Genomic DNA, 230,686 nt, shown 5'->3' with positions numbered 1-230,686 from the left:
GGAAATGCCTCCAGGATCGTGGCAGCAAATGTTTTCAGACCTTCCTTGGATTCGTAAGCGAGCTCCTGATAGTCGTCGGACAGAAACCGATCCACGCAATTCAGTTCACTTCGATTCCAGAATGCCTCGATAAAGTCGCCAACCAATTCCACATTGCTCTGTTCTATCGTTTTCATTCCCAAACATCTCCTTTTCTTAATTAGATTGCCGCAACGAAGACAGTCGTTCGAACCTGCCGAAGTTAAGCCTTTATTTGAGGCAAAAGTGTTGCCGTATCGAACCAGCCGTGGTGTTCGATGATTTTTCCGTCGATTACCCGAAATTCGCGAAATTGAGTCGCCTTTACCGTTTTGCCTGTAGGAGGGTTTCCTGCAAAATGGCCAGCATGCACCGCTGTCATGAACATTCTTGCGATGACCTTCTCTCCTTGAACCAGGATCTCATCCACAGTGAAGCGCCGATCCGTGAACGCCTCAATCATTTGCGGGACAAAGAATTGATCCGTCTTCTCCAAAACATGCCGATTTGCAACGTCCTCGATAAAAGCGGTTATCGTCTCTACCTTCTTTTGTTCCATCGTGCTCATACAAACATCTCCTTTTTAGATATGGTTTGGATTGATCCCGAAGAGGGACAAGGGGATGCAATCGGCTAATGCTCGGAATCCCTTATCGTTCGGATGAAGATGATCGCCGAAATCATAGGCGGGCAGCAGTTGTTCGGGATGCTGCGGATCAGCCAGCCCCTCGTTAAAGTCTATAATGCCGTCAAATCCTTCGTTGGCGAGGATCCAGCGGTTCACTTCTTGCCGGATGATTTCTTTTTCATTTGTGTAATAAGGGGCATTCCCAAATGGCGGGAGCGTACCGGCAAAGATGCGAAGTCCCTTCTCATGCACTCTGGCTGCCGTTTCCTTCATTCCGGCAATGATCTCGTTGGCGCTTGCATTTCCGATCCCAATATCGTTAATGCCTGCGAGAAAAATAACATCCGTAACACCGGAATGAGAGAACACATCGCGTTCCAGGCGGGAAAGTATGCACTCTCCGCCAAGGGGCATTCCGGCATCCGGGCCGTTTGTCAAAATTTGATTCCCGACGATCCCTGCATTGAGAACAGAGACGGGAAGCGCAATTTGTTCCCGATCGAGCCGTTCTTGGAAAAAGTCCGGCCATCTCCGGTTCGTGCCTGGGGTAGAAGTGCTTCCTTCCGTAATGGAGTCTCCAAGAGCAACAATGACACGAAACGGATCACCATAGGTCAATACCTCTAGTCCGGATAGCCAATAATAAGAATGTATCTTATTCCGAAAATGTCCCGTGTCGCTGTCGTCCGTTCGGTTTCCCTCAGCAACATAGGTGATGCTAGGAGGGGAAAAATGCCAAGTTGAGGTCCTAGTCGATGCCGGAATATAGATGCTGATTGCAACATCGGTATTTTCATGAAGCTGAAGATCGATAGGATCGGTATAAATTTCTTCTCCGGCAGGAATGGTGATGGTTGTATGGCCATGTAAGGTCACATGCCGACAGGTACCGGGAACGATAAGACCATCCTCTTCGGATAAAGCTGCGGCAACTTTACCGAAGTGCACAGGCTCGGAACCGTAGAGATTGGAAAACTTTAACCGGAGCTTGGAACCGAATGCATGCGGATGTACAATCATTCGTAAGGTTTGATCCTCGAACCGTTCTTCCGCAACCGTTCGATCCTCATACGTTGGACTCGCGAACCAAGAGCCGATCCATTGGTCCTCAGCATGCTGCTGTTCATTCATTGCCAGGTTGACCTCCTTCACTAAATGTTACCGTTAGGTAACATATTATCGAAAAAAAATTAGTTTGCTGCTGCGGCTGTGGGTGATGCGGGTGTCGTTGCAGCCATTGTAATCGTTGATGGTTCTGCTGCAGCTGCTGCTGATGGAGCTGTTGCTGCCGCAGTCGTTGCCGCCGATGCTGCCGCTATCGTGACTGTTGCGGTAAGCTGCTTGGTCAGCTGTAAGAATCGGTCGACTGAGCTGAGAACCCTGTCTCTCAAGCCATCATCCAGCGGAGCGCCGTCTGATCCGAAGGTATTGGATCCATACCCGATGGAGATCCACTCGGGACAATTAATCCCGTGCAAATTTCGCACAATCGCTTGCAGATGTGTAAGCGAGCTGACTCCGAGCGGGCCGCCAGCCGAGCTTATGGCAAGCACCGATTTGCCAGCGACTTGATTAACGTTTACATAATCTAAAGCGTTCTTGAGTGCGCCCGATATGGAGCCGTGGTATTCCGGGGTGGCAAGGATCAAACCGTCCCCATCTGCGACGGCCTTCAGCATATGCTGTACGTTCGGATGAAAATCCCAGTTGTCCGGTGAAAAAAGCGGCAGCTGCAGCTCCGACAAATCGATAAATGTAACCGAAACATGCTGAGCCTCCATTAGGCTTTCTATGTAACGGAGAAGGAGCGTGCTTGTTGCGTTATGACGGTTGCTTCCTGCGATCATGGTTACTTTCATGTTGAACATCACCTTTCTAAAATGGTCGACTTCGGGTCAGTGGATTTGCATGCCGCCGGCTGACAAACAAATCCGTTTGTGATAATATGTGACTATAAAGTCACTTGTGATGTTTTCATCATACGTGACTGAATGGTAACGTGTCAAGTGGATTTAAGCCATTTTTTTTCATAACGTCAGAAGGAGGTGTAGCAATTGGAAAATAACATATTCAAAGCGCTTGCGGATCCCAGCCGCCGTAAGCTGTTGGATTTGCTTCATGCATCGGACGGACAGACGCTGAACGATCTTTGCATTCCGCTCGATATGTCCAGGTTCGGCGTCATGAAGCATCTTAATATTCTAGAAGAAGCTGGACTCATTACCACAAGAAAAGCAGGGCGGGAAAAGCTGCATTATTTGAATGCGGTCCCCATACGTCAAATCTACGAACGATGGGTCAGCAAGTTCACCGAACCTTGGGCAATCGGATTGTCATCTCTTCAAAATGAATTGGAGCGTGAATTAATTTTGGAAAACAAACCACAACATATCCACCGGATAGCGATTAAGGCAAAGCCTGAGCAGGTGTGGCAAGCTCTTACGGACCCTGTCAAAACATCGAAATTTTGGTTCAATTGCGCCATTCGATCTACGTGGGAAGTTGAATCTTCATTTGAGTTATGGAACGGCGAAGAGAAGAAAGCGGAAGGGGTCATCCTGGAGATAGACCCTCCTCATAAGCTCGTGATGAGCTGGCGTTTTATTTCATTTCCCGGTACGGAGAACGACTCCGCATCGCAAATTACTTGGGAGATCGGTGCACATGCGGAGCTTCAGGGCGTAACCCTTGTCACGGTTGTGCATGATCAATTCGAACAAGCGGTAAGCACTGCAAAAATTCTGGAGAACGGATTGCCTGTTGTGCTTTCAGGCTTGAAAACTTTGCTTGAAACCGGGGAGATGCTCGTTCAAGAGAACCATTCCAGTTCTGCCGAAGATCGATAAAATCGGGGTCCCAGCCTCCTGGCTGATAATTCTGGAGGACCCGTCTCTTGCAGCGATGCCGCCAGGGACTTCAACCGCAGTTTGTACATTATGAAAAACCCGCTAGACTCGAGGATTCTGAACTGTGACCCATAAGATGGACACTTTGAAAAAAGTGACTTCTTGTGGGTCATTTGTGTTTTAATCAAGGTATGTGACGAGGAGTGATACGAGAATGGGGAAGTTGAAACGGGTGCTCTTTACCGAGGAGCAAATGAGGAAGCTGGAGGAGAATCCAAACGTACACCATGTGACCGAGGCGGCCATTACATACACACCTGCATTCAAGCTGGAGGCGCTGAAAGCCTACAAGCAGGGGCAGACACCTTCAGAAATCTTTATTCGTGCCGGCTTCGACCTGGACGTTATTGGTCATAAGAAGCCCAAGGACAGCTTAAAACGGTGGCGTGAAACCTTCGAACTGTACGGTGAGGAAGGTTTGGCTACAGAGCGGCGCGGTAAGGGCAGTACAGGGCGCAAGCCAACTGGTCAGTTGTCAGCCGAAGAAGAATTGAAACGGGCTAAGGCCCAGATCAAACTGCTTGAAGCTCAAGTGGACATGCTAAAAAAGCTCGAAGCGCTCGATCGGCAGAAGAAGAAACGCTGACGCCCTCCGAGCGCTATGAGATCATAAATCGCACCATTCGGGCATATGGCCTGAAACGAATGACACGCTATCTATGCGAGCTCGTGGAAGTAAGTCCAAGCGGCTATTACAGGTGGCTGGGGACGGAAGAAGATCGTCAACTTCGTGCTGCCGCCGACGAGCAGGACATCCTTCTCATCAAGCAGCACTTTGACGCGCTCCGCGGCAAAGCAGGTGCGCTTGTGATTAAGATGCGGCTGGAACAGATAAGCGGCGTTGTCATGAACCACAAGAAGATTCGCCGGCTTATGAAAAAGGCAGGCTTGGTAGCCGTAATCCGTCAGGCGAACCCCTACCGCAAGATGGCTAAGGCAACTCAAGAGCACAAGACGTGTCCGAACCTGCTGGAGCGAAAGTTTGACCAAGGCGAACCTGAGAAAGTGTTTCTCACTGACATCACTTATTTGCGCTATGGAAGCGGACACTGGGCATACCTTTCCTGCGTGAAGGACGGGGCGACCAGGCAGATCCTTGCCGACAGCGTGGCAGCAACACTCGAGCTTCCAATTGTCGAGCGGACGCTACAGCGTCTTTTAGAGCGATTAGATGGAAACATTCATCCAGAAGCGATTCTGCACTCCGACCAAGGGATGCACTACACGCATCCTAAAACCCGTCTTCTCATTGCTAAGGCAGGATTTAAGCAGTCGATGTCGCGCAAAGGCAATTGCTGGGACAACGCCCCGATGGAATCATTCTTCGGTCACTTGAAAGACGACGTTGATTTTAGCGATTGCCAAACTATTGATGAAGTGAGGGTGCGAGTGAAGGAGTACATAAGCTACTACAACTCAGAACGATACCAGTGGACATTAAAAAAGATGACCCCCGATGAATTCAGAGGTCATCTGCTTGCTAGCTAAGCTCTAGGCGGTTTATTTCAAACTGTCCACAAATCGGGTCACAGTTCATTCTCGAAGGTTTGGCGGTTTTTTTGCTATGTCGTAAAACAAACTGGTAATTTCATTTGCAGCATGTTATATTTTGGATAATTCTGCATGGCATGGTGGAGGGAACACAGAATGAGAAATAAGAAGCTGGTATTCATGTCGGTCTCACTCTTCTTCCTGTTGGCCTTGTTAGCGGCATGCAATTCTTCCGAAAAGCCGGTTTCGGAGCCGGAAGTCCAAAGCAACGAGCAAATGAAACCGGCAGAAAACGAGAAGGATCCGCAGAAGCCGGAAGATAACGACCTTGATCCAAGGATCGCGGCCGGAAGAGAACTCATAACAAGGTACATCGTAGATTACTATAAATTCACGACTCCTGAAGCATTTCAGGAAGGGTACTTGAATGTTCTGTTCGATATATCCATGCAGGACCATCCGAGATACAACGCCTTGAAGAATTATCACCCGGATGACGTGAAGGAGCACAGCAAGGCCGAAATCGATACGATCGAGAAAGAATCCGTTGAACCCAAGGAGGAAGGCGGCTTCATTTACAAAGCGACGGTCACGGATAAAGTATTCTTTAAAGAGGTTCCCAAGGACGAACAGCCATTCTTTTACGAAAAGAATGACTATGAGCTTCATATTAATCAGGATGGCAAGGGAGCGTATAAAATCTTTGATATTTCATCGAAGCAAAGAATTTATTTCCCTGATATGTAAAACGGAGGTGACGAAATGGACCGGAATGTTGACCTCACAAAATCAGCAGCTGCCCCTGAACCTGAAGAAGATCAAAATAAAGAAGACGAACGGCGCCAAATGTCGACCAGCAGCTCGCTTCTGGAATCAGCCATCGACAGGTTTGCCCGGGAAGGCGGATTTGACGATTTACCCTTGAAGGGAAAACCCATCAAGATCGAAGACGGGGATGTTCTGACAGGGATCATGAAGAACGCGAATTACCAGCCCGCCTGGATTGAGCTGAGAAAAGAAATCGCTGCCGACATCAAGCGGCTTGTGGACCGTTCAGACCCAAGCATGATTTCAGAGTCAGAGTATGAGGCCATTAATCAAAAAATTATTAAGTACAACCGGACGGTTCCGAATTCACAGCTGCAAAAAGGGCTGCTGTCGGCAGCCAATTTGCATGCAGCCTTGGATAAATGGGAGTAACACGGCCAAGAGACCTTAAGCCACGAGCTCAAGGTCTCTTCTGTATTTCGATGAAGCTCTTGATGATGAATGGATCCGTTAATTTTATACACTGACGGTAGGCTCAACCACCGTGATGGTATTATTGACTGAATCCAGATTAACCATGGCGCCAATCGGCAAAGCGGCTTTATATATGCCATGACCTGTCGCGAGGTTTGTGATCAGCGGCTTACCGAGCGGTACGATGAATTCGTCGATGATATCCTGATAGGACTTGCCGTATGCAGCCTGACAGCCCGTACATTCCCCTGTAATGATGCCGATGCAATCGCGGAATTTTCCGGCCAGCTTCAAATCATTCAAGTATCTATAGACCGTATTGGTAGGCTCATGCGTTTCTTCAAGGACGAGAATTTTACCGCGCGTATCGATTTCGAAGGGGGTCCCTAACGTGTCTACAAAGGATGTCAGGTTACCGCCAACGAGCGGTCCCGTAACATTCCCCGGAATCCGGCTCACCAGCGGCATGCCCGGCGGATTCTGAATCGGACGGGATAATGAATATAGGGACGTCGCGGCAAAAAACTGGTCAAAATTATAGGAGGGCGTATCGGGTTTGAAGTCAATCAGCAGAAGGCTATGGAAGGTGATCAAATCCACAAGCTGATGCAGCGTATTTAACAATACCGTTATGTCGCTGTAGCCTGTAATGATTTTCGGGTTATTCCGAATCACGCCATAATCAAGGTAGGGAAGGATTCCGGCTACCCCGGTGCCGCCTCTTGTGGGCAGGATCATTTTAACCTGCTCGCTCTGGAACATCATCATCAAATCGGATGCCCGCTGTTCGTCCGTACCGGCAAGAAACCCGTTTTGCGCATATACATACTGGCCCAACACGACATTGAACCCGAGTGCTCTCAGAAAATCGATCCGTGCATCAATGATGTTAGCCGCGAGCGGGCTGCCTAAGGTCACGATCCCCACGGTATCGCCCCGCTGTAATATTGGCGGACGTATCGGCATATCCTTATCTTCCTCCTTTGAACATAGAAGAAGCCAATGTCTTGAGTGCTTCTAGATTATATTGGAAAGATCGACCGCACATTACTACTATAGAGCTTTGCCGAACAAAGAAACCGCTCTTTCGGAATGGTTGGAAGCCATTGAGGTTTAGCGAAGGGCGGTTTTCTTTGCAAAAAATCTGCCAGCTCCCAAGCTGCAAAGCATGGCCAGAGCGCGCTGATGGCGCGAAGCGCAGGCGTTTCCCGCCAATGGCCGAAAGATACAGGAGGATTATAAAAAACGTTAAATATAGATACCATATGTTAAATTTTTTCAGTGTTATCCTGCTTGTAAACGCTTTAATATCGATTTATGACATGACTGAACGGAGGGGGATTATGAAACTAGCAAGACGTTTCTGCAGCGTGTTATGGATGGCCGCATTGATGATGCTGGCAGCGGGATGCAGCGGCATTGACAGCCGGATTGCCGAATCAGAGCGGCCGATGGACCCTGTGCGGATCACCGCGTATATGGCCAAAAATCCGGTGGCGGACATCCTCCGCGCCCATCTTCCGGAATTCGAGGAGAAGACGGGCATCCAGGTGGATTTTCAAGCGTTGACCAATGAGCAGCTCAGCCAAAAAATGTTCGTTCAAATGACGGTAGGCAGCGAGAGTCCCGATGTATTTATGATCCGGCCGCTGGAGGAGCTTAGCCTGTATGAAAGCAATGACTGGCTTGCACCCTTGGAATCGTATGCTGTTTCAGACCCCCGCTATGATTTTGCCGATTTTTCCGGCACGGCGCTGGAATCGGTGACGGTTGAGGGCAAGCTGCTTGCCGTCCCGCTGTCGACTGAGCAGCAGATTCTATTCTATCGGAAGGATTTGCTGGAGAAGCAAGGAATCGAGGTGCCGCAAACGTTGGACGAGCTGGAAGAAGCAGTCAAGCAGTTGCATGATCCCGAGCATGGCGTCTACGGCTTTGTTGCAAGAGGGCAGCGAAGCGCTCTCGTCACTCAGCTCTCCTCCTTCATATATTCCGAAGGCGGGAATTTTCTGAACGAGGATCAGGCTGCGCTAAATACGGAAGAAGCGCTTAAGGGAATGAAGCGGTATGTGAATCTGCTCCGGAATTATGGGCCTCCCGATGCAATCAACTTCAGCTGGCCGCAATCCGCGGATTTGTTCGCCCAAGGGAAGGCAGCATTCTTTACCGATGCCAGCGCGATATACTCCCTGCTATCGCAATCGGGGCTGAATAAGGAGAACATCGGGTATGCGATGTTTCCTGCAGGCGACGCGGGCCGCAAGCCCTACAGCACCACCGCTTGGGGCATCGCGATGAATGCGAACTCGCCGCGCAAGGAAGCCGCATGGGCATTCATCGAGTGGGCTTCAGGGAGAGAGATGGTGCTGCAAGCCCAGAAGATCGGAAACCCGGGAGCGAGAAGCTCGCTCTGGCGTGACGAGGAAGGCATCTCCGGCTTTCCGGAAGGACTGATCCCGATCATTAATGAATCGATTCCGATCGGAATGAGCTATGACCGCCCGAAGGTCATTCATGTGAAGGAAGCGAGGGACATCATCGGCAGCATTGTCGTGAAGGGATTGGTCGGGGAGGACATCGAAGCGGCGGCCGAATCCGCGAACGTTCAATTGCAAGAGCTGATCGACAGCGAGAAGTAGAGCAGCTTGCTCTGACACGGGGGGATGATCGATGAATCGGTTAAGAACAAGTACATTTGCAAAGCTGACCACCTTGCTGGCGGTCCTGGTGATCCCGACGATTCTGCTGTATGCCTATTCCCATCAGGTCAGCATTAACGTGGTCCGATCGACCGTGGAGGTGGGGCAGCACAATCGATTGACATTTTTCATGAGCCAAATGGACAGTATGGTCGACCAGCTGACGAAATATTCGGTGATCGCAAGCAGCGATGACGGGATCAAAAGTTATTTAGCGGAGCGTCCCCGAAGTACCCCGATGCAGCGAATCGACAGCCAGCAGCGGATTATGGACATGCTGAATATGCAGATAGCGACGAGCAGCTGGGACAGTCAAATTCTGATGTACCTCACGAAGTATCAGGAATTGCTCACGACGGATCTGTCGGCCAGGTATGATGCCGAGTACTTGGCCCAAGCCCGTATGCAGGTCTGGTCCTATCATCACGATTCGCAAGGCCAGGCCTATTTCAGCTGGATGAGAACGCCGGCTTCCTCGAAGGAGCTGGTCGTGGAGATCCGGTTTACCGACCAGAATGTAATCAATATGCTGAACCGATTGAAGCAGGATGGGGACAGCGAGCCGTTTCTTTACGCACCTGGCAAACCTGTTATTGCAAGCAACACATCGGTTAGCGAGACCGTTCAGTTAGCTGTAGACGTATTAAGGGACATGCAGCTCGGGGATCAAGGCAGCCGAATCGTGCAGTCGGGGAAGGGCAAATACGTCATGAATTACGTCCGGTCCGGCAGCCTGGGCTGGTATCTGGTAGATTTTGTCCGGCTGGACAGCGTGTATTCTCCCATTACCTTGAGCAGCACCCTCTTTTACATTTCCGTAACGCTCCTGCTCGTGCTTGTCTTGCTGCTGACTTTGCTGCTGTACCGTAACGTTCAGCGCCCGATTTCCCGGCTGCTGCATGCGGTTCGAAGGATCCGGGACGGTCAATATATGACCCGTCTGCAGGATGCGCCGAAGAATGAATTCATGTATCTGTTTCACGCCTTTAATAATATGGCCGAGCAAATCGAGGATCTGATCGAACGGGTATACAAGGAGAGCTTGCGGTCCAAGGAAGCGACGCTTAAGCAGCTTCAATCGCAAATCAATCCCCACTTTCTGTACAATTGCTTGTTCTATATCAAAAATATGGCGAACCTCGGCGAGAAGGAAGCCGTCGTGGCCATGGCCCTGAACCTCGGGGATTATTACCGCTATACAACCCGGTTGGAGAAACCGACCGCGCCGCTTGAAGAGGAGGTCAAGCTGGTGGAAAATTATTTAACCATTCAGATGCTTCGCCTTCAGCGATTAAGCTTCGAGATCGAGATTCCCGAAAATATGCAGCAGCTTGAGATTCCGCGTCTCTTGCTTCAGCCCATCGTGGAGAATGCCGTTATCCATGGCGTGGAGGATCAATTGGATTTTGCATTCATTCACATTCACGGTGAAATCGAGGGGAGCCTGTGCAAAATCGTGATCGACAATAACGGCGATGGCTTGGACCGCGCTATTCTGGCTAAGCTGCGGCGGCAGATCGAGGAGCCGCTCCACGAGCGCGGAGGGTTCGGTCTGTGGAACATCCAGCAGAGACTGGTCACCCGTTACGGCAAATCATCCGGACTGTCCTTCTCGGAATCGCCGTCCGGCGGGCTGCGGGTTGAATTATGCTGGAACGATCCGGATCTGGGAAGGGAGGAATCCGCATGTATAAATTGCTGATCGTTGATGATGAGGCGAGCGTCGTCGAGGGGCTGGCGCATACTATACCTTGGGAGCATGTCGGGATCGACGAAGTGCACAAGGCATACTCCGGCTTCGAAGCATTGGAAATCCTGCAGACGCAGCCGGTGGACATTATGATATCCGACATCAAAATGCCGCGGATGAGCGGTCTCGAGCTTATTGAAATAACGAGAACGAGGTGGAAGAAGCTTAAAACGATTCTGTTGTCCGGGCATGCCGAGTTTGCTTACGCGAGGGAAGCCATTTCGCTTGGCACTTCCGAGTATTTGCTGAAGCCCGTTAGCGACGAAGTCGTCCTGGCTAAAGTAGGGAAGGCGGTGGAATCGCTGCGGCTGGAGCGGGAGTCGGACGAAACCTATAACCGGGCGGTTCAGGCCTTCCGCGCCAATCTGCCCCAAATGCGCAGCGAATTTCTGAATCAGCTGCTGCAGGGCATGAACTCCCCGGAGGACGTATGGACCAAGAAATTGGAGCTGCTTGAGATGAGCTCCGCGATCTGCAGCGAAGCAGCCCTGATGCTGGTCCGGATGGAGGACCGGCTGACGGAGATGAGTCCGTACGACTCCTCGATTATGGAGTATGCCATCGGCAATATGGCCGACGAAATTTTCGGCGACCGGTTTCGTTTATGGCGGTGCCGTGACATTCACGGGTACCTTGTATTTTTTGTTTTTGACAGCCATGATCCGAAGGAGGAGCGTCCGCCAGATACAGCCCCGGAATACGAACTAAAGCACAACGCTTCGCAGCTGCAAATGAACGTCAGCCGTTATCTGAAAGGAACGATTTCCGTGCTGATCGGCAGGCGGGGCCGCTTTCCGGAGGATGTCCGCAAGCTGTACCAGGACAGCCTACTGGCGCTGCGCCGCCACATCGGCAGCCACAGCGATATGTTCGTGTACGCCGCGGACGAGGAGGAGCTCCATCCGGTACGTTCCTTGCAAAAATGCTATGAGCCGCCGCTGCTGCATCATCTGCTGGAGTCCGGCAGCTGGGAGCTGGTCAGGGACAAGCTGGAACAGATCCTGAAGGAGCTGTCGCTCGCGCACAGCCAATCCCAGGAGCATGTCACCGAAGCCTTTTTCTTCATTTATTCCTCCCTGAGCGCTTATGCGCATAAGAACGGACGCAGCTTGAGCGATTACCTGGGAGCATCCCTTGCGGACGTGACGGGACTCTCCCAATGCACGAACGCGGCCACGCTCGGCAAGTGGGTAAACCAGGTGCTGCCGCTTCTGGAGCAAAGCGCCGAGCGCGCGACCCGAAGTGACCGGAGTGCAGCCGTGTCTCGGATGAAACGGTTCATCCGGGACCATCTGTCCGAGGATATTTCCCTGCAGGCGATTGCAGATCATATGTACATGCATCCGGTGCATGTGTCGCGGCTTTTTAAAATGGAGACCGGCTCGAATCTGAGCGATTATGTGCTCCGACTGAAGATGGAGCGAGCAGCGGAGATGCTTGCCGACCATTCCTTGAAAAACTTCGAAATTGCCTTGAAGCTGGGATACCAGAATCCGAATTATTTCATCCGGGTGTTTAAGAAATACTATTCCGTAACGCCCCAGGAGTACCGAAACAACCTGGAGGCCGGAAAGCCGTAACTCCAGGCTCTCGCCCGTATACCGTCCGTTTTCAGCGGTTTGTTCTTGCTGGAAACGGGCTTTTTTATGTGCGCCGGCCGCTGCGGCCGATGGCCCGGCATCGTGTTAAGGAAGGAGAGCCGATGTTAAGCCTCTATCATTTAACCCTGTCCATTAAGCGCTTACAATGAATGGTGTAAAGGCATTCCACTATATACGAGGGGTGAATGATGAGATGAAGAAGAGCACGATTCGATGGATAACGGCCGTTCTGGCCCTGATTTTGACGGCAGGATGCGGCGCAGGGGGAACGGGAGGCAGCGGCTCGGGGAATGCCGATCCGGGCAAGGAAACCCTGACCTTCTGGATGAAGAAGCAAATGTTCGAAGAGCAGAACCAGATGATTCAGGAGAGAGCACAACAGTTCGGAGAAGAACATAATGTGAACGTGAACGTTGAGTTTATCGCGTACGAGGATTTCTACCCGAAATGGTCGGCAGCGATTGAATCGGGGACAACGCCGGACGTTTCCTTTTTCGGATATCAGGAGGTTGGACAATTCTATGCCAAGGATGTTCTGGAGGATGTGACCGATCTTGTCGGAAAGGTGGAGAAAGCAAACGGGGAGATTCAAGACAGTCTGAAAGCATCCGTAACCTTTGAGGACAAGCTGTACGGGGTACCGCTCTGGACCGAGTCGACGGCGCTGTACTACCGCAAGGACATGCTGCAAGCTGCCGGGTTCAGCGAGCCGCCGGCAACGTGGGAGGAATTCCGCGAAATGGCAAAGGCGCTTACGGATCCCTCGAAGGGCATCTACGGGGCCGGGCTTGGATACGGCAAGGGCAATTCGGACGCCGAATGGCTGACCCGGGCGATTATTTGGTCCCATGGGGGATCGCTTGATACCGAGGACGGCAAGATCGTGGTCGTCAATACGCCTGAAACCCTGCAGGCGGTACAGCTGATCAGGGACATTTTCATTGAGGACAAGGTGACTCCGCCAAGCTCCATCGGTTGGGATGACAGCGGCAATAACAAATCGTATTTAAGCGGCCAATCGGCCATGATCTTTAACGTCGGCAGCCTGGCGGCAACCATCAAGAACGACAATCCTGAATTGTATGAGAATACAGGCATCGCCATGCTGCCGGCAGGACCGAAAGGAGCCGTAGTGCCTGGGATCAGCAACAATCTGGGCATATTCAAGGCATCCAAGAACAAAGACCTGGCGAAATCCTTCATCGAATATATGACGGATAAATCATGGTACGGCACGTGGGTGGAGAACGGGGCTCCGTTGACCGGTCCGATCTATAAGGAGCTGGCAGCCGAAGCCGTATGGCAGGAGGAGAAGAACAAGGGATTCGTCGACTCCATCGCTCATTTCGCCTTCCTTGGATACCCGGGGGTGTATAATCCGAAGGCTGGAGAGATTTACAACCTCCGTTATGTCAACGACGTATTCCAAAAAATGCTCCTCGATTCCGGCTTTACGGCCCAGCAAGCAGTGGAAGAGCTGCAGGCCAAGATCGAGGCGCTGTACGCCAAGTAAGCGACAGGCGCGCTAGATATCACAACCATCAGGCTGCGCAGTCCGGTCCAAGGCATCGTGCACGGTCTGGGCTGCGGCGTGCCTGAGGAAGGCGACAGAAAGAAGGTGCTATCCATGAAAAGCTTGGAGGTTCAAACGACGCCGGGAACTCTTCCGGCATCCGGAAGGGAGAGAAGCAAGAGCGGCAGCTGGCTGGCCTACCTGCTCATGAGCCCGGTGCTGATCTATTTGCTGGCCGTCATGGCGATTCCATTCGGCTGGGCGGTTTATCTCAGCTTGACGAATAAGGTGGTCGGGGTTCCCGAAACGTTCGTCGGCTTGCGGAACTATGCGGAGCTGCTTGCTGATTCCGTGTTTTGGAAGGCGGTCTGGAACACGCTGGTCTTTACGCTTGTCGCGGTTATTTTGAAGGCGGTATTCGGCATGATCATGGCGCTTGTGCTCAACGAGAATATCGTTGCCCGCAACTTTTTCAGGGTGATGCTCTTTCTCCCGTGGACGATCCCGACGATCGTCTCCGTGTTTACCTGGCAGTGGATCTATTCCGACGTCGGCGGCGTACTGAATGCGCTGCTCCTAAAGACAGGGCTCATCGATAGTCCCGTCGGCTGGCTGGCCACACCGGATCTCGCCATGTTCTCGGTCATTCTGGTCAACGTCTGGCGAGGCATTCCGTTCATGGGCATCGCCATACTGGCGGGCCTGCAGACGGTGTCCAAGGAAATGTACGAAGCCGCCATGCTGGACGGGGCTGGAGCGATCAAGCGCTTCTTCTACATGACGCTGCCTTCGGTTAAAGAAGTGACCATCCTGTCCTCCGTCATCACGACGATCTGGACGCTGAACGACTTCGAGATCATCTGGCTTCTCACGCGGGGCGGCCCGGACAACGGCACGCAGGTTCTGTCCACGCTCAGCTATACCGTAGGATTCCTGAACATGAGCCTCGGCAAAGCGATTGCGATATCCGTCATTACGCTGCCGCCTTTGATCATGCTGATCAACTATGTGACCAAGCGTTCGCTGGCGTCCGACAAGTAAGGAGTGATTTTTGATGAAAAATACGCTTGGCAAGCAGATCACGGTATATGCCACACTCGCCCTGCTGCTCTTGTTCGCGCTCTTTCCTTTATATTGGATGGTCATTACGTCCTTCAAGTCCAATGGAGAGATCTATTCCATGACGCCTACGTTTTGGCCGAAGGAGTTCCTTGGAACCGCCTATGACAGGCTGATCAACGAAAAGGGCTTCATGACGAATATCAAAAACAGCCTGCTCGTCTCGCTGATCGTGTCCGTATTTTCGATCGTGGTCAGCATGCTGGCCGCATATGCGATCTCCAAGCTCAAGTTCAGAGGGAGAAGCTTCATCTCCAAGAGCATCCTGTACGCGTACCTGATGCCAAGAGCGGTTCTGTTCATTCCGCTGTATATGCTGGTGACGGCCATCGGCATCAACAATTCCATATACGGGCTCATGCTGATCTACCCGACGATTACGATTCCGTACGCTACATGGATGCTGATCTCCTACTTCAAGTCCATTCCGGACGAGATCGAGGAAGCGGCCATGATCGACGGGTGTTCCCGAATCAGCACCATGACCAAAATCATCTTTCCGCTATCGGCGCCGGGCATTGCGGCTACCTTTATCTTTTCGTTCACGCTGTGCTGGAGCGAGTATCTGTACGCCCTGGTCGTCGTCACCAAAGGCGCGGACAAAACGATCACGCTGGGGCTGTCGGACATGATCGTGGGCGACGTCTTCGCTTGGGGACCGCTGATGGGAGGCTCTATCGTCGCATCGATTCCGGTCATCATCATGTACCTGTTTACATCCAAATATATGGTTAGCGGGATGACGGTAGGAGGGGTTAAATAATGAAAGGGAAAAAAGTGCTGGTCACCGCTACGAATTACTCCAGGCTGTGCGCGAATGCCAAGCAGCTGCTGCTGGATAATGGCTGCGAGATCATAGAGAACCCCTATGGACGTCCACTGACGTTCGGGGAGCTGAAGGAGGTGGTAGGCTCGGTCGACGGCGTCATTGCCGGCGTGGACACCTGGAACGAGGACGTGTTCAAGCTGGCGCCGCAGCTTAAAGGGATCGCCCGCTTCGGCGTCGGCGTGGACAATATCGACCTTGAAGCGGCGCGAAAGTACGGCATCCAGGTCACGAATGTTCCGAGAGGCAATGCCAATGCGGTAGCCGAGCTGGCGGTCGGCCTCATGATTGCCGTGCGCCGGAGCATTCCGCTGCTTGACCAATCCACGAAGAACGGCGGCTGGGACCGGTTTGTCGGCTCCGAGCTTGCCGGCGGGACGGTCGGTCTCCTTGGATTCGGAAATATCGCCCAGCTGACCGCCAAGAAGCTTAGAGGTTTCGATGTCGAGCTTATCGCGTACGATAAATATCCGGATGCAGCCAAGGCGGAGGAGTATGGCGTGAAGCTGACAACCTTCGAGCAAGTGCTGACGGACAGCGATATCGTCAGCATGCATTTGCCCAGCCTGAACGAGACGTACCATATTATGAATGACGGGGCTTTCTCCATGATGAAGTCTTCGGCAGTGTTCATCAATACGGCCAGGGGAGCCGTCGTGGACGAGCAGGCGCTCGCCAGGGCGCTCACATCGGGCGCCATCGCCGGGGCAGCCATCGATGTCTATGAGGCCGAGCCGGTATCCGCCGACAATCCGATCCTGCGGACCCGTAATCTCATCACGACGCCGCATACCGCGGCCGAGACGTACGAGACGTATGAGCGGGTCAGCATGGTTACCGCGCAGGCGCTGCTGGATATATTCGAAGGACGCGAGCCGCAGCATTTGTTGACGCCGAGAGCGTAATCAATCACGCATAAACGATGCGAACCTAATGAGGAGGGGACGCCTATGTATCAGAACATTACCAACGGCAACTGGCCGGTTATGCTAACGCCGTTTACGGAGCAGAACGAAGTGGATTACGAGGCCCTGGAGCGGCTTATCGACTGGTATATCGAGCGGGGGGCCGACGGCCTGTTTGCCGTGTGTCAATCCAGCGAAATGTATACCTTGACCCTGGAGGAGCGCGTACTGATCGCCGCCTTCGTCAAAGCGAAGACCGCCGGCCGGGTGCCGGTGATTGCATCGGGGCATGTATCCGATGACTTTGAAGACCAAGTCGCGGAGCTGAACGCCATCGCGGAAACCGGTGTCGACGCCGTCGTCTTGATCACGAATCGGCTCGCAGGTCCCGATGAGTCCGATGATGTGTGGCTGGCGAATCTCGATAAGCTGCTCGCGCGCATTCCGGAACACGTACCTCTCGGGTTGTATGAGTGTCCGGCCCCGTACCGTCGTCTGCTGACGCCGGAGATGCTGAAGAAATGCTCGGATACCGGACGCTTCCGGTTCATCAAGGATGTGAGCTGCGATCTGCAGCTGATCGGGGACAAGCTCAAGGCGGTTCAGGGAGGAAGCTTGAAAATCTTCAACGCCAATACGGCGACGCTTCTCGGCAGCTACCGGCTCGGGGCCTTCGGTTTCAGCGGCGTGATGGCCAATTTCCATCCGGAGCTGTATACGTGGTTGTTCCGGAATTGGGAGAGCCGGCCGGAGGAGGCGGAGGAGCTGTCCGATTTCCTCAGCGTCGCCTCCTTCATCGAACGACAGCTTTATCCCGTGAACGCGAAGTATTATCTTATGCTCGAAGGCGTGCTGACGAACTATCGCTGCCGCTCGAAAAACCATGAGGAGTTCAGCGCCACCCAACGCTTGGAGGTCGAGCAGCTGCACCGGCTGTCCAAGCGGTATGCCCAAAAGTTTCCGATTTCATCATAAGGCTTGGATTTTGCAAGCAAGGACCGGCTCGCGACCGCCTCATTAGGGGGCGGCTGCGAGCTCTTTCAATAAGCAGAGGCACAGAGGGAGGAGGTAGAGGAAGGGGAACAGGTCGAGCATCACGATGGAGTTGAGAGCTGCTCTTTTAGGCTGGTAACGATATTCACCTCGGAAAAAACGATATGGGTCGAAGGAGAGGTATAGCTCGCGATGCTGTTCACGAACGCCTCGATTTCCCCCAAGTCCGCCGCGCAGATCCTGACGAAAAAACAGGCCCGCCCCGCTGTTCGCCAGCATCCCAGCACGCGGGGATGTGCTTGGGCAAATGCCTTGAATTTCTCAAAATCCCCGTTTCTTACGGTGACCTCCATGATGCACTCAAGCCCAAATCCAAGCTTTTTCCGGTCGATCCCGATGGTGTACCCGGTAATGACGCCTTCGCTCTCAAGCCGGCGCACCCGCTCCGTTACGGATGGAGGGGAGAGATTTACTTTCTTGCCAAGCTCCCGCATGGACAGTCTGGAATCCCGCGAGAGCTCATCCAGAATGGAGAGATCAATGTCGTCGAATTTCATATGAAACCTCATTTCATAAATTATGTTGTATTTGTTAGTTTATCATACATGAATGATTTCAATTGTAAAGGAACTCGAGGGGGTAAGCCTTTATAATGGAGAAGTGGAAGGAGGGGATGACCTTGGCGAGAATTTCTTACTCCAAGTCAGGGGATACGCCATTTCAACAACTGCTGGGTCATAATGAAGATATTCGAGCACAGTGGGTGGAGCTGGAGGAAGCTTTTTACCGCAGCGGCCGATTAAGCCAAGAATTAAAAGAACAAGTTCGCCGTACGCTTGCTTTCGGGAACGGGTGTAAATACTGTCAAGCGAAAGGTAAGCCGTCAATCAGCCACGAAGATTCCAGAATCAGCTTGGCGGTGGCTTTCGCGGATTTATTTCTAAACCACCGCGACTCCATCAATCAGAATACATTCAACGTGTTAAGAAGTGAATTTTCGGAGCCTGAGATCGCGGAGCTATGCTCCTTCGTGTGCTTTACCACTGCTTCCCAAACGTTCGGGGCGGTGATGGATCTGCAGCCCTGAAATAACCCTAACAGCCAAGGGCTTTGGATCTAGCTGTCACCCGATATGAGCAGCTTTCTTCTACAGAAAGCGCTGGCAACATCTCAGCGAAAAAAAGATCAGCAGCTCGGAGCCGTACGTTCATAACGGCCTGATCTGCTGATCTTTCATTTTACGGCATGCTCTGATTAATTCTTAGTCCACACGCCAATCTTGTAAGCACCATCGGACAGTCGGTCCGTATTCGCAAAATCAACCGCCGGCCGGTTCGAGGCTGGATCCAAGATAGCGATGGTCAAATCATAGGTACCGTTTGGCAGCGCGGAAGTGGAGAGAGAACCTGACACCGTATGCAAGCCGGTTCTCCAGGCTGTTAAGTTTGCGGTTGCCGTTTGACGTGCCACGATGCTCCCGCCGCTTCGAAGCTGAAGCTCGATGGGCCAGTTGAACGGGAAATGCTGGACGCCCTTGTTCTCCACGACGACGGATACGTCTAGCGTGCCTCCGTTCTGCGCTTCCGGGTAGGTGGCCTTGTTCAAGACAAAGTGGTAGCCCATTCGTTTCTTCAGCCGATCCATATTGCCTTGAAGCGGATTGCCCACCGCCAAGGAAGCGGGGGCGTTCGGTCCGAGCCAGCTCGGCTTGCTCAGCTCGGTCTGCCGCAGCGTCTCATTAAAGCCGCTGCCTGTCGTTAGCGCAGCATTCATACCATAGGCACCGCCGTAAAATTCCCCACCGGAGATGCGGACATCCCAGAAATTCGGATGACCCGGCTGCCGCTGGCCGATATCGTCCCAATAACCGTTCTGTGTGCCCGTATACCAGCCCCATTCGGAATCGAAGCTTGGCTGGTCGCCGAAAACGTCATTATACATACCTAGAATAAGGCCTTTGTTGTTATTCTTGGCAAGGTCCACGCTTCGCCGGATCATTAACTGCGTGTGATCCTCCTGATCGGCAAATGCATCGATGTAGTGTTGAATGTATTGGTTGGAAATTTCGTTCGGTGGAAAGGCTCCCGTATAGTTGCTTTCCCCGTTCGGTCCTACATAGGGCCAGGTGTGAAATTCAGCCCAATGGCCGAGCGAACCGATTTGCACGAAAGCAATCGGGCTGTCAGGCGCGTTGTAATGCTCCGCTATCGCCTCGATGGCCAGCTTGTGCCTCGCAATCAAATAGTCGGAGCTGTAATTCGGGGAGAAGCCGATGTTGTTGCCCGTACCCATGCCTCCGGTTTCATCATGATAAGCCTTGCCCGGCGATTGTCCGAGTCGGACCATATCGTTGTACAGCCAGTCCGGAATGTCCCGGTGAGGGACGCCCGAAGGACTGTCCATAATAAAGCGAAGAACGACTTTGACGCCACGGCTTCGCCAATGGTCGAAATGATTGGCTGCTTCGATTGCACTGAAATCATACTGCCCCTTCGCGGGCTCCAGCTCTTTCCAAGTGACGCCGACATATACAAGACGGTGGTCCTGAGGATAGCCGGTGGATTTTGCGGAAGGGGCCCAGCCCTTAAATGGATTGTTGAGCGGATCATCCAGCTCGGTTGGATAGAATTCGACCATGTTTTCTCCGGGATTCCTTTCATCAAGGGTATAAAGCGGGAGCGGCTGGTTTTGCCCCGGCAGGCGATGGGTATCCGAGTTGTTATCCAGATATCCGAGGCTAACGCTGCCGCCTGCGGTTAGTCCAAGCGTCTGAAGCGGAAGCGCAACTTCAATGAGGGACGAAGTCCGTGTAAATTGAGAGGAAGGAAGCGAGGAGGACCAATTCCAGCTCCATGTGCTCCCGTTGCCTCCATAGCGGTACAGGGAATCATTTTCGAGAAGCCACTCAATCCCTGTTGCTCCCCAGCCATAAGCCTGATACCCGGTAACAGCGCTTCCGTCCGTATTCAACCAGAAGCTGCCCATGGTCGTGCTCAGACCGGAGCCTTCTACAAGGAGATACAGGTGTTGCTCGTCGTGGGAAGCCTTCAGAACTTTGGCGGCTCCGGAATTCGTGGAAAGGGCCGGAATCCCTTCCCAGTCGCTTGCATCGCCGTCAATCTCGATTGAGGCCGTTTCCGCAACCGAAATCGAGACGGGAAAAGGGGACAACGTCAGAAGCAAGGCCATCATCGCTACAATCATCATTTTCATTGAATTACCCCGTATTCTCATATCAAACCTCCTCCTACAAATATGGGCGTTCGTATAGCTGCAGGCTTACACTCGGCAATCCTGGCTATCGCGATTGGCTCAAGGCTCACCCCCTTTCTTTGTATCGGGATCTTTCTGAAAAAAAGAGCACCGGTTCAGGTGCTTCATGCATGTGCGAAATTTGGAAATTAGCTGTACGCCATGTGCCAATCTCCAGTGCGCGCGGTGCGCAGTCATGGAGCACGGTTGGACGGCAGCCTTCCATCTAGCCGGCTTTCAAAATTCACTTAAGTCGAGCTGCGTACGATCAAGCGGGTAGGCAGAATCACTTTCTTCGGCAGCAGCCGATTTCCGTTGATGCGGTCGATCAGGTTATCAACGGCGACCATGCCGATTTCCTTGGTTGGCACGTCGATCGTCGACAGCGGAGGATTGGAGTACTTGGATACCTCAATGTTGGACAGGCCGATAACGGCCACTTCATTCGGAACGGAAATACCGTTGTTGTACAACCCGTTAAGAGCGGCCATCGCCATCAAATCGCTTCCGGCGAAGAAGGCGGTAGGATATTTGCCGGTTTGGCATAAATGATTGATTTGCTCGATACAAACCGCCTCATCCCATAAGCAATCAATCACCCAATCCGGATTCACTGACAATCCGGCCGCATGCATGCTGGCGTAGTACCCTCGATAGCGGCGGCTGTCCTTCAAATTTCCCGTCAATCCGCTTCCTCCGATATATCCAATCCGTGTATGGCCTTTCTCGATGAGATGGTTCACCGCCACCGAAGCCACATTGTAATGATCGTAGCCCACGTTATCGATATCCCCGCGTTCCGTATCAATCCCTACGATGTAAGGGACCTGCTTGCGAATATACTCGTAGGTTTCGCTGTTCAACGACTCCATCAGGATCAGGCCGGTAATCGGTTCGCTGAACGTATTGAATAGGATTTTGCGATCATCCAGCTCGATGCCGGTCCGAATAAAAGAGATGCTATACCCTGCACTGAGAAGCCGCTCTTCTACGCCGGACAATATCGACATGAAGTACGGATCGTTGTACTTATCTTTCGTCACGCTTAATACGCATCCGATTTTGATATGTGACTTGCTGTCGGTTTGATCCTTGACTGCGACTTTGCGCTTGGGGCTGGAACTGATTTTATAGTTGAGCTGCGTAACGGCCTGCCATACCCGTTCCTTGGTCTCTTCCGTGATTTTATATTTCGTATCATTGTTTAAAACTCTGGACACGGTGGCAGTGGATACATTCGCTAGCTTCGCAACATCCCGAATCGTACTCATCGTTAAAACCATTCTCCTTTTTGTTACAAATGATCACCATTTATGAGTTTATAGGAATGTTACCTTCCAAACAATGATTCATAAGAACTTTGTGTTTTGTTTCGTAGTTTGTTACGTTGTTTATTTGCGTGACTACATCTTATATGAGTCTTGCTTCAAAATCAATAATAACATGATTCTGTCGCGAAATGTTACGTAAAAATGATAAAAAACCAAAAATTCTATTGCAAGATGAAGTTTGGATGATATAACATGAAATCACTAAACATATAATATTTTTTACGTAAAAACAACGTAACAAACCATGAAACAGCGTGAAGGCGTTCATTATTCCAATGGGGGTAAACCGTGAAATGGCGATTCTGATGAATTTTAAAGAGTGTGCTGCAATTTGCAGCTTCGATGTTCTGCCTGAGGGTCTGGAAGCAAAGTTCAACATGTATACACCGAACAACAATTCCGAGCTTATCCCGCGAACATACCTCTCGGAGCTCTTCGAGTCCTATCAAGTACCTAATCATCTCCGGCAGCGGCTTGTAGAAGGCATCGAGGAGATCGAGCAAAACGACGTATTGTTTCACTTCACCAAATTTTTGGTGGAGGACATGTGTTCCGCGCGCGAGCGGTGCGACGAGACACCTTACTCGAATATGACGCCGGGTTGCATGAGACACCATGGAGATCTCTATTCCTTCCTACTGCTGCTCGCCTGTGTCGTTCCGTCCATGAACAAGCTGCGGCGGCGTTCAGTGCCCCAAGCGTACTACGAGCACATCCCGCATCAGCCGCTGAAGCATCAATTGGAAAAATTGGCGCTCTACGGCGATCCTAAGGTTCATGATTTTCCATGGGTGATGAATTTCTACACCTGCTCCATCTTTCTGTTAGACCGGTTCTATTTCATCCCCTACCGATTCGGGGACCCGTTCACGATGTTTCGGCAGGTGGATACGCGAGAGGTGATAGCGCTTCGGCATGCGGGGGAAGAGTTTCGCAGCGACGGACAACGAAACGGCATCAACGATGTGATTGACGTGGAAGGGAGCTTCACTTCGGAGTGGCATGAGAACGAGACCTTCATCATTGCCAATCGGATCAATCCGATGGGATTCGTGGAACGAGAAACGACGCCGATCCTGAAGCAGGAGTGGGAGCGGGTCCTGGAAGTGGGGGATACGCTTCTTGCCTTGCATATACCGTCGGGTCCAGGCTATACGCCGGAGCGGATTAAGCAATCCATGGCCATGGCGCTTGAATTTTACGACCGATATTTCCCCGAGCTGTCAATCAAGGGTTTCTGGAGCTCGAGCTGGCTTTACGATACCCGGTTATCGCTCGTTTTGGACAATGAAAAAAGCAATATCGTCCGCGTTCAACGGCAGTTTTACAATTATCCGACATTGGAGGGGGACGGCATGCTGCGCTATGAAGTCTTTGGCGATTGGAAGGCGGACCCAGTCGTCAGCCCCGTCGAGCTGACGACTTCTCTGCAGCGGGCCGCGGCCGGATATATGAAGGCAGGGGCAAGGTTCAACACGCTGAGCATGGTGGTGCTTAGGGAGGATGTTCCGCGGATCGGCAGCATGCCATATATAACGGATGCAGACCGGGAGCGGTTCCTGCAAACCGTGGACAGCCACTTGCCGAAACGTACCGGGCGTATCCCGCAGGAATAAAATGAGACAGGCGCGATTGCATAGAACGAGTTTAGACAAAATACGAATCGCTGGAGGTAATGGAGTTGAAACTGGCATTAATCGGAGCAGGACAACGAGGCATGATCTATGCAAGGCATGCTCATCAAAGTGACGAGATCGCCGCGGTGGTCGAGCCGGACTTCGCGAGAAGAAAGGCGGCCGCGGACGAGTTCCGGATTCCGCCGGAGCGGCAATTTGCATCCATTGAAGAATTTTATCGATTAGGGAGTATTTGCGACGCCGTCATCATCTCTTCCATGGACCGGGATCATTATGCCCAAACGATGGCAGCGCTTGAGCTCGGCTATGATATTTTGCTCGAAAAGCCCATTTCGCCAAGTCCCGAAGAATGCATGAGAATTCAGGAAAAAGCCGGTGAAAAGGGCCGGAAAGTGATTGTTTGCCATGTGCTGAGGTACACGAATTTTTTTATGGAGATTAAGAAAATCATCGATAGCGGGGAACTCGGCAAGGTCGTCACCATTCAGCATAACGAGAATATCGGCAATTTCCATATGGCCCATTCCTTTGTCAGGGGCAATTGGAGGAGAAGCGATCTGGCCAGCCCGATCATTATGCAGAAATCCTGCCACGATATGGATGTTTTATCCTGGCTCGTGGACAGCGGCGCAAAGCGGATCTCTTCTTACGGGGATCTCGCTTATTTTAAAGAGGAGAATGCACCGGAAGGCAGCGCTGATCGATGCTTGGACTGCAAGGTTGCCGCAGATTGCCGCTTCGATGCGAGAAAAGCCTATCTGCCTGTTCGAGGGCAATGGCCGGCTACGGTCGTTTCGGCTGATCAATCGGAAGAGGGGCTGCTTAAGGAGCTCGAAACAAGCCCATACGGACGCTGCGTGTATCGGATGGATAATGATGTGTGCGATCATCAGGTAACCCTGATTGAGTTCAAGAACGGGGTAACGGCCACTTTTAACTTAAGCGGATTTACCAATAAAATGTACCGCACCATCAAAATCATGTGCGAGCACGGTGAAATTCGGGGCGATGATACCTTGAATGTCATCGAGGTCACTCGATTTAACTCCAATATGGCCGAAGCCCAGCAGCAAACCGTCATTCGGCCGGCTGCCGTAAGCGGTGGGCACAACGGCGGAGATACGGGGCTGATGATCGATTTTCTGGAGAATTTGAAAAACCCTGATTTCAGCAGCAGATCCTCCATCGAAATGTCGGTAGAGAGCCACATCATGGCCTATGCAGCGGAAGAGGCGAGAATGACCGGTACCGTAATCGATATGGATGAGCTTAAGGCGAAGCTGCGGCAAAGCATTACAGCCTAATCGTTCGAAATGCAAAGTTAAAGGTGGTGAGGGGATGGGCTCCGTCGTTAAGGGGTTTCTCCATGAAATCAAGAAAAATCGAATTCTGTACTTTATGTGCGTACCTGCGCTTATCGTGCTGATCATGTTCTCGTACATCCCTTTTGCGGGCGCATGGATGGCTTTTACCGATTTTAATGTGGTGGACGGGATCTTCGGCAGCAAGTTCGTGGGGCTGGACAACTTCAAATTTTTTTTCTCGGAGAACAGCATGGGGTGGAAGGTGATCTACAACACGCTGTATATCAACTTCTTCGGTCTTATATTGGGGATCGTCGTCCCGGTGAGCATAGCCGTCCTGCTTCAGGAAATCCGGCATAAGGCTTACAAAAAAATCGCCCAAAGCATGATGTTCTTTCCCTACTTCTTATCTTGGGTCGTCGTCGGTGCGATTCTGTACGGCATCTTTTCCACGGATGTGGGCGTTGCCAACAACATTTTGGAGTTCTTTGGAGCCGATCCGATCAGGTGGTACTCGGAGCCGAAGTATTGGAAATGGATTATCATTCTGTCGAGCGTCTGGAAATGGAGCGGGTACAATTCCATTATCTATTTGGCGGCGATGTCCAATTTCGACGGGAGCTTGTACGAAGCGGCTAAAGTCGATGGAGCCAGCAAATTGCAGCGGATTTTTTACTTAACCGTCCCTATGTTGAAACCGACGATCATCGTCTTAACCCTGCTCAGCGTGGGAAGGATCTTCTATGGCGACTTCGGGATGATTTACGGCATCGTTGGCAACAACCCGGTCCTGGCCGATGAGGTAACGGTCATTGATACCTATGTGTATCAGTCCATGCGGACGCTGGGCTTCTCTTACGCGACGGCCATCGGATTGTTTCAGTCCCTGATGGGGTTAATCCTGATTACGGCTGCCAATCGATCGGCTAAGAAAATAAATGACGGAGAGGGTCTGTTTTAATGATTGGAAAGAATCGATTGCTCGGCGATAAGCTGGTCATCGCCTTTGCTTACGGTTTCGTCGGCTTATTCGCACTCGTTTGTCTGTATCCTCTTGTTTTAACCTTAAGCGTATCCTTTTCTTCAGAGCAGGCCGTCGCAAGAAACGGCTATTCCATCCTCCCCATGAGCCCTACCTGGGATACCTACAAATACATCTTCGTTAACAGCGGCATGAAAATACTGAAATCCTACGGCGTGACGATCTTCATCACGGTTGCGGGGACGACGGGCGCCCTGCTCATTACGAGCCTGATTGCATTTTCCCTGTCCGTCAAAAAGCTCAAATACCGCAATGTGCTGGCCTTTATCAGCAATTTTACGATTATTTTCTCAGCAGGCTTGATCCCGTGGTACATGGTGAGCGTCAATTACTACGGATTAAAGGACAGCATTCTGGCCCTCATTCTGCCTTCCATCTTCAGCGTCTGGAATATGTTTCTTATGCGCACGTATTTTGCGAGCATCTCGACATCGCTTTATGAGGCTGCGGAGATGGACGGCGCCAATTATTTTACGATCTATATGAGAATAGCCCTCCCGTTAAGCAAGACCGCACTGCTTACGGTCGGTTTAATGTATGCGCTTCAATATTGGAATGATTGGTGGCATGCGCTCATCTTCATTCAGGATCAGGATTTATTTCCGCTGCAATATTACCTCTACAACATTCTGTCTAACGTCAACGCGGTCAGCTCAGGGCGCATTCCGTCCGGTGCATCGGGCAGCATTACGCTGCCTGCGGAGACCGTGAAAATGGCCGTTACGGTCATTACGATCGGGCCGATCATTTTCCTGTACCCCTTCGTTCAGAAATACTTCGTGCACGGGATTATGGCCGGTGCAGTCAAGGAATAGACGGCGCATGCGCGGTTACTGCCGACTCAGGCTTTACATAGATGAATTTTGTTTATTTGGGGAGGGTCTTAAATGATGGCAAGGAAAATGCTGATCTTGTTGGCTTTATTGATTGCATCCGTATCGGTTTTAGCAGGATGCGGCGGCGGGAAAGAGGGGGAGGCCGCGCTCGAAACCGTGACGATTCTGTACCCTGGCGAGCGAAGCGATCGGATGGATGAATTTCTTCAGAACGAATTTGCCGACAAAATGGCGTCCGAGCTCGGCTTGAAGGTGGAGGTCGTATTCGTGCCTTGGGCCCAGTATTGGGAGCAGAAAGATATCATGCTGGCGGCCAATGAACCCATCGATTTATATTGGGACGGTCTTCCGGATCTGTCGACTATCGTAAACAAGAAGCAAGCCATGGCGCTGGATGATTTGATTCAGCAGCACGGTCAGGATATGTTAAAGGTGCTGCCGAAGGAGCAGCTTCAAGGGGCAACGATTGACGGAAAGGTCTATGGCATTCCATCGGCATACGCGCCGTCCTCCGCGATGTATCAGCTGGTCGCTGTTCGTCAGGATATCCTTGAAGCCGTAGGAATGTCGGAGGTGAAGACCCCGGACGATTTGAAAGAATTCGCAGCAAAGGCAAAAGAGAAGTTTCCTGAAATGAAAGGGCCGGCGGATATTATATTCAAGCCGTTAACCCGCTACTTTGCCGATGAACAATATAACTGGATCGCGGTCGAGGATTTGGTGGTATTCGGGGAAGACAGTAAGAAAGCGTACAGCTATTATGAAACCGAGGCGTTCCAAGAGGTTGCCAAGTTTAACCGCAGCATGTATGACGGCGGGTTATATACGGAGGATCTGACAATTAAATACAACGAAAGAGATTCCCGCATGCAGACAGGATTGTACTTATGGGTAGAAGGCTCCTTGGGCAAAGAAATGGAAATTATCGATGCCGTCAAGGCGAATGCTCCGGAAGCCGAAATTAAAACTTATCTGTTAGCCGAAGAGAAACCGCGATATGTTACGGCAGCAGGCGGGGAAGTTCTAGGTATGCCGGTAAACGCTCCAAATCCGGAAGGCGCCATGAAATTTATCAACTGGATTTACAAGTCGCAGGACAATTATTTGTTCGCCTTGTATGGCGTCGAAGGCAAGGATTACGAAATCGTGGACGGACGAATCAAAAAGCTGACCGCTAGCGAATTTTTCTATGAGTGGATGTTCAGAAACCAAAATTATCAATTGTTCGGGCCGGAAGTGGCCCAGGCGTCCATTGATCAATATAAAAGCTGGGACGACGATGCCGTCCGATCCGCCTCATTAGGGTTCCGGTTCAATAATGAAAATGTCAAGCTCATCGAGACAGCCCTGAAGGAAGTAGCAGGCAAGGATATGGCCGCGATCCGTTCCGGTTTCGTGGATTTCGAAACGGAATATCCAAAGGCGATCGAGAAGCTGAAAGCGGCGGGCATTGATGAATATGTAGCGGAGGTTCAGCGTCAGCTGGACGAGTTCTTGGCGAACCAAAAATAAAGAACAAGGAAACGACTCAAGGGATGTTTATATCCGGCTTGAGTCGTTTTTTTTATCATGCGTATCCGTAAGTTGCGGGGATAGTTAAGGGTGCTTACCGGCCCTGCAAAACATCGAGAATCGTATCGACGACGAGCTCCGGCTGATCATGAATGACCATGTGGCCGCTTCGTTCGGCGACGATCAATCGGCTGTCGGTCGAAATATCCAGCATCTTTCGCTGTCCGGCCTGCCAAATTTCCTCAAGCTTCCGACCGCCGGCTTCCGAAATGCCCGCTTGGGCATAATCCTGAGGGAGCCCCCGGGCGATCACTCGCACCGGCAACGCCCCCAAATGCTGCCCCCGAATGGCATCTTCAGTCGTATGAGCCAGCTCCGCCTCCTCTTCCTTCGCTTCGAAGTAGCTCGGCTGTGCAATGACATTGATAAATTGCCCGCGGTCTTCCTCGGCCACGAGACCCTTCAGCAAATCGTCCTGGAACAGGCGCAGTATGCCGGACTGCTTGAGCAGCTTGAGCGTGGAGGCTGGCGGGTTGCCGGCAAAATTCTCCGCTTCCAGTATCGCTTGGGTATCCCTGGCATCATCCTCGGGTCTGGCATCGATCAGCACCAGGCCCATCACCTCATCCGAGTAAGTTTCGGCGAACAGCCGGGCATACATCCCGCCCAAAGAATGACCGACCATAAGGTAGGGGCCCTCGATATTTTCCTGCTTCAAAGCGCGATACAGCTCGCTGACGATTTGATCTCCGGTGCGTTCGCGGCTTGCCTTCTCGCTCCAGGCATAACCTGCGCGGTCGTAGGTGACGACCGTTGCATACGGGGCTAGCTTGTCCGGAATGTCGCGCCAGGACAGGCTCGTTTCGCCGCTTCCGGCTTCGAATACAATCGTCGGGGAACCGCTGCCTGCTTTCACCACATGCAGAGCATAACCGCCGACATCGACCATTTTGCCCGGAGGCGGGTAATCCTTCGCCGCTTGTTTGGCAGCGATAGACTCATACACGAAGCCGGCGACGAGCGCCATAACGACAACAGCAAAGATGCTCCCGAACCCGTATGCAAGCTTTCTCCATATTGAAGCTCTCTTCTTCTTTTTGTCCTTTTTCATGGATGGTTCCTTTCCCGATTTTATTTAGTACAATGTACCAAAAAGGTTTTTAACACGTTGTACTAAAAAAGAAAAGGGCGTATAATAGAGCCATGCCAAAAATCGTGAATCATGACACCCAAAGACGCTTGGTCGCAGAGGCTGCATTAAACGTGATCCGGCGCTCGGGCCTGGAGCAGGCAACCGTACGCCGCATCGCGGAAGAGGCGGGATTGTCCGTCGGTTCCATGCGCCATTATTTCTCGACGCAGGTTGAGCTGTTTGCCTTTTGCATGAATATGTTCGTCGAGCGGGTCGAGCACAGATTGGAGACATTCGAGCTTCACGGGCCTTTAATGGAGGACTTGAAGCGGCTGCTGCTGCAATTTCTGCCCGTCGATGAAGAGAGAACGCTGGAAATGGAGGTGTGGTTTGCGTTTCATTCGAAGGCGCTGGTCTATCCCGAACTAAGGAAATTAAGCTCGGAAATTCAAGACGGGATCCATAAGGTCTCCCGTTTCGTGGTGGACGAGATCGTCAAGAACCAGCTGGCAAGCCCCGACTTGAATATCGATCTGGAGACGGAAAAATTGTTCGCGCTGATCGACGGGCTCGCCATGCATCGCATGATGCAGCCGGATCGGCTGCCAGTGGAAAGGCTTGAGGCTCTGGTAACCTCCCACCTGGAGTCGCTCTGCGCTCAACAAGGCAAAGGAATATAACCTATCGACAGGAGGAATGAAGATGGCGAAGCATGAAAAACGGACGGACGGAAAGCACGCACAGCTTGCTCCTAATCCGATCGTCCCCGGCTGGTACGCGGATCCCGAAGCGAGAATATTTGAAGGGCGGTACTGGATCTATCCGACATACTCGGCTCCTTATGACGAGCAGACGTTTTTCGATGCGTTCTATTCCGAGGATCTGGCTAAGTGGACGAAGGTGGAGCGCATTTTGGACATCGACCGGATTCCTTGGGCGAAGCGGGCATTGTGGGCGCCGTCGCCGATCGAACGGAACGGACGGTATTATTTGTACTTTTGCGCCAATGACATTCAGAGTGATGACGAGTACGGGGGAATCGGCGTCGCCGTCGCCGACAAGCCGGAGGGGCCTTTCCGCGACGCGATCGGCAAGCCGCTCATCGACCGCTTCCATCATGGAGCCCAGCCCATCGATCCGCATGTATTCATCGACGATGACGGCACCGCGTATTTGTATTACGGCGGGTGGGGCCGCTGTAATGTCGTCAAGCTGAACGAGGACATGATCAGCCTGGGTCGGTTCGAGGACGGCAGCACTTATGCGGAGATTACGCCGGACCAATACGTTGAAGGACCGTGTATGGTCAAAAGGAAGGGGCTCTATTATTTCATGTGGGCGGAAGGGGGATGGGGAGGACCGGATTATTCCGTGGCCTACGCCTGCGCCTCTTCTCCCCTTGGCCCGTTCGAACGCGTCGGGAAAATCCTGGAGCAGGATCCGGACGTGGCGACGGGGGCCGGCCATCACGGCTTCATCCAGGCGGGCGAAGAGGAGTGGTACATCGTCTACCATCGACGGCCGCTGACGGAGACGGATCGGAATCATCGAGTCCTGTGCTTGGACGTCATGGAGTTTTCGGAGGATGGACGGATTTTGCCTGTGAAAATGACGTAAAGAAGCGCCTGCCGATTTAACGGCAGGCGCTTCTTTACGGTAAGTTCTGTTGCTAAAAGCGGTAAATGCCGAAGGGCGGGATATGCGCCCGAGAGCGGATGCGCTGCCCTTTAGAACGTGACCGGCAGTGAAGCCAAGCTCTGCGAGGAGAGCGTAAAGTGCCAGGCGATATCCTCCCTTGGGATGGCGAGCTTCAGATTCGGCATGCGCTTGACCAACGTGCCGAACGCTACATCGCCTTCAACGCGGGCAAGCGGCGCCCCCAAGCACATGTGAATCCCATGCCCGAATGCGAGATGGCGTTTGATCCGACGCGCAACATCGAGTTCTTCCGGATCGGTAAACTGGCTTTCGTCCCGATTGGCCGATTTCAACACGGGGATCACGATATCCCCTTTCTTAATCCGCTGTCCGCCAAGCTCAACGTCTTCGGTGGCATAGCGCGGTCCCGAGGCCGTAGCAGGTCCGTTGAAGCGAAGCAGCTCCTCGACGGCTGACGGCACGAGACCGGGATCGGCTTTGAGTTTCTCCCATTGCCGTGGATGGTCCAGCAGCATCAAGGTTCCAGTCGCGATCAGGTTGGATGTGGTTTCGTGGCCGGCAAAGATCAATAAGGTAATCATCGAGATCAGTTCATCCTCGTTCAGGCGGTCCCCTTCCTCTTCGATGGCGATCAGCTGGCTGATCAAATCCTCGGCCTGGCGCTTTCGTTTATCCGCTACAAGCCGTGCGGTATATTCGCCGAAGGCGCTCATATGGGCTGCGACCGTTGGATCCTGCTTCTCATAGCCAAGGCCGCGTGCGAGCGCCTCAGACCAAACGCGGATTTGGTCCCGGTCTTCCAACGGTACGCCCAGCATTTCGGAAATGACATTGATCGGTAACGGATAGGCATAATCCTTGACGATGTCCATCCGCCCTTGAGCTTGTACCTGGTCGAGGAGCTCGTCGGCAATTTCTTGAACGCGGGGGCGCAAGCTTTCCATGTATCTGGGCGTGAAAGCTTTGGAAACCAGGCCGCGCAGCCGCTTGTGATCTGGCTCGTCGACGAATAACATGGATTTGCCGGTAAAAAAGGTCGCTGGAGCGGATGCTTCCGCCGTTTCGGCGAGCGTTCTCCGAATGTCTTGATAACCGTCGAGCGAGCTGGGATCCACGGTGAAGCGAGCGTGATCCTTCAACACCTGGATGGCTTCCTCCATCTGAGTGACGATCCACGTTCCCCCGGAACCGCCTAGCGGATTCGGAATCGGAATCACGGCACCGCTAGCGCGAAGCTGAGCGAATAACGGGAACGGGTCTGTATCGTTCTTCCCGCCAAAAAAGCTGAATCCGGCTTGATCTGATGCGCTTAGTTTCGATCTGTCCATGGTAACCATCCTCTCTCACAGGTCGATTTTGTCTCCCCACTCTAAATGGCAAGCAGACTTCAATATCTGCAATGTCTTGCATTCCTACCAATAAACAACCATTTCCTCCTTACTTGAGCCACGTTAAGAATAGTAGATATTTCCGATGAATAGCTTCCGGACAACGATAACCTCCCTCCTAATGAATGATCCAAATAATGAACAATTGTTCAATATAATTATAGATTAGTGATCAGAGCGCGGTCAAATTCAGGCGGTCCGTATGGCGGATCGTCGAACCGGCGCCGCAAAATGACATGGTCACGGATTTGAGGAGCTACGGCCCTAAACACAAGTACGAATGTTTGGCCGGTCCTACTCGAATCATGATTGCGTTTACAAGATTGCGTACATTGCAAACGCTGGGCTTTATGGATAAAGGCGTAGAATAAAACGGCAATAACCGTCCTGATGGAATCCATCGGGACGGTTATTTGAATTATGGAGAATGCGTTAGCCCTTAACCATCTAAATATTCGCTCGCTATTCTCAGCTTGAGGTCTCTGTCATCTGGTCCGAGCCAGGCGACGTTCCGATGCGAAGCCGTGATGATATATGCGCCATCTCCCGCAGTTCTTCAACGAAGGAATCATAGGTGAACAACTGCTCGATATGAAAGACGCCATGCGGCATATCGGAAGTGTAGACCCTTCTAGCCACGATTGCAGCCGCTTTTGCAGTGAGTTCGGCCTCGTGAACGCCTTGCAGGAAGCATTCCACAAGCGCGGGCTGGTCCTGCTTCTTGCCCACCGCATCGACTTTCAATGCGAACATGGGCTTACCGATCCGCATGGATGCAAAGGCTTTAACAGCAGCATCCCGAATCCAGGGTATATTCAGCAGCTTGAGGCTGCCCAGCCGTTTGAGGCAGGATAATAACCCGGTGATGAAGGGGTGGTCAAAGCAAAGCCGTGTCGATACGCTTGGCACTTGAAGCGTACGCGGCAATATATGCTGATCGGCAAAATTAAATCGATATGCTGTGCGGCTGCCCTGTCCGTTGCCGAAATCCGTTTTGCGCCCGTCGGCAAAGCTGGTATGCTGTATCACTTTCCCTTGCTCCATCGTCGTAAAGTTGGAGCGCAAATTATCAACGGTCCATTCAATGGCCGCTTTACCGTGGGAATCTCCGAGACCCAGCATAAGCGATATATAGATAGCCTCTGTAACATCCAATTGCTGCTTGGCATGGAGCGATAGAAGATTCGACATGCCCGGTGCAAGACCGACGCTCAGGATGGCGGTAGCCCCATGAGTAACGGCCAGGGGATGCAGCAGCTCCACTTGAGACAGCAATCGATAATCCGCCGAAAGGTCTATATAATGGATGCCTTGCCCGATACAGGCTTGAACGAATGACGAATTCTGTTGGTCCAAGCACATGATGACCAGCTTAACCTCGGACAACAACGCGGGGTCTACGCCTGCATCCGCATCGATGCGCAGCGGCTCCACGCGGCCCTGCGTGGCGCGGCTGAATGCTTCCGCCCGCCCTTGACTTCTTCCTGCAGCGAAGACTTTGCCGGGATAGAAGAAGGCGAGGTCGTTGCATATCATTTGCCCAACCTGGCCATATCCGCCAATGACGACGATTTTATCTTTCAACATCCTGTTTCCTCCGATTGTTTAGAAATGGACTTGCTTCGGCGCTCCAGGTACGCTCCATAACCCAAAGCAGCGCAGGAGCATAGGCCGATGATCACGTTGATTCTAAAAATCCGTTCAAAATCAGCAAACGATAACTCCGTTCCCGTATGTCCGGTTACCATGCCGAGACCTAATGCTGCACCTAGGGCCATTCCGGCATTTCGTGTCAGTGCAATCATGCCTCCAATCGAGCCGGCATACCGGAAGGGGACGCTGCGCATGATGTAACCGTTGTTTGGCGCAGCCAGGCAGCCCATGCCCAGCCCTATCCAGGCAAGTACGGCTACCAAGCCGGGAACCGTCAGATCAGCTAGAAAACAAGAAAAAACCGCAAGTCCAGTTACGATAAAAGCGAGTCCGGTCAACATGAGCAGCCGGGGATTGATTCGATCGGATAAATGTCCGGACACCGGGCTGGATATGGCAAATAGCAGGGGATAAGCCGTCATGATCAAGCCGATATACACGGGAGGATATGAGGTCATATGGGACAAATAAAAAGGCATGACAACCAATACGGCATTAATCAGCACAAAGGAGATACAGCTTATGACTAACCCCGATGAGACTGAAGGCACGCGCAGAACTTGCAAAGGCAAAAAGGGGACGGGCATGCGCAAATCCCGCCGCAAGAACAAAGTGAGCACGAACCCGCCGCCGCCAAAAACCGAAAGGATGATTGGGGAAAACCAGCCCTGCGCATTCCCGCTGGATAACCCATAAGTCACCGATGCGGCAATGGCAACGAATAACAATGCGCTTACTCGGTCTATGGATGGCAAATCGCCGTTAGGACGCTGCATGGGGATGAATCGCCAAGCGAGTGCAGCCGCTCCGGCTGCAGCGGGCAGATGTACCAGGAACAACCAGTGCCAGCTTAACCGTTCGGCAATGAGTCCACCGGCGAGCGGGCCGGTCATGGCTCCGAGGGCGACGACCGAACTCATGATGCCGAGGGCGCGGCCTCTTTGTTCTTTAGGGTAACAAAGCTGGATCAGCGCAATATTGGTTGCTTGAAACATGGCGGCTCCAATCCCTTGGAGGATTCGAAACGAGACTAGGACAAGGACGTTTGGAGACAAGGCAATCAGAAGAGAGCTTACGGCAAAGATCAAATAGCCCATATTATGAATGAGACCATGCCCGTAACGGTCGCCCAATTTCCCCATGATGGGCAGCAATGCCGTAATGACAAGCAAGTATGCCGTCGTAATCCACTGCAGGATATCCAAATCCTTTTGGAATACCGATGTAAGAGAAGGAAGCGATACATTCACAACGCCGGCAGTAAAATGGGACAGAAATGCGCCAGTACAAATTGAAAACAAGAGCCACCATCGATGTTTCGCTGTAATGATGAGAGCCGGATTGGTATCGAGATTCATGGGAAGCCTCCCTTGGATTTTAGTTTAGTAACTAAACTATTTATCGAAAAAAAATAGTTATTTGCTCAGCATATTATTTAATATCTCAATGCTCTTCTCAAAAATTTTTATTTCTTGTTCGCTGAGCTGCGATCTCAGCTGATTATAGAATTCGAGATGCACGGCCTCGTGAGCCCGGTAAGCCTCCTTTCCGTCTTCGCTGAGCGAAACGATCGAGCTTCTTGAATCATGTGGATGGGGGGAACGGATCACAAGCGATTTAGCCTCCAGCCGATCAACCACCTGCGTAATGGCTCCCTTTGTCACGCCAAGCCGTGCTGCTAGCTCGCTCATGAGGATGGCTCCGTCATAACCGATGGCGTCAATCGTATGGATCTCGCTCGGCGTTAATTTGCCTGCATGGCCGAATGTATGAGGCTGGCGCTCCAGGCGTCTCAGCTGCAGAATCAACCGGCCTAAGTTCTTGCTGCCCCGGTTCGCTTCCTGATTGGTTGGGTTGGATTCATTATTCATGCCATTAGTTTAGGATCTAAACAATAGGCTGTCAAGTATGGTGTGAGCCTGAGCAGCAAGATCGAATCAGATGGCCAGTTGACATTCAATTCGTATTTCACTATACTGTCTGTAATCTTATATAGGATATACGTTGAAAGAGCCCAGTAGCTTGCTTAATCCCTGTTTCAGAAAGCCGAGGAGGATGGAACCTTGGCACATATTAAGCCGGTGAAATACACTCTGGAGTATCTCGGGTAATGCCGAGCGGGAAGAGGCGAACGTTAACTCGCCGACGAGTGGCATCCTTGCTTGCGGCCTAGGCGCCGGCGCTTGGAGGGGTGCAATCTGGGTGGTAACGCGGTGTTCAATCGTCCCTGTGTCTGTGATAGACATGGGGGCGTTTTTTTATGGTTTTAACCTAGCCTTTAAAAGCTGTTTCACATGCAGAAGTATTGAATTCAAGGAGTGGAATGTAGACATGAACATTATCGATGAACTCGAGTGGCGCGATGCCATCAATCAGCAGACGGATGCCGAAGGCCTCCGCGAATTGACGAATGAAAAATCAATCTCCGTATACTGCGGCGTCGACCCGACCGGCGACAGCATGCATATCGGGCATTTGATCCCGTTTATGGTGCTCAAGCGCTTCCAGATGGCAGGACACCGTCCGGTCATTCTGATCGGGGGCGCGACCGGGACGATCGGCGATCCGAGCGGACGCCAAACCGAGCGCTCGCTGCAGACGCTCGAGCAGGTACAGGCCAACGTGGACGCCCTGACCGAGCAGATGAAGAAGCTGTTCATCACCGAGGGCGACAACCAGATCCGGTTGGTGAACAACTACGATTGGACGAAGGACATCGGCGTCATCGAATTTTTGCGCGACTACGGCAAAAACTTCAGCATCAACACGATGCTGGCGAAGGACGTCGTGGCAAGCCGGCTGGAGAGCGGCATTTCCTTCACGGAGTTCTCGTACCAGATTCTGCAGTCGCTGGATTACCTGCATCTGTACAAGAATTTCGACGTGCAGCTCCAGATCGGGGGCTCGGACCAATGGGGCAACATCACAAGCGGCCTTGACCTCATCCGGAAAAAGGAAGGCGCGGACGCCAAGGCGTTCGGCTTGACGATTCCGCTGATGCTGAAAGCCGACGGCACGAAGTTCGGGAAAACGGCCGGCGGCTCGATCTGGCTCGATCCGAAGAAGACGACGCCGTACGAGTTCTACCAGTTCTGGGCCAACACCGACGACCGCGACGTCGTGAAATACTTGAAGTACTTCACGTTCCTCTCGAAAGAGGAGATCGAGGAGCTTGCCCATAAGGTGGAGACCGAGCCGCATAAACGCGAAGCGCAAATAACGCTTGCCGAGGAAATGACGCGGTTCGTGCACGGCGAGGAAATGCTGGAGCAGGCGAAGCGCATTACGGCAGCGCTGTTCAGCGGCGATATCAAGTCCTTGACGGCCGATGAGATCGAGCAGGGCTTTAAGGAAATGCCGACTTACGAGGCAGGTCCGGAGACGAAAAATATCGTGGATTGGCTGGTCGACCTCGGCATCGAGCCTTCCAAGCGGCAGGCGCGCGAGGACATCAATAACGGCGCCATCTCCATGAACGGCGAGCGCATTAGCGATGTCGGCCATGAAGTAACCGCCGACCAAGCGATCGGCGGCCGGTTCATCATCATCCGCAAGGGGAAGAAGAACTACAGCTTGGTCAAAATGTCGTAAGAACATCCTCTGATTTCAGACGATAACCTCGAAGCGCCCCAAGATCATTCGATCTTGGGGCGCTTTTTTGCCTGTTGCTCCCGAGGCGGATTTAAATTCCGTTTAAATAAGCATGTTAACCTTCTTTCATCAACCATCACGATGATTGGAGGAAATCAAGTGAAACAGAACAATCAATACCAATGGGAGCCAAGAAGCGGGGATTGGGCAGTCGAAGCGCACGGGCTCGTCAAAACGTTCGGCGACAACAAGGCGGTGGACGGGGTGGAGCTGAAGGTCCGGACTGGGAGCATATACGGCGTGCTCGGACCCAACGGTGCGGGCAAAACCACCACGATCCGGATGCTGGCAACTCTGCTGCGTCCGGATGCCGGCTCGGCGCGCATCTTCGGCTACGATGTGCTGAAGGAAGCGCAGATCGTCCGGCAATTGATCGGGGTCACCGGCCAGTACGCGTCGGTTGACGAATCGCTCAGCGCGACCGAAAACCTCATCATCTTCTCAAGGCTGCTCGGGCTTGGACGCGCGGAAGCGAAACGCAAGGCAGGACAGCTGCTTGAGGAGTTCGGTTTAACGGAAGCGGCAAAGCGGCCGCTCAAGCAATTTTCCGGCGGCATGCGCCGCAGGCTCGATTTGGCGGCAAGCCTGATTGCCCAGCCGCCGCTTATTTTTCTGGATGAGCCGACAACGGGTCTCGACCCGCGAACCCGATCCCAGATGTGGGATACGATCCGCCGGCTGGTGAGCACGGGGTCGACCGTACTCCTCACGACGCAGTACCTGGAGGAGGCGGACCAGCTGGCCGACCGGATCGCGGTCATCGATCACGGCAGGGTCGTTGCCGAAGGGACCGCCGATGAACTGAAGGCATCGGTTGGCACCTCGTCGCTCCATTTGCGCGTCGGGGATCCGGCGAACATCGAGCAGGCCCGCCAAATGGTTGAACGGGTGCTTCAGGCGCCTTCCATGGTTTCCCCGGAGGCCGGAGCGATCACGGCGCCGATGGCGAATGCAGATCTGGTCACGGACCTGCTGATCGAGCTTCGCGCATCGGGGATCGGCTTAGCTGAGATGAGCGTCCAGAAGCCGACGCTGGATGAGGTATTTCTGACGATTACCGGGCATGCTGCGAAGGCTCAAACATCGCATCCGTCCCGGGGACCACATTCGAAGCAAGTTGAGGAGGCAAGCGTATGAGCAGCGTGATGAAGATGAAACCCGGCACCAATTCCCGGCTGAAAAACCGCACCAGCTTCGGCCAGTCCCTGCGCAATTCGTTTACGATGGCGTATCGGGGGCTGCTGAAGATCCGGCGAACGCCGGAGCAGCTCTTTGACGTGACGATGCAGCCGATTCTCTTTACCTTGATGTTCACGTATATTTTCGGCGGCGCCATCTCCGGCGACGTGCAAAGCTACTTGCCGGTCATCATTCCCGGCATTCTCGTGCAGACCGTTATCACGACGTCGGTCGTTACCGGCGTACAGCTCCGAGAGGATATGGATAAAGGCGTGTTCGACAGGTTCAAATCGCTGCCGATCGCGCGAATCGCGCCGCTTGCCGGCGCCCTGCTGGCGGATACCGTCAGGTATACCATCGCAACGGTCCTGACCTTTGCCATGGGATATGTGATGGGCTATCATCCGGGCGGCGGCTTGGGCTACGTGGCGCTCGCCGCGCTCCTCGTCATCGTCTGCTCTTGGGCGATCAGCTGGATTTTCGCCTTTTTCGGGGTGATCGCCCGTACGGCCTCCAGCGTGCAGGGCATCTCGATGATCGTTTTGTTCCCGCTCACGTTTCTTTCCAATGCGTTTGTGCCGGTCGAGACGATGCCGGGATGGCTGCAATGGTTCGTGAATATCAATCCGATATCGCATCTGGTTACGGCCGTCCGGGACTTGACCAACTCGGGAACCGTAGGCTGGGATCTGTCCATTTCGCTGATCGGCGCCGCCGTCATCGTGGCGCTATTCGCTCCGTTGACGGTTCGGGCTTATATGCGCCGGACCTAAATATACTCAATTTAGCATAGACAGCATAAAACGGCATCGGTAAGATGGAACGTAACGCAAAGGTCCGGGAGGATCCATGGAAGAGCACCCGAGCGAAGGGCCTGACGCGAAATGCGAAGGGAGATGGAGAAATTGCCCCAAACTGCAACGTTTCACAATCCGATTGTCGAGCAAGCGGCTGATCCTTGGGTGTGGAAGCACACCGACGGCTTCTATTATTTCATGCATACGGCCCGGGATCGTATTGAGCTTACGAAATCAGACTCGCTGAGCCGGATCGCCGAAGGCCGGAAGAAAACGATTTGGGCGCCGGAGCCGGGAGGCCGATACAGCCATAACTTATGGGCTCCGGAAATTCATCATGTTCAGGGTAAATGGTATGTTTATTATACGGCGAATGACGGGGGAGGCGACGATACCCGCCGGATTTGCGTCCTGGAGAACGGAGAAGACGACCCCATGGAGGGCGAATGGACATGGAGAGGGGCGCTTGACACGCCCGTCCCAGGTTTGGACGGTACCGTGATGACGCTGCAGGGGCAGCTCTACTTCCTGTATGCCGGATACGGCCGGTTTCCGGATTACGGCTCGGCAATTTATATCATGCGTATGCTTGATCCATGGACGCTGACCGGCGAGCATGTCCTGCTTACCGCTCCAACCATGGAATGGGAGAAGCAGGGGGGCATGGCCATTAACGAAGGCCCTGTCATTCTCCATCGGAACGGCCGCATCTTCCTTGTCTATTCCGCCAGCACGACATGGTCCGAGGATTATGCGCTGGGCATGCTGACGATGGACGCGTCCAGCGATCCGATGAATCCGGATGCGTGGATGAAATCCCCGGAACCGGTATTTCGCAAAAGCGTGGAGAACGGCATTTATGCGACCGGACATAACAGTTTTACGAAGTCCCCGGACGGGACGGAGGACTGGATCGTCTATCATGCCCTCCCTGAACCGGGAGCGGATACCCGCTTGCGCGCCACCCGCATTCAGAAGTTCGGATGGCATCCGGACGGAACGCCGGATTTCGGAATTCCGGCAGGCGATTCCGACGCGCTCTACGTCCCTTCGGGAGAATGATGCAGGAGATCCGTATCCCATTGAAAAAGGGCAGCCGATAGCAACGAAGGATCCGAAGTAAAAAGCCTTTTATTACAGAAATTTCGTAATAAAAGGCTTTTTTTATTTCGGGATTATTGATTGTTTCAATCCAAATAGATCGATAGCAAATTGAATTAATGCACCCGAAAACCTTGTCACTATTGGGGTTTTATCTGTATTCGACCCCTCGAAACGACTTTTTGTTGTACGATATGGGGAATTGCTTGAAGGAATAATAATTACAAAATTAATGTATGAAAGCGTTGACAGATGATGAAATCATGCCTATACTTCGATTAAAGATACGGTTTTATTGTATTAAACAAGGGTGTTTGTGGAGAGACCTTTAGCATTTTGATTTCGAAAAGGGGGAAGTAGGCAAGAGCGGGTTTTTGGAACGGAAGGTCAACCAATTTTGATTATGGGAGGATTACGATGAAAGCGAAATTTAAGCGTGTGATTCATTTATTCCTGATCTCCATACTGATGATTTCGGCCATAACCGCATGCAGCGGCGGCGGCTCCGGGAAGGATGAGCCGGAAGGCAACGAAGAGGCCGTGTCCACCGAGAAGAAGAATGAGGTCGAGTTTACGGACATTAGCGCAAGCATCCGCGGCAATACGGCTCCGACGCAAGAGCAAATCGACGAGGTGAACAACACGCTGAACGATACATACCTCGGCGATGTATACGACGAAGTCATTCCAAGCGATTACTCCGCCTATCCGTTCAAGGAAGAGGTCGTGCTGGATGTTTGGATGCCTGCCAACTCCAATATACCGGATATGAACAACCATGCCGTTCAGAAACAGATCGAGAAATTGACCGGGATCAAGGTGAATTTCATCACGCCGCCGGTAGGACAGGAAGCGGATGCATTCACGCTGATGATCTCCTCCGGCGAGCTCCCGGACATCATCATTGAACCGGGCCGGTATCCCGGGGGCCTGGAAGCCGGGGTTAACGACGGCGCTTATATCGACCTGACCGACCTGATGGAGAAGCATGCTCCGAACTATACGGCCTGGCGCAATTCCCACGAGATGAGAAGAAAGACGACGGTGACGGACGACGGGAGGCTGCTCGGCTTCTACGGAATCGCTCCGTATTCGGAATGGACCTGGTTCGGCATGCTGATCAAGCAGGAAGCCCTCGACAAGACGGGGATGGAAGTGCCGAACACCATCGACGAATGGTACGCGTTCTTGAAGAAATGCCAGGAGGTCGGATACAAGACCCCGCTGAACTACGGATCGAGCTACGGCCAAATTTTTACGGGCATCATTAACGGCGCTTACGGCGTATGGGACTGGACCTTCCAGGACGAGAACGGCAAGGTGCAATGGGGGCCTGCGCAGCCGAAAGCGAAAGAGTACTTGGCGACCATGCAGAAGTGGAACAAGGAGGGTCTCCTTAACCGCGATTGGGCAACGGCCGACTTCAACCAGCGGATGGCGAGCGCCATTTCAGACGATACGGCGGTCATCATGGACTCCCCGGATACGATGTGGAGCTATTGGAAGGAACAGAACGACATCGATTTCGTTGGTGCGCTGAATCCGATCCTGAACGAAGGCGATAAATCGGCGACGACGTACAAAAACTTCATGCGCACCGGCACCGAGGCGGCGATTACGACCCAAGCGGACAATGTGGAAGCAGCCATGGCTTGGCTGGACTTTAACTACAGCAAAAAGGGATGGGAACTGATCAACTTCGGCGAGTATGGCACCGTTCATTTGGTGGATGACAAGGGAATGCCGTATTTCCCTGAGAACAGCTACATTTACAATGATCCGGACGGACAGCCGGTCGCCACGACGCTGTGGAAATACCGCATGCACAGCTGGCCGAACATTCGCGACGAGCATCATGCTAACCCGTTGATCGTGGCGAAGGGAAGCTATTCCGGAGATATCCGGAAATATTGGACAGAGAACATGGACACCAGCATGGCCATGCCGCCGATCACCTTCACCAAAGAGGAGGCATCGCGCGAGGCCGAGCTTGGAAACCAGCTGTCTACGCTTCGGGGAGAGTATTTTGCCAAGATCATCATGGGCGAGCTGCCTGTGAATGCATATGACCAGTTTTTGAAGGAAGCGCAGAGCATGGGCTTGGACGAATTCTTAAGTCTCCATCAGGCGGCGCTGGACCGGTATAACCAACGATAGCTTCCATATCGGGAATAGGTGGTTGAATCATGGAGATCATTCGAAAAAACAGGAAGATGAGCCCGGCTCCCGCGGAAGCCAAACTACGGAAGAGCCTGCTGATCAAGCGGGATATGAAGAAGAACTGGTTCGTATACTTATTGGCGCTGCCCGTGATCGCATGGTACCTGATCTTCTGCTACGGCCCTATGTGGGGCGTCATGATCGCTTTCAAGGATTTCAAGCCGCTGCTTGGATTCGGGGAAAGCGACTGGGTAGGCTTTAAGCATTTCATCGATTTTTTCCAAGGACCTTATTTCTGGAGGGTCGTCAAGAACACGCTGATGCTGAATGTGTGGGCTCTCGCCTTCGGGTTCACGGCGCCGATCATTCTCGCTTTAATGCTGAATGAGGTCCGGTCGTCCAAGTTCAAACGAACCGTGCAGACCGTTACGTACATGCCGCACTTCATTTCATTGGTCGTCGTGTGCGGGATCATCCATATTTTCACGGCGGATGAAGGAATTATTACTCAACTGCTGCAGTTCATTACAGGCAAAGAGTACTCTTCGCTCCTGGGGTACTCCTCATTCTTCCGGCCGATCTATACTTTCTCCGGCATCTGGCAGAGCATCGGGTGGGACAGCATCATTTATCTGGCCGCCATGAGCGGGATCGATCCGGCATTGTACGAGGCGGCTGAAATCGACGGCGTCAGCAGGGTTAAGAAAATGTGGTACATCACCTTGCCGCAGATCAGTCCGGTCATCATTATCTTGTTTATTTTCGCGATCGGCGGCCTGATGTCATCCGGCTACGAGAAAATCATTCTGCTGTACAATCCGCTCACCTACGAGACGGCCGACGTCATCGCTTCCTACGTGTATCGCCGGGGCCTCAGGGAAGCCAGTCTGAGCTATTCCGCCGCGGTGGGGCTGATCAGCTCCATCGTCAACTTCGGGCTGCTCTGGGTGACGAACTACATCGTGAAGCGCAGATCGGAAACCAGCTTATGGTAGGGGAAGGAGATGGCCATGATCGATAACAAGAAGATCAAAGCACGAGGTAAAAGAAAGCATAAATCGGTGGGAGACTTCGTATTCGATTTCGCAAACTATACATTATTGGCCGCGTTGACGCTGGTATGCTTCTACCCGATCCTGCATATCCTGTTCGCTTCGGTCAGCGACCCTACCGCTCTGATTGCGCATAAAGGCGCGCTGTTCAAGCCGCTTGGATTCACGCTTGACGGATATAAGCTGGTATTCAAAGACAACAGCCTGCTCAACGGGTATAAAAACACGATGATCTACGTCGGGCTCGGCACGCTAGTCAACATGGTCATGACGATATTAGGGGCATACGTGCTGTCCAGACGGGACTTGTATTTCAAAAATTTCATCATGATCCTGATCACCATCACCATGTTCTTCGGCGGCGGCCTGATTCCTTGGTTCCTGCTGATGAAGGACATCGGGTTGTACAACAATCTGTGGGCGATGATTCTGCCGACCGCCATCAGCACATGGAACATCATCATCCTGCGGACCGCCTTCCAGGCCATACCGAGGGAGCTGGAGGAGGCGGCCGTGATCGACGGCGCAGGCCAGGCGAAGATTCTGGTCAACGTCATCCTGCCGCTGTCGAGAGCGACGCTCGCCGTCATTTTCTTGTATTACCTGGTCGGGAACTGGAACTCCTGGTTTAATGCGATGGTGCTGCTTAAAGACCGGCAGCTGTTCCCGCTGCAGCTGTTAATGAAGGAAATTTTGGTGGCGAACGACGCCACGGCAACGTCGATCGGAAGCGCCGGCGGCGTCGTCATTAACAGCGCCCAGAGCGCGAACGCTTTCCGGGAGCTGGTGAAATACTGCGCGATCGTCGTTTCGACGGTGCCGATTTTAATGGTATACCCGTTCCTGCAGAAGTATTTTGTTAAAGGCGTTTACGTAGGCTCGATCAAAGGATAGATACAACAATGAATCGATGAGGAGTGGATGACATCTTGACGACAGAAACAAACCATACGCAGCCTCCGCGACCGGAATATCCGAGGCCCCAGTTCATGCGCAAGGCATGGCTGAGCCTTAATGGAGAGTGGGAATTCGGATTTGACGACGGAGACGTCGGCGAGCAGGAACGGTGGTATGAGGCGGACGGCTCCGCTTCATTCCCCCGAAAGATCAACGTGCCCTTCGCGTTCCAAAGCAAGCTGAGCGGCATCGGGGATCCCTCTTTCCATGACGTGGTGTGGTATCGAAGAAGCTTTCACATCCCGGATAATTGGAAGGGAAAAACCATTCTGCTTCATTTCGGCGCCGTCGATTATCTGGCAAAGGTCTGGGTTAACGGGCAGCTTGCGGCTGTTCATGAAGGGGGCCACACACCGTTTCAAGCGGATATTACCCGCTTCCTCGTTGAAGGGAGCAACACGCTGGTGGTCAGGGCCGAGGACTTCAGCCGTGATGTTACGCTGCCGAGGGGAAAGCAATACTGGCTTGAGAAATCGGCCAGCATCTTCTACACGCGGACGACGGGCATTTGGCAGAGCGTCTGGCTGGAGCCTTTATCCGCCGTGCACCTTAGAAAAACGGTGGTTACGCCGGATATCGATCGGAATGAAATCCGGATTCGCACCTTCGTTGAAGGATTGAAGGCGGCAGATGATATAAAGCTTCAGGTTACCGTAGCGTACGGGAACGAAGTCGTGGCCGAGGATCAATATTCGATCCGCAGCGGCGAGCAGCTGCGGACCATCGGCCTCGGGGATTTCACGGATCATGGCCTTGGGCGGCTGTGGAGCCCCGAGCATCCGAATCTGTACGATTTGGAGCTTCGGCTCGTATGCGGCGGAGAGGTCGTCGATGAGGTTGCCAGCTATTTCGGCATGCGGAAGGTGTCGATCGAGGACGGCAAGCTGTGCTTGAATAACCGGCCGTATTATCAAAGACTGGTGCTGGACCAGGGGTATTTTCCGGAAGGCATCCTAACCGCTCCTTCGGACGATGCGCTGAGACGCGACGTGGAGCTGACCAAGGAGATGGGCTTCAACGGCGTGAGGAAGCACCAGAAGACGGAGGATCCAAGATTCCTTTATTGGTGCGACCGGCTCGGGCTGCTTGTGTGGAGCGAGGCGGCGAATGCGTATGACTATTCCGAAGAATATGTGCGCCGCTTCACCAAGGAATGGCAGGAGATCATCGAGCGGGATTATAACCACCCGTGCATCGTCACCTGGGTTCCGCTGAATGAAAGCTGGGGAATCCCGAATGTCCGCATGGACAGCCGGCAGCAGCAGCACGGGTTGGCCATGTATCATTTGACGAAATCGCTGGATGATACGCGGCCGGTGGTGTACAACGACGGCTGGGAGCATATGACCACCGACCTGGTCACGATTCACGACTATGAGAGCCGTCAAGAGGTGCTGGAGAAGCGGTATAAGAGCGTGCAATCCGCCGTGGAAGCGATGCCGGCCAACCGCAGCATTTTCGTCGGAGGCGCTTCCTATCAAGGGCAGCCCATTCTCGTATCGGAGTTTGGAGGCATCGCCTTCAAGAAGAGCGAGTGGGAGGGCTGGGGATACTCGGGGGCGGACAGCGAGGAGGATTTCCTGATCCGGCTCAAGGCCGTCGTCGACCCGATGCTGACCTCGCCGGTCGTTCAAGGCTACTGTTATACGCAGCTGACCGATGTCGAGCAGGAGATCAACGGTCTGCTCACCTACGACAGGCGGCCGAAAGCGCCGCTTGCGAAGATCCGCGGGATTATGACGGGGACGCTAACCGAGCCGCTTAGTCCGGAACCGGATATGCGTACCGAGTCGCAGCAGGCTGATCCCGAAATGGCAAGATAGGCTTTTGTAAATAAGGATTTTGCAAGAATCCACAGAGCGACTTTCAATCAGCAATATATAGAGCGAAACGGTTTAGTTCGTCTATATATTGTACCCTGGAGCGGCTTGAATCGAATTTTGCAAAATGCTGAAATATAAAACAATCCAGACATAAAAGGAGTAGACCATGACTCATTCATCTAATATCCCGCGCCCCGAGTACCCGAGACCCCAATGGGTCCGGTCCGATTGGGCCAATCTGAACGGCCAGTGGCAATTTGAAATCGACCACGGCAAGAGCGGCAAGGACCGCGGCCTGACGGATCCCGGATACCAGCTGTCCGGGACGATCACGGTGCCTTTCTGTCCGGAGAGCAAGCTCTCCGGCGTAGAATATAAAGACTTTATGGCCGCTGTATGGTATAAACGGGCGTTCACCGTGCCGGAAGGCTGGGCCGGGGGCAGGATCCTGCTCCACTTCGGCGCCGTCGATTATGCAGCCGAGGTATGGGTGAACGGGACGGTTGCCGGCTCGCACCGCGGAGGGTACACGCCGTTTAGCTTCGACATTACGTCCCATGTCGTGCCGGGCAGCAACGTCATTACGGTATATGCGGAGGACGACGTTCGTTCGGGGCGCCAGCCGAGAGGCAAGCAGAGCGGGTTATACCACTCGCACGGCTGCGACTACACCCGTACGACAGGGATATGGCAGACGGTATGGCTTGAGCATGTGCCAAAGGCTTATATGGCGTCGATGAAATTGGTGGGGGATCCGGATAATGCCTGCGTGCATCTCGAGATTGCGGTCGAAGGGAGTGCGGCCGGGGAGCGGCTTGCCGCTTCCGCCTATTTCGACGGCCGGCTTGTCGGCGAAGCCGGCGCGATCGTATCCGGACCTTCGGTTAAGCTGACCGTTCCCTTGTCGGAGATCCATCTGTGGGAAGCAGGAAACGGACGGCTGTACGACCTGGCCCTGTCTTTGACCGACCAGGGCAGCCCAAGCGATTCCGTCCAATCGTATTTCGGTCTTCGGACCCTACGTCTTGACGGCATGGCATTCCGGATTAACGGCAAATCCGTGTTTCAGCGCCTTGTGCTGGACCAAGGCTTTTATCCGGACGGCATCTACACGGCGCCGAGCGATGAGGATCTTCGCAGGGATATAGAGCTCTCCATGGAGCTCGGTTTTAACGGGGCCAGGCTTCACGAGAAAATCTTTGAGCCGCGCTTCCTGTACTGGGCGGATCGCCTAGGCTATCTGGTATGGGGCGAGCACGCGAACTGGGGCTTGGATATCACGACGACTGAAGCGGTGTCCCGTTTTCTGCCGGAATGGCTGGAAGGCGTAGAGCGGGATTTCAATCATCCCGCGCTTGTCGGCTGGTGCCCGTTTAACGAAACGTGGGATAAGGATGGCACGAAGCAGCATAACGATGTCCTTCGCATTGTTTACGAGGTGACGAAGCGAATGGATCCAACCCGTCCGGTGATCGACACCAGCGGGAACTTCCATGTCGTCACCGATATCTTCGACATTCATGACTATGATCAGAATCCGGAGACGTTCCGCCAAAAATTTGAGTCGATGAAGGACGGCGGCGAGGTTTACAATACGTTTCCGAACCGGCAAACCTATGGAGGGCAGCCGTATTTCGTCAGCGAGTACGGCGGGATATGGTGGAACCCGGACCAAAGGGACGGGAAGGCCTGGGGGTACGGCGAGAGACCGGCTTCCGAAGAAGAATTCCTTGCGCGTTACGAGGGTTTAACGAGCACGCTGCTGGATCATCCGATGATGTTCGGATTCTGTTACACGCAGCTGTACGACGTGGAACAGGAAGTCAACGGGTTGTATACCTACGAAAGAAAGGCGAAGTTTGACCCCGAGGTCATCCGCCGCATCAATTCGCGTAAAGCGGCCATCGAGGATTGATATCCGGGAGCTTGCCATCCTGTGGCCGAAACGCGCTAAGCAGGAACTAATAATGCTGCCCGCAGCGGTTTCGAAGGCGGGCCGTGCCGAATAGCCGTTTTGGAGCATGATCATACATGTACCGAAAGGAACGTGAACCGGATGATGAATAAGAATTTCAGGAACACCTTGCTGCTGTCGATATGCGCGCTGCTTGTTTTTCCGATCGGCCAGACCTCGCAAGCGGCCTCCGTTCAGAACAACTTCTATAACGTTGTCATGCAGGAGGGGGCAGACCCTTGGGTGTATAAGCATACGGACGGCTATTACTACTTCACGAAAACGACCGGCGGCAACGTGACGATCTGGAAATCCGCCCAGCTCACTACGATTGATGCGGCCCCTACAGCGGTGGTAAACACGGGCTGCTGCAACATTTGGGCACCGGAGCTGCATTACATTGACGGCGCCTGGTATATTTACTACGCCAAGGATGACGGAGACAATGTCAATCACCGCATGTACGTCATGGAGAACAAATCGCCGGATCCGACCCAAGGCACGTGGGAATACAAGGGGCAGATCACCGATCCGACGAACAAATGGGCGATTGACGGGACGGTGCTGCAGCACGGCGGGGAGCTGTATTTCATCTGGTCCGGCTGGGAAGGAGACGTCAACGTCCGTCAGAACCTGTACATCGCCCATATGAGCAATCCATGGACCATCGACTCGGAGCGGGTGGAGATATCCAGGCCGACGTACAGCTGGGAGACGAATCATGTTCCCCATGTCAATGAAGGACCTCAGGTCATCGTCCGGGACGGTCTTATTCTTCTTGTCTATTCCGCAAGCGGAAGCTGGACCAACGACTATTGCTTGGGACTGATCACCGCCAGTGTATCCAGCGATCCTATGGATCCCGCTTCATGGACCAAGCGGGACCAGCCTATTTTCAAGTCCGGCAACGGGCTTTACGGTCCCGGCCACCATTCGTTCACGAAGTCTCCGGATGATACGGAGGACTGGATCATGTATCATGTAGCCAAATACAATAATGCCGGGTGGAACCGGGAGGTTCGGATGCAGAAATTCACGTGGCATGCGGATGGCACGCCGAATCTCGGCGAACCGGTCGATCCGAACACGCCGATTCCTCTGCCTTCCGGCGAACCGGCCCATCTCCGGTATGAAGGGGAGGAGGGAGCTTTCGGCGGGGCGGCCTATGCATCGGAAAGCCCGAACGGCTCAGGCGGCCTGAAGGCAGGTCATATTGATACCCCGGAGAGCTTCGTGGATTTTAACGTTCACGTCCAGGAGGCAGGCGAGTATATTTTGCTTGCGCGCACCGCCAACGGGACGGCCGGGGGCGGCTGGTCCTATCTGCAGCTGAGCGTAAACTCGGGCGAGCCGAGCCGGTTCCACATCACGAATAAAGGCTGGGAGAATTGGGGGCTGTCCACAGCCAGAGTCCAACTGAAAGCCGGAGCCAACAAGATCCGGTTTACGAAAGGTGAAGGCTACGGCGAGATTGACTTCTTTGATATTAAACCGGCGAATTAAGATGCAGGACACGGGTACCGCGTGATTGAAATGAAGGCGAATCCAATCGAGAGGGGCTTCCGGATTTTCCGGAGGTCCTTTTCCTTCCATTATTCATATTCCGCAATCGATCAGCATCATGAAAAGCCAAGCGGCAGCACCGGCAGGCGTCATTGTTTTTCACTACCGTTCGAAGTAAGATGATTGTAACGATTAAGATAAAGGGGAGCGGATTCGTGCTGGAACTTAGTTTTAACGACCCGGAGAAGCTTGTTAAGGTAACCCATGCTTTGTCGACGCGTTCCCGGGTAGATATTCTTCGCCTCTTGAATTCCAAAAACTTAAACATTATGGAAATCGCGGAGACGCTTAATCTTCCCGTATCGACCGTCGCCAGCAACATCAAGGTATTGGAAGCGGCAGAGCTGATCAATACGGAATTGCTTCCGGCATCCCGCGGAGCGATGAAGGTATGCAGCCGGAATTACGATGACATTCATATCGCCCTTAATTTAAGGAATACCATGCCCAAAGGAGTCATGCATGTCTATGAGGTGGACATGCCCATCGGGCATTACAGCGACTGCGAAGTGCACCCTACTTGCGGAATGGCGAATGCCGAAGGCTACATCATCAAGGAGGACGAACCGGCGAGCTTTTATCATCCGAAGCATGTGAACGCTCAAATCATCTGGCTGCGCAAAGGGTATTTGGAATATTTGCTGCCGATGGATATTCCGGCGGGTGCACGCATCGAATCGCTGGAGCTGTCGATGGAGATGTGCTCCGAGGCGCCCAATTACGACAATAACTGGCCTTCTAACATCTCGGTATGGGTGAACGAAGTGGAGATCGGCATGTGGACCAGTCCCGGCGATTTCGGCGACCGGCGCGGAAAGCTCAATCCGAACTGGTGGTATGACTGGGCGACGCAGTATGGGTTTCTCAAAACATGGCGGGTCGATCATGAGAAGACGACGCTGGATATGGAGAAGATTTCCGACGTTACCTTAAGCGATCTTCGCATCTCGGAAAGCCCGAAATTGCGGCTGCGCATCGGCATCAAGCCCGATGCCGTACACCAGGGCGGGCTGAACCTGTTCGGTCGCCAATTCGGAGATCATGAGCAGAATATTTTGATGCAGGTGAAATATACGATGGACCCGGAAGAGGAAGACGTTTAAAGTTGGATATTCGGCATTTGAAACGGCTGCACAGGAGGATTTTCTGTGGGCTGTTTTTTTTCGTTTGAACTAAACATGTTTTACGGTTAAGGAAGGAAGATGAAATTCAATTGATTATATATGACGTCATAATTAAAATATTTCGAACAAATAGGTCGTTATTAATTGCATTTATTCCATCTATAGTGTACATTAATGTTATCCAAATTGGATTTAGGAATCATATATGAGGTCGTTCTGTATCTGAGGTTGTAAGTATCATTCTTGCAGGACCCGAAAGTCCATACGAATCACATGAACGAGAACAAGAGAGGATGAGTGAGACATGTACCATTCCATGAAGCGAATCAATATGGGCGTTATCATTTGCAGGCATTGCAGCTCTCTAGTAGATACGGTGGACACTAATAAGATTGCCGTGTTTTACGGCGTGTGCGATAAGCCGGAATGCCGGCAGCTGCACAAGGCCGGCGAGGGATCGGTACGATCCGCAGAGGCACCGTAACGAAAGCGGATGCTGTGGGGATCTAGTCCAGGAACTTATTACATCAGATGAGAAACTCGAGAATAATCAGAAGAAGGCGGCGCTGTTCTAGCGCTGCCTTCTTTGATTGAGTCCGAAAAAATTAATCTCTTCGATAGGGGTCGTTGACAAATGAAAGAGTTGTAATTATACTGAAGTTAAACGTTTACGTAATACGTAATGAGTATGTATTTAGATTAGGGGGGAGGTCTTATCACTCCAACGATTAAAGATGTAGCAAAAGCGGCAAATGTATCAGTAGCCACCGTTTCGAGAGTACTCCATAATTTAAATGGTTATTCGCAGAAAACTAAGCTTAAAGTACTTCAAGCTGTGGAAGAACTTGGATACCACCCTAATGCTATCGCCCGGGGGCTTGTTAACAAAAGGACACAAACTCTAGGCGTCTTATTTCCAAACGTGTCCAGTGGATTTTCTTCTGAGATTCTTTATGGTATTGAAGAAGCCGCTCATGAAAAGGGTTACAGTGTTATTGTGTGTAACACAGCAGAAGATGGAAAAAGAACGATGAAGTATTTACAAGTCCTTCGTGAAAAACAAGTTGATGGTGTTGTGTTCACAAGCGAGTTATTGAAAGATGAATATTATCATCAGATGAATGACATGAAGCTGCCTGTTGTACTTGTTAATACACATTCTACAAAATACTCAATTCCATATGTGAAGGTCGATGATCGGCAGGCTTCCTATCAAGCTACTGCATATTTAATAGGCAAAGGTCACAAAGAGATTGCTATGATCGCCGGGACTCCTTGGGATCCTGTAGCAGGTATTCCTCGTGTTGAGGGTTACCGGCAGGCTCTTACTGACCACGGTATTCCTTTTGAGGACACAAAAATAGCTTACGGTAATTTTCATATGGAAAGTGGTAGAACAGCTATGGCGAAACTGCTGAAGGAAGCACCGCCTTTTACAGCTCTGTTCGCAGCAAGTGATGAAATGGCAATTGGTGCTATGGGAATGGCTTTTGAAAAAGGGTTGAGAGTTCCTGAGGATCTTTCGATCATAGGTTACGATGATTTAAATTTAGCAAAAATCATTTTCCCACCTTTAACAACGATTCATCAACCATTGGCTGAAATGGGACGACTTGCTGTTGAAAAATTAATAACGTTAATTGAAGAATCCGGTGAGGTACCCAGCAGCATCGTTAGCCATTCCATTGTGGAAAGGCGAACCGTACTTTCAATAAACTAACTTGAACAGTTAAACGTTTACGCTCCGGTTTATAGATCTTTTTTTCTATCATACCGGAGGTAATTCCAAATACGGAGGTGAAGAAGGACTTTTTTGTTCTAAATAGGTAAACGTTTACGTATATTAAGGGGTATTTTTTTAAAAGTTATAAGGATTAGAAAAATTCCCTTTGATAAGGAATCCCGTTATTAAGCCGTTTGATCGTCTTTTACAAATGTAATCGTCGACTTAAACGTTTTAGTATTTGATTAGAACATTAGAGATTAAGGAGTGGAAGTTTTTTGAAGCAAAAGTGGTGGCAGACTGCAGTCATATATCAGATATATCCGCGAAGTTTTCAGGACAGCAATGGTGATGGTATTGGAGATTTAAGAGGAATCATCAACCGCTTGGATTATTTGAAGGAACTGGGCATTACGGCTATATGGCTTAGTCCTGTTTATCAGTCTCCAAACGACGATAACGGCTATGACATTAGTGATTATCGAGCGATCATGCCGGAGTTTGGCACGATGGAGGATATGGAAGAACTGATTGATCAAGCGGATAAGTGCGATATCAAGATTATCATGGATTTGGTTGTCAATCATACTTCTGACGAACATAAGTGGTTCATTGAATCTCGGAAAGGCAAGGATAATCCATACCGGGATTATTATATTTGGAGAGATCCTGTAAACAACGGCGTCCCAAATTCGCTACGTTCAACCTTTAGTGGAAGTGCATGGGAGTACGATTCCGAGAGCGGTCAATATTATCTTCATCTCTTCAGTAAAAAGCAACCGGATCTTAATTGGGAGAACGAGAAAGTAAGACAAGAAATATGGGACATGATGAACTTCTGGCTGGAAAAAGGTGTTGGCGGTTTTCGGATGGACGTCATAGATTTGGTGGGTAAAATCCCCGATCAAGAAATAACCGGGAATGGTCCTAAGCTCCACGATTATTTACAGGAAATGAACCGAGAAACCTTTGGTAAATACGATGTCTTAACCGTTGGTGAAACCTGGGGGGCTACGCCAGAAATCGCCAAGCTGTACTCGGATCCCAAGCGCAATGAGCTATCCATGGTGTTCCAATTTGAACATATTGGTTTAGATCAGCAAGCAGGGAAAGAAAAATGGGATCTTAAGCCATTGGATGTGGGCCAGTTAAAAGAGGTTCTTAGCAAATGGCAGATTGCTTTAGGAAACGAAGGCTGGAACAGCCTGTTTTGGAATAATCATGACTGTCCACGGATTGTCTCGCGTTGGGGAGACGATTCTACCTATCGAGTCGAAAGCGCAAAGATGTTCGCCATCTTGCTTCATTTCATGAAAGGGACTCCTTACATATATCAGGGGGAAGAAATCGGAATGACAAACTATCCTGTTACCGATATTAGCGAGGTTCAGGATATTGAAAGCATTAACATGTACAATGAACGAATCGCAAGCGGATATAAAAAGGAAGATATTCTTGAATCTATTAATGCCAAGGGACGGGACAATTCGAGAACTCCGATGCAATGGGACGATTCGGAACAAGCGGGCTTCACAACAGGACAACCGTGGCTGCACGTTAATCCGAATTATCGGGATGTGAATGTTAAAGCCAGCCTGGCGGATCCGGATTCGATTTTTCACTGTTATAAGCAGCTTATCCGGTTAAGGAAAGAGAACCCTATAATCGTATGGGGTGACTATGAATTGGTCGATACGCCAGCTCATGTGTTCATGTACCTAAGGCGTTATCAAAATCAGACATGGGCAGTCGTAGCGAATTTCAGTCAGGAAAAAACGGTTTTAACATTGCAAAATTTCGGTCAAAGCCATGATGTCATCATTAGCAACTATCACCGTGCATCCGTTGATTTTGCCAATCTCGCTTTGAATCCTTACGAGGCTTTCGCTGTAAAATTATAAGTTTGTGATAAGGCATATTTCTATTAAATTTTATGTTGGGGGAGCATGGAATGAAAAAAATGTTAATATCAGCAACAGCATTGTTCATGTCTGTAAGCATTTTCACGGGGTGTGCTAAAAGTCCTGGTCCGGAAGAGACAAAAACATCAGCGACGGCCGAGGAATTAACGCCATTCGGCAAGTATGCAGAAACCGTTAATTATACCGTCGGGAAAGCTACGCCAGGAATCCCTAAGTTGCCTCAAGGTCAAACCTATGAAGACAATGCCTACACACAGTATTTGAAAGAAACGTTAAATATTCAAAGTAAAAATAAATTCGAAGCACAATCCGGAGACAATTACGATCAGAAAGTGGCTATGGCTGTAGCATCAGGCGATTTACCGGACATCATGGCAGTAGACGCTGAGACACTTCGTCAATTGGTTGATAATGAAATGATCGCCGATCTAACAGAAGTATACGAGTCGAGTGCCTCGGATATTGTTAAGGAAAAATACGCTTCCTATGGCGGAAGAGCGCTGGAAGCAGCGACGTTTGATGGAAGGCTTATGGCTATGCCATCGACTTCCAATGCGAATATCCCGACGATGCTGTGGGTTAGAAAGGATTGGCTTGATAAGCTTGGCTTGCCTGAACCTAAGACGGTTGAAGATATTGAGATGATCCTAACAGAGTTTGTACAAAAAGATCCCGGCGGCAACGGCAAAGGGAAGACCGTAGGGTTAGCCCTCTCGAAGTCCATCGGTGGCCTATACGGTGCTTTATTCCAGGCCGATAATATTTTCGCTACCCATCATGCATTTCCTCGCCAATGGCTAGAGAAAGATGGGAAGGTCGTATACGGATCCACAACAGAAGAAACCAAACAAAGCTTGGGATTGCTTGCGGACTGGTATAAAAAAGGTTTGATTGACCCGCAGATGGCTGTGCGCGACAGTATTGAATCCATCATTATTAGTGGCGAGGCTGGGGCCTTCTTCGGTCCTTGGTGGTCGGCTGATTATCCGTTAAATGATGCAAAACGTCAGAATCAAGCCGCTGATTGGAGACCCTACATTATTTCTAAGGATGGCAGCGGCGAAGTAACCGCATACACCCAAAATCCGGCTGCGGAATTCTATGTGGTGAGAAAAGGGTTTGAGCATCCGGAGCTGCTTCCGAAAATCGCCAGCGCATTGAATGACAAGCTGGTGCATGAAGATCTGAACTATGAGCCGGTTGTTGAATTTATAAAGGGTGGATTCGATGGCGGTAAACCGCTCGGAATCATGATTAATTATAACGATGCAACTGCGCAAATGTACAAGGATTTAAAGGCTGCCGTCGATGGAGAAAAAGCATACGACACGTTAACGCTGGATGACCGCACGTCGTATGACAAAATTGTAGGCTACATGAAAGATCCAGCGAAGGCCGATGCCAATCAATGGAGCGGATACATGTCCAGAATGGTTGCTGCTAAACTAATGGCGGAAACAAAAATTAATGAAGTTCACCCTGTATTCTTTGGTCAGACGAAGAGCATGAAGCTGAAATGGGCCAACCTGGTTAAATTGGAGGATGAAGCTTTCCTTAAGATCGTTATGGGAGAGGAGCCATTGAGCTACTTCGATACGTTTGTTGATACCTGGAACAAAACCGGAGGAAGTGACATTACTAAAGAAGTAGCTGAGGCCATTCAAGAGTAAGCAGAGATGAAGTGGGACAAGTCAAGGTTTGTACCCACTTCAAACTCTTTTGAAAGAAGGTTATGGGAAAGTATGAGAAAAGGGAAAAAAGCGGTCGGACAGCTTGGATATCATTTTATGATGGCGCCTGGATTTATCTTCTTGATCATCTTTAGCTTTGTCCCGATGTTTGGCATCCTGATGGCGTTTCAAGATTATATTCCGGCGAAAGGCATTTTCAGATCAGCCTGGGTAGGCTTGGAGAATTTCAAATATATGTTCGAAATACCCGATAGCATGAAGATTCTAAGGAACACGGTGGTGATTGCTCTCGGAAAAATCATATTTGGAACCATTGTGCCTATCGTGTTTGCTTTATTATTAAACGAGATTCGGTTGAAATGGGCGAAAAAAACGATACAAACCATCGTGTACCTACCAAATTTCCTATCATGGGCGGTTGTCGCTGCTATCGTAATTAACATATTCGATTACAACGGCCCGGTTAATCAAATCGTCCAATTATTCGGGAAAGATCCCGTTCTTTTCTTGGCGAGCAATGAGTGGTTTAGAGAAATTATCATTAGTACCGATGTGTGGAAGGGATTTGGTTATGGGGCAATCGTGTATCTTGCGGCTCTAACAGGCATTGACCCTGGGCTTTACGAAGCTTCGTCAATCGATGGCGCTAGCCGTTTCAAACAATTGCTGCACATTACACTCCCGGGGATTCTGCCTACGATTATGCTAATCTCGGCACTTAATTTGGGGAATATCCTCAATGCGGGATTTGATCAAATATTCGCCCTGTATAACCCGATTGTTTATGAAACCGGTGATGTTATTGATACCTATGTTTATCGGGTTGGTCTGCTAGGACAGCAATATAGCTTTGCGACCGCAGTTGGTTTGCTCAAGTCAGTGGTGTCCTTTACCTTACTTATAGCCGCAAATCAATTATCCATTAAACTCGTGAAGATGCGGATCTTTTAAGAAGGGAGCACACAATGAAGTCTAAAACATTCGGAAGCCGTTTTGCCGATGCGAGTATATGGGCCGTTTTATTAATTTTGACCGCACTGTGCTTTTTACCTCTGCTTAATATGGTGTCGATCTCTTTTAGTGATAAATCGGCTGCCCAGGCCAATCTAGTTGGTCTATTGCCCGTTAATTTTAATTTCAATGCTTATAAACTTTTACTGGATGATGCACAATTTTGGCGATCGTTTGTCATTTCATTGGAGAGGGTTGTAATTGGTACAGGTTTGAATTTATTGTTATCCGTCCTCATGGCATATCCATTGTCCAAAAACAAGCATAGTTTTCATGCACGCAACGTGTATATGAATATCATGATCTTTGCGATGCTTTTTTCGGGCGGAATGATCCCCATCTTTATGGTCGTTAAGAGCCTAGGATTGATCGATTCCGTATGGTCGCTTATTTTACCGGGCGCGGTACCGATATTTAACGTAATCCTATTGATGAATTTTTTTAAAAGCATTCCGAACGCGCTTGAAGAAGCCGCTGTTATGGACGGTGCTTCCAAAGTCAGAATCCTGTTTGGTATATTTATTCCCATTTCGTTGCCTGCACTGGCTACCATCGGCTTATTCTCAATGGTCGGTCATTGGAATGACTACTTCAGCGGGCTGCTGTACATGAACAGCTCGTCCAACTATCCGCTTCAAACCTATATTCAGCAGCTGACGGTGGATGTAACAAAAATTACGGATCCCTCACAATTAAAATCGCTCGCATCCGTATCGAATAAAACGCTGAATGCTGCAAAAATTGTAGTTTCAATTATTCCTGTATTGTTAGTCTATCCATTCTTGCAAAGGTATTTTGTTTCTGGACTGGTAATTGGTTCGGTTAAAGAATAGACAGAAGGCTAATTGCGAATCTGATTTATATTTATGAGGGCTAGGAAGAAAATCGGAAGAGGGCAGGTTAGAAATAGCCCTCTTCTTATAAAAACCGGTAAGAGATTCAATTAAAAATGAATTGAATGCGCTTTCGTATTATAAGGAAGGATGATCTTCTTGAGGAGAAAACGGTTTAAAAGTCATACCATGATTATATTAATAGGAGTTCTGTTGATTAGCCAGATCGGTTTTCATCCCAAAGAGAGTGAGGCTGCAAGTACTGGAAAGCTGCTTTATGATGTAACTACAGATAAGGCAATGTATGATCCTGGGGCGAAGGTGGAGCTGCGCATTGATTTGAAAAACCGATTAGGGCGAAATATTGCTGGCGGTTCAGTTGAGATTAAGGAGAAGCATTTACAGGAGCAGATTGGCAATACGATCACGAAAGAATTAAATCTAAACAATAATGCAGATCTGATGATGATTGCCGATTGGATTGCCCCAAAACCCGATTTTAAAGGATATTTGATTGAAGTGGATGTGAAAGACGCTGCTGGAGCGATTGTTGACTCTGATACGGTCGGCGTTGACGTATCTTCAACGTGGACTAAATTTCCGCGTTACGGGTATGTCTGGGACTTCAGACAGAATACCAATACGGCTGAGCGGATCGATAAGCTTAAGAATTACCATATCAACGCCTTGCAATACTATGACTGGAAATACCGGCATCACAAGCCTGTTGCACCGAATCTGGTCAAGTGGGATGACTGGTCAGGTCGAGCGATTTACGGAGATACAGTCAGAAGCTACATCTCGCAGGCAAGAGCAGTCGGGATGGCGAATATGGCTTACAATATGATCTATGCGGCTACTTCCGGTTACGAACAGGATGGTGTACAGCAGGATTGGGCCCTGTATTATGCGGATGACAATCCGAGTGGGCAGGGACATTTCAGCTTCAAAATGGCAGATTCTACGCCAACGGGCATAACCCACCTGTATTTTTTTAATCCGGGAAATCCCGGGTGGCAAAATTATATTTTTGGCGAAATGAACAAGGTGTTTCAGTTTTTTGATTTTGATGGCTGGCACGGTGATACCGTGGGCGAATGGGGAAAAATGAAAACCTCCGATAATCAAACTTTGTATGTAAAAGACACGTACACAGAATTTCTGAACAAGGCTAAACATGCGATTGGCGACAAGAAACTCGTCTTTAATCCGGTCGGCGCCCAAGGAATTGAAAACGTTAACATATCCGACGTGGATGTCCTTTATGCTGAGATTTGGCCTTGGGACCGGGATAGTGATGGCCAGCTGTATGACACTTATTACTCTCTTAAAAAGGAGATCGAGCAATCGCGTAAAGAGAGCGGAGGAAAATCACTCGTTGTCCCCGCTTATATGAGTTATGACTATGGAGAGCAGAATCCAGGAAGTCCGTTTAATACAGCTGCTGTAATGCTGACAGGGGTAACGGTTTATGCCGCTGGTGGTTCACGGATGGAGCTTGGTGATAACGGCAATATGCTTAGCAACGAATATTTCCCTGCCCAAAATCTGTACATGACAGAGGAATTGCAGCATCGTGTAAGTAAATTGTATGACTTCATTGTAGCTTATGAGAATCTTCTTCGTGATGGTCAGACGGAGACAACGAATCGCATTGAAATCCCGGCTTATGCCAGCGGCAAATATGGAGATCCGAATAAAATCTGGGCTTATAGCAAGAAGGATAGCCAATATGAGATCGTTCATATGATCAATTTGCTTGGAGTAAGCCGAAAGGATTGGAGAGCAAATGATGGACAAAAGGAAACACCAAAGCGGATCTCTAACTTTGAAATGAAATATTACTACTCTAACGATATAAACAGCGTATGGTTGGCCTCGCCGGATGCAAATGATGGACGGTCCAAGCCATTGGCCTTTACCAAGGGGAAGGACGAAAAAGGCAAATATATAAAAATAACAGTCCCTTCCTTGGAATATTGGAACATGATCTATATGAGCACTAAAGATTCGGGGGGCAAGATAGACCCGCCGGTGGATGGCCCACTGGTTAACGGTGATTTTGAAAACGGACAACAGGGGTGGATGTATACAGGGACAGCTGCTCATGGTGTGGATTCCAACGATGCCTACGAAGGAAGCAAGTACTGGATTTATGGTACAGAGCCGTATACAGCCACCGTCTCTCAAACCGTTTATGGTCTGAAGCCGGGTATTTATACCGTAAGCGCCAAAGTGAAGCAGAATACCGGCAATCCTTTCACCAGCCTCATGGAATTAACCGATAATGGGGCGGATCCCGTTCATGTATACATTCCACATGGGAATGAGTATAGAACGATATCTGGAATTGTGAAAGTAACAAATGGCAGTCTGAAGATTGCTTTTTCCCAAAATGCGCCAGGCAATACGAATTTGCAAATTGACAACGTAGAGTTGAAGCGGTTTTCGGGTACGTTAAAGAAGTGATTTATAGCATAGGAGCACTTGATGGAGCGAAATGCGAGAACGGCCATGCAGAAGGTTTGAACATTTTCATCGCTTCCGTAACGCGCCGCAATAAGTTTGCAACATGAGGCTGATATGATAAGGGTCAAGAAGGGAGAGGGAAATCCGGCCTGCCTCGCGAAAGGAGGCTCCAGAGTTGTCCGGGTGTTCACCCGACAGGCCTGGTTAACGGCTGGATTGACCGCTCCGGAGGAGGAATCCATTGATGAAAACTTATCCAGAATACAGCCGCGTCACGGATGGCAAAAAGCACGCAAAGCTCATCTTGATTTTAGCTGTGGTCGCTTGCATTCGTCCGGTCATGAGCATGCTTGGCCTGCTGCAGCAAATCGGGCAGCCCGCCGGCAGCATCATGTTTACGGTTGCCATTTCCCTCGTATGGATTGCAGCTGCGGTGCTCGCACGAGTGAAGCAGCCTGTAACGACGTTGATGTATACCGGCATTGTATACGGCATCCTGGTAATCCTGATCAGCGCCGTCCTCTCGCCGATTCTGACCGGCGAGCTCCAAGGGCCGGTGACGAATCCGTTTGCCATCGTCAGCGTTCTGATTACGAACGCCATTTGGGGAATCGTCACGGGCGGGATTGCTTTGGTGTGGATGCGTGCGATTAAGCGATAACTGCCTAAAGCTGCCCGTGGTCATGCTTGGGGATTGGTTCGTCGCAAGCATGAACTAATAAGCGTATCAACTGAGCAACCCATGGCATGCCGGGAACCCGGCGGCCATGGGTTTTTGTTTGGCTAAAGCCAGCGGATAGGCATGTATATCTTCACTGCCCATTCACCCCAACGATAGCTTATTTTACATAAATATCTACTAAAGGGGACGCTCAGATAACATTCCCTTACTATAATAGATCTGATTAAAACGCATAAGGAGAGTGTGAAGATGAAGCTGGCGATCCTTGGAGATTTGCATTATCACGAGGCGGACGAACAGATTGGCGCATGGGGGATGGCAAGGGATGCGTTTTATACAAGAATGCTGCACCATTTCATGAGTGCTGAAGCGGATATGCATATTTCGCTTGGAGATCTTACGAATTTCGGTACGGTGAGAGAAATCGATGAAGTCTATGGAATCATGGAGCGTTACGATACGAATTTTGTTCATGTGCTCGGGAATCACGACACCTATTCCCAGTCCAAGCGGGATTTGCTCATGAGGACGGGGCAGGCCCGCTATCAGGCGCTCGACATGGAACAGGCGGTGTTCGTATTTTTGGACACGACGAGAGAGATGGATTTAACGAACTGGGGAGGCTGGCTTGATGAGGAGCAGCTGAGCTGGTTCGAGCATATCGTTGTCAGCTCCGGCACGAAGCCGATGCTTGTGTTTGCGCATCACCCGGTGCATCTGACCACGACAGGATCGGATCGGGATAAAGGCTCCATTGACCCTTCAATCGATATGTGGCGGATTTTAAGCCGAAAACAGGGCTCAGCCGTCTATTTCAACGGGCATACCCATGTCGATTCCATTACGAAACAGAACAACTGGACCTTCGTGCAGTTGTCCGCTTGCTTGGACCAGCATGCGTACCGGATTGTCGAATTGGAAGAAGATTCGATTCATATCCATGCCGTCGACATCGATGACATGGAGCTGTCGAGGCAGCTTCCCGAAATTCATCGCCATATGAAGCACTTTAGTCCGAATGCAAATGCCAGAGGAACGGAGCTTGAGCGGGCGTGCAGCATTTTGCTCGTGAAAGGAGACGCCGAGCTAGCAAATACGGCAGCCGTCAAGGCAGGCAGCAGTCATGGTTAATCAGACACCATCCAAGGCCAATCGGTCTTATGCGGAAAAGCGGGGGAAGATTTCGGGATCAGTCTCCGCCACTGGTCTGCGGGAGCTGCTTGAGCTGCGCCGGAACGTGGCTTCTATTCGGGATGTCAGGCAGCTTGAAGCCGCCCTTACGTTCAGCAATACATTAAGCTGTGTATTCATGCTGACAGGAAACATCGGCGTTATCAAAGGCTATGTGGATTTGTTCAAGCAGCATGACATTCCGGTGTTCGTTCACGTCGAGAAGATCGGCGGCTTGTCCTTCGATCAGCCCGGATTGGAATATTTAGCGAATGCGATCAAGCCTGACGGCATCATTACGACGAAGATCCAGGTCGTGAAGAAGGCCCAGAAGCTGGGGCTCACCACTATCCAGCGCTTCTTCCTGATCGATTCCGAGGGACTTGCCAACATCGCTCAATCGCTGGACCAGGTACAGCCGGACGTTATCGAGATTATGCCCGCCCGGATTCCGGAGGTGCTGGGAAAAGTACGGGAGATGACGAAGCTCCCCATCATATCCGGCGGGCTGCTTACGCAGCGAAAGCATGCGGAGGAGTGCCTTGCGCACGGGGCGACCGCCATTTCCTCTTCAAGCCCTTCGCTGTGGAAGGAAAGTTTTGACTTAACGGAAGTTTAACAATCCAAACATATGCCGTTAACATATGGGCGATAAGATGAAGGCAGGTTGAAGAGACAAACCTGCCTTTTCTAACCACACAAGTAAATAGCCGATGGGTTGGAGTGAAGGAGAAACCTGAACAGACCATAGAGTCTTTGTCTTAGACTTTTGTATGGTTTGCTTCAGGTTTCTTTTTGTCATGCCCATAAAGTCCTGACAGACCGGGTCCCGAACGGCTTTAAGGGGAGGATTTTGCAAAAATCCAAAGAGCGATTTTCAATCAGCAATGGACCCAGCGAAATGGTTTAGGTCGTCAATATATCGGATCGGGGAGCGACTGGAATCGAAATTTTGCAAATTCATTAGAAATAAAACTATGGGAGGAAATGAAATGAAAAGAAGAAAAAGACGCGGTTTCTTAACACTCATGCTGGGGATGGCCATGATGCTGTCCGCATGCGGCGGCGAGTCCGGCGGTGGCGCGGCAACGAACGCGAGCGCAGGCTCGGCTAACACGGGCAATGCCTCCGGCGAGAAAATCCAAATCAAGTATTGGTACGCGTTCGGGGAGAAAATCGAGGAAGCCAAGCAGGAGCTGGTCAAACGGTTCAACGAATCCCAGGACAAGATCGAAGTCGTTGCGGAATACCAGGGCAATTACGATGACCTGCACGCCAAAGTACAGGCTGCATTTGCGGCTGGCGATGCTCCGGCCGTAACGGATCTGGAAATCGCCTCGACGGGCACGTTTGCCAGATATGGCATGCTGCAGGAACTGGCTCCTTTTGCCGAAAAGGATAAGGACCAGCTGAAGATCGATGATTTCAATCCCGGCTTGATGGGAAATGCCTATGTTGATGGAAAGCTGTACGGACTTCCGTTCATGCGCAGCACGCCGATCATGTATATGAACGTTTCGCTGCTGGAAAAAGCAGGCCTTGATCCGGCCGGACCGAAGACATGGGCCGAGTTCGAGGAATACGGACGCGTGCTTAAGGAAAAAGGGATTACGGCCATGACGATGCCGGTCGACATCTGGTTCTACGAAGGGCTTGTCGCCCAATCCGGCGGCCAAGTGCTTGCCGAAGACGGCAAATCCGGCCTGTTTAACACGCCTGAAGCGGTAGAGCCGGTGGAGTTCTGGAAGAAGCTTGCGTCGGAAGGACTCATTAAAATTCCGGTCGGCGATGAAGCGGGCGCGACGGCGGATAAAGACTGGGCGAACCAAACCTCCGCGTTTAAATTCGGTTCGACGGCAGGAGTAGCCGGGGCGATCGATATCTCGAAGGGAAATAACTTTGAATTTGATACGGCGTTTATGCCGGCAAACAAGTCTTACGGGGTGCCTACAGGCGGATGCCAGCTCGTTATGACATCCAAGCTGAGCGAGGAAGAGCAGGCTGCAGCATGGGAGTTCATCAAGTTTATGACGACAACGGAAAGCACGATTTACCAAAGCAAGCACGTCGGTTACCTGCCGACCCGATTGTCGGCGCTGGAGACGGAAGAGATGCAGTCCCTGTATAAGGAATATCCGCAATACAAAGTAGCTGTGGACCAGCTGGAATATGCGAGACCACGTCCGATGGAGACGGCCTATCCGGAAGTGGCCAAACTTGTAAAGAGCGCGATCGAGAAAACGCTGCTTGATCCGAAAGTAACGCCTCAGCAAGCGATGGACGAGGCGAACGAAAAGGCGAACGCACTGCTCAGCAAATAATCGGGAGGTATGTGAGATGGGCAGAATCGAGCTAAAAGGAATCAGCAAGTTTTTCAAAGAAGAGGAAGTCATCAAAAATTTGGATCTGACGATTCGGGACGGTTCCTTCACCGTCCTCGTCGGACCGTCAGGCTGCGGCAAATCGACAACGCTCCGCATGATAGCCGGCCTCGATGAGCAGACGAAGGGCGAGATCTGGATCGATGACAAGTGCGTAAACGGGGTCCCTCCCGGAGATCGCGACGTAGCCATGGTGTTTCAAAACTATGCGCTGTACCCGACGATGAACGTCTACGACAACATCGAGTTCGGGCTCATTAACCGCAAGGTGCCGAAGAAAGAGCGGGAGAAGCTGATCAAGGACATCGCCGAAATCGTCGGCCTTAGCGATTATATGAAAAAGAAGCCGGAAATGCTGTCCGGCGGGCAAAGACAACGCGTTGCGCTTGCGCGCGCCATGGTCAAAAAGCCGCAGGTTTTTATCCTGGATGAACCGCTTTCGAACCTGGATGCGAAGCTGCGCCACCAAATGCGTACCGAGCTGATTCAGCTGCATGAGCGGCTCGGCACCACCTTTGTCTATGTTACCCATGATCAGGTTGAAGCGATGTCCATGGGGGATGAAATCGTAATTATGAATAAGGGCGTTATCCAGCAGGCGGCTTCGCCGATGACGCTGTACAACGATCCGGCCAATGTATTTGCAGCTCAATTCATCGGTACACCGGCTATGAACATTTTGCCAAGCCAGGAGCTTCAGCTGCCTTCGGCCCAAGGGAAGCGGCATGATATCGCCAGCTTCGGGTTCCGTCCCGAGCATGCGCTATTCCATGCGCCGGCTGCATTCGAAGGACTTCGACTGGACGGGATGGTGCTGACCCGCGAAAGCCTCGGCGCGGAAAATATTTATCAAATCCAATCCTCGCTCGGCATGTTCTCGGTCAAGACGTTTCTTGAACCGCTCACATCGGATACGCTGGTCTCGGTGACGGTTCCTTATGAGCGTCTGTACTATTTCAATAGCGAAGGCCAAAGGCTCAGACAGTTAGAGGTCCGGCGTGGGGAAGAATTCAGTACGACGAAGACGCCTGAATTGGTATCGGTAGGCGGGGGGCTCTAGCATGACATCTCGTTTGTGGGAAAAGCTTAAGCCTTATGGCATGATTTCGCCTTCGCTTGCCGTATTCGGTATATTCTTCATCTACCCGATCTTCTACATGATCTATCTCAGCTTCTTCGATTGGAATTTCGTCAGCCCGACGAAGAACTATGTCGGCTTGCAAAATTTTACGGATCTGCTGTCGGATAAAGAGTTCATGCAGGTGCTTCTGAATACGACCATCTACACCTTTGCCACGGTGTCGCTGACGCTCAGCATTTCGCTGGCCATCGCCCTCTGGCTGAACCGCTCGGGATTGTTTTACGGATTCGTGCAAGGCGCGATCTTCAGTCCGCACATCATTTCCCTGGTGTCCATCTCCCTGCTGTGGAGCTGGCTCATGGATCCCGAATACGGATTGCTGAACTGGGTGATCGGTTTGTTCGGCCTGTCGCCGCTGCAGTGGCTGTCCCACCCGGACACCTCGCTCATATCGCTGATTCTGGTCGCCGTGTGGAAGGGAATCGGGTTCAACACGCTGGTCTTTATTGCCGGCCTGCAGAGCATCCCGCCGAGCATTTACGAGGCGGCCGCGCTTGACCGCTCGAAGCGGTGGCGGACGTTCCGGAAGCTTACGCTGCCGATGCTGTCTCCGACGCTGTTTTTCTTGGCGATTATGAGCATGATCGGCTCATTCCAGGTCTTCGAGACGATTGCAATCATGACCCAGGGCGGGCCGGTCAACTCGACCAACACGCTGGTATATTACATTTACGAATACGGCTTCCGCTTCTTCAAGATCGGATATGCATCGGCAGCCGGCGTCATGCTGCTCATCATTGTCGGCGTGCTTACGATTATTTACTTCCGCATGCTGTCCAAACGCGTCCATTACAGATAAGCCTGGTGCGGCATAGATGAGTTAGCGGAAAGGAGAGGACGAATTCAAGTGAGTGCAATAGAGAAAGCAGTTCAGGCAAGAGAGTCGTCCGAACGAAATTTAAGGCCGGAGGCATGGAGCGGGGTCAAGGTGATGAACGGCATTCTGAAAGCCTTGAACATTATCGGCATGCTGGGCCTTGTGCTGATCTTCGCCCTGCCCTTTGCATGGATGATCTCGACGTCGCTTAAAACCCTGCCGGAAACGATGATTTTTCCGCCGGAATGGATTCCGAACGATCCGCAGTGGCAAAACTTTATTCAAGCCTGGAATTCCGGACCGTTCCTTCATTATTTCTTCAACAGCGTTTTGATTGCGGGCGGTATTCTAATCTTGCAAATGCTGACCATGATTCCTGCGGCTTATGCTTTTGCGAGATTTCAATTTCCCGGTTCAGGCATCCTGTTTGGATTCGTCATGGTGACCTTGATGATTCCATCTCAGCTTATTTTTCTACCGGTTTATCTGCAGCTTAGCTCGTGGCATTTGCTGAACACCCATTTGGGGCTGATTTTGCCTTTCGCCTCCAGCGCCTTCGGCATTTTCCTGCTAAGACAGTCCTTTAAGCAGGTGCCGGAAGAGCTTATTGAAGCGGCGCGGCTCGATAAGGCCAAGGAATGGAAGATCATGTGGAAGCTGATGATTCCAATGGCCCGTCCTGCGCTGATCACGATTGCACTGTTCAGCTTCATCAGCCACTGGAACGATTATTTCTGGCCGCTGGTCATGACGACAAATGAAACGGCAAGAACCCTGCCGCTCGGGATTGCGAAAATCCGGGAAACGGAGGGTGTTGCGACGTGGAATATTTTGATGGCGGCGAACCTGATTCTCGTCGTGCCGATCCTGATCGTGTTCTTCTTTGCACAGCGCTCGATTATTAAAGCGTTCGTGTACAATGGCGTAAAGTAGATTATGAAATTCGTGAAGGTTCATATGACGAAACGAAAGAAGTCCGGCACCTTGGCCGGACTTCTTGTTTGTGTATGGAAGGCTCGAGAACGATACTCGAGGAATTTCAAAGGTCTATCAGTCCCGATTCGCCAGCTTTGCCAGCAGGCGGATAATTTCGATGTACAGCCATACGAGAGTGACCAACAAACCGAAGGAGCCGTACCACTCCATGTATTTCGGTGCACCCTGTTGCGCCCCTTCTTCAATGAAATTAAAGTCGAGCACGAAATTCAATGCGGCGATAATGATGATGACAATCGAGATCCCGATTCCGATCGGCGTGCTGTCATGCAAATACGGAACGGTAACACCGAACAATCCGAGTACGAAGCTGAGCAAATAGACAAGCGCCACGCCTGCCGTAGCTGCGATGATTCCCCGCCGGAAGCCGGGGCTTGCCTTGATGAGTCCGGTCTTGTACGCAAGCAGCATGCCCAAGAACACGCACATCGTCAGCAGGGCCGCCTGCAGCGTAATGCCGTAATAGAGGGATTCATAATTGGCCGATAATGCGCCGAGAAACAATCCTTCCGCAACCGCGTAGATCGGTGCGAGAAACGGCGCCGACTTCGGCGCGAAGCTGATGATCAGCGCCAGCACAAAGCCGCCGATCGCACCGCCGACCATAAGCGGGAACATATCGTACCCGTTAAAGAACATGACCCAAGAAATGACTGCTGCCCCGATAAGCAGCGCAAGCAGCATGAACGATTTGTTCACCGTTCCGCCGATGGTCATCGTCTCTTGGTCATTGTAATGCCCGCTCCTCTCAAACGTATTCTCATTAAGTGTTGGATTTCCGCTACGACCTAACAAATGAATGCCTCCTAGATAACTATTTTTATGTCCATTCTATCATAGGTTGTCATATTTTAGGAGATGGAATCTTTTCGCATCGAAATTCCTCGCCTGTTTCGTGGAGCGGACAATGAATTGCGTTTGTGTATGCAATTTTAGACATTCAAATTTAATGTGTCCAAAATATTAGACGTCGTCCAATCAAGCTCATGTTACAGATTCAGCCGTTTGAGCTTATTGTAGAGCGTTGCCCGTGAAATGCCGAGCTGCTTCGCCAGCGTGTATTTATTCCCGTTAACAGCTTGAAGCGCTTCAAGCAGCAGCTTTCGCTCGTACTCGTCAAGCCTTGCTTGGTAAGCAGCACCGTTGATCGGCGTGGTGCCAGTGTCATTTCCCTCCCCCGGCTGAGGACTCTTATCGCCGGAATACATATGGTCCGGCAAATATTCGCGCCGAATCTCTCCTTCGGTAGAGAAGATAACAAGCCGTTCAATGGTGTTGCGCAATTCGCGGATGTTGCCCGGCCAATCGTACCTTAGCAAATCTTCGAATACCTCCGGCGTAAACGAATGGATATGGCGGCCATAGACAAGCGAGAATTCGTGAAGAAAGGACTGCGTCAGCTCGTAGATATCCTCTTTGCGTTCGCGCAAAGGGGGAACGTCCAACGTCACGACGTTCAGGCGGTAGTACAGGTCCTCACGGAAGCTGCCATCTGCAATCATCCGTTTCAAGTCCCGGTTCGTGGCCGCGATGATCCGGCAGTCGGCGCGATGCAGCTGCGTCCCGCCGACCGGGAAATAACTTCGCTCCTGGAGCACGCGCAGCAGCTTGACCTGCAGGTCGAGAGGCATTTCCCCGATCTCGTCAAGGAATAAGGTGCCGCCGCGGGCCAGCTCAATCTTTCCTTTCTTCCCTTTCGGGTCCGCACCGGAGAAAGCGCCCCGTTCGTAGCCGAATAATTCGCTCTCGAACAATGCGGCCGGAATGGCTCCACAGTTGATTGCAATGAAGGGGGCGTTCGCAGGCTCGCGCGATTCGTGGATCGCTTTGGCGAACAATTCCTTCCCCGTTCCGCTCTCGCCCTGGATCAGCACCGTCGCTTTCGTCGAGCTGATCTTCTTGATCGTTTCGATGCTGTTTTTAATCGCGCGGCTCGTTCCCTTAATATGCTGAAAAGGGTCTCCCGCAGGGCTCAGCATCGCCACTTCCTTCTGAAGATGATGGACCTTGCTTGTCATCTGCAGCAGCTCTTGATGCAGCCGCATTTGGGTGGTCAGATCCGTTTCCGCTGCAACGGCGCCGATAATCCGATCCTCGAGCGTAACCGGATTGGAATTAATCAGGACGAACAGGTCGTGACGCGGCCGATGCTGCATTTTATGGGCAGGCTGGCCGGTTTCTAATGTGCGAAGGGACTGCAGCCGGTCGACGGGAAAGAAATCGGAAGCAGGCTTGCCGATGATATCCTCCCTCGGAATGGAGAAGATATGCTCTGCACCGGAGGTCCAGACGGCAACGCGTCCTTCCTCGTCAATCAGCGTGATGGCAACGTCCGGGTCCAAGGTATTCAGCGTTGTTGTGAAGTAAGCCTCCAGCACCCGGTGAGCCTGCACCAGCGCATCTACCATTTCCTGAGCGGATAGATAGCCGACCGCTTTGCCGTTTCGCTGTACGATCGCCCATGAACAGCAGGTAAAGGCAGCAGAGGCTTTCGTTAATGGCTCATCTGCGTTTATGGTCTCGACATGAATCAGGATATCTTGGATATTCTGTACGGGATCCGAAGCCGATGAAGGCAGCAGCCCATATTTGCCGGTCTCGACCCTGACAAAGACAGGGGTACAGCCCGCCGTAACCAGGGCATCCCGGATTGCTGCCGGGTCGGTCAGATCAACAATGATGCAGTCCGTGCGGATGAGCTGCTCCACGCTCGGCAATCGATGCTTCATTCGGTGGCCCCCTAGATATAGAAAATGTAAATGCTTACAAACTCATGTTAGGGCCATTATACCGAGCCTGTTTTTCAGTGTAAATCACTTGAACATATTTTTGACGACCATCCATAGATTCGCAGGCTTTTCCGCCAAGCGCCGGGTGTAATACGGGTACCACATGCTGCCGTACGGCATATAGCAGCGGATCCGGTAGCCCTCCCTTGCCAACTGCGCCTGGTCGCTCATCCGCAGGCCGTACAGCATCTGGAATTCAAAGGCGCTTGCCTTGATGCCGTTCTTATGCGCGTATTCCTTGACCCAATTGATGATGCGGTCATCATGCGAGGCGATGGCGGTGTACACGCCTTGGTCAAGATGCATTTGAATGAGCGTTTTGAAGTTGTCGATCACTTCGCTCATTTGCTGATAGGCAACGGATGCCGGCTCCTTATAAGCTCCTTTCACAAGCCTGAGGTTTACGCCCGCTTTGATCAATTGCTTCACGTCTTCCCGGGAACGCAGCAAGTAGGCTTGAATCACGGTCCCGACGTTGGTCAATCCTTCCCCGTGAAGGCGAAGGACGATATCAATGGTCGCTTGCGTATAGGGCGAATCCTCCATATCGATCCGTACGAAGTTGTTATGCTGTTTAGCCTCGGCGACGACGTCCCGAATATTGCTGTAGCAGGCTTCCGGGTCCAGGGCCAAGCCCATCTGCGTCGGCTTTAACGATACATTGGAGTTTACCTTCCGTCTGGCGATCCCGTTGATTAAGCGTACATATTCCTCCCTGTAGCCTGCAGCCTCCGATAATTGCTTGATTCCCTCCCCCAGATGATCCAATGTGACCATGATCCCGTTTCCGTTCAACCTCTCGATTTCGTCCAGCGCTTCCTCCAAGTTGCTGCCTGCAATGAATTTTGCTGCTAATTTACGGCCGTACCGAAGGGCAAGATGCTCCACCAGTTTATTGCCGGAAACCGATAACAATACCTTTCGATAGAGTTCGATACTGTCCACGTTTGATTTCTCCTTTCAGGCTGTCATTGCTGACGCAATGAATCTTTACTGGATGACCGCAAGCAAAAAACGTTCCAGACGAAAAAACAAGCACCGTTGGCATGATATTTGCTTATTATCCTATAAGTGCGTGTTCAAAAAGGTCGATTTTCAGCACCGAGAAGGTTGGATGAAGCTAGGGACTGAGGAGCGGAGCGTACGTTTTGGGTACGTGAGCACCGGAAGGCCCGGCTGAATTCAAGATTCGATGCCGAGCTGCTTCCTGATTCGCTTCGTGATCAAAAGCGGACTTTTTGAACAACCTCTATAAGACCGGTGGAACAGGATTTGGCGATTCCACAACACATGTGAAAGGGTGGTTAACGTTTATGAGAACCGAATTCAGGAACGAGTCGTTTGTCAACTTCAAGGATGAGCGCAACAATGCGGAATATGACCGCGTGCTCGAGCAGACGGAGGCGGGGCTTGGCAAAGCGTATCCGCTGATCATCGGAGGCGAGCGCATCATGACGGAGACCAAGGCCGCTTCCATTAATCCGGCAAATAAAGCTCAGGTGGTCGGTATCGTATCGCAGGCGGACGTACAATATGCGGAGCAGGCCATCCAAGCCGCTGCGGCTGCTTTTGAGACTTGGAAGCGGACCGATCCGAGTGAGCGTGCGCGTTACTTGTTCCGTGCAGCGGCTATTTTGCGCCGGCGCAGACATGAATTTTCCGCCTTGATGACGATTGAGGCCGGGAAGACCCGGGTGGAAGCGGATGTTGAAACGGCGGAGGCGATCGATTTCCTGGAGTTTTACGGGCGCGAGATGCAGCGGCTCAGCCAGCCGCAGCCATTGACGGTCAGCCAGGAAGAAGAGAACGAGCTGTATTATCTGCCTTTAGGCGTAGGCGTCATCATTCCGCCATGGAACTTTCCGCTGGCGATTATGGCAGGCATGACGATGGCTGCCGTTGTTGCCGGGAATACCGTCGTCTTGAAGCCGGCGAGTCCGACGCCTGTCATCGCCGCGAAATTTATGGCGCTGCTCGAAGAGGTGGGACTGCCGGCGGGCGTTGTCAATTTTGTACCCGGACCGGGCGGCGAGGTCGGCGATTATCTTGTTGACCATCCGCTGACCCGTTTTGTCAGCTTTACGGGTTCCCGCGATGTAGGACTCCGCATTAACGAACGGGCAGCGAAGACCCAGCCTGGACAGAAATGGATCAAACGCGTCGTTGCGGAAATGGGCGGCAAGGATGCGATCATCGTCGACCAGGATGCCGATCTCGATCTGGCGGTGGACGCCATTACGCTGTCCGCCTTCGGTTTCTCCGGCCAGAAGTGCTCGGCTTGTTCCAGAGTCATCGTCCATGAGAAGGTCTACGATACCGTCCTGGAGCGGGTGGCGGAGCGGGCAAGCCGGCTCACGATAGGTGCGCCTTCGGCTGCCGGAACGGATGTAGGTCCCGTGATCGATGAGAAGGCTTATCTGAAAATTCAGGAGTATATCGAAATCGGAAAACAGGAAGGTCGCCTGGTTCTTGGGGGCGGCACCGGAGATCCGAACGGATTCTTTATCGAGCCTACGATTTTTGCGGATGTGGACCCGAATGCCCGGATCTCGCGGGAAGAAATATTCGGTCCGGTGGTTGCGTTCACGAAGGCGCAATCCTTCGATGAGGCGCTGGCGTTCGCCAATAATACGGATTATGGCTTAACCGGAGCCGTTATTTCGCGCAGCGGGGCGAATTTGGAGAAGGCAAGACGCGAGTTTTTCGTCGGCAATCTGTATTTCAACCGCAAATGCACTGGCGCATTGGTCGGAACGCATCCGTTTGGCGGATTCAATATGTCGGGTACGGACTCGAAGGCCGGCGGCCGGGATTATCTGCTGTTGTTTACCCAGGCGAAGCTGGTAGCCGAGCGCTTCTAAGCAGATGAACTCCGGTCATATCGTCTAAAAAATTAGACACCACATCATGATGTTCAATTGGAATGTTTTTGAGTATAGTCAAGAGAGAGCAGTTACATGACTTGGAAGAGAGCCTGCGGAAGGAGGAGAACCTGTTGCTGGGCTATCAATTGGTGCAAGACCAAAGCACGAAGCTGGCAATAACTCCTGAACTGAAGCAATCGATTCATATATTAACCATGTCCGCCGAAGACCTGATCCGGTACTTGCAGGAGCAGGAAGCCGAAAATCCGGTCCTTGAACTGGAATTCGGCCGGGATTTCGACGTGTACGGCCGTAGCAGCAGGGCCGCAATCGTCAACGGGCACGAGCTGGACCCATTACGGAACGCAAGGCAGGCGCAGGACACGCTGGAGTCAAGGCTGAGGAGCCAGCTGCGTCTTCTCTCCCTCCCGAAGGAGGTATACCGAATTGCGGCATTTATGGCGGGCAACTTAAATGATGGCGGCTATCTGGATCTCCCGGTCATCGAAGTTAGACGAAAGCTAGGCATATCGGAGGAGCTCCTTCGGACCGCGCTTGAGGCATTGCAATCATTGGAGCCGGCCGGGGTCGGCTGCAGGGATTTACGGGAATGCCTGCTGCTCCAGATCGTGAGAGATTCAGCGGCTCCCCCGTATGCCTATGAAATCGCAGACCGGTACTTGCCTGAGCTGGCAAATGGGAAGCTGGGGAAGGTTGCCGCGGCCTTGCACATCCCGATGGAGAAGGCAAGGACGGCATCGGATTATATTCGCGGCTTGAATCCGCGTCCCGGGCTGGCGTTTGCCGCAATAGAGACGCAGTACATCATCCCGGATGCGATCGTCGAAAGCCATGGGGATGGCTTCACGGTGTCGATGCATCCGGCGAATCTCCCCAAGCTCTCCATTAACAGCTCCTCCAGGGATTGGGTGATGCTGCGGGGATCCGCCGAAGCCTCTTCATATTTGAACGTCTGCGTCCGATCCGCACGCTGGTTGGTTCGGAGCGTGGAGAAGAGGAACCGGACGCTGATGAGGGTCGTGATGGCCATTATGGAGGAGCAGCGAAGGTTTCTGGCAGAAGGAATCAGGGGCATTGCCCCGATGAAGATGAATACGATCTCGGCCAAGCTGAATGTGCATGAATCGACCGTCAGCCGGGCGGTGCAGGGGAAATTTGTGCTTACGCCGCACGGCGTGCTTCCCTTGAAATATTTTTTCTCAACCGGATTATCAACCATTGGCGGGAGAGGGATATCCTCCCGAAGCGTGAAAGCGCGAATCAAGGAGCTCATCGACAACGAAGATAAGAACTGTCCCTGCTCGGATCAGCATATTGCCGATGTACTGGGCGCGGAGGGAATCCGGCTGTCGCGCAGAACGGTTGCGAAGTATCGGGAGCAAATGCAGATTATGCCCTCCGCCTTTCGCAAACGCAGATAGAAAAGGGTGCCCTCGGAGTGATGTATCCGAGGGCACCCTTATTTTGACTCCGCCTTCCTTAAAGCGAAAAACGGATGCCTCATTACCGCCGTATGCCCGCTGGATCGGCATCGTCCTGCTCTTGTGTCAGCGAGCCCGCAAACGAATCGATTCCTTTCATCATGATATCAAGCGACTCCAGCACATGATAGAAGATTATCGGAGGCACGGTTTCTTCGTCCGGTATTCCGGCCTCCTCCGCTAGGCTGATGATATGGTCATAACCGATAACCAGAACGCAGATCTGATGCAGAAACCCGGCCGATTCATGGAAGCGGCGGCTCTCAGGGCTCGTAGCCGAGCCTTTCAAGGAAGCGGCGTTCCGAATATCGCTGCAGAGCTTGAAGAGATTTACGGCCAACGTTTTCAGAACCGATGACAGGTCTGCATAGACGCTCTTGCTGCCGGATGAAGCGTCCCAGCGGCTCGCCGCAAAAAACTCAATGCGCGTCATATGCCTCAAATAAGAGACGGTCCGCTCCGTTAATTCGCGATTTGCTTGGGGCATGACGGCATCCCGTGCCGAATCGATACGGATCCTCTTGAATCGGGAGGCGGCTTCGGCCAGCCGTGCTGCATCCAGCTGCAGCTGCTTCGCGGATTCCCCGAAAGTCCGGGTCAGCCGCGCCGGTACGTTCATAACGGGATCCGTGGAATTGCCCTGGCGCTGTCCCTCGAGGCGTTCTTTTGCCATCCATAACCGATATTTTAGTCCCTCGGTGGCTGAGACCAGCTTGTGCGTTAGCTGATGGGCGGCGACATTCAGCGATGTTGAAAGGATCCAGTCGGCCGAATGAGGGCCGTTTACGTGAAGGTCCGGATCGATCAGGTCGTAGTTTCCTTTATCCTCAAGCATCAGCTCCAGTGCCCGGTTGGCAAGCACCTCGTTTAAATTCACATTCAAAAGATGGCTTGATGAACCATGGATATAACCTGCAATAAACTGCTCCGAATGCTTTCCTTCCTTGATTTCATCGGCCGCCTTCATGATGAGATTTCCGATTCGTCCGGGCACGATCTCTTGATCGATACCTGCACGGACTGCTGCACTTTTGACGCAGGCCAAAGCTTTAATAAACTGGCCATGGACGGGGGCATTCACCTTCGGATATTGCCCGGCAGCCCGCATCGTCTGGACACCGTAGTAGGCATGGGACGGCACCTCAACCGGCCCGGTCTTGTCCCGTTCAATTCTGATCATCATCTCATCCCTTTCGAAAATGTTGTGTCGTCATTTCTTATGATGTTAACAAGCAATTTTCGTGCCAACCGCCATATTGGCCTTGTCCGATCATTTGTTCATCGGGCAGCAAATTGCTATCCCTGCCCAATGTTTAGTAAACTGATGGAAAAACCACGATAGTAGGTGCATGAGATGAGTATTGAAATTCGAACAGGGCGCAGGGACGAGCTGCAAGAGATTATGGCGCTGATCGCCCGCTGCGTCAAAGTCATGCAGGCAGGCGGAAGCGATCAATGGGACGAGCAGTATCCGAACCGGGACGTGATCGGAGAGGATCTGCAGCGGGGGACGCTGTTCGTAGCAGAAGGGAATGAGCGGATTCTTGGCATCGTTGTCCTGGATGAGCATCAGGATGAGCAGTACGGGAGGATCGATTGGAAGCAGACGGAGGGGCCGCATCTGATGATGCATCGGCTTGCCGTCGATCCACAAGCGCAAGGCCAAGGGGTTGCCCGCAAGCTGATTGAATTTGCCGAAAACTATGCGGTCCGTGAAGGGTACACCAGCATCCGGCTGGATACCTACAACAAAAATACGGCGGCATTGAAGCTGTATCGCGGGCTTGGCTACGAGGAGCGGGGCGAGGTGAATTATCCGGGCAAAACGGCCAGCTTCCCGGTATTCGAGAAGGTATTTTCAGAGCGCGTGGAGTAGATTTTTCTATAATGATAAACAGCTAAGCGGGGTGCACGATGGGGGGCGGCCCCGTTTTTTTTTTTTTTTTCATGGGCTGCCTCAAACTTCGAAGCATTGAATATTGAATTGAATTTAGAAAAATTTCTAAATAGATCTTGAAATCCGCTCCGAACTGAGAGATAATGTATTTAGAAGAAATTCTAAATAGAAACAGGTGAAGCACATTGGGTTTTCCGGAAACCTTCAAGGCGCTGTCAGATCCCGTTAGGAGGGAAATCTTGATCATGCTCCGCAAAGGGAAGATGTCGGCAGGTGAAATCGGCCAGCACTTTGACATGACGGGCGCAACGATCTCGTATCATCTGTCCCAATTGAAGAAGGCGGGACTTATCTCGGAAACGAAATATAAGAACTATATTTACTACGAAATCAATGTTTCGGTTATTGAGGAAATCATGCTGTGGTTCTCACAGTTCAATGGAGGTAAAGAGGATGGAAAAAAAGAATAAATCCGTGCTTATTTTGACCACGCTGCTGTGCTTGCTGCCAATCATCTTGTCGGTCACCCTGTACGATCGGCTGCCGGATCGGCTGGCCATTCACTGGGATGCGGCCGGCAATCCCGACAATTATGCATCGAAGGCGGTTGCGGCCTTCGTTCTGCCGCTCATGTTGGCCGTGATGAATGTGATCGTAAATGTTGCGCTCAATCACGATCCGAAGCGAATGAATGCAGCACCTGCATTAAGAATGTTCGGATATTGGTCCATTCCCGTTTTGTCGTGCATCCTGACGCCTGTCACGTTATTTAAAGCGATGGGCGCCGATATTCCGATTGATACCTTCGTGCCTGCACTAGTGGGGCTGCTGTTTGTCATCATCGGAAACTACTTGCCGAAGAGCAAGCAGAATTATACCGTGGGCATCAAGCTTCCATGGACCTTGAACAGTCAGGATAACTGGAATCGGACGCATCGTTTTGCAGGGTATGTGTGGATGGTGGGCGGATTGCTCTTGATGGCAGTGGCGTTCCTGGATATCCAGGGAATCTATGTCACATTACCGATTATCGTGCTGATTGTCTTTGTACCGGCAATTTACTCTTTTTCCCTATATAAAAGAGGGGTGTAAAGCGACGGATTTTAAAAGCAAATAGGATAAGACCGGAAATAACCGGGCTTATCCCATTTTTTATCCGCCGCGTGCCGGCCAGCGGCAAACGGCTCGATCGTTAATGGATGGCTCGTTAACCTGCGGTCAACGGTTTTCGTTACCGTAAGGATCGATCGTTTGAATGGTTCCGTCCTCGTTGTACTTCAGCTCGGTGAACTTCACGCTGCGCTTATTGTCCGCACCGCCGGACAGGGAGCTGTCATGATAGAACAGGTACCATTTATTTTTAAATTCCACGATCGAATGATGGGTCGTCCAGCCGAGAACCGGCGTAAGGATCGTTCCTTTGTACTCGAACGGGCCAGTCGGGCTTTGACTCGTCGCGTATACGATCTTGTGGGTGGAGCCTGTCGAGTACGACAAGTAATAAGTGCCGTTGTATTTATGCATCCACGGGCCTTCGAAATATCTGCGGTCTTCATCGCCTGCCGGAATCGGCTTCCCGTTCTCGTCAACGATTGAAATTTCCTGCGGCGCGGCTTTGAATGTCAGCATATCGTCGCTAAGCTCGGCCACGCGCGGCCCTAACGCCGGCGCATCGGCGGCCGGTCCTTCCGCATCCGGGACGAATGTGCCGCTCTGCCATTTCTCCAGCTGGCCGCCCCATAGACCTCCGAAATACATATAAGCCCGGTCGTCATCGTCCACGAACACGGCGGGATCGATGCTGAAGCTTCCTGGAATATAATCGGGCTCCGGCGTAAACGGTCCGGAAGGGGAGGAGCTGGTAGCTACGCCGATCCGGAAGATCCCCTCGTGATCTCTGGCCGGAAAGTACAGGTAATAGGTGTTGTTTTTGTAGGCGGCATCCGGCGCCCACATTTGTTTTTGCGCCCAGGGCACATCCTTGACATGAAGCACTTCACCGTGATCCACGCAAGGCGCATTCACATCCTCCAGCGAAAATACATGGTAGTCCTCCATATCGTACTGGTCACCGTTATCATTGGACGTATTGTCATGATCAAGATCATGGGACGGATAAATATAAAGCTTCCCTTCAAATACATGGGCGGAAGGGTCGGCTGTGTAGATATGGGTTACGATCGGTTCGTTCGGCTGTACAGGCTTGGTCATTTGGATATCCTCCTTCATCTTTGCATGTAAGCGTTTATATTATTGTAGCAAAGCCGAAGGAACCAAAACACCTAAGAAAATTAGGTATTATACCTAAAAATTTTAGGTCTTCTCGGAAGAAGGAGGAATATCGTCCCGACCCATTGGCGACGAGCAGAATCAATGTGATGTTAATCTTTAAAGATAAGACAGGAACAGCGTGGCGATGCCAAAATAGATAATCAGGGACAAAATATCGTTAATCGTCGTAATCAGCGGGCCCGAAGCGACAGCCGGATCGACGCGAAGCTTGAACAGGATAAGCGGTATGACCGTTCCGGCCATGGTGCCGACGATGAGCGTAGCAATGAGCGAGCTGCCGACAACCAGTCCCAGATATAAATTTCCCTGCCAGATGTACGCGATCACTGCAATGAAAATGCCGCAAATCACCCCGATCATTATGCCTACCTTAAGCTCGCGAGCCAGCAGCCGGACGACAACCGGTCTGGACAGCTCCTTCGTTGCCAGGCCTCGAATGATGACGGCCAGCGACTGGGTTCCCGTGTTCCCGGTCATGCCCGCAATCATCGGCATGAAGAAGGCCAGGGCGACAACCTGTTCAAGGGTTTGCTCGAATACGGAAATGATCGTCCCCGAGATCAGTCCGATGAAGAGCAGCAGAATCAGCCAAGGCAATCGCCGCGCAGCCGCGTTAACGGCCTTCGTATTGAAATCGATGGATTTGCCTCCGGTAGCATTCATCTTCTGAATATCCTCGTCGGCTTCCCTGACGATAACGTCGAGAATATCATCAACGGTAATGATCCCGACCAGCGTTCCGTCTGATTCAACGACCGGAATAGCTACAAGGTCATATTTTTGAATAAGCTGCGCAACCTCCTCCTGATCCGCATCGACAGGCACGGACAGCACGCGGCCGTTCATAATCTCCACGATGGTTTCACCGGGTTCCGCAAGGATGAGGGAGCGATAGGACACGACCCCCACTAGTTTTCGCTCCTGATCGATCACATACAAATAGTTAATGGTTTCGGCGATGGAGACAAAGGCCTTCAGCTTCTGTACGACATCGGAGACGGTATAGTGCTGGGGGATCCAAACATATCTGTTGGTCATGATGCGTCCCGCTGTTTCCGGCGGGAATTTCATGATGTTCTGGACGAATTGCGATTCCTCGTCACGCATGCCCCTCATCAGCTCTTCTTTTTGCTCTTGTGACAGTTCATCGAGCAAAATGGCCAAATCGTCATTGTCCATGAGATCCAGGATGAGGGCGGTTTTCTCTTGGTCCAGTCGACCCAAAACATCAATTTGCTGGTCGTGCTCCATCTCCTGAATCATATCGGCAAGCTGCTCCTCGTTCAGAAACTGCAGAAAGCGGGCTTGCTCCATATCGCTGAGCTGGCTATGGATCCTTGCCAGATCATAGGGGAGAAACTCATCGATGATTCTCTGAAAATCGGTTGAGGTACTGGCTTTCAGGCTCTCTTTAATGTCCGGTATCCATTGCTCCAGAGTTCGAGCATTCACAACAAGAATTCCCCTTTCATTCCATCCAGATGATAATGAAAAGATTACGTATTATAGGGTTCACCATCACGACTTGTTCTTAAACAGTCCAGGTGCAGCAACCGGCCGAAAGAAACAGGACCACTGCCGGGAGAGAGTCCGTGCCAGGAGTTGCAAGCGGTTTCAAATTCAAATAGAATATAGGCGCACGAATTAATGAGTAGGGGTGAGGGTATGAAGTACAGACGTCTCGGCAAAACGGAACTGAAGGTATCGGTAGTCGGCGTAGGAACATGGCAATTTGGCGGTGATTGGGGAAAGGACTTCAACCAAAAGGAAGTCGACGCCATCTTAACCCGTGCGAAGGAGCTCGGCATTAATTTGTTGGATACTGCAGAATGTTACGGACCGCATCATATGTCCGAAAAATTTATCGGCGATTTCTTGTCGCGTGACCGCCGTGAGGATTGGGTGATCGCCTCCAAGTTTGGCCATAGATGGCATGAGCAGTGGGAGGAAGCCTGGGATGCGAAGCAGATCCGGATTCAGCTCGAGGAATCTCTTAAAGCACTGCGTACGGATTACATCGACCTGTATCAATTTCACTCCGGATCAGATGCAGTGTTCAATAATGACGATATGTGGACAATGCTGGACAAGCAGGTCCAGGCGGGTACGATACGTCATCTGGGAATTTCCATTGGAAGCAATACGAACCTGTATCAAACCGACAAGGCCGAGGAGCTTAATGCCAAGGCCATTCAGGTCGTCTATAATCGTCTCGATCAAGCGCCGGAGGAGGAGGTTCTTCCATCATGCATACGCCAGGACCTCGGCGTATTGGCGAGGGTGCCGCTTGCAAGCGGGTACTTAAGCGGGAAGTACAAGCCGGGGACGGTATTCAGCGATAATGTGCGCAAGAACCGTGATCAGGACGAGATCAATGCCAAGCTGAAGCTTGTGGAAGAGATTCATAGGAATGAAGTGCCGGAGGGCGTCCCAATGGCCGAATGGGCATTGGCCTGGTGCTTGAAGCATCCGGCCGTCAGCTGTGTCATTCCGGGCTGCAAGAGCGTCGAGCAGGTCGAGATGAATGCGAGAGCGGCAGAGCTGGATATGGTCAGCGACAATCATCCCGGAGCGTGGAAATCATAATAACGATAAATCGAATATGAATTACCGGATCCGTCACGGTGCGATAAGTGACTTGTTGATCCGGTAGTAAGCAAGCAAAAACACGCCTGAAAAGGCGTGTTTTTTCAGAGTGTCGAGAAAGTCCAACGGACTTTTCGACACTCTATTTTTTATATGGGGAATCATATCTTTTAAAATAAAAATCGATTTAAAGCGCTCTGAGAACCCTACTTCAGTGACCGACGAGGCAATTTTAAACCCCCTGCAAAAAAACAGGGGGTTTCTCGACAGCCTGCAAAAACACGCCTGAAAAGGCGTGTTTTTTGCTGGATTCATCCCCCGCAGCTCGTATATAAATCTATTCATTTTGGAGGGACTAGTACGGGATGATAGACGCTAACCGACAGATTTTGCTATAGTTATGTTATCTTATATAGCTCGAGATTTTCGGGGAGGAACCAGATGAAGCCCATTAATCAACTTAGCGTACAAGACGAATTCGTTGGATTTTACTTATTGAAGGAGCTCAATCTCAGGCAAACGAACGGCACGCCGCCGAAGGACTATTTCGACATCATCCTGTCGGATTCGAGCGGCCAGATATCAGCCAAGTATTGGGACGTGTCGATTCAGGATAAGGAAACGTTCTTTCCGATGCAGCTGGTCAAAATCCGGGGGACTGTCCTCAGCTACCGGGATCAGCCTCAGGTAAAAATCAGCCGGATTCGCAAAGCGACCGAGGAGGACGGGGTATCGATCACTGATTTTGTCAGGGCTGCACCCATACGGCCCATTGATTTGCTGCATACGATCAAGCTGGCAATCCAGGATATTTCGAATCCGGAAGTCAAGCTGATCGTGCAGTATTGCGTGGATAAGGTGGAGGAGAAGCTGATGCATTATCCGGCTGCCAAAACCTATCACCACGCCTATTTTGCCGGTTTGGCCTACCATATTGTGCGCATGCTCGAGATTGGCGATTTCATATGCAGGCAGCGGCCTTTCCTGAAGCCGGATTTCATCAAGGCCGGCATTATTCTGCATGATATCGCGAAACCCGAAGAGATGATTGCACAGATGGGGATCGTGACGGACTACAGCAATCAAGGCAAGCTGATCGGACATATCGTCCTGGCGTCCAACTGGATCGTCGAAGCCGCCGTCGCGCATCATATTCCGCTCGAATCCGAGGTCGTTCTTGGATTGCAGCATTTGGTCCTGTCCCATCATAATCTGGGAGAGTGGGGAAGCCCGGTTCAGCCGCAGACCGCCGAAGCGGTCGCGCTTCATCATATCGACCTGCTGGACGCCAAGCTGCAGATGGTAGAGGATGCGCTCGATACGACGGCCGAGAGCGAGCCGTGGACGCCGATGGTACGAGGGCTGGACAATAAAGCGATCTACCGGCTTAAGGTCTAGCCAACCCTCAACTTGGGCTATAAGTGATCAAATGATCGCTTGGGATGAAGGATATAAAGGGATGATTTCATTTTGCTCAACTATATTTGGTTGGCAGCAATCGCATGGTTTATGGGGTTCTTCCCTATGCTGGAAATTTTCATAGCGGTCCCGGCTGCCAAAGGTTTAGGGCTGGATATCGTTTCTTCCGTGTTCTGGTGCTGGCTCGGGAATTTTTTCGTGATTCCGTTTATTTCTTATTCTTATGACTGGCTCACCAAATTCGATAAAGTTAAAACCTATTTCATGAAACTGGCAAGCTCCAACGCCTGCAAAAAATTGAATAACGGAGGATTTGCGCTCGTTCTGATTGCAACGCCTTTATTAGGTTCATGGGGAATTGGAGTTGCGGGAAAAATGATCGGCATGGATCGAAAGCGGCTTTTTTTAGCATCAGCCATAGGCATCGCGATATATGGAACGATTGTAGGCATCCTTACTCAACTCGGAATCGAGGCTATTTTTAATCCAAACTAACGTTTTTTAGCAGAGCGTTTAAATCCTATTTTCCTATTAAAAAAAGAAAGAAGAAGGACATCTTCCCAAGAATCCGTACGGATTTAGGAGATGTCCTTTTGCTGTACGCCGGAGGGCTGCAGTCCTCCGAGCGGCAGGGAGAACCGGATGACGGCTCCGCCGTTCACCCGGTTGCCGGCCGATATATTCCCGCCATGATGCCCAACCAGCAGCTTGGCGATATACAGGCCAAGCCCCGAGTGGCCCTTTAGCCTGGCGGAGCGGACGGATCCTTGATAGAACGGCTTGAACACCTGCTCCAGGTGTTGCTCGGCGAATCCGGTGCCGTTATCCGCAACCTCCATCGTGATCTGCGTATCTGCAATTTCCACACGCCATATGATGGTCCCGTTTTCAGGCGTATGCCGGATACTGTTCCCGATCAGATTGTCCAGCACTTGGATGATCCGACCGGGATCGAAGACGACGGGAACCTTGGCGGTCCGTTCATCCTTGAATTCCGTTCGGAATGAGATGCTCTTATGATGGCATAAGGACTCGTATTCGGCTTTTTTCTCATCCATGAATTCCCCGATGTCGAGTGCAACCGGATTCAAGCGAAAGGATACCTGTTCCATTTCGGTGATCGCGTTCATGTCCTGCAAAAGATTCGTGGCACGCGATGTATTGCGCTTGATCACCTGAACGTACCGGTTCCGTTTCTCCTCATGCTCCTCCCCGATCATCCGCTCCAAGTTTTCGGCGTGGCCCTGAATAATCGTCAGCGGCGTGCGCAGGTCGTGGGCCAGCGCGGCAAGCATCGTGCTTCGCTCCTGCTCCAATTGCCATTCCCGCTCGATGGAGCGAGCAAGCTCCCTGCGCATGTCCTCGAATGCGTGTGCCAGCTGGTTGACCTCGATCACCGAAGAGTTTCCGTCCATGGCGAATTGCAAATCACGGGCCTTAATCCGTTCCGCTCCCTGAAGCAGCTGCTTAAGCGGCCCGCCGATGCTCCGGCTAAACCGCCGGCCGAACAGGTAAGTGAAGATGGTGATGAATAGGAACGGAGTCAGGAAAAAAACCAACATTCCAAGAGGAATGAACGGGTTAAACGAGGGATCCGCCGCGCTTACCTTTAACGAATAGCCGACCAGCAGCGCTCCGAGCAGCTCGCCACGGTCCGATAGGACCGGAATGTTCTGAATGATTTGGTTGACGCCGCTTTCCGTTTTATTTAATCGGGTCACCAAGTCCTGCTGGGTGTGCTCCTTCTCCAGCGTGAGATTTCCGTACAAGGGTTCGCCTGATAAAGCCATGACCTTATAGGATAACCCCTCGGAAGGGATGAGTCGCTTAAGCTCAGCCTGTCCCTGACCGCTCATGATCGATTCGCCGTTTGTACGCGCATACTCAGAGATGGCAGGGATCTGTGCTTCATAGTGATTAGCCGGAAGCAGGACGCCTTGGTTGAACAAATAGTTGAGAAGAATTATAAGCAGCCCCCACGTTGCAAGCGTTGCGAGCAAACTGCAGGTCAGGATGTAGGCGAAATGACGGGCGAAGGTGCTTTTGATTGACCGCGCCTTCATGATTTCACTTCCCATTTATAGCCGATGCCCCATACGGTTTGAATATAGGTTCTTTCTTCGGATACAGCGGCCAGCTTGGAGCGGATTTTTTTGACATGCTCCGTGATGGTGGCGTCATCGCCCTCTGCGTCATATCCCCACAGCTTCTCGTAGATTTGCTCCCGTGTAAAAACCTGTCCCTGATGCATGGCGAGGAGCTCAAGAATCATGAATTCCTTGTTCGTCAAAACGATCTCCTGCCCCCGGCAGGTTACGGTTCGGCCGAGGCAATCGACCGTTAAAGGCGGAAAGCGGAGGATGCCCTGCTCCTTCTGCGTGCGGATGCGCTGCTCCCGGCGGAGATGGGCGTGAACTCTCGCTTTCAGCTCAGCCATGCTGAACGGCTTCAGTAAATAATCGTCCCCTCCGGCTGCCAAGCCCCGAATGCGGTCTACCTCGCTCTGGCTTGCGCTCAAAAAGACGATCGGGCAGGTCATCGTTTCCCGGAGCACGCGGCATACTTCAAAGCCGTCCATATCGGGCATCATTACGTCCAGGATGATCAAGGAAGGCTCAAGCTTACATAGGCTCAGCGCCTCCTGCCCACTGGCTGCAGTCAGCACTTGGTAGCCGTCGAGCTCAAGCGCGTCGCGTATAAATGAGACGATGTCCTCTTCGTCGTCGACAAGCAGAATCGTCTCGTTTAATCCGTTCATGTCGTTGTTTTCCTCCAATCGCTAAACCTGCGAGAATCAGGATCTTCATAGTCTATATCAATTTTCTAAAGAAAGAATAAAGAATACCCCGTTCGTTGAACCAAAATCATAGATCCGGCAACGGGATAGCGGACTTTATAGATTCTTTATCATTGTACCTTAACCTTGGAATACATGGGTAAGGAGGGAAATGAATGGACAAGAATTCGCAACAACGCTTGACGATGATCGACAGTTTGAGGGGATTGGCGTTATTCGGCATATTTTTAGTCAATATTACGTTCTTTACGACCTCGCTCCAGACGATCTCCTTCGGCGTCGAATTATGGAACGGATGGCTGAATCAAGGACTGATGCTGCTGCGCGGCATCTTGATCGACGGGAAATTCATCTTGATTTTTTCTTTTCTGTTCGGCTTCGGCATGGTGTTAATGCAGGAGAGCAGCCGGAGGAAAGGAGGCCGGTTTCATCGCGTATACACGCGCAGGCTGTTGGCCTTGCTGGTGTTCGGGCTGCTGCACGGCCTGCTGATCTGGTATGGCGACATCCTGACACATTACGCCATTCTGGGGTTTGTGCTGCTGCTGTTTCACCGCTGTAAGCCGCGTACGCTGCTGATCTGGTCGGTGGCGCTCCTCCTGGTTGTTCCGGTCCTGCTGACGGGAGCCAGCCTGCTGTCACCCGGCGCCGGAAGCCAAGCGTTCGAGCCGATAAGCCAAGCGGATGCCTATCGGATGGGGATTTACTTTCAAGAACGCGATGCGGCCATTTACGGCGAGGGCATGTTTCTTCAGATCACGGCTCAGCGCATCAATGATTACATCGCCTCGTTGTTCAACATGCTCGTCTTTTATCCGCAAATTCTCGGGATGTTCCTGCTGGGCGCTTACTTCTGCAAACAGCGGATTCTTCACGATGTGGACGGAAACCGTAAGATTATAGCAAGACTGATTTTGCTCGGGGCGCTCATCGGTTTTCCGCTTCAAGTGATGATGTCGCTGGCAAAAGGGCTTCCGTCCTGGGTCGAAGCGGTCTCCCTGTTCGTGGGGGCGCCGCTGGTGACGCTGGCCTATATCGGTGCATTCGCCCGTTTATACCAGAACAGCCGCTGGAATAACGTGCTGAATGCACTATCCCGCCCTGGAAAAATGGCGTTTACCAATTATTTGCTTCAATCCGTCATCTGCGGTTTGATCTTCTACGGCTACGGGCTCGGGTGGTTCGGCAAGGTCGCGCCCGATGCGCAAATGCTGCTGGCGTTGTTCATCTTCGCCCTGCAAACGGCGTTCAGTATATGGTGGCTAAGACGGTTTCCAATCGGGCCATTGGAATATGTGTGGCGGCTGGTCACCTATTGGGGGAACCCTGTAAAGCGGAGCGGGCAGGACGTATCGCATCCCCGGCAGCAACGCGGCACCTTATAAAATCTTCAACAGGGTTATCTTACGACTCCTCGCCCCTCGCGGCGGGAGTCTCTTTTTTTGACCATACGAAGCTAGAGGGGGTTCCCATGAAGTCTCTTCAATGACTTCGAGGCGGTTTGACTGCCGCTCTTGCTAATCGGAACAAGAGGGAGCCGTATACAGGACAGAAGGCTCGTTTAAAACATGAAAATCGTATTATATAATTTGAAAGTGCATTATCAATATTTAAGATGGGTTGTGCGATCCTGAAAGGATTGCGTTATGATGCTAGGTATAACACGATGGAGGTGGAGGGATATGGCAGGATCGGCAATGATGCGTGACAGACGATTCATGCGCAGAAGAGTGTTTATGACTTTGCTGCTGTCGTACTTATTGATCTTGCTTTTTCCGGGGCTTGTTTTTGCCGCAGTCTATAATCGAATCGAGGGCGTCATGGTAGATAACGCCAATAAGCTGAACCAGGCTTTGATTCAGCAGGCGCAGCAGATTGTTGACAGCAAACTAGAGGAGATGTACCAGCTATCACGCAACATTACGTCCCATCCAGATATGAAAGCGCTTTTAAGCATGGATGGCATAACGAACGGCAAAGAGAACTATGCCTTCTACAATTTCATGGAGGAAATACAGCGGTACAAAAACAACAACAGCTTTGTCCGCGAGCTGTACATCTACTTCCGGAACAGCGACATCGTTCTGACGCCGGGTCTGAAAACGAGTGCCCATTTGTTCTATTCGAGGCTTTACGCATACAATGGCATGACGTATGAGCAGTGGAAGGACCAAATATTGAATGCTCCTCATTATAATTCATTTCTTCCGGTGGAACCCATCGGCCGGCCCAATGATAAAACGGAAATGCTGACCTATGTTCACTCGTTGCCGTCGGGCGAGAGACGCGCTCCCGAAGGCGCCTTGGTGATGTTAATCGATAAACGGCAAATTCATACATGGCTGGAGGAAATCACCCGGTCGAATCAAGGGACGATCTATATTAAGAACGCTGAAGGGCAGGTTTTGCTGCATACGGGAAGCGGCGAGAGCCTTATGACAATGCAGGAGGGGAATCCGAGCACGATCAGCGTGTCGGCTCATTCCGCGCGCAGCGGGTGGGAGTATGTGTCCGCTGTGCCGGATGAGGTATTTTGGGGAAAGGTAGGAACCGTCAAAAGCTGGGCGCTCAGCGTGCTGTTCATCTATTTAGTCGGGGGGATCGGCGCCTGCGCCTTCTTAACCTATCGGGCGTATCAGCCGGTGCGGGAAATCATCCGATTGATTTCGGAAAAAAAGCAGCCGAGCCCTTCCGCTTACGGCAACGAATACGAATTCATCAAGACTGCCGTGAAGGATGCTTTTGTCCAGAAGGATGCAATAAACGACAGGCTCAAGGAGCAGGTGCCCGTCATCCGCTCCCACTTCCTGCAGCGGCTGCTGAAAGGTCATGTGGATGCCCAAGCGGTATCGGACCATTCGCTGGAATTCATGGAGATCGGGTTCAGGCATGCTTACTTTGGCGTCGCGTTGATCAAGCTGTGCGGAATGGGAGCGGAGGAACAGGAGAAGACGGAGAGGGTCTGGGCGATCATGCGTTTTCTGACAGGGAAGCTCGTGGAAGACCACCCGCTTTACTGTTTTCATTGCGTGGAGCTGGACAAGGATCTGGTTGCCGTCGTACTCAATGTTTCCGAGAAGGATCACCATCAAAAAGCATCGCTGTACGAATGGCTGGGGAATATTCAGGAACTGATCAGCGGGCAGTTCGAGACCGGCGTGATCGTTGCCTTGAGCGATCTCCACCCGGGCATGGAACAGGTCCCCGTATGTATGGACGAAAGCATGAAAGCGCTGGATTATTCCATTTTCACGGAGAACCGGTCCGTGCTCGTCTACGATGATATGAAGCACAGGTCGGGACTGGTCTACGATTTCCCGGTGGACACCGAGGTTCAGATCATTCACGCGGTGAAGAACGGGGAAACGGAAAAGGTCGAGCAGCTAATTGGAAACCTATACCGCAGCAATTTAGAGATGGAGCATAAGGAGCCGGAGCTGGCGAGACTGCTGTTCGCCAATCTGCTCAGCACGCTGCTCAAGCTTTTGAACGCCCTGAATCTAAAATACGAGGATCTGTTCGAACCCGGGCTGAAACCGCTGGAGGTCATCAACAAAGCGGATAGCGTCGAGGACATGTATGCCTTTGTGCTGTCGCTCTTTCAACAAGTTTGCGAGCAGGTGCGAAAGAAACGTGTAAACAATGCATCGGCGGTCGTGGATAAGGCCAAGGCCTATTTGGAGCAGAACGCGGATGACGCCATGCTGAGCCTGGCCGCGGTTGCGGAGCATTTTCACATTACGCCTCAGTATCTGTCCGGGCTGTTCAAGAAGAGCAGCGGCATGAACATGTCGGACTATCTCGCCCAGATCCGCATTCGAAAGGCCAAGGAACTGATGAACGACCCGGATATTACCATTTCTCAAATCGCCCGCCTCGTCGGATACAACAATGATGTCGGATTCATCCGCGTATTCAAAAAGCATGAAGGGATCACGCCGGGGAAATACAAAACATTGGTTGAAAACAAGTAGTTGTCTAGCAACTGCTTGTTTTCTGTTTATGCACTCTAATTTGTTACATGTGAGTTAATAAATATCACATAACGTGAAGGTTATAGAACGATTTCGTAAACATTGTAAACGAAATATTAAAAATTGCGTCTTCATTCTGAAGAAATGTAAACGGTATTAGAAATTTTGGCAATGTACGAAAGCGCGACCATTCCCTAAAATTCAAGGAGAACCCGATAAGGGGAGCGATATTCGCAGGATGAACACGAGGAGGGGGAATAGTTAAAATGAAAAACCGAAATGTCATATTTGTTTCCCTAATAATGTCATTTGTATTGGCATTAACGGGCTGCAGCGGAGGTGGAGGCAAATCTGATTCCGACCAAAACGGCGAAGCCGATCCGGCCAAGACGCAGCAGGAAGGGACGCCGAAGGAGGTCGGCTATCCGGAAAGTCTGACGTACTGGGTAACGTTGAATTCCAACGCTTCCGCAACCCTTCAAAATGCCGGTGAGATCAAGGCATATCAAAAGCTGGAGGAAATGACGGGAACCAAGGTGCAGTTCCAGCACCCTCCGGCAGGATCGGAGCAGGACTCCTTCAACATCATGGTATCGTCCGGCGATCTGCCCGACGTGATCGAGCACAACTGGTCCGCCGTTTCGGGCGGTCCCGACAAGCTGATTGGAGACGGCACCCTGATTCGCCTCAATGAGCTTATTGATCAGCATGCCCCGAATTTAAAGAAGGTGCTCGACGAAAATCCGGAGTATCGCAAAATGATTACTTCGGACGACGGAAATATATACGTGTTTCCGTTTCTGCGGGGCGACGACTACCTGTTGACCTACAACGGGCTGATCATCCGCCAGGATTGGCTGGACAAGCTGGGACTTGGCATGCCGGAAACGATCGAAGAGTGGCATACGGTTCTGACCGCTTTCAAGAACGACGATCCGAACGGGAACGGACAGGCCGATGAAATCCCGCTTCGCCTGGATCCGGGTCAGCTCTCTATGAATAAGGCGTTTCTGGGGGCATGGGGGATCACCGACTCCTTTTACCAAGTGGACGGGGTCGTAAAATACGGTCCGATCCAGCCGGAATTCAAGGAATTTTTGCAAACGATGAGCCGGTGGTATGCCGAAGGCCTGATCGACCCGGATTATCTCTCAGGAGACTCCAATCTGTGGGACGCCAAAATTACGAACAACACGCTGGGCGCCTTCACCGGCTATACGGGCAGCGGCATCGGCCGCTATCTGCAGATGATGGAAGGGAAGGGCGGCGGCTTTGATCTTGCCGGCGCGCCGAACGTGGCCTTGAAGAAGGGGGAGACGCCGCCGCTGGGCCAGAAGGATTCTCCGTTTACGGGGTACGGCGCCGCCATCACATCCAAAAACCAGAACCCGGAGGCCACCGTCAAATGGCTTGATTACAAGTACGGGGAGGAAGGATCACTGCTGTTCAACTTCGGCATCGAGGGAGAAAGCTACGAGATGGTTGACGGGTACCCGACGTATACCGAGCAAATCACGAAAAACGATAGTCTTCCGATTGCGCAGGCCTTGGCGCAGTATGCGATGGCCGGATACTCCGGTCCGTTCGTCCAGGATCGCAGGTATATGGAGCAGTATTCCTCGCTGCCGCAGCAAGCGTCGGCCATCGAAGCCTGGATGAATGCCAAGAACGACCGCTTGATGCCGGTCATTTCCCCGAACGAAGAGGAATCGGCCCGGTACGCATCCATCATGAACGATGTGAAAACCTACTACGACGAAATGCTGAACAAATTTATCATGGGCGTGGAGCCGATCGACCAATTCGAAGCCTTCGTCGAAACGATTAAAGGCATGGGAATCGAAGAGGCCGTCGCCATTCAGCAGGCCGCGCTGGACCGCTATAACAGCCGTTAACAATGACTTGTTTGAATCAAGAAGCCGGGACCGCACCGATATATGGGCTCCGGTCAACCTTAGCAAATAGCATAAAGGAGGGACAACTGTGGAGTTAGGCAGGAAGGATGCAGCATCCGCCCGAATCAGCCAACCCTTCGGCGTAAGAGTCAGGAAGGATTTCAAGCGCAATCGGTTGATTTACCTCATGCTGCTGCCCGTCGTGGCTTTTTATGCCATCTTTCATTACGGGCCGCTGTACGGGCTTCAGATCGCCTTCAAGAACTTTTCTCCGGGCAAAGGCATCTGGCATAGCGAATGGGTAGGCTTTCAGCATTTTCAGGATTTTTTCACCGGCTTTTTCTTTGAGCGGGTATTGCGAAATACGGTGTTACTCGGCTTATATGACCTGATCTTCGTGTTTCCCGCCTCCATCCTATTGGCGCTTATGCTAAATGAAGTGCGAAGCCGCTTCTTTAAGCGGACCGTGCAATCCATCACCTATATCCCCCACTTTATTTCCGTCGTGGTCGTGGTGGGGATGATGGTCGATTTCATGTCGACGGACGGACTGATCAATCAGATCATCCAGTTTTTTGGAGGGAAAGGGGTCCCGTTTCTGCGGCTGCCGGAATGGTTCCGGACGCTCTTTACGACTTCGGCGATTTGGCAGGGCGTCGGTTGGGGCTCGATCATATATCTGGCGGCAATCTCGAACATCGACCCTTCTCTTTACGAGGCTGCTAAAGTGGACGGAGCCGGCCGCTGGAAGCAGATGCTCCGCATTACGCTGCCCGGCATCATGCCGACGGTGATCATTTTGTTCATCTTGCGGATCGGCAGCTTCATGGTCTTACAGGATGAGAAGATTCTGTTGATGTACAATCCGTCCACGTACGAAACGGCGGATGTCATCGGCACATACGTGTACCGCAAGGGGATATTGGAGGCGAGCTACAGCTACGCCGCAGCCGTGGGCATGTTTAATTCGCTCATTAACATGGCGCTGCTGCTGGGAGCGAATTATATCAGCAAACGCTATTCCGATACGAAGCTGTGGTAGTAGAAGGAGGCAGACAGCATGGTGCATAAAAAAAGCTTTGGCGAGCATGCGTTTGATATAACCAATGTCGTTCTGCTGTTCACCTTGTCGGCCGTTACGCTGTACCCGATCGTTTACGTGCTGTTCGCTTCGATCAGCGATCCGAACCAGTTCGTGCAGCACCGGGGGATTTTGTGGTGGCCGGCCGGATTTTCCTTGGATTCCTACAAAATGGTGTTTGAGAATCCGAACATTCTAAACAGTTATCTGAACACGTTGTTCTATGTCGTCGCAGGAACGACGCTTAATATGGTGATGACTGCGCTCGGGGCTTACGGGCTATCCCGCCGGAACGTGATGTGGGGCAGCTTGATCATGATATTGATCGTGTTGACGATGTTCTTTGACGGTGGCCTCATTCCCAAGTATTTGATCGTTCAAGGACTGGGCTTGACGGATACCTATTTGGCATTAATTATCCCGAGTGCCATGACCACCTGGAATTTGATTGTGATGCGGACCGCTTTCCAAAGCGTGCCGGTATCGCTAGAGGAGGCGGCCCGCATCGACGGGGCCAATGACTGGACGATTCTATGCCGGGTGGTCATCCCGCTCTCGATGCCGGTGATGGCCGTCATGATTCTGTTCTATGGCGTGTGGCATTGGAATAAGTGGTTTGATGCGCTCATCTATTTGAGAGATCGGGATTTGTTTCCGCTTCAGCTCATTTTGCGGGAGATTCTGGTCCAGAACGATACGAACAGCATGATGACCTCGGTTGGCGGGGGAGACCGAATGCCCGTGGCGCAGACGATCAAGTATGCAACCGTAATGGTTGCAACGCTGCCGATCCTGTTCTTGTATCCGTTTTTGCAGAAATATTTCGTCAAAGGCGTCATGGTCGGCGCGATTAAGGAATAGGAGGGGAAACGGCATGTGGGAGCAGGCTATGGAGGACGCATGGAAGAAGACGCTTGGCAACCTTCGTCGTGCCCCCGGCTTGTTCCCCCACATTACCTCGGAGAAGAGGTATGAATGGGGGGAGAACCGGGATTGGATCGAGGGATTTTATACCGGGATGACCTGGCTCTGCTACGAATATACCGGGAAAGAGGAGTTCAGGGAATCAGCGCTTATGCAGGTGGAGAGCTTTCGGGAACGGCTGCATGTGACCCGGCGCAACCTGGATCATCATGACATCGGTTTTTTGTATCAGCCCTCCGCCGTGGCGGCATGGATCATCGACCGGGACGAGGCTGCCAGAACGCTTGCGCTGGAGGCGGCGGAGCATTTGATGCTTCGCTGGCGTCCCGAAGGGCGTTACCTGCAGGCATGGGGACCGAAAGGCGACCCGCAGAACGGCGGTCGAATCATCATCGACTGCATGATGAATCTGCCGCTGCTGTACTGGGCGTTCGAACAGACTGGCGACATGCGGTACCGTGAGGCCGCGGAGCACCAGGCGGACAAAAGCCGCCGTTATTTAATGCGGGGCGACGATTCGTCATATCATACGTTTTATTTCCGGGAGGAGAGCGGGATTCCGATCGGAGGCGGAACGCATCAGGGGTATCATGACGGATCCACCTGGTCCAGGGGACAGGCGTGGGCCGTGTACGGGTTCGCGTTATCCTATCGCTATACGCAAAATCGAGAATACCTGGAGACCGCGATAAGAGCCGCCCGGTATTTTATCGGACGCCTTCCGTCAGATGGAATTCCATATTGGGATTTTGACGCGGAGATTGCGGAAGATACGCCCCGTGACAGCTCGGCATCAGCCATTGCCGTCTGCGGCATGCTGGAAATCCGCTCGCTGCTGGAAGAAGACGATCCGATCAGGGCTGAGCTCGGCTCCGCGGCCGATCGTCTGCTGAAAGCGCTGGTCGAACGCTGTGCGACCCTGGACGACGACGGTGCGGAAGGGCTGTTGAAGCACGGATCGTACCATGTGCGGGGCGGGAGAGGTCCTGATGATTATATGATTTGGGGCGATTATTTTTATGTGGAAGCGCTGATGCGCAGCATCAACGGGAAAGCGGGGTACTGGTATGAACGACAGCGCGTTTGAGACCCGGGCGCTGAGTTCGTTGTCGAAAGTGTTTACGGATTCGGAATTGAATGATCCGCCATGTCGACGGACAAGCGCCTTGCGGCGGGAAATCGTGTCCTTTCAAACCGCCTACCGCACAGGGGAAAGGCTGAGGGATGTGCGTGTCGAGGCAAAGGCCCCCGAAGGGTTATCCGTATCGGTGTATGCGGTCGGGCTGGTTCCGTCCGAATTTCCGATTTATCCGGACCATGACGGGCATATCCTGCGGTCGACGCCGGGGCTCTACCCCGATCCGTTGTACCCGCTGGATCCGGAGAATAGGGTTCATTCCCCGGGAAATCAGTGGCGGTCCGTATGGTTGGAGGTTCAGGTGACGGAGCGGGCCGAACCCGGCATTCATGCGATCGAGGTCGTCTTTTATTCCCAGCATGGGGAAGAGCTTGGCGGGGAACGGTTTGAAGTGGATGTGATCCCGGCTTCCCTGCCGAAGCAGCGGCTGATCCGGACGGAATGGTTCCACTGTGACGGTCTGGCACAATTTTACGGGGTGGAGGTGTTTTCGGAGGAGCATTGGCGCTTGATTGAGCGGTACGTCGAGACTGCGGCGGAGCATGGCATCAATATGCTGCTTACTCCGCTGTTCACGCCGCCGCTGGATACCGCCGTAGGAGGAGAGCGGCTGACGGTCCAGCTTGTGGATGTGGAGAAGTCCGGTGACGGATATGCTTTCGGCTTCGATAAGCTGGAGCGCTGGATCAAGATGGGGCAGCGGCTTGGCATCGAATATTTCGAATTTTCGCATTTGTTTACCCAGTGGGGAGCAGCTCATGCGCCGAAGATTATGGTCCGGGAGGACGGGGAGACGAGGCGCCTCTTCGGTTGGGACACGGATGCGCTCGGGGCGGAGTATCGGGAATTCCTAGCCCGGTTTCTAAAGGAGCTTGTACAGCTGATCCGAGGGCTTGGCATTGAGGACAGGATATTCTTCCATGTATCGGACGAGCCCCATTTGGAGCATCTGGAGACTTACCGGAAAGCGGCGGAAATCGTGGATGTAGCGGTGGGAGATTATCCCCGGATCGACGCACTGTCCGATTATGCGTTTTATAAGGAGGGGCTGGTTCCGAATCCGATTCCGGCGACGGACAAGCTTCAGCCGTTTCTCGAATCCGGAGTTGCCCCCCTGTGGACCTATTATTGCTGCAGCCAATATAAACAGGTGGCAAACCGCTTCTTCTCCTTTCCGTCCGAGCGGAACCGCATCCTCGGGCTGCAGCTGTATAAGTACCGGATTAAGGGCTTCCTCCATTGGGGCTTCAATTTCTGGAACTCCCAATACTCTAAGCGGCCGGTGAACCCCTATCTGACCACCGATGCGGATATCGGCTATCCATCCGGCGATGCCTTTCTGGTATATCCGGGCGAGGACGGTCCCGTATGCTCCTTACGGATGAAGGTATTCCGCGAAGCGCTGCAGGATCTCAGGGCGCTTGAGCTGCTGGAGCAAACCATCGGGAGGGACGAAGTTCTTAACATGATTGAGGTGTCGCTCGAAGCGCCGCTGTCCTTTGAGCGCTACCCGCGGGATGCTGGATGGCTGCTGGATTTGCGAAACGCCGTTAACGAGCAAATCAGAGCAAGTATGATGGAACGATAAACCCGAAGTAAATCCTTGTGAGAGGGAGGAATGGATGATGAGCTTCAACTTCAAGCGCTGGCTGTCCATGGTTCTGGTCATCGCGCTTACGGCGGGGGTGTTTCCTGCGGCGGGAAGGCCTGTTTCGGCTCAAGGGGCGGCACCGGCCGGCAATTTGCTAATGAATTCGGATTTTGAAGCCGTAACGGCCAAGTCCACCTGGCTGGACCAGGTCGCGCCGGAGCATGTCAGCGAATGGAGGGCGGCCGGAAACCCGGTGTTCGCGGTGGATCAGGACGTGTATTATAGCGGGAGCCGCTCGGTTTCCATTTCCGGCACCGCTTCCGGCACCGACCGGGGAGCGATTACGCTGCCTGCGGCAGGGATTGAAGCCGGCAAGAGCTACTTGCTCACCGGCATGTATAAGCTCGAGCAGGTGACGGATCAGGTCGTGGTACGCTTTCAGTACAAGCGGAACGGCTCGAGCAGCATCAGCTATGCGGTCCAAGGGCAGAAGGGAACCCGGGATTGGACCCGCTTCAGCCATGTCATCCATGTCGCTTCCGATATGGATGCCAGCCCGCAGGGAAAGGTGGAGGCGTTTCTGGAAAAATCGGCGGGCACGGTATGGTTCGACCAGCTTTCCCTTCGGGAATATGTCCCGCTTGAGGAATTTACGCTCGATCCGCAGATCATCAGCTTGAGAACGGGCGAAGCCGGACGCATTCAGGCATCCTTTGCACCGGAGAATGCGTCCGATACCTTCCTGGAGTGGAGCTCCTCCAACACGGTCACGGCGTCGGTGTACCAGACGGGAGAGGTCGCGGCGCATCATGCGGGTTATTCGGTCATTTCCGCCGCCTCCCATTCGTCGGGCGTAACGAGGCAGGCCGTGGTCACGGTGGACACTCCACCCGGGTTGACTGCCGAGCCCTATGCGGGCACCGTGAATGAAAACGGCGTTTTGGACGGGCAGCTGACCGCTGCGGACAGCTCCGGTACCTCCGGCGGCTCCGTTTCCTTTGAGCTGGCGGCGGCGCCCCGCCACGGCACGGTAAGCGTCTCTTCCGACGGTTCGTTCCGCTATTACCCGAACCGGGATTACGCCGGCCCGGATTCCTTCCTGTTTGTGGCCATCGGCAAGGAGGGAGGGCCCGCCGCCGCGGCGGCCATGATCGAGGTGCTGCCGAAGGACGGGCCGCCCGTGCTTGACCTCCTGTGGTACTCCACCGGGAAGAACACGCCATTAGAAGGGCGGATAGGCCGTCTTCTCTCGGAGGAGGCTGTGGAGTGGACGCTGACCGGCGCTCCGCGCGGCGAAATGTCTCTCGCTTCGGACGGTTCGTTTACTTATACGCCTGCCTCGAATGATGTCGGCTACGATTCATTTGAAGTGACGGCAACGACGGCGTCGGGGAAATCGGCTACGGGCAAGGCCTATATTTTTGTTATACCGGATGAGACAGACTTGATGGGGAAGCTTGCATCCAGCGGCAACGAAGGCGTCCATCCGCGCGTTCTGGCGAATGCGGAGGATTTTGCCCTAACCCGCAGCCTGATCGGCAAGGATGAATACGTCACGGCTTGGTTTGAGCAGCTGAAGCGGGAAACGGATCGGCTGCTGGATGCGGAGCCGTACGGTTATCTTCCGAACGGGGGGAGCAACAGCAATGTGCGGGATTTGCTGATCCGTACGGCGATGATGTACCGGCTAACCGGGGATGAGGCTTACGCACAGCGGGCCGTGCAGGAACTTGAATCCGCCGCGTCGTTCCCGGATTGGGGAGGCCGCTATAACAATATGCTCTCCTTAACGTATATGACGCTTGGATTTACGCTCGCTTACGACTGGCTGTACGACGCCATGACGGAACAAGAGCGGAGCATGGTCCGGGAGGCGGTCATGAAGCATGCGTTCAGTCATGCACTCGCTTGGTACCGTGGGGAATTCACCCATAATGGGGAGTTCAACAACATCAATTTCGTGGATAACGGCAGCTTTGCCGTTGCGGCGCTCGCCATGCTCGGCGATGACGAGAAAGCGACTCAAGCCGGACTGGAAATTCTCCGGGGGTCCTACGGCAAGCTGCAGCATACGCTTCGATTCTTCGCGGAGGACGGCTCATGGCCTGAAGGGCCGCATTATTGGCAGTACGGGACCGAGTTCCTTTTTTATAAGATTGCTGCAATGCATAATACGCTCGGAACCGACTATGGCTTGGCGGAGCTGAAGGGCGTGAAGGCATCGGGGGAATATCCGCTGCATTTATGGGGGCCGGGAGGATTTTTTAACTTTTACGATTCGGCAACGCCGAACGTGCATCCCCAAACGCTCTGGATGGCCGATTTCTACGATCAGCCGCATTACGCCTGGTATGCGGGGGAGCTGACCCGGCGGGAAGGGGCTTTTTCCCCGTACTATCTGCTGTTCTACCGCCCGGGCATGTTTGACGAGCAGCCGGCAGCGCTCGACCGGGTATTTACCGGAATCGAATCGATATCCATGCGCAGCGGCTGGTCAAATCTGAACGATGCGTATGCCTCGATAAAGGGGTTTAACGATACGCTGCTCAGCCATATCGATATGGACGCCGGCACCTTTGTATTTGATGCGCTGGGAGAACGCTGGGCAACCGATTTGGGGATGGAGAATTACAGTCTCCCCGGCTTCTGGGATTATGCCGGCGGTCAACGCTGGACTTATTACCGCAAAGGCGCGCAGGGGCAGAACGTCATGGTCATCAATCCGCAAGAAAACCCTGTGTTTATGCAGGATTACGGCGCCAAGGCACCGCTTGTCCGGAGCGAATCCAAGCCTCGCGGCGCATTTGGCGTGATCGACCTGACCGAGCGGTATCCGAAGGATGCATGGTCCTACAAGCGGGGATTGATGCTGACCGGCGATCGCGAGCAATTGATTGTTCAAGACGAGTTCGAACTCAAGTCGCCGTCCGAGCTGTATTGGTTCATGCACACGGAAGCCGAGATCGACGTGCTCGGCAGCGGACAAGAGGCCGTGTTGACGCAGAACGATAAGAAATTGTACGTGCGGATGCTGGACGCTCCGGAGGGAGCGGCGTTTAGCGCGATGAAGGCTGAGCCGCTGGAAGGGACGCCGAATCCTTCGGGGCAAACCGTCAATCACGGCATTCGGAAGCTGGCCGTCCATATGGAGGGCGTGACCGGAGGACGTCTGTCCCTGTGGATGGTTCCGCTGACAGCCTCGGCACCGCTGCCGGAAGTGTCTCCGGACGTCCGCAGCCTCGATGATTGGACGATCCCGGATGGTCCGCTGCCTGAGAAGGTTCCGCTGCCTGAAGCCGAATCCATCCTCGTGGACGGGACCCCTCTCGCCGGATTTGACCCGCAGCGCACGTATTACGAATGGACAGTGCCGTACGGGGAGCGGTCGAAGGTGCCGAAGGTCGAGGCGGTGTCCGGTCATGAGGTTTCGGTCCAGACGGCTGAAAGTATTCCGGGAAAAACCTATATTGACGTGACCGATCCGTCGAGGCCGGAAGTGAGCAACCGATATACGATTGCCTTTACGGTCGGACCTTTGATCGGCGATCCCCCTCCGGGCTTCCGTCTGCCGGTCCGGGAGGTCACGGCCAGCGCAGTCCCTCAGGCGAACCAAGGCCATACGCCCGATAAAACGATGGACGGAGACATGATTACCCGCTGGACCTCGGAGGGACCGCAGTGGATTCAGTATGACCTCGGCGAGGCCAAGCAGGTTGGAGCGGTATCGATCGCGTTTTTCAGCGGAAATACGAGAAAGTCCTATTTCACCATCGATGTTTCAGTGGACGGTGTTCATTGGGAGCAGGTGTATGCAGAGGGGGTCAGCTCGGGATTGACGGCCGAACCGGAGGTGTTCCTTTTTCCGGAAGTCACCGCGAGGTATATCCGGATTAACGGTTCGGGCAATACCTCGAATCAATGGAATAATTACGCGGAGGTCGGCATATTTAAGCCGATGAGGGGAAACGCGGAAAACAGCATTTTACGTGATGCAGGTTAAGGAAGCATCTATAGCCTGCCAATCGAAAAGGAGCGTAGTCGAAATATGAACAGGATGATCGGCGGGAGAGGACAAACGCTGCGGCTCGGCTTCATCGGTCTGGGCAAGCGCGGCAAAAGTCTGCTCGAGCTGCTTGTAGAAATGCCGGACGTGGAAATTGCGGCCATATCCGATCTTTACGAGGATCGGCTTGAAGAGGCCGCGAGAGTGGTAACCGATATGGGCAGACCTGCCCCAGCCAGCTGCTCGGATTATCGCGAGGTCATCGGTCGCGAGGATGTTGAGGCGGTTATTATCGCCTCATCCTGGACCAGCCACAGCGAGATTGCCATAGCGGCCATGCAGGTCGGCAAGCCCGTGGCGTCGGAAGTGGGGGGAGCCGCTTCTTTGGAGGAATGCTGGCAGCTCGTGCGCACGTATGAAGCGACCGGCACGCCTTGCATGCTGTTGGAAAACTGCTGTTACGGCCGGGAGGAAATGGCGCTGCTGCATATGGTCCGTCAGGGAGTGTTCGGCGAGCTGATCCACTGCCAAGGGGCATACGGGCATGATCTACGGGATGAGGTTGCCAAAGGAATAGAGAACCGCCACTATCGCATCCACAATTACTTGCGCCGCAACGGCGACGTGTACCCGACGCATGGTCTGGGTCCTGCCGCCAAATTGCTGAATATCAATCGCGGAAACCGGATGACCAAGCTGTCCTCCATGGCGACCAAATCGCGCGGCGTAAGGGATTGGGCCCGCCGGCATTTGGGCGAAGACCATCCCGTGGCACGGACGGAGATGGCCCTTGGCGATGTCGTAACAACCATGATTCAATGTGCGAACGGGGAGACCATTCTGCTGACCCACGATACGTCGCTGCCCCGTCCATATTCCCGCGGCGGGCGCGTTCAGGGAACCCGGGGCATCTGGATGGAGGACGGAGGCGTCATTCACCTGGAAGGACGAAGTCCGCTCCATGAGTGGGAACCCTTTGAGCATTACCTTCAGGAATACGAGCATCCGCTGTGGACCGAATACATGCAAGACGGCGTGCGGGGCGGCCATGGCGGGATGGACTATCTGTGCCTCCGCGCATTTGTCGAGAGTGTTCTTCAGGAAAGGGAGATGCCGATCGACGTCTATGATATGGCGTCCTGGATGGCGGTGACCGCCCTGTCCGAACAATCGATCGAGACTGGAAGCGCCGCCGTTGCGATCCCGGATTTCACCAACGGGAAATGGATGAACAGGGAAGCGGCGGAACCCGCCGGCATTTCTTTTTAATACAAAGCCTGGCCTCGAGTCCGTTGCCCTTGTATTTGGCGATTCACCACACCAAAGCACCTAAGCTTTAAAATAAACTCTTGCAATTCCTTTGCCGTGTGTAATACAATGCTTTATAAATTCATAACAAGACATGCTGCAACAAGCAATGATGGAAAGAGTAAGCGACAGAAGCTTCCTGACAGGAAAGGGCTGCCACCGACTGAGAGCGCCCGGGTGAAGATTCTCCGCCGAAGTTCATTCCGGAGCCGGTATTCCGATAGCTTTGCATTCCTAAGAATGGGAAGCGGTAGGTTTACCCGAGGCCCTCGCGTTAAGAGGTTCAAGTGAGATAAGCGAAGAAGGAACTGTTTTTTTGCATATCTAATAAGGGTGGTACCACGACTCCTCGTCCCTTGCGGCGGGGGGTCTTTTTTATTTATATCAGATCATACACATAAGGGAGAGATTCGATATGAGTCAAGGACGTTTGGAGCAATTGCGATCAGAGCTGGATTCCGTCAATTTGCAGCTGCTGGAGCTGCTGTCGGAGCGGGCGCGCCTAGCCCAGGAGATCGGGCAGGAGAAGCAGAAGCAGGGAGTGCCGAATTTCGACCCGGTACGCGAGAAAAAAATGCTGGATGCCCTGGTCGAGCACAACCACGGCCCGTTCGATAACGAAACGGTGCGGCATCTGTTCAAGCAGATCTTCCAGGCATCGCTGAAGCTGCAGCAGGTCGACCATAAGAAGCATCTGCTCGTCAGCCGCAAGAAGAAGAAGGAGGACACCTTGATCCAGCTTGGGGATACGGTCATTGGCGGCGGAACGCCGGTTATGATTGCTGGACCATGCTCGGTTGAGAGCTACGAACAGGTTCGCCAGGTCGCAAAGGCCCTGAAAGAAGCGGGCATCACCGTGATGCGCGGCGGGGCGTTCAAGCCGAGAACATCGCCGTATGATTTCCAAGGCCTGGGCGTTGAGGGGCTCAAAATTCTGAAGGAAGTGGCTTCCGAATTCGGATTGAAAACGATCAGCGAAATCGTGGATCCAGCTCATATCGAGCTTGCCTGCGACTATATCGATGTCATTCAGATCGGCGCCCGGAATATGCAAAATTTCGAGCTGCTCAAAGCAGCGGGCGACGTCAAGACCCCGGTTCTGCTGAAGCGCGGGCTTGCGGCTACGATCGATGAATTCGTGCATGCCGCCGAATACATCGTATCCCGCGGCAATACGCAGGTCATGCTGATCGAGCGCGGAATCCGGACCTATGAGAAGGCTACAAGAAATACGCTGGACATCTCGGCGGTGCCGATCCTGAAGCAGGAAACCCACCTTCCAGTGCTCGTGGACGTTACGCATTCTACGGGACGCAAGGATATTTTGGCTCCATGTGCAAGAGCGGCCCTCGCTGCCGGCGCGGACGGCGTCATGGTGGAGGTTCATCCCGATCCGGCGACCGCTCTGTCCGACGCGGCTCAGCAGCTGAATATTCCGGAGTTCCAGGACTTCCTGGACAATGTGAGAAAATCCGGCTTGCTGCCGGCGCACTCATTGGTATAACCAATTGGGAAATAAAGGGTTGACAAATCGCTGTTCATTCCCTAACATAGTTATCAATTCAATCGCATAATCCAAATGTTTCGATTAGAAATAGTAGAAGCGAAATGACTTTTCAGAGAGCCGTTGGCAGGTGCGAAACGGTAATGTCGTTCCCTTTGAACTCGTCTATGAACAGCTGCCTGACAATGTAGGGTAAGCCGGAGTTCCACCGTTACAGGGATAGATGGTGATGGCCATCGAAGAAGATCATTTTACTTGTAAAATGAATTAGAGTGGTACCGCGGGTTCAACCTCGTCTCTATAGCAGAGACGGGGTTTTTTGTTGGTTAAATTCCGGGTTTAACCAACCCCGCTTGAAATAGATATAGATCAACGATAACTTTCCGGGGAGGAATCAGAAATGACACGAAGCATTATCGTCCTTGACACAACCTTGCGCGACGGAGAACAGGTACCGGGCGCGAAAATGAACGTGCACCAGAAGATTGAATTTGCCCAGCAGCTGAAACGGCTGAACGTGGACATCATTGAAGCGGGCTTTCCTGCTTCGTCGGCCGGGGATTTCGAGTCCGTCCGGGAAATTGCACGAACCGTAGGTGACAGCGTCTCGATTACCGCGCTGGCGCGGGCCGTGAAGAGCGACATCGACGCGGTGTACGAAAGCATCAAGCTGGCGCAAAACCCGCTGATTCATATCGTGCTCGGAACCTCGAATATCCATGTCGAGAAGAAATTCAACCGCTCCAAGGATGCGGTGCTGCAAATGGGCGTCGATGCGGTGAAATATGCGAAAACGCTGCTGCCGCAGGTGCAATATTCCACAGAGGACGCTTCCAGGTCCGACTTCGAATACCTGTGGACAACGATCGAAGCGGTCGTCAAAGCGGGGGCAACGATGATTAACATCCCCGATACGGTCGGTTATGCCGTGCCGGAAGAGTTCGGCGAGCTGATTCACAAAATCAAGGAGCGGCTCAAAAACCTGAACGATCAAGTCATTCTAAGCGTTCATTGTCATAATGACCTGGGACTCGCTACGGCCAATACGCTAGCAGCCGTGAAGAACGGCGCAGAGAAGGTGGAGTGCACCATCAACGGATTGGGAGAGCGCGCCGGCAATACATCGCTGGAGGAAGTGGTGATGGGATTGAAGGTGCGGGAGAATTATTTCAACGCGAGCACGAACATCCGGACGAAGGAGCTGATCAAGACCTCCCGCCTGCTGACGTATTTGACGGGGCTGGATGTGCAGGTGAACAAGGCCATTACGGGCGAGAACGCCTTTGCCCACTCCTCCGGCATCCATCAGGACGGATTGCTGAAGGATAAGCAGGTGTATGAGATCATGTCGCCGGAGGAGGTTGGCGCCGACAGCATGGAGCTGATTCTGACGGCCCGTTCGGGAAGACACGCCTTCCGAAACGCGGTCGAGAAGCTGGGCTTTGACGCAGGCGAGGGCGAGGAATTCGAGGCGCTGTTCGCGAAATTTCTTCAGTTGGCCGACGCTAAGAAGGAAGTGTACGACCATGACGTCTTTTACCTGGTTACGCATCACCGGACTTACGAAGACGCCGGCAGCCATCTGTATGAGCTGGATTCCTTCCAGGTCGTCACGAATGCCCTGCACCCTACGGCTACCGTCAAGCTGAAGAAAGGCGGGGAGACCGTGCAGGACAGCACGGTGGGAGACGGCCCGATCGATGCGCTGTACGGCGCCATCAAGACGATCGTTGGCCTGGACGTTGAGCTGAAGGATTACAAAATCAACAGCCTTTCCCGCGGCAAAGAGGCCATCGGCCGGGTTAACATCCGAATCGAGTACCAAGGGAAGAGCTATTCCGGCCGCGCGATGGACACGGATATCATCAAGGCCAGCGCGCTCGCATTCCTGAACGGAATCAACGCCGTGCTGTTGGACGCTGCGCAAGAAGTGCAGGCGTAGGCAAGCAAGGAGCGGAAGCGCAGGAAACCCCGTCTTACGGAAAGTGAGGCGGGGGTTTTCGCGTTTGGGTTGTTACGTGAGAATGGACCTTTGCTCAAGTCGGGGAATAGGCTGGCGAAGCTTATTGACCGATCGTTACAAAATATATATAATGAGCTGGAAACTTAGGAAAGGAGCCGTTTACAGTGAGAACAGCATAGCGTATTTTCCGGACGTTGAGGCCGGGCAGCATCGTCCTGCAGCCATTGCAGGCTTCGTTTAGACAGGGCGGGCGGCGATAAAGTCGTTTAATTACTTCAATTTTGTACTGTGTAGTAAAAAAGTTGAGACTGCTAAAAAGCAGCTCCCAGAAAACGTTTGACGGTCCGGTGTCAGCCCGCTAAGAGGTTCGGTGAATGGTTCGGTGAGGCCCTATAAAGTCTGGTGAAGAAGGTAATCCCGGTACAGTTCCGAGTGAAAGCCCGAGTGGGCCCATGTCCGCTAATAAGAGCCTGGTGCGGCATAGACGATGACCGACCAATTTTTGTACCAATCACTACAAAAATATTTGTGAAGGAGTGGATTTTGTATGCCGTTATCCATTTATATTATGGGTCTTATGATTTTCTCCATGACGACCTCCGAGTTTATGGTCGCGGGGATCATGCCTGCACTGTCTGCGGAATTCCAAGTATCGGTGGCAGCGATCGGGTACTTGATCACTGCATATGCCGCGGGGATGATCGTGGGAGGGCCGCTGCTGACCGCTGTCCTGCTGAAAGTGCCGCGAAAGCAATCGTTCATGATCGTCTCCGCCATCTTCTTGGCCGGTCAGGTGCTTGGCGCTATGGCTCCAAGCTACGAGGTGATGATGGCGGCCCGGATCATGACCGGCCTATCCTCCGCCGCGGCCTTCGGCATATCGCTGACGATCTGCTTCAGCCTGGTGGGCCCGAGTGCCAGAGGACGTGCAGCCTCGATCGTTCTAGGCGGATTGATGGTGGCTACCGCCATCGGCCTGCCGCTTGCAATCTGGATCGAACAGCAATTTGGCTGGCGAGCGAGCTTCTGGGCGGTTGTGATTCTATTGCTCATATCGGGACTTATCGGCCTGTTCACGATCCCGTCCATGCCGAAGTCCGAGAAGATCAGCTTTCGGGAGGAGATCGGCGCGCTTAAGAATCCTAGGCTGTGGGCGGCATATTCCACCAGCATGCTGATCATCGGGGGGACCTTCGCCGCGTTCAGCTATTTTTCCCCGATACTCACCGATCTGTCAGGCTTCGGTGCTGAGACCGTACCCATGCTGCTCGGCGTTTACGGCATCGCGACGGTCATCGGCAACATCGTTACCGGCAGGCTGGCGGATCATTACATGATGCCGATTCTGACGATTGGCTTGACCGCACTGACCGCTGCGCTCGTGATGTTCGGCCTGTTCGTTCACAGCCCCGCGATCGCTGTGATCTCCGTTGTGATCGTCGGTCTGGTTGGCGTGCCGATGAACCCTGCGATGGCTACCCGGGTAACGCGCGTAGCCGATACGGGATCCATTGTTACGACGATTCACAGCTCGGTGATCAGCTTGGGGGTCATGGTAGGGTCTTCTTTAGGCGGGCTGACGATTGATGCTGGACTGGGCCTGGCTTCACCGCTTTGGGTCGGCGCCTTGCTAGCCGTTCTGGGCCTGTTGTCCCTGCTGCCGGCTGTACGTGGAGAAGGCCGAGCAAAGCGGGTGACATCCAGCCATTAATCTGGATAAGCCGCCCCCAGCCTGGAAAATAAGGCTGTAGGGCGGCTTGCATCTTTGCTGATCTTCAGCTGAACTGCTTCGTTATGCCTGCCATAAACTCCTCATCCGATGTTTTGCTTCGCAGATCCATCAGGTAATGGGCATCAGCCCCAACCAAATAACGGAAGCGATCGGACGGATCGGTTGCCGCTTCGAAGATCGTTTCCGCTATGAGCTTCGGTTCGGAAGCATGAACGTCAAAGCTGTTCATCTGTTTTTGCAGAACCGTTTCCGTATACGAGGCGTAAGCATCGAGCGACGTATCGGTCAACAGATCGAGGGAGCGTCCGGTAAAATCCGTGGCCACGTTGCCGGGTTCTACGAGCTTCACCTTGATTTGATGAGCAGCCATCTCGTAAAAAAGGGATTCCGAAAAGCCTTCGATGGCCCATTTGCTCGCATGATACAGCGACAGCAGCGGAAAAGCCACTCTTCCGCCAACGGAGGATACATTGATGACCGTACCGCCGTCGCTTTGCCTGAAATGGGGAAGAAGTGCTTGCGTCGTGCGAAGGACCCCAAGTACGTTGACATCGAATTGCCGCTTGATTTGGGCTTCCGTCGCGGCTTCGAATGCGCCTATCGCCGCGTAACCTGCATTATTCAGCAGGACATCGATTTTGCCGAACGCTTTCAGAAAATATACGAGCAATCGCTGCGGTGCGTCGTTTATGTGTCGGATCTCTTCCTGGAAGATCTGAGAGATTCCTACCCGACGCTGTTTGACCGTCTGATTGCAGCACAGCAGATCCGATATCGAAACTTGGAGACTTTTTTCGAGGCAGGGATGGAGCAAGGCGTCTTCAACCGTTTGAATGCCGCATTGTTTATGGTTCAAGATGATGCCGTGCTTCGGCGGATCATGGACCCGCTGTTCTCGATTCATTACGACATGACCTTAAAGCAGGCGTTGATGGACTTTTACCAGTTGAAAAAATACCAGTTGTTCCAGCCGGATCATGTTGATTCCGTGCAGGATTCGAGAACGGAACAGGAGATCGTGAACATTCTGAAGATGATCACGTAATGTCCGACCGGAAACGACCGTTGACATATCGATAATTCACGATATAATGATTCGTATGAAACCAATCGAAATCTTCAAAGCACTGTCCAATGAATCGCGGCTTGATATTTTGCGGTGGCTTAAGGAGCCTGAGCAGCATTTTACGCCCCATGAAGGGATTGATATGAGGGAAATCGGGGTATGCGTGAGCCAGGTGACCGAGAAATTGAATATGACGCAATCGACAGCTTCGCAATATCTGTCCATTTTGCAGCGGGCCGGACTGATCAAGACCGAGCGGATCGGCAAATTTACGTATTACAAGCGTGATGAGGAAGTCATCCGTCAAATCGGCGAATATTTGAAGCAGGAAATATAACCTACAAGAACTGAATGCTTCCTTGGCCAAGGAATATTCAGTCTTGTTCCGCACTACATATCTACATATTACGATATGTATATTTATTGGTTTCATATATCGATATTTTGCGATATTTAAATATATAAGGAGTGGAATTATGAAGAATGCTTGGAAAATATACTTGCTGGCTATCGTGAGTTTTTTAGTAGGGACATCGGAATACATCATCTCGGGGATCTTGGACAAAATCGCGGATTCCCTCGGCATCACCATTACGGCCGCGGGCCAGCTGATTACGATTTTCTCGCTGGTGTACGCCGTTCTGACCCCGGTGTTGATGGCGCTGACCGCGAAGCTGGAACGCCAGCGGCTGCTGGTTTATTCGCTCGGACTGTTTGTTGTTGCGAATCTATTGTCGTTCGCGCTTCCCGGCTATGTTCCCTTTGTCATTGCCCGCATCATTATGGCGATGGGGGCAGGGATGGTGGTCGTCACCGCGCTCGGCATCGCCGCCCGCATCGCACCGCAGGGCAAGCAGGCAAGCTCCATTGCCACGGTTGTCATGGGCTTTACCGCTTCGCTCATTATCGGTGTCCCGCTCGGGCGCGTGACAGCCGCCGCTTTCGGCTGGAAGTCGGTGTTCGGCCTGATTGCCGTTCTGGGTATCGTAGCGATGGTTGTCTTATATAAAGCGATTCCGAAAATTCAAGGCGATGCTCCGGTTCCGCTGCTTCAGCAATTTGCACTGCTTCGAAAGCCGAAAGTGGCGCTCGGTTTGGGAATAACCTTCTTCTGGCTTGGGGGATATTCCGTAGCTTATACGTATCTTTCCCCTTATCTTCTAAGCGTCAGCGGCTTGGGCGAACAATGGATCAGCGCAGCGCTGTTCGCTTTCGGCATTGCGAGCCTGGTCGGGTCGAAATTCGGCGGATACAGCACCGACCGGTGGGGTGTATCCTTGACCCTTACCTTCGGGATGATCATCCACATTTTTGCGTTAGCCCTGCTATCGTTCACGAATGCATCCGCTGCAGCTTTTCCAGTGTTCGCCATGCTGATCCTATGGTCTTTGTCCGCCTGGTCGTCCGGTCCGACACAACAATTCAACCTGGTCCAGCTGGAGCCGGAATCATCCGGAGTCATGCTGGGACTGAACCAGTCGGTGATGCAGCTGTCCATGGCTGCGGGGGCCGGACTCGGCGGTATTGCCGTTAATAGCATATCTCTATCATCAATCACATGGCTTGGGGCAGCGGGTGTTGCGATTGCTGTGGGGCTGGCACTGGTGCTGTTCCGTATCGGGAAGCAGGAGAAGGAGGCCGGACGGACGGTCGTATCTTCCTGATCCTAAGGCTTATTCGCCGATTCCGTCTGCTGCGGTTTCGTGGTATACATCCTCCTCTTCGGCGCGATTTGACGCTCTAAATGGGTCCAAGGTATGATAGGATCAATAGAAAGCGAGAATTTGGCTCCAACTTTGCGGAGGAGGAAATACGTTTGGCTAGACTAAAAGACATTGCCGAGCGGGTCGGGGTATCCATATCCACGGTCTCGCGGGCAATCAGCAACGATACAAGCCGTCCGGTCAGCGAAGACACCAAGCAGAGAATCAGGGAGGCGGCGCTTGAGCTGGGGTATAAGCTTCAGGAACCGATGCAGACAGCACGTGATAATGGAACGGAGATCAAGCGAATCGTCTGTATCGTTCCTCAGCTTCTGATGGATGACCATCCTTATTTCTCGAAGGTTCTTGCAGGCTTCCATGAAAAAATGGAGGAGCTCGGACAGCCTCCGGCCATCGTTCGCACCTGCGAGGAGGTTAGCGATGCAGAACGGCTGCGGCTGATGCTGAAGGAGACCGGGGCCCAGGGCTTGGTTGCGATCAGCTGGTATGACCAGGAATTGTTTGAGCTCATCCAGCAGGAAGGCGTCGCGATTATGGGGGTAAGCTTAAACGATGAAAGCTTGACCGTCCCGGTGGTGGATTGTGACCGGGTGCTGTCCGCCAGATCCGCGGTGCGCCACTTGATTGATCAAGGGCACAAGCGGATCGCTTTTATCGGGGGACCTGCCTATTCCAATCAAATGGAGAGCGAGGAGCGGTATGTCGGCTACAAATTCGCGATCCTTGAAGCGAATCTTGAGCTGCGGAAGGACTGGATCATGAACACCGGCTGGAACGTGGATCGAAGCTTCAGCCACATGAATGATTTATTGGGCAAGCTTCCGAAGGAGGAATGGCCGACAGCGGTATTTTGCGCGAGCGACATGCTGGCGATTCCGGCCATGCGGGCGGTGATTGAGAACGGCGGCACCATCCCGGGGGATATTGCGATTGTCGGCATGGACAATATCGATGTAGCGCAGTATACGACCCCGCCGCTCACGTCCGTTTCGGTGCCGAAGCATGAAATCGGCAGAGTCGCCGCGAAATCCATCGTCGATTACTTGGACGGACATTTCAAGGCGGCTACCAAAATTTTGCTGCCCTGCTCTTTGATCATTCGGGAGTCCTCCAGATTGGATCGAATGTAATAGTATGGCCGTGTGCAATTCGATCACGAGTAGGAAATAGGCGTAAAAATAGCAGCCGCAAGCTTGCAAAGCTTGCGGCTGTTTTTGCGCTGTTTTTGTAGTGTTTTTTTCTGCTTTTGTATTGCTTTTCAGCTGTATTTGTGATGTTTTTGCGCCAAAATTCCAGGAATAACACCAAAATTAATCCAAAAAAATGTTTGACAATTACGATGCGGCTATATTATCATGGGAAAAAAATCAAAGGTTTTTGGATATTTTTGATCATGTTTTGGATTTACCCAGCACCTTCCTCTATAGAACTCATTTTGTCTTGTCTTCGTTTATTTTGCTTGTATAACAAGCTTTTATATATACGAGTCACCGTCCCTAAATATCTCGTCTAACCCCATTATTCTAGAAACTGCCTGCTTAAAGAGGTCCAAATTATCATCCAAATGATATCTTTTAATTTGAGTCTATATCCAAAAAGGATTAAACCCTATGTCACATGGGTTTAATGCATAGATAGCTTTATGGTTGCCAATGTGGCACAACGAACAAACCAAAAGGGGGAAGATGGTGGATCTCATTTTCGAAAAAGCATTATCGTATGCAGGGAGGGGAAACCTTCATTTTTTTAATTACAAAATTGCAAGCGCTGTCATTTCGGGGGCAGTCTACACCGATTCTTCGTCCCCCTACTATTTCTCAATGAGGTGATGCTAAATTGGCCAACACGTCGCTGCAGTCTCCAGCCATCGCGGCAACTGAAACGAAACGCAGCCGCTATAAGTGGAACCGGATCTGGCGTAATTGGCAGCTGTACGTCCTGATCTCTCCGGTCATTGCCTACTACATCCTGTTCCAGTATGTGCCGATGTACGGAATCCAGATTGCATTTAAGGATTTTATTGCAACCCAAGGGATTTGGGGCAGCCCCTGGGTCGGACTCGACCATTTCGAACGGTTTTTCAACGGCTATTATTTCTGGCGCCTGATGAAGAATACGCTCGGAATCGGGCTGTACAGCCTGGCCGTCGGATTCCCGGTGCCGATCATTTTGGCGCTGCTCATGAATGAGATACGTGCCGAGAAATTCAAGCGATTCGTACAGACGATAACCTACGCACCGCATTTCCTGTCGATCGTCGTGGTCGTCGGGATGATGATGATTTTCCTGTCGCCGCGCTACGGCATCCTCAATCATTTTATTGAGATGTTCGGCGGCAAGGCGATTAATTTCATGACTGAGCCGGGCTGGTTCAAAACACTGTACGTGCTGTCCGATGTTTGGCAGACCATGGGATGGAGCTCCATTATTTATTTGGCTGCGCTCGCCGGCATCGACAACCAGCTGCATGAAGCCGCGAGGGTGGACGGGGCTACACGGCTCCAGCGGATCTGGCATATTAACATTCCCGGCATCATGCCGACGATCATCATTTTGCTGATATTGAACATCGGAAGCATCATGAGCATCGGCTTTGAGAAGGTGCTGCTGATGCAGAACAATTTGAACATGGAGAGCTCCGACATTATTGCCACCTACGTGTACCGGATGGGGATCCAGAATGCCGAATACAGCTTCTCGGCCGCCGTCGGATTGTTTAATTCCGTCATCAACTTCGTGCTGTTGGTTGTCGTGAACTTTATCTCCAGACGCGTGAGCGAAACAAGTCTTTGGTAGGGGAGGGCGCTTTAGTATCATGCAAATCGAATCCAGGGGAGACCGCATCTTCAACATCATTAATTACACGATCCTGATCCTCGTCACGCTCATTGTCCTGTACCCGCTGCTGTTCGTGCTAAGCGCATCCTTCAGCGATCCGCAGACGGTTCTTCGGGGCGAAATGCTGCTGTGGCCAAAAGGCTTCAATCTGAACTCCTATGTCAAAATATTTCAAAATCAGGATATCATCAGCGGCTTTACCAACACGCTGATCTACACTTCGCTCGGGACGCTCATCAACCTGACAATGACGATTCTTGCGGCTTATCCGCTGTCGCGGAAGGACTTTGTCGGGCGCAATGCGATCATGGCACTGCTCGTTTTCACGATGTTTTTCAGCGGCGGGCTGATCCCGACCTATCTGCTCATCAAGAACCTGGGCATGCTGAATTCACTTTGGGTCATGATCATACCGAACGCCGTATCCATCTGGAACATCATCATTATGCGAACTTTCTTCCAGCAGTCCATTCCGAACGAGCTGCAGGAGGCGGCGACCATCGACGGCTGCTCGAATATCAAAATTTTGACCCGGATCATCCTGCCGCTGTCGATGCCGATCATTGCCGTAACCATTTTGTTCTATGCGGTCGGACACTGGAATGCTTTCTTCAACGCACTCTTGTACTTATCGGATAAGGAGAAATTTCCGCTGCAGCTGATCCTGCGCGAAATTCTCATTCAAGGTCAAACGAATGACATGGTGAAGATGTCGACCGAGTCGGCGATCAAGCAGCAACGGGAAGTGGAAGGCATCAAATATGCGGTTCTCGTTGTCGCGAATTTACCGGTGCTTGCGCTCTATCCGTTTCTGCAGAGGTACTTCGTGAAAGGCGTCATGATCGGAGCCATCAAAGGATAATTCCTTGCATGGATAAATGAATGGATGATGAGAAAAAGGGAGGATAAAGGATGAAGCTGAAGAAATGGGGAGGTCTTCTGCTGACCTGCGTATTGTCGGTGTCGCTGGCGGCCGGCTGCGGCCCGAACAATCCGGGAGGGACGAAGGAAGGAGAAACGCCGGGCGAAACGGCCGCCAATTTGAATGAGACGGGGTTTCCGATCGTGAAGGAGCCGATTACGGTGACCGGCTTTGCCGGAAAGTTCTTTGCCAATGCGGACTGGAACAATATCAAGCTTTGGCAGGAATATGAAAAGACGACCAACATCAAGGTCCAGTGGGACACGGTGCATAAAGACAATTTGGCGGAAAAACGGAATCTGCTCCTCGCCGGCGGCGATTATCCGGAAATGTTCTACGCTTCGGCGTTCCCGCGGGCAGACCTGCTGAAATACGGCAAGCAGGGGGCATTTATACCGCTGAATATCTTATCGATCAGTACGCGCCGAACTTTAAGGCCCTCATGGAGAAGTATCCGATCATCGAGAAAGGGATTACGATGCCGGACGGCAATATCTACGGCCTGCCGACGCTGTATGATCCGGAATTCAAATCCGTGCTGTACGGCACGCCGTGGGTGAAGTCGGAATGGCTGACCAAGCTCGGATTATCCGAGCCGCAGACGCTTGATGATTTTTACAATATGCTGAAGGCGTTTAAAGAGAACGATCCGAACGGGAACGGCCAGAAGGATGAAATCGCCTGGGGCGGCGTCGGAGCGGCGGGTATCGTGAATTATTTACGCGGTTCGTTCGGCCTCAACAATCACGGGACGTCGAATATATACGTCGACTCGGATCCCGAGACCGGTAAGGTCCGGTTCATTCCGACCGATCCGCGGTATAAAGAGCTCCTGCAGTACGTTAACAAGCTGTACAAGGACGGCCTGCTGGAGCAGGACATCATGTCCGTGAAGAGCACCGAGGTGGATGCGAAGGGCGTGGAAGGGCTTCTTGGCGTCGTAGACAATGTGGATCCGGTCGCCATCTATAACCAGGAAGGTTATGTGGGCCTGCCGGTGCTGAAGGGACCGCATGGAGATCAGATGTACACCGCAACCGGATCCCCGCTTGGCAATATCGGCATGTTCGTCCTCACGGACAAAGCGAAAAACCCGGAAGCCATGATCCGCTGGATGGACTACTTCTACAGCGATGAAGGCATCAGGCTGTTCTTTATGGGCTGGAAAGACGAGACGTATAAGGAAGATGCGGACGGTAACGTGGATTACGTCGACGAAATCAAGAACAACCCGGACGGGCTGAATCTGGACCAGGCGGTCGGACAATATTTGATCTGGCCGGGCGGCTATTATCCGGGCTTCGTAACGCAGAAGTATTTTAAAGGGGCGGAAGGGCTACCGACCTCCGTGGAAAATGCGAAAAAAGCCGAACCTTACGTTATCCCGCAGGACAAAATATGGCCGCCGTTCAACTTTACGGCCGATGAGCAGTCCGAGCTTACCGGCATTCAGACGGACATTACCACCTACGTGGATGAAATGAGGGATAAATTCATTTCAGGCAACGAGTCCTTTGACAATTGGGACCAATATGTCGCCAATCTGCAGAAAATGGGACTCGACCGCTATCTCGCCATTTACGAGTCGGCGGCGGAACGCTACAACCAATAAACAAGATGTTCATACAACTGTGAATGTGTGTGAATGCAAAGGAGCGACATGACATGACACAACTAAAAGCAATCCTGATCGGAGCAGGCGCCCGCGGCGCCGGGGGCTATGCCCCGTATGCGCTGGATTACCCGCATGAGCTGACCTTCGTCGCCGTGGCCGAGGCGGATCCTGTGCGCAGACTCCGGTTCGCCAAGAATCACGGTATCCCGCCGGAACGATGCTATGAATCCTGGGAGCCGCTGCTGGCGGAACCCCGGCTTGCCGATATCGCGGTTATCTGCACGCAGGACCGGATGCATTACGGACCGACGATGCAGGCGCTGAAGCAGAAGTATCATGTGCTGCTGGAGAAGCCGATGTCTCCGGATCCGAAGGAGTGTCTGGAGATGGAGCAGGCGGCAAGGGAGAACGACCGGCTGCTGACCATTTGCCACGTTCTTCGGTATACCCCGTTTTGGAGCACGATCAAGCGCGTGATTCAGCAGGGGACGATCGGGGAGATCGCTTCGATCCAGCTGAACGAGAACGTGGGGTATTGGCATATCGCTCACAGCTTTGTGCGCGGAAATTGGAATAACTCTGACAAGGCGAGCCCGATGATTTTGGCCAAATCCTGTCATGATATGGATGTGCTGTCTTGGCTGATGGACCGGCCCTGCACGCAGGTTACGTCCTTCGGCTCCCTGATGCATTTTCGCGAGGATCAGGCGCCGGAAGGATCGGCTGACCGCTGTCTGGACTGCAAGGTAGAATCCACATGTCCTTACTCGGCCCCCCGGTTCTATTTGAGTGATCAGTACAAGGGATGGGCAGGGCATTTTACGCATGAGCTGACCAAGGCGAATATCATTCAAGGCCTTCGCGATACCGACTACGGACGCTGTGTCTACCGGAGCGACAATAATGTGGTCGATCACCAGGTCGTCAATATGGAGTTTGAGGGCGGGGCCACCGCCATGTTCAGCATGTGCGGGTTCACCTACGAGCAGGAACGCCGAATCCAGATCATGGGGACGCGCGGGGAGCTTCGCGGCGAGGAAGGAACCATCACGGTGTACGACTTTTTGACCGGACAGAAGACGGAAATCTCCATCCCTTCCCAGGCAAGCGGCCACGGCGGCGGCGACAGCGGGATCGTGGCGAGTTTCCTGCAAGAGGTAAGAGGCTATAGCGGCCAGGAGAGCCTGACATCGGCCAGCGCCTCCGTCCGGAGTCATCTCATTGCCTTTGCGGCGGAGGAATCCCGCCTGAACCACGGAAAGTCCATCAACCTGAACGAATATGCGCGGGAGCTGATGGCGCAGGAGTCTGCGTCGAAGTAAAGCTGCGATTGCGACAATAAGCGGGTGGAGTAGTAACGGTAAAGTAAAATATGGGTGGAAGCAAACGTATGGAGGCAAACGTCAATCGTAGGGGATAACAGTATTGAAGTAATGCGAGTGGAATCAAATGTGTGGGATAAAAAATAATTGGAACGACAGGTGGATTCATAGATGTTTGATGGAGTAGATGGATTAGTTAGAATGTTTGATGTTGAATGGATTAGTCAGATTGGATTGATCAGTTAGATTGGAATCGATTAGTTGGATTAGTTGGAATGTTTGATTGAGTAAATGGATTAGTTGGATTAGTAGGTTAGTGGAAGGAATGGTTAGATGGGGAGTATAGATTTATTTATTTTAAATATCTCATGATATGAAAAATTCGAAATAAGGTAGATGGAGCGCAGCACCCAAGGTGGTGCTGCTGAGGGCCAGCAACAAGAGGGACTTGTGAGACTGAAGTGGCTCCCATGCCCAAGCGAGCAGCAAGTCCCGAAAAGGGACTTGTGAGGCCCAACGAGGCGCCCAAGCCAGCAGCAAGTCCCGAAAAGGGACTTGTGCGCCCCGAAGAGGCGCCCAAGCGAGCAACAAGTCCCGAAAAGGAACTTGTGAGGCCCGAAGAGGCGCCCAAGCGAGCAGCAAGTCCCGAAAAGGGACTTGTGCGCCCCGAAGAGGCGCCCAAGCGAGCAACAAGTCCCGAAAAGGAACTTGTGAGGCCCGAAGAGGCGCCCAAGCGAGCAACAAGTCCCGAAAAGGGACTTCTGAGGCCCGAAGAGGCGCCCAAGCGAGCAGCAAGTCCCTAAAAGGGACTTGTGCGCCCCGAAGAGGCGCCCAAGCTAGCAGCAAGTCCCGAAAAGGGACTTGTGAAGCCCAACGAGGCGCCCAAGCGAGCAACAAGTCCCGAAAAGGGACTTGTGCGCCCCGAAGAGGCGCCCAAGCGAGCAACAAGTCCCGAAAAGGAACTTGTGAGGCCCGAAGAGGCGCCCAAGCGAGCAGCAAGTCCCTAAAAAGGACTTGCGAGCCCCAAGTGGCGCCCAAGCGAGTTGAATCCCGGCAACCGGATTCGGCTCGTCTTTCTGTGCATACTGGCGGCTCTGTTCCATACATTGGCACGGAGTCGCAGCCCATTGCATCAATGCGGCTCAAGCCGAATCCGATTGCTTTTTTGATTTTTTGGGCAGCATTTTACGCATGCCATATATGACGAGCAGCACCAATGGGAAAAGAAAGCCGATAGTGATCGTATACGGAACCCAAATGGTTGCGTCCCAATGCAGCTTGAACGGAACATTGGGATAGATGAAGACGGAAACGGCGGCCAGAATCCACCCGAGCGGCATGACCAGCGGCTGATAGTTTTTAATATGGAAGATTTGGCTGATGCCGATCGCAATGGCATAAAAATAAAGCGAGATCCGAAAAAATAACGTGATGAACCACATCACCGCCATGGCCGCCTCAATCCGCTGAAGGAAATTTCCGATATTGATTTTCTTGGCCAGCATATAACTTGGATACATATTTCTTGCCGTAAGGTCCGGACCCAGGACCAAAATCGATAGCCCAATAATCAAGAATAGCGCGACAGCACCAACCAAGCTTCCGATATATACGGCTTTGTAGGCTTCCGCCGATCGGTTGACGGCCCCTGGAAAAATGACCATCAACACGATGTGGGGCAGGAAGGCAATGCTGACAAAAGAGAGTGCTGCCGGGAAGATGGGGCTGGCGCCTGATTCGAGAATGGGGCCTGCATATTCCCATCGAATCTCCGATAACAATAAGAGGCTCATCGACACGAACAGGAGCAGGAACCATGGAAACATCATCTCCGCCGTGCGGGCCAGCACCTCCAGCCCCAATCGCACGCCCAGAACAGCTAGAGCACCGAAAAGGAAAATAATCGCCTGAATCGGGGTTTCCGGCAGCATCTGGATGGTCATGAAGATGCCGATTTCATGCAATACCGTGGTGGGACCGCCTAGGAACAACGTAAGCAAGAGCAGAAAGCTGATCGTTTTGCCGAGCCATTTTCCAAACAGCTTCTCGGACCATTGCATCAAATTCACTTCCGGGTGCTTTCTGAACAATTGCAGCTGCACCGCCAAAATGATGAATCCGAGACCCGTCCCTACCAGACAAGCGATCCAAGCATCTTGCTTGGCTATGGAAGCTAATCCCGAAGGAACGATCAGTATCGCGCTGCCGATCGTATACAAGGCGGTCAAAATGCTGACTTGTCGCAAAGAAATTTTTACTACATGCATCTTTCCCGCTCCTTTTCCTATTGAATCAAACCTACCGCGGAGAGCCAATCACTGAACGGTTTGAACACCATGGTGATCACATTCACGGGTGTGGGGATATCGTGCATGATCGTCTGAGCCACGCTGATACCCATAGCCACCATTAAGAATGCGGCAAACCCCCAGATTTCCCTGTATTCTTGTTCACGAAGCATCCTCGGCAGTTCAAGCCAGATTATAACCGCGGCAGAAACTGCAATGATCGCAATATTCAGCATGCGCTCGCCTCATTCCTTAATATCGTTTAGAAACGTGTCATTGGTTGTGCCGGTCCGCCGGATTTTGTAATCCACATGGATACGGGTCTCAAGGTTCGGGAAGTACCGGTCATTCCACGCTTCCTTCATTCTCTTCCATGCTCTCGGATGCGAATGGCGAAGCGCTTCCCCGAAGCCGAAGATGTCCACTTTCAGCTCCGTTTGTACTTTTTCGACAATAGCCTCCAAGCTTTGTTTTATGTCCTTTTCCATCTCGGCTTCAAGCTCCCGAACGGTTGCAGGCTGAGACAGATCCAAACCGCTGCATTCCACGGCGCCGATATTCCCCTCCAAGCGAATCTTGATATCCATTTCCGGGCGGTCATTCACGATGCTTCCCTTCATCTTGGCTTCGGTCCTCAGCGTCTCGATGACGATCTTTCCTTCGTTCTTGTCCTTGCAGGGAATAAAGCCTACAGAGCTTTTGACATGCCCTGTGATGAGCCGGTAATTTCGGCTATCCCTCTCGTTTAACCATCCAACCAATTTATCGTATTTGAACACGGCAAGACCGGAATATTTCAATTGACTTAGCGTTTCAATATTTTCTATATTTTTTCTTGTTTTTCCCAAATCTCGATTGCCAGTGATTACGAGTCCTGTAAGGACGGGGTGTTTTCCGGTACTTATGAGGTCGTTGATCAATTCATCCAGCGTAACGGCCATGCTGGGAGACCAGGTCTTCTCCGAGATTTGCAAGGATTCATACAGTTTATTGGCAGGGATCGTTTCCATTTGAGTCATAATTTTCAGGGTTTCCTCTGCCGTTGCCCCTCTGGTAATAACAAGGTAGAAATCCGGTCTGAATTCGTGATCCCTGGATAACAGGTCAAGCACTTTGGCAATTCCCTCCCTTGCCATCGCCTCGTCCATCAGAAACATCCGCAAATGGGAAAAATAAATTTTTCGCGGGCTAACCTGCGTCATCCTTCGAGAAGCTTCAAAGATCGTATCGCCTTCAGCCGTATACAAAGTAGCAGGAGCTTGGGGCCCTCCGCTTTTTTTCGAGGTGACCTGTCCGGGAATTGCGACCTGGACGGTTAAACGGTAGCGGTCATCAACCCAGTCAACCCCTGCGGCAACCGCGATGGCCAATTCATTCAATTCTCTGCGGTTCCAGCAACCGCTCAGAAGAAGAGTGACGACGATATGTAAGAGAATCAACGCCAATATCCGTTTCATTGGATTTCCCTCGCTTTCCCGCTGGTCTCAATCTGTCTATTCTCTCGATTTCCGGGGTGGCGTACGTTTCCTGCGCTTGTAATTGGTCTGATTGATCAATCGGGGGCGGCTTGATAACAACCAGTGCGGCAAACGGAAGATCGAATCTTTTTGCCCCTCCGGAATTAACGGTGCGAAAGGGGACATATACGGGACTCCGAACGACCGCAGGCTGCATAAATGGAGGACAATCGCGATGACCCCGACTAAAATGCCGAACAGCCCGAAGGATCCGGCAAGCGCCATCAGCGGAAACCGGAGCATCCGAAAAGCAATGGACATGTTAAAGGACGGCACCACAAAGCTGGAAATGGCCGTTATAGCAACAACGATGACCATCGCCGGAGAGATGATCCCAGCTTCAACCGCAGCTTGCCCGATGACCAGCGTCCCGACGATGGATATTGCCGAGCCGATATTTTTCGGCAGCCGTACCCCCGCTTCCCTCAGAATCTCGAAGGTTAGTTCCATAAGGACGGCCTCGACGAACGCAGGAAACGGGACTTGCTCCCGCTGACCGGCCAATCCGAATATAAGCCGCGTCGGCAGCATTTCCTGATGAAAAGTAGTAATGGCTATATAGAGAGAAGGCCCAAGCAAAGAAATGAAGATGCTCAGGTAACGCAGCAAACGCAGGAAAGAACTGATATCCGCACGCTGGTAGTAATCCTCCGCCGCATGCAGGAACGAAACAAAAAGTGCCGGAACGACCAGAACAAACGGGGTTCCGTCCACGAGAATGGCGATTTTTCCTTCCAGCAGCTCGGCCGCGATCACATCGGGACGCTCGGTATTATAAACCGTGGGGAATGGGGACAGGGTCTTGTCCTGGATCAGCTCCTCGATATAACCGCTCTCCAAAATGCTGTCCACGTCGATTCGATCAAGCCGGGTGCGGACCTCCTCGACAATCTTGTCATTGGCAATGCCATGAATGTACATGATGGCAACATCGGTTTGGGTAATTCGACCGATCTGCTTCGTTTCCATCCACAGATACGGATCCTTGATCTTTCGGCGGATCAAGGCCGTGTTGGTTCGCAGCGACTCCGAGAAGGATTCGCGTGGACCGCGGACGACATTTTCCGCCGAGGTTTCCATGACCCCGCGGTCCTTCCAACCCCGGGTGCCTGCCGCGATCCCCCGATCCAAGCCGTCAATCAGAAAAATCGTGTCTCCTGACAATAGAGCATGGAACAGCTTTTTATAATCGGTTATCGTCTGGATCTCATGATTGACGAGAGAGACTTTTTCTAATATTTTTTGCCCGTCGAAAGGCTGCGAATATTCGTTATCTTCCTTTACGAGGGATTTTGTAATGTCCGCCACGACCATCATGACGGATTCCGAGATGACTTTTTGGTCGGCCAAGCCGTCCGTATAGAGGATCGCCATATAATGTTTTTCCTCTTCATCAAGCGGAATTTCCCTGATCACGATATCGGTGCTGTTGCCGAGGGTGGTTCGGATATGCTCCAGGCTGCTTGTGATATCCGGTTTTAAAGCATCGGTATCATTCGTCGATGAGTTGGCCGGTGGGATTTCCTTGGTAGTGTTTTTGCTTGAATGGCCGGTTCTTCTTCGATACCGCATGGGAATATCCTTCCTCTCACAGATGCTATTCCCACATTATTACCGAAGAAAACATGCTGTAAACTTATGTCAAGGCGGGCAAAATGAGCCCGTCATACTCATGATGAAAACGACAAAAAACCAGGTCCGCATCCGGGGGATGCAGCCTGGTTATTATGGTTTACGTATGAATGATATTGCACATCATCGTATAAGGTTTTTTGGACCCACGATAAAAATATAATACTACAACGGAAAGTATAAGTCTATATTTTTTTCCCGAAACCCCTATACTTAAAGCTATTCTTTAAGGGAGGGAGCGTAGGGTTATGCGGAATGGGAAGGAAACGGAAGAGCGTGAATATCTTGCACATGTTCAGAAGGAGCTTCAGCGAACGCTGGCAGAGCTGGAAGGGAAGGTATCCGATTCGTATCGGGACATCATTGAGGCGAAGAAATACCTGTGGGTCAATATGGCGCAGCTGGATGCCGCGGAACGAGCGGCGAACCGCGTGGATATTTCGTTGTCCATCGATGCCGGGGAGAAGACGGTGGCCCGGTTGCAAAAAATACGCAAGCTGTTAGGCTCGCCTTACTTCGGCAGAGTGGATTTTCGTACTAAGCGGCAGCCGGATGCCGGCGCTTATTATATCGGTATCCATTCCTTTGTCGAGGAAGAGAGTCAGCATCACCTGATCTACGACTGGCGGTCGCCGGTAGCCAGCCTGTTCTACGACTACGAGACGGGACCGGCATCTTACCTTGCGCCTGCGGGGATCGTTGACGGCGAGATTACGGCAAAGCGCCAATATAAAATCAAAGATGGCGTGCTGGAGTACATGATCGAGAGCTCGATGAATATACATGACGATGTTCTGCAAAAGGAGCTGAGCAGCACTTCGGATGAGAAAATGAAAAATATCGTGGCTACCATTCAACAGGAGCAAAACGCCATAATCCGGAACGAAAACGCAAACGAGCTGATCATTCAGGGGGCGGCCGGATCGGGAAAAACCTCCGTCGCGCTGCATAGAGTGGCTTATCTGCTGTACAGATATAAGGAAACGCTCAGATCGAGCGACATTCTCATCATCTCACCGAACAAGGTGTTCTCCGACTACATTTCGAACGTCCTGCCGGAGCTGGGCGAGGAGAAGATCATGGAAGCAGGCATGGAGGAGCTGGCTGAGAAGGAGCTGGCGGGCGTCTGGGGATTCCAGACATTCTATGAGCAGGTGGAGGAGCTGCTGAACGGCGAGGATCCTGGCAGCGCCGAGCGCATCAGGTATAAGGCAAGACGGGAATTTGTCCTTGAGCTTGAAGCTTTCATGAGCTATGCGGACAAGCATTTCTTCGAGCCTGCCGACATCCTCATGGACCGGGTGCAGCTGCCGGCACATGAGATTTGGAGCGTTTATGAGCGGAATATACAGCTGCCTGTTAAACAGAGGCTCGAAAAAACAGCGCTTCTGCTAGCCGCAGGAGCGCGGACGGATGACGGGGAGCGGCTCACGAAATCCGAAACGAACAAAATCAAAACCGCGGTCAAGAAAATGTATAAATTCCAGCAACCGCTCGGCCTGTACAAGGCGTTTTATGCGCATGCCAATCAGCCGGAGCTGTTTAAGATGAAAGGGAAGGGCCTGATCGAGTATGCCGATGTTTTTCCGCTGATCTACCTAAAGATGTATTTGGAGGGCAGCTCGCCTTACGACCGGGTGAGGCATTTGCTGGTTGACGAAATGCAGGATTATACGCCAGTGCAGTATGCGGTGTTGTCCCGCTGGTTCCCATGCAAGAAGACGATACTCGGTGACAGCAAGCAGTCGGTGAATGTTTATTCCTCCAGTACGCTGCAGACGATCAAGACCATTTTTCCGCAAGCGGATATCATTGAGCTGTCCAAAAGCTATCGCTCGACCCGGGAGATTATGGAGTTTGCCAAGGAGATACAGCCCGGCGGCACGATGATTCCGATCGACCGTCATGGCGAACCGCCGCGCATCCTTTCTTGCGACAGCCATGAACAAGAGCTGGATATGCTCAGGAAGCTCAGTCAAAGCTTTCTGGAGTCGGATTATCATACGATGGGGATCATTTGCAAGACGCGGGCGCAGGCCAGGCAGGTATATGATGCTCTGAAACATCTGCAAGAGAACGTCCATTTGCTCGATTTCGAGAGCGAGCAGTTCCGGGAGGGCATTACGGTGACTTGCTCGCATATGGCCAAAGGCCTCGAGTTCGATCAGGTCGCCATCCCGTTTGTGAATGCCGCATGCTACCGCTCCGAGATGGATCGAAGCCTGCTATACATCGCCTGCACCCGGGCTATGCACGCATTGGCCATAACCCATACAGGCCGGAAATCTCCTTGGCTTCCTTAGGGAAACCGATGAGCTTTGCGTCTACAACTCATTAAGTCCACCTGGTTTGTATTGGCAACCACCATGTTATCAAACGGGGTTCTGATTTGCACTTCATGGTGTTATCCATTTAATTTTAGGCGAATGATGCAAAACGGGTTCTCAGAGGGATTTTTCATAACATTTTCTGTTTTTTAGGAGTTTATATTGTTAGGAGAGTCATTAATTCTAAATATGGGAGGGATAATCTGAAAAAATTCTGATTTACGAAGAGGTTTATGCAGAGACTCCTTTATCAAAATCTAGTGCAGAAAAAGGTTCCTCCACAGAAGATGGTGGTGGTAGTGTCTAAGCAGATCCCCCCCTTCCTTATTGTTCGAGTGGTACCTTTGACTCGACTTTAAAATATGTAAAACGGGTGAATTGGAAAGAAACTATCTCACTAGATTACAGTAATTAAATTTGATCCCTGCCAAGGCAGATAATTAATGATATCCGGAGGTAAGGCTAACGTGAAAAAGAAAACAATCATTGCTTTAGTAGCAGTATTTTCAGTTGTTGCAATGAGCACCGCAGCATTTGCAGCCACATCAGCCCCTATTGGTTCTAAAAACAATCCAGATAAACTTATGGCTACTACTCGAGAAGAATCGAAACGGACTTATAAAGAGGTTTACGAAAATACACCATTCATTATTGATTCTAGAACCGGTAAGCATGTTGAAAAGCCCGATATTGACTTCTAACAAAAAACTAAACCCTAGTTTAGGTTAGTCAGATTGTCGAGAGACCCTGTGCTTTTTTCAAAGTACAGGGTTTCTTACATTTCAAATGGTCGGTGCGAAGCATCGACACGTCACTTACCATACCGTTCTGGATAGTGTGAAGTACAATCATCAAGATATCTCCAGAAAATCTCGTTGTCTTTAAAGCGATTTCAAAGATTCCATTGCCAATATCGCGAAGACGGAAGGAGGACTATTTTTTTTATAGAAACTAATAAGATGGAGGTATCACAGCTTTGAACGAAAGGGGGAACATTCGGATAAGGCAAACTTAACGAAAGAGGAAGTGATATGGGAAATTGGACTCACACCGAATACTTGCTGACTTTTTTAAGAAGACGTGGCCGATTTATGTGTTGTCGATTTGCTGTCATTTGGTAGCCAATATGTTTCATGTCAATTTTCCGCGTGTGCTCGGTCATTTTACGGACGATCTACAGGACGGGCTGCTGTCTGCAGGCGGAATCGCATCGTACAGCTGGACGCTGCTCGGTATCGGGGTTGGCTTCGCGGTGATGGGGGGGATCGGCCAATACCTGGTGATGTATACGGGACGGTACTTCGAATTCGTAAACCGTCGTCGGCTGTTCGTTCATTTCACCGGGCTGAGCGAGCGGTTCTATTCCCGGAACGGCGTCGGCAAGCTGCTCAGTTATTTCATGAACGATGTGAAGACCGTAAGGGAATCCATCTCCATGGGAGTTAACCAGTCCGTGAATGCGTCGATTCTGCTGGTGTCCACCATCGTCATGCTGATGATTACGAATGTTCCGTTCTATGTGGTGGCCGCGTCCATCGCTCCCCTTCTGCTAATTCCGGTGATCGTCGTGTGGCTGGGACCGATTATTCGGAGCAGATCGCTTGCGGTGCAAGAGGCGCTTGGCGTCATGACCGAATCAGCGGAGGAGCAGTTTGGCGGCATTCGAGTTACGAAGAAATTCGCGGTGGAAGATATTATGAAACGCAGATTTGGCGCAACGGTTGACAGCATTCTGAACAAGCAGCTAAGCATGGTGCGCGCCTCATCGCTATTCCAGTCCATCATTCCGTTTCTAGGTGCTTCTTCGCTCATCATCGCGCTCCTGTTCGGCGGATACCTGACGGTGATCGGACGTATGACGGTCGGAAACTTTGTTGCACTGACGCTGTACATCCGAATGCTGATGAACCCGCTGCAGCAGATCGGAAACGTCATCAACGCGGTCCAGCGGGCAAGGGCTTCGCTTGACCGGCTGAACGCCCTGCTTGACGAGCAGCCGGATATCAAGGAATTGCCGAATGCCAAGGAGCTGGATCCGGCCCGCACGGGGATCGAAATACGGCATTTGAATTTCGCTTACGATCGACCCGGCCACGGGGAGGATGAAGCCAGGGACGTGCTTCGGAATATCCATTTGAAGGTCCCTCCCGGGACAACGCTGGGCATTATCGGTCGCACCGGCAGCGGAAAGACCACGCTCATGAAGCTGCTGCTTCGCACTTACGATCCGCCGCCGGACACGATCCGCATCGGCGGCGAGGATATCCGGAATCTCACGCTTAAGAGTCTGCGGGAAGGGATCGCCTACGTTCCACAGGACGGGTTCCTGTTCAGCTCGACCATTCGGGAGAACATCGCTTTTTATAATCGGGATACTGTGCTGGCTGATGTCGAGGAAGCGGCAAGGAAGGCGAGGGTGTACGACAATATCGCGGAATTCCCGAACCGGTTCGAAACGCGGCTCGGCGAGCGCGGGATTACGCTGTCCGGAGGGCAGCGTCAACGTACCAGTCTGGCCCGGGGCATTATCAAGGACGCCCCCATCCTTATCCTGGACGACAGCGTCAGCGCCGTCGACGCGGTAACGGAGACGGAAATCATGGAGACGATCCGCCGCATTCGGCATGGAAAGACGACGATCATTATCGCTCACCGGATCAGTGCGCTGAAGCATGCCGATCACATTATCGTTCTGGACCGGGGGGAAATCGTGCAGCAAGGCACGCATGAGTCGCTGCTGCGTCAGGACGGGGTGTATCGGATACTGCACGATATCCAGGAAGAAGGGATGGTGCACCATGGCACAGGCCATTAACAATTGGCAGATGGATCAGAAGGCCGATCCGAACGCACCGGTGCATAAGACGAAGCCGGTCTCGACCATCCGCGCGTTGTCCGGTTACATGAAAGAGCACCGGCTTACCTTTACCGCATTTATCGGCTGTACCTTGATCGCCATTTCCGCCGAGCTGCTGCAGCCTTACTTGATGAAAATCGCGATCGACGATAACCTGTTGGTCGGCAAGAATGATGTCCGTGGATTGATGATCATATGCGCCATCTACTTTCTCTTGTCGCTCATAAGCATGGTCTTCACTTATTTGCAGAACAATCTGCTGCAGAAGGCCGGACAGAGCATCGTTGCAAGTATCCGGAAGCGGCTGTTCGCGCATATATCCAAGCTGTCGATGTCCTACTTCGACAAGGTGCCAAGCGGCAGTCTCATCACGCATGTATCCAGCGATACGGAGTCGGTCAGCCAGTTCTTCAACCAGGTGCTGCTAAGTGTCTTCCGCGACGGATTCACCTTGATCTTCATTTTGGTGATGATGTTCCAGCTGGACGTGACGCTTACCCTGTACTGCCTCATTCTGCTGCCGATCATTGCAGGAATCGCGATCGCCTTCCGTCGTTATATGCGGCATACGTATCAAATGGCAAGAACGCGGCTGTCCCGGCTTGTCGCGTTCACAGCGGAGAACTTATCCGGCATGAATCTCGTCCAGGCATTCCATCAGGAGGAGGAGCAGGAGCGGCAGTTCAAAGAACGCAACGATTCCTATTTCAAGGCGAATCTTCGGGAAATCCGGACCAACGTGCTGTTCAACCGGACGTATGAAATTTTAAACAATCTGGCGATAGCGGTCGTGACCTGGCTCGGCGGGCGCGCAGTGCTGGGCCTGACGCTCGAATTCGGCGTCCTGTATGCCTTCATTACGTACATCCGGATGTTCTTCCAGCCCATCAATACGATCACTCAGCAGTGGAATACGCTGCAATCGGCGAGCGTGGCGATCAACCGGATCTGGGGGTTGCTTGCGGTTCAGCCGGAAGTGACCGATCCGAAGACGCCGGTCCAGATAGATCAAGCGAAGGTTCAGGGGCGGATCGATTTCAATCGGATTACGTTCGGTTATGGGGACGGAGCGCCGGTCATTCGGGATCTGGACCTTCACGTGAAGCCCGGCGAGATGATCGGCATCGTCGGCACGACGGGAGCGGGCAAAAGCTCGCTGATCAGCCTGCTGTGCCGCTTCTATGATGTACAGGAAGGAAGCGTCAAAATCGACGGCATCGATATTCGGGAGATGGCGCAATCCGACCTGCACCGGATCGTCGGGCTGGTCCAGCAAGAGCCCTATCTCTACTCCGGGACGGTGCTGGATAATGTGCGGCTGTTCGATGACAGCATCTCCAAGGAGCGGGTGATCGAGGCATGCCGATTTATCGGTGCAGACCCGATCATTCAGGGGATGAGCAAAGGATATGACACCCGGCTGTCGGAGCGGGGCAGCGGCCTTTCCGCAGGCGAGCGGCAGCTGATCTCCTTCGCCCGAATTATCGTATTCCAGCCGAAAATTCTGATCCTGGACGAAGCAACTGCAAATCTCGACTCGCATACGGAGCAGCTGATCCAGAATGCGCTGCTTCTCGTCGCCCAGGGGCGGACCACGCTCGTAATCGCCCACCGTCTGTCGACGATCATGGGGGCGGATCGGATTCTGGTCATGAGTAAAGGCCAGATCGTGGAGCAGGGCACGCATCAGGAGCTGCTCGATTCACACGGGTATTACGAGGAGTTGTATCTTCACTCCCAAGGGCAGAAGCAGAAGCGGGAACGTGCTGGGGCCGGGCTATACCGGTCACAGTAACGAAAGTGAATCTTTAAGGATAGAGGACGGGGCCGGGAAGGAGGGCTTCGTCCTCTTTTTAGTCATATGATAAAGCTATGGATCATCAATGTTTTTAATATTTTTCATAAGCTTCTTTCTCATGATAGCATACCCATAGAAACGGCAGATGGGGAGGGATCCAGTGAGACTTGTAATCGCCATGGTTTTGGTGGTTGTTCTGTCAGCTTGTCAATCCGAACCGAAGAAGGGAGAGGCGGAGGATATGAATATGAATCAGAGTCTCATCGAACACGCGGAGCAGGGGAACACCGAGCGTGTGAAGGAGCTGCTGCAAGCCGGAGCAGCGATCAATGCAACCGACGAGGCCGGCAGAACAGCGGTGATGGCTGCTGCCTACAACAATCATATTGAGACCGTGCAGCTGCTGATCGAAGAGGGGGCGGATATCGATATCCGGGACCGCAATCTTAATAATGTATTTCTCTATGCCGGTGCTGAAGGGCAGCTTGAGATCTTGCAATTGGCGATTGCGGCTGGCGCAGATCCGACGCTCACCAACCGATTTGGCGGAACGGCTCTGATCCCGGCTTCGGAACGGGGGCATGTCGAAATTGTGCGCGAGCTTCTGACCCGGACGGACGTCGATGTCAACCATGTCAACAACCTGGATTGGACAGCCCTGCTTGAGGCTATCATTCTTGGAGACGGCGGAGAGAGGCATCAGGAGATCGTCAAATTGCTGATTGAACATGGGGCCGACATTCATCTTGCCGACGGTAACGGGGTAAGCCCGCTGCGGCACGCGCAGGAGCGCGGGTTTAAAGAGATCGAACGCATATTGCTTGAGGCCGCCGGGTCTTGATGAACGCGGCATACATCGGTGAAGCAGAAGAGAGGGGATTAACGGATGACAGAACAACGACAGGGCGCTGCCTGCTGGCTCTTGAACGTTCGGCTGGAGACAGGCTATCGATATGAGGGTGATGTGGTGACGGGCACGGAAACCGAGATTTTTCATGTGAAAATAGAGAACGGCGTGTTCGCCGATATCCGCCCGGGGCAGGATCTGCCCGATACGACGCTGCCGGTGCGGGATCTCGGCCAAGGGCTGATGCTTCCGGCCTTTCGGGACATGCATATCCATCTGGACAAAACGTATTACGGAGGCCCTTGGAAGGCGCCGTCCATCCCGACGAAAGGCATTGTCAGCCGGCTGGAGGAAGAGGAACGTCTTCTTCCCGAGCTTCTTCCTGTGGCCAGAGAAAGAGCTGAGGGACTCTTGGAGCTGTTGATTCGCTTCGGGTCCACACAGATCCGCTCCCACTGCAATGTGGATCCGGTCATCGGCTTACGCAATCTGGAAGCAACGATGCAAGCGGTGGAGCATTACAAGGATAGGGCGTCCGTCGAGATCGTTGCATTTCCGCAGCATGGCTTGCTGCGGAGCCAATCCACGGCCCTTGTAAGGGAAGCGCTACGGAGCGGCGCATCGATTGTGGGCGGGGTCGACCCGGCGACGCTGGACGAGAATATGGAAAAATCCCTCGAAACCGTGATGGAGCTGGCGGCCTACGCGAATGCCGATATCGATCTTCATCTCCACGAGCCGGGCGATGTCGGGATGAAGACGTTCCGGCATCTGGCCGATCTGACGGAACAGGCCGGATGGCAGGGAAGGGTTACGCTCAGCCATGCGCTGGCTCTGGCTGATGTCTCATCGGCTGAGGCGGCCGAGATGGCATCACGACTTTCAGAGCTGGGGATTTCCATAGCCTCGTCCGTATCCTTGGGCCGTACGATTCCGATCCCGCTGCTTAAACGCCACGGGGTCAGCGTATCGCTGGGTCAGGACAGCATTATGGATCACTGGTCGCCGTTCGGAACGGGCGACAATCTGGCGAAGGCGGGCACGCTGGCCGAACGCTTCGGACTGAGCGATGAGCGTTCGCTGGGACAGACCCTCGGCTTCATTACAGGAGGAATCACGCCGCTGGACGGAAATGGACAATGGGCGTGGCCAAAGGTTGGCGATGCGGCAAATGCCGTGATCGTAGAAGCCAGCTGCTCTGCTGAAGCCGTTGCGAGAAGGCCGGAGCGTAAAGCTGTGCTTCATCGGGGCAAGTGGGTTTACGAAGCTTGACCCAAGCATTGGGGAGACATGGAGATTTTATCTTGGGTGTGGTGGGTGGTAGACATGCCCGTATCAACATCAGCTTCCTGCAATGGAGTAAAAGTTCGAGCTACCGCCGGTCCGCTTAACTAATAAAGAGGGTGTCCCAAAAGTCATCATAACTGAGGGACGACCCTCTTTTCATTTCGTCAAACAAACGGAATCGATAGCGGCACATCCAACATCGATTCCGGCCGGATGTTAAAGAATATGCTTGGTCAGCTGATATAACTTCAGCGCGTCCTTCTTGCTAAGTGTAGGAAGATTGAGATCAACCGCCCTCGTCCGGTCCCAAGCGATTAGAGACTGCGGCGGCGGGTTGTCCATTAGCTTAATGATCGGTTGAATACTCTTCTCCACCGGCTGTCCGAAGAGTTTTCCCATTACGCGCTGTATTCCCTTGAAAGGCTGGGCCAAATGATTCGTGCCACTATGAGTATATCCGGGATGGTTAAGGATGAAACGCGTCTTCCCTGTCTTGTGGTTCTCGGCATACGCAACCCCGAGCAGATCATTTGCCCGTCCTCCCTGCAGAGTCGCCTTCAGCAGACTATACCCCTGTTGAAGGGTAAGATCATCGTAATGTACGACTCCCTTCGTCATTCCGGTGCCTCCGATGCTTACAATGACCGGGTTGGACCCCCTCTCTAACAATTCCGTCAAACCATAACTCAGAATAAATCTGCTGACATAATAGAGCGCAAATGTGCTTTCAATACCATCCGGGGTCAACTTCCGTTTAGGAAATAGCTGCATCGCAGTAAGTACCAGCCCGTCAAGCGACGCGTGGCGTTGTTGAACCTCTTTAATGATCCGGCGATTCTCAGACAATGATAAGAGATCAGCTTGAATAAAGGATGCCCGGTCCGCGGCGCCGAGACGTGCAGCCTCATCCAGAAATTCCTTGCCCCGAAGACGGTTGCTGCCGGTCACAGTCACCCTGGTGCCCTGGCGTAAATAGTGGATGGCCAGCCCTTTGCCCATTCCGGAAGTGCCTCCTGCTATAAATAAGTCCTTCATCCTTAACACTCTCCCATAAATTAAGCTATATACGTTGACTAGGCAACAGTTGTCAATTAACATATTAGAAGCAATATCCAATTCTAATCAATAAGCAAAAAAGTCGATCTGTTGTTGTGTAGTCAACAATCGATCGAAATCGTATTTTTCCCGGCAGGTGATCGCGGGACAAGGAGGTGATGTGGGATGGGTTTAGTGAACCCGAATGACCCTCGCGCGAAGCGAACGAGGAAATATATTCAGAAAGCATTTACAGATTTGCTCGCAGAAATGGACTTCGAAGACCTCTCGATTCAAGATATTATGGATCGGGCTGAACTGAACCGAGCAACCTTTTATAACCATTATCAAGATAAATATGAATTGCTTGAGTTGACCATGAGCGGCGCATTTACAGAGATTCTATCTAAATGGATTCCTCCTGGTACGCGAATGCAGGGTGCAGAGCTGTTGCGTAATCTAATGCTGGCGGTCTGTGAATGGCAGATTGAAATGACGAAGCAGCTGAATGCACGGCGGACCCTGTCGCAGGCGTTGGAGGACAATGCCAAGCAACAACTGTATAATGGCATCATCTCATGCATGGAGCATGTCAAAGACCTCTCGGCGGAAGAACGCCGGAGAATGGAATGGGTCGCAACGATGATCAGCTGGTCGATCTATGGGGTGGTTGTGAAGTGGTGTCAATGTCAGGAAGAGCCAGCGGAACAATTCATCGAGCAAGTACTACCCTTCCTCATGTCGAACTTGCGTACGCTTGATCTGCATGATTCAGAAGAGGAGTTTTAAGGGCAATTGAATTCTATGCAACTCCTTAGTCTTCGCAGTCACCTAATGATACGGTTCTCCGTGATGAATCTTCAACTAAACAGCCAGTAGCTTTATGATATGCATCGTCAGTCTAATACTTTTATAGCTGAGGGTGTCCCAAAGTCTACTTTTGGGACACCCTCTTTTATTTTTATATGCTGCTTTCGCTGTAGTTGCAGAAAATATTTTGGAACTATAGCCGTACGATTTGAAATTCTTGCTATGACATTGGTGTTATTGTTTACACTTGGCGTAAATACATGAGGAAGGGTGATTGTTTATGGTATTTACTCAGGTGACGGTAATGGGGCTTGGCCCCATGGGAAGATCGCTGGCAGGAGCTTTGCTTAAAAAAGGTCATTCGGTGACATTATGGAACCGCTCTCCGGGGAAATCGGATGAATTAATTAGCTTAGGCGGAGTATTGGCTCCTACCGTAGCTGAGGCCGCTTCAGCAAGTTCGTTAATCGTGATCTGTGTGTTGAATTATGATGCGGTTCGATCCATTGTGGAGCAATCCGGTGATACGCTTCGGGGAAAAACGTTAGTGAATCTCACCGGCGGCACTCCATCGGCAGCAAGGGAGATGGCAAAATGGGCATCTCAGGCGGGCATCGACTATTTGGACGGATCGATTATCGTTCCGGCAATCGGGGAGCCTTCTGGCGTCATATTGTACAGCGGGTCGGAAAGTGCGTATAAGTCTTATCACAGCACATTGATGAATCTGGTAGGAACGTCCACGTTTCTTAGTACCGATCCAGGACGCGCATCCGCGTTTGACATCGCGCTGCTTGACATTTTCTGGACTGCCATGAGCGGTTATATTCATGCCTTGGCACTTGCTGATGCCGAGCAGATTCCGGTAACAAGCCTCGTACCTTATGCTCGTGATATTGTTGGAATGATCCCTGACATTATGTCCGAATTTGCCAATCAATTTGATAGCGGCCACTACCCTGGACAAGAATCGAATCTTCATTCCACCGCAGCAGTCATGCAGAATATTATCACCGCTTCCAGGGAGAGCGGAATCGATGTTAGCATCATGAGTGAGGTCAAAGTTTTAGTGGATAAGGCAGTTGAACTTGGTTATCGTGCACAGGACTTCTCCCGGTTGGCAGAGATCATCCGGCAAGGAAGCAGAGTCAAAGGGGCGTAACTGAATGTGAGTCCTGCTTAAGACTTTCCTTCATAGATTGGATTTGTCCATTCAATTCCGTGCGGATCCCGGTCAGCTTCTTGATCGTATCATCGATTTCCTGCAGATACGACTCATACTCGAGCAGCATGTTCTCGCAATGCCGAGTGGCATCGATAAGCGTCTGGGAGTCGGTACAATTCAAAGTGCGTTCGATTTGTTCGGTTGTCAGTCCCAGGCTCAAGTAAGCCTTGATTTGTTTAATCCGATCAATGGCGGTTTCATCGTACACTCGATACCCGTTTTGTAATCGGAAGACCGTAATCAGGTTCTTCTGTTCGTAGTACCGAATGGAGCGAATGCTGGCTCCCGTTCGTTTGGACAACTCGCTAATTTTCATTGAGCAGCGCCCCTTTGCGTTAAAGGTTGAAAAAAAGATTAAAGATCTATACCTCCATATGAGCATATCGCGGAGTTTCGTTGCAGCCAGTGATAGATACCGGTTCTTTCAATATCAGGTAATAGGATATCCATAAAGATACATTATTCTTTATGAGGGATCAATCTTAAGCCGCCTTCATGCCCAGCTCATGGCCGGGTGATGAAGGCGGCTTGTTCGGTTCTTTTATTTTGGATGAACAGGGAGCTTTATTTTCACCGCGGTGCCGTAGCCTTCCTCGCTTTGGATCAGCACCCCATATGGAGGGCCGAACAATAGCTGGATGCGGCCGTGAACGTTGCTGATGCCGATACCGGATAAATGATGACGCCTCTTCTCGTTAACCTGATCCTCCGAATTTTTCATCCCCACGCCATCATCCATAATCTCTATGATCAGATTTTCCTCAAACCGATGAATGAAAATATGAATGTTACCGCTGACATTTCCAGGGTAGGCGTGAAAGAATGCGTTCTCCACAAAGGGCTGGATGATCAGCTTGGGAACAAGCAGCTGTCTGCAGTCCTCCGCGATTTCATAATGCACGCCGATCTGTTCGCCATATCTGATCCGGTTAATGAACACATAATGCTTCAGGGACTCGATCTCCGTTTCCACAGTTACCATATCTTCCGTCGAGCCCAGCGTGCTCTGGAGCAAGGAGATCAGACTGTCGATCGTTTGGTCCACCTGATCCGTGTGGTGCATTTTCGATAAATACTTGATAGAGCTTAATGTGTTGTAGAGAAAGTGCGGATTGATCTGCATCTGCAAAGCGTTTAAATCCGCTTTTCGGCGCTCCTGTTCCTCATGGACGAGCCTGTCCGTATACTGATCAATTTCTTTAATCAGCCGGTTGTAGGTTTTTGCCAATATATTGGTTTCGTAGCTGCCGTTCTCCTCCAAAGGATGGAATATCAGATTATCCCCCTTCGAGGTTTTCATCGTCTTGACCAGCTTGTTCAACGGATGGGTGATCCGCCGGCTCAGGAAGTAGACAAAAACCAAGCTAACGACCAGCACAACGCTTACCACCTTGAAGATTTCGGCAGACAGGCTGTAAAGAGGGGCAAAAGCAGCTCGTTGGTTGATCTCCTCCAGCAAATAGGCATCGAACTCAGGCAGGTAGTAGGAAATATAGGTCTCCTTGTCCTCAGACTCCGTCCACACGCCGTCCTGCCGGTCCGCTGCATGGGTTGCCAGGGACAGCCGTTCAGTGTCCCGCTTGCTGATCGAATCCTTGTCACTGCTGGACAGGATCGTACCTTCGGATGATATAAGCGAAATATGAATGCCTTTGGCGATATAGGCACTATATTTTTGTTTGATGTTTTGTTCATCCATCACGACGGCCGCATACCCGTACATCCAACCCGTACTGCTGTCCACCAATGGCTTTGTCGCAAAAATATAGTTGTCATAAGGAACGGTTTCCGCAAATAAATCCGGGCTGCTGTGGTAGCTGATCCGATTGGGGATGTTCCCGTCAATGGTCATATACGTAGAGACGATATCCTGCGGAATCTTGTCCCATTTGAGCGCGTTGCTGGAATAATGTCTCCCGCCTTCGCCGGGAAGGCCGGATACAATAATATGCGACTTTTCAGGACTCAAATATTCCTTGTACACATCGATGTACCTGCCCAGGGTGATGGCCAGATTGATTTGCTCCAATGTTGTATTGGCAGGCTTGGTAATATAATCCTTGAATTCGTGGCTGCTGTTGATTTGAAGCATGGCATTAACCACCTGGTCGTTATACCTGAGCAATTCATCCTTTGCGATATTCATGTTGGCCGAAGCGTTCCGGACGACCTGGTTGAGCAGAAGGCGTTCTGCAATATTGGACGACGCGACGATGAGCACAAAGGAAATAATCGTGATCCCCGACAGCATCAGAATGAGCATCTTAATGAAGATGCTGTTTTTTCGAAGCATGGCAAGCACCTGACTTTTTCTTTAATGAGAGATTTGATGGCGGTATTCGACGGGGGTCATTCCCGTCATCTTCTTGAACACTTTGGAGAAATAGTTATGATCCGAGAAGCCGGTCAGGCGGCTGATCTCCGACACGGAAAGCGATGGATCCAGCAGAAGGTCCTTGGCCTTATCCGTGCGAACCCGATTAATATAGGACGTAAGGTTCTCTTGGGTGCGCTGTTTAAAATACGACGACAAATAGGTGTAGTTCAAATGCAGCGCGTTTGCCATTTCCGATAATGAAATTTCATTGGCATAATGTTCATTTACGTATTCATAGATCTGGTGCAGTATGATCGATTGCCGATAATCCTTGCCTTGAACGACATGTCTAACCTTCTCCAGAAATTGAACCATGATATGTTCCAGCTCCTCGATATCAAAGGCAAGATCAATCATTTTGAAGAGCTTCAGCTTGGAGGAGCCAAGCTCGGCGATCGGCTGTTTGAGCTGCTCCAGTGTAAAAAGGGTAGAGTAAACCAGATTCTGGCATAGCCGCTTCAAGCTGTATTCGTCATACGAGAGATGAGCCTTCGTCTCAGAGAAAAGCGCTCTTATCATCGCGATCGATTCGTCCGTCGAAAACGTGCGCAGCGTGCTGATATATTGCCGTTCATCGAAGCTGGTTTTCTCGCCGCTAATCGTAATCTCGTCTTCAGCCACCATGGCTTGCCCGCTAAAATACAACAGCCTTCCGAGATGTGACGATAATCTCTCGTGCTCCCCTTTAAGGGAGCGGAAATGATCAAATGGATGCGAGAGGACATAGCATATATATTTCAACGAATCCTTGACACGCTCCGCGAATCGCCGCAAGGCGGCGATGACTTCTACGGATTGCGAAGAATCATAATTAACGAGCAGAAGCGATTCATTTTTCAGGAACGCGCAGCAATGTGCCAGACCCGCTAACTGCTCAGAGGCCAGGCCAATGATCCGATCCTCGATTTGGCTCTGCGTCCATTTCGTCCGGGATAAGAGCGGGGCTGTGCTTGCTTTGGCTATGATGAAATGCTTTCGATTGAAAATGTGAAGAAGCTCCAGGCTGATATCGTCCCTGACTTCCTGATCCGTTTCGTGATCCAGCCATCGGCCCAGCATAAGCGCGGGATCTTTTTTCGCCGGCTGGCTGCCAGGGCTGTTCAAATTCATGCTGCTGCATAAGGACTGAATGAGCGAGACGAGTTCGGTTGCCGATACTTTGGGTTTGAGCAAGTAGTCCGTAACCCCGTATTTAAACACTTCGCGCACATAATTGTACTCGCTATAGCTGCTTAACACGACGATCTTGATGTCGGGATACCGTGCACGCATCGTCTTGGTCAGCTCCACGCCGTCCATCACGGGCATGACAATATCGGTAATTACGACATGGGGGTCGGCCGCTTCGATCAGCTGAAGCGCTTCTTGACCATTCGCAGCTTGGGCGACGATCTCGATTCCATATTCGCTCCAATTACATAGATGTAATATGCCGGCACGTAAAATGGCTTCATCATCCACAATCATGACCCGATAGGTTGCGATAGGGTTATCCATGATTACACCTCGTTGCAATTTCTTATTTCCTCATCATATACCAATGTGAAAGATAAAGGTATGATGGAGCTTTGAATGAATCCAACATGCAATAATTATTTCTACGACCCATAATTTTTACTATAATAAACAGGCGTTTGACAAGAGGGCCATAATTAATACGATTTTAGCTTGAATATGAATTATACTTCCCTATTTTGAATGACATAGAATAGAGATCGGATCATGAAGCGCTTACAAAATATATGAACAAAAGGGGTTGTACAGATTGAAAAAATTGCTATCCGTATTGCTGCTCGTCTCCATGACAGCTTCGTTATTGGCGGCCTGCGGCTCTTCAAAGTCATCGGATTCAGGCCAATCGGGAACAGGAAGTGAAGGAGGCTCCGCAAGCAAGAAGGTTGTGGCATGGGCATGGGATCCGTCCTTTAACGGAGCTGCCCTGAAAATCGCCGAAGAATTGTATGCCAAAGAAAATCCGGGCTTTGAACTGGAAGTCGTAGATATGGCAAAAACGGATTTGGAGCAAAAACTGAACACCAACCTGGCTTCCGGCGTTAAGGAAGGCCTTCCGGACATCATTCTGGTGAATGATCCGAATATTCAGAAATATGTAACCGCTTATCCAGGCACATTTGCAGACTTTACGGATAAGGTTGATTATTCCCAGTTTTCCCCGTACAAAGTGGATGCGCTTACGATCGATGGAAAAGTATACGGCGTTCCGTTCGATATCGGGGTCACCGGCATGTTCTACCGTTCCGATTATTTGGAGCAGGCCGGATTCAAGGCGGAGGACCTAGAGAACATCACCTGGGATGAGTACATTGAAATCGGCAAAGTCGTAAAGGAAAAGACAGGGAAATATATGTCGACCATTAACCCGAACGACGAAGCGCTGACCTCGATCCTGCTTCAATCCGGCGGATCCTGGTACATCACGCCGGATAACAAAGGCAATTTTGTTGACAATCCGGTCATGACGGAGACGCTCCGTGTGTACAAAGCGATTGCCGACTCCGGAATTGCCAAGCCGGTAACGGGCTGGAGCGAGTTTGTAGGCAGCTTCAACGCCGGCGATGTAGCGACGGTCGTATCCGGCGTATGGCAGATTTCCTCGATCATGGACGCTAAGGATCAAAGCGGCAAATGGAGAGTGGCTCCGATTCCGAGATTGAATGTGGAGGGCGCCGTGAACGCTTCGAACGAAGGCGGCTCCAGCTGGTTCGTCCTGGAAGGCTCCGCGAACAAGGATCTGGCGATCGATTTCTTGGCGAAGACGATTGGCGGCAGCAGTGAATTCTACGAGCGCTTCCTGAAAGAAAACGGCGGCGTCGGCTCCTACATTCCTTCCTTCTCCAGCGAAGCTTACAGCCAGACACCGGAATTTTTCGGCGGACAAGCCATCTATACCGATTTCACGAAATGGTCTACCGAAGTACCGGGCATTTCTCTGGGCATGTACACGCAAGAAGCAAAAGATGCACTGAAAAATGAACTGCCTAACATTTTGAATGGATCCGACCTGACCCAAAGCTTGGCTAACATTCAGAAATTGTTCGAACAGCAAGTGCAATAATTTTAAAAGTCAGCAGGTGGTAAGAAATGGGCAGTAAATGGAATAAATCGAATCTCATGGGATGGCAGTTCGTGCTGCTGCCTTCGGCGCTCCTCTTATTGTTCAGCTTCTATCCCATGATTCAATCCTTGTTGTTATCGTTTCAGTCGGGAAAAGGGAATGTGTACCATTATGTCGGGCTGAGCAATTATGCACGGCTGTTCTCGGATCCGATGTTCAAGCAGGCTGTGCTCAATACGCTGTTATACTTGGTCGTTCAAGTTCCGATCATGCTCATGCTGGGTCTGGTCATTGCATACTTCTTGAACATGCCGGGCCTTAAATTCAAAGGCTTTTACCGTACCGCCATCTTTCTTCCGTGCGTAACCTCGCTCGTTTCGTACGCTGTGCTGTTCAAGAGCATATTTGCAGTGGATGGAATTCTGAACCGGATGCTGATGTCGATTCACATCATCCATGAGCCGATCGCCTGGCTCATGGACCCGGTGTGGGCGAAAGTTGCTATAATTGCAGCGATTACGTGGCGCTGGACAGGCTACAATATGATCTTCTATCTAGCAGCGATGCAAAATATCGACCCAAGCGTCTATGAAGCGGCTTCAATAGACGGAGCATCCAAAACGCGGCAATTCTTCAGCATTACGGTTCCTATGCTGAAGCCGATCATCTTGTTCACGGCGATCATCTCGACGAACGGTACCTTGCAATTGTTCGATGAGGTTGTGAACATTACGAACGGCGGACCCGGCAATTCCACGATGACGATTTCCCAATACATCTATAACTTGTCGTTCATGTATACGCCTAACTTCGGCTATGCGGCAACGGTATCCTACGCCATCGTCATTATGGTTGCGGTGCTGGCCTTTCTCCAGCTGAAGGTCGGAGGTGAGAAGAAATGAGGAAGGTTTCGGCAGCAGCTATCCATCTGTTTCTAATCATTGCATCGGTGGTTTCTTTGTTTCCTTTTGTCTGGATGCTGATCGGCATGACGAACAGCTCCTCCGACATTGTAAAGGGCAAATTCAGCTTCGGATCGGAGCTGTCTACCAATATGAACAAGCTTCTCGATATGACGGACCTGGGCGGGGCCTTTTGGAACTCCGCAATGATTGCGGTGATCGGCACGGTCTGTACCTTGATTCTAAGCTCCATGGCCGGATTCGGATTTGAGATTTATCGGACGAAGGGCAAGGACCGGTTGTTCGGCATCCTGATGCTGTCCATGATGATGCCGTTCGCGGCAGTAATGGTTCCGCTGTTCCGTATGTTCAGCTCGATGGGGATGCTCAATACGCCAACGGCCGTGATTCTGCCAACCATAACGACGGCGTTCATGATTTTCTTCTTTATGCAAAACACAAAATCATTCCCGCGTGAGCTCTTGCAGGCAGGACGGGTAGATGGACTCGGCGAATGGCGGTTGTTTACACATGTCTATATGCCGACGATGAAGCCGACGTACGCGGCAGCCGCGATCATAACCTTTATGAACTACTGGAACAGCTTCATGTGGCCGCTCATTGCCTTGCAAACGCCGGATAAGAAGACGCTTCCGCTTATTGTCTCGTCACTCGCTTCCTCTTATAATCCGGATTACGGGATGATCATGGTTGCCATCGTGATCACGACGCTCCCGACGGTCCTGATCTTCTTCTTGCTGCAAAAGCAGTTCGTGCAAGGGATGCTTGGATCCGTGAAGTAATATAACAACCGGAGGTGATCGACAAACATGCTTACGCAATTCAAAAATGGCTTACTGCACGGGGCGGACTACAATCCGGAACAATGGCTGCATGATCCGCAGGTGCTGCAATCGGATATTGAATTGATGAAGAAGGCCGGCTGCAATGTCATGTCGGTAGGGATATTCTCATGGGCCGTGCTGGAGCCCGAGGAAGGGAAATATAATTGGGAGTGGCTGGACCGAATCCTGGATTCGCTGCATGAGAACGGAATCTCCGTATTTCTGGCGACGCCTTCTGGAGCCCGTCCCGTATGGATGGCACAGAAATATCCCGAGGTGCTTCGCGTTTCAAGTGATCGGCATCGCAATCTTTATGGGGCACGGCATAATCACTGCTATACATCTCCGATCTACCGCGAGAAGATCAAGCAGGTGAATGAAAGACTCGCTGCCCGTTATGGGAATCATCCAGCCGTGAAGCTCTGGCATATTTCCAACGAGTTCGGCGGAGAATGCCACTGCGATTTGTGCCAGGAAGCGTTCAGAGGCTGGCTCAAGAAGAAATATGGTACGTTAGACAAGCTGAATGCAGAGTGGTGGACCACCTTCTGGAGCCATACGTATAGCGATTGGTCCCAGATTGAATCCCCTGCACCCCACGGAGAAAACGCGACGCACGGGATGAATCTGGACTGGCGAAGATTCGTGTCGGATCAAACCCTGGATTTCATGAAGCATGAAATCGCGGTTGTGAAATCCGTGAATCCGGAGCTGCCGGCTACGACCAATTTCATGTACTACTATAATGGCCTGAACTACTTTAAGTTCAAGGATGCGATTGATATCGTATCCTGGGACAGCTATCCAACCTGGCACAAGAAGTCCGATTTCGAGATTGCCGTAGACACCGCCATGAATCATGATTTGATGCGATCAATCAAGCGCCAGCCGTTTCTGCTTATGGAAAGCTCGCCGAGCATGACGAATTGGCAGAGCGTCTCGAAGCTGAAGAAGCCGGGGATGCACATCCTGTCTTCCTTGCAGGCCATCGCTCACGGATCCAATTCTGTGCAGTATTTCCAGTGGCGCAAAAGCCGCGGTTCCAGCGAGAAATTCCATGGAGCGGTCGTCTCCCATGACGGCAGCCCGGATACACGTGTATTTAAAGAGGTCACCGATCTCGGAAATATGCTTCAGAAGCTGTCTCCCGTTGCGGCGACCGAAAGCCGCGCAGAAGTAGCCATCGTCTATGATTGGGAAAATAAATGGGCGATTGAAGACTCCCAAGGACCGCGCAACAAAGGAATGGGGTATATCGAAGAAGTTCAGTCCCATTACCGGGCGCTGCTGAAGCAGGGAATTACGGTGGACTTCGTGGATATGGAATGCGATATAGACAGCTACAAAGTGGTTATCGCTCCCATGCTCTATATGCTGCGCTGCGGATTCGAGCGCAAGCTTCGCGCCTTCGTTGAGCAGGGAGGAACCTTGGTGCTGACTTACTGGAGCGGGATCGTGAATGAGAATGATCTGGTGTTCCAAGGGGAAGCGCCCCATCAACTGAGCGATGTGGCGGGTGTCGTCAGCGAGGAGATTGACGGCTTATATGATCATGAACAAAATGCCGGAGAAGTTGTGCAGCATATAGCCGGTCTCGACCAGTCATCGCTCGCAGGCACTTATTCCTGCAGCAAGCTCTGTGATCTGCTTCATTTAAAGGGCGCCGAAGCATTGATGGTGTACCAGGATGATTTTTATGCGGGCCGTCCTGCACTGACCAGACATACATATGGTGAGGGCGTGTGCTACTATGTGTCCAGCCATTTTGAGGATGGCTTTTACGATGACTTCTACAGGGATATAGCGGCAGCTGCATCGTTATATAAGCCGGTAACAGCGGTTATGCCTGAAGGCGTATACACAACGGTACGTTCCAACGAGGAGAAGGAGTATCTGTTCGTTCATAATTTTTCGGGCAAAGAGGTCGTTATGCCGGCGCTGGGTCCAGCGTGGCAGCCGGTTACAAGCGATGATGGATTGAATGCAGCTTGGAACCTGAAGGCATATGGTGTTCTTGTGGCTGAGCGCAGTGTAGGATAGCTGAATTGATTTGTAAATAATATTTTCTCGAAAATATGAAGCCGCGAAACCCTTGATTTTACCAAGGGGTTTCGCGGCTTCCTTTCATGAAACACGATTTCTGCCAGTATTCGCGCAGCGATTTGCGACTCATGGCCGAACCTATAGCTTTCGAACTGTCATTACCGAAGGGTGCTCTTCACGACGAAAGCGTCTCCGCAAGGAGAAGGGTCCGATGGAATTGCAGTAATCGTCAAATTTTGAAGCATAAGCCCTCCGTGGCGTGCTTTCAGCTTAGGATTGCTGCCATTTACGCGGCACCGGGAGAAAGCGACGTCGGATAGACGAGCCATTCTGGAGAGTATGCCACCTACCAGCGGCGCCTCCACGATCCATTCCGCAGAGGTTTGCGGACCGCGGTATCGGCGGCTTATACGGAACGTCCAGCCTTTTGTCACATTCCGGAGGCAGATAATCCAGGTGCTCCCGCGCTTTTTGGCAATGACGGCCGACATGCGGTCCCCCGGACGGACAGGCAGCGGAATTAAGGTTGCTGCGGCAGGAAGGATCTCCCACCACGCATAATAATAAGGCTTGCCGTTTATCAGATCATGGCCAGTGCCCGTCTGAATCAAGCTTTGGTTGCCGAAGCCATCGATCCCGATCCAAGCGGATGAATAGGAAGAGCCTCCACTTGGGCGAAGAAATGGAACATTCCACTCCCCGGATATTCGCCTAAACGCACCTTTTGCCCCCTTGATGCTGTAGCCGGACCAATTATTCGAAATCCACCCGATGTTTCGCTGCGGCTTGGCCGCGGATTCAAAGCGGCAGATGTGATGTGTGCTCATTCTAGCAACGGTTCCCATAGATCCACCGCCTTTAATAGATTGATAATATATCTAATGATGCTGAGGCCGCGGTGGTATGGGTTTTCTGCTAGAAAGGTTTAGAAGCAGGCGGGCTTACGGGATGGATTTTTCGGATCAAAAAGGGGCTGACCCATAAGTCATCGAATCATGATGGCTTTGGGGCTGCCCCTGTATTAATTTTGTCGCTCACCGAGAAAGAGACAGGAAGGACGTAAGGTTGCCGACTCTTTCTAAACGGATGCTGCTCTCCACTTCATCGACACCGGGTAGTGGTCGGACGGATAGGCCCCGTCGTAAGTATCCCGGTAAATGATCGTCTCCACCATCTCGACATCATGTGTCGTAAAAATATAGTCGATCGGTTCGCCTTCGAGTCCACCCTTGAAATCATGGAATGTGCGGCCTGCCGGTTCGTCCAGAAGCTCGTAGGCGTCTTGAAGCGCCTCCCGCAGTATCGCGATTTCCGCTTCACCGGGACCTGCATTCAGATCGCCCATAAGAATAACCGGAAGCGATTCTTCCTTTCTAAGACGCTGAATATGATCGAGAATGAGCTTGGCGCTTTCCTGCCGCGCAACTGCGCCCATATGGTCAAAATGCGTGTTCACGACGTAAAAACGTACGCCAGTGTCCTTCGTGCTCTGAAACAGCCCCCATGTGCAAATTCGGGGATAGCTGCCGTCCCAGCCGAGGCTTCCCGGCTTCTCCGGCGTTTCGGACAGCCAGAACTGCCCTTCCTGCAGGATAGAGAAATCGGCTTGCTTGTAATAGATCGCGCAGTGTTCTCCGTCCCGGTCGCCTTGTCCCATCCGTCCCGTTCCGATTCTGCCGTACTCGGGCAGAGCTTCGTCCAGATCCCGCAGCATCGCCCCGGAGCCCTCCTGAGTTCCGAACAGATCGGGGGATGCGTCTGTAATGACGGCTGCAGCTCGATGCTTCCGGTGAGGCCAAGCGTTGCTGCCGTCGCTGTCCACATTCACGCGTAAATTGAAGGTCATTGTTATCACATTCATGTCATGTCATTCCCATCTACTATGATCTAGCCAACAAGAGGCCGGAATAATACTACTATATCCGCTTTGATGGACTTCATCAATGACATGCGGACCATGCGCAGCCATCCGCTCATCTTTATTTGATGGAGCCTTCCGTCAAGCCGCCGATAATATACTTTTGCGTAAAAACGTACAGAATTGCAATCGGGGCCATAGACAGTGAGAAGGCTGCAAAAGCCAGATTATAATCAAAGCTGGTCTCCGTCTTAAAATTGTAAATAAACAGCGGCAGTGTCCAAAAATCCGGATGTCGGTTCAGCATGATCAGCGGGAGTTGGAAATCATTCCAAATCCAAAGACTGTTCAATATGAGGATCGTAGCGATGATGGGAAGCATCAATGGATATATAATCCGGCTGAAGGTGTACCAGACGCCGCAGCCGTCAATTTTTGAGGCCTGATCGAGCTCAAGCGGAATATTTTTAAGAAAGCCGACTCCTAGAAACAAGCCTTGTGAAAAGGACAGGGTAACGTACATCATAATCAATCCCGTCTGATTCAAAAGCTCCAAATTGCCCATATGTCTGTAAATCGGCAGCATAATAGCCTGGAAGGGGACGAAAATCCCCATCAGGATGATCGTATACACCCACTTGAAATACAGCTTGTTCATGTTTCGCGAGATGGCATAAGAGACCATCGGAATGGCAATCAGCATGAACAGAAGAGATATGATGGTTATAAATGCGGAGTTCTGAAGCATTCCCCAGAAGTTGGCCTTGTTGATGACGGTCGAAAAATTCTCCAGGTACAGGCGGGTCGGCGGAGCGAAAAAATTCGATGTTGTCTCGTCCCGGGTCCTTAAGGAAATGGAAAGCGCCAGATTGAGCGGACCCAGTATGAACAATGCACCGATCGCAAGCGCAGCATAACTGATGATTCTAAACGGCAATCGCGTCTTCATTGCTGTCCGACCTCCTTCCGGGCCAAAAGCTTAATCTGTATGAACGAGAGGACGCCAATCAGGATAAATACGTAGATAGCTTCTGCCGTTCCGTACCCGAATTTCATCTCGCTCATGCCATGCTGGTAAATAAGGAAGCCCATCGATTCTGTCGACTTGGAAGGTCCGCCATTTGTCATGGCTACGATGTAATCAAACACGGTAAGGCCGCCTTTAACGGCAAGCACTACATTGACGGTCAGCATCGGAATCAGGTATGGAATCGTAATCGAGAAAAAACGTTGTACAGGCGATGCGCCGTCTATAACAGCTGCTTCGATAATATCCTTCGGCACGTTGGACAAGCCGGCGATAAAGATTACCATCGGGATCGCAAAGCCCTGCCAGATGTTTGTTAACGCAATGCCCAGGATAGCTGTGTCGGGATTGCCAAGCAAATTAAGCGACAGCCACTCGATCCCAAGCTTTTCTCCTATAGGCGGAAACAAGGAGTAGAAGAACTGGTTAAACATCAGGCCGACGGTAATCATGCTCAGCACGGCCGGGAAGAAGTAGATGGACCGGAACAGGCCGCGAAGCTTCAGGGGACGGCTCAGCAGGAGAGCGAGTACAAGTGCAACGCTGAGCTTTCCAAAAACGACAATAACGGTATACAGCAAGGTGAAGCTTAGGCCGTTCAAGAAACGTTTATCTTGTAATATATCAATGTAATTTTGAAAGCCGACCATGTCATACGATAGGGAGAACCCGTCCCAGTTCGTCAGACTGTAATAGAATCCGATAAAGACCGGGGCGAGGAAGAATAAGCAATACAGCAGTACCGCAGGCAAGGTCATCATGAAAAAGACGGTACCCGGCTTTAACCCGCGAATGTTCATACGTTAGCCCTCCCATCAGGCAGAGAGGCGAAGAATCCTGGAGTGGTGCCTCATAACCAAGGTTTTTCGCCTCATTGGCATGTTTTATTGATTAAACTTGTTGTAGAATATCGTATCGAGGGTTTTCAGGTATTGGTCAACATCTTTATTAAGGAACATTTCCTGTGTTGCTTTGCCTACATCGGCATTGATCCCTGGAGGCCACAGCCGTTCGATTGTAGGATATACCTTGCCGTCCGATATCAGCTGTGTCAGTGAGCTGATCTCAGGAAGCCCTGATTCCACATCCTTGATACCGGAAGGATAGCCGGCGGTACCTAAATAGGTTTCTACGTTTTCCTTCGTGGACATAAATTCAATGAACTTTCGGGCTTCTTCTTGATTTTTACCTTCAGCTGGAATACCAATGGCCGTATCAACGGATACCTGTGTCTTTAAATCTGCAGGGTTTTCGGTCGGGAGCGGAAACATGGCGAAATTCAGATCGGGATTGGACTCTTTAATTTCTTTGATTGCCCAAATGCCTGTGAACCACATCGCAGTTTTACCGTTGGCGAAATCACGAAGCGCGTCATCATAGCCGGTTCCCATATTGTCTTTTTGTCCGTATTGACGAAGCGTTAGCAGATTTTCTGCAAAAGGCTTGAATGCCGGATTATCCGTGATGTGTGCCTTGCCGTTCATGACATCATCAAGGAATGACTCGACGTTTGGAATCGTTTGTCCCATTTTGTAGACGACCTCCTGACGGATGCCGTTAAAATCCTTATCGTGGAAGTAAAACGGTGTGATGCCTGCCGCCTGAAGCTTCTCGGCCGTCTCGATCAGTTCGGCGTAAGTTGTTGGAATCTGAAGATTCTGGCTTTCAAAAATATCTTTGTTATAATACATCCCCAGTGTAGCCAACCCGATCGGGACCATATAATTTTTGCCGTCGATTTTACTCAAGTCAGCAATGGCAGGCTGGACGTTATTCATGAGCGGATCATTGGTCAGGTCAACGACGCGGCCCTCCTTGGCCATTTTTTGGAAAATGGGATTGTGAGGATAATGGGTGAAAACCGCAGGGGCGTCATTGGTCGAAACCCTCATCGTCCATACATTTTCAGGATTCGGCACATTGTTCTGTTCCACCTTTATGCCCGGGTTAGCCTGTTCAAATTTTGTGATTAGCTCGTTGACAACATTGACGGCCTCTGATTTCATTTGAAAGTATTCAATTTTGACGGGTGCACCATCGGAGTTCGCGTTGTTGCTGCCTGCTTCGTTCTCCGCATTTTTTGAGCCTCCGCCAGCACAGCCGGCCGCTGTCATCATGGCTAGCGAGATCAGTGCTGCCAATCCGCTTTTCATAAACCCCTTTTTCATCATTTCAGCTCCTTTTGAGTGATGTCTGTATCGAGAACGCTTTCATTGTAGCAAGGAGTCGCATGCTGAAAATAGGAATAAACTGACTGTCTGAATAGGATAAATCTGTAGTTTTGCATCACATTCCAGCCTATATTTTTTTATTGCTTCGGTCTTTTCCCGGCGTAGCACCGTAAACCTTTCTATACATCTGGATGAAATAAGAATAGTCATTAAAGCCGACCTCGCTGGCAATCGTTGCAATCGGCAGTTGATAGGTTTCGCTTTCCAGCAGCTTTTTGGCCTTTTCCATTCGTACAGACAACAGATACTGGGCGAATCCCACTCCGCATTTTCGTTTGAATAACCGGCTGAGGTAGCTGGGATCGACAAAATACCGCTGCTTCGCAAGATCATCCAGGACGATTTTGTTCTTGTAATTCATTTCGACAAATTCTTTAATGTCCTGAACGATATCCCGATTTGGTTCGGTTTGGCTCAATTGCTCAACAACCGCACGCAGCTTCGCAATCAGCTCATCACAGGCTTCATGGATCGATGCGAATTCGAAGAGACTCCGTTGTTCCAGGTAGGAGCAAGCTTCGCTGCAGGAACGTCCAATAATGGTATTGATTATATTGACAGTCGCAGCAAGCCAGTCTTGCACCATATGTACGGAGAACTGCTTCTTGATGCAATCGGCAAGCCAGGAATGGATCATATTCTCCATTTTGGCCATTTGATAGCTTCCTGCCTGCTGGCTGAATATGCTCGTCCATTCCTGAATGTACGCCGCATCATAATGATAAATCTGGCCAATATGCTCGATCCGTACAGGTTGACCGATGCCGTTCAAGAAGCTTTGCAATGCCGCAAGCTTGGCTTCCCTTAAGGATGTGTCCAGCTGGCGCAGATCGCTTAGCGCAGAGCTGATTCCAATGCCAGTGCAGGTCAATCCCGTCCGTTCGCTCAGCGTACGGGCGATTCTGTCGCACAGGAAGTGGAGGCTGACCTGTCCTTCTTGATTGGCTGCGGACTGTGGTTGGATCCATGCGATCAGAAGCTGAGGCTGAAATTGATCCGTGATCAGTATGGAACGAAGGTGGTGACTCCCGAACACCTCTTTGGAAATTTCCCTTAGTTCCCTGCTCTGGGAAGGGGGATGCACAAACACGATCGTATGAAATGCAGAGCTGCTGTTGAGCTCGAAGGCAGACTCAAGAGTCAGCAAGCTTCGATGATCGGACGGTTCATAGAAGCAGGCGAGCATTGCCTGCTCAATATGGTTTTCGCGGCGCTCGGCATGATGCATCTTCAACTTATTCAGCAACGAGTTTAGCTCCTGCCGATCTACGGGCTTGAGCAAATAGTTCTCCACCTTATATTGAATCGCTTCGCGTGCGTAAGTGAAATCTTCGTATCCGCTAATAATCGTGACAGGCATGGAAGGGTGATTCTTTCGGATATAGGCTGCCAGCTGAATGCCATCCATCCCCGGCATGCGAATGTCTGTGATCACAAGGTCAGGCAACGCTTCATCGATCACATTCTGAGCAGCAGTGCCATCCTCAGCTTCGATTACTCGCACACTTCCGTCCCAATCCTGTATCATCTGTAGAATCGCTTTCCTGGCGAAGAACTCATCATCTGCCACTAATATTCTCATCGGTGTCCATCTCCCTGTTGTACGGAATATGTATCATAATGGTGGTCCCGGCTTTCTCTTCGCTCTTGATATTCATCCAGGAGCTTTCACCGTAAAAATGCTTAATCCGGGCATAAACGTTTCTCATGCCGAAGTTCTGGTCAAGGTTCTCCACCATCTCCTGCGGGTCCTGCATCAGCATCATTTTCAGCTCACTCAGCTTCTCCTTCGAGATGCCGACACCATCATCATAAACGCAAATATAAAGAAACCGGTGGCGTTTCCGGATTGTTAATCGAAGCTTACCTGTACCGCCTTTTGGCTCCAAACCATGGTAGAAGGAGTTTTCGATAATCGGCTGGATTAAAAACTTTAGTATTTTGCAAGAAATAACATCTTGATCGATCTCGTACTCAACCTGGAACTTGTTGAAGAATCGGATCTGCTGAATTTGAATGTAGTGCTCGATGTTCTCAAGCTCTTTTCCGATCGTTACGACATCTCCATATTTGACGTTATAGCGGTATATACTGGACAAGCTTTTGGTCATAGAGGAGATATGCTCCATTCGGTGGAGCTCGGCAATGGAATGAATGGCATTTAAGGTGTTGTACAAAAAGTGCGGGTTGATCTGCGACTGAAGCATTTTAATCTCCGCTTTTTTCTGCAGGCTGCTTGCCGTAATTTCGGAATCTCGGCTTGTTTTAATCCGCTCGATCATAGCATTGTAGCTGTTGATCAGCCTTCCGATCTCATCCTCCCGATGGCTGTGAATCACGGTGGGGGTCAGATGCTCTGAATCCACGATTTTCATCGTGCCGCTAAGCTTTAAGATCGGTTGGATAAAATAGCGGTGAAAAAAGAACGCCAGTCCCAAAGCGGCGATGAGTGCCAAAATACTTATGAGCACATAGTTCAATGTATTGCTTATAAATGTATCGGTAATTTGTGCGACAGGGATATAGTGGATGATTGTCCAACCGGTTGCCGGATTGACCGTGCTGCTGACCAGATAGGGCTTGTTGTTCCAGTTGATGCGCATAGTCGGGTTGTCTCCAGGTGCAGGACTGGAGATAAGGGATGTAAATGACTGGACTTGCTCCGCATTTAATCCACTAAGCGTTCCGCTGGAGGAATAGACAACCGTTTCGCCGGACAGAATCATCGTTCCAAGCTTAAGTCCATCATTCGAAATGCCACCGAGCATATTCTCAATGGCTTTATCGTAAATATCGACTTTTGCATAGCCTTCTTGACCGCTGTGTATGTTGAGATCGGATAAATAACGCACGATGGATATTCGATGACTGGTGCTTTTCGTACCGGCTTCCTTCGAAATATGGACAACATAATCATTGTTTTTAAGACGGCTTTCTCCGATTTCTTTCAATGTGTTTCTGATTTTTCCCGCCTTTTCCGGCTGGCTGCCATAAATGCTTCCATTCGGGGCAAGCACCGATATCATGGCGATGCTTCCGTTAATCAGCACAAGCTGTTCCATGGAGGTATACATGTAGTTGGCATCCGCAAAATATTCTTTGTCTGAAGAACGCTTGGACTTTTCCAGAATAGAGCTCAGCTTAAAATTCGTTAAATAAAAAAAGGAATAGCGGGCATGATTCGCAAAAAAATCGTTGATGCTTACATGGGTCCGGCTATCCAGCTGCTGCAGGATTTCCTCGTAATCGGAATTTGTCTGCTTGTACAGCTGTATACCCGACAGGAACATGGCCGTTATGACCGGGATCACGATAATGAGCACGTAAGTTAAGACAAGCTTGCTGCGAAAACTCGATCTGTGGAATTTTCGAAGCAAGTACGGCTGCAATTTCGGCATGGGATCACCTTTCTTAGATATGGAGTTTGATTGGCCGTATATGTGCGGTAATCAGCTTCATTATTTGTCATCAAGGACGTCTTTTCAATCCATTTTGAATAAAAACCTGATTTCAGGCAGTTGGGACGGGTCAAATGTTAATTGCGGCAAGCCATATTCATTAACACTCCAAAAAAATGGAGGTTATTTGGCATGCAGCTTGGTGCATATTAGCAACCCGCACTAGATCTATTCAATAGATAATTAACTAGAATTATTTGGTTGTTCGCCCCGAAAAAAAGTTCAGAATATCCGGGCTGTCATGTAAATAGAGATGAATATACGCTCTCGTAAGCGTATACAAAATCTGGATATTTACTAGATGCTGGGGCAGCCAAAGGGAGGGAGAACAATTGAAATCATTCAAGAGAGGACTGGGGTTCGTAACTACGACCTTGCTGAGCGTTTCCATGCTGTTCGGTTGCGCGGGGGGCAAGGATACGCCCGATGATGCGGGAAGCGGGGGGACCGATAGCGGAGGAAAGACCGTCATTAACGTTACGTTCCGGGATGACGGGATCGGCGAGAACGGTTCGTTTTATAAATGGCTTAAGGAAATGTCCGCAGCCTTTCCGGACAAAAGCGTCGAGATCCGGCCGGCACCGATCCAGGCCTCCGAAGGCGACTATTTCGCCAAGGTTGCACTGGCGCTGAAATCCAAGGATACCGCGCCGGATATCGTCACGGAGGATACCTTTATTTTGAACTCCGATGCCAGCGCCGGCTACCTGGAGCCGCTTGACGAACGATTGACGCAGTGGGAGGACTGGGGCAACGGCTCGTTCATCGAGGCGATGAAGAAGGGCGTGACCGCCAGCGACGGCAAGGTGTACGGCGTTCCATACAATACGGATTCGCGGGGATTGTGGTATAACAAGGACATTTTCAAGCAGGTCGGGCTTCCGGAGGACTGGCAGCCGAAAACTTGGGAGGATGTGCTGAATGCCGCCCGTACGATTAAGGAGAAGGCGCCGGATATCGTGCCGATCTGGATGAACATGGGCAAGGCGACCGGCGAAGCGACTTCCATGCAGACCTATGAGATGCTGCTCTACGGAACGGGCGAGCGGTTATACGATGATGCAAGCGGCAAATGGATCATCAAAAGCCAGGGTATCCTGGATGCCCTGACATTTGTGGAGAAGGTCAACAAGGAAAAGCTCGGGCCGCCGCTGTCGAAGGTATTGAACGGTCAGGCCGGGAATACCGCATCCCGGGAGTATTTGCCGCAAGGCAAGCTGGCGATATCGCTTGACGGCTCCTGGATTACGGGCAACTATCTCGAAACCGGGGCCGCGCCTTGGCCGGAGTATAAGGATGTGCTGGGGTTCGCGCCGATGCCGACCAGCCAAGGCCAGGCTCCGGGCTCGATCACATTGGCCGGCGGGTGGGCGCTGTCGATCCCAAGCAACTCCAAGAACAAGGATAAGGCCTGGGAATTCATCAAGTTTGCCTTGAACAAAGAAAATACGCAGAAGCTGGTCATGTCCTCGGGCAACATTACGGTCCGCGCCGACGTGGCGAAGGATCCGGAGTATACGAAGATGCCGTTTAACGAAATCGCGACGGAATATTTGCAGAATGCGGAATTCCGTCCGGCACAGGAGAAGTATCCGGAGGTGTCGACGCAAATCCAAACGATGGTTGAATCGGTCGCCACGGGCACCTCGCCGGCTGATGCGATGAATAAATACGCTCAGGACGTTACCCGGATCGTCGGCGCGGAGAAGGTTATAGAGAAATAACCAGGCCCATCCACAATCGTTTAAATGGATGCCAACGCTTGCTCAAGGTCCCGATCGTTAAGGGAGGCCTTGGGCAGGCGGCTTTTCACGATCATCAGGAGAAAAGGGGAGAGCTCACGCATGAGCAGTCTAACGGCGAACGACGCTTTGAATAAGCGCAAACCATCGTACCCTTGGCTCTTTTATCTGCTTCCCTCGATTGCGATCATGCTTGTGTTTTTTATTTATCCGATTCTGCTGACCTTCTATTATTCGTTCACGAACCTGGCGTTAACGGGCGAAGCCGCGAGAGAGCTGAAATTCATCGGATTTGAGAACTATGCAAGAATGTTTCAAGACCCTACTGTTCGCATCAGCATATGGAATACGCTCGTATTCCTGATCGGCTCGGCCGTCATTGGACAGCAGGTGCTCGGCTTCCTGATCGCGCTGCTGATGAAGCAGCGAAACCGGACATTTCGGCGGGTCATCGGCACGATTGTCCTCGCCGGATGGGTGACCCCGGAAATCGTATGCGCCCTGTGCCTGTACAGCTTCTTCGGCGATGAGGGCACTTTGAACGCCATCATCGGCTTCTTCGGGTTCTCCGAAGTGACGTGGCTGTTCACGGTTCCGATGCTGACGATCATTTTGGCGAATATCTGGCACGGCACCGCCTTTTCCATGCTGGTGTTCCAAGCCGCGCTCGACGACGTCCCGAATGAGATCGAAGAAGCGGCAGTCGTCGACGGGGCGTCCAAATGGAAAATCTTCACGAGCATCATCATTCCGTATATTAAAGGGACGATCACGACAAATATGATGCTCGTCACGCTGCAGACGCTCGGCGTGTTCGGGCTGATCTATGCCATGACCGGGGGAGGGCCTGGCAATTCGACGACCACGCTGCCGATCTTCATGTACAACCAGGCTTTTGTCAATTACCAGCTGGGCTATGGAACCGCGATCTCGCTGCTGCTGCTGCTGATCGGCATCGTGCTCAGCCTTCTGTATATTCAATCGATGAAAGAGTAAAGCGGGGGTGAAACGATATGAATGCCAAACAACGCAAGCTCGTGTATCGCATCCTGCCGTATGCCGTCCTTACCGGAATCGGGATATGCTTCCTGCTGCCGCTGCTGTGGGTACTCGTAGCATCCGTCGATCCGAATGCGATGCAGTCGCTGAAGATGCCGAGCCGCATCACCGGGGCGAACTACGCGGAGGTCATCACCAGCAGCGAGAATCAGCGGGCGTTCCTGATCGGCCTTATCATGTCGCTTGGCCAAGCCGTACTGGTTGTTCTGCTGGCGCTGCTCGCCGCTTATCCTTTATCCAGGTATCAGATGAAATATAAGAAGCCTTTCATGCTGACGATTCTGTTCATGACCTCGCTTCCGATAACAGCCGTTATGGTGCCGGTTTACCAGCTGTTCCTGGGGCTGAAGCTGTATGACAATATCTTCGGCGTCATCCTGTTCTATGTGGCGTCGTCCATGCCTTACGGCATCTGGATGATGAAAAATTTCATGGATTCCGTGCCGAATGATCTCGAAGAAGCTGCCTGGGTGGACGGGGCCTCGGTGTTTATCGGCATCCGCAAGGTCGTTGCGCCGCTGATGGTCCCGGGCATCTGCACGGTCGCGATCTTCACCTTCTCCGGCAGCTGGGGCAATTTTTTCGTGCCGTATATCCTGCTCCAGTCTCCGGAAAAATTTCCGGCATCCCTCAAGCTGTACCAGTTCTTCGGACAATACGGCATGGTCGAATACGGCAGTCTTGCTGCATTTTCGGTGCTGTATGCCATACCGGCGATCATCCTGTACATTTTGTCGCAGCAGTTTATGTCGAAGGGCTTCGGGCTCCAAGGCGGAACGAAGGGGTAAGCGACACTCAAAAAGGCACCTCCTTGCAGCCGTTCGGCTGCAAGCGGGGTGCCTTTCCATTCATATTTTGAAAGTGCGTGTCAGTACAGCCGGTAAACTCTGGCTTCATAGGGGCGAAGCTCGATCTGGTCTTGCCGCTCGTCCGGCACGGGCTCGTAATTGGAAATCAGCAGCTCACGCTTTAGGCCTCGAAGGTGCTTTGGCCACTCCATCCTAGGCATGTCGTCAAAAAAATTAAGGATCACGAGAATGGTACCCTGCTCCAACGTTCGGGTATACACATACAAATCGGGATCCAGGGGAAGGAGCAGCTTATATTCTCCGTACACTAGCGCTTTATGCTGTTTACGAAGGGCGATCAGCTGCCGGTAGTAATGGTAGATGGATTTCGGATCTTTCATTGCTAATTCCACATTCACTTCCGTATAATTCGGGTTCACCTTGATCCATGGTTCTCCGGTCGTAAATCCAGCCTGAGGGCCGCCATTCCATTGCATGGGAGTACGGGCATTATCCCGGCTCTTTGCGCGAATGGCCGCCATGATCCGGTCATTCGGCTTGCCTTGAAGCTGGGATTGCCCGTAATAATTCAGGGTTTCGACGTCCCGATAATCGCTGATGGTCTCAAAGGCTGCATTGGTCATCCCGATTTCCTCGCCCTGGTAAATATAAGGGGTCCCTTCCAAGGTAAGCATGAAGGTTGCCAGCATCTTGGCGGATTCGACGCGGAACTGCTGATCATTGCCGAATCGGGATACCGGTCTTGGCTGGTCGTGATTGCCCAAGTAGTTTGCATTCCAGCCCTGGTTATGAAGGGTGGTTTGCCAGCGGCTCATAACTTTTTTAAGTTCAAGCAGGGTCCAGGACCGGGCTTCCCACCTCCCGGTTCCCGTCGAGACGGAATCCAGTGTCATATGTTCAAATTGAAACACCATATCCAGCTCGTGCCGTTTATCCCCAACGTATTGCAGCGCCTGTTCCGGGCCAAGACCCGAGGTCTCCCCGACCGTCATAATGTCGTAATCCATCAGCACTTCCTCGTTCAGCCTTCTCAGCAAATCATGGACTTTTTCCAAATTCGAAAAAAGCTGATAAGCCCTCACGACCGGCAGATGCTGCGGATTATCGGCATTAGGCAATCCCTTGGCTTTCACGATATGAGCGATGGCGTCAAAGCGGAAGCCGTCAACTCCCTTTTCCAGCCACCACCGGATCATGTCGTACAATTCGTTGACCATTTCTTCGTTCGTCCAGTTTAGATCCGGCTGATGCTTGGAATACAGATGCATATAATACTCGCCGGTCTTCTCATCGAACTCCCACACCGAGCCGCTGAAATAAGACTCCCAGTTGTTGGGGAACAGGCCGTTCACGCCCTTGCGCCAGATATAATAATTCCGTTTGGAATTATCGATTGAGGACCTCGACTCGATGAACCAGGGGTGCTTGTCAGAGGTATGGTTCAACACGAGATCCATCATGATTTTCAAACCTCTTGCATGTGCTTCCCATAAGAGCTCGTCGAAATCCTCCATCGTCCCGAACGCCGGATTGATCGCATAATAATTGCTGATATCATAGCCGTTATCCATTCCGGGAGATTCGTAGATCGGGCAGATCCATAGGACATCGATGCCGAGATCCTTTAAATAATCGAGCTTGGAAATAATTCCGCGAAGATCGCCTTTCCCATCCCCGTTGCTATCTTTGAAACTGACGGGATAGATCTCGTAGACGACCGCCTCCTTCCACCAGGCTTCCAGCATTCGCCATTCCTCCTGTCCGTCTAGTAAGTGGTCGAACCGAATAACTCAGCCTTGTCCCCCTTGAAAAGCGGGGTATTTGGTCATGCCGCCGTCCGCAAATAGGGTAATGCCCGTGACATAACTGGATTCAGAAGACGCCAGCCATGCAGCTGCGGCGGCAATTTCCTCCGGCTTGCCGATATACCCAAGCGGAATCATGGCTTCAACACTCGCCTTGGCTGCAGGATCGGAAAATTTGGCAGCATTGATCGGGGTGTCGATTGCCCCGGGTCCAAGGTTATTGACCCTGATTCCCTTCGGCGCGAATTCCAGCGCCAGCGTTTCGGTCATCATCTTGATCCCGCCCTTGCTAGCGGCATAATGGAGAAAATGAGGCCATGGAATCCTCTCGTGTACGCTCGAAACGTTGATAATCCGTCCCTTGATCCGGTGTTCGAGCATGTAATCGATTGCCTCACGGCAGCCTAGAAAGGCCCCGGTTAAATTCACTTCAAGCACTTTTCTCCAGTTATCCAGTGTCAAATCCTCGGAAGGCACCTCGTTTTCGATGCCCGCGTTATTCACCATGACCTCCAAGGAGCCGAAATGATGATGAGCGGCGGCTACCAGCTTCTTCACATCCTCCTCCTTGGTTACGTCGCCATGCACGCCAATGGCTTTTCCGCCGAAGGATTCAATCTTCCGTACGATGGAGTGCACTTCATCCTCGCTGCTGAGGTAATTGATGACTACGTTCATTTTTTCTTGACCGAATCTCAGAGCGATTGCGCGCCCGATGCCGGACGAAGCGCCGGTAATAACGGCCGTGTTTCCCACCAGATCTTTGTACACCATGCATACCTCCTATCGACCGTGTAATGGAATACAATAATATAATTAACCGGATTTCTTCCTTTTCAATATGGGACGAGTGGGATCGAACCGCCCATAGATGATGACAGTCCTGAAGCATGATGTCTGTATACGTTTTCTTTCTTGGAAGTATTTGTTATACTTCATTGCAAGTGATTAGCGTGTTCTGTGCGTGGACGCCGGATTCGTTAATTTGGGGAAGTTCGAGAAAAGGGATCTGCGGAGCAGAAGGGTAGAAGGGGAGAGGGGCAGAAAGCTAGAAGGGTTGAGAGCAGAGGAGCAGAAGAGCTGAAGAGTGTAGGCTCTAACAAAGGAGGAATATGTGCTATGGCAGTCAAACGAATTATGGCTAATATTGAAACGGGACGAATTGCGGAAGCTAAACGTTTCTATCAGGACGTGCTCGGTCTGGAACTGCTGATGGATCACGGCTGGTTTGCTACCTACGGGTCGGCGGAAACGATGCAGGTACAGATCAGCTTTGCCGAAGAGGGAGGATCCGGCACGCCCGTACCCGACCTTTCCATCGAAGTCGACGATGTCGAGGCGGTGTTGGCCGATATGAAAAACGCCGGCTTCCCTGTTGAATACGGCCCAGTGGATGAGCCTTGGGGCGTTCGCCGATTTTTCGTACGCGATCCGTTCGGCAAGCTCGTCAATATTCTGATGCATTGAATCCATATGAGGCGACATCCATCCCGGCATGCATCGGACCACGATTGAGCCCAGAAAGAGCGTACAGTAATGATTCAAACAGCGCCGCCATGTTCCCGTTTGGCCTGCCGGCAGCGCGTAGTCTGTGATATACTGTTTATACAATAAACAATTTAATGGCTTATCGGGACTAACAGCCTTCGGAAAGGACGCATAGGTTATGTCAAAAGATAAAACGACAGAGCAGGATATCGGAGCAATGCTCCCCGGCGGCGCTGCGCTTAGCTGGGGATTGGTCAAGCCCCCTCAGCGCGGGCCGAAGAGGGAGCTGAGCATCCGGCAGATCGTTGACGCTGCAATCGAAATAGCCGATCGGGACGGGTTGTCCGCCGTTTCGATGAACCGGGTGGCATCGTCTTTAGGGTACACCGCCATGTCGCTGTACCGCTACATTCCCAGCAAGGACGACCTTCTGCTGCTCATGCAGGATGCGGTCTGCGAGGTTCCGCTTCCGGATGAGGATGCTCCGGACTGGCGGGACAACATGCGCCTATTCGTCAAATTAAGCATGCAGGTATTCCGGGACCATCCCTGGTTCGGCGACATTCCAATCTCCGGCGTGCCGATAACCCCGAACAATCTCCGGGTCATCGATTGGGGATTGCGCTTCATGAGGGATTTTCCGCTGAATGACTATGAAAAAATCTCCTTCATTCTGCTGCTGAGCAACTATGCGAGATCCAGCGGCCTCATCCAACGGGACATGGATCTTGCGCTCAAATCAGGGTCCACCGCGGAGCGGTTCAGCGGGACGGATTATACCTTGGCGCTGAAGGCGCTCGTGAAGCCCGAGCAGTTCCCGTTCCTGTACCCCGTCATCATGTCCGGCGTCTACACGGAAGAGAACCCGGGAGAGAATCCGATCGGGAACGACATTGATTTCGGGCTGGAGCGCATTTTGGACGGAATCGAGCACTATCTGGAAATGAAGAAGAAGGAGCAGGGGAAGGAGAAGGAGGAGGCTAACGGGTAGCTAGGTTCCGGAAATTATAAGTTTAAGAGATCGTGACAATAGGAAAGAAAAAATGCAAAAGCGATCCGATCGGATCGCTTTTTTGTCCCTGATGGGAGAAGTCATGGACGATTTGAAATTGAGACTTAAGGAATACGCCAACTCCCGGGTGGCATGAGAGATGATGATATTGCTGCTTGTGACAGCCAACGCGAGATGTTCCCTTAGGAGAGGTCAAGCGTTTGCCCATATTACCGGCGGCCCGCTCTTCTGCGGAATGACCACATGCCCCATAGCAATGAGACGAGCAAAATGAGCAAGCACCACCCGATTGCCCATCCGATAAACTCGCGTATCGAAGCTCCCATCAGCAATCCGCGAAGGGACTCGATTACCGGCGTAATGGGCTGGTTGCTTGCAATCCACTGCAGCCATTCCGGCATCGTATCCGTCTTAACGAAGGCGCTGGAAAGGTAAGGCAGAAAGAGCAGGGCGAACCCATAGCTCCCCGCTGCGGCAGGGCTGCCGGCGACCATGCCGATCGCCGCAAACAGCCAGGTGAAGGCGAGGATGAACAAGGCGATAAGGGCTACCGCGAATACCCAATCGAGCATGCCGGCAGTAGGCTTGAAGCCGACGAGCAAGGCAACCGCGAGCACAACGCCGGTTGCCAGCAGATTGCGGGCCAGACTAGCGACGACGTGTCCGGTAATGACACTAACGCTGCGAATCGGCATCGTCCGGAACCGGTCGATAATGCCGTTCGTCATATCTTGCGCGACGTCGACGGCCACCGAGGAGGAGCCGAAGCCCGCGCATAACAGAATAATTCCGGGCACGACGTAGTTTACGTAATCGCCGCTGGAATCGATCGCTCCGCCGAATACGTACGTGAACAGCAGCATCAAGAGCACCGGCAGCAGAATCGCCATCAGCATCGCATCCGCATTGCGGAGGCTGTGGCGGAGGCTGCGTCCGATAAAGACGCTTTGGGTAACGGCAAGCGATGTTTTCTTTGCGGTGTGAACAGGTTTGACAATCATACGATCTCCTCCATTCTCTTTTCAGTCAGCGCGATGAATACTTCATCCATGTTCGGCCTGTGGATGCCGACCCGCGTTTCCGTCGGCAGCTGGCGCATAAGCTCCTGAAGCGTGTTTGCAACATCCCCTATAGATCCGCTCGTGGGAATGCGATGAATGACCTCATCCTCAGCGTTCCGCAGCTCCAGTACCTCGCCCCCGACCCGGGATTTTAGCTCCTCCGGACTTCCTTCCGCCACGATATGCCCCCCATCAAGCACCGCAATCCGGTCGGCAAGCTGATCCGCTTCCTCCAGATATTGCGTAGTGAGGACAATCGTGATGCCTTGGCTTTTCAGCTGCAAAATCATATCCCACAGCGCGCGGCGGCTTCGGGTATCAAGCCCGGTCGTCGGTTCATCCAGGAACAGAACGGGTTTTGGCACGACGAGACTGATCGCCAGATCCAGGCGCCTTTTCATGCCGCCGGAGAAGGTGCCTGCGCGCTTGGATCGTGCCGATGCCAGATCAAAGTAAGCCAGCAGCTCCGTGCTTCGAATGCGGGCCTCTGCTCCCGTGAGTCCGGACAGCCTGCATATCATCCGAAGATTTTCTTCGGCGGTCAACACTTCGTCCACGGCGGCGAATTGACCGGTAAGACTGATCGATTGCTGTACCTTCTCGCGCTCCCGGCTCACATCGTACCCGTTGATATGCAATGTCCCCGCATCAGGAGTGACCAAGGTTGACATGATGTTGACCAAGGTGGTTTTACCGGCCCCATTGGGACCGAGCAGGGCCAACACACTGCCCTCCGGCACTTTCAGATCGATTCCGTCCAGCACCTGCTGGCTGCCGAACCGTTTGTACAGTCCTTGAATTTCCACGGCATATTTCCGCATGATCGACGCTCCTTTATTAATTGTGTATATAATAAACAGTTTATTTCTTAATCAGTATATTGTATAAACAGTTTTATTTCAATATGATTTTTTTTCGTTGGCGATAGGTCCTATAGATATAAAGGAGGGGGCGATGAAGCCTCTTGATGAGATCATGCCGGTAATCCTGAGTTTCATTTTGGACGGAGGTTATTATTCTGTTCGTTCGAATTGAAGGCCCTGTATCAAGAAAATAACCAGCTTTGTTGCAAGGGCGATTAAAGGGGAGAGGAGCTGATAAAGGCAAGAAGCCTCCGCAAGGATGCAATGTACACATCCAGCGGAGGCTCAATCATGCTTGCCTGCAGTATGTTGTTATGACGGGTCTGCCCCGTCCTCAAGCTCAAGCTCGATGACGGTATTGCGTTTGTCCGGGAGCGGGAAGGTGAAGTGCTCCGGACGGGCAAAGCTGACGAATGCATCCTCGGTGAATTCGGCTGCACTCCACGGGCGGCCGAGCAACAGCTCGTAGCCGTCAGCCAGAAGCCGGGCTTTCTTGACCTTGCCCGCCAAGCCGACGAGATTGATCGGCCCGATCGGCTCCTCGAAGACGTGGGCATACAGCTTGTTGCCTTTTTGGGTATACCGTCCCCATTCCGGCTTCGGAAATTCGGCGGCTGCGCATCCGTAAATGCTATCGCTGTTGCGGCTCATCCAATCGCCGATTTCCGCGAGCACATCAAGGCTTTCCTTCGGGATGACGCCTTTGGCGTCAGGCCCGACATTAAGCAGCATGTTGCCGTTTTTGCTGACGCATTCCACCAGCTTGCGGATGATCGTGGTCGCCGATTTGTAGTTGCGGTCAGCGGCCGCATATCCCCAGTTATTGTTCAGCGTAATGCATGCCTCCCAAGGAATGGGTGCGCCCGTTACATCGACAACGCCATGCGGAGGGATGATCTGCTCGGGGGAAGCGAAGTCCCCGCTGTATATGGACGGCTCGGTCGTATAGATGCTTCCGCCGCTCTCGCCGCTGCCCTCCAGCCGATTATCGATCAGGATATGCGGCTGAAGCCCGCGGATCATCTTCATGAGCTCGGTAGCACGCCATACTTCGCCGCGCATATTGTCATATGAGAAGTCGAACCACATAATATCCAGTTTGCCGTAATCGGTCAGCAGCTCGCGGATCTGCCCGTGCATGTAGTCCAAATAGCGGTCAAAGTTGTTCGGATCCCGCTTAAAGGCTTCGTTTCCTCTCATCGGATGAATCCGGTCTCCGAAGGCGGGATAGTCCTCATGATACCAATCGATCAGCGAATAATAGAGCCCGACCTTAAGCCCTTCTTCCCGGAAAGCTTCCAGGAACTCTCTCACGAGATCCCGGCCGGCTTTGGTATTGGTTGCTTTATATTCGGTCAGCTTGCTGTCGAACAAGCAGAAGCCGTCATGGTGCTTGGCGGTCAGCACCGCATACTTCATGCCGGCTTTTTTGGCCGCCTTGGCCCATTCGCGAGGATTATAATCGACGGGGTCGAATTCATCAAAATAGGTCTGATACTGCTCGATGCTCATCTGTTCCGTGCTCCGGAGCCATTCGCCTCTAGCCGGGATCGAATAGAGTCCCCAATGGATAAACATGCCGAAGCGGTCGTTCTGGAACCAACGTACGCGTTCATTTCGTTCGAGGATGACTTGATTTTGCGAAGCGGTAGTTGTCGTCATAGGATCAACCTTTCGGTACTAGGATTTGTCGGGTTTGATTTTAACAAGAATATGTTAGTATGAATAGATAATTACTTAACTCTGACGGGTATTATAATAACTTTGAAGGAACATGGAAGATGAAGAGTGAACGAAGCGAGCAAGAAGCGATTCAGCAGATGCTCTTAAACATGCAGGTTCAAATTTTGGAAGCGAAGAAGACGCAATGCTGGCCGGAGTGGAGAGAGCTGGATTACACCGTGTCCTATAATAAGCTCTATTTCATCCTGGAAGGGGAGGGCTGGGTGAAAATCGGAGAGGAGGAGCTGTATCCGAAGCCCGGCCAATTGATTCTGATGCCGGCCCGGACGAAGCAATCCTATTCCACCATCAGCGACCGGCCGTTTCTGAAATACTGGTGCCATTTCTCGGCCGCCGTAGGCGATGCGGATGTGTTCTCATGGCTGGATGTTCCTAGGTGCTACGATCTGGAACAGCCGCTGGAGATGTCGCATTTGTTTCAAGAGCTGGTGGATGCCCATCATACCGAAACCGTTGCCGCCCGCTTGAAGGAGAAATCGGTTATGCTGGACATCCTCTCCAGGGTGTTCTCCGATCAGGAGCCGCAGATTCATTCGCACCGGACCGGGGACATGGAACGTCTTAATAAGGTGCAGCAGTATGTTAAAGATCATCTGCACGAGGAGATCACGCTGGAACAGATGGCGGGAACCCTGCATTTGCATCCGAATTACTTTATTAAATACTTCAAGCGCCATTTCGGGATCACGCCTCAAAAATATTTAAGCGTCAAACGGATGGAGCGGGCTAAGCTGCTGCTGCGGACAACAAGCCTCAGCATCAAGGAAATCGCCGATGCGACCGGCTTCGAGTCGGCGAATTATTTCTCGAAAACATTCCGGAAAGAGGTGGGCTACAGCCCTTCGGAATATCGAAACAATATCTGAGCGTCCATGGCAACGGCGACGAACGGCTGCCGGGCAGGCAATACAAACAAGGCCAATCGGAACGTACTCCGATTGACCTTGTTTTTTTGCGTCACGTTCATCTGATCAGGGGATGCCTACAGCCCTTTGCCGCCCAGCGGTTTTAGCTTCAGGGGCTCCGCGCCGGCGATCAGCTTGCGGCCGCGCTGCAGCAGCTCCGATGTGTCCGCTCCCTGAAGGGAAGCGGCATGTGCCTCGGCGCTGCTCCATAATTCCGTGACCCATACCGCATTCGGATCGCTGTCCGAAACATTGACGATGTACAGCTCGCAGTCCGCATTATCGCTCAGCATGTCCGCAGCCTCAAGCAAAATGCCTGCCAGCTCGTCGCGCTTGCCCGGATGGGCAATTAATTTTCCGTACATGGCGAATTTCTCCATAGGTATCACTCCTCGTTTGTCTTCATTTCAGTCAACAATGCCTCGTAATGCCGGGCCATGCCGCCCGCAACCTCCCACAGCCGCATGATCAGAGATCTCGGCTCGAGAACGGTCAGGGCTTTGCCATAAGGGAGCAGGAAGTAGGGGACATACGACATCAGGGAATCGGCGGCCAGCCGGAAATGAGCTTCTTCAGGCAGGCGCTTGACCAGGGTGTGCCCGAACAGCCAGTGCTGGCACAATTCGTTCAGCGTAAACTCATGGCCCCGGATGATGACGTATTCCAAGTTCTCCGCATTGCCGGTATCCGGAATCAAACCGCCGAGCAGTACATCCTTGGCCGAGAAGTTATCCGGCCGCTCAAAACGATGATCGGTCAGCTCCAGCCCGGACATGCGATCGACGCGGAAGCTTCGTACCTCCTGGCGTAATCGGCAAAAGCCGGCGGCATACCAATGGCCCTTCCAATGGACGATGCTGTACGGGTCGAATTCCCGGACGGAGGCGTCCTTCTCTCTTCCTTTGGAATAAGTCATCTTCAGCGTGATGCCATGTGCCGACGCATTCTCCAGCGTTCGGAGCAACGATCGGATCTCTTGGCTGACAGGGGGCTGAAGGACAGAGATGCCCCCGCCGTGCAGCTCGATCTGATGAAGCTGCTCCTCGTTCGTATAGCGCTTCAGCTTATGGATGGCCCGCTCCAGGGCTTCCGTAAACGGATAACCCGCTTCTCTTGCGAAAATGGAGGCATGCACGAGCGCTTTCTGCTCGTCCGCATCGAACATGAGCGGGGATTCGGCAAAGGCTCCGAGCAGCCGGTAGCCTCCGTTCGGTCCCGAATCCGCAATGATCGGCGCCCCGCTGGCGCATAGGGAATCGATGCAGCGATAGACCGTGCGGATATGAATTTCCAGCTCATCAGCGATTTGTTGAGCCGTTATTTTTCTGCCCGATCGAAGCATCCACAGGATGGACAGCATATTATCGGCTTTAGCCATCGGTGAACAGCCCCTTTCGCGAATCATGCCGGAAGCCAGTAGAGGCTCTTTTTGGTTTCCGATCCATTAAGGGGAATGCCGTTCAAGCAGCACAGCTCCGAATTCATGCCCTTAGTGGCCTTTTCATCGGGTACAACATCCTGAACGGCGCTCCCGCTTGTATCGATTGTATCGTCTTTAGACGAGCGGGTCCATGCCCTTGTCGATCCAGGTATCATAGGTCGGACCGTAAAGCTCAGGTATCCGGATGCCTGCCTGCCGCATAAGCACGGTCATCTGTCCGCGGTGATGGGCTTGATGGACGATGAGGAATTGCAACGACTCTCCGTTTCCCCATGCCTCTCCAGCGATATCATGCGACACGTATAGATCCTGCTCCGTCCACTGAGACTTCACGGCATCCAAAAAGGCACGGCTTACCCCGCGGTAGCTTTCCAGAATGACGCTCGCGGAATCGGGAATTTGCTGCTCCCGCGACGGGCCTTCAAAACTCAAACCGAGCATGCTCATATACTGAATCGACATGACCAGATGCCAGGCGAGCTGCCCTACTGAACGGTGCTGTTCCGTGATGGACTGCTTCAGCGATTCATCGGTCAAAGCGTTCATTACACGCTCGGTGATTTGAACCTCTTTGGTCCATAGTTCGCAAAAATCCTCGATATTCAACATTCAACCAACCTCGCTTTTTTAGTGGGTTATCCATAGGGCAAGTATATTCCCGAATCCCTGACAGTTACGGTCAGTGATTCTTTGTTTGCACAGGCAATTTCGGCAAACTGGAAGAATTTCACCGGGAGGATGCGTGCTATAATAACTGTAAAAAAGCGGGAGGGACTCGAAATTATGTCATCAGCAGATATTCAATTTACCGGAGGCAACAATATTGCACTGAAAATTCCGAAATTCAAATACGAGGAAACCGTAAGGTTTTACCGGGACGTTTTGAAGCTTCCGTATTTGGGGTTCAAGGACGAATCCCACGCGTTTAGCCTGGGCCCGAACACGCTCTGGCTCGATTGCAAGGACTCCTATCCTCAGAACGATGTGTGGCTGGAAGTGCAAGCGAATGATCCGGAACTTGCGAAGGACTACTTGCGGGAGCAGGGCGTGGATCGGCGGGACGAAGTGGAAATTTACGAAAATTCGAAGGGGTTCTGGATCTCGGATCCGTGCGGGACGATCCTTCGGGTTAATCCGAAGCCATAGGACCGTAGCTTAGAGAGCGGGGGATTCCGAAAAAAACAATAAAAAGCCAAGCGGTCCCGCGACCTTCCGAAAAGGCCGTGGAAACTTGGCTGTAACATTTGACATTGGATAGCAGGCTTATGGTCAAGGCTTCAGGACCACTTTGGTGCAGTCGTCCTCATGCTCATAGAAAATCCGGTAGGCTTCGCTGGCTTTCTCAAGCGGAAAGCGGTGGGAGATAATCTCGGTCGGATCGATCTCCCCGGCCGTGATTTTCTTGAACAGCTCCGGCATATAGTGTATGACGGGCGCTTGCCCCATCGTGAGCGTGATGTTTCGTTCGAAAATATGACCCAGCGGGAACATATTGTATAAAGATCCGTACACGCCGGTAAGCTGTATGGTCCCAAATTTCCGGACCGCTTCGATGGCGATGTCGATGGCGCTCAGCGTGCCGCCCTGGAGCTTCAGCTTTTGGCCGATGGCCTCCATCGCCGTTTTTTTGCCGTCCATACCGACGCAATCAATGACGATATCGGTACCGCCTTTCGTGATTTCGCGAATATACAAGCCCATATCATCGTAGTCCTCGAAATTATAGACTTCAGCCTGGTTCATTCGCTTGGCCTTATCCAGACGGTAGGGCACTCGGTCGATGGCAATGACCCGCTTCGCTCCCTTCATCCAGGCGAACTTCTGGACCATCAGTCCGACAGGTCCGCAGCCCAGCACCGTTACCGTATCACCCGGTTTGACGCCGGCATTTTCAACGCTCCAGTAAGCGGTGGGCAGCACATCGGAGAGGAGGAGCAGCGCTTCATCCTCAAGCTCGCACGATTCCGGAATGACCAGAGGCATGAAATTCCCGTAAGGCACCCGTAAATATTCGGCTTGGCCGCCGGGATAATTCCCGTAGCGCGCGGTGAAGCCGAGGTATCCGCCGGAATGGACATCCGGATTGCCGTTGGAGCTGTCGCATTGACTCTCCATATCGTGATTGCAGTAATAGCAGTGTCCGCATGATACGTTGAACGGAATCACGACCCGGTCCCCTTTTTTGACGCGGGTTACGTTGGAGCCGACTTCCTCCACGATCCCCATGGGCTCATGCCCGATGACATAATCCTTCGCCGCCGGCATACCCCCTAGATAAATATGAAGATCCGAGCCGCAAATCGCCGTCGATGTAATTCGAACGATGATATCGTCCTCGGTTTGGATGGATGGAGCCTCCACCTGCTTCACTTGAATGTCTTTGGCTCCCTGAAACGTAACTGCTCTCATCAAGAATCCCTCCTTAATCAAGATGCACTCGGAAATCTAATACCCGATATGTACATATAGAAACGAACTGCCAAGTCGGCAGGAGATTATTTTGAATCTGCCTCTGGCCATTATCATGCCCCTGCATGATTGTTCCATACGTGCATATCATGGGGCGGCCTGCACGTTTTGGCTAAAACGTACTGCTTTCGTATACGATACGATCGGCATGGGCACCGACTAGACAGATCCCTGCTAATGGAATTGAGCACGCATCGGTTTGTAAAAAAGCGGGAAAAACAAAAACACGGATGCCCCGGTGGGACAATCCGTGCTCTTTATGCGTTCGTTCAGATGTGTGACTGTGTATAGGATGCTGGCAAAGGCTGGCAAGCATTGCGCATAATTAAACCAGCTTCATATACTCCACGATCGTCAGCAAGCCTTTATCGAAATTTTCCAAATTAAAATGTTCGTTCGGCGCATGCAGATTCTCATCCGGCAAGCCAAAGCCCATCATCACGGCAGGGGCGTTCAGCGTGCTGGATAGCTTCTCGACGATCGGAATCGATCCTCCGTCTTTCGTGAACAGCGCGCGTGTGCCGTACACGTTCTCGAAGGCGTCTGCGGCTTTCTGCAGCATCGGATGGCTCGGATCGATGTTGAAGGCGAATGCCTTTTCCTTCGGCTTGAAGGTAATCTTGGCGCCGACCGGGGTGTGGGCATGCAGATGCTTCTCGATCGCGTCGAGAACAGCCTGCGGATCCTGGTTGGCCACCAGACGGCAGGTGATTTTCGCATGGGCTTCCCTCGGAATGACTGTCTTGCTGCCTTCGCCCTGGAATCCGCCGTATACCCCGTTCAGCTCAAGCGTTGGGCGCGCGCCGACGCGTTCCACGAAGGAGAAGCCTTCTTCGCCGTAGAGGGAATTCAGCCCGAGATCCTTCTTGAGCTTCTCTTCGTCAAACTCCTGCTTGGCGAATTCCTCGCGCATTTCAGGGGAAAGCTCAAGCACGCCGTCGTAAAAGCCGTCAACCGCGACGCGGCCTTGCTCGTCATGAAGCGATGCCAGCAAGGACACCATCGCATGCAGGGCGTTCGGCACGCCGCCGCCGTATGTACCGGAATGAAGATCGGTGTTGGCTGTTTCAAGAGACAGCTCGAGGGAGCATAATCCGCGAAGGCCGGTCGAGATCGCAGGCTTGCCCGGAGCAAGCAGGGAAGTGTCCGAGATCAGAATCGCATCGGCAGCCAGCTTGTCCTTGTTGTTATCGAGATACAGCGGCAGGTTCGGGCTGGATACCTCCTCCTCCCCTTCGATACAGAACTTAATATTGACAGGCAGCTCCTTCTCCTGCTTCAAAATGGCTTCGACCGCCTTAACATGCAGAAACAGCTGGCCCTTGTCGTCGGTAGCTCCGCGTGCGTACAGCTTGCCGTTCCGTATCGCAGGCTCAAACGGCGGCGTCTCCCACAGGTGAAGCGGATCAACGGGCTGGACGTCGTAATGGCCGTAAATCAGCAGGGTCGGCTTTCCTTCCGCGTGGAGATAATCGGCGGTAATGATCGGGTGTCCGTCCGTCTGGTGAATTTCAACATGCTCGAGTCCCGCATCGGTCAGCTTGCCTGCAAGCCATTCCGCAGCTTTAGCAACATCGCCTTTATGCTCGGACAGGGCCGAGATGCTCGGGATCGACAGCCATTCTTTCAGTTCGTTAAGATGAGTCTCCCGGTGTTCAGCGAAATACGCTTTATAATCAACGCTCATGATGGTTCCTCCTTCGATTTACATTGGCATTCGAAAGATGCCGTATCTTCTTATTCTAACCGTTTTTCGGCGAATGCGAAATATGAGGCGGAAGAAGGATGCCATTGGCTGGGACAGAAGCAAAAGGATACGCCCGCATTTCCGCGGCGTATCCCGTCTTGTGAAGCCCTGATTAGAATTCCTCGGCAAAAATATCCCAGCCGTTTCCGATGACCTGACGACGGGGGAGCTGCTCCTGCGGCTGCCGCCCGGAGGAGTGTTGAAACTGATGCTGGAAATGGCGCTCTTGCTGCTCGAGCAGCTGCTCCTGCTGCTGTTGAAACATATCGTAATAATCGCGTTTATAATGCTGCTGAATCATTTCGCCCTGAACCTGCCCTTGGTTCGGGCAGTCTTTCGGAGGGCCGATCACGACCGTATCCTTAATTGGCGCAAGGGTTTCTTTCACTTTCGCCTCATTCAGGCAGTACGTGTGCGCGAAGACGCTGGCCGGTGTCAGCCGCAGAAGATCGGACCCGCCGATGAACTCCGGAACCGGAGCGTCAAAGATGGCCAATAAATGCGTATCGTCAGCCGTAGCGATTTCGTAATGCCACCAGCCTTGAGGCACGAGGGCGACCTGACCCGGCGTAATCGGAAAATTCAACAGCTCCTTCGTAAACGGGTTGATTATGGAGACCGTTGCCGCGCCCGTGACGGCATACACTAATTCGGATGCGTTCTGGTGGATGTGCGGCTCCACGACATTGCCCCTGCTGAGATAGATATCCAGCAGCGAGGCATTGCCAAGCGTATTCAATTGATTGATGGATAGGGAATTGATGAAGTTCTGGCTATCCTTCGTGAAAAATCGGTTTTGGTTGACGTCGTAAGTAAACCGTACAGACGGCGAAGTGAAATCCATATAAGACACTGCCATAGCTGCTTCCGCCCTTCTTTTTTCGGAGTAGGCATGAACCTATAGAATACGGTATGACGGTGGACAGAAGGGCGTGAGCCCATTTTTTACGAAGGCTGCAGGCTAAATGGCGGATTGCTTTGAGATAAAGCCATAAATATGCCGGAGCGGCTCGTGTCTTTTTCAAACCGAAAGACGGCTCTCGCTTTCATGAACCACAGCTTTCGCTTTCATAAATCACTGCGAGCTGTCTCCTAACGCGCCTGTTAATCAGGCGGCTGGCGATTCGGACAGCGGCTTTCTTCTCCCGGCGGAGAAGCTGACCAGTCCTGCTGCCAAGCCAAGCGCAAGCACAAGCGCCCCGAGCCATGGGTGGTATTGGAGCGTGGAGGATGCGTTGACCATGAAGCCGCCGGCTCCGGCACCAGCCGCAAGCCCCAGGTGAATGATCGACGTATTCAAGCTCAAGATCAGGTTCGGAGAGCCCGGGGCCTGCTGGATGAAATAGCTCTGTACGGCCGGACCCGCAGCAAACATCGAGATGACCATCATGCCGATGAAGGGAAGGCCGATCAGAGGGGAGTGCAAGAGCGGGAGAATGGCGAATACCCCGATGTGGATCATCATGCTGGCGATGATGACTTTGGAAGCGCCGAACCGGTCCACGCCATATCCTCCAAGCTTTGCGCCGACGGCGCCCAAAACGCCAAACACGAGCATGACGATGCTGATTCCTGCTGGAGGAATCCGGAAGATATCCTGCAGGAATGCCGCAATGAAGGTAAATAACACCGAATTGCCGGATTCCCGGAAAAGCGTAAGGAGCAGGGCGCTGACAATGACGACGCTGCCGAGGACCTTGAACTGCTGATGAAACGGTACCGGCTCATCGCCTTCCACATTAGGCAGGAGACGCGCGAGAAGGAAAACAATCAGCAGGCTGAGCAGGGCCAGCAGCAGGAAGATGGCCTGCCAGCTTAACGCATTTGCGATCATTATGCCGATCGGAACCCCAAGCACCATGGCGCTGCTGAAGCCGAGAACGATCGTTCCGATGGCACGGCCGAGATGCTCAGGAGGCGTCAGCTTAGCGGCCGCTCCCATGGCCGACACCAGATATACGCCCGAGCTCACGCCCAGCAGGACCCGGGATCCCATTAGCAGCCATATGTCATGGCTGGCAAAGGAAACGAGGCTTCCGGCGATATATACCAGGAGCGAGCCAAGCAGCACCTTTTTTCGGTTCATGCGTGCGGTAAGGGACACCAGGATCGGTGTTCCGATGGCAAAAGAAAGCGAATAGGCCGTAATCAATTGGCCGGCGAGCGCAAGCGAAATATGCAAATCCTCCGATATGGGGTATAAGATGCCGGAGACAACCAGCTCGGAGGTAGCGGTTAAAAACACCCCGAGCGTAACCAAATACATTGTGAGTCGGTTCATTCGAATCCATCCCTTCAGCTTTGTGGAATATCCGAGTTTACCGGATCATGGCTAGCACATGCCGATTCGGATGTTTAACATACGCGAGATCTCTTTGTGTTTGTATTATAAGTAAGCCCCATATATTATGTAAGAAGGCAAATAAAATAGATATTATCCAACTTGTTTGATTAACTAACGATTAGTAAGTTTGAGAGGAGGAATGAAGCAGTGAGCATGTTAAGGAATGAGGTTCAGGGAACAGAAAGCCATGCTGAGCAAGAGCAAATTCATCAGCCTCAAAATAACCATGGGGCTGGTGAAAACTCGGACCTGTACGATTTCAAGCACATCTGCACGGTTCTACAAATACTCGGCGCAAAATGGGCCTTTCTCGTCATCGCGCAGCTGGCGCAGGGACCTAAACGGTTCAACCAGCTTCATCGGGACGTCGCGGTCGTGAAGACGCAGTCCCTCACCAACGTGCTGCGGCATCTGGAGCTTTCCGGGATCGTCTCCCGGACGGTAATTCCGACCGTGCCGGTGTCGGTGGAGTACGCCTTGACGGCAAAAGGCATGGATTTCTTGGATTCATTGACGGCAATGGAGCGCTGGGCCAAGAAATGGGGAGCCGAGCCGCTTCGGCAGACCCAAACCTAACCGGCAGGCAGCCGGAAACAAGCTCAATTCACGGGATGTCACCCCAGGAATTGAGTTTTCTTTTTTATGAAAATTTCGTATTCTTATATATAACTTTTTCAAGTATGTGAGAACACTGGAGGTGAAATGACGGATTGGGAAAGCCGAAAGCCAACCTGCTGACCAAACTGCTGATTTCCTATTTTCTTGTGCTGTTGTTTCCGATTGCCATGATTTTGTTCTATTACTACCCATATTCCGCCGATGTCGTAAAGGAGAAGGAGCTGGACTGGAATGCGCATATTACCGAGCAGTTCATGACCTCTATGGATACGTTCACGCGGTATGTGTATAACCTGCCGTACGAGCTTGTCCAGAACCGCGAATTCAGGATGTACAAGGCGGAGGAGAGCGACTATCAGCGCGTGCTCATTGCTAATGAAATGAAAAAATACAACGCAACCGATGCCTTTATCTACAACACGCTGCTGTATGTGAAGAACATCGGTTATTTGTTTTCCAAGACTGGAAGCGCATACAGCGTGCAGGATTTGGCGATCCCTGGCGTGGGATTCTATTATGAGGACTGGCCGCATGAGGAGATGGTAGACACGCTGAACACATTAAACCAGCCCATCGTGCGCCCGGTGGAGAACGTCATTATTCCCGGCCATAACCGGCTGAGGCTGCTAACCTTTCTTCAGCCGCTCCCGGTCGGCGGCTCCAATTCCCCGGGCGCCGTCCTTATTATGGTCCGGGAGGACACGATCCTTCGGATGATGCGGTCGGTGTCCGAAATTTATACCGGGGATTTTTTTATTTTTGACAATGAAGGACGGCCTCTTGTCGCTTCAAACAAGAAGATCTACGAGGCGTCCGATGATATGTCGGCGCTCGTAAAGGGCATGGGAGCAGACCCGGGGGCCACATCCGGAATTGAGCGGATCAACGGGATTTCGTATCTCGTCTCGACGTCGGTATCGGATAAGAACGGGTGGAAATATGTGAGCCTGATTCCGGTGTCGGAATCGCTGCAGGGCCTTCGGACCATCCAATGGAACACGGCCCTCCTCGTCGGGCTTGTTTTGCTGTTTGAGGTTATCGTGGTCTACATATCCATCCGCAAAAATTATCATCCGATCAAGCGCCTTGTCGATGTGGCGGTCAGCTTGTTCGAGCCGCAGCAGCGAAGGCCCATGAACGAGATCGATACGATCCGCTATACGCTAAACGAGCTGTCCGCCGCCAACAGCAGACTTGACGAGAGGGTGAAGGGAACGTTACCGATTATGCGGGACAATATTCTGTTCGGGCTCGTCGTCGGGCAATACGGGACATGGGAGGCGTTCGCTCAGGAAGCGGACAAGGTCGGAGTCGCGTTTGACGGTTCCCAGCCAGGCAGCGAAACCAAGCCTCAGGGCTCCCCCTTTCATGATCCTCCATCTCCGATCGACCCGGCCCAAGAAGCACCACCTGCTGCTGTGCCGTTCGTCCCAGCCCAAGAAGCATCATCGCCTGCTGCTTCGGTTCTTGAGACGATGCAGGGGGGCGATCCGGCTCTGCCTGGCGGTACCATTCTTACGGTGGCCGTGCTGGCGTGCGAATCCGAGGAAGAGTTCAATACTGCGGCGGATTTCTGCAGGCAAGCCGAGGATCGCTGGCCTGACGGCGTGAACGGATATTTTTGCAGAAGCGTGTATCATCATGAAATCGTCCTGATTTGCGCTCATCCACCGAGCTTTCCGCTTCAAGCTTTTTTGACGCAGCTTCAGGAGGAGCTCGTCGGCGCAGAGGGGACCCGGGTGATGATCGGTATTGGCAGGCCGGGAGATTACCGCTGCCCGAGGGCGGCGCAAACGTCATATTTGCAGGCGCTCCGGACGGTTGAGCATGTGCGGGTTCGCGAAACAGCGCCGGTGCTGACCTTTGACGAGATCGGAGCAACGCATTCCGGCGCCGTCTCTTACGTAGCCGAGATGCTGCAGTCGCTGGAGCTCTCCATCCTGAAGAACGAGCCCGAGATGGTGGCCGGCTTGACCGAACGGCTGATCGGGTATATCCGCAGTGACGGCATGCCGCCGCATATGATCCGAAGCGTGTATTTAAACACGGTGACCGTCATCATCAACGGCCTGCAGCGCTTCCGCCGCGAAGATCAAACCCTGCTGCGGCTGACAGACGCAGCCTTCAAGCCGCGTTATACCATGGAGCAAATGACCGGAATTATTCGCGAGAGCAGCTTGAAGCTGTGCGAATTCATCCGGGACACGGTCCCTGCCGCACGTACGGCGACACGGGAAGAGATCCTGGCGGTCATCGATGAAAAAGGGTTGGATCCGAGCTGCTCCCTGCAGCTGATGGCTGACCACTTCGGCATGTCCGTATCGAATTTCAGCCACCATTTCAAGAAAACGATGGGACAAAATTTCAAGGAATACATCGAGCGGCTTCGCATTCAAACATCGATTCAGCTGCTGCGGGAGACCGACGAAACGCTGGAGTCCATCGCTCAGAAGTCGGGATACACCAATACCTCGAGCTATATCCGGGCCTTTAAGAAAATCATGGGCACCACGCCGGGGCAATACCGGAATACTCACAAAGATGCATGAGGACCGATGGCGTGAGCGTGTCCGCCCTAAGGACGCTAGGCACGCGATTCTCTCCCGGCGCGCGCTGAAATAATGGCTGCTGGACGCTCATATTCGCTCGGACGACGCGGCATGCAGCTGACAATTTTTGAATATCTACAAATTTTGAATGTCCGCATAGAGAGGCAGATCCCTGATTTGCCTCTTCTTTGGCGATATAAGCGCTTTCAAAAAATGCGTATCGGTAAAATACTGCCCGTTTACGCGGCTTCCCGCCTCCATTTAGAGTCATAGGTGTCCGATCAGGGCAAGCAAAGCTGCGGCAAAAACCCGAGAGGGATTGGATGCTGCAAATAAATAGCTGGAGGTAGAACAATGCGGAAAAGGGTAAACGTTTACATCTCACTCTTCTTGGTCATGGCGATGCTGCTGGCCGGATGCAGCGGTTCCGGAAGCGGAGCGGACGATTCAGCCGAACCACCGGGTAACACTTCAGACAAAAAAGTAAAGCTGACGGCCATCATGACCAAGCATGCTTTGACAAAGCCGCTGGCTGAGATGGAGTGGCTGCAGAAAGTGGAAGAAGCCGCCGGGGTGGAGATCGAATGGCAGGAAATTACGGCCGATTGGGGACAGAAGAAGGGAACGATGCTGGCCAGCGGCGACATTCCGGATTTGTTCATCGGACCGAATGTGATCACGGACGCGGATTTCGCCCAGTTCCAAGGACTGTTCCAAGACTTGTCCGGCATGCTTGACCAGGCACCGAACGTGCAGAAGATGTTCAACGAAAAGCCGGATACGAAGCTCATCGCTACCCAGCCCGACGGGAAAATTTACGGGCTTCCGAAATATCAACGCTTCTGGCCCGCATCGGCTAGCCGTCAGTTCATTAACCAGAAGTGGCTTGATGAGCTCGGGCTTACAATGCCGACGACATGGGACGAATTGTACGAGGTGCTCGTCGCGTTCAAAGAGAAGGATGCCAATGGCAACGGCGACCCGAATGACGAAATACCGATGGATTGGCCGGGAGGCATCGGCGGATATTTCAACCCGGCGGTGATGCTTGGCAGCATGGGGATCACACTGACGGACGGGAGCCCGCAGGGCTATTTTGTAGAAGACGGCAAGGTGAAGAATTATCTTACGGACGAGCGCTACAAGATGATGGTCGCGTTCCTTCATAAGCTGTATCAGGCGGGATTGATCAATCCGGAAGTGTTTACGCACGACTATACCAAGTATCAGTCCGTTGCACGGGGCGAAGGGGATACGGCGAAGGTCGGCTTTACTTGGGGCTGGGTGGCTTCCGATCGGTTCGGACAGCAGCTTGCGTCGCAATACGCTTCCATGCCGCCGCTCAAGGCGACGGCCGATTATGCCGGAGAGCTGTCCTGGAGCTATGACTACTACTCGCTCAACTACGGAACGAACCATATCGTCATGTCGGCAAAGAGCAAGCAGAAGGAAGCGGCGATGCGGTTCATCAACGAGCTGTACGCGCCGGAAGTCGGGATGCAGGTGCTGTTCGGATCGATCGGGCCGAATATTAAAGACAACGGGGACGGTACATACAGCGTTCTGCCTCCGGCGGATGACAAAATGGACCCGGGCACGTGGAAATGGACGTCGACGATGGCGGATAACGGGGCTTTTTATATTCCGGATTCGCTTGAGCTGACGCTCGGTACCGATATGCAGGAGGTGCTCGGCCAATCGGAGCCGCTTGCCGAAGCGCTGGAGGTCGATCCGGAGAAGGATGTTTTTCCGGGCATGTTCATTAAATATTCGACGATGGACAACAACACGATGAGCCTTAATAACACCAACGTCATGAATCTGGCCGAGTCCAGCTTTGCCAAATGGGTGACCAAGGGCGGCATTGAAGCGGAATGGGATGCTTACGTGAAGGAAAGCGAGAAGGCCGGCCTTAATCAAAACCTGGAGATCATGCAGAAATATTACGACGAATACATGAGCAAGAACTAATCGGGGAAACAGGCGATCTTCACGCAGCATGCTGTAGCGATTGTCGTGCGCAGTGAGAATCACCGCTAGCCATTAAGCCTCGGCTTCTCCCATACTCCATCGCATATCCTGGATGACTCAGCGGTAAGTAAATGGCGTATTCTCCGTATGCGGGCAGGGCCGAGCAGGAAGCGGGGCATTGTGGGCTGCAGTGTGTCCGGGCGTGAAGATGGCCTCGTCCCCCTAGCTGCGAAGGAGGGATATCATGCGGTCACCCAAAGGCATTCAGAGCTTTATACGCGATTATCAATTATGGATTATGATTTTGCCGGCGATCCTCGTCATTCTGGTGTTCAACTACATCCCCATGTACGGAATTCAGCTGGCCTTTCGGGATTTTGATTTCACCAAAGGCCTCACCGGCGGGGAATGGAGAGGGCTTGCTTATTTCGAGCAGTTCATCGACAGCTATCTGTTCACGGATTTGATGCGCAATACGTTTCTTATCAGCCTGGCTTCGATTGTTCTGGGCTTTCCGGCTCCGATTATTCTGGCGCTGATTCTGAACCAGATTCGAAAAAAGCGAATGAAAAAGCTCATGCAGACGACGGTATATTTACCTCATTTTATTTCCGTCATCGTTCTCGTGGGCATGCTCAATGTGCTGCTGTCCTCGGAAACCGGCGTGGTCGGTCATTTCATGAAATCAATCGGGCTCGGACATATCAATCTGCTGGCCTCGACCTCGACCTTTATTCCGGTATATGTGCTCTCGGATATTTGGCAGCATTGCGGCTGGAACAGCATTATCTATCTGGCAGCGTTGTCCGCAGTAGACCCCCAGCTCTATGATGCGGCCAAAATGGACGGCGCCAGCCGCTGGCAGACGATCCGGTACGTGGATATTCCCGCGCTCGTGCCGACGATCATCATTTTGTTCATTCTCAGCATGGGCAGCATTCTCAGCACCGGCTTCGAGAAAATATTCCTGATGCAAAACGCTCTCAACCTGCCGGTATCCGAGGTCATTGCGACGTATGTGTACAAGATCGGCATTATCTCCAACCAATTCAGCTTGGCTTCAGCCATCGGGCTGTTCAATACCTTGATCAATTTCGTGTTTCTGTTTGCCATGAACGCCATTTCGAAACGCGTGTCCAATACGAGCCTATTCTAATGAGAGAGGGGAGGAGGAACGACCATGGATCACATGAGTGCCCGGGTCACCGGTAAAGAATTCGCCTTCAGGGTCGTCCTGGCCCTGTTGTGTGCCGTTATTTTTCTTTTGATCGCATACCCGTTGTATTTTATCGTTATCGCTTCCTTCAGTGATTCGACGCTGGTATCGACAGGCAAAGTGCTGTTCTTTCCGAAAAACATCAGCTTCTTCGGATATCAGGAAATTTTCAAGGATATGCGGATTTGGACCGGCTACCGGAACACGGTGTTTTACACGTTATTCGGGACGCTCGTGAACATGCTGTTCACGCTGCCGGCGGCGTATGTGCTTTCGCGGAGGGAATTCCGGGCGAGACGGATCATCATGTTCTTCTTCGTGGTGACGATGTTTTTCAACGGCGGTCTGATTCCGACTTATCTGCTGATGAAGGATTTGCAGCTGACCAATACGATCTGGGTGTTCATCCTGCCTTTTTCGGTGAATGTGTTTTACCTCATTATCGCCAGGACGTTCTTCGAAACGTCTCTGCCGAAGGAGCTGCACGAGGCGGCCGTGATGGACGGCTGCTCGCATTTCACATTCTTCTTCAAAGTGGCGCTGCCGCTGTCCAAAGCGATGGTGTCGGTCATCGCCCTCTATTATCTGGTGGGGCACTGGAATGATTTCTTCACGGCGCTGATCTATATTCGGGATACGAAGCTGCAGCCGCTGCAGATCATCCTGCGGGACATCCTGTTGTCCAATCAGGTATTTGCCAACGGGGCAGGCACCGGCGGCGATGCGGGGGGATATGCTCAGCGGTATGCGGATCAGATCAAGTACGGGGTCATTATCGTTTCGACGCTTCCGATTTTGGTCATTTATCCGTTTATGCAGAAATATTTCGAAAAAGGCGTCATGATCGGTTCGATCAAAGGGTAACGGTGGAAGAGGCGTGCCGGGCAGCGCAGGGGCTGGTCGGCACGCTTTTGTGCGTGCTGCCAGAGGCGGCGCGGGGGAGTGACAAGGCGCGGGCAGGGGCTTCACAAGTCCCGAAAAGGGACTTGCTGTCGTGAAACGGCGCCGCATGGACCTCACAAGTCCCGAAAAGGGACTTGCTGTCGTGAAACGCGCATGGACCTCACAAGTCCTCAAAAGGGACTTGCTGTCGTGAAAAGGCGCCTAAACGCCGAACTGTTTTAAGTGGTGGTCCAGGTGCTTGTATAACCCAATTCCCCATTGTTCGGCGGTCAGCTTGCCGAAAAAGGGATGCGGGTGCGGCGTGATTTTCGCCGGCCCGTCTTTCTGAAGCTGGACGATTTTTCCCTTCAGAGTTTCTTTTTCCACCTCAAAATCGCGATCATCTGCAATGATTATGCTGGGGATCGTGGACATATTGCGAGCCGGGGGCTTCGCATTATAAAACATCGGTTTCACAAAGCGGCCGATCAATATCCCCAGCCAGCCTCTAGGAGGGAAAGAATTTCCCATGGCGATATCCTGGAAAGCCGAACAATGGGCTAACATCTGGGCGACGTTCATTTTGCCCCACTGCGGTTGTAAGCCCGGATTTAGATTGTCGATACGGTTCATGAGTTCTTTAGCATGGGCTTGATTGAACATGGTTTCCATGATTTGATTGCTCCTTATTGGCGAGGTGTAATCACAGGGCTTTCCTGAGGGCGACTCAATCTCGGAAACCATTATACCAATTCATTTAAAGACCGATTTCTTTCCGATTGCTGTATCTCACGATGATTCACGTCAGTTTTAGAGTCATGATGCTGCCCCGGGGTTACTGCATCGGCTGGTTTCTGTTGGGTCTATCTTGTTCGGGTGGGTGCTTATCTTGGTCCGAAGAACCTTTTTAGATGATATGACAGATCGAATAGAGACCAAGCTCTCCTCATTACAATGGTAAAGGCAATCTTAATCGAAAGAAAGATGGAAAACTAACCATGAGGAGGATATCCCGATGATCCAATTATGTATGGTGAAAAGAGGGCTGCGGCAGCTGGCCTTGATCGGATTGCTGATGGTCTCGATCAGCAGCCTTGGCCTGTCTGAATTCACAACGGTAAAGCAGGCCGATGCGTTTAGAGCAGAAGAAGCCAGGCCGGCAACATGTTCCGCAGCTCCGTGGGAAGCGACGGCTACCTACAGCGGAGACAGCGAGGTGTCGCATCAAGGCAAGCTCTGGACAGCAAGATGGTGGACAACGGGCGAGGAGCCGGGAACGAGCGCTTCTTGGGGAGTATGGGATGCCAGAGAGACTTGCGGAAACGGGGGAGGACGTGATGAAGACGGTAGGTTCGAACCTGAACCCCATTCCGCATCTAACGATACTTCTTGCGCATCGTCTTCCTGTCTGCACAGTGCGTTGAAAAATGCCGTTCCAGGCGGCCGGATCGTCCTGGAGCCCGGCACCTACACGGGAAGCTTCTCCTCGGATGCAGGCGGGACCTCGGAGCAGCCCATCGTCATCGAAAGCCGGGATGCCGCGAACCCGGCGGTCATTTCCGGATATTCCGCCGGCTCCGGCTACGCACTTCGGGTCCGGGGAGACCATTGGATCATCCGTAATCTGAAGCTGACGAACGCCCAAAAGGGCATATTGCTTGATCATTCGAACCACACGCTGGTTTCCGGCGTAGAGGTTTTTAACATCGGCTACGAAGCCGTGCATTTCCGGGACGGCACTTCATACAGCACCATTGAAAACTCGCGGATATACAATACCGGCAAAACCGGCCCGGGCTTTGGCGAGGGGGTTTACGTCGGTTCGGCGGAAGGTGCATCATATGACCAGAATACGCATTACAATACGATCCGGGGCGTCATTTTCGGCCCAAACATTACAGCTGAGCATATTGACATTAAGGAAAGATCGATCGGGACGCTGGTCGAGAATTGCACCTTTTATGGCGAGGGAATCAGTGGAGCGAATTATGCCGACAGCTTCGTGGATGTGAAAGGGAATGGGGCCATAATCCGGAATAATACCGCCTACCAGAATGGAAACAGCCTCATTGTGGATGCCTTTCAGCTTCATGAAATTGTACCGGGATGGGGAATCAGCAACGAATTCTCCAATAACACGGTGTTTCTGTCCGATCCGGACGTATATGTCATCGCAGCCTATGGCAATACATCGGCCACAGCCTCCCAGAATACGAGAAGCCCGGCCGGCAATATGTACAAGGGGAACGTGACGGTTGCGCCATGATTGACAGGGTCAAGCGTTGCAACGGTGACTCCAGCAAGGGCTCAGTAACGTCGCTCGGACGACAGGCCATCGTTTGCTCTCCCAATGATCTTTTATAAAATGCGGATTTTTAATATTGGAAGCGTCGTGACAGAATGTGAAGGTTCGTGTTGGATGATGAGCATGGGTATAGGAGGGAGGGGATCAGCTGCGCTTGTAGGGATCAGGAGAAGCTGCCGGTGCACGGACTCATTTAGAAATAAGAAACCGAACAGCTATACCTCAATCTTCGGAGGTCTTTTTTAATAGAGAGTCCAGTTTTTTGTGCAAATGCTGCAATTCTTTATTGTAGTGCCTGTAAGTTATGACACCAATAACGGATTTTATGCCGAAAAAGAGGATGGCTGCAATAACAATCAGCAAATAATTGTGAGCCATTTGACTAAGCCAGCTGTTGATCTTTTCCATGATGGACCCCCTTTAGGAACAGTATTCCCTTGTAAACAATAAATTTATGCCACGTTGGCCGTTGATTTACGCTGCGGTTCGGCCATTGCTTAATAATGAGAGACAGATAGGAGGCATGATAAAATTGTAGATTGATTTTGACGCAAAAAAACAACAGGAGCATCGCGGGGCGATGCTCCTGTTGCGATAGCGGAACTCCGCCCGGAGAAGACTAGGCAGTATAGTCTACCGGGCTCCTCTTTGAAAGGACTAACCCGCACCGTCTGCCATACTCTGCTTCGTGAATCAAGCCCGTATCCTCTTCAGGCTCCGCTCGAACAACAACCAAGCCGTACCGTCTACCAGACTTTTGCTTTATGGCAACCAAGCAAGAGTCCGCTGGCTGACTCCTCGTTCCTAAAAATCGGAAAAATCCTCGCTCGGCTGCGAATCCGACGGAATTGTAAATGAAACCGTCGTGCCTTGATTCCGGGTGCTCTTGATCACGAGACCGGAGCCGAAGGTTTGCAGCAGCCGCCGATTCGTATTATAGAGACCGATGCCACGCCGCTGGCTGATAGCAGGAGGAATATCGCATCATCCCGGCTGTCAAGGACCATTCGCGTAAATACGTAGACCGAGAGCAGGACCGGCAACAAGTAAAAGAAGGCAAATACCCGGTATTCCACCATCCCGTGAACCCAAGGCCCCGGAGCGGCAAAGACCACGATCGTATAGAGGATCAAAAGCCCGCTGAAGGCGTTAAACCACAAGTTCCGTTTTCGGGCGGTAAAGCTGCGGCTCAGCTTCCAAATGAAATAGGAGAGCCACGAATAGGAGAGGAAGGTTACTTTAAGCTCCCATTCATAATTTAAAGGGACCCACTTCATCAAGAGGCTGTCGTGCGATGTGACGACACTCAAAGCTGCCGATACAAGCAGCAGGAAAAAGTCGAGCAGAGACCGTTCCCGCGGATTGAATAAGTATAAAATGCAGGCGTACAATCCGTGCAGCATCAGGACGACAAACGTAATTTGCTGGAGATCGACGGAGACGCCGTACTCATCCTGGATCGCCTGGTGCGATCCCAGCTTGATCGGCTTTGAGATTCCGCCCATGTAAGGATGCTCATAGTTTGCGACCCGGATAACCAGATCAAGCTCCCGAGCCTCCCGGTCGGGAACATAATCGACAACGAAAGAGGTGCGGTTCGGCTGATAGGAAGCTTGGCCAGTCTCTCCTGTCCTTCCCATAGAAGCTACCGTTTCGCCGTTGATGTCCACGGTGGTCGCGGATTGAATCTCCTGAACCCAGAACGAGAGTGGGGCCGCAAGCGGACGATCCAGCAAGATGCGAAGCCGGTACGTCCCGTTTCCGAATGATGATTTCACTTCATGCGCCCGGCCTTTATTCCAGTCTCCAGGTACATGCACGAAGGATGACGTCTCAGACGTCTTCAGCTCCTGTTCATTTGCCAAGGTGTCCGGGTAGAACGCCCATTCTCCGTCCAAATTGATGGGCTTGGAGCCCAAGAGATCCCAGCCTCTCAGATCGAGCACCCCATCAGAGGCTTTCGGTTGATCTGCAGGAGGGGCGTAGGCTTCAAGCCAAAGCCAGCGGATTCCGAGGAGCATGCTCAGAAAAACAACGAATGCCGCAACACGGTGGATAAATTTGGTAAAACGAAAACGTTCATGGTTCTTTGCGCGTAGGGTTGTCACCGTTCACGTTCCTTTTTAAGAAGTCTTACTTTCAAATATACGCAAAATTACATCAGCCGTACAGACATTTCCTATTTGAGCAAGCGGCCCAAGCCAATGGAAAACGGATTTGGAAATGCGATGAATCGAGAAGAGGGCAAGCTTGTGGGGCATCTGTTCATAAAAAAACCGGCGGCTTTTCGTAAAAGCACAAAGCTTTCGAAAAGCGCCGGTATGATTCAAAAGGTGGACCTTGCGCTCAGGCGCAAGCAAATCCGGGGGCAGCTTACATGCCTACGTGTTGACCGGGCTGGCTGCTCTCTGAGCTCCGTTCTTTCGGCGTGAAAGGCCACCAGTTGGCCCGGCCGAAGATGCGTACCATGACCGGCACGAAGAACGGAAGAAATACGAGGGCGTACAGCACGAGTCCGACCAGCACGACGGTGGCGATCTGCATCATGGACAGGACGCCCGACGGATACATCGCGGCGAACGTTCCGCCGAGAATGACGACTGCGGACAAGATGACCGTGCCCATATTCCGCATGGCGTGAAGGATGGCATCCTTGACATCCCAGCTCTTGTTCTCGTTAAAGCGCGCCATCAGGAAGATGCTGTAATCGACGCCAAGCGCGATCAGCATAACAAAGCTGAAGAATGGCGTCGCCCAGGTAATGCCGGAGTAACCCAGTCCGTGCACGAAGATCATCTCGGTTACTCCAACCGAAGTAAAGTACGTAATAACGAGGGAGATAATGAGATAAATCGGCATCACGATGGAACGCAGCAGCACGACGAGAATAATAAAGATTCCGCTGAGCATCAGAATAACCGTACGGGTATAGTCCTCGTCCGAGATGCTCTGCAGGTCATGGTTCGTGCTCGTAATGCCGCTGATGGCGACCTCGGCGTTTTCCAGCTTCGTATCCTTCACCGCGCGGGCAACGGCCGCCTCAATCTGCTCGACGCTTCCCAGCGCTTCCTCGCTGTACGGGTTTGTCGACAGCACGACATCGAGGGTCATGACCTTGCGGTTATCGGATAAGTACGTATCGAACACCGTCTGCATCTCGTCGTTCTCCAGCGCTTCCTGCGGAATGAAGAACCCGCTGAGCTCATCGTCCTGGAGATCCTGGATCTGCTGCAGGTAGTCTTGGGCCGAACTTAAACCGTCGGTAATCTGCTTCAACCCGTCCGCGCTGGAGTTCAGGCCTTCCGTCAGCTCGCCAAGCTGTCCGGTGAGATCACCGAAGCCGTCCGCCAGCTGTTGCTGGCCGCCCTGCAGCTGCTCGAGCCCGCCTGTAATGGATGGGATCTGGCTCACGATGCGTCCCTGGCCGTCCGCGGCCTGCGAAAGTCCGGACTTGAGCTCACCGATGCCTGCCGCCAGCTTTTGAAGCCCGTCTGCGAGGGCGGTCTGCCCGGCGGCCGCTTTGGTGTAGCCCTTGTTGGCTTCCGATAGACCGGCGGCCGCACCCTTCATCTGCTCGGAAATCTGTCCGAGTCCTGCCGCCAGCTCGGCAGTGCCGGCAGCTGTCTGGGTCACGGTCCCCTTAATCGTCTGGTAGTTCATGTCCTGGAGGATTTCAGGATGACTGTTCTCAAGACCCGAGAAGGAGGCTTCAAGCCCCTTCAGTGCAGCCGCTACGCTTCCAAGCTGCTCCTGAATTCCGCTTACGCCGCCGTTTAGCGCCGCAAGTCCGGTATCCAGCTGCTTGTAGCCCTCAAGCAGCTTGGCATGCGCGTTCGCAAGCTCTTTCGCGCTTTGCGCCGCTTGCGTAAGCCCGGACTCGATTTCGCCGGCTCCGGCGGATCCGCTTTTGATCCCTTGCTCAATGGCTTTGAGGCCTGTTGCAAGCTCAGTCATGCCGGCCTTCAGCTCGGCCGTTCCTTTCGTTAATTCCTTTGCGCCGGCAGCGGCTTCATTCAGCTTGGGCGCATTTTCGCTCAGCTGCTTGCCTGCCTCGGATAAACCGCTCTGAATTTGTGCCAGCCCGTCATTCGTTTCCGTAAGGCCCTCATTCAGCGTTTTCACTTGAGTCGGAATGAGGAAGTCATGTATTTGCTCGCCGGTCGGGCGGGAGAGGCTGCGAATGCTGGATACGCCTTCGACCTTTTCCACTTCCCGGCTGATCTTCTCCGCGAGTCCCATATATTCGGCCGTATCCATCTCGTCATCATTCTTAATGACAATGGTGGAAGGCAGCGATTGTCCGGGACCAAAGCTGTCGGAAATAATGTTGAAGCCTTTGACGGACTCATAGCTCGGACCGATCTCCTCCAAACTGTTGAAGGACAGCTTGCCGCTGTATGTCACGAGAAACGGAGCCACGATAACAGCCACGACAAGCAGCGCGGCCCAAGGCCTTTTAAGCGAGAAGGATCCGGCCGCTCCCCACAGCTTGTTCTCGCTGTGCTCCAGCTTCCCGCGGGAAGGCCAGAACAGCTTCTTGCCGAGCACCGCCATAAAGAACGGGACGACGGTTATGAGAGCAAGCAGCATGACGGCGATGCCGACGGCGACAGCAACCGCGGATTTGTACAAGATGAATTTCGACAGGCCGATCGCTATAAAGCCGACGAATACGGCCAAACCGGAATAAAAGACGGTGCCGCCCGCTTTCCGGTACGTTTCGATGATTGCCGACTTCGTATCATCCGAGGCTGTCAGCTCCTCCTTGAAGCGGCTGATCAGCAGGATGCAGTAGTCGGTCCCGATGCCGAACATGACGGCAACCATGAAGATCTGCGTAAATGTTGAGATCGGGAAGTCGAACCGGTCGACGAGGAACGAGACCACCGATTGGGACACGATGTAGCTGAGACCGACGGTGAGCAGCGGAACGAATGGGGCGACAAAAGAACGGAATACGATGAAGAGGATAAGAAGAATAAAGATGACCGTAATATATTCCGTTTTCTTGAGCCCTTCTTCCGAGCTGACGATCGTATCTTCATTAATGAGTCCTTCACTCGTCAGATAATGCTCCGCGCTAACGCCTTCAAGGATCTGATCGACTTGCTCAGGCAGCGCCTTGACGGCCTCTTGGCCTCCGCTGACCTGCAACGCCGTCATGATCGTTTTGCCGTCCTTGGCAATCAGCGTATCTTCAAGCTCCTTCTGGGTGAACGGCTCATTGATGGAGTCGATATTCAGGCTTTCCTTTCGGTCGTTCAGGCTCTGAATCCCCTGCTTAATGCTCTCCTTATCGGCTTCGCTCAAGCCATCGGGATTATGAAAGACTAGGGCAACCTGATGTAAGGTTTCTCCGCCCTCGCCTCCCGATGCTTCCTTAAGAATTTCGGCAGCTCTCGACGACGTGTAGCCGTCAGGAACGGACAGCTGACCCTTCTCGCGGACGAGATCCGCCATCGACGGTGCCGTCAAGAATAGTGAGACGGCAGCAGCAAGCCACAGGACAATAATGAGCCATCTTGCTTTTAGTATGGCTTTCAATTTTTTCTCCCTCCTGATTCCTGCATCAATTGACCCAGCTTCTCGAACATCGAGATAAACATTTCGATATCTTTTTCTTCGAAATGCTTTAGGTACGGGGAAATGATATTCCGTACTTGCTCCTGGGCCGATTCGAAAATGGATGTACCATAGTCGGTTAACGCCAGGTAGACCTGCCGCCGGTCCGCTTCGTCGCGGGTCCGGTATAGGATCCCGGCGTCAACGAGTCGGTTGACGATGGCAGTGATCGAGCTTTTGCCTACGGCCAGCGTGTCGGCCAACTGCGAAGAGGTGCACTGGGGCATGCTGTTGATCAAGCGCACGACCTGGAATTGGTCGTTCGTCAGATCCTCGCCAAGATGTTCCCGCATTTCGGCACTAATGCGCCGGGTAACCAACTGGTAAACATCCAAATACCGGTCGATCCACTGCTTCGCTTTGTCATTCAACCGATAGCCCTCCTTTCCCGAGCCATATAGTTCGTGTGTGAAATAGTTTCATTATTGAACTATATGGCAGCTGGGGGCAAAAGTCAAACAGCTTGCTTATTGAGGCTGATGACCGGGGAATGGCCATGAGGGGGCGGGGAGATTTATTCGCATGTCCACCAAGCCGGCTTTTCTTGCGGCGCTTAAAATCCGCTTGAAGCCATCCTTTTACGATATGATCGATCGCTTGGCTTATATGAAGCCCGGGACTACCGGGATACGCCTTTTCGGATGCGAGGAGGCTCCCTCCGAGATCTCGCACGGACACCAATCAAAACATTCGTGGAGACGATGTAATAATTAGAGAATCAAGCTGAAAGGAAGCGAATTATTCAAAAGGCACGTTACGGACCGGGGCGAGTCGCATGCCGATGGTCAGACCCAACCATACGAGAAACAGCGTGACCGGCATTGCGATGGCCAAGCCAAGGGCAAGGGCTCCGAGATCGATCATTTTCTGGTGGATCAGATTGTATAGAGCGTAAGCTCCAAAGGGAATTTCAAGAAGAGCAGCGGTAATCACACCGGGAGTGTATTTCCGCAGCAGGACGGTAGCCCCTACATGCTTTATTCCGTCCAGGAGGAACACCGCAACGAATCCGGCGTATAGAAACGGCATGCTGCCGACCGTGTCATAACGAACAGCGGCATGCCAGGTTACGGAGGTGAGCACGAAGCCGAGCACCAGTACGGCAAATGTAAAAGAAAGCGTCAGATTTTTATCCCACCTTATCGGGATGGACGATACTTTGGAGAGCCATGGGCTGTCTTTGTTCCTCCTAATCCAGTGCTCCATGCTTGCGATTTCCTCGCCATCGTGCAGGAAGAATACGACTGGCAGCAGCCATAACAGCATTTCCGAGTTCCAATCCACCATCATCACAATTCTCTCCCTTCAAAGGTCCTTCAACAGAACAAAAAGTTGAGTAGACACTCAAATTATGAGTATAAAATTAGCTGATGCTTTAGCGAAAATTGCTTAAGCAATCAGCAGGAAATCATCTTATGCAATACGCCAGGACAGCAGCCTGCTTAAAAAAGGGCCTTACAAGGATTAACCATTATGACAATATAAACATATTGGTATGCATTACCGATCCCGTCGGATGTTTCCTAACTCCATCCGTGCATCAGCAAACGGACAAGCTCCCGGACATACGCCTCGCCACCAAGCGGCATAAACTCCTCGCCGAAACGGGAATGGAGCATGAAGTAAACGAGAATGGAAGAGGTGACCGTCATCATGGCGACTTGGACGGTAAATTCCTGAGGAGGCCCGGATGCTCCCTGGCGTTTCAACATATTCCTGCCCGCCGTACCGAATCCGTCGATCAGGCTGGCAACTTCAGCCGATACCTCGGCATCGTTAACTAACTCCGGGGACCAGATGAGCATGATATATTCCTGATTCAATTTCAGAAACTCGAGATACTTCAAGCCATAGCGGACCAACGCCTCTTCCGTCGACAGCTCAGCCAGCGCATCCGCATCTGCTTCTACTTGCGGAATAAAGGAAAAGTTGCGAACGATATCAAGCAGCAGCTTCCGTTTATCACCGAAATGATAAAATATCAAGCCTTCGGCTACCCCGCTCTCGGCAGCGATTTCCTTGGTCGTTGTGGCATGGTATCCCTGTCTGGAGAACAGGCTTAAAGCTGATTGAAGAATCCGTTCTTTTTTTGCATTCGCTTTGCTGGTTGGCATAAGTAAATACCGCCTTTGTGGTTGGAATTTCGGTCCTGATATGAACTTCGTTTTGAAGGGCTGCCGATTCGAAAAAGAGCGGGACATTCATCATTATGATATCGGTATACGGGCCCAAGCGTCAGGCGAATATCGACCTGAAAGCGGAAATTGAGTGTTTACTCAATATTATTTTTTCACTCACTCGTTGTCAATAGGGCTTGGAAAGGACCGCGTAGGGTCGATCGGATTCTTCGAGTACGGTTCTGGTGGATACATCTTTACATAATAGGAAAACCGCGCGATAAGCGCGGCTTCATGACGGGGTCAATTCGATTCCCTGCAGCCGATAATACTTCTCCAAAAAATCGCGAAAAGATCGTGCGGCTTGGGATAAATATCGGGACCGCAGCCAGGCGATGCGGAAGGTGCGGCGGGCTTCGGGCTGCTCGATGCGCAGCTTGACCAGCTTCAATTCCTCGCCGCTCTTGCATTCGCCGATGAGCGCTACGCCGAATCCGCTGCGCACGAGTTCGGCAATCGTGCGGGGATCCTCGACCTCGCATACGACGTTCGGGATGAAACCGGCCTGGCTGCAAAACTCGTTGTTCATTTTTTGATAGGGATGCCCTTCCTTATAACCGACAAAGGGCTCCTGCGCGGCCTCGCTTAAATGGACGGAGGCTCTTGAAGCCAGCCGGTGGGCCGGAGGGACCGCCAGAAATACTTCTTCGTCGAGCAGGGGAAGGTGGTCGATATCCGGATGCTTGATCGGCATGGATGTGAGGAAGAAATCGACCTCGCTGTACTCGATTGTCTGCTCCATGTCTTCCATAGAGGATTGAACGATGTGGAAATTGATCTCGGGATGCTCTTCCAGGAACAGTCGCAGCGGCTCGCGAAGCTGCTCCATGTTCGATAAAGCCAAATGAATGCGGCCGCGCTCCAGCCCCGCCAGATCGGCAACCTCCCTTCGTCCTTCCTCCAGCAATTGAAGCGCCGCCCTGGCTCTGGCCAAAAACGCTTTGCCGTAGGCATTCAACCGGATATGCCGTCCCTGCCGTTCGAACAAGGGGGTGCCGAGATCCTCCTCCAACCGGGAAATCGTCTTGCTCAGGGCAGGCTGCGCAATGCGAAGCTCCTGGGCGGCTTTGGTCATATGCTCAAGCCTGGCGACCGTGACAAAATACTTCAGCTGCAGCAGCTCCATCGTATCTCCTGCCTTCCTTATATACTTCAGTATATATATACATGGATTATTTTATATTTTTTATTATCTATTGGTGATTATAGAATGAAGTCGAGAGGAAGATCAATCGATAAAAGGGGATGAGATCCATGAAAGCAGCAGCTTTTTCTTCGATCGGGCCGCCGGAGGTCCTTCGCATCATGAACTTCGAGGATCCGCAGGCAGGACCGGGCGAGGTGCGGGTAAAAGTCAGGAGTGCGGGCGTGCAGCCTGCCGACTGCGCGGTGCGGGGCACCGGATGGACGCCTCCGCCGTTAACCTTGAAACAGCCTCAAATCGTAGGAAATGAGTTTGCCGGCACGATCGATCAGGTCGGGGAGGGGGTAGCCGGCTTCTCGCCGGGGGACGCCGTGCTCGGATGGTCGCTCCTAGCCTGTTATGCGGAGTATGTCGTCGTCAGTACGGATCAGATCGTGCGAAAGCCTGAATCCATGAGCTGGGAGGAAGCCGGCGTCCTGAGCGCCTCCGGGCAAACAGCCCATACGGCCCTGGAGCAGCTGCGGGTAGGGGCCGGCGACACCGTATTGATTCATGCGGCTGCCGGCGGGGTAGGGACCTTTGCCGTCCAGATCGCCTTGGCCCTTGGAGCCAAGCAGGTCATCGGAACGGCAAGCGAGCGGAACCATGATTATCTGCGCTCGCTTGGCGCGGTTCCGGTCCTCTATGGTCCGGGTCTGGTTGATCGAGTGAGGGAGATCGCTCCCGAGGGGGTGGATGCAGCTTTGGATGCGGCGGGCGAGGAGGCTTTGCGGGCATCGGTAGAGCTGGTAAACGACAGGAGCCGGGTCGGCACGATCGCCTCGTTTGAAGCGGTGCCTGAGCTTGGCGTTCTGGCGATTCGCAGTCAAAGATCCCAATCCCGGTTAAATGGGCTGGTTCGTTTATATGAGCAGGGAATGCTTCAGATTCACATTTCGCATGCGTTCCCGCTCAGCGAAGCTGCGAAGGCGCACCGGCTGGTGGAAACGGGACATGCCCGCGGCAAGACCGTACTGGTCATCGACTAGCCGCCTTAAGAGCCTGTTAGCAGGCTGACGCTTGGCGGGAGCTGCCTTGGATTCGAACAAAAGGAGATGTTCCATAAGATCATTTGATCTTGCGGACATCTCCTTTATTACGTTGGATGGCCTGCGGCCTTGATTATATCAGCTTCAGCACCTCACACAGGCGGTACACATAATGGACGCCGCGGATTTGATGGTGATTCAGGTGATTTAAATAGACAAGCGTCTCTTTAAACAGCCTTCTTGCATTATGGACCTGGTGGTGCTGGAGCTCTTGCAGCACATCCTTAATGACCTCAAGCGGATAATTGGCCGAACGGAGAATGCGGATGATCAGGATTTGTCGGACCAGCGCCCGGTTGAACGTCCGATAGCCATTCTCTTCATCGCGCGGCAGCGTTATGACCCCTTCCTTCTCCCAATGCCGGATTGCCGTGGCTTCAACGCCGGTTTCGGCGGCGACCTCGCCGATGGTCATCTTATCCTTGCGGCCATGGGAATCGGCATCATCCAATTGCTCCGTCTCCAGAATGCGGATCGTTCGTTCGGCAAGGGTTTTGTCGCGATGGAGCCGGGCCTGCACTTCATTGATGATCCATAGCGCTTCATCAAGCTCCTTCTCCTGCAGCTTTTTCATCACTTTCTTCGTAACATCGACGCCGAAGCCCGGAAACATGGCCCGGATGCATTCAAAGTATGCCGCATGCTCCTCGGTGTAGATCCGGTAGCCGCTTGCAGTGCGTTCAGTCGGCGGAACGATGCCCCAGCTCTCATAGTGCCGAAGCGCGCTTGTGCTGATGCCCAGCTTTCTGGCGATCTCGATCGGCCGGATTCCCATGGTTTTCTACCTCCTCCGGATGGGCTCGTACATTTACGTTTCTGGGTGGATTGTACCATGACGGACCACGGGAATGAAGCGGATCCTTGTATACCATTTCGATCACCGGATGATGAACAGCAAGTTAAAAGGCTAGCGGGATATTTTTGCAGAAACGCAGTCGCTCAACATTATCACTAAACCTTAAAGCATCGTGACGGGATTGAGCTCAAAAAATCGCGATGCGCCAAAGATCCGAATCCTGAAATTTTGTACTTGCATCAATGTTGTAATATGGGGATGTAATCGGCGCTGGTGCTTTCGAAGCGAGTTTTGTTGCGAAGTAACTCCTTCGAAGCATATGCTCCACAAAACTGAGCGGACGCTTCCGAAGCGAGTTTTGTTGCGATGTAACTCCTTCGAAGCATATGCTCCACAAAACTGAGCAAATGCTTTCGAAGCGAGTTTTGTTGCGATGTAACTCCTTCGAAGCATATGCTCCACAAAACTGAGCGGACGCTTCCGAAGCGAGTTTTGTTGCGAAGAAATTCCTTCGAAGCATATGCTCCACAAAACTTTTAGGAGGTTATCATGAACGGATCCATCAAAATTCGCGGCGCAAGAGAAAACAATCTGAAAAACATCTCCCTGGAAATTCCGAAATACCAGCTGGTCGTCGTAACCGGCCCATCCGGCTCAGGCAAGTCGACGCTGGCGATGGACACGCTTCAACGTGAATGTCAGCGGCAGTACATGGAATCCATGGGCATGGTGTCGGATTCGGTAAGCAAGCCGAAGGTGGACGCGATCGAAGGGCTCTCGCCTTCCATCAGCGTAGGCCAGCACATCACGAACCGGAACCCGCGTTCCACGATCGGAACGGTGACAGACATCTACAGGCTGCTGCGGATTCTGTATGCCAAGCTGGGTGAGCGGAAATGCCCGTCCTGCGGCGATACCGTCGTGCCGAATGTCGAAGGCGAGTCGTACCACGGCGCTTCGGAGGACGACGAGGCCACAGACTCCTATGAGACGGTTCACTGCAGGCGATGCGGACATGCCATGGAGAAGCTGACGATGTCCCATTTTTCCTTTAACAAGCCGGAAGGTGCATGCGGAACCTGCAGCGGGCTCGGTCACACCGTGGATTTAAACCTGGAAGCGGTGTTCCGACCGGAGCTCGGCCTGCGCGATGGCGCGGTCACCATCTGGTACAGCGTGCTTATCGATTACAACACGAACATTCTGAAGGCCGCGGCGAAGCACTACGGCTTCACGTTTGACGAGCATTTGCCGCTCCGGGATTACAGCGAAGCCCAGCGGGACCTCCTCTATTACGGCGTGGAGAGCGAGGCGTTCAGCCGCCATTTCCCGGACGTCAAGCCGCCGAAGTCGGTCGGACAGGGGAAGTTCGAAGGCGTCGTGACCGGCATATGGCGAAGGTACCGGGAGAAAGGAAGCGAATCCGGCGAGGCCGCATTATTCCATGAATCCGTCTGTCCGGATTGCCTAGGCACAAAGCTGAAGGCGGACAGCAGACGCGTACTGGTCGACGGAACGCCGATCACGGAAGTGAACGCCTGGTCCATCGGCGAGGCCCTCCATTGGATGGAAGCGCTCATGAAGAAGCTGAGCAGCGACCAGCTGTTCATTGTTGAGCCGCTCATTCATGATTCGATTGTCCGCTTGAAGCGCATCATCGATGTCGGTCTCGGCTATATGACGATGGACCGGCAGGTCATCACGATGTCGGGGGGCGAGGCGCAGAGGCTTCGGCTCGCATCCATTCTCGGCTCGGGTCTCACGGGCGTGCTGTATATTCTGGATGAGCCGACCACCGGACTGCATCCGAAGGATACCCGCGGCTTGATTCAGGTGCTGAAGCAGCTGCGGGATCTGGGCAATACGGTGCTCGTGATCGAGCATGACGAGGACGTGATGCGGGCTGCCGACCATATTATCGATATTGGACCTGGTGCGGGAGCGATGGGCGGAACCGTTGTCGGACAGGGAACGCTGGCGCAGTTGATGGAACAGCCGGCCTCCGTGACCGGAGCGTATTTCCGCGAGAACGATGCACAGAAGCCGCCGCGGCGCAGACGCGGCAACGGAAGCATGCTGACGATCCATGACGCGCATCTGAGAAACCTGAAGCATATTACGGCCTCCTTCCCGCTCGGCACGCTGATCTCCGTAACGGGCGTATCGGGCTCGGGCAAATCCACGCTGCTGTTCGATCTTTTGGCCGAATCGGGAAGCGAGCGGAAGACGCCGCCGGGATGTAAAGAAATAACAGGGTGGGAGGCGGTTGGCCAGCTGATCACCGTCGATCAATCTCCGGTATCCCGCATGCAGCGCTCGAACGTGGCCACATATACCGATGTGTACACCCATATTCGGAACTGGTTCGCCGGGCTGCCGGAAGCCAAACGGAACAAGTTGACGGCCAAGCACTTCTCCTTCAACACCCAGGGCGGCCGATGCGAGACATGCCAGGGCTTGGGCGTCGTCCCGCTGCACATGCATTTTCTGCCGGAGATCGAGGTTCGCTGCCCGGATTGCAAGGGGAAACGCTTCAAGGAAGAGGTGCTCCGCGTGACATACAACGGCTTCTCCATCTCCGATCTGCTGGATATGACGGTGGAGGAAAGTTTGTCCGTTCTGGAAGACCAGCCGAAAATCATGGATTTGACCAGGCTGCTCTGTGACGTGGGCCTTGGTTACCTGAAGTGGGGGCAGTCGGTTCGCACCCTCTCGGGCGGAGAAGGACAGCGGATCAAGCTGGCGAAGGAGCTCAGCAAGAAAACGAAAAATCATACGCTGTACCTGCTCGACGAGCCGTCTACCGGTCTTCATCCGGGGGATGTGAAGCAGCTGCTGGTCCTGCTGAACCGCCTGGTCGATGCGGGAAATACCGTGATACTCGTGGAGCATAATCTCGATCTGATTTGGAACTCCGACTGGATTCTCGATATCGGGCCGGGCGGCGGGGCAGCCGGCGGAGACGTGGTAGCCAGCGGCACGCCGGAGGAGGTTGCGGCAGTCGAAGCCTCGCATACCGGCCGGTTTATCAAGGAAACGTATCTGTCTTAACCTTGGGAGGGGGAATCTGACATGGGAATCGGAACAGAACAAAACGCTGCGGAAGAGAAAGGCAAAGTAACGAGGACCACCGTCCGGTATTTTACCGGACTGCTGCAGGCTGCAGGCATGCCGAAGCTGGTGCTTGCGGCAGCGATCCTGCTGAGCCTGGTCGGGGCGGTGACGGGACTGGTCGTCCCGCTCATCACCGGCCAATTCATTGACAGCTTCTCGACGGATTCGTTCAATTTGCGCATGGTCGCGTCGCTGGCTGCGCTCTTCCTGCTTGAAGCTGTAGCCAGCGGACTATCCTACTACATGCTGGCATACGTCGGCAACCAGATGGTCAATAAAATCCGCAAACGGCTCTGGACCAAGGTACTGTCGCTGCCGGTTCCGTTCTTTGACCGTCACCGCTCGGCCGAAACCATGAGCCGGGTAACGAATGATACGAACGAGATCAAGACGTTGATCACCGATCACCTTATCGCCTTCTGCTCCAATCTGCTGACGGTGATCGGCGCGGTGGCCATTCTCTTCTATCTGGATTGGCAGATGACGCTGATCATCCTGGTGGCCGTGCCCGTAGGTTTCGGCATCCTGATGCCCATCGGCGGAAAAATGTACAAAATCTCCATCAGCATGTACGGGCAGCTTGCCCAGCTTTCCGCCATGCTGACCCAGGTCATCAGCGAGATCCGCCTCGTCAAGGCGTCCAATGCGGAACGGAAGGAAGAGAAAAGCGGCTTCGGCGATATGGACAGCCTGTACCGCTTCGGCATGAAGGAAGCCAAAATCAACGCGGTGCTTGTTCCCCTGATGTCCATGGTGATGGTTGTGCTGCTCGTGGTCATTATCGGCTACGGCGGCGTTCGCGTCTCTTCCGGCGCGCTTAGCGCCGGAGAGCTGGTGTCGTTCATCCTGCTGCTGTTCCAGATCATGTTTCCTTTCAGCCAGTTTGCGACCTTCTATTCTCAACTGCAAAAGGTGATGGCCGCTACGGAACGGCTGCGGCTGATTCTGGAATACCGGTCGGAAGGGGACGACCGTGCCGTTCGCCCGGCACCCGAGGGGCACCGCGACTTGCGCTTTGAGGATGTGACGTTTGCCTACCATGAAGGCGAGACGATCCTGTCCGAGGTGACCTTTTCCATTCCTGCCAAAAAGGTTACGGCCCTTGTCGGGCCGAGCGGAAGCGGGAAGACGACGATATTCTCGCTGATCGAGCGCTTCTATGCGCCAAGCGGCGGAGATATCGTCTTCGGCTCGGAATCGATCCGGGACTACTCACTGGACTCCTGGCGGCGCAAGATCGGTTACGTATCCCAAGACAGCCCGCTCATGACCGGGTCCATCCGGGATAACATCGTGTACGGGCGCGAGGAGCCGGTGACGGATGAAGAGGTAGCGGAAGCGGCAAGGCTTGCTTATGCCCAAGGTTTCATCGAGTCGCTTCCGCGGGGATACGAGACGGAGGTCGGCGAGCGGGGGATTCAGCTGTCCGGCGGGCAGCGGCAGCGCGTGGCGATCGCGAGAGCGCTGCTCCGGCAACCGGATATTTTGCTGCTCGACGAGGCGACCGCAAGTCTGGACAGCGACTCTGAGCATGAGGTGCAGAAGGCGCTTGGCAACCTGATGATCGAGCGGACAACGGTTGTGATCGCCCACCGGCTGTCCACCGTAGTCGCGGCTGATCAGATCATCGTGCTGGAGCACGGCAGGGTTACCGGCAGCGGAACCCACGAGGAGCTGCTTGACAGCCATCCGTCGTATGCGGAATGGGCCAAGAAGCAGTTTCAGACGGGAGAACAATAGAGAACGCTGAAATGACCCTTCCAAGAGCAAGCCTTTAGGCACTGCTCCCGGAAGGGTTTTTCACTGCCTCCGCGTACTTTTCCACACATCATTCAGGGATATTGACCGTAGACCGGCCGATTTCAAATGGAGTGTAGACTCCCTCGGGGTGCATGGACATCCCTGCCGCGGCGTGTTCCAGGTTGTGGCAATGATCCATCCACAGTCCGGGATTATCCGCAACAAAAGCGGCTTCATACACTTCGCCTGGGGCTACGTTCAAGGAATCGGTCCACCACGGACTGCCCTGAACCGGTATGCCGTTCCGGCTCAGCACCAATAGGTGATGGCCGTGCAGATGCATCGGGTGATCCATGAATCCGCGATTGACGAATTTCATTTTGACGACATCGCCTTCACTTACCATCAGCGAGGGCGTATCCGGAAAGACATACCCATTGATCGTCTGTAAATTGGTCATGGTTCCGTTATAAAATCCAACCCGATTGTCCAGTACCAGCGTAAACGCCTTGTCATATTTCGTGTCGGAATCAAAGGGAACCGGCGCCGGAGCGCCATAGTATGCAGGGTCAAAGATCGTTCCCTCAACCCCGGGAGCCGGCATGTCGTGATCCGTGGCCGAGAGGACAACGGCCTCGCTGGTTTCGTTGATCGTACCCAGGCTGTGCGACACCGAAACGGCATGCTCCGGCATGACCAAGGCGAGATCATACCTTCCGCCGGCGGCAAGCAGAAGCGGCCGGTCTTCCATCCATTCCGGTCCGTTCAGATTGACCCCGTCTATGGCGGCTACTCGATACCGCGCTCCCGATACGTAAAAAATACGCGGCATGTTATGGGCGTTAATGAGCCGGATACGGACGGCCGTACCCGGTTCAATGATCCGGCGCGACAGCACGCCAGTGGGACCCAGCGTAATCGTGCTGCCGTTGCTCGTCCCGTGAGAGTGGGACATGACGGTCATATCGACATCCTCCGCGATACCTTCCTTCGGTTCGATGATTAGCGTGCCGTAGAGTCCTTTGGCAACTTGAACCGAGGATTGTTGATGCGAATGATACCAGTAAGTTCCCGTCTGATTGGTAATGAAACGGTAAACGAACCGTTCTCCCGGCATCACAGCATCTTGCGTCAGCCCCGCTACGCCGTCTTCGCCGTTCGGGACATTCAGGCCATGCCAGTGGATGGTGACGCCATCCTCGATATCAACGTTGTGCAATACGACTTCGACCAGGTCGCCTTCCTTTACTCGAAGCTCTGGTCCCGGGACGGTTTGATTGAAGGTCCAGAGTTCCGAATGTTCTCCGGTGGGAAGCGTTGTTATCAGCTTTGACGCTGATATTGTAAAAGAGCGGTCCGGCGGCGCATCTTGCGGACCTCTCAGGTCCTCGACGCTGACGGCTTCCGGGCTCATTACAGCCGCAGACACAGGCGAGTCTGCATGATCGAGACCTGCAAGATTGTGGCTTGCATTGGCGTGGCCTCCATGGGAGCTTTGGGTACCGTGATCCATCATGCTCATCCGATCCGGAAGTCTGGATGATAGCAGTCCGGATGCAACGATCGTCGAGACGACAACAAGAAGCACCAAGCCCTTTTGGACCATGCGGAGGAAGCGTTTCCCTGAGTTTTCTTGCCTGGCTAACTTTCCGCCTGCGGCTTGACGATTCAGGTGCCTTCGATAAGTGAAGGCTTGGAAAGCAACCCCAAGACCAAACCCTGCCCAAACCCCATATAACGTCTCGAATCGTAGCGGGGATTGCGCGAAGAACAGCATTTGGATCGCGGAAGCTGCGGATGCGGTAAATGCTGCCGAAAACGGCAGGAATATGATGGGGTTAGATAGCCCTCCCGCTCTCCCCTTCGTGGAAGAGAAGGCGGACTGTTCGCGCCGATAGAGTTCCGGAAGCGAGAACATGAAAATGGCGAACATGCCGCATAGGTACAGCGGCCACTGGATCAGCACCTTGTCTTCGACGAAGGACCAGTCGGTCATCCACATCCGAATCGTTGCGGCTAGCTTGACCGTGGTCAAGCAGACGGCCGGCCATAACCGGAATCGCAGGCTGCGCAGATGGGTATGGAACGATTCCGAAGTGTTATGGTCAAGCACATGCCGAGCTCGGGAATAGACCAGCCACCAGAGCGGCACAAGAGCGATTGTGATTCCGTATTCAATCATAATCCAAGTTCTCATAAGTTCAATTCTCCTTCGCCTTTTCATTGATGTAACCAGTTTACCGTCCGATTGTGTAGAACTTGTGGAAACGATCTATTGATTATGTGTAAGAGCACTTTTTATGGCCATATCCGGGTTATAATGGCTACAAACGAATGAGGAGAAATTATGCTTATGGAAACGAAACTTATGATAGTAGAGGATGAAAAGGCGATGCTCGAGTCGATGAAGCAATATTTAGAGGCCGAAGGATTCCTCGTATACGCAGTTACCAATGGTCTTGACGCGGTGGAAGCCGCACGCAGGGAACGGCCCGCGATCGTAGTCCTTGACTGGATGCTTCCGGGTAAGAGCGGCATTGACGTTTGCAGGGAGTTACGACAGGTCAGCTCTTGCGGCATTATTATGGTAACGGCCAAAACGGAGGAAACGGATAAAATTATCGGCCTGGAGCTGGGGGCGGATGATTATATGACCAAGCCCTTTAGTTTGCGGGAGCTTGCCTCCCGGATCCGTTCATTGCTTCGGAGAATCGATCCGAGAAACGACGAACCGGCCGACCTTGAGCGGGGAGATCTTCGTATTTCCTTGACCAAATGCCAGGTTACAAGAAACGGCGCACTCATTCCCCTGACCCCGACCGAGTTTAAAATTTTGCTGACACTGGCTTCAAGACCAGGCGTCGTTTTCAGCCGGCTGCAGTTAATAAAAGCCGCCATGGACGATGATTTCATGAATTATGAACGCACGCTGGACTCCCATATCAGCAAGCTTCGGAAAAAGCTGGAGAATGATCCGGAGCGGATGAAATATATTCAGACGGTGTACGGATTCGGATACAGGTTCGGTGAAGAAGGATGAGTGTGCGGGGCAAAATCTTTTTGGCGATGGGCGTCCTGGTAGTCCTTGTCAGTGCGGCCTATATCGGGACGACGCAAGGTTACCTGGGTAGCCTATTCGCCCGATATTACACGGATGGCGGTGGAAGCAATGAAGGAATGATCTCTTTGGAGGGGGTAAGCCAGTATATCCTCGCAGAGATGAAGATCAAGGCCTTCAACATGACTTTGTTTATTGCGGGAGCGGCATTGATCCTCGGCTACTGGCTTTCTGGGCTAATCATGAATCCCTTGAACAAGCTGATACGCGTCATGCGCCGGGTAGCGGGCGGTGAGCTTGCCACCGAAGTCCCGATTGAACGGGCCGATGAATACGGTCAGGTCGGCGAGGCATTTAATTCGATGACGACCCAGCTCCGCGACTTGATGGATAATCGAAAGCGCCTTGTTGAGGATGTAGCGCATGAGCTTAGGACGCCGCTGGCGATCATTCAATCCAAGCTCGAGCTGATTCAGCAGTCTCAAGGGACCGTTAAGCCGGAAGCGCTGCTCTCCGTGCATGATGAAGTGCTGCGGCTGATCAGGCTAGTGGATGAACTGCAGTTGCTGAATACGGCGGAAGCCGGAGAGCTTATATTAAACAAAGAACCAACGAACTTGCCTATGCTTATGGAGGAGCTGATTGAGCTGGTGCAGCCGGAAGCGGATGAATATGGGGTTAGTCTGGCCGTATCTTGTAACGAAGATATGCCGACGGTATGTCTGGATCCTAGACGGATAAAGCAGGTGTTTCTGAATTTATTGACGAATGCGCTAAGACATACGCGGGAAGGCGGGAAGATTACGGTCTGCATGCAGATCATTCATGATTGCGTCTCGATTTCGATCACCGATACCGGATCCGGAATTCCGGAGGGAGCGATTCCGCATTTGTTCGACCGGTTCTATCGCGCCGATGCCGGAAGAGGAAGAATCGCCGGTGGCTCAGGGCTCGGACTGTCGATTGCACATCAGATCGTTTCAGTCCATGGGGGAAGCATCCAGGTACGGAGCGAAGTGGGGGTCGGCTCCGAGTTTACGGTAAAACTTCCATTAGGATGAAAAAAACAGCCCACCTACAACACGGGAATAGATGGGCTGCAGACCACGAAGCGGTCTCTTCTTTTATGTACTGAAAGCGTTCAAAGCCTTGGCAGGCGAATGAGGCATTTAATCGGTCGCCTCTTTCGCCAACTGGTCCATGATGCCGTTCAAGTCCGTGACCAGCGCTGCCATAAGATCCGCGGCATCCGACACCTGCCGGATGGATGCGGCGTGCTCTTGGAAAGCTTCGACGATGTCGTGAGCGTGGGCGGCCGTATCGTTCGTAAAACGGGTCATTTCTTGAATCGAATGATTCATCCGGTCGGAGCCGGCGGACAACTGCTGCGTCGCGGCGGATATTTCCTTCATCTGGTCGGAAGACTGTTTCACGGCATGGTGGATGACATCAAACGAGGCCCTCGCCTGATCGACGACCCGTACTCCCGAGCTCATATTGTCGTGGACTTGGCCGATGCTGCCGAGCAGATCGGCGGTTTCCCTATGTATGCTGTCAATCAGTTCGGTGATTTCGCCGACAGAGGCCGAGGATTGCTCGGCGAGCTTACGTACTTCGCCGGCAACGACGGCAAATCCCCTGCCCGCTTCCCCGGCTCTTGCCGACTCAATCGACGCGTTTAATGCCAGGAGATGGGTTTGGCTTGCAATGCCTCGGACTACCTCGAGAATATCACCGATTCGGGAGACGTGCCGGTTCAGCACCATCAACGTATTCCGGCTTTGGTCGACCGAGTGACCGGTATTCTTGATTTCGGATAAAATATTGCCGATGATATGACTGCCGAATTCCGCCTGTCGCGCGGATTCCTCGGAGGCCCCGGCGGCTTCCGACGCCGATGCTGCCGCATGGCGGATGCTTCCGCCAATTTCGAGAATGATGGCACGGTTTTGCTCCATCGCAGCCATCTGTTCCCTCGTTCCATGAGCAATGTCCTCGATGATCTTCCCCAGATGTTGACTTAGTCCGGTGCTTTGCCTGGATTGCCCGGCCAGCCGCTCAGCGGTCTCCTTCAATTGGCGGGTGGAGTCGGCCAGCTTAGACGTGATGTCATTCATCATCGCAGCACGCTGCTGATGCTGCGCCTCTCTCAAGGATGCTTCGATCCGCAGAGTGCTGTGAATTTGCCAGCTGGTTGCAGCCGAGGTAAGAATGAGAAATACCGCATGAATGATCAGCATCGTCAAGGAATAGCTCGTCGTTCCAAACACAAGCTCCGGAATAAGAAGAAACCCGAGAATATGCTGCGCGGCAAATATGCCGGTCATGCAGAAGATGAGCTTTATATTTTTATAGTAAGAGAGGGCCGCGATCACCATGAAGATGGAAAAGTGAAATTCGACATGCCCCCCTGCGCCGGCAATGATCGAGATGCTGCCAAGGGTTAGGACTAAGGTATGCATATAGGGAATACACGGGTGGTCCGGCTTGCGGCTGTAAATGACGAGCGTAACCGCCAGCAGCAGTGCAGGCAAAACAAGCAGCACGTTCAGGATGGCTCCGAATTGGCCTTCCATTTGGGCAGAGGAGAGCATCTCCTGGGCGTGCATGTTTTGGTCGAACACATGGAACCTGCGGGCTAGAAGATGTACAATAGCGGTAATTCCGATAATAGCTAGCGATACGGCATTCATAAGTTTGTTCTTACGGTTCATCATGGGCAGGGATCGGACTCCTTTTCATTTGGCAGGGTGCAATAGTAGGTTCTGCGTATACCTGTGCTTGGGATAAGTACAATGGCGCAGAGGAAGTGCTTTTCTTCAGATCAAGAATTCTGGACTTAAAATATACAGCTTAAATTTTAAAGATTTCTTGTAATTATGTTATCGGCCGCATGGCTCAAAAAATAAAATTTTATGCCATTGGTCCTTCGTGAACATGTAAAAGATCAGCGTTAAAGTCCGGTGTTAGAAGGGGGAGATCTAGGGTGACATTGCAGCAATTGAAGTATGTGATAGAGGTTGCGGGCCGGGGCTCGATGAATGAGGCGGCCAAGCGTTTGTTTATCTCTCAGCCCAGTCTGTCCAATGCGATCAAGGACCTGGAGGAGGAGCTTGGGATAACCATTTTCGAACGGACGAACAAAGGAATCATCCTGTCCAAGGAAGGGGCCGAGTTCCTAGGATATGCCCGGCAGGTCGTCGAGCAGGCGGAGCTGCTGGAGGGAAGGTACCTGAACGCCAAGCCGTCACCGCAGCATTTCTCGGTGTCGACGCAGCATTATGCTTTTGCCGTGAATGCCTTCGTCCATTTGGTTCAGGAGTACGGACAGGAGGAGTACGAGCTTGCGCTCCGTGAGACGAAGACTTATGAAATCATTCAGGATGTGAAGACCTTCCGCAGCGAGATCGGAATCCTGTACCTTAATGAATTTAATGCCAAGGTCATCAACAAGCTGCTGAAGGACGCCGGTTTAGAGTTTAACAGCCTGTTCACAGCGAAGCCGCATATTTTTATCAGCGTCCATAACCCGCTTGCCAAGCAGTCCATCGTCACGATCGAAGAGCTGCAGCATTATCCGTACCTGTCCTTCGAGCAGGGGGAATACAACTCCTTCCATTTCTCCGAGGAGATTCTGAGCACGTTGTCGCATAAAAAAAGCATCCGGGTCAACGACCGTGCAACTTTGTTCAATCTGCTGATCGGCCTGAACGGCTATACGATTTCCACGGGCGTGCTCAGCGCGGATTTGAACGGCAACGAGATCATTCCCGTTCCTCTGGCGTGCGATGAGACGATCAACGTCGGCTGGATTCATCATAAAAATATCGCGCTCTCCAAGCTGGCCACGGCCTATGTGGAGGCTCTGCATGCGGCGATTGCCGATTGACCGGGCTTTCGCACAGGGCTGTCATAGCTGATCTCGAATCCATAATATATCTGAAAGCATCCTCCGGGGTAATGATAGGAAAGACGCTTTGTCTTTTTTGATCATGGCACGGGGGATTTTTTATTTCGTAGTCTAATATAACATATATTTGTGCGAGATATTGCATATATGTGAGGTTTTGCATACAATGGAGTTGTAATTGATAGGATGTTCAGTGCGAGTTTAAAAAGTCGGTTTTTCAGCACCGAAGCCCATGCTTCCGAAGTGCGTTTTTCCAAAACGCTTTAGTTAGACGAAGCTAGGGAGTGAGGAGCGGAGCTACACGTTTTCGCAGAAAACGCCTTCGAAAGCATCTGCTGTATTGGGTACGTGAGCACCTACAATGTTTCCGCAGGAAACATACTTCGGAAGCATCTGCTTAGGCCCGGCTGAATTCAAGATTCGATGCCGAGATACTTCTTGACTCCCTTCGTGATCAAAAAATGACTTTTTGAACAACCTCTTTCAGATTCATCATCCATTTAGGAGGGAAATGATATGCCAAGTCACTCGTTAAGCGCTTTCTTGCAGCAGAATTTAACCGAACTCAAGGAGCAGGGGCTCTATAATACGATCCAGCCGCTCGAAAGTCCGAACGGTCCGGTCATCAAGATTCAAGGACGCGAATTCGTAAATTTGTCCTCCAACAATTATTTGGGCCTTGCCAATGACGAGCGGCTGAAGGAAGCGGCAATCCGGGCAACCCGGGATTTTGGGACAGGAAGCGGCGCCGTGCGCAGCATTAACGGAACGCTGTCGCTTCACGTGGAGCTTGAAGAGAAGCTGGCCCAGTTCAAAGGAACGGAAGCCGTGCTGTCGTACCAATCCGGGTTCAACTGCAATATGGCGGCCATTTCGGCTGTGATGGGAGCCGGGGATGCCATTCTCTCGGATGAGCTGAACCATGCTTCGATCATTGACGGCTGCCGTCTGACGAAAGCGAAGGTGATTCGCTACAACCACTCGGATATGGATGATTTGCGGACGAAAGCCCGCGAGGCGAGAGAATCCGGGCAATACAATAAAATTATGGTTATTACCGACGGCGTATTTTCCATGGACGGCGATATCGCCAAGCTGCCGGAAATCGTGGAAATCGCGGAGGCCTATGATCTCATTACTTATGTTGACGATGCCCATGGCTCCGGCGTGCTCGGGAACGGAGCGGGTACTGTGAAGCATTTCGGTTTGTCGGACCGGGTCGATCTGCAGATCGGAACGCTGTCCAAGGCTGTGGGTGTGGTCGGCGGTTACGTAGCGGGCTCCCGCGACTTGATCGACTGGCTCAAGGTCCGCAGCCGGCCGTTCCTCTTCTCGACCGCACTGCCTCCTGGTGCAGTTGCAGCGTGCATTACGGCGATAGATATCCTTCAGAACAGCAAGGAGCTTCAATCGAAGCTGTGGGAGAACACCCGCTATTTGCAGGAAGGGCTCCGGCAGCTCGGCTACTCGACCGGCGCTACGGAAACCCCGATTACGCCTTGCATCATCGGGGACGAATCGACGACTCAGAAATTCAGCACCCGTCTATATGAAGAGGGAGTGTACGCCAAAGCGATCGTATTCCCGACGGTGCCGAAAGGGACGGGAAGAGTGCGCAACATGCCTACCGCGATCCATACGAAGGAAATGCTGGACCGCGCGCTTGCGGCATACGAATCCATCGGACGCGAGCTTGGTCTGATCTAAGAAGGAGGCATGATTCATGAAACGAATCTTGGTCACGGGTGCACTCGGTCAGATCGGTTCGGACCTGATCGTAAAGCTGCGGCAAATATACGGCGACGAAGCCGTGCTGGCAACGGATATTCGCCAATCGCAAAGCGAGGCGGTGCAGAGCGGACCGTTCAGGCTATTGGATGTCACGGACAGCAAGGCGTTCTATGACGCGGCTAAAGAGTTTCGAGCGGATACGATAATCCATCTGGCGGCTCTGTTGTCAGCGCGGGCGGAATCGAACCCGGCGCTTGCCTGGAATCTGAATATGGGAGGCCTGCTGAGCGCGCTGGAGACGGCACGGGCGTTGTCATGCCAGTTCTTTACACCGAGCTCGATCGCAGCCTTCGGGGCGGATACCCCGAAGCGTGCGACCCCGCAGGATACGCTGCAGCGTCCACTGACGATGTACGGAGTCAGCAAAGTGTCTGGCGAGCTGCTGTGCGATTATTACCATCATAAATACGGCGTGGACACGAGGGGACTCCGTTTTCCAGGGCTAATCTCCCACTCCGCGCCACCTGGAGGAGGAACGACCGATTACGCGGTCGACATGTATTGGGAAGCGGTTCGCAGCGGCTCATACACCTCCTATATCGAGAAAGGAACGTACCTCGACATGATGTATATGCCGGATGCCATATCCGCGATCATCACACTGATGGAGGCAGACGGTTCACGGCTGAAGCACCGGAACGCCTTTAATGTGACGGCGATGAGCGTTGAGCCTGAATCGATCGCTGCCAGCATCCGCCGGCATATCCCGGACTTTAAGCTGGATTATCAGGTCGATCCGGTCCGCCAGTCCATTGCGAACGAATGGCCGGACGCGATTGATGCAACTTGCGCACGCGAAGAATGGGGATTTGATGTACAATATGATTTGAACCGAATGACGGATGATATGGTATCAAAGCTTACGGAAAAGCTGCGGGCGGATCAGAGCAAAATCAGCTAGCCGTTAGGTACCGAAGGAGGATATTGTACGATTGGAACCCATTCATAAAAAGGTAGGGAGAAATTTACAAGCCATTCGAAAATCGAGGGGCCTCAGCCTGGACAATGTATCGGAGCTGACCGGCGTAAGCAAAGCAATGCTCGGCCAGATCGAGCGGGGGGATTCAAACCCGACGATATCGGTGTTATGGCGCATCGTAAGCGGTCTGGGGATATCATTCACGACGCTGATTGAGGAAGCGGAGACCGAGGTGACGGTCGTATCGCCTGAGGATGTGGAGCCTTTCCATGAGGCAGAAGGCGCATACCGGGTGCATCCATTGTTCTCCTACAACCTTCGCACCAAATTCGAGTCGTATATGGTCATCATGGATCCCGGCTGCGATCATGGATCGGAAGCGCATAACGACGGCGTTGAGGAATATATATTTGTCCACCAGGGAGAGCTCGAGCTCTGGCGGGAGGACGAATGCTATACGGTGCCTGCGGGAAGCTCCGTGCATTTCGCGGCCAATCGTCCCCACCGTTACCGGAACCCGGGGAACGAGATTACGAAATTTTATACGATTATTTTCTATGCGGATGCCGCGGCACGCGGATAAGCGGCCTGAGAGCGGGAAAGCCTCAAGTGCCGGGGCGTATCCAACCTCATGGTATCCACAGCAAGTACAGGATCGAGCATCCTGTACTTGCTTTTTTATGTTTTTTTCCTAGACACCTTCGTTGTCCCCCCGCTTCATTTTTGATCGCATCCGACCTGCCGGCATGCCTGATTCAACGCTCCTATCCGCCTAATACCAGAGACATGTTTTTCAGTCCCTGCCCATAAAAGTGTTGGTAAACCCCGCGTTTTCTTCTAATATGAAGCTAATACTTCAAATGCAGGGATCGGAAGCAAACGAGTTCCGAAGGAAGCCGTTGGCTTTTGATTAGAAAGCGCTTCCAGCGGCTCCGGCGGTTCCGGGCCAAACACGGTCAGCGTGTCTATCGGCATGGCTGACGTATCGGGATGGATGAACAACCTTTTGGGTAGGGGGATGTCTATGGGGAACAAAGCTTGGTTTTACCGTCAGCTGCTATCGTATATGCCCGTCTTTTTTATTGTCATTTCCTTTGTGTTTTTCGTATTTTTCCAAATGCTTGGCGAACAGTCGCGGCAGGGAGCGGTGCAGGCCAATGAGACGATGATCCAGCAGGCGATGCGGTCGGTGGATAACTCGCTGAAATCCATCGATCAGATGCTGGTGCAGGAGCTGCTGTTTAATCCGGATTTGTCCGATTTTTTCAGCTCCGAGGACCAGGATGACGTTTACTTGAACATGCAGGCCGTACAGGCGATGAAGCAGTTCAAGGTGTCCAGTCCCCTTGTGGATTCCATGGCGCTGGTACGCACGCAGGACGAATATGTTCTAACCACATCCTCCGCCTTCAAGCTTCAGGACTATGCGGATTATGCTTTCCTTAAACCCTACTTGAGCCGGAAAAACAGCGAGGCCCATTGGAGCGGCGTCCGGGATTTTCGGGAATTCAGCTTTAACAGTGCACGGCAAACGGTCACGCTGGTTCGGGACGCACCGTTCGTATCCCGCGGCCGGGGGCTTATTGCAGTCAATATCAAAGTGGATGCCATTTTCCAAATGGTTCAGGGGATGTATAACTCGGATGTCAGCTTTATCCGAATGAAGGATGCGGACGGCCATTCCATGACGCCGGGCACGATGGCGGCGGAGGAGAGAGAGCCGGTGTCCAGCGCAGTTTCCCCGTACACGGGCTGGGTATATGAGGGCGGCCTGACGCAGGGCAGAGTAGTCGGCATCGTAAGCCAGCTGTACAACGTGTGGTTCATGGTAGGCATATTGATGTGTGTGGCCGGCATTGTATGGATCGTTTATGTTACACGCAGAAACTACAAGCCGGTAGAGGCCATCGTGTCTCAGGTTCAGAAGTATACACAGACCAAGACGAATGCGCTGCTTCACGGCCGCAAGCAGGATGAGTTTGCTTTCATTGAATCGGCGCTTGAGAGCATATTGGAGCAGTCCAACAGCTTTCAGCAGCAGCATCGCGAGGATTTGCTGCTTCGGAAGGCTTATTTGTTTCAGCAGCTGATCGAGGGGCAGTATCCGCTGCAATTGGAGCAGTGGAATGAACAGAGGGATGTCATTGAGCTGCCGGATCTGGCCTCTCCTCAGATCGTCAGCGTGATGGAGATCGATAAGTACGCTCACTTCTGCGAACAGTACCGGGAGCAGGATCAATATTTATTGAAATTTGCTTTGAAGAGCGTTGTTCAGGAAACGGCAGCTGCACGGGGAGCCGTCCTTTGGGCGGAATGGACATCCGCATCGAAGCTGGGCGTTATCATCCAGGTCGATCCGGCTCAGGATAAGATGCAGGAGGCTGCTGTAATCTTCGAAGATGCCCGCCGGTGGGTGGAGGAGCATCTGAAGCTGACCGTAACGATTGGCATGGGAAAGCAGGCAGAGCAGTATACGGAAATTCCGGAGTCGTACAGCCAAGCGCTCAAGGCATTGAAATATAAAATGATTCTCGGCGAGAACAGGATCATTCCTTACGGACAAATCGCCGGCGAGGAGCGCGGACATGCGTTTGATTTTCTGAATCAGATCCGTTCCATCGCCCAGTCCTTTCGGATGGTGAATCCGGATTGGCGGGAGAAATATAAAGCCTTGATCGAGCATATTGAGAAGAATATGCTGGACCGGGACGGGGTTCACAGTTTAGCGGATTACTTGATCTATGCGCTCGGCCGGGAGTTATCCTGTATGGCTAAGGAGTTTCAGGACGTTTGGCTAAACGAGGGCCAGCCTCAACTGCGGCATGCGCTGCAGCGATCGGACACGCTGGAGCAGCTGCAGCAAAACTGCGGCGAGGCGCTCTCGTCCTTGTACGAGGGCATGGCAGCAGTCCTCAACGGACGCAATCACGCTGATACGATCCGGCGAATTCGGCAGTATATGGAGGAGAATTCGGCGAATCCCGATCTGTCGCTGAACTACTTGAGCGAACAGTTCCATATGAATTGGAAGACGCTCAGCAAGCTGTTCCGGGAGGAGACGGGCCAGAAGTTCGTTGATTATTTGATTGAGCTGCGGATCACGCATGCCCGAAGGCTGCTTGTCGAGACGGCCCTGCCCGTTCAGGAAATCGCGACCAAGGTCGGATACTCGAATGCCATCTCATTTGGCCGAATGTTCAAAAAAACAGTGGGCCTGTCCCCTGGCGAGTATCGGGACCAGGCGGCTTCCGGGGACGCAAATCGGATCGCCGAAGGCTAGAACCGAGACGCGCCCCAGATTCTGGACGAGGCTTCAAAATCCCGCGGAATGCGCTATTCTGCGGGATTTTTTTCATGCGGGGAGTTTGGTTTAGCGGCGGAAAAAGGTTTATCCGTCTGATGCTTGCCTGATCTATGGCATCCAGTCTGCTTCGCGGAAATACGTTGGGCCGGCGAATCTTGTTTATTGAACAGCCGGGGCGGCTTCCCCTAGACTAAGGGTCATCAAATCGATAAGGAGGGGTAGCCCGGTGGCTCGCATGAGCAAAACAATGGAAGCAACGGCCGGAATGAATGTCCCATTGCACAAGCCCGGAAGCAGAACAAGGAAGAAGCTGATGAAGCATTGGCAATTTTACCTGCTCGTGTTCTTCCCTCTGCTGTATATCGTCATCTTTAAATACGTTCCGATGTTCGGCGTTCTGATTGCATTTAAAGAATACAACGTCGTTCAGGGAATATTCGGAAGCCCCTGGGTGGGATTCGATTATTTCAAGCAGCTGTTCGAGGCTCCGTTCTTCTGGCAGTATGTCAGAAATACGCTAGAAATCTCCTTGTACGGACTGCTCGTCGGTTTCCCGGCGCCAATCCTGCTTGCACTGGCCCTGAATGAAATTCGAAACGGAAGGTTCAAGAAGACGGTTCAAATGGTCACGTATGCGCCTTATTTTATTTCGACCGTGGTCATCGTTTCGATCCTCATCGTGAATTTATCGCCGAATACCGGACTCATGTCCAATCTGTATCGGGCGCTAGGGCTTGAGCCCGTCGATTTTCTAGGCATCCCGGGGCTGTTCAAGTCCATCTACGTCTGGTCCGATGCATGGCAGTTCACCGGTTATGGCGCCATTATCTACATCGCGGCCCTCGCCGGCGTGAATCCGGATCTGTACGAGGCGGCCAGGGTGGATGGAGCGACCCGGCTTCAGAAGATCATCAACATCGATATTCCGAGTCTGTTCCCGGTTATCGTCATCCTCCTGATCCTGAATCTAGGGAATGTAATGAGCCTTGGCTTCGAGAAAATCTATCTTATGCAGAACCCACTCAACCAGAATACGTCGGAGGTCATCTCAACGTATGTGTACAAGGTCGGGCTGCTTGGAGCGAACTTCAGCTTCTCGGCAGCGATCGGGCTGTTCAACTCCGTCATTAACTTTATTTTGCTGGTTATCGTCAATTTTGTGTCCCGCAAGGTATCATCCACGAGCCTGTGGTAAGAGAGGAGGATTCGCATGAGCAGAACCGCTATTCGGGAGTCTGTCCAGGACCGGTTGTTTCTCGGCTTGGTGTATTTGTTTCTGTCGGTTATTCTAATCGTCATTCTGTTTCCGCTGCTGCACATTGTAAGCGCATCCTTTAGCTCGCCGGGGGCTGTATCCTCCGGTAAAGTGTGGCTGTGGCCGGTCGATGTGACGCTGATCGGGTATAAGGCCGTATTCCAAAATTCCAATGTGCTGATCGGATTCGGCAACTCGCTATTTTATGCGGTGGTCGGCACCCTCGTGAACGTGGCGTTTACCGTCATGCTGGCTTACCCGCTGGCCAGAAAAACGTTCTATGTCCGCAATATCATTATGATGCTGCTGGTGTTCACGATGTTCTTCGACGGGGGCTTGATCCCGAACTACCTGCTCGTCAAATCGCTGGGGATGCTCGATACACGATGGGCGATGATTATTCCGGGAGCTCTGGCCGTATTTCAGGTGATCATTGCCAGAACGTTCTTTCAGACCACCATTCCGGAAGAGCTGGCCGAAGCGGCAGAGATGGACGGGAGCAGCGACATTACCTTTTTTCTAAGAATTGCCCTGCCGTTATCCAAGCCGATCATTGCCGTGCTGGCTTTGATGTATGCCGTCGGACATTGGAATTCCTACTTCAACGCCTTGATTTATTTGAAGGACAGCAGCTTGTTCCCGCTGCAAATTTTTCTAAGGGACATTCTGATTTTGAATTCCGTCAGCGCGGAGATGGTCACCAACGTGAACGAGCTGCTTGTCCGCGAAGGGATGAAGGACCTGCTGAAATATTCACTGATCGTGGTAGCGAGCGCGCCGGTGCTGATGATTTACCCGTTCGTGCAGAAGTATTTTGTCAAGGGAGTCATGATCGGTTCACTCAAGGGATAGCTCACTGGAGTGAAGCCGAAGGGAAGGAGGTGAGGCACAGACTGTCATGCAAGCGATTCATCAGCTATGGGGGTAAATGTAGAAGCATTTGATTGGAAGATGGTAAGACTTGCGTTCTAATTCCATTCATGAGGAGGAGTTCGTTTGAAGAGAACCATCGTATGGCACTTAAGTTTGATTATGGTCATTGTCTTGGCGCTATCGGGCTGCTCGAAGCCGGCAGAACCCAAAGGAGAAGGGGGAAGCACCGCTAAGACGGGGGATCCGGGATCTCCGGTCGAATTGACGGTATTCGCGCCCCAGTCCGGAGGGATCGAAAGCCTGGACGTCAATCCGTTCTCCAAGCATATTGAAGAAAAGCTGGGCATCAAATTTAAATGGAATACGACCCCGGATGCCGTATTCAACGACAAGAAGCTGCTTATGCTGGCCAGCGGAGATTATCCGGCCCTCATTATGAACGCCGGCATCTCAAAGGCGGATCAGATCAAATACGGTATGCAGGGCGCATTCATTCCGTTGAACGATCTGATCGAGCAGCATGCGCCGAACATTAAGAAGGCGATGGAGGAGATTCCGTACCTGGCCCCGGCCATGACGGCGCCGGACGGCAACATTTATGCCTTGCCGAAGGTGAATGAGTGCTTGCACTGCACATATGGCCAGCGGATGTGGATCAATACGACATGGCTGGAGAAGCTGGGGCTTGAAATGCCCCAAACCACGGATGAATTCTATGAAGTGCTGAAAGCCTTCAAGGAGAAGGACCCGAACGGAAACGGCAAAGCCGATGAAATTCCGCTGACCACCTCGCTTGATGTGTGGGGAGGAGGAGTTGACGCCTTTTTGATGAATGCCTTTATATATAACAATGGCACCTCGTATTTGAGCGTGAAGGACGGGAAGGTTATTCTGTCCGCGACGGAGCCTGAATGGAAGGAGGGGCTGAAGTACTTACGGAAGCTGTACAGCGAGGGCTTGATCGACAAGGGCGCGTTTACGCAAAACGGCGATGCCGTCAAGCAGCTGGGGAATAAATCCGAGAATGTGGTCGGTGCGGTCGGCTACGCCCTGATCAGCAGCATGCTGGATACAACGGACGCGAAGCCGCGCCATAAGGAGTACGACGTCGTTCCGCCGCTGAAAGGGCCGAACGGTGTACAGCTGGCAGGCTACAGCGTAGGCGCGGGGGATGGATCTTTTGTCATCACGAATAAAGCGACGGAGGAGGAGCGGATCGCCGCCATTAAGCTGGCCGACTATCTGTTCTCGGAGGAAGGGACGGTCATGACCTCTTGGGGGTTTGAAGGGGACGGCTGGAGGAAGGCGGAAGCCGGTGCGCTTGATTACAATGGCAAGCCGGCCAAATACGAGGCCCTGAAGCGGGATGTGCCCGAAGGGACGCCGGATGTTACTTGGTGGCAGCTCGGGACGATGCTGATGGTCAACTCGATCCGCGAATCGTTCGTCGCGCCTGAGGATCCGCTGGGCAACGGAGCCTATGAATACCGGCTGTGGCTGGCTGCCAAGAAATATGAGCCGTTTGCCAAGCCTGAGCTCGTGTACCCGACTGACGTGTTCATCGATCCGGCCGACGCCACGTTCATTGCGCAGATTCAAAAAACGATTCAGGATTACGTGAAATCGAACCTGGCCCAGTTCGTAACCGGCAGCAAGGATATCGAGAAGGATTGGGACGCTTACGTAAGCGGGTTTAAAGGGCTGCAGCTGGATAAATATCTTGAAATTCACCAGAAAGCGCTGGATAACCAAGGTTCGTAACAGACGGGAGGTTTATCGCTTGCAAAATAGGATCGAATACGCGGCTCGCATCCAGCCGACACAGCGGCAATTGGCCGTTCAAGACATGGAGTTTTACGCATTTATCCACTTTACGGTAAATACGTTTACCGATATGGAGTGGGGAACGGGGAAGGAGGACCCTGCGCTGTTCAATCCCACGGAGCTGGATGCGGATCAGTGGGTAGAGGCCTGCGTCAGCGCCGGCATGCGGGGCTTGATCCTTACATGCAAGCATCATGACGGGTTCTGCCTGTGGCCGAGCCGGTATACCGAACATTCCGTAAAGAGCAGCCCATGGCGCGGCGGCGAGGGCGATGTGGTACGGGAAGTCGCGGAGGCCTGCCGGAGGGGCGGGATCAAGTTCGGCATCTATGTCTCCCCTTGGGACCGGCATGAGCCGACGTATGGAGATTCACCGCGGTATAATCAGTTTTTTCTGAACCAATTAAGGGAGCTGCTTACGGGGTATGGCGAGTTGTTCTGCGTATGGTTCGACGGCGCCTGCGGCGAAGGGCCGAACGGCAAGCGCCAGGAATATGACTGGGAGGCGTATTACGCCCTGATCCGGGAGCTGCAGCCGGGAGCCGCCATTTCCGTATGCGGTCCCGACATACGCTGGTGCGGGAATGAGGCGGGGCATTGCCGGGAGTCCGAATGGAGCGTCGTCCCTGCGTCCCTGCGCGAAAACGAAGCGATTCAGGAAAAATCCCAGAAGACGGACGACCGCGAGTTTGCCCGCCATTACAGCTCGAGCGAGGAGGACCTTGGCAGCCGCAGCGTCATCCTGAGTGAGCGCGAGCTGGTGTGGTATCCGGCCGAAGTGAATACGTCGATCCGCCCGGGCTGGTTCTACCATGCCTCGGAGGACGATAAGGTTCGGCCGCTTGCAGAGCTGCTGCATATTTATTACGGCTCGGTCGGGGGCAACGCCACCTTCCTTCTGAATATTCCGCCGGATCCCCGCGGGCTGATTCACGAGAACGACAGGCAGCGGCTGCGGGAGCTGGGCGAGGTGCTGCGCGCTACGTTCAAGACGAACCTCGCTGCACAGGCGCATATTGCGGCATCGGAGACGATGCCGGGGTCCGATGCCGCGAACATGCTGGACGGGGACAAGGACACGTATTGGTGCCCGGAGGAGGGCACCGAATACGCCGTGATCGAGGTCGATCTCGGGAGCGAGCAGGAGTTTGATCATATCGTGCTGGCTGAACACCGATATGGGCAGCGGGTCGAACGGTACGAGCTGGAGTACAGGGAGGACGGTGCCTGGAAGCCAATCTGCCGCGGAACGGTCATTGGCCGCAAGCGGATCTGCAAGTTTCCAGCGGTACGGTCCAGGTACATCCGGTTTACCATTTTGGAATCGCGATGGTGTCCGAACATTTCCGCGATCGAGGTGTATCGGGGCGTTGACTGAAGCTGGGTTGAACCCCTGCGGTTGGAGCTGACCGAGAGCGTTCATTGATGAATTAATGAACTAAACATGGGGTTGGATGCAATCTTGGGGCTGGATCGGCGCTACCATTGGTCATGGGGGCAATACCCGGGTGCTACCATTGGCCATGGGCAAGACCGGGCAACGATGAAGCGCTCTTGGCGCGTCCCAGGGAGCGTATCACGATTCCATGTTGGGCCCAAACACGTTCGTACTTGCAACAGAGAGGCCATCTTCTAGGAGGATGGTCCCCTTTTTTATCGAAATCATTTTTTTCTCGTGCAAGTTCCGCGAGTTCGCTAGTATGATATACGAAAGATTGATCCAAATCACGATAGAGAGGATGCATCGCCGAATGAGCAATATTCCAACGTTCGAGACCCGGCTTCTCAGCTCCTTGTCCAAAGTGTTTGCCGATGAAGAGCTGGCAGCCGCACCGTATGATGCAGGGGCGGCTTTCCTGAATGAGACGTTTTCTTTTCAAGTGGCTTACCGCTCAAGTCAACTGATGAAAAATATCCGCGTCGTTGTCGAGTCCGAGCTGAGCGAGTACATTTCCATTCGCTCTGTAGGTCTTGTCCCTTCGGACCTGCCGACGTACCATGACCATGACGAGTTCATATTAAGAAGCACCCCGGGGTTATACCCGGATCCGTTATTTCCTCTCGCTGCAGACGCAGCTGTAACAGGGCGTCCGAGCCAGTGGAGAAGCTTATGGGTTACAGTTGAGCCGGATTCCGGCAGAGCGGGCGGTATATACGATATCGGGCTCCGGTTTGAGACGGATTCGGGAGAGAAGCTTGCCGAAGAGACTTTCCGGCTGGAGCTGATCCCAGTTGTGCTGCCGGCGCAGACGCTGATTCATACCGAGTGGTTCCATACGGATTGCCTGGCAACCTACTATGGTGTCGATGTGTTCAGCGAACGTCATTGGCAGCTGATCGAGCAGTATATCCGGACGGCGGCAGAGCACGGGATGAACATGATGTTGACCCCGCTGTTTACTCCCCCGCTGGATACCGAAGTGGGCGGCGAGCGCCCGACGGTGCAGCTCGTGGATGTTGAGGTTCTCGGCGATGGCTCCTACCGATTCGGATTTGACAAGCTGGACCGCTGGACCGATCTGTGCGACCGCTGCGGCATTCAATACCTAGAGTTCTCCCATTTCTTCACGCAGTGGGGGGCGAAGCACGCGCCGAAAATTGTGGCGAACGTAAACGGGGAGAGCCAGAAGCTGTTCGGCTGGGAGACCGATGCATCGGGTGAGGAATATCAAGCCTTCCTTAGACAGTTCATTCCGGCTTTAGTGGACTGGATCGAGGATCATGGGCGTGACGACAGATGTTATTTCCATGTGTCCGATGAGCCCCATGCCTCCCATATTGAGGCATACGGCCAAGCGAGCCGTTTAATGAACGAGCTGCTGCCCGATTACCCGATTATCGACGCGCTTTCCGATTTTTCGTTCTATGAGGAAGGGCTTGTAAAGCGCCCGATTCCGGCAAGCAACCATATCGAGCCGTTCCTCGAAGCCGGAGTCGAGGGGCTGTGGACCTACTACTGCTGCTCGCAGTATAAAGAGGTGTCCAACCGGTTCTTCAACCTGCCTTCCGCTCGAAACCGCATTCTTGGCATGCAGCTCTATAAATACAACATCGAAGGCTTCCTGCATTGGGGCTACAATTTCTGGTACTCCCAGTACTCGCGGCGGGCGATCGATCCTTATCGGGTAACCGACGCGGACAGCGGCTTTCCGTCCGGCGATGCGTTCCTGGTTTATCCAGGCGAGGACGGACCGGTGGAGTCGATCCGGCTGAAGGTGTTCCATGAAGCGCTTCAGGATCTCCGGGCGCTGCAGCTGCTGGAGCAGCAGATCGGCCGTGAGGCCGTGCTGGAGGCGCTGGAGGAAGGGCTGGAAGAGCCGATCACATTCAAGACGTATCCGCGTGATGAGAAGTGGCTTCTGTCCAAGCGGCAATGGATTAATGACAAGATTAAGGAGTCGATGGCGGTTAAATAAGGGAAAAGGGAGCAGAGGTGGATGGTCACCGCGCGTACCGCTATATTCCCGAGATCATTCCTATATACAAAGCCAAGACAACGACATAATTACAGGGTTCGTACTGGTGATATGCGTAGCTGCTATGATTGCATAATCTCTATTCCCGGCCACTCTCACGAAATTGGTCCCTTTCAAATGCTTGCCGCTTCGATACAATGTATCGGAGCGGCTTTTCGTTTTGCCCAGACCGATAGGCTCCCCGGCTCCCTATAGGTAGACAGGTGATAAAGGAGGAAGTAACTTGTTTTGCCGAGAGGAGTTTTTTAGATCTAAACCTTTAATAACTTGCAACAACCTAACCTAATGATTGGACGGGTAGTTGCCCGAACAGGTGAAAACTAGGGTAGAATTAAGCAGTGCAGTACCAGCGATCATCTGATCTTAGGGGCTGTCAATCACAGATATAGAGTAATTCGATTCAAAAAAGCACCGGGTGGTTGTTAAACTTTTATCACGATTACCGTATAGGAAATTGCGAGTTCTGCTTCGATTCCAACGCCGAATTTCGTCGGCATGGAACAAACTGTTTTCTTTGAGCCATCATTGGACATGGGGCGTCACGTGGCAAGGCAACCACACCGGTCATGAAAGCGACAGGTCGTGGTTCTAGTAGACCATTCAAAAATATGCCATGATTGTGGCAAGGGGGTTATGGGATGTATTCCGATTTTACGCTAGCGGATGACCGTCCGGCTTATATACAGGTCAAAGATTATATGAAACGGCTGATGACGACCGGAGCGCTGCAGGCGGATCAAAAGCTGCCGTCTACGCGGGAGCTCGGTTCGCTGCTTCACGTCAGCCGCAACACCGTGCTGAATGCCTACTCGGACCTTGAGGACGAAGGCTATATTTACGCCGTCAAAGGCCAGGGGCATTTCGTGATCCCCTCGATCAACACGAATGAAACGGAAGCGCAGCCGGCAAATGTACAGCTGGACTGGACTTCGCGCTTGAACGACTACGCGAGGCTGGCGGAAGCGAATGACTTGATGAAGCACGGCATCCGTGCCGGCAAAGGGGCGATATCGTTTACGAGCATCGCACCCGATGAGAAGCTGTTCGATCTGCAAAATGTAAAGCGCGCCTTCCTTGACCGAATGTCGCTGGAGGGAGAAGTCCTCCTCAATTACGGCTATGCCAAGGGCTACAAGCCGCTGATCGATTATTTGCTTCACTATATGGAGAATAAAGGCGTTGATGTAACGGGCAAGGATCTGTTGGTGACCAGCGGCTTTACAGAGGGACTGAGCTTGGTGCTTGCAGCCTTGAATAAAGGCCATGGCCGCATCCTATGCGAGAATCCGACCCACCATACCGCCATTAAAAATTTCAAAATGCACGGTTACGCCATCACCGGCGTTCCGATGGAGCAAGATGGCATCAGCTTAACGGACCTTGCCCGCGAGCTCGCGGCTCGCCCTTATGATTTGGCGTACCTCGTGCCTTCCTACCATAATCCAACGGGGATCGTGATGTCGCCGCAGAAGAGGCTCGAGACTTTGCGGCTGCTCAGCGATTATGAGACGCCGGTGATAGAGGACGGCTTCAATGAGGAGCTCCGGTATTCCGGCTCGCATATCGCGCCGCTCGTCGCCTGTGCCGGCGGGGGAAACAACAGCGTGATTTATTTGGGCAGCTTTTCCAAAATTCTGTTTCCAGGACTGCGCGTCGGCTGGGTCCTCGCGGATAAAACCCTGATCGATTACCTCGAAAGCGTGAAGCGTGCGCGCAGCATCCACACCTCTACGCTGGACCAGTCCCTGCTTTACCAGTATCTCTATAACGGCAATTTCGAGAAATACCTGAAGCGGGCCAAGGCGGAATATAAGCGAAAATATGAGCTGGCCAAAAGTTGCTGCGAAGAATGGCTGCCGCAGCACCGGCTGTCCGGAGACGGCGGGCTCCACGTATTCGTTCAATTCGAGCAAGGCTTGCGGACGCGCGAGCTATTGGAAGCCTGCTCCGCGCAAGGCGTGGTGTTTACGCCCGGGGATATTTTCTACACCGACGGCGGCGGGCAGCATACGATGCGGCTTGGATTCTCTCGCGTTTCCGATGACAACATCCGGAAGGGAATCCGCATCATCGGCGAAACCGCCAGGAGGATGGTCTAGAGATTGTGTGGGTTTAGATGTCTAGTTTAGGGGTTTCCGAAAGTGGAAGGCTTGGAAAGTAGAAGAACTTGATTGCAGATGGGCTATATTAGGTGTTCTCGAAGTAAGGCTTCGAAAGTAGAAGAATTCGAAAGTAGAAGAACTCGAAAGTAGAAGAACTCGAAAGTAGAAGAACTTGAAAGTAGATGAACTCGAAAGTAGACGAATATCATGCTTGAAGGAACTAAACACTGCAGCGAAGTCCAGAAGGAATGGGACTGAGCCTTGGCTGTCTACCATGTCTAAGTAGGCGGTAGCCGGAGCTGTGGGAGCGTTGGGGCTGCTTCAACGAGCAGGTGGAGCTCGGACTATGGAGCGGAGCGGCTGCATGTCTGGTGGCGGAGCAAGTCCCCAAAAGGGACTTGTGCGGTCGAAATGGAGCCTGCCGTAGCGGAGCAAGTCCCCAAAAGGGACTTGTGCAGGCGAAATGGAGCTGCGATGGCAGAGCAAGTCCCCAAAAGGGACTTGTGCAGGCGAAAAGGAGCTGCGATGGCGGAGCAAGTCCCAAAAAGGGACTTGTGCGGTCGAAAAGGAGCTGCGATGGCGGAGCAAGTCCCGAAAAGGGACTTGTGCGGGCAAAAAGGAGCTGCGATGGCGGAGCAAGTCCCCAAAAGGGACTTGTGCAGGCGAAAAGGAGCTGCGATGGCGGAGCAAGTCCCAAAAAGGGACTTGTGCAGGCGAAAAGGAGCTGCGATGGCGGAGCAAGTCCCAAAAAGGGACTTGTGCAGGCGAAAAGGAGCTGCGATGGCGGAGCAAGTCCCCAAAAGGGACTTGTGCGGTCAAAAATGAGCTGCGGTAGCGGAGCAAGTCCCCAAAAGGGACTTGTGCGGTCGAAAAGGGGCTGCGGTAGCGGAGCAAGTCCCCAAAAGGGACTTGTGCAGGCGAAAAGGAGCTGCGATGGCGGAGCAAGTCCCGAAAAGGGACTTGTGCGGTCGAAAAGGAGCTGCGGTAGCGGAGCAAGTCCCCAAAAGGGACTTGTGCGGTCGAAAATGAGCTGCGATGGCGGAGCAAGTCCCGAAAAGGGACTTGTGCGGTCGAAAATGAGCTGCGATGGCGGAGCAAGTCCCCAAAAGGGACTTGTGCGGTCGAAAAGGAGCTGCGATGGCGGAGCAAGTCCCCAAAAGGGACTTGTGCGGTCGAAAAGGAGCCTGCCGTGGCGGAGCAAGTCCCCAAAAGGGACTTGTGCCAAGCAAGAGCAGCACAACAACCGCATCAACGGAGCAGGCGGAATTGGACCGTAGAAGCGAAGCGTGCCCCTTTATCCCCGGATTCCAACAACGGAAATGGGATGACAGGGAATCTGGGGATAAGAGGGATCGGAGGTACAATCCGCATGCGGAGTGCTGAATAGCCCCACAGATGGATCGGAAACAGCAATCCGCATGCGTAGTGCTGAATAGCTCCACAGATGGATCGGAAACAGCAATCCGCATGCGTAGTGCTGCATAGACCCGCAGAAGGAACGGGAACTGCAATCCGCCGCATGCGTAGTGCTGAATAGCCCCACAGAAGGGATCCGAGGCACAATCCGCATGCGGATTGCGGAGCAGGCCCACGGCAAGCTTTCCGCTTTACGGCTGCACACACATTACATGAAGGAGGTCACACATCATGAAAGTCGGCGTCATCATGGGAGGCGTTTCATCCGAGCGGGACATTTCACTGCTCACGGGTCAGGAAATGATGGCTCATCTGGATCCGTCCAAGTACGAGGCCATCCCGATTGAAATCAATGACAAGCGCGACCTGATCAACAAGACCGAAGGGATCGACATTGCCCTGCTTGCACTGCACGGCCAGTACGGGGAGGACGGTACAGTACAGGCCACCCTGGAGTCCATGGGCATTCCATATACGGGCAGCAGCGTCTTGTCCAGCAGTATCTGCATGGACAAAGATGTCAGCAAGAAGCTGCTTCGGTATGAAGGATTGCATACGGCCGATTGGCTCATCGTCAGCAGCCTGGAGGAGCTGGCGGAAGCGAATGTAGAGTCGCTGGGATTTCCCCTCGTGGTCAAACCGAATACGGGAGGGTCCAGCATCGGTACCCGGATTGTGCGATCCCGCGATAAGCTGAAAGCGGCAGTGGCGGATGCCCTCCAATGGGATCGATCGGTCATGATCGAGCAGTGGATAGAAGGCCAGGAAATCACTTGCTCCATTTTGGACGGAAAGCTGCTGCCGATCGTGTCGATCAAGCCGAATGCCGAATTCTTTGATTACACATCCAAATACGCGGAAGGCGAAGCCGAAGAGCAGGTGATTGAGCTGCCGGAGGAACTTCAGAGGAAGGTATGCGCGGCAGCGCTTCAATGCTATAAGGCGCTGAAGTGCAGCGTTTATGCGCGGGTCGATATCATCCTGAAGGACGGCGTTCCGTTTATATTGGAAGTCAACACGCTGCCGGGATTAACGAGAACGAGCCTGCTGCCCAAAAGCGCGGCGGCGGCAGGCCTCTCATTCAGCATGCTGCTGGATGCCATCATTACGTCATCTTTATCGGAACGGTTAAGAGAAAATACCACATACAAGGAGTAGAGCGAATATGAATACAACGAATAGCTTCCTGACGCCGATTGTGCAAACCATGCCGCCCTCAGGGATCCGGCAGTTCTTTAATGCGGCCGAAGCGGATCCGGAGGTGATCTCCCTGGGCGTCGGCGAGCCGGATTTTGTTACCCCGAAGCGTGCCATTGAGGCGAGCGCCCGGGCGCTGGAGAGCGGACGGACCATGTATACGCCGAATGAGGGGCTAATGGAGCTGCGGGAAGCTATTGCGGAGTATTTGTACAGCCGCTTTCAGCTGAGCTACGAGCCGTCGCGGGAGGTGCTGGTCACGGTGGGCGGCAGCGAGGCGATCGACTTGGCGCTGCGCGCCCTTGTATCCCCGGGCGACGAGGTGATCATTCCTGTGCCGGGGTATGTTGCCTATGCTCCGCTCGTCAGTCTGAATGGCGGACGTGCCGTGGAACTGGAGCTGACTGCCGATGAGGATTTCAAATTGACCGCCGACGCGCTGCAGCAGGCGATTACACCACGAACCAAAGCGCTCGTCGTGAACTTTCCGAGCAATCCGACGGGGGCTGTGATGACGGCTGCCGATTGGCTCCCGATTGCCAGACTCGCGATTCAGCACAATCTGGTTGTCATCTCGGATGAAATGTATGCGGAGCTTACGTACGTCGGGGAGCATACCAGCATCGCCTCCCTGCCGGGGATGCGGGACCGCACACTCGTCATCGGCGGTTTCTCGAAAGCCTTCGCCATGACGGGCTGGCGGGTCGGGTATTTATGCGGAGAACGGGAGCTGCTTAAGGGGATGATAAAAATTCACCAGTATACGGCCCTCTGCGCTCCAATTATGGGACAGATCGCAGCGATTGAATGTCTGAGAAACGGGCAGGAGGACAAGGAATCCATGAAGGCGGCGTTCGATGAACGCCGGAAGATGTTCGTTCAAGGGCTGAACGAGATCGGCCTTCCCTGCCGCGAGCCGAAGGGAGCCTTCTATGCCTTTCCGAGCATTGCCGGAACGGGGCTTAGCTCACAGCAGTTCGCCGAACGGATGCTGCGCGAGGCGAAGGTTGCAGCCGTGCCCGGTCACGTATTCGGTCTTGGCGGGGAAGGATTCATCCGCTGCTCCTATGCAGCTTCCTCCGGGCAGCTTCAGGAGGCGGTTGAGCGGATCGGCCGTTGGCTGAAGTCGGCGGAGCTTCTGCCTTCCGTTCATGCGGCTTTCCCTACAGAATTCTCGAAAGCTTGCGGTAGTCTGTCGCTGTAATCCCTTCAAGCTTGCGGAAGATCCGGCTGAAATAATGGATATCCGGGTAGCCGATCCGGTCTCCGATCGCTTCAATCGAAAGATCGGTTTCCCGCAGCAGCCGCCGTGCTTCGCGGTGGCGAACCGATTGAACAAACTCGCTTGGCGGCATCCCCGCCAGGCGCTTAAACAGCTTGGCGGTATGATCAGGGCTCAGCATCAGATGCGCCGCGATCCGTTTATTGCTCCAGTCTTCGGCTGGAGCTTTTTCAATGCGGGCCATCAAATCCATCAGCTTGCCGTCATGGGGCGACGTTTCCGACAGAGCCTGGGAGGAGTGGGTGCGGAATAACTGAACGAGAATATCCAGCATCAATCCTTTACAGACAAGCTCATATCCCGCGGGACGGAGCGTAAACTCCTCCACGACCCGCTCCATTAATTGAACGCAGGAGAGCGGAGGCGTGTAAATCGTCCGGGAAGACAGCGGAGGGAAAACCGCCGAGATGGCCTCCCTGGCAAATTTATCCGCCGCTACGGCGGCTTCGTTCACAATCATGTCCGCTTCGGTCTGGATTTCAAGCTCTCCGAAAAAATCAAAGTGAATGCCGAGAAAATGCGCTTCCGGGATCGAGGTCACTTCATTCTGATGGTAAACGCCGGAGGGCAGAAAGATGAGCTGGCCTGCCTCAATAACATGGCGCTTTCCGTACATCGTCGTGACGGCCTCTCCTTGGCTGACATACAGCAGCTCGAAATCGTACAATCTGCGCTGCGGAAGAGCTCCGGTCCCCATTCGTTGAAGCTGGGCGTAATGAATGCTGGGAGACCACTGCTGAACCGGGGCGAGCCGCTGCAGAGGGTATTCCGATGCCTCGACGGCCATAAGCTGTTCCTCCTTTTTAACCTACATAACCCTTCCTGGCAACATAACGAAATTGTCCAAAAAATCGCTTTTCTATCTAAATCAATCAGACGAGTCTTTGTTTATTATATAAGTATTATTACATGACATTCCCTGCCTTTCAACTTGACGGAAAAAGTCAAATGATGCGTTTCTAGGAGCTTTCTTTCATTTTCATGGCTAACCCGGCATCCGTGGCAGGCTAGCAGCAAACCAAAACAAATGGGGAGGTATTCGTTATGAAGAAAGGGATCAACATTTGGTCGTTTCGGGGAGATGCGTCTATTGCGGAATGCATCCAACTGGCGAAGGAGGCCGGCTTCGAAGGGATTGAGCTGTCGCTGAATAAGGATGGAGAGCTTGGCCTTCAGGCCGGCGATCAGGAGGTTAAGAACATCAAGGCTCAGCTGGAGGACGCGAATCTGGAAATCGCCGGGCTTGCTACTGGCCTGTACTGGGATTATCCGATGACAAGCGATGACACGGCAGTGCGCGAAAAAGCATTCGATATTTGCAAAAAACAGCTGGAGCTGGCTGCAGCTTTTGGAGTGGATGCGATCCTGGTTATTCCTGGCGCGGTTGGCGTGGACTTCGTCCCCGGCTCCGCGGTTATCGATTACGAGGTAGCTTACGAACGGGCGCAGGAAGGCATCCGCAAGCTGGTTCCGTATGCCGAAAGCGCGGGGGTGGCGATTGCCATCGAGAACGTTTGGAACAAATTTTTGCTCTCTCCACTCGAGCTGCGCACCTTTATTGATGAGATCGGCTCCGATTATGTCGGCTCCTATTTTGATGTAGGTAACGTTGTGCACAGCGGTTATCCGGAGCACTGGATTCGCATTCTGGGATCAAGAATCAAGAAGGTTCATTTCAAGGACTACCGCAGACAGGCGGGAGGCTTGCACGGCTTCGTGGACCTGCTGGCTGGAGACGTCGATTACCCTGCCGTGGTCGAGGCATTGAAGGGAATCGGCTATGACAATTATGTCACCGCGGAGATGATCCCTGCTTACAAGCACTATTCGGATCAGATCATTTTCAACACCTCGAACGCCATGGATGCGATTCTTGGCCGGACGCCAACGCTGCGTCAAACGGCCGTGCGTGAGCAATTGGGACAATCTTAAGGGAAGAAGAGGAGGGGATCAGCTTGCTGAAAATCGGACTGTTGGGCTTTGGTTTTATGGGACGTATGCACTTTGACAATTACATGCGGCTAATGGATGAAGGAGCGGATATCCAGCTTGCCGCGATTTGCGATATCCGAATTGATGAACTGAAAGAGAGCAAGGCTAACGGCAATATGGCGACCGAGCGGGAAGTGTATGATCTTACGCCTTACCGGCTGTATGACCATATCGATCGCATGCTGGAGAATGAGGAGCTCGACATCGTCGATGTATGCTTGCCGACGAATCTGCACGCGGATATGACCTGCATGCTGCTCGAACGCGGAATTCATGTCTTATGCGAGAAGCCGATCGCAGGCAGCTCGGAAGAAGCCTGGCGGATGGTGAAGACGGCTGAGCGTACGGGCGCAACCCTAATGATCGGGCAATGTCTTCGCTTCTGGCCGGCGTACGAATATTTGAAGGCTTGCCTGGAGGACGGGCGTTACGGACAAATCGTAGCCGGCGAATTCTTCCGCGGCTCCGAGCCGCCTAAAGGCTGGTTCCTCGAGGGAGACAAGAGCGGCGGCTGCATCACGGATATGCATGTCCATGACGTCGATATGATCCATTGGCTGTTAGGCAGACCGCAGCATGTATCTACTTTCGCCAAGAATATCATCGAAGGAAGCTCGTACGATATCGTGTCGACGCATTACAGCTATCCGGACGGCAAGGTCATTACGGCCAGAGCGGATTGGACCCTGCATGGCGACCACGGCTTCTATATGGGGTACCGAGTGAACCTGGAGAAGGCTACGATTGTATTTGAAAACAATGAAGTGAAGGTGTATCCAGAGGATGCGCCGGGCTTTACGGCTGAGCTGTCAGGTGATTCCGGATATTACCGCGAGCTCCGCTATTTCATTGACAGCGTGGCACAAGGGAAGGCTGTAACGGTATGCACGCCGGAGAGTGCCGTAGGCTCACTGGAAATCATCGAAGCGGAGATCCGCTCGGCCAAGGCTCAGGGAGCGCTGGAAGCGCTGTCCGGGAAGCAGAGCGTATCGTAAGCGTATAAATATTGTATCCCTAATAAAACGGGGCTGTCCCAGATGCTCCCCATATGGTAGACAGGCGAAATCCTAAAGCCTGCTACTGTAGGGGGAAGTTCATCTGCGGGACAGCCCCGTTTCTTTCGTCTCACAATTGTGAAGTATTCGTTAGGCGCTACGCACGGAACGTTTTCAGGAAGTCAACCGCCAGCTTGATATCGGCCTCCGGATTGGCTTTCACTTCACGTTCGATCGTCAAATATCCGGTGTAGCCGATATCCTTCAAGGCTTGAAGATATGCAGGCCAATCTACGCTGCCTTCGCCGAGCGGAACTTCACGGAACTTCTCGCCGGACTCCGCCATGTCGGCAATTTTGTCATGATCAAGTGCCGGTGCTTCATAACCGAAATCTCCGTACACGTCACGCGGATCCACAAACTCGGCCAGCTTGATACCGTCCTTCGCGTGCGTGTGGACGATGTAATCCTTCAGATTATATACGCCTTGGACAGGATCATCGCCGGTCACCATCACCATATTGGCCGGGTCAAAGTTCACGGACACGCCGTTCGAGCCAAGACCGTCCAGGAAGGACTTGAGATGGGCGGAAGGCTCCGGCCCCGTCTCGATGGCAAAGAACGCGTTCATGGATTTGGCGAACGTGCTAAGCTCGAGGCAGGCGTTGTGCATCGTCTCGTATATGCGGCTGTTGCGGTCCTGCGGCACGATGCCAATGTGGGTGGTCACGATATTGGTGCCAAGCTCAAGACCCAGCTCCATGATGCGTTTCGACTTCTCGATTTTGGCCCCATTTTCGGACGGATCCTGGAAACCGTGGCCCCCCAGGTCTCCCACCAGCGCCGAGATTTCAAGGCCCAAGGATTCAATATAATCCTTCAGTTCCTTCCGTGCGGACACGGACAGATTGGCCGGATCCATCTCTCCATGAACAGCGTAGATCTGAACACCGTCGGCACCGACATTTTTCGCCTTAACCAAACCTTCTCTTACGCCAACCCGAAAGCTGTCAACAATAACGCCGATTTTGTTCGGCATGATAGGCTTCGACATCGCTTAAACTCCTCCCTCAATCTTTGTCGTCGATCGTTTGCTTCTATTGATTGAATATCAAAAATGAAAAGCTCAGCTTTCGTTCCACACTTTGCGCACATACTCCAGGCCTAGCTTGGTTCCGGTGCGGCAATCCTCCATGCCTTCGAATTCAATGGAAATGTAGCCGTCATAACCGGATTCCTTCACGATGCGAATCACTTCTGGAATCTTAATGTCGCCTTGGCCGACAATGGCACCGCGAAGCCAGTTACCGCTAGACGTGTTAAACCAGCCTCCGCCTGGAGGACGGCTAGCCGGACGGTAATAGAAGTCCTTGAAATGCACCATGGAGGCGAGACCGATATTGTTCTTCACGGCTACGGTGGATTCCTCATCCGCACACATGAAGTTGCCGACGTCCAGCGTCGTCTTGAAGTTTGGATGGTTAACGGTTTGGACAAGCGCTTTCACCCGGTCGCTGTGCTGAATGAAATATCCGTGATTCTCCACGCTGGTGATAATGCCGCGCTCGGCTGCATAATCCGCGATGATGCGGCAGGCATTTGCAAGGCGAGGGAGCTCCTCGATAAAATGAACGAGCGACAAGTCCTTGGACGTTGCCACGTCATGGCGCATCCGCTTTACGCCCAGGGCTGCCGCGATATCGACCTCGCTTTTTACGCGCTCGATCTCTGCCTCATAAGCGGCATCGTCGAGTTCGGCGAAGTTCGCGCCGATGGCATAGTTGGAGAGCTCGAGCCCTTTGGCGGCGGCATGGGACTTAATCGTATCGATGAGCTCCGGATTTTCCTTTAAATTGAATCCGAGGGGCACGATCTCAATATGCTCACCGCCGATTTCGGCAATGTAGTCGATCACGTCGGTTATGGTCATTTCACCTTTGTTCATGGCCTGGTACAGGCTGTACGAGCTTACGCCAAGTTTCATAGCAGAACTTCAGCTCCTTTTTCGGCGGATTCATAGATACCGCACAGAATTTTCATAATCTCCACACCGTCTTCCACCGGGCTGAGCGGCTGGGTTCCGTTCTCAATGCTTGCGATAAAGTGGTTGACCTCACTCTGGAAAGCGGAATTGAAGTCAAATCCCTTGTGGTCCGTTTGAGGCTGGATGTTGATGATCGTATCATGCTTCTCGGTGACGATGACAACTTCAGGATCGATCTCGAATCCGCCCTTGTCGCCGTACAATTTGACGGACTGCTGATTATCCTTCGCATGCAGCGTAAAGCTGACATCAACCAGCAAGGAAGCACCGTTTTCAAATCGGATCATCGCATTGGCCATATCCTCAACCGTATTCTTCTCTGCATCATAATCTGCAGCTTTATAGAACGACAGATTCCGGACATTGGAACGGTTGCCCAGCTTGCGGTATGTATTGGCGCTGACCGCTACCGGCTTCGGACGTCCCATCATGTACCAGCACAGATCAATGACGTGAACGCCGATATCGATCAATGGTCCGCCGCCTGAACGTTCAATGTCGGAGAACCAGCCGCCCGGATTTCCGAGTCTGCGGATCGAAGAGGCCTTCGCAAAATAAATTTCCCCGAACTCGCCTTTGTCCGCGAACTCTCGCAGCATTTGAGCATTCGGATCATAGCGTCTGACAAAGCCGACTTGAAGCAGCTTGCCGGAGGATTTCACCGCTTCCTGAACGCGCAGCGCTTCCTCGACCGTACGGCACAGCGGCTTCTCGACGAGGA

Annotated in this window: 182 protein-coding genes, 1 pseudogene and 1 other annotated feature (2 of these 184 running past the window's edge); of the genes and pseudogenes, 119 read left to right on the top strand and 64 right to left on the bottom strand. The window is 52.4% G+C overall.

Annotated features, from left to right (window positions below; all coding sequences use genetic code 11):
- The 4 genes from NST08_RS22145 to NST08_RS22130 form a co-directional block, all read right to left on the bottom strand.
- Positions 1 to 176 carry the start of an ester cyclase gene (locus NST08_RS22145; protein ID WP_007127444.1) on the bottom strand. It extends 226 nt beyond the left edge of the window, so only the first 176 of its 402 coding nucleotides appear in the window; the start codon lies at positions 174 to 176; its stop codon lies off the left edge, out of view.
- 65 nt (positions 177 to 241) lie between these two features.
- Positions 242 to 586, bottom strand: a complete 345-nt coding sequence (locus NST08_RS22140) for an ester cyclase (protein ID WP_007127445.1) — start codon at positions 584 to 586, stop codon at positions 242 to 244.
- Between the two features lie 15 nt (positions 587 to 601).
- On the bottom strand, positions 602 to 1,777 hold the full coding sequence (locus tag NST08_RS22135) for an SGNH/GDSL hydrolase family protein (protein ID WP_007127446.1): 1,176 nt from the start codon (positions 1,775 to 1,777) through the stop codon (positions 602 to 604).
- Positions 1,778 to 1,836: 59 nt separating this feature from the next.
- Positions 1,837 to 2,505, bottom strand: coding sequence for an NADPH-dependent FMN reductase (locus NST08_RS22130; RefSeq protein ID WP_007127447.1), 669 nt, complete (start codon positions 2,503 to 2,505; stop codon positions 1,837 to 1,839).
- 195 nt (positions 2,506 to 2,700) lie between these two features.
- On the opposite strand from NST08_RS22130, the gene NST08_RS22125 reads away from it, so the two are divergent.
- From NST08_RS22125 to NST08_RS22105, 5 genes are all read left to right on the top strand, one after another.
- Positions 2,701 to 3,492, top strand: coding sequence for an ArsR/SmtB family transcription factor (locus NST08_RS22125; protein ID WP_007127448.1), 792 nt, complete (start codon positions 2,701 to 2,703; stop codon positions 3,490 to 3,492).
- 214 nt (positions 3,493 to 3,706) lie between these two features.
- The gene (locus NST08_RS22120; protein ID WP_007127449.1) at positions 3,707 to 4,138 is read left to right on the top strand and encodes an HTH domain-containing protein; all 432 of its coding nucleotides are present in this window, start codon (positions 3,707 to 3,709) and stop codon (positions 4,136 to 4,138) included.
- Positions 4,135 to 5,040 (top strand): IS3 family transposase, encoded by a 906-nt coding sequence (locus NST08_RS22115; protein WP_341035036.1) that lies wholly within the window; start codon positions 4,135 to 4,137, stop codon positions 5,038 to 5,040. Before NST08_RS22120 ends, NST08_RS22115 begins: the two co-directional genes overlap by 4 nt.
- Before the next feature lie 159 nt (positions 5,041 to 5,199).
- Complete coding sequence (locus NST08_RS22110) at positions 5,200 to 5,790, top strand: hypothetical protein (protein ID WP_007127452.1); 591 nt, start codon at positions 5,200 to 5,202, stop codon at positions 5,788 to 5,790.
- A gap of 15 nt (positions 5,791 to 5,805) precedes the next feature.
- Complete coding sequence (locus NST08_RS22105) at positions 5,806 to 6,243, top strand: DnaJ family domain-containing protein (protein ID WP_007127453.1); 438 nt, start codon at positions 5,806 to 5,808, stop codon at positions 6,241 to 6,243.
- Positions 6,244 to 6,327: 84 nt separating this feature from the next.
- On the opposite strand, the gene NST08_RS22100 is transcribed toward NST08_RS22105, so the two are convergent.
- Positions 6,328 to 7,251 carry a S66 peptidase family protein gene (locus NST08_RS22100; protein WP_007127454.1) on the bottom strand — a complete coding sequence of 308 codons (924 nt, stop codon included), beginning with the start codon at positions 7,249 to 7,251 and terminating at the stop codon, positions 6,328 to 6,330.
- Between the two features lie 377 nt (positions 7,252 to 7,628).
- Here NST08_RS22100 and NST08_RS22095 point away from each other — a divergent pair, with 377 nt between their 5' ends.
- The 8 genes from NST08_RS22095 (at position 7,629) to NST08_RS22060 (ending at position 17,670) form a co-directional block, all read left to right on the top strand.
- Positions 7,629 to 8,921 carry an ABC transporter substrate-binding protein gene (locus tag NST08_RS22095; RefSeq protein ID WP_007127455.1) on the top strand — a complete coding sequence of 431 codons (1,293 nt, stop codon included), beginning with the start codon at positions 7,629 to 7,631 and terminating at the stop codon, positions 8,919 to 8,921.
- A gap of 31 nt (positions 8,922 to 8,952) precedes the next feature.
- On the top strand, positions 8,953 to 10,683 hold the full coding sequence (locus tag NST08_RS22090; protein ID WP_007127456.1) for a sensor histidine kinase: 1,731 nt from the start codon (positions 8,953 to 8,955) through the stop codon (positions 10,681 to 10,683).
- The gene (locus tag NST08_RS22085) at positions 10,668 to 12,311 is read left to right on the top strand and encodes a response regulator (protein WP_007127457.1); all 1,644 of its coding nucleotides are present in this window, start codon (positions 10,668 to 10,670) and stop codon (positions 12,309 to 12,311) included. Before NST08_RS22090 ends, NST08_RS22085 begins: the two co-directional genes overlap by 16 nt.
- Positions 12,312 to 12,525: 214 nt before the next feature.
- On the top strand, positions 12,526 to 13,845 hold the full coding sequence (locus NST08_RS22080; RefSeq protein WP_007127458.1) for an ABC transporter substrate-binding protein: 1,320 nt from the start codon (positions 12,526 to 12,528) through the stop codon (positions 13,843 to 13,845).
- A gap of 114 nt (positions 13,846 to 13,959) precedes the next feature.
- Positions 13,960 to 14,886 carry a carbohydrate ABC transporter permease gene (locus NST08_RS22075; protein WP_007127459.1) on the top strand — a complete coding sequence of 309 codons (927 nt, stop codon included), beginning with the start codon at positions 13,960 to 13,962 and terminating at the stop codon, positions 14,884 to 14,886.
- Positions 14,887 to 14,899: 13 nt separating this feature from the next.
- A complete protein-coding gene (locus NST08_RS22070) occupies positions 14,900 to 15,727 on the top strand; it encodes a carbohydrate ABC transporter permease (protein ID WP_007127460.1) in 828 nt (275 codons plus the stop codon).
- Positions 15,727 to 16,695 (top strand): phosphoglycerate dehydrogenase, encoded by a 969-nt coding sequence (locus tag NST08_RS22065; RefSeq protein WP_007127461.1) that lies wholly within the window; start codon positions 15,727 to 15,729, stop codon positions 16,693 to 16,695. Before NST08_RS22070 ends, NST08_RS22065 begins: the two co-directional genes overlap by 1 nt.
- A 45-nt stretch (positions 16,696 to 16,740) precedes the next feature.
- Positions 16,741 to 17,670 carry a dihydrodipicolinate synthase family protein gene (locus NST08_RS22060; RefSeq protein WP_007127462.1) on the top strand — a complete coding sequence of 310 codons (930 nt, stop codon included), beginning with the start codon at positions 16,741 to 16,743 and terminating at the stop codon, positions 17,668 to 17,670.
- Between the two features lie 119 nt (positions 17,671 to 17,789).
- Here the strand turns inward: NST08_RS22060 and NST08_RS22055 are convergent, their stop codons facing one another.
- Complete coding sequence (locus NST08_RS22055; RefSeq protein ID WP_007127463.1) at positions 17,790 to 18,245, bottom strand: Lrp/AsnC family transcriptional regulator; 456 nt, start codon at positions 18,243 to 18,245, stop codon at positions 17,790 to 17,792.
- A 95-nt stretch (positions 18,246 to 18,340) separates the two neighbouring features.
- Between NST08_RS22055 and NST08_RS22050 the strand changes: the two genes are divergently transcribed.
- Positions 18,341 to 18,775 carry a carboxymuconolactone decarboxylase family protein gene (locus NST08_RS22050; protein ID WP_007127464.1) on the top strand — a complete coding sequence of 145 codons (435 nt, stop codon included), beginning with the start codon at positions 18,341 to 18,343 and terminating at the stop codon, positions 18,773 to 18,775.
- Between the two features lie 167 nt (positions 18,776 to 18,942).
- Here the strand turns inward: NST08_RS22050 and NST08_RS22045 are convergent, their stop codons facing one another.
- Together NST08_RS22045 and NST08_RS22040 are read right to left on the bottom strand one after the other, a co-directional pair.
- On the bottom strand, positions 18,943 to 20,922 hold the full coding sequence (locus NST08_RS22045; RefSeq protein ID WP_210094370.1) for a DUF4832 domain-containing protein: 1,980 nt from the start codon (positions 20,920 to 20,922) through the stop codon (positions 18,943 to 18,945).
- A gap of 266 nt (positions 20,923 to 21,188) precedes the next feature.
- Positions 21,189 to 22,211 (bottom strand): LacI family DNA-binding transcriptional regulator, encoded by a 1,023-nt coding sequence (locus tag NST08_RS22040; RefSeq protein WP_007127466.1) that lies wholly within the window; start codon positions 22,209 to 22,211, stop codon positions 21,189 to 21,191.
- 335 nt (positions 22,212 to 22,546) lie between these two features.
- Between NST08_RS22040 and NST08_RS22035 the strand changes: the two genes are divergently transcribed.
- The 5 genes from NST08_RS22035 to NST08_RS22015 all read left to right on the top strand — a co-directional run bounded on the left by NST08_RS22035 (position 22,547) and on the right by NST08_RS22015 (position 28,602).
- A complete protein-coding gene (locus NST08_RS22035) occupies positions 22,547 to 23,887 on the top strand; it encodes an acyltransferase domain-containing protein (RefSeq protein ID WP_007127467.1) in 1,341 nt (446 codons plus the stop codon).
- Between the two features lie 59 nt (positions 23,888 to 23,946).
- Positions 23,947 to 25,212, top strand: coding sequence for a Gfo/Idh/MocA family protein (locus NST08_RS22030; protein ID WP_244152608.1), 1,266 nt, complete (start codon positions 23,947 to 23,949; stop codon positions 25,210 to 25,212).
- 34 nt (positions 25,213 to 25,246) lie between these two features.
- Positions 25,247 to 26,173 carry an ABC transporter permease gene (locus NST08_RS22025; protein ID WP_007127469.1) on the top strand — a complete coding sequence of 309 codons (927 nt, stop codon included), beginning with the start codon at positions 25,247 to 25,249 and terminating at the stop codon, positions 26,171 to 26,173.
- On the top strand, positions 26,173 to 27,069 hold the full coding sequence (locus tag NST08_RS22020; protein WP_007127470.1) for a carbohydrate ABC transporter permease: 897 nt from the start codon (positions 26,173 to 26,175) through the stop codon (positions 27,067 to 27,069). The genes NST08_RS22025 and NST08_RS22020 overlap by 1 nt, the downstream gene beginning before the upstream one ends.
- 72 nt (positions 27,070 to 27,141) lie before the next feature.
- Positions 27,142 to 28,602, top strand: coding sequence for an ABC transporter substrate-binding protein (locus tag NST08_RS22015; RefSeq protein WP_040737810.1), 1,461 nt, complete (start codon positions 27,142 to 27,144; stop codon positions 28,600 to 28,602).
- Positions 28,603 to 28,696: 94 nt separating this feature from the next.
- Here the strand turns inward: NST08_RS22015 and NST08_RS22010 are convergent, their stop codons facing one another.
- On the bottom strand, positions 28,697 to 29,713 hold the full coding sequence (locus NST08_RS22010) for an alpha/beta fold hydrolase (protein WP_210094369.1): 1,017 nt from the start codon (positions 29,711 to 29,713) through the stop codon (positions 28,697 to 28,699).
- A 92-nt stretch (positions 29,714 to 29,805) separates the two neighbouring features.
- Between NST08_RS22010 and NST08_RS22005 the strand changes: the two genes are divergently transcribed.
- Together NST08_RS22005 and NST08_RS22000 are read left to right on the top strand one after the other, a co-directional pair.
- A complete protein-coding gene (locus NST08_RS22005) occupies positions 29,806 to 30,414 on the top strand; it encodes a TetR/AcrR family transcriptional regulator (protein ID WP_210094368.1) in 609 nt (202 codons plus the stop codon).
- Positions 30,415 to 30,436: 22 nt separating this feature from the next.
- Positions 30,437 to 31,351: a glycoside hydrolase family 43 protein gene (locus tag NST08_RS22000; RefSeq protein ID WP_210094367.1), complete on the top strand. Its 915-nt coding sequence runs from the start codon at positions 30,437 to 30,439 to the stop codon at positions 31,349 to 31,351.
- A 110-nt stretch (positions 31,352 to 31,461) separates the two neighbouring features.
- On the opposite strand, the gene NST08_RS21995 is transcribed toward NST08_RS22000, so the two are convergent.
- From NST08_RS21995 to NST08_RS21980, 4 genes are all read right to left on the bottom strand, one after another.
- Positions 31,462 to 32,721 (bottom strand): cytochrome P450 family protein, encoded by a 1,260-nt coding sequence (locus NST08_RS21995; RefSeq protein WP_007127475.1) that lies wholly within the window; start codon positions 32,719 to 32,721, stop codon positions 31,462 to 31,464.
- Positions 32,722 to 33,249: 528 nt separating this feature from the next.
- Positions 33,250 to 34,368 (bottom strand): saccharopine dehydrogenase family protein, encoded by a 1,119-nt coding sequence (locus NST08_RS21990; RefSeq protein WP_210094987.1) that lies wholly within the window; start codon positions 34,366 to 34,368, stop codon positions 33,250 to 33,252.
- Positions 34,362 to 35,792, bottom strand: coding sequence for an MFS transporter (locus tag NST08_RS21985; RefSeq protein ID WP_210094988.1), 1,431 nt, complete (start codon positions 35,790 to 35,792; stop codon positions 34,362 to 34,364). Before NST08_RS21985 ends, NST08_RS21990 begins: the two co-directional genes overlap by 7 nt.
- A gap of 57 nt (positions 35,793 to 35,849) precedes the next feature.
- Positions 35,850 to 36,305: a MarR family winged helix-turn-helix transcriptional regulator gene (locus tag NST08_RS21980; RefSeq protein WP_210094989.1), complete on the bottom strand. Its 456-nt coding sequence runs from the start codon at positions 36,303 to 36,305 to the stop codon at positions 35,850 to 35,852.
- Between the two features lie 460 nt (positions 36,306 to 36,765).
- Here NST08_RS21980 and tyrS point away from each other — a divergent pair, with 460 nt between their 5' ends.
- The 25 genes from tyrS (at position 36,766) to NST08_RS21855 (ending at position 68,568) form a co-directional block, all read left to right on the top strand.
- Entirely contained in the window at positions 36,766 to 38,025 is a 1,260-nt protein-coding gene (gene tyrS / locus NST08_RS21975) for a tyrosine--tRNA ligase (RefSeq protein WP_007127487.1), read from the top strand.
- 159 nt (positions 38,026 to 38,184) lie between these two features.
- Positions 38,185 to 39,222 carry an ATP-binding cassette domain-containing protein gene (locus NST08_RS21970; protein ID WP_276824978.1) on the top strand — a complete coding sequence of 346 codons (1,038 nt, stop codon included), beginning with the start codon at positions 38,185 to 38,187 and terminating at the stop codon, positions 39,220 to 39,222.
- Positions 39,219 to 40,037, top strand: coding sequence for an ABC transporter permease (locus NST08_RS21965; RefSeq protein ID WP_007127489.1), 819 nt, complete (start codon positions 39,219 to 39,221; stop codon positions 40,035 to 40,037). The genes NST08_RS21970 and NST08_RS21965 overlap by 4 nt, the downstream gene beginning before the upstream one ends.
- 123 nt (positions 40,038 to 40,160) lie before the next feature.
- On the top strand, positions 40,161 to 41,123 hold the full coding sequence (locus tag NST08_RS21960) for a glycoside hydrolase family 43 protein (protein WP_245256029.1): 963 nt from the start codon (positions 40,161 to 40,163) through the stop codon (positions 41,121 to 41,123).
- 456 nt (positions 41,124 to 41,579) lie between these two features.
- Positions 41,580 to 43,319, top strand: a complete 1,740-nt coding sequence (locus tag NST08_RS21955; RefSeq protein WP_210094992.1) for an extracellular solute-binding protein — start codon at positions 41,580 to 41,582, stop codon at positions 43,317 to 43,319.
- 29 nt (positions 43,320 to 43,348) lie between these two features.
- Positions 43,349 to 44,317: an ABC transporter permease gene (locus NST08_RS21950; protein WP_144871373.1), complete on the top strand. Its 969-nt coding sequence runs from the start codon at positions 43,349 to 43,351 to the stop codon at positions 44,315 to 44,317.
- Positions 44,318 to 44,332: 15 nt separating this feature from the next.
- Positions 44,333 to 45,268, top strand: a complete 936-nt coding sequence (locus tag NST08_RS21945; protein ID WP_028404935.1) for a carbohydrate ABC transporter permease — start codon at positions 44,333 to 44,335, stop codon at positions 45,266 to 45,268.
- Between the two features lie 95 nt (positions 45,269 to 45,363).
- Positions 45,364 to 47,154: a glycoside hydrolase family 2 protein gene (locus NST08_RS21940; RefSeq protein WP_245256036.1), complete on the top strand. Its 1,791-nt coding sequence runs from the start codon at positions 45,364 to 45,366 to the stop codon at positions 47,152 to 47,154.
- 166 nt (positions 47,155 to 47,320) lie between these two features.
- Positions 47,321 to 49,069, top strand: a complete 1,749-nt coding sequence (locus NST08_RS21935) for a glycoside hydrolase family 2 protein (RefSeq protein ID WP_210094994.1) — start codon at positions 47,321 to 47,323, stop codon at positions 49,067 to 49,069.
- A gap of 141 nt (positions 49,070 to 49,210) precedes the next feature.
- Entirely contained in the window at positions 49,211 to 50,611 is a 1,401-nt protein-coding gene (locus NST08_RS21930; protein WP_186311201.1) for a family 43 glycosylhydrolase, read from the top strand.
- 215 nt (positions 50,612 to 50,826) lie between these two features.
- Positions 50,827 to 51,774, top strand: coding sequence for an ArsR/SmtB family transcription factor (locus NST08_RS21925; RefSeq protein WP_028404939.1), 948 nt, complete (start codon positions 50,827 to 50,829; stop codon positions 51,772 to 51,774).
- 325 nt (positions 51,775 to 52,099) lie between these two features.
- Positions 52,100 to 52,279 (top strand): GapA-binding peptide SR1P, encoded by a 180-nt coding sequence (locus NST08_RS21920; RefSeq protein WP_251535295.1) that lies wholly within the window; start codon positions 52,100 to 52,102, stop codon positions 52,277 to 52,279.
- Between the two features lie 231 nt (positions 52,280 to 52,510).
- Positions 52,511 to 53,515: a substrate-binding domain-containing protein gene (locus tag NST08_RS21915; RefSeq protein WP_144871383.1), complete on the top strand. Its 1,005-nt coding sequence runs from the start codon at positions 52,511 to 52,513 to the stop codon at positions 53,513 to 53,515.
- A gap of 281 nt (positions 53,516 to 53,796) precedes the next feature.
- Positions 53,797 to 55,419 (top strand): glycoside hydrolase family 13 protein, encoded by a 1,623-nt coding sequence (locus NST08_RS21910; protein WP_341342306.1) that lies wholly within the window; start codon positions 53,797 to 53,799, stop codon positions 55,417 to 55,419.
- A 50-nt stretch (positions 55,420 to 55,469) separates the two neighbouring features.
- Positions 55,470 to 57,110, top strand: a complete 1,641-nt coding sequence (locus tag NST08_RS21905; protein WP_144871387.1) for an extracellular solute-binding protein — start codon at positions 55,470 to 55,472, stop codon at positions 57,108 to 57,110.
- Positions 57,111 to 57,182: 72 nt separating this feature from the next.
- Positions 57,183 to 58,082 carry an ABC transporter permease subunit gene (locus NST08_RS21900; RefSeq protein WP_144871399.1) on the top strand — a complete coding sequence of 300 codons (900 nt, stop codon included), beginning with the start codon at positions 57,183 to 57,185 and terminating at the stop codon, positions 58,080 to 58,082.
- Between the two features lie 14 nt (positions 58,083 to 58,096).
- On the top strand, positions 58,097 to 58,975 hold the full coding sequence (locus NST08_RS21895) for an ABC transporter permease subunit (protein ID WP_144871389.1): 879 nt from the start codon (positions 58,097 to 58,099) through the stop codon (positions 58,973 to 58,975).
- Between the two features lie 159 nt (positions 58,976 to 59,134).
- Positions 59,135 to 61,444, top strand: coding sequence for a glycoside hydrolase family 66 protein (locus tag NST08_RS21890; RefSeq protein ID WP_341342305.1), 2,310 nt, complete (start codon positions 59,135 to 59,137; stop codon positions 61,442 to 61,444).
- A 244-nt stretch (positions 61,445 to 61,688) separates the two neighbouring features.
- Positions 61,689 to 62,105, top strand: coding sequence for a hypothetical protein (locus NST08_RS21885; RefSeq protein WP_186332954.1), 417 nt, complete (start codon positions 61,689 to 61,691; stop codon positions 62,103 to 62,105).
- A 270-nt stretch (positions 62,106 to 62,375) separates the two neighbouring features.
- Positions 62,376 to 63,257 (top strand): metallophosphoesterase family protein, encoded by an 882-nt coding sequence (locus tag NST08_RS21880; protein WP_341342304.1) that lies wholly within the window; start codon positions 62,376 to 62,378, stop codon positions 63,255 to 63,257.
- Positions 63,250 to 63,915 carry a glycerol-3-phosphate responsive antiterminator gene (locus tag NST08_RS21875; RefSeq protein WP_144871393.1) on the top strand — a complete coding sequence of 222 codons (666 nt, stop codon included), beginning with the start codon at positions 63,250 to 63,252 and terminating at the stop codon, positions 63,913 to 63,915. Before NST08_RS21880 ends, NST08_RS21875 begins: the two co-directional genes overlap by 8 nt.
- 373 nt (positions 63,916 to 64,288) lie before the next feature.
- Positions 64,289 to 65,617 carry an ABC transporter substrate-binding protein gene (locus NST08_RS21870; protein WP_007127502.1) on the top strand — a complete coding sequence of 443 codons (1,329 nt, stop codon included), beginning with the start codon at positions 64,289 to 64,291 and terminating at the stop codon, positions 65,615 to 65,617.
- Positions 65,618 to 65,633: 16 nt separating this feature from the next.
- A complete protein-coding gene (locus NST08_RS21865) occupies positions 65,634 to 66,737 on the top strand; it encodes an ABC transporter ATP-binding protein (protein ID WP_341342303.1) in 1,104 nt (367 codons plus the stop codon).
- 1 nt (position 66,738) lies between these two features.
- Complete coding sequence (locus NST08_RS21860; RefSeq protein ID WP_007127504.1) at positions 66,739 to 67,617, top strand: carbohydrate ABC transporter permease; 879 nt, start codon at positions 66,739 to 66,741, stop codon at positions 67,615 to 67,617.
- Between the two features lie 132 nt (positions 67,618 to 67,749).
- Positions 67,750 to 68,568 (top strand): carbohydrate ABC transporter permease, encoded by an 819-nt coding sequence (locus NST08_RS21855; RefSeq protein WP_040737814.1) that lies wholly within the window; start codon positions 67,750 to 67,752, stop codon positions 68,566 to 68,568.
- A gap of 117 nt (positions 68,569 to 68,685) precedes the next feature.
- Here NST08_RS21855 and NST08_RS21850 read toward each other — a convergent pair whose 3' ends face one another.
- The 3 genes from NST08_RS21850 to NST08_RS21840 form a co-directional block, all read right to left on the bottom strand.
- The gene (locus NST08_RS21850) at positions 68,686 to 69,426 is read right to left on the bottom strand and encodes a Bax inhibitor-1/YccA family protein (protein ID WP_341342302.1); all 741 of its coding nucleotides are present in this window, start codon (positions 69,424 to 69,426) and stop codon (positions 68,686 to 68,688) included.
- Positions 69,427 to 69,620: 194 nt separating this feature from the next.
- The gene (locus tag NST08_RS21845) at positions 69,621 to 71,360 is read right to left on the bottom strand and encodes a sigma-54 interaction domain-containing protein (protein ID WP_341342301.1); all 1,740 of its coding nucleotides are present in this window, start codon (positions 71,358 to 71,360) and stop codon (positions 69,621 to 69,623) included.
- Positions 71,361 to 71,444: 84 nt separating this feature from the next.
- The gene (locus NST08_RS21840) at positions 71,445 to 72,365 is read right to left on the bottom strand and encodes a proline dehydrogenase family protein (protein ID WP_007127508.1); all 921 of its coding nucleotides are present in this window, start codon (positions 72,363 to 72,365) and stop codon (positions 71,445 to 71,447) included.
- Positions 72,366 to 72,733: 368 nt separating this feature from the next.
- Between NST08_RS21840 and pruA the strand changes: the two genes are divergently transcribed.
- A complete protein-coding gene (gene pruA / locus NST08_RS21835) occupies positions 72,734 to 74,281 on the top strand; it encodes an L-glutamate gamma-semialdehyde dehydrogenase (RefSeq protein ID WP_144878844.1) in 1,548 nt (515 codons plus the stop codon).
- A 134-nt stretch (positions 74,282 to 74,415) separates the two neighbouring features.
- Entirely contained in the window at positions 74,416 to 75,726 is a 1,311-nt protein-coding gene (gene rpoN / locus NST08_RS21830; RefSeq protein WP_245256031.1) for an RNA polymerase factor sigma-54, read from the top strand.
- Between the two features lie 82 nt (positions 75,727 to 75,808).
- On the opposite strand, the gene NST08_RS21825 is transcribed toward rpoN, so the two are convergent.
- Complete coding sequence (locus NST08_RS21825) at positions 75,809 to 76,969, bottom strand: lyase family protein (protein ID WP_144871166.1); 1,161 nt, start codon at positions 76,967 to 76,969, stop codon at positions 75,809 to 75,811.
- A 171-nt stretch (positions 76,970 to 77,140) separates the two neighbouring features.
- On the opposite strand from NST08_RS21825, the gene NST08_RS21820 reads away from it, so the two are divergent.
- The 3 genes from NST08_RS21820 to NST08_RS21810 all read left to right on the top strand — a co-directional run bounded on the left by NST08_RS21820 (position 77,141) and on the right by NST08_RS21810 (position 78,775).
- On the top strand, positions 77,141 to 77,662 hold the full coding sequence (locus tag NST08_RS21820; protein WP_007127512.1) for a GNAT family N-acetyltransferase: 522 nt from the start codon (positions 77,141 to 77,143) through the stop codon (positions 77,660 to 77,662).
- Positions 77,663 to 77,868: 206 nt separating this feature from the next.
- Positions 77,869 to 78,153, top strand: a complete 285-nt coding sequence (locus NST08_RS21815) for an autorepressor SdpR family transcription factor (protein ID WP_040737818.1) — start codon at positions 77,869 to 77,871, stop codon at positions 78,151 to 78,153.
- The gene (locus NST08_RS21810) at positions 78,137 to 78,775 is read left to right on the top strand and encodes an SdpI family protein (protein WP_007127514.1); all 639 of its coding nucleotides are present in this window, start codon (positions 78,137 to 78,139) and stop codon (positions 78,773 to 78,775) included. Before NST08_RS21815 ends, NST08_RS21810 begins: the two co-directional genes overlap by 17 nt.
- A gap of 126 nt (positions 78,776 to 78,901) precedes the next feature.
- Here NST08_RS21810 and NST08_RS21805 read toward each other — a convergent pair whose 3' ends face one another.
- Positions 78,902 to 79,894 (bottom strand): glycoside hydrolase family 43 protein, encoded by a 993-nt coding sequence (locus NST08_RS21805; protein WP_341342300.1) that lies wholly within the window; start codon positions 79,892 to 79,894, stop codon positions 78,902 to 78,904.
- A 177-nt stretch (positions 79,895 to 80,071) separates the two neighbouring features.
- Positions 80,072 to 81,427: a magnesium transporter gene (mgtE, locus tag NST08_RS21800; RefSeq protein WP_144871172.1), complete on the bottom strand. Its 1,356-nt coding sequence runs from the start codon at positions 81,425 to 81,427 to the stop codon at positions 80,072 to 80,074.
- A gap of 213 nt (positions 81,428 to 81,640) precedes the next feature.
- On the opposite strand from mgtE, the gene NST08_RS21795 reads away from it, so the two are divergent.
- From NST08_RS21795 to NST08_RS21785, 3 genes are all read left to right on the top strand, one after another.
- Entirely contained in the window at positions 81,641 to 82,561 is a 921-nt protein-coding gene (locus NST08_RS21795) for an aldo/keto reductase (RefSeq protein ID WP_144871174.1), read from the top strand.
- A 441-nt stretch (positions 82,562 to 83,002) separates the two neighbouring features.
- Positions 83,003 to 83,959 (top strand): 3'-5' exoribonuclease YhaM family protein, encoded by a 957-nt coding sequence (locus NST08_RS21790; protein ID WP_007127518.1) that lies wholly within the window; start codon positions 83,003 to 83,005, stop codon positions 83,957 to 83,959.
- 72 nt (positions 83,960 to 84,031) lie between these two features.
- The gene (locus NST08_RS21785) at positions 84,032 to 84,475 is read left to right on the top strand and encodes a small multi-drug export protein (protein ID WP_007127519.1); all 444 of its coding nucleotides are present in this window, start codon (positions 84,032 to 84,034) and stop codon (positions 84,473 to 84,475) included.
- Positions 84,476 to 84,558: 83 nt separating this feature from the next.
- Here NST08_RS21785 and NST08_RS21780 read toward each other — a convergent pair whose 3' ends face one another.
- Positions 84,559 to 86,043 (bottom strand): sensor histidine kinase, encoded by a 1,485-nt coding sequence (locus tag NST08_RS21780; RefSeq protein WP_341342299.1) that lies wholly within the window; start codon positions 86,041 to 86,043, stop codon positions 84,559 to 84,561.
- Entirely contained in the window at positions 86,040 to 86,738 is a 699-nt protein-coding gene (locus tag NST08_RS21775) for a response regulator transcription factor (RefSeq protein WP_340899751.1), read from the bottom strand. The genes NST08_RS21780 and NST08_RS21775 overlap by 4 nt, the downstream gene beginning before the upstream one ends.
- 194 nt (positions 86,739 to 86,932) lie before the next feature.
- Between NST08_RS21775 and NST08_RS21770 the strand changes: the two genes are divergently transcribed.
- From NST08_RS21770 to NST08_RS21715, 12 genes are all read left to right on the top strand, one after another.
- On the top strand, positions 86,933 to 88,162 hold the full coding sequence (locus NST08_RS21770) for a DUF418 domain-containing protein (RefSeq protein ID WP_340899753.1): 1,230 nt from the start codon (positions 86,933 to 86,935) through the stop codon (positions 88,160 to 88,162).
- 297 nt (positions 88,163 to 88,459) lie between these two features.
- Positions 88,460 to 90,751: an AraC family transcriptional regulator gene (locus NST08_RS21765; protein WP_007127523.1), complete on the top strand. Its 2,292-nt coding sequence runs from the start codon at positions 88,460 to 88,462 to the stop codon at positions 90,749 to 90,751.
- 266 nt (positions 90,752 to 91,017) lie between these two features.
- Positions 91,018 to 92,646 (top strand): extracellular solute-binding protein, encoded by a 1,629-nt coding sequence (locus NST08_RS21760; protein ID WP_007127524.1) that lies wholly within the window; start codon positions 91,018 to 91,020, stop codon positions 92,644 to 92,646.
- An 88-nt stretch (positions 92,647 to 92,734) separates the two neighbouring features.
- Positions 92,735 to 93,688: an ABC transporter permease gene (locus NST08_RS21755; protein ID WP_007127525.1), complete on the top strand. Its 954-nt coding sequence runs from the start codon at positions 92,735 to 92,737 to the stop codon at positions 93,686 to 93,688.
- A gap of 18 nt (positions 93,689 to 93,706) precedes the next feature.
- Positions 93,707 to 94,588 carry a carbohydrate ABC transporter permease gene (locus NST08_RS21750; protein ID WP_007127526.1) on the top strand — a complete coding sequence of 294 codons (882 nt, stop codon included), beginning with the start codon at positions 93,707 to 93,709 and terminating at the stop codon, positions 94,586 to 94,588.
- Positions 94,589 to 94,601: 13 nt separating this feature from the next.
- Entirely contained in the window at positions 94,602 to 95,738 is a 1,137-nt protein-coding gene (locus tag NST08_RS21745) for a glycoside hydrolase family 88 protein (RefSeq protein ID WP_007127527.1), read from the top strand.
- Positions 95,719 to 97,377 (top strand): DUF4091 domain-containing protein, encoded by a 1,659-nt coding sequence (locus tag NST08_RS21740; RefSeq protein ID WP_007127528.1) that lies wholly within the window; start codon positions 95,719 to 95,721, stop codon positions 97,375 to 97,377. Before NST08_RS21745 ends, NST08_RS21740 begins: the two co-directional genes overlap by 20 nt.
- Before the next feature lie 34 nt (positions 97,378 to 97,411).
- Entirely contained in the window at positions 97,412 to 101,380 is a 3,969-nt protein-coding gene (locus NST08_RS21735) for a discoidin domain-containing protein (protein WP_213613531.1), read from the top strand.
- 45 nt (positions 101,381 to 101,425) lie between these two features.
- The gene (locus tag NST08_RS21730; protein ID WP_210095003.1) at positions 101,426 to 102,652 is read left to right on the top strand and encodes a Gfo/Idh/MocA family protein; all 1,227 of its coding nucleotides are present in this window, start codon (positions 101,426 to 101,428) and stop codon (positions 102,650 to 102,652) included.
- Between the two features lie 454 nt (positions 102,653 to 103,106).
- Entirely contained in the window at positions 103,107 to 104,195 is a 1,089-nt protein-coding gene (locus tag NST08_RS21725; RefSeq protein WP_007127531.1) for a bifunctional 3-deoxy-7-phosphoheptulonate synthase/chorismate mutase, read from the top strand.
- A gap of 71 nt (positions 104,196 to 104,266) precedes the next feature.
- Positions 104,267 to 104,498: a binding site (T-box leader), on the top strand.
- A 97-nt stretch (positions 104,499 to 104,595) separates the two neighbouring features.
- A complete protein-coding gene (locus tag NST08_RS21720) occupies positions 104,596 to 106,137 on the top strand; it encodes a 2-isopropylmalate synthase (RefSeq protein WP_210095004.1) in 1,542 nt (513 codons plus the stop codon).
- Between the two features lie 568 nt (positions 106,138 to 106,705).
- A complete protein-coding gene (locus tag NST08_RS21715) occupies positions 106,706 to 107,869 on the top strand; it encodes an MFS transporter (RefSeq protein ID WP_007127533.1) in 1,164 nt (387 codons plus the stop codon).
- Between the two features lie 64 nt (positions 107,870 to 107,933).
- On the opposite strand, the gene NST08_RS21710 is transcribed toward NST08_RS21715, so the two are convergent.
- Positions 107,934 to 108,560, bottom strand: coding sequence for an SDR family NAD(P)-dependent oxidoreductase (locus tag NST08_RS21710; RefSeq protein WP_050953980.1), 627 nt, complete (start codon positions 108,558 to 108,560; stop codon positions 107,934 to 107,936).
- A 21-nt stretch (positions 108,561 to 108,581) separates the two neighbouring features.
- On the opposite strand from NST08_RS21710, the gene NST08_RS21705 reads away from it, so the two are divergent.
- The 8 genes and pseudogenes from NST08_RS21705 (at position 108,582) to NST08_RS21670 (ending at position 117,377) form a co-directional block, all read left to right on the top strand.
- The gene (locus tag NST08_RS21705; RefSeq protein WP_050953981.1) at positions 108,582 to 108,935 is read left to right on the top strand and encodes a hypothetical protein; all 354 of its coding nucleotides are present in this window, start codon (positions 108,582 to 108,584) and stop codon (positions 108,933 to 108,935) included.
- A 55-nt stretch (positions 108,936 to 108,990) separates the two neighbouring features.
- The gene (locus NST08_RS21700) at positions 108,991 to 109,293 is read left to right on the top strand and encodes an ArsR/SmtB family transcription factor (RefSeq protein WP_007127535.1); all 303 of its coding nucleotides are present in this window, start codon (positions 108,991 to 108,993) and stop codon (positions 109,291 to 109,293) included.
- Positions 109,294 to 109,432: 139 nt separating this feature from the next.
- The gene (locus tag NST08_RS21695; RefSeq protein ID WP_007127536.1) at positions 109,433 to 110,620 is read left to right on the top strand and encodes an MFS transporter; all 1,188 of its coding nucleotides are present in this window, start codon (positions 109,433 to 109,435) and stop codon (positions 110,618 to 110,620) included.
- 152 nt (positions 110,621 to 110,772) lie between these two features.
- Complete coding sequence (locus tag NST08_RS21690) at positions 110,773 to 111,810, top strand: LacI family DNA-binding transcriptional regulator (protein ID WP_341342298.1); 1,038 nt, start codon at positions 110,773 to 110,775, stop codon at positions 111,808 to 111,810.
- 706 nt (positions 111,811 to 112,516) lie between these two features.
- Positions 112,517 to 113,476, top strand: coding sequence for an ABC transporter permease (locus NST08_RS21685; RefSeq protein ID WP_341342297.1), 960 nt, complete (start codon positions 112,517 to 112,519; stop codon positions 113,474 to 113,476).
- Between the two features lie 19 nt (positions 113,477 to 113,495).
- Positions 113,496 to 114,380 (top strand): carbohydrate ABC transporter permease, encoded by an 885-nt coding sequence (locus NST08_RS21680; protein ID WP_007127539.1) that lies wholly within the window; start codon positions 113,496 to 113,498, stop codon positions 114,378 to 114,380.
- Positions 114,381 to 114,430: 50 nt separating this feature from the next.
- Positions 114,431 to 116,052 (top strand): annotated as a pseudogene (locus tag NST08_RS21675) (extracellular solute-binding protein).
- A 53-nt stretch (positions 116,053 to 116,105) separates the two neighbouring features.
- Positions 116,106 to 117,377, top strand: coding sequence for a Gfo/Idh/MocA family protein (locus NST08_RS21670; protein WP_341342296.1), 1,272 nt, complete (start codon positions 116,106 to 116,108; stop codon positions 117,375 to 117,377).
- Between the two features lie 1,142 nt (positions 117,378 to 118,519).
- On the opposite strand, the gene NST08_RS21665 is transcribed toward NST08_RS21670, so the two are convergent.
- Genes NST08_RS21665 through NST08_RS21650 form a run of 4 tightly spaced genes read right to left on the bottom strand, consistent with a single transcriptional unit; the run spans position 118,520 to position 122,754 of the window.
- Positions 118,520 to 119,644, bottom strand: coding sequence for a GerAB/ArcD/ProY family transporter (locus tag NST08_RS21665; RefSeq protein WP_341342295.1), 1,125 nt, complete (start codon positions 119,642 to 119,644; stop codon positions 118,520 to 118,522).
- Positions 119,645 to 119,661: 17 nt separating this feature from the next.
- Positions 119,662 to 119,901: a hypothetical protein gene (locus tag NST08_RS21660; protein WP_341342294.1), complete on the bottom strand. Its 240-nt coding sequence runs from the start codon at positions 119,899 to 119,901 to the stop codon at positions 119,662 to 119,664.
- Between the two features lie 9 nt (positions 119,902 to 119,910).
- Positions 119,911 to 121,122: a Ger(x)C family spore germination protein gene (locus tag NST08_RS21655; protein ID WP_341342293.1), complete on the bottom strand. Its 1,212-nt coding sequence runs from the start codon at positions 121,120 to 121,122 to the stop codon at positions 119,911 to 119,913.
- Between the two features lie 36 nt (positions 121,123 to 121,158).
- Positions 121,159 to 122,754: a spore germination protein gene (locus tag NST08_RS21650; RefSeq protein WP_341342292.1), complete on the bottom strand. Its 1,596-nt coding sequence runs from the start codon at positions 122,752 to 122,754 to the stop codon at positions 121,159 to 121,161.
- Between the two features lie 308 nt (positions 122,755 to 123,062).
- Between NST08_RS21650 and NST08_RS21645 the strand changes: the two genes are divergently transcribed.
- From NST08_RS21645 to NST08_RS21620, 6 genes are all read left to right on the top strand, one after another.
- The gene (locus NST08_RS21645; protein ID WP_007127547.1) at positions 123,063 to 125,117 is read left to right on the top strand and encodes a HelD family protein; all 2,055 of its coding nucleotides are present in this window, start codon (positions 123,063 to 123,065) and stop codon (positions 125,115 to 125,117) included.
- Between the two features lie 491 nt (positions 125,118 to 125,608).
- On the top strand, positions 125,609 to 125,842 hold the full coding sequence (locus NST08_RS21640; protein WP_144867469.1) for a hypothetical protein: 234 nt from the start codon (positions 125,609 to 125,611) through the stop codon (positions 125,840 to 125,842).
- Between the two features lie 338 nt (positions 125,843 to 126,180).
- Positions 126,181 to 127,956, top strand: a complete 1,776-nt coding sequence (locus NST08_RS21635; RefSeq protein ID WP_007127548.1) for an ABC transporter ATP-binding protein — start codon at positions 126,181 to 126,183, stop codon at positions 127,954 to 127,956.
- Positions 127,940 to 129,793: an ABC transporter ATP-binding protein gene (locus tag NST08_RS21630; RefSeq protein ID WP_007127549.1), complete on the top strand. Its 1,854-nt coding sequence runs from the start codon at positions 127,940 to 127,942 to the stop codon at positions 129,791 to 129,793. The genes NST08_RS21635 and NST08_RS21630 overlap by 17 nt, the downstream gene beginning before the upstream one ends.
- Before the next feature lie 163 nt (positions 129,794 to 129,956).
- A complete protein-coding gene (locus tag NST08_RS21625; RefSeq protein ID WP_007127550.1) occupies positions 129,957 to 130,637 on the top strand; it encodes an ankyrin repeat domain-containing protein in 681 nt (226 codons plus the stop codon).
- 45 nt (positions 130,638 to 130,682) lie between these two features.
- On the top strand, positions 130,683 to 131,915 hold the full coding sequence (locus tag NST08_RS21620) for an amidohydrolase (protein ID WP_341342291.1): 1,233 nt from the start codon (positions 130,683 to 130,685) through the stop codon (positions 131,913 to 131,915).
- 231 nt (positions 131,916 to 132,146) lie between these two features.
- Here NST08_RS21620 and NST08_RS21615 read toward each other — a convergent pair whose 3' ends face one another.
- Positions 132,147 to 132,965: an SDR family NAD(P)-dependent oxidoreductase gene (locus tag NST08_RS21615; RefSeq protein ID WP_210095011.1), complete on the bottom strand. Its 819-nt coding sequence runs from the start codon at positions 132,963 to 132,965 to the stop codon at positions 132,147 to 132,149.
- Between the two features lie 186 nt (positions 132,966 to 133,151).
- On the opposite strand from NST08_RS21615, the gene NST08_RS21610 reads away from it, so the two are divergent.
- Positions 133,152 to 133,754: a TetR family transcriptional regulator gene (locus NST08_RS21610; RefSeq protein WP_210095012.1), complete on the top strand. Its 603-nt coding sequence runs from the start codon at positions 133,152 to 133,154 to the stop codon at positions 133,752 to 133,754.
- Between the two features lie 301 nt (positions 133,755 to 134,055).
- Positions 134,056 to 134,937, top strand: coding sequence for an NAD(P)-dependent oxidoreductase (locus tag NST08_RS21605; RefSeq protein WP_213613515.1), 882 nt, complete (start codon positions 134,056 to 134,058; stop codon positions 134,935 to 134,937).
- Here NST08_RS21605 and NST08_RS21600 read toward each other — a convergent pair.
- The 3 genes from NST08_RS21600 to NST08_RS21590 all read right to left on the bottom strand — a co-directional run bounded on the left by NST08_RS21600 (position 134,924) and on the right by NST08_RS21590 (position 138,874).
- A complete protein-coding gene (locus NST08_RS21600) occupies positions 134,924 to 135,316 on the bottom strand; it encodes a MerR family transcriptional regulator (protein ID WP_007127558.1) in 393 nt (130 codons plus the stop codon). The genes NST08_RS21605 and NST08_RS21600 overlap by 14 nt on opposite strands.
- Before the next feature lie 225 nt (positions 135,317 to 135,541).
- Positions 135,542 to 137,293 (bottom strand): sensor histidine kinase, encoded by a 1,752-nt coding sequence (locus NST08_RS21595; protein ID WP_341342290.1) that lies wholly within the window; start codon positions 137,291 to 137,293, stop codon positions 135,542 to 135,544.
- Positions 137,294 to 137,314: 21 nt separating this feature from the next.
- The gene (locus NST08_RS21590; protein ID WP_213613509.1) at positions 137,315 to 138,874 is read right to left on the bottom strand and encodes a response regulator transcription factor; all 1,560 of its coding nucleotides are present in this window, start codon (positions 138,872 to 138,874) and stop codon (positions 137,315 to 137,317) included.
- A 268-nt stretch (positions 138,875 to 139,142) separates the two neighbouring features.
- Here NST08_RS21590 and NST08_RS21585 point away from each other — a divergent pair, with 268 nt between their 5' ends.
- Genes NST08_RS21585 through NST08_RS21570 form a run of 4 tightly spaced genes read left to right on the top strand, consistent with a single transcriptional unit; the run spans position 139,143 to position 144,240 of the window.
- A complete protein-coding gene (locus NST08_RS21585; RefSeq protein WP_210095016.1) occupies positions 139,143 to 140,453 on the top strand; it encodes an ABC transporter substrate-binding protein in 1,311 nt (436 codons plus the stop codon).
- A gap of 26 nt (positions 140,454 to 140,479) precedes the next feature.
- Positions 140,480 to 141,355 (top strand): carbohydrate ABC transporter permease, encoded by an 876-nt coding sequence (locus tag NST08_RS21580; protein ID WP_251537797.1) that lies wholly within the window; start codon positions 140,480 to 140,482, stop codon positions 141,353 to 141,355.
- Entirely contained in the window at positions 141,352 to 142,158 is an 807-nt protein-coding gene (locus NST08_RS21575; protein WP_341342289.1) for a carbohydrate ABC transporter permease, read from the top strand. Before NST08_RS21580 ends, NST08_RS21575 begins: the two co-directional genes overlap by 4 nt.
- A 27-nt stretch (positions 142,159 to 142,185) precedes the next feature.
- A complete protein-coding gene (locus tag NST08_RS21570; RefSeq protein WP_341342288.1) occupies positions 142,186 to 144,240 on the top strand; it encodes a beta-galactosidase in 2,055 nt (684 codons plus the stop codon).
- Between the two features lie 161 nt (positions 144,241 to 144,401).
- Here NST08_RS21570 and NST08_RS21565 read toward each other — a convergent pair whose 3' ends face one another.
- The 7 genes from NST08_RS21565 to NST08_RS21535 form a co-directional block, all read right to left on the bottom strand.
- The gene (locus NST08_RS21565; RefSeq protein ID WP_007127565.1) at positions 144,402 to 145,088 is read right to left on the bottom strand and encodes a G1 family glutamic endopeptidase; all 687 of its coding nucleotides are present in this window, start codon (positions 145,086 to 145,088) and stop codon (positions 144,402 to 144,404) included.
- A 233-nt stretch (positions 145,089 to 145,321) separates the two neighbouring features.
- Complete coding sequence (locus NST08_RS21560; RefSeq protein WP_210095019.1) at positions 145,322 to 146,104, bottom strand: endonuclease/exonuclease/phosphatase family protein; 783 nt, start codon at positions 146,102 to 146,104, stop codon at positions 145,322 to 145,324.
- Positions 146,105 to 146,222: 118 nt separating this feature from the next.
- Positions 146,223 to 147,050 (bottom strand): carbohydrate ABC transporter permease, encoded by an 828-nt coding sequence (locus NST08_RS21555; RefSeq protein WP_251537791.1) that lies wholly within the window; start codon positions 147,048 to 147,050, stop codon positions 146,223 to 146,225.
- Entirely contained in the window at positions 147,047 to 147,928 is an 882-nt protein-coding gene (locus NST08_RS21550) for a carbohydrate ABC transporter permease (protein WP_007127568.1), read from the bottom strand. The genes NST08_RS21555 and NST08_RS21550 overlap by 4 nt, the downstream gene beginning before the upstream one ends.
- Before the next feature lie 84 nt (positions 147,929 to 148,012).
- Positions 148,013 to 149,299: an ABC transporter substrate-binding protein gene (locus NST08_RS21545; RefSeq protein WP_210095021.1), complete on the bottom strand. Its 1,287-nt coding sequence runs from the start codon at positions 149,297 to 149,299 to the stop codon at positions 148,013 to 148,015.
- A gap of 127 nt (positions 149,300 to 149,426) precedes the next feature.
- Entirely contained in the window at positions 149,427 to 150,941 is a 1,515-nt protein-coding gene (locus tag NST08_RS21540; RefSeq protein WP_251537789.1) for a response regulator, read from the bottom strand.
- Positions 150,919 to 152,757: a sensor histidine kinase gene (locus NST08_RS21535; RefSeq protein ID WP_251537787.1), complete on the bottom strand. Its 1,839-nt coding sequence runs from the start codon at positions 152,755 to 152,757 to the stop codon at positions 150,919 to 150,921. Before NST08_RS21535 ends, NST08_RS21540 begins: the two co-directional genes overlap by 23 nt.
- Before the next feature lie 392 nt (positions 152,758 to 153,149).
- Between NST08_RS21535 and NST08_RS21530 the strand changes: the two genes are divergently transcribed.
- The 3 genes from NST08_RS21530 (at position 153,150) to NST08_RS21520 (ending at position 156,406) form a co-directional block, all read left to right on the top strand.
- Positions 153,150 to 154,541, top strand: a complete 1,392-nt coding sequence (locus NST08_RS21530; RefSeq protein WP_251537786.1) for an ABC transporter substrate-binding protein — start codon at positions 153,150 to 153,152, stop codon at positions 154,539 to 154,541.
- 120 nt (positions 154,542 to 154,661) lie between these two features.
- The gene (locus NST08_RS21525; protein WP_341342287.1) at positions 154,662 to 155,555 is read left to right on the top strand and encodes a carbohydrate ABC transporter permease; all 894 of its coding nucleotides are present in this window, start codon (positions 154,662 to 154,664) and stop codon (positions 155,553 to 155,555) included.
- Positions 155,556 to 155,572: 17 nt separating this feature from the next.
- A complete protein-coding gene (locus NST08_RS21520) occupies positions 155,573 to 156,406 on the top strand; it encodes a carbohydrate ABC transporter permease (RefSeq protein ID WP_251537784.1) in 834 nt (277 codons plus the stop codon).
- A gap of 80 nt (positions 156,407 to 156,486) precedes the next feature.
- Here the strand turns inward: NST08_RS21520 and NST08_RS21515 are convergent, their stop codons facing one another.
- A complete protein-coding gene (locus NST08_RS21515; protein ID WP_251537783.1) occupies positions 156,487 to 158,172 on the bottom strand; it encodes a glycoside hydrolase family 13 protein in 1,686 nt (561 codons plus the stop codon).
- A 45-nt stretch (positions 158,173 to 158,217) separates the two neighbouring features.
- Positions 158,218 to 159,003: a glucose-1-dehydrogenase gene (locus tag NST08_RS21510; protein WP_432806780.1), complete on the bottom strand. Its 786-nt coding sequence runs from the start codon at positions 159,001 to 159,003 to the stop codon at positions 158,218 to 158,220.
- A 348-nt stretch (positions 159,004 to 159,351) separates the two neighbouring features.
- Here NST08_RS21510 and NST08_RS21505 point away from each other — a divergent pair, with 348 nt between their 5' ends.
- On the top strand, positions 159,352 to 159,699 hold the full coding sequence (locus NST08_RS21505; protein ID WP_007127577.1) for a VOC family protein: 348 nt from the start codon (positions 159,352 to 159,354) through the stop codon (positions 159,697 to 159,699).
- Between the two features lie 199 nt (positions 159,700 to 159,898).
- Entirely contained in the window at positions 159,899 to 160,711 is an 813-nt protein-coding gene (locus NST08_RS21500) for a TetR/AcrR family transcriptional regulator (protein ID WP_007127578.1), read from the top strand.
- Between the two features lie 230 nt (positions 160,712 to 160,941).
- On the opposite strand, the gene NST08_RS21495 is transcribed toward NST08_RS21500, so the two are convergent.
- From NST08_RS21495 to NST08_RS21485, 3 genes are all read right to left on the bottom strand, one after another.
- Entirely contained in the window at positions 160,942 to 161,733 is a 792-nt protein-coding gene (locus tag NST08_RS21495; RefSeq protein WP_251537781.1) for an ABC transporter permease, read from the bottom strand.
- The gene (locus NST08_RS21490; protein ID WP_251537780.1) at positions 161,730 to 162,614 is read right to left on the bottom strand and encodes an ATP-binding cassette domain-containing protein; all 885 of its coding nucleotides are present in this window, start codon (positions 162,612 to 162,614) and stop codon (positions 161,730 to 161,732) included. The genes NST08_RS21495 and NST08_RS21490 overlap by 4 nt, the downstream gene beginning before the upstream one ends.
- Before the next feature lie 354 nt (positions 162,615 to 162,968).
- Positions 162,969 to 164,318 (bottom strand): alpha-L-fucosidase, encoded by a 1,350-nt coding sequence (locus NST08_RS21485; RefSeq protein WP_007127581.1) that lies wholly within the window; start codon positions 164,316 to 164,318, stop codon positions 162,969 to 162,971.
- Between the two features lie 119 nt (positions 164,319 to 164,437).
- Between NST08_RS21485 and NST08_RS21480 the strand changes: the two genes are divergently transcribed.
- Positions 164,438 to 165,265 carry an AraC family transcriptional regulator gene (locus NST08_RS21480; protein WP_007127582.1) on the top strand — a complete coding sequence of 276 codons (828 nt, stop codon included), beginning with the start codon at positions 164,438 to 164,440 and terminating at the stop codon, positions 165,263 to 165,265.
- Positions 165,266 to 165,381: 116 nt separating this feature from the next.
- On the opposite strand, the gene NST08_RS21475 is transcribed toward NST08_RS21480, so the two are convergent.
- From NST08_RS21475 to NST08_RS21465, 3 genes are all read right to left on the bottom strand, one after another.
- Positions 165,382 to 165,684, bottom strand: coding sequence for a putative quinol monooxygenase (locus NST08_RS21475; RefSeq protein WP_007127583.1), 303 nt, complete (start codon positions 165,682 to 165,684; stop codon positions 165,382 to 165,384).
- A 5-nt stretch (positions 165,685 to 165,689) separates the two neighbouring features.
- Positions 165,690 to 166,682: a WYL domain-containing protein gene (locus NST08_RS21470; protein WP_144867501.1), complete on the bottom strand. Its 993-nt coding sequence runs from the start codon at positions 166,680 to 166,682 to the stop codon at positions 165,690 to 165,692.
- A 177-nt stretch (positions 166,683 to 166,859) separates the two neighbouring features.
- The gene (locus NST08_RS21465) at positions 166,860 to 167,354 is read right to left on the bottom strand and encodes a DinB family protein (RefSeq protein ID WP_341342286.1); all 495 of its coding nucleotides are present in this window, start codon (positions 167,352 to 167,354) and stop codon (positions 166,860 to 166,862) included.
- Positions 167,355 to 167,528: 174 nt separating this feature from the next.
- Here NST08_RS21465 and NST08_RS21460 point away from each other — a divergent pair, with 174 nt between their 5' ends.
- A complete protein-coding gene (locus tag NST08_RS21460; protein WP_007127586.1) occupies positions 167,529 to 167,891 on the top strand; it encodes a hypothetical protein in 363 nt (120 codons plus the stop codon).
- Positions 167,892 to 168,014: 123 nt separating this feature from the next.
- On the opposite strand, the gene NST08_RS21455 is transcribed toward NST08_RS21460, so the two are convergent.
- From NST08_RS21455 to NST08_RS21440, 4 genes are all read right to left on the bottom strand, one after another.
- Complete coding sequence (locus NST08_RS21455; protein ID WP_213613494.1) at positions 168,015 to 169,154, bottom strand: zinc-dependent alcohol dehydrogenase; 1,140 nt, start codon at positions 169,152 to 169,154, stop codon at positions 168,015 to 168,017.
- A gap of 385 nt (positions 169,155 to 169,539) precedes the next feature.
- The gene (locus tag NST08_RS21450; RefSeq protein WP_341342285.1) at positions 169,540 to 170,901 is read right to left on the bottom strand and encodes a dipeptidase; all 1,362 of its coding nucleotides are present in this window, start codon (positions 170,899 to 170,901) and stop codon (positions 169,540 to 169,542) included.
- A gap of 172 nt (positions 170,902 to 171,073) precedes the next feature.
- Complete coding sequence (locus NST08_RS21445; RefSeq protein WP_341342284.1) at positions 171,074 to 171,820, bottom strand: cupin domain-containing protein; 747 nt, start codon at positions 171,818 to 171,820, stop codon at positions 171,074 to 171,076.
- Positions 171,821 to 172,069: 249 nt separating this feature from the next.
- Entirely contained in the window at positions 172,070 to 173,242 is a 1,173-nt protein-coding gene (locus NST08_RS21440) for an MFS transporter (protein ID WP_341342283.1), read from the bottom strand.
- A gap of 210 nt (positions 173,243 to 173,452) precedes the next feature.
- On the opposite strand from NST08_RS21440, the gene NST08_RS21435 reads away from it, so the two are divergent.
- From NST08_RS21435 to NST08_RS21415, 5 genes are all read left to right on the top strand, one after another.
- On the top strand, positions 173,453 to 173,881 hold the full coding sequence (locus NST08_RS21435) for a winged helix-turn-helix transcriptional regulator (RefSeq protein ID WP_007127592.1): 429 nt from the start codon (positions 173,453 to 173,455) through the stop codon (positions 173,879 to 173,881).
- Positions 173,882 to 174,015: 134 nt separating this feature from the next.
- Positions 174,016 to 176,472: an AraC family transcriptional regulator gene (locus tag NST08_RS21430; RefSeq protein ID WP_341342282.1), complete on the top strand. Its 2,457-nt coding sequence runs from the start codon at positions 174,016 to 174,018 to the stop codon at positions 176,470 to 176,472.
- Positions 176,473 to 176,826: 354 nt separating this feature from the next.
- Positions 176,827 to 178,443 (top strand): ABC transporter substrate-binding protein, encoded by a 1,617-nt coding sequence (locus NST08_RS21425; protein WP_007127594.1) that lies wholly within the window; start codon positions 176,827 to 176,829, stop codon positions 178,441 to 178,443.
- Between the two features lie 244 nt (positions 178,444 to 178,687).
- On the top strand, positions 178,688 to 179,599 hold the full coding sequence (locus NST08_RS21420; protein WP_007127595.1) for an ABC transporter permease: 912 nt from the start codon (positions 178,688 to 178,690) through the stop codon (positions 179,597 to 179,599).
- 24 nt (positions 179,600 to 179,623) lie between these two features.
- The gene (locus tag NST08_RS21415; RefSeq protein ID WP_341342281.1) at positions 179,624 to 180,523 is read left to right on the top strand and encodes a carbohydrate ABC transporter permease; all 900 of its coding nucleotides are present in this window, start codon (positions 179,624 to 179,626) and stop codon (positions 180,521 to 180,523) included.
- A 240-nt stretch (positions 180,524 to 180,763) separates the two neighbouring features.
- Here the strand turns inward: NST08_RS21415 and NST08_RS21410 are convergent, their stop codons facing one another.
- The gene (locus NST08_RS21410; RefSeq protein ID WP_341342280.1) at positions 180,764 to 181,213 is read right to left on the bottom strand and encodes a DUF1569 domain-containing protein; all 450 of its coding nucleotides are present in this window, start codon (positions 181,211 to 181,213) and stop codon (positions 180,764 to 180,766) included.
- 343 nt (positions 181,214 to 181,556) lie between these two features.
- Here NST08_RS21410 and NST08_RS21405 point away from each other — a divergent pair, with 343 nt between their 5' ends.
- Positions 181,557 to 182,807 carry a right-handed parallel beta-helix repeat-containing protein gene (locus tag NST08_RS21405; RefSeq protein WP_341342279.1) on the top strand — a complete coding sequence of 417 codons (1,251 nt, stop codon included), beginning with the start codon at positions 181,557 to 181,559 and terminating at the stop codon, positions 182,805 to 182,807.
- 261 nt (positions 182,808 to 183,068) lie between these two features.
- Here the strand turns inward: NST08_RS21405 and NST08_RS21400 are convergent, their stop codons facing one another.
- The 7 genes from NST08_RS21400 to NST08_RS21370 form a co-directional block, all read right to left on the bottom strand.
- Positions 183,069 to 183,254 carry a hypothetical protein gene (locus NST08_RS21400; RefSeq protein WP_007127599.1) on the bottom strand — a complete coding sequence of 62 codons (186 nt, stop codon included), beginning with the start codon at positions 183,252 to 183,254 and terminating at the stop codon, positions 183,069 to 183,071.
- 482 nt (positions 183,255 to 183,736) lie between these two features.
- On the bottom strand, positions 183,737 to 184,954 hold the full coding sequence (locus tag NST08_RS21395; RefSeq protein ID WP_341342278.1) for a hypothetical protein: 1,218 nt from the start codon (positions 184,952 to 184,954) through the stop codon (positions 183,737 to 183,739).
- A gap of 265 nt (positions 184,955 to 185,219) precedes the next feature.
- Entirely contained in the window at positions 185,220 to 188,390 is a 3,171-nt protein-coding gene (locus tag NST08_RS21390) for an MMPL family transporter (RefSeq protein WP_028406067.1), read from the bottom strand.
- Positions 188,387 to 188,839, bottom strand: coding sequence for a MarR family winged helix-turn-helix transcriptional regulator (locus NST08_RS21385; RefSeq protein ID WP_007127603.1), 453 nt, complete (start codon positions 188,837 to 188,839; stop codon positions 188,387 to 188,389). The genes NST08_RS21390 and NST08_RS21385 overlap by 4 nt, the downstream gene beginning before the upstream one ends.
- A gap of 367 nt (positions 188,840 to 189,206) precedes the next feature.
- On the bottom strand, positions 189,207 to 189,758 hold the full coding sequence (locus NST08_RS21380) for an HXXEE domain-containing protein (RefSeq protein ID WP_028406068.1): 552 nt from the start codon (positions 189,756 to 189,758) through the stop codon (positions 189,207 to 189,209).
- 233 nt (positions 189,759 to 189,991) lie between these two features.
- On the bottom strand, positions 189,992 to 190,582 hold the full coding sequence (locus tag NST08_RS21375; RefSeq protein ID WP_007127605.1) for a TetR/AcrR family transcriptional regulator: 591 nt from the start codon (positions 190,580 to 190,582) through the stop codon (positions 189,992 to 189,994).
- Positions 190,583 to 190,877: 295 nt separating this feature from the next.
- Positions 190,878 to 191,771, bottom strand: coding sequence for a LysR family transcriptional regulator (locus tag NST08_RS21370; RefSeq protein ID WP_028406069.1), 894 nt, complete (start codon positions 191,769 to 191,771; stop codon positions 190,878 to 190,880).
- 128 nt (positions 191,772 to 191,899) lie between these two features.
- Here NST08_RS21370 and NST08_RS21365 point away from each other — a divergent pair, with 128 nt between their 5' ends.
- Complete coding sequence (locus NST08_RS21365; protein ID WP_028406070.1) at positions 191,900 to 192,817, top strand: NADP-dependent oxidoreductase; 918 nt, start codon at positions 191,900 to 191,902, stop codon at positions 192,815 to 192,817.
- 133 nt (positions 192,818 to 192,950) lie between these two features.
- Here NST08_RS21365 and NST08_RS21360 read toward each other — a convergent pair whose 3' ends face one another.
- Positions 192,951 to 193,652: a MerR family transcriptional regulator gene (locus NST08_RS21360; RefSeq protein WP_028406071.1), complete on the bottom strand. Its 702-nt coding sequence runs from the start codon at positions 193,650 to 193,652 to the stop codon at positions 192,951 to 192,953.
- Positions 193,653 to 194,222: 570 nt separating this feature from the next.
- On the opposite strand from NST08_RS21360, the gene uvrA reads away from it, so the two are divergent.
- Both uvrA and NST08_RS21350 read left to right on the top strand, forming a co-directional pair.
- The gene (gene uvrA, locus NST08_RS21355) at positions 194,223 to 196,724 is read left to right on the top strand and encodes an excinuclease ABC subunit UvrA (protein WP_341342277.1); all 2,502 of its coding nucleotides are present in this window, start codon (positions 194,223 to 194,225) and stop codon (positions 196,722 to 196,724) included.
- Between the two features lie 21 nt (positions 196,725 to 196,745).
- Complete coding sequence (locus NST08_RS21350) at positions 196,746 to 198,527, top strand: ABC transporter ATP-binding protein (RefSeq protein ID WP_007127610.1); 1,782 nt, start codon at positions 196,746 to 196,748, stop codon at positions 198,525 to 198,527.
- A gap of 88 nt (positions 198,528 to 198,615) precedes the next feature.
- On the opposite strand, the gene NST08_RS21345 is transcribed toward NST08_RS21350, so the two are convergent.
- On the bottom strand, positions 198,616 to 200,724 hold the full coding sequence (locus NST08_RS21345) for a multicopper oxidase family protein (protein WP_007127611.1): 2,109 nt from the start codon (positions 200,722 to 200,724) through the stop codon (positions 198,616 to 198,618).
- A gap of 156 nt (positions 200,725 to 200,880) precedes the next feature.
- Here NST08_RS21345 and NST08_RS21340 point away from each other — a divergent pair, with 156 nt between their 5' ends.
- Both NST08_RS21340 and NST08_RS21335 read left to right on the top strand, forming a co-directional pair.
- Positions 200,881 to 201,567 (top strand): response regulator transcription factor, encoded by a 687-nt coding sequence (locus NST08_RS21340; protein WP_028406075.1) that lies wholly within the window; start codon positions 200,881 to 200,883, stop codon positions 201,565 to 201,567.
- On the top strand, positions 201,564 to 202,646 hold the full coding sequence (locus NST08_RS21335; protein WP_040737838.1) for a sensor histidine kinase: 1,083 nt from the start codon (positions 201,564 to 201,566) through the stop codon (positions 202,644 to 202,646). The genes NST08_RS21340 and NST08_RS21335 overlap by 4 nt, the downstream gene beginning before the upstream one ends.
- 108 nt (positions 202,647 to 202,754) lie before the next feature.
- On the opposite strand, the gene NST08_RS21330 is transcribed toward NST08_RS21335, so the two are convergent.
- The gene (locus NST08_RS21330; RefSeq protein WP_341342276.1) at positions 202,755 to 204,302 is read right to left on the bottom strand and encodes a methyl-accepting chemotaxis protein; all 1,548 of its coding nucleotides are present in this window, start codon (positions 204,300 to 204,302) and stop codon (positions 202,755 to 202,757) included.
- A gap of 269 nt (positions 204,303 to 204,571) precedes the next feature.
- On the opposite strand from NST08_RS21330, the gene NST08_RS21325 reads away from it, so the two are divergent.
- The 13 genes from NST08_RS21325 to NST08_RS21265 all read left to right on the top strand — a co-directional run bounded on the left by NST08_RS21325 (position 204,572) and on the right by NST08_RS21265 (position 224,856).
- A complete protein-coding gene (locus NST08_RS21325; RefSeq protein WP_007127615.1) occupies positions 204,572 to 205,474 on the top strand; it encodes a LysR family transcriptional regulator in 903 nt (300 codons plus the stop codon).
- A 537-nt stretch (positions 205,475 to 206,011) separates the two neighbouring features.
- Positions 206,012 to 207,202, top strand: a complete 1,191-nt coding sequence (locus NST08_RS21320) for a glycine C-acetyltransferase (protein ID WP_144867528.1) — start codon at positions 206,012 to 206,014, stop codon at positions 207,200 to 207,202.
- A 16-nt stretch (positions 207,203 to 207,218) separates the two neighbouring features.
- Positions 207,219 to 208,187: an NAD-dependent epimerase/dehydratase family protein gene (locus NST08_RS21315; protein ID WP_144867530.1), complete on the top strand. Its 969-nt coding sequence runs from the start codon at positions 207,219 to 207,221 to the stop codon at positions 208,185 to 208,187.
- 31 nt (positions 208,188 to 208,218) lie between these two features.
- Complete coding sequence (locus NST08_RS21310; RefSeq protein WP_077567572.1) at positions 208,219 to 208,788, top strand: helix-turn-helix domain-containing protein; 570 nt, start codon at positions 208,219 to 208,221, stop codon at positions 208,786 to 208,788.
- A gap of 441 nt (positions 208,789 to 209,229) precedes the next feature.
- Positions 209,230 to 211,485 carry a helix-turn-helix domain-containing protein gene (locus NST08_RS21305; RefSeq protein ID WP_341342275.1) on the top strand — a complete coding sequence of 752 codons (2,256 nt, stop codon included), beginning with the start codon at positions 209,230 to 209,232 and terminating at the stop codon, positions 211,483 to 211,485.
- 289 nt (positions 211,486 to 211,774) lie between these two features.
- On the top strand, positions 211,775 to 212,704 hold the full coding sequence (locus tag NST08_RS21300; protein WP_232239426.1) for an ABC transporter permease: 930 nt from the start codon (positions 211,775 to 211,777) through the stop codon (positions 212,702 to 212,704).
- Positions 212,705 to 212,719: 15 nt separating this feature from the next.
- The gene (locus NST08_RS21295) at positions 212,720 to 213,616 is read left to right on the top strand and encodes a carbohydrate ABC transporter permease (RefSeq protein WP_007127624.1); all 897 of its coding nucleotides are present in this window, start codon (positions 212,720 to 212,722) and stop codon (positions 213,614 to 213,616) included.
- Positions 213,617 to 213,796: 180 nt separating this feature from the next.
- A complete protein-coding gene (locus NST08_RS21290; protein WP_341342649.1) occupies positions 213,797 to 215,398 on the top strand; it encodes an ABC transporter substrate-binding protein in 1,602 nt (533 codons plus the stop codon).
- A 19-nt stretch (positions 215,399 to 215,417) separates the two neighbouring features.
- Entirely contained in the window at positions 215,418 to 216,839 is a 1,422-nt protein-coding gene (locus tag NST08_RS21285; protein ID WP_341342274.1) for an alpha-L-fucosidase, read from the top strand.
- Between the two features lie 373 nt (positions 216,840 to 217,212).
- On the top strand, positions 217,213 to 218,877 hold the full coding sequence (locus tag NST08_RS21280) for a DUF4091 domain-containing protein (protein WP_341342273.1): 1,665 nt from the start codon (positions 217,213 to 217,215) through the stop codon (positions 218,875 to 218,877).
- A 698-nt stretch (positions 218,878 to 219,575) separates the two neighbouring features.
- Positions 219,576 to 221,036, top strand: a complete 1,461-nt coding sequence (gene pdxR / locus NST08_RS21275) for a MocR-like pyridoxine biosynthesis transcription factor PdxR (RefSeq protein ID WP_341342272.1) — start codon at positions 219,576 to 219,578, stop codon at positions 221,034 to 221,036.
- Positions 221,037 to 222,686: 1,650 nt separating this feature from the next.
- The gene (locus NST08_RS21270) at positions 222,687 to 223,613 is read left to right on the top strand and encodes a D-alanine--D-alanine ligase (RefSeq protein ID WP_007127631.1); all 927 of its coding nucleotides are present in this window, start codon (positions 222,687 to 222,689) and stop codon (positions 223,611 to 223,613) included.
- A 7-nt stretch (positions 223,614 to 223,620) separates the two neighbouring features.
- Entirely contained in the window at positions 223,621 to 224,856 is a 1,236-nt protein-coding gene (locus NST08_RS21265; protein WP_341342271.1) for an aminotransferase class I/II-fold pyridoxal phosphate-dependent enzyme, read from the top strand.
- On the opposite strand, the gene NST08_RS21260 is transcribed toward NST08_RS21265, so the two are convergent.
- A complete protein-coding gene (locus tag NST08_RS21260) occupies positions 224,816 to 225,721 on the bottom strand; it encodes a helix-turn-helix transcriptional regulator (RefSeq protein WP_341342270.1) in 906 nt (301 codons plus the stop codon). The two genes, NST08_RS21265 and NST08_RS21260, sit on opposite strands and share 41 nt — an antisense overlap.
- Before the next feature lie 257 nt (positions 225,722 to 225,978).
- Here NST08_RS21260 and NST08_RS21255 point away from each other — a divergent pair, with 257 nt between their 5' ends.
- The gene (locus NST08_RS21255) at positions 225,979 to 226,866 is read left to right on the top strand and encodes a sugar phosphate isomerase/epimerase family protein (RefSeq protein ID WP_341342269.1); all 888 of its coding nucleotides are present in this window, start codon (positions 225,979 to 225,981) and stop codon (positions 226,864 to 226,866) included.
- 23 nt (positions 226,867 to 226,889) lie between these two features.
- Positions 226,890 to 227,921 carry a Gfo/Idh/MocA family protein gene (locus tag NST08_RS21250; protein ID WP_007127635.1) on the top strand — a complete coding sequence of 344 codons (1,032 nt, stop codon included), beginning with the start codon at positions 226,890 to 226,892 and terminating at the stop codon, positions 227,919 to 227,921.
- 157 nt (positions 227,922 to 228,078) lie between these two features.
- On the opposite strand, the gene NST08_RS21245 is transcribed toward NST08_RS21250, so the two are convergent.
- From NST08_RS21245 to NST08_RS21235, 3 genes are all read right to left on the bottom strand, one after another.
- Complete coding sequence (locus NST08_RS21245) at positions 228,079 to 228,975, bottom strand: sugar phosphate isomerase/epimerase family protein (RefSeq protein WP_341342268.1); 897 nt, start codon at positions 228,973 to 228,975, stop codon at positions 228,079 to 228,081.
- Between the two features lie 72 nt (positions 228,976 to 229,047).
- A complete protein-coding gene (locus NST08_RS21240) occupies positions 229,048 to 229,905 on the bottom strand; it encodes a sugar phosphate isomerase/epimerase family protein (protein WP_007127637.1) in 858 nt (285 codons plus the stop codon).
- A protein-coding gene (locus NST08_RS21235; protein WP_007127638.1) for a Gfo/Idh/MocA family protein crosses the window boundary here: on the bottom strand, positions 229,902 to 230,686 show its 3' portion. Its footprint extends 274 nt past the window's final position; 785 of the gene's 1,059 nt are visible here — the last part of the coding sequence; the start codon falls outside the window, past its right edge — the gene reads right to left on this strand; the stop codon is at positions 229,902 to 229,904. Before NST08_RS21235 ends, NST08_RS21240 begins: the two co-directional genes overlap by 4 nt.

Source organism: Paenibacillus sp. FSL K6-1566 (genome assembly GCF_038050475.1).
GTDB classification, from domain to species: Bacteria; Bacillota; Bacilli; order Paenibacillales; family Paenibacillaceae; genus Paenibacillus_AQ; species Paenibacillus_AQ lactis.
Note: the sequence above shows the minus strand (reverse complement) of the source record. Positions and strands in the feature narration are given on the sequence as shown.

What these genes read in the sequence shown, in the direction of transcription:
- NST08_RS22105 (WP_007127453.1), top strand. Translation starts at nt 5,806, where the DNA reads ATGGACCGGAATGTTGACCTCACAAAATCAGCAGCTGCCCCTGAACCT.
- NST08_RS21560 (WP_210095019.1), bottom strand. Translation starts at nt 146,104, where the DNA reads ATGAATGTGATAACAATGACCTTCAATTTACGCGTGAATGTGGACAGC.
- NST08_RS21335 (WP_040737838.1), top strand. Translation starts at nt 201,564, where the DNA reads ATGAGTGTGCGGGGCAAAATCTTTTTGGCGATGGGCGTCCTGGTAGTC.
- NST08_RS21255 (WP_341342269.1), top strand. Translation starts at nt 225,979, where the DNA reads ATGAAGAAAGGGATCAACATTTGGTCGTTTCGGGGAGATGCGTCTATT.
- NST08_RS21370 (WP_028406069.1), bottom strand. Translation starts at nt 191,771, where the DNA reads ATGGAGCTGCTGCAGCTGAAGTATTTTGTCACGGTCGCCAGGCTTGAG.
- NST08_RS22110 (WP_007127452.1), top strand. Translation starts at nt 5,200, where the DNA reads ATGAGAAATAAGAAGCTGGTATTCATGTCGGTCTCACTCTTCTTCCTG.
- NST08_RS21580 (WP_251537797.1), top strand. Translation starts at nt 140,480, where the DNA reads ATGGGCAGTAAATGGAATAAATCGAATCTCATGGGATGGCAGTTCGTG.
- NST08_RS22015 (WP_040737810.1), top strand. Translation starts at nt 27,142, where the DNA reads ATGATGGCAAGGAAAATGCTGATCTTGTTGGCTTTATTGATTGCATCC.
- NST08_RS21855 (WP_040737814.1), top strand. Translation starts at nt 67,750, where the DNA reads ATGAACGGCATTCTGAAAGCCTTGAACATTATCGGCATGCTGGGCCTT.
- NST08_RS21470 (WP_144867501.1), bottom strand. Translation starts at nt 166,682, where the DNA reads ATGGCTAAAGCCGATAATATGCTGTCCATCCTGTGGATGCTTCGATCG.
- NST08_RS22020 (WP_007127470.1), top strand. Translation starts at nt 26,173, where the DNA reads ATGATTGGAAAGAATCGATTGCTCGGCGATAAGCTGGTCATCGCCTTT.
- NST08_RS21475 (WP_007127583.1), bottom strand. Translation starts at nt 165,684, where the DNA reads ATGGAGAAATTCGCCATGTACGGAAAATTAATTGCCCATCCGGGCAAG.
- NST08_RS21880 (WP_341342304.1), top strand. Translation starts at nt 62,376, where the DNA reads ATGAAGCTGGCGATCCTTGGAGATTTGCATTATCACGAGGCGGACGAA.
- NST08_RS21375 (WP_007127605.1), bottom strand. Translation starts at nt 190,582, where the DNA reads ATGCCAACCAGCAAAGCGAATGCAAAAAAAGAACGGATTCTTCAATCA.
- NST08_RS22085 (WP_007127457.1), top strand. Translation starts at nt 10,668, where the DNA reads ATGTATAAATTGCTGATCGTTGATGATGAGGCGAGCGTCGTCGAGGGG.
- NST08_RS21535 (WP_251537787.1), bottom strand. Translation starts at nt 152,757, where the DNA reads ATGCCGAAATTGCAGCCGTACTTGCTTCGAAAATTCCACAGATCGAGT.
- NST08_RS21295 (WP_007127624.1), top strand. Translation starts at nt 212,720, where the DNA reads ATGAGCAGAACCGCTATTCGGGAGTCTGTCCAGGACCGGTTGTTTCTC.
- NST08_RS21450 (WP_341342285.1), bottom strand. Translation starts at nt 170,901, where the DNA reads ATGAGCGTTGATTATAAAGCGTATTTCGCTGAACACCGGGAGACTCAT.
- NST08_RS21305 (WP_341342275.1), top strand. Translation starts at nt 209,230, where the DNA reads ATGGGGAACAAAGCTTGGTTTTACCGTCAGCTGCTATCGTATATGCCC.
- NST08_RS21660 (WP_341342294.1), bottom strand. Translation starts at nt 119,901, where the DNA reads ATGCTGAATATTGCGATCATTGCAGTTTCTGCCGCGGTTATAATCTGG.
- NST08_RS21765 (WP_007127523.1), top strand. Translation starts at nt 88,460, where the DNA reads ATGGCAGGATCGGCAATGATGCGTGACAGACGATTCATGCGCAGAAGA.
- NST08_RS22000 (WP_210094367.1), top strand. Translation starts at nt 30,437, where the DNA reads ATGGCGAAGCATGAAAAACGGACGGACGGAAAGCACGCACAGCTTGCT.
- NST08_RS22120 (WP_007127449.1), top strand. Translation starts at nt 3,707, where the DNA reads ATGGGGAAGTTGAAACGGGTGCTCTTTACCGAGGAGCAAATGAGGAAG.
- NST08_RS21520 (WP_251537784.1), top strand. Translation starts at nt 155,573, where the DNA reads ATGAATGCCAAACAACGCAAGCTCGTGTATCGCATCCTGCCGTATGCC.
- NST08_RS21505 (WP_007127577.1), top strand. Translation starts at nt 159,352, where the DNA reads ATGGCAGTCAAACGAATTATGGCTAATATTGAAACGGGACGAATTGCG.
- NST08_RS22030 (WP_244152608.1), top strand. Translation starts at nt 23,947, where the DNA reads ATGGAGTTGAAACTGGCATTAATCGGAGCAGGACAACGAGGCATGATC.
- NST08_RS21960 (WP_245256029.1), top strand. Translation starts at nt 40,161, where the DNA reads ATGGAGAAATTGCCCCAAACTGCAACGTTTCACAATCCGATTGTCGAG.
- NST08_RS21630 (WP_007127549.1), top strand. Translation starts at nt 127,940, where the DNA reads ATGGCACAGGCCATTAACAATTGGCAGATGGATCAGAAGGCCGATCCG.
- NST08_RS21885 (WP_186332954.1), top strand. Translation starts at nt 61,689, where the DNA reads ATGAAAACTTATCCAGAATACAGCCGCGTCACGGATGGCAAAAAGCAC.
- NST08_RS21300 (WP_232239426.1), top strand. Translation starts at nt 211,775, where the DNA reads ATGAATGTCCCATTGCACAAGCCCGGAAGCAGAACAAGGAAGAAGCTG.
- NST08_RS21485 (WP_007127581.1), bottom strand. Translation starts at nt 164,318, where the DNA reads ATGACGACAACTACCGCTTCGCAAAATCAAGTCATCCTCGAACGAAAT.
- NST08_RS21620 (WP_341342291.1), top strand. Translation starts at nt 130,683, where the DNA reads ATGACAGAACAACGACAGGGCGCTGCCTGCTGGCTCTTGAACGTTCGG.
- NST08_RS22080 (WP_007127458.1), top strand. Translation starts at nt 12,526, where the DNA reads ATGAAGAAGAGCACGATTCGATGGATAACGGCCGTTCTGGCCCTGATT.
- NST08_RS21280 (WP_341342273.1), top strand. Translation starts at nt 217,213, where the DNA reads ATGAGCAATATTCCAACGTTCGAGACCCGGCTTCTCAGCTCCTTGTCC.
- NST08_RS21400 (WP_007127599.1), bottom strand. Translation starts at nt 183,254, where the DNA reads ATGGAAAAGATCAACAGCTGGCTTAGTCAAATGGCTCACAATTATTTG.
- NST08_RS21500 (WP_007127578.1), top strand. Translation starts at nt 159,899, where the DNA reads ATGTCAAAAGATAAAACGACAGAGCAGGATATCGGAGCAATGCTCCCC.
- pdxR (WP_341342272.1), top strand. Translation starts at nt 219,576, where the DNA reads ATGTATTCCGATTTTACGCTAGCGGATGACCGTCCGGCTTATATACAG.
- NST08_RS22040 (WP_007127466.1), bottom strand. Translation starts at nt 22,211, where the DNA reads ATGAGTACGATTCGGGATGTTGCGAAGCTAGCGAATGTATCCACTGCC.
- NST08_RS21795 (WP_144871174.1), top strand. Translation starts at nt 81,641, where the DNA reads ATGAAGTACAGACGTCTCGGCAAAACGGAACTGAAGGTATCGGTAGTC.
- NST08_RS21575 (WP_341342289.1), top strand. Translation starts at nt 141,352, where the DNA reads ATGAGGAAGGTTTCGGCAGCAGCTATCCATCTGTTTCTAATCATTGCA.
- NST08_RS21940 (WP_245256036.1), top strand. Translation starts at nt 45,364, where the DNA reads ATGCGCAAGGCATGGCTGAGCCTTAATGGAGAGTGGGAATTCGGATTT.
- NST08_RS21990 (WP_210094987.1), bottom strand. Translation starts at nt 34,368, where the DNA reads ATGTTGAAAGATAAAATCGTCGTCATTGGCGGATATGGCCAGGTTGGG.
- NST08_RS21515 (WP_251537783.1), bottom strand. Translation starts at nt 158,172, where the DNA reads ATGCTGGAAGCCTGGTGGAAGGAGGCGGTCGTCTACGAGATCTATCCC.
- NST08_RS21845 (WP_341342301.1), bottom strand. Translation starts at nt 71,360, where the DNA reads ATGAAGCATCGATTGCCGAGCGTGGAGCAGCTCATCCGCACGGACTGC.
- NST08_RS22025 (WP_007127469.1), top strand. Translation starts at nt 25,247, where the DNA reads ATGGGCTCCGTCGTTAAGGGGTTTCTCCATGAAATCAAGAAAAATCGA.
- NST08_RS21995 (WP_007127475.1), bottom strand. Translation starts at nt 32,721, where the DNA reads ATGGACAGATCGAAACTAAGCGCATCAGATCAAGCCGGATTCAGCTTT.
- NST08_RS21900 (WP_144871399.1), top strand. Translation starts at nt 57,183, where the DNA reads ATGAGAAAAGGGAAAAAAGCGGTCGGACAGCTTGGATATCATTTTATG.
- NST08_RS21425 (WP_007127594.1), top strand. Translation starts at nt 176,827, where the DNA reads ATGCGGAAAAGGGTAAACGTTTACATCTCACTCTTCTTGGTCATGGCG.
- pruA (WP_144878844.1), top strand. Translation starts at nt 72,734, where the DNA reads ATGAGAACCGAATTCAGGAACGAGTCGTTTGTCAACTTCAAGGATGAG.
- NST08_RS22055 (WP_007127463.1), bottom strand. Translation starts at nt 18,245, where the DNA reads ATGAAATTCGACGACATTGATCTCTCCATTCTGGATGAGCTCTCGCGG.
- NST08_RS21945 (WP_028404935.1), top strand. Translation starts at nt 44,333, where the DNA reads ATGATCGATAACAAGAAGATCAAAGCACGAGGTAAAAGAAAGCATAAA.
- NST08_RS21350 (WP_007127610.1), top strand. Translation starts at nt 196,746, where the DNA reads ATGGGAATCGGAACAGAACAAAACGCTGCGGAAGAGAAAGGCAAAGTA.
- NST08_RS21730 (WP_210095003.1), top strand. Translation starts at nt 101,426, where the DNA reads ATGAACAGGATGATCGGCGGGAGAGGACAAACGCTGCGGCTCGGCTTC.
- NST08_RS21545 (WP_210095021.1), bottom strand. Translation starts at nt 149,299, where the DNA reads ATGATGAAAAAGGGGTTTATGAAAAGCGGATTGGCAGCACTGATCTCG.
- NST08_RS22005 (WP_210094368.1), top strand. Translation starts at nt 29,806, where the DNA reads ATGCCAAAAATCGTGAATCATGACACCCAAAGACGCTTGGTCGCAGAG.
- NST08_RS21750 (WP_007127526.1), top strand. Translation starts at nt 93,707, where the DNA reads ATGGTGCATAAAAAAAGCTTTGGCGAGCATGCGTTTGATATAACCAAT.
- NST08_RS21790 (WP_007127518.1), top strand. Translation starts at nt 83,003, where the DNA reads ATGAAGCCCATTAATCAACTTAGCGTACAAGACGAATTCGTTGGATTT.
- NST08_RS21320 (WP_144867528.1), top strand. Translation starts at nt 206,012, where the DNA reads ATGCCAAGTCACTCGTTAAGCGCTTTCTTGCAGCAGAATTTAACCGAA.
- uvrA (WP_341342277.1), top strand. Translation starts at nt 194,223, where the DNA reads ATGAACGGATCCATCAAAATTCGCGGCGCAAGAGAAAACAATCTGAAA.
- NST08_RS21865 (WP_341342303.1), top strand. Translation starts at nt 65,634, where the DNA reads ATGGGCAGAATCGAGCTAAAAGGAATCAGCAAGTTTTTCAAAGAAGAG.
- NST08_RS21650 (WP_341342292.1), bottom strand. Translation starts at nt 122,754, where the DNA reads ATGCGGTATCGAAGAAGAACCGGCCATTCAAGCAAAAACACTACCAAG.
- NST08_RS21365 (WP_028406070.1), top strand. Translation starts at nt 191,900, where the DNA reads ATGAAAGCAGCAGCTTTTTCTTCGATCGGGCCGCCGGAGGTCCTTCGC.
- NST08_RS21700 (WP_007127535.1), top strand. Translation starts at nt 108,991, where the DNA reads ATGAAACCAATCGAAATCTTCAAAGCACTGTCCAATGAATCGCGGCTT.
- NST08_RS21715 (WP_007127533.1), top strand. Translation starts at nt 106,706, where the DNA reads ATGCCGTTATCCATTTATATTATGGGTCTTATGATTTTCTCCATGACG.
- NST08_RS22045 (WP_210094370.1), bottom strand. Translation starts at nt 20,922, where the DNA reads ATGAGAATACGGGGTAATTCAATGAAAATGATGATTGTAGCGATGATG.
- NST08_RS21330 (WP_341342276.1), bottom strand. Translation starts at nt 204,302, where the DNA reads ATGATGAACCGTAAGAACAAACTTATGAATGCCGTATCGCTAGCTATT.
- NST08_RS21555 (WP_251537791.1), bottom strand. Translation starts at nt 147,050, where the DNA reads ATGAAGACGCGATTGCCGTTTAGAATCATCAGTTATGCTGCGCTTGCG.
- NST08_RS21440 (WP_341342283.1), bottom strand. Translation starts at nt 173,242, where the DNA reads ATGAACCGACTCACAATGTATTTGGTTACGCTCGGGGTGTTTTTAACC.
- NST08_RS21780 (WP_341342299.1), bottom strand. Translation starts at nt 86,043, where the DNA reads ATGAAGGCGCGGTCAATCAAAAGCACCTTCGCCCGTCATTTCGCCTAC.
- NST08_RS21525 (WP_341342287.1), top strand. Translation starts at nt 154,662, where the DNA reads ATGAGCAGTCTAACGGCGAACGACGCTTTGAATAAGCGCAAACCATCG.
- NST08_RS21605 (WP_213613515.1), top strand. Translation starts at nt 134,056, where the DNA reads ATGGTATTTACTCAGGTGACGGTAATGGGGCTTGGCCCCATGGGAAGA.
- NST08_RS21950 (WP_144871373.1), top strand. Translation starts at nt 43,349, where the DNA reads ATGGAGATCATTCGAAAAAACAGGAAGATGAGCCCGGCTCCCGCGGAA.
- NST08_RS21930 (WP_186311201.1), top strand. Translation starts at nt 49,211, where the DNA reads ATGATGAATAAGAATTTCAGGAACACCTTGCTGCTGTCGATATGCGCG.
- NST08_RS21565 (WP_007127565.1), bottom strand. Translation starts at nt 145,088, where the DNA reads ATGGGAACCGTTGCTAGAATGAGCACACATCACATCTGCCGCTTTGAA.
- NST08_RS21805 (WP_341342300.1), bottom strand. Translation starts at nt 79,894, where the DNA reads ATGACCAAGCCTGTACAGCCGAACGAACCGATCGTAACCCATATCTAC.
- NST08_RS21345 (WP_007127611.1), bottom strand. Translation starts at nt 200,724, where the DNA reads ATGAGAACTTGGATTATGATTGAATACGGAATCACAATCGCTCTTGTG.
- NST08_RS22100 (WP_007127454.1), bottom strand. Translation starts at nt 7,251, where the DNA reads ATGCCGATACGTCCGCCAATATTACAGCGGGGCGATACCGTGGGGATC.
- NST08_RS21655 (WP_341342293.1), bottom strand. Translation starts at nt 121,122, where the DNA reads ATGAAACGGATATTGGCGTTGATTCTCTTACATATCGTCGTCACTCTT.
- tyrS (WP_007127487.1), top strand. Translation starts at nt 36,766, where the DNA reads ATGAACATTATCGATGAACTCGAGTGGCGCGATGCCATCAATCAGCAG.
- NST08_RS21745 (WP_007127527.1), top strand. Translation starts at nt 94,602, where the DNA reads ATGTGGGAGCAGGCTATGGAGGACGCATGGAAGAAGACGCTTGGCAAC.
- NST08_RS22070 (WP_007127460.1), top strand. Translation starts at nt 14,900, where the DNA reads ATGAAAAATACGCTTGGCAAGCAGATCACGGTATATGCCACACTCGCC.
- NST08_RS21495 (WP_251537781.1), bottom strand. Translation starts at nt 161,733, where the DNA reads ATGATTGTCAAACCTGTTCACACCGCAAAGAAAACATCGCTTGCCGTT.
- NST08_RS22095 (WP_007127455.1), top strand. Translation starts at nt 7,629, where the DNA reads ATGAAACTAGCAAGACGTTTCTGCAGCGTGTTATGGATGGCCGCATTG.
- NST08_RS21445 (WP_341342284.1), bottom strand. Translation starts at nt 171,820, where the DNA reads ATGGCAGTGTCTTATATGGATTTCACTTCGCCGTCTGTACGGTTTACT.
- NST08_RS21760 (WP_007127524.1), top strand. Translation starts at nt 91,018, where the DNA reads ATGAAAAACCGAAATGTCATATTTGTTTCCCTAATAATGTCATTTGTA.
- NST08_RS21680 (WP_007127539.1), top strand. Translation starts at nt 113,496, where the DNA reads ATGCAAATCGAATCCAGGGGAGACCGCATCTTCAACATCATTAATTAC.
- NST08_RS21725 (WP_007127531.1), top strand. Translation starts at nt 103,107, where the DNA reads ATGAGTCAAGGACGTTTGGAGCAATTGCGATCAGAGCTGGATTCCGTC.
- NST08_RS21825 (WP_144871166.1), bottom strand. Translation starts at nt 76,969, where the DNA reads ATGATGATCAGAATTGAACGGGACAAGACCGGGCCGGTTGAGGTGCCG.
- NST08_RS21460 (WP_007127586.1), top strand. Translation starts at nt 167,529, where the DNA reads ATGTCATCAGCAGATATTCAATTTACCGGAGGCAACAATATTGCACTG.
- NST08_RS21340 (WP_028406075.1), top strand. Translation starts at nt 200,881, where the DNA reads ATGGAAACGAAACTTATGATAGTAGAGGATGAAAAGGCGATGCTCGAG.
- NST08_RS21380 (WP_028406068.1), bottom strand. Translation starts at nt 189,758, where the DNA reads ATGATGGTGGATTGGAACTCGGAAATGCTGTTATGGCTGCTGCCAGTC.
- NST08_RS21740 (WP_007127528.1), top strand. Translation starts at nt 95,719, where the DNA reads ATGAACGACAGCGCGTTTGAGACCCGGGCGCTGAGTTCGTTGTCGAAA.
- NST08_RS21810 (WP_007127514.1), top strand. Translation starts at nt 78,137, where the DNA reads ATGGAAAAAAAGAATAAATCCGTGCTTATTTTGACCACGCTGCTGTGC.
- NST08_RS21645 (WP_007127547.1), top strand. Translation starts at nt 123,063, where the DNA reads ATGCGGAATGGGAAGGAAACGGAAGAGCGTGAATATCTTGCACATGTT.
- NST08_RS21290 (WP_341342649.1), top strand. Translation starts at nt 213,797, where the DNA reads ATGGTCATTGTCTTGGCGCTATCGGGCTGCTCGAAGCCGGCAGAACCC.
- NST08_RS21455 (WP_213613494.1), bottom strand. Translation starts at nt 169,154, where the DNA reads ATGAGAGCAGTTACGTTTCAGGGAGCCAAAGACATTCAAGTGAAGCAG.
- NST08_RS22130 (WP_007127447.1), bottom strand. Translation starts at nt 2,505, where the DNA reads ATGAAAGTAACCATGATCGCAGGAAGCAACCGTCATAACGCAACAAGC.
- NST08_RS21410 (WP_341342280.1), bottom strand. Translation starts at nt 181,213, where the DNA reads ATGGAAACCATGTTCAATCAAGCCCATGCTAAAGAACTCATGAACCGT.
- NST08_RS21540 (WP_251537789.1), bottom strand. Translation starts at nt 150,941, where the DNA reads ATGAGAATATTAGTGGCAGATGATGAGTTCTTCGCCAGGAAAGCGATT.
- NST08_RS21770 (WP_340899753.1), top strand. Translation starts at nt 86,933, where the DNA reads ATGGACAAGAATTCGCAACAACGCTTGACGATGATCGACAGTTTGAGG.
- NST08_RS21260 (WP_341342270.1), bottom strand. Translation starts at nt 225,721, where the DNA reads ATGGCCGTCGAGGCATCGGAATACCCTCTGCAGCGGCTCGCCCCGGTT.
- NST08_RS21480 (WP_007127582.1), top strand. Translation starts at nt 164,438, where the DNA reads ATGAAGAGTGAACGAAGCGAGCAAGAAGCGATTCAGCAGATGCTCTTA.
- NST08_RS21875 (WP_144871393.1), top strand. Translation starts at nt 63,250, where the DNA reads ATGGTTAATCAGACACCATCCAAGGCCAATCGGTCTTATGCGGAAAAG.
- NST08_RS21860 (WP_007127504.1), top strand. Translation starts at nt 66,739, where the DNA reads ATGACATCTCGTTTGTGGGAAAAGCTTAAGCCTTATGGCATGATTTCG.
- NST08_RS21720 (WP_210095004.1), top strand. Translation starts at nt 104,596, where the DNA reads ATGACACGAAGCATTATCGTCCTTGACACAACCTTGCGCGACGGAGAA.
- NST08_RS22050 (WP_007127464.1), top strand. Translation starts at nt 18,341, where the DNA reads ATGGAGAAGTGGAAGGAGGGGATGACCTTGGCGAGAATTTCTTACTCC.
- NST08_RS21895 (WP_144871389.1), top strand. Translation starts at nt 58,097, where the DNA reads ATGAAGTCTAAAACATTCGGAAGCCGTTTTGCCGATGCGAGTATATGG.
- NST08_RS22010 (WP_210094369.1), bottom strand. Translation starts at nt 29,713, where the DNA reads ATGAAAAAGGACAAAAAGAAGAAGAGAGCTTCAATATGGAGAAAGCTT.
- NST08_RS21315 (WP_144867530.1), top strand. Translation starts at nt 207,219, where the DNA reads ATGAAACGAATCTTGGTCACGGGTGCACTCGGTCAGATCGGTTCGGAC.
- NST08_RS21820 (WP_007127512.1), top strand. Translation starts at nt 77,141, where the DNA reads ATGAGTATTGAAATTCGAACAGGGCGCAGGGACGAGCTGCAAGAGATT.
- NST08_RS22035 (WP_007127467.1), top strand. Translation starts at nt 22,547, where the DNA reads ATGGGGGTAAACCGTGAAATGGCGATTCTGATGAATTTTAAAGAGTGT.
- NST08_RS21870 (WP_007127502.1), top strand. Translation starts at nt 64,289, where the DNA reads ATGAAAAGAAGAAAAAGACGCGGTTTCTTAACACTCATGCTGGGGATG.
- NST08_RS21935 (WP_210094994.1), top strand. Translation starts at nt 47,321, where the DNA reads ATGACTCATTCATCTAATATCCCGCGCCCCGAGTACCCGAGACCCCAA.
- NST08_RS21670 (WP_341342296.1), top strand. Translation starts at nt 116,106, where the DNA reads ATGACACAACTAAAAGCAATCCTGATCGGAGCAGGCGCCCGCGGCGCC.
- NST08_RS21965 (WP_007127489.1), top strand. Translation starts at nt 39,219, where the DNA reads ATGAGCAGCGTGATGAAGATGAAACCCGGCACCAATTCCCGGCTGAAA.
- NST08_RS22065 (WP_007127461.1), top strand. Translation starts at nt 15,727, where the DNA reads ATGAAAGGGAAAAAAGTGCTGGTCACCGCTACGAATTACTCCAGGCTG.
- NST08_RS21590 (WP_213613509.1), bottom strand. Translation starts at nt 138,874, where the DNA reads ATGGATAACCCTATCGCAACCTATCGGGTCATGATTGTGGATGATGAA.
- NST08_RS22135 (WP_007127446.1), bottom strand. Translation starts at nt 1,777, where the DNA reads ATGAATGAACAGCAGCATGCTGAGGACCAATGGATCGGCTCTTGGTTC.
- NST08_RS21920 (WP_251535295.1), top strand. Translation starts at nt 52,100, where the DNA reads ATGTACCATTCCATGAAGCGAATCAATATGGGCGTTATCATTTGCAGG.
- NST08_RS21980 (WP_210094989.1), bottom strand. Translation starts at nt 36,305, where the DNA reads ATGAATAATGAATCCAACCCAACCAATCAGGAAGCGAACCGGGGCAGC.
- NST08_RS21775 (WP_340899751.1), bottom strand. Translation starts at nt 86,738, where the DNA reads ATGAACGGATTAAACGAGACGATTCTGCTTGTCGACGACGAAGAGGAC.
- NST08_RS21465 (WP_341342286.1), bottom strand. Translation starts at nt 167,354, where the DNA reads ATGTTGAATATCGAGGATTTTTGCGAACTATGGACCAAAGAGGTTCAA.
- NST08_RS21695 (WP_007127536.1), top strand. Translation starts at nt 109,433, where the DNA reads ATGAAGAATGCTTGGAAAATATACTTGCTGGCTATCGTGAGTTTTTTA.
- NST08_RS21245 (WP_341342268.1), bottom strand. Translation starts at nt 228,975, where the DNA reads ATGTCGAAGCCTATCATGCCGAACAAAATCGGCGTTATTGTTGACAGC.
- NST08_RS21595 (WP_341342290.1), bottom strand. Translation starts at nt 137,293, where the DNA reads ATGCTTCGAAAAAACAGCATCTTCATTAAGATGCTCATTCTGATGCTG.
- NST08_RS22075 (WP_007127459.1), top strand. Translation starts at nt 13,960, where the DNA reads ATGAAAAGCTTGGAGGTTCAAACGACGCCGGGAACTCTTCCGGCATCC.
- NST08_RS21550 (WP_007127568.1), bottom strand. Translation starts at nt 147,928, where the DNA reads ATGAACATTCGCGGGTTAAAGCCGGGTACCGTCTTTTTCATGATGACC.
- NST08_RS21420 (WP_007127595.1), top strand. Translation starts at nt 178,688, where the DNA reads ATGCGGTCACCCAAAGGCATTCAGAGCTTTATACGCGATTATCAATTA.
- NST08_RS21405 (WP_341342279.1), top strand. Translation starts at nt 181,557, where the DNA reads ATGATCCAATTATGTATGGTGAAAAGAGGGCTGCGGCAGCTGGCCTTG.
- NST08_RS21360 (WP_028406071.1), bottom strand. Translation starts at nt 193,652, where the DNA reads ATGGGAATCCGGCCGATCGAGATCGCCAGAAAGCTGGGCATCAGCACA.
- NST08_RS21265 (WP_341342271.1), top strand. Translation starts at nt 223,621, where the DNA reads ATGAATACAACGAATAGCTTCCTGACGCCGATTGTGCAAACCATGCCG.
- NST08_RS21735 (WP_213613531.1), top strand. Translation starts at nt 97,412, where the DNA reads ATGATGAGCTTCAACTTCAAGCGCTGGCTGTCCATGGTTCTGGTCATC.
- NST08_RS22090 (WP_007127456.1), top strand. Translation starts at nt 8,953, where the DNA reads ATGAATCGGTTAAGAACAAGTACATTTGCAAAGCTGACCACCTTGCTG.
- NST08_RS21985 (WP_210094988.1), bottom strand. Translation starts at nt 35,792, where the DNA reads ATGAATCTCGATACCAATCCGGCTCTCATCATTACAGCGAAACATCGA.
- NST08_RS22060 (WP_007127462.1), top strand. Translation starts at nt 16,741, where the DNA reads ATGTATCAGAACATTACCAACGGCAACTGGCCGGTTATGCTAACGCCG.
- NST08_RS21600 (WP_007127558.1), bottom strand. Translation starts at nt 135,316, where the DNA reads ATGAAAATTAGCGAGTTGTCCAAACGAACGGGAGCCAGCATTCGCTCC.
- NST08_RS22140 (WP_007127445.1), bottom strand. Translation starts at nt 586, where the DNA reads ATGAGCACGATGGAACAAAAGAAGGTAGAGACGATAACCGCTTTTATC.
- NST08_RS21615 (WP_210095011.1), bottom strand. Translation starts at nt 132,965, where the DNA reads ATGAAGGACTTATTTATAGCAGGAGGCACTTCCGGAATGGGCAAAGGG.
- NST08_RS21570 (WP_341342288.1), top strand. Translation starts at nt 142,186, where the DNA reads ATGCTTACGCAATTCAAAAATGGCTTACTGCACGGGGCGGACTACAAT.
- NST08_RS21240 (WP_007127637.1), bottom strand. Translation starts at nt 229,905, where the DNA reads ATGAAACTTGGCGTAAGCTCGTACAGCCTGTACCAGGCCATGAACAAA.
- NST08_RS21490 (WP_251537780.1), bottom strand. Translation starts at nt 162,614, where the DNA reads ATGCGGAAATATGCCGTGGAAATTCAAGGACTGTACAAACGGTTCGGC.
- NST08_RS21610 (WP_210095012.1), top strand. Translation starts at nt 133,152, where the DNA reads ATGGGTTTAGTGAACCCGAATGACCCTCGCGCGAAGCGAACGAGGAAA.
- NST08_RS21270 (WP_007127631.1), top strand. Translation starts at nt 222,687, where the DNA reads ATGAAAGTCGGCGTCATCATGGGAGGCGTTTCATCCGAGCGGGACATT.
- NST08_RS21415 (WP_341342281.1), top strand. Translation starts at nt 179,624, where the DNA reads ATGGATCACATGAGTGCCCGGGTCACCGGTAAAGAATTCGCCTTCAGG.
- NST08_RS21665 (WP_341342295.1), bottom strand. Translation starts at nt 119,644, where the DNA reads ATGCATGTAGTAAAAATTTCTTTGCGACAAGTCAGCATTTTGACCGCC.
- NST08_RS21905 (WP_144871387.1), top strand. Translation starts at nt 55,470, where the DNA reads ATGAAAAAAATGTTAATATCAGCAACAGCATTGTTCATGTCTGTAAGC.
- NST08_RS21955 (WP_210094992.1), top strand. Translation starts at nt 41,580, where the DNA reads ATGAAAGCGAAATTTAAGCGTGTGATTCATTTATTCCTGATCTCCATA.